The organism is Serratia sp. CY44782 (assembly GCF_052168715.1).
GTDB classification, from domain to species: domain Bacteria; phylum Pseudomonadota; class Gammaproteobacteria; order Enterobacterales; family Enterobacteriaceae; genus Serratia; species Serratia nevei.
Genome location: NZ_JBJNME010000001.1, coordinates 1 through 225413, shown reverse-complemented (window position 1 = coordinate 225413; position 225413 = coordinate 1). Strand labels below are relative to the sequence as shown.

Sequence of the window (225413 nt, the reverse complement as noted above, 5' to 3'; positions counted from 1 at the left end):
GCCGACCAAGCCGCTGGAAGACGTCAACGACGAAAACGGCGAAATTGCGCTGTGCACCCTGTCCGCCTTCAACCTCGGCGCGATTGACAGCCTGGACGATCTGGAAGAATTGGCAACCCTGGCGGTGCGCTCGCTCGACGCCCTGCTGGATTATCAGGATTATCCGATCAAGGCCGCGCACCGTGGCGCGATGGGCCGCCGCACCCTGGGTATCGGCGTCATCAACTTCGCTTATTACCTGGCGAAGAACGGCGTGCGTTATTCCGACGGCAGCGCCAACAACCTGACGCACAAAACGTTCGAAGCCATTCAGTACTACCTGCTGAAAGCCTCCAACCGTCTGGCTCAGGAACAAGGCGCTTGTCCGTGGTTCAAAGAGACCACTTATTCGCAGGGTATCCTGCCGATCGACACTTACAAGAAAGACCTGGATGCTGTCTGCAACGAGCCGCTGCACTACGACTGGGAAACCCTGCGTAAAGAGATCCAGGAAACCGGCCTGCGCAACTCAACGCTGTCCGCCCTGATGCCGTCGGAAACCTCTTCGCAGATTTCCAACGCCACCAACGGCATCGAGCCGCCGCGCGGCCACATCAGCATCAAGGCGTCGAAAGACGGCATCCTGCGCCAGGTGGTGCCGGAGTATGAGCGTCTGAAAGACAACTACGAGCTGCTGTGGGAAATGCCAAGCAACGACGGTTATCTGCAGCTGGTAGGGCTGATGCAGAAATTCATCGACCAGTCGATCTCGGCCAACACCAACTACGATCCGACCCGCTTCCCGGGCGGCAAGGTGCCGATGAAGCAACTGTTGAAAGACCTGCTCACCACCTACAAGTTCGGTGTGAAAACGCTGTACTACCAAAACACCCGCGACGGTGCGGAAGACGCCCAGGAAGATTTGCAGCCTGCCAAGGCCGGCGATGACGACTGCGAAAGCGGCGCCTGCAAGATCTAAAGTTTGACCTAGCGGGCCGGAATTTTCCGGCCCCTTCATTTAGCCACGTTACGATGGATTCAGGCTTATGGCTTACACCACTTTTTCTCAGACCAAAAACGACCAGCTGCAAGAGCCGATGTTCTTCGGCCAGTCGGTAAACGTTGCGCGTTTCGACCAGCAAAAGCATGAAATCTTCGAAAAACTGATCGAAAAACAGCTCTCCTTCTTCTGGCGCCCGGAAGAGGTTGACGTCTCCCGCGACCGCATCGATTACCAGGCGCTGCCGGAGCACGAGAAGCACATCTTCATCAGCAACCTGAAGTATCAGACGCTGCTGGATTCCATCCAGGGCCGCAGCCCGAACGTCGCCCTGCTGCCGCTGATCTCGATCCCTGAGCTGGAAACCTGGGTGGAAACCTGGTCGTTCTCCGAGACCATCCACTCCCGTTCCTACACTCACATCATCCGCAATATCGTCAACGATCCGGCGCTGGTATTCGACGATATCGTCACCAACGAAGAGATCAAGAAGCGCGCGAAAGACATCTCCGGCTACTACGACGATCTGATCGAGATGACCAGCTACTATCACCTGTTGGGTGAAGGCACCCACCAGGTGAACGGTAAAACCGTCACCGTCAATCTGCGCGCGCTGAAGAAGCAGCTGTACCTGTGCCTGATGAGCGTGAACGCGCTGGAAGCGATCCGCTTCTACGTCAGCTTTGCCTGCTCCTTCGCGTTCGCCGAGCGCGAACTGATGGAAGGCAACGCCAAAATCATCAAGCTGATCGCCCGCGACGAAGCGCTGCACCTGACCGGCACCCAGCACATGCTGAACCTGATGCGTTCCGGCGCCGACGATCCGGAAATGGCAGAGATCGCCGAAGAATGTCAGCAGCAGTGCTACGATCTGTTCGTGCTGGCCGCCCAGCAGGAAAAAGAGTGGGCGGAATACCTGTTCCGCGACGGCTCGATGATCGGCCTGAACAAAGACATCCTGTGCCAGTATGTGGAGTACATCACCAATATCCGCATGCAGGCGGTCGGCCTCGGTCTGCCGTTCGAAACCCGCTCCAACCCGATCCCGTGGATCAACGCCTGGTTGGTGTCCGACAACGTACAGGTGGCGCCGCAGGAAGTGGAAGTGAGCTCCTATCTGGTTGGCCAGATCGACTCGGAGATCAACGCCGACGACCTGAGCGACTTCGAACTGTAAGCGATGGCGACGCCAATCGTAACGCTGCGCGCCGCCGGCACGCAGCTCTCCTGCCCCAACAGTGAAAACTGCCTGCTCGACGTGCTGGAACTGCACGACGTGCAGGTGGAGTACCAATGCCGCTCCGGCTATTGCGGCGCCTGCCGCCTAAAGCTGGTGAAAGGCGAAGTGGCCTACCGCCAACAGCCGCTGGCGTTTATCAACGCCGGCGAGATCCTGCCCTGCTGCTGTATGCCGCTGACGGATATCGAGCTGGAAATGTAAAGTCGGGTGCCGGAAACCGCGCCTGGAGACCAGAAGGCGGGGTTGCCCCCGCCCTATGATTACCGCTTCACCTCACACGCCAACCTGATCAGGATAGTGATATTTTCCTGGTAGATTTTCAGCTCGCACAGCGAGTCTCTTATCATCCAGATAAATAACAAAACCGTAATACATACAACGGATAGCGAGTGAAACACATGCTTTAAGCGCATGCTTGCCTCCTTGCTGTGAAGGGGCTACCATAACGGTGTCTAGGCGTTAGGGCAGCCCCATTCTGATTGAGAGTCAGTTTGGGGCTTTCATCTATCCGCCTTGTCACACAATGCCCAAGACGAACAGTCTCAAGCACCCGCCAAAAGAGTAACAGCATTCCCTCGCCGCGAATATCCCCTATAATATTATGATTAATCAGGGATATATAACTATCCTCAAAGTATTTCGCTTAGCGCCCCTTTCCTGCCGATGCGGAAAAATAACGCGCCGGAGAATCGCCAAAGGCTTTGCGAAACATGGCGATAAAATTGCTCGGCGAGGCATACCCCAGCGTTTCCGCGATCTGCAACACCGTTTCACCTTCGGCCAGCTTCGCCAATGCATATGACAACCGAGCCTGCTGGCGCCACTGGGCAAAACTCAGCCCCGTTTCGCCGATCATCAGCCGCCGCAGGGTTCGCGGCGACATCGCCCCCCATTCGGCCCAGGCTTCCAGCGAACGCTCGCTCCCCGGCTGCGCCAGCAAGGCCTGCAGAACGCCGGCCAGGCGCGGATGGGACGACATCGGCAAATGCAGCGGCTCCGTTGGCGCCAGACGTATCTCGTCCCGCATCACCTGCGCTATGCGATCCTGCTCCAGGGTGAGCGCGCTGCACTTGTCCCAGCCTTCTGCTCGCTGAGCCAGCGCCTGCAGCACGGCACTAATGCCGATGACGCAGGGTGCATTCGACAGATCGTTGCAGGCCTCCGGCGCCAGCAGCAAGCTCCAGCCGCTCAGCGCACCGCAGACCTGCACCCGGTGCTGCGTCGCCGGCGGGATCCACCCCGCCCGCTGCGGCGGCAGCACCCAATCGCCGTGCGCCGTGCGTACATGCAGCAAACCGCTTTCGACGCACAGCAGCTGCCCACGCACATGCTGATGCCAGTCGTATTCGCGTGTGCCCAACCGATACTCCCGGCCTGCCGCGTCGCGGCCGCCAAGGGCGATCAACCAGGGGCCCGCCCGCCATTCGCTGCAGTCAGCATCGGCGAAGTGAGGGTTATCGTTCATATTGGCCACTTATCACTATTTTTAGTCCAGATACCGTTATATCAACCTTTTCCTGCGCCGACATAATGAAATGCTTCCGGCCGCTCCCGTTTGTGGCCACTGACTCACGAGGGAACATGATGACAACACTCAGCATTGGCATTATCGGCGCCGGGCCCGGCGGCCTGTGTCTGGCTCAGGGACTGCATCGCTTCGGCATCCACGCCACGGTGTTTGAACGTGACACCACGCCGCAAGCGCGCGATCAGGGCTACCGGCTGCGCATCGATCCGACGGGCCAGCAGGCACTGGCCGCCTGTCTGCCGCCGGCGAATTACCGGTTGCTCTGCGCCAGCAGCGCGCAAAACAGCGGCGAGAGCAATCTATGGGATCCGCAGCTTGCCCCGCTCAACGCCCGACGCCCCGAGCACTGGCTGCCCTCCAGCCCGTGGCAGGCGCAGGAACTGAGCGGCGATCTCGGCATTCATCGGCAAACGCTGCGCGAAATCCTGCTCACCGGTCTGCAAGACCGGGTGCGCTTCGGCTATACCCTGTATGAATTGGCACAAACGCCGCAGGGCGTGGAGCTTCAGTTCGCCAACGGCGAGCATGTGCGGGTCGATGTGCTGATCGCCGCCGACGGCGTCAACTCGCTGGTGCGGCGGCGCTGCCTGCCCAAGGCGGGGCCCGAAGACAGCGGCGCGGTCACCCTCTACGGCAAAACGCCGCTCGATGCGGCGACCCGTGCCCAATTGGCCCCCGAATTGCTGGGCGGCGTGTCGGTCGTCTTCGCCGACGGCTTGTCGCTGGTGATTGAACCGATGCGCTTTCAGGCGCCCATGGCGCAGCTGGCAGCCGACTATGCGCCGGACTGCCCCCTCACGCCGGTCGACGACTATCTCTATTGGGCCTGTATCGGAACGGCTGAACGGCTCGGCGGGCCGGCGCAGGCGGAGGGAAGCGCTGCGCTGCAGGCGCGCGTAAGGCATATATCGCAGGGATGGGCCCCCGCCTTGCAAACGGCGTTAGCGCTGGCGGACCCTCAGTCACTCAGCGTTCGGGCGGTGCAGGTCACGAAAGCGATGCCGGTGTGGCACAGCGAACACATCGCCTTTCTCGGCGACGCCGTGCATGCCATGAGCCCGGCGGGCGGGCTCGGCGCCAACACCGCGTTGGCGGACGCCGCCAGCCTGGCGACGCATCTGGCGCAGGCCGGCAGCGCCGCGCAGGCACTTAAGGACTATGGTGCAGATCTGCAAACGCGGGGCGCGGCGGCGATACGCCTTTCACGCCTGGCGTCCGAACGGCTGCAGCAAAACCGTGACGCCGGCGACTCGGCGCCATGACCGTCACTCGATAATTTCCACCACCTCCAGCCAGGCGTTTTTACCGCACGCCTGGCCCCCATTCAGCCAGCGGCGCAGCATATCCAGCGCCAACATCGCCACCGACTCCTGCCGCAGCCGCAGGCCGTGGCGCGACGCACGATAACGCACGGTCTGGCCAATGCCGCCGCGCGGCGTATGCAGCGCAATGCTCACCTGCTCGTCGCGCATGGCGCTGACCGCCAACGCCAACGGCGCACCGGTCAATTCCGCCAGTGAGCGGGCGCGCGCCAGCGTCGTTTCCAGCGTTTCGATGCAGTGCGCCGGCAGCAGCTCGCCCCCCGCCAGCGGCGCCCCTTCGCTCTGCAGCTGCAGATTGATCAACCCGGCGCTGAACTGCTCGCTCAACGCCAGCTTCAGCCCTTGCTGATTCAGGCGCTGCGTCAGCGTCGCCGGCAACCCGGCGGTGCCTTCAAAGATGCAGTTGTCCCCCGCCACCTCGCGCACGCGCCGCCAGGCCTGCTCCATCTCCGCACGCCGGCTTTCCGGCCCGGTCAGCTTCAGCTCGATAATCGGGCTGGATGAGCGGTAACCCAACACCACTTCCGGCGGCAGCGGCATGCCATCCAGCTCGGCGGCCAGATCGCTCTCGGAGGTGCCGAAGGTGGTCAGGCGCAGGCACAGCGGCGGCGCCGGCAAGGTGAAGCGCTGGCGCAGGCGCGGCACAATCTGCTGTTCGACCATCACTTTGAATTCCGACGGTACGCCGGGGGTGAAGAACATTTGGCATTTGTTCAGCTGCAGCGCAAAGCCGCAGGCGGTGCCTACCGGGTTATCCAGCATTTCCGCGTTGGCCGGGATCTGCGCCTGCTTGCGGTTGGAAGGGGCCATCGGCCGCCCGCGCTCGGCGAAATAGGCCTCCATGCGCGCCAGCCAGTCGTCCCGTTCAACCAGCTCTACGCCACAGGCTTTCGCAGCGGCCAGCGCGCTGAGATCGTCGCTGGTCGGCCCCAGGCCGCCGTTGACGATCAGCACATCGGCAATATGGCTTCGTTCCTGCAGGATCTCGATCAACGCAGAGAGGCTGTCCCCGACCGTTTCCCGCCCGCTCATCGGTACCCCCTGCTGGAACAGGTAGTCCGCCAGCCAGGCGGCGTTGGTATCAATAATTTGCCCGTGCAGCACCTCATCACCGGTGCTGAGCATCTCCACTCTTAACATTGATCTCTCCCACATTTTTAGATCATTTCACTATAGAGGCCCGCCAGTAACTTTTCACCAGACATTATCGATAAAGATCAAGACAGTCTGTCTTTATTCACAGCCAAATAAAAGAATCGTTAAGCAACAAAATAAAAACAACTTATTAACACGTGTATATACAATTAAACACAAATCGCTATGCTTCGCGTTCTGAGGGAACAACTTGCCACTGACAAAACTTTTATGGAGCGAAAGTGAATATGAAGAATCGCACTGTTGGCAGCATTTTTATCGTAGCGGGTACTACCATTGGCGCCGGGATGCTGGCAATGCCGCTGGCAGCAGCCGGCGTGGGTTTCAGCATCACCTTGGCGATGCTGGTCGGACTGTGGCTATTGATGTGTTACACCGCACTGTTGCTCGTTGAAGCCTATCAGCATGTGCAAGCCGATACCGGACTGGGCACACTCGCCAAACGATATCTCGGCAACGGAGGGAAATGGCTCACCAGCTTCAGCATGATATTCCTGAAATATTCGCTCACCGCTGCCTATATCAGCGGCGCCGGCGAACTGCTGGCGACCAGCGTCAGCCAGTGGGCATCTATCGATTTTCCCCTGCCCTTAGGAGCGATAATTTTTACGCTGGTGGCCGGCGGCATCGTATGTATCGGCGCCCACTCCGTTGATTTTTTCAACCGCATTCTGTTCACCGCCAAAGTGGTGTTTCTAGCGGTGATGCTCGGCCTGATGCTGCCGAATATCCAGCAGGCCAACCTGATGACGCTACCGTTGGCACAGGGGTTGGCGCTGTCGGCCATTCCGGTAGTCTTTACCTCTTTCGGTTTCCACGGCAGCGTGCCGAGCATCGTCAACTACATGGGAGGTAATACTCGCAAGTTGCGTTGGGTGTTTATCATCGGCAGCGCCATCCCACTGATAACCTACGTCCTGTGGCAGCTGGCGACATTGGGCAGCATCAGTTCCGACACCTTCGTCGGTATTTTGGCACAGCGTGCCGGTCTGAACGGTTTGTTGCAGGCCGTTCGAGAGGTAGTGGCATCACCTCATATCGACCTGGCAATGCACCTGTTCGCCGATCTGGCGCTGGCAACCTCGTTCCTCGGCGTGACGCTAGGGATGTTCGACTTTCTGGCTGACCTGTGCAAACGGCAAAATACTCCGCTAGGGCGGCTGCAGACAGGTCTTATCACCTTTCTGCCGCCACTGGTATTCGCCTTGTTCTACCCACGTGGCTTTATCTTGGCACTCGGATTCGCCGCCGTTGCGCTATCGGTACAGGCACTCCTGCTGCCAGCGCTACTGGCATGGAAAACGCGCCAGCAGCACCAAGCAGCATACCGCGTTTGGGGCGGCAAACCTGCGTTAACCCTCGTGCTGCTCTTTGGATTGGCGATGATCGTCATTCAGTTGAGTATCGCCGGCGGTATCCTGCCTTCCGTAAAATAATTTAACGAATGTCCCGGCGGTAAAATCCGGCGGGGCTTTTACTTCCTCAGAGTTAGACCAAAGCACAATCCCTATGTAAACATAAATGAACACACATCGTAACGCCGGTTTGACACAAATTAGGGCTTCCACTATCCTGCCATCCTCATAAATCGTTACCTATAATTTTCAAAATCTTTCGGCTGGTAGAGAAAAAACGTGAAGAATCGCACTCTTGGCAGTGTTTTTATCGTGGCGGGCACCACCATTGGCGCCGGGATGCTGGCGATGCCGCTGGCGGCGGCCGGCGTCGGCTTCGGCGTCACGCTGGCCTTACTGGTCGGGCTGTGGCTGTTGATGTGTTACACCGCGCTGCTGCTGGTGGAAGTCTACCAGCATGAGCAAGCGGACACCGGTTTGGGCACGCTCGCCAAACGTTATCTCGGCGGCGGCGGCCAGTGGCTGACCAGCTTCAGCATGATGTTCCTGATGTACGCCCTCACCGCCGCCTACATCAGCGGAGCCGGAGAACTGCTCGCCACCAGCATCAGCCAATGGACGTCGCAGGACTTCCCGGTGTCGCTCGGCGTACTGCTGTTCACCCTGGTGGCCGGCGGCGTAGTGTGCATCGGCACCCACTCGGTCGACCTGTTCAACCGCATCCTGTTCAGCGCCAAAGTGGTGTTCCTGGTGGTGATGCTCGGTCTGATGTTGCCCAATATCCACCAGACCAACCTGATGACGCTGCCGCTGGAGCAGGGCCTGGCGCTGTCGGCCATTCCGGTTATTTTCACCTCTTTCGGCTTCCACGGCAGCGTGCCGAGCATCGTCAACTACATGGGCGGCAACATTCGCAAACTGCGCTGGGTGTTTATCATTGGCAGCGCGATCCCGCTGATCGCCTATATCTTCTGGCAGCTGGCGACGCTGGGCAGCATCAGCTCCGATACCTTCGTCGGCATTCTGGCGCAGCAGGCCGGGCTGAACGGCCTGTTGCAGGCGGTGCGCGACGCAGTGGCCTCGCCGCACGTTGAACTGGCGGTGCACCTGTTCGCCGATCTGGCGCTGGCGACCTCGTTCCTCGGCGTGGCGCTCGGGCTGTTCGATTTCCTGGCCGACCTGTTCAAACGGCAAGACAACGTGCGTGGCCGCTTGCAAACCGGCGCCATCACCTTCCTGCCACCGCTGGCCTTTGCGCTGTTCTACCCGCGCGGCTTCGTGCTGGCGTTGGGATTCGCCGCCATCGCCCTGTCGGTGCTGGCACTGCTGTTGCCTTCACTGCTGGTGTGGAAAACGCGCCAAAAACATCAGGCGCAGTACCGCGTCTGGGGCGGCACGCCTGCGCTGGCGTTGGTGTTTGTCTGCGGGGTGACGGTGATCGCCATTCAACTGGGCATCGCCAGCGGCATGCTGCCGGCGGTGGGATAACGTATTCGGGGGCCGTTTCGGCCCCCGAATGCGTTCAAGCGGGTGGATTAAGAATAGCGTCAATCTGCGCCGCTGTGAGCGACAGACCGAAAAAGTCCCGATAAAAACCTCTCGTCTCTTCCCGCATGTCAATGTCGGCAAAACGCGCCGGGTACAGCGTTTTCGCCAACCATAAAAACTGCAGCGCCTCTTCGCTGGTCTCGCGACACCACCAGAACATCCCCTTGGGATTGACCACGACCCGATGCCGCAAAACGGCATCGATGCCCTGCCATTGCGCGGAGGCGCGTATCTCTTCGGCATCGCGCCTGTTCATCGCCACGATCACCTGCGGATTGGCGGCCACGATCTGCTCCAGCGCCACTTCGCCCGCCCCCTCTTTTTTCAGACCAAACCACGTTTCCGCCACGTTGGCGGCGCCGGCCAGATCCATCCAATCCTGGTTAAGCGACGGTCGCCCTGAGGTGGTCAGCGGATTGCCCATGCTGTGATAAACGCGAATGCGCTGTCCTGGCGGCAAATCCTTCAGTCGCTCGGCGACGCGCGCCACATTACGAGAAAAATAGCGCTCGTAAGCCAACGCTTTTTCCTGTGCATCCGATCCCAGCGCGGCCCCCGTTTTTAACACTCGCTCGCGCAGCGCCGCCATCGAATTGGCTTTAAACGCCAATACGCGCACCCCAGCCCGTTCGAGTAAATCCAATTGCGGCACTTTCATGCTGTCAGGCACAAACAGCAGCCGAGTGCCAAGCGCGATGATTTGTTCCGGATTCAACGCTTGCCCACTATTCACACTCACTACCGGAACGGCGTCAATGCGCGGCAGGCTTTGGCGAAACAGCGGGATCTGTTTCGCGACATTCGATGTGCCGACGATATTGTCGCCATAGCCCAGCATCGCGATGATGGCGTTTTGCGCAGGCCACGGCGAGGCAATGCGCATCTCGCCAGCAGGCGGCGCGGCCCACAAACCGCCATGCAACAACACGCCAACCAACAGCACCCATGCAGGCAACGATACGATTCTCATGGCGCCCTCAGAAGTCAAAGGTAACGGATGCGCGCACTTCACGGCCGCTGCCGAGAAACGCGCTCGATGCCCCACCGTTCCCGTCCGTGCCCGACGGGAAAATTGAGGCCCAGTAATGTTCGTTCGTGACGTTATTGACCGTCAGCCGCAAAGTCGCAGGCACGGAATGAATGCGGGTAGCGTAGCGGGCCCCCAGGTCCAGCGTGGTGTAACTGTCAGCCCAGGCGCTATTGGTGTCGTTCGCTGCTCGCTTGCCGGTATAGTGCACGTTGGCGCTATAGACCCATTGCGGCATCGAAGGCAGGCTGTACTCCACCAGCATATTGGCCTGCACCTTCGGCACGCCGACCACGCGCTTGTCGCGCGTGCTGTCGGAAACCGTCTCTTTCAGTTGCGGATCGAGCAGCGTGACGCCGCCAAACAGGCTCAGCCCTTCACCCATGCGCCCGGCGGCCGTCATCTCAAGGCCATTGTTCACCTGTTCGCCTTGCTCCTTGTACACCCGGTCTTCGGCGTCAACATAAGCGAACGGCCGCTTGAGGCGGAACAGCGCGGCGCCGAGGTTCATCTCCCCGACGTCGGCTTTCAGGCCAATCTCATATTGCCGACTGCGATAGGGCTTGAGCGTCTGCCCTTCGTTCTTCACGCCTTCTCCCTGCGGGGCCGTACCGCCTTGCTCCAGCGAGTCGGCATAGCTGACATAGGCCATCAGCGTCGGGGTAATTTTGTACATCAACGCCGCATTCGGGCTCAAACCCTGTTGATTGTCCTCTTCGATTTTCTTGCCGTCGGCGCCGTAGTTGCGCGTTTGCAACCAGCTTTCGCTTAAATAGAGCATCGCCGACCACTGCGGATTGAAGGTCATCGTATCGCCGAAAGTCACGCTCTGCTGGCTGTTGTCGCTGGATTTATAGCGCGCGCCGTTCTTGGGGATCTTTCCGTCGCCCGGCTCATGCATCGCCGACGGATGATACATATTGTCGATACCCAAATCGTAGCGCCGGCTGGCGCCTTTGCCGCTGTAGATAGACCAGACGTAGCCCGTCGTGGCGAGCGCCAACTCATGCCCCACCGAGCCGGTATCGATATGGCCGTTCAACGTCAGCGTATTGCTCAATACCCGAAATCGCCCCGAGGCGCTGGAGTCGCTCATCGACCGCTTGATGTCGCCGTCGCCGTTGAGCAGGGTGCTGGATACCGAACGCATGGCGCGATCCGCCTGTTGCCAACCTACGCCGCCCGTGACTGACCAATCGTCATTGAAGTAATGAATCAGCCGTGTGCTGAGGGTGTCAGTGGTTAAATCGTTACCCGCCGTTGCGAGTGCCAGACGTTTATTCTGCGGATTGGGGGCGGAAGGCAGCGGGACATTCGGCCCATAGCTGAAGCCGCCGGGATAACCCTTTTGCAGGAATTCGTAATGGCTGGCGTCCAGCTGCAGCTGCGTGCCCGGCTTGATATTCCAGTCGAACGCCACGGCCAACAGCCGACGGCGCAAGGTACTGTCGTCAACGCTGCCTTCACCCTCTTCGTTGAGGGCATTGATGCGATAGCCAAACGTATTGTCGTCGTCGAGATGGCCGCCGAGGTCGACGTGGCCGCTGAAGGCGCTGCGGCTCTGATACCCGAGCGTCACCTCGCGTAGCGGTTGCGGCGTCGGGCGTTTCGCCACAAAGTTGAACTGCCCGGCCGGGCTCGCAGGGCCATACAAGGCACCGGTCAAACTGTTGAGTACATCCAGCCGCTCCAGCATTTCAACGGGAAAGGCCGTAGTGGAGACAATGTTCAACCCATCCAGGCGGCTGTTCGCTACCACGCTGCCCTGCATGCCGCGGCTTTGAGGCCGCCCGACGTCCATGCCGCCGCGAGCCTGCATCTGCGTGCTCGGTGAATATTTCAGCAATTCGGCGACGCTTTTCGCCTGCTGATTTTTGATCATCGGTTGGGTCACGGTGGTAGAAGAATAAGGCGTATCGATCCACGCCCTGGTGCCCAGCGGCCCGAGTTCAATCTCCGGCGTTTTAAAACCGGCGCCGGATGCGCTTTCCGTCGCGGGGGATAACGCGCTGCCGGTGACGGTCAACACCTCGTCACGATCGGCCTGCGCCGCAGCGGTATAAGGAAAGAGTGAGGCAAGCAGCGGCATCAGCGCCGCCAGTGGATTTCGGTAAGTCATGACGTCCATATCGTTATATAAAAATTTATATTACGAATTTTACGGCATGTGCCCCCATATGGCGATGCCGATCGTCGAGTCTTTAAATTATTTAATCTTTTTCCATTCAGAGTCCGGATGGATTTCCCGTTGATGGCACAAATAAAAATCCCCCGGCCAATGACCGAGGGATTCGGAAAACGCGATGGGCCGCAGCCCGTCAGCCGGCCTTAGAAGCTCAGGCCGACACCGACATAAGGGCCATCGGCCAGCGTATTGTCGCGACGCCCGTCTTTGCCTTCCATTTGCATGTAACGGTAGCCCACGTCCACGCTCAGCGGACGGAACTTCCAGCGCAGGCCGCCGCTGGCTTCGTTATAGGCTTTCACGCCGCTGGTAAAGGATTCAGGCGCAAAGTACCCTTCGCCGTGCAGGCTGAAGTAACGGTTAATCTCCCACTCCAGGCCGCCACCCAGCGCCACCGCCCCGCCGCTCTTCCCGTCTTTCGGGCTGAGGTACAGCGCTTTGGCACCCACGGTCGCCGTCAACGGCCCCAGCGGCACGCCGAAGTTCAACCCCAGGCTGCCGACGTTGCCGTCGTGATCGCTGCGCGCCCAGTTGCCGGTCAGGCCCAGGCCTGAAGAGCCGGTGCTCATGCCGACGCCCAGGTTGGTGTAGTGCTGCCCGGCTTCGCCCGACACGCTGATGGCGTTCGCCGCACCGGTCACCAACAGCAATCCTGCCGCGCACGCGACCCAAGTCTTTTTCATCATCTTTCCCTCTGGTTTGTCATCCGTACCGAATGATCGAATCAACGCATAATAATAACGTCACGAGTCTATACCAAAGCGCAATGAGTATTTAAGGGATAAAAGCGAAAAAATTCTTCAATAATCAAATAAATGTAAATATTTGCAAACAACGTTCTCTATTCGTCAAGGCGATGTCAACGATAACCGAGACCTATTTGCCGCCGCTCGGCAATAGGTCTACAACTAGTAGTGGCTTTGACCAAGGTCAGGGGAAAAAGCCCCGCCAAAGGACTATGCTGATGAACGCTTAAACCGCCCGAGTCTTTACTTAACTGCACTACGATAAGGAGCAAGTGATGAGCAAGAAAGGACTGACCACCGCAGCCGGCGCCCCGGTTGTCGATAACAATAACGTGATCACCGCAGGCAAACGCGGCCCGATGCTGTTGCAGGACGTGTGGTTCCTGGAGAAACTGGCCCACTTCGACCGTGAAGTCATCCCAGAACGCCGCATGCACGCCAAGGGATCCGGCGCCTACGGCACCTTTACCGTTACCCACGACATCACCCGCTATACGCGCGCCAAGATCTTCTCCGAGGTCGGCAAACAGACCGACATGTTTATCCGCTTCTCCACCGTCGCCGGTGAGCGCGGCGCAGCCGACGCCGAGCGCGACATTCGCGGCTTCGCCATGAAGTTCTATACCGAAGAAGGCAACTGGGATCTGGTGGGCAACGATACGCCGGTGTTCTATCTGCGCGATCCGCTGAAGTTCCCCGATCTCAACCACGTGGTGAAACGCGATCCGCATACCAACCTGCGCAACCCCGTCTACAAGTGGGACTTCTTCTCCCACCTGCCGGAATCGCTGCACCAGCTGACCATTGACTTCAGCGATCGCGGCATTCCGAAATCCTACCGTCACATGCACGGTTTCGGCAGCCACACCTTCAGCTTTATCAATGCCGCCAACGAACGTTTCTGGGTGAAATTCCACTTCCGCTGCGAGCAAGGCATTGAAAACCTGATGGATGAAGAAGCGGAAGCGATCATCGCCAAGGATCGCGAAAGCTCACAGCGCGATCTGTTCGACGCGATCAAACGCGGCGACTTCCCGCGCTGGAAGCTGCAAATTCAGATCATGCCGGAACACGAAGCGTCGCAGACGCCATACAACCCGTTCGATCTGACCAAGGTGTGGCCGCACGGCGACTATCCGCTGATCGACGTCGGCTATTTCGAGCTGAACCGCAACCCCGACAACTACTTCTCCGAGGTTGAGCAGGTGGCGATGAACCCCGCCAACGTGGTGCCGGGCATCAGTTTCTCGCCGGATAAAATGCTGCAGGGCCGTCTGTTCTCCTATGGCGATGCGCACCGCTATCGCCTGGGCGTTAACCACCACCAGATCCCGGTGAACGGCGCCAAATGCCCGTTCCACAACTACCATCGCGACGGCGCGATGCGCGTGGACGGCAACAGCGGCAACGGCGCCACCTACGAACCGAACAGCTTCGGCCTGTTCCAGGAGCAGCCGGACTTCAGCGAACCGCCGCTGAGCATTGAGGGTGCGGCCGATCACTGGAATCATCGTGAAGATGACGATTACTACAGCCAGCCGCGCGCGCTGTTCAACCTGCTGAGCGCAGAAGAGCACCAGCGCATGTTCACCCGCATCGCCGGCGAACTGTCGCAGGTGCCGGAACACATCCAGCGCCGTCAGGTCGAGCTGTTCACCAAGGTACACCCGGACTACGGCGCCGGTGTCGCCAAGGCTCTGGGGCTGAAATAACCCCCTGCTGCTATCCACTCAGCCGCCCTTTCGGGCGGCTTTTTTATGCCTGAGAAAGACGCTGCGCCACCCACTGCTGCAACTGACGGCGCGAAATCTTGATGCCGCCGTTTTTCAGCTCGTCGGGCAACGAGAGTAAAGCCGCCGGGCGTTGGAAATTGGCCAGTTTATCCTGCGACCAGGCGAGCAACGCCGCCAGCGACAGCGACGGTTCGCCGTCGATTACCGCCACCGGCCGCTGGCCGAACTCGGCATCCGCCACCGGCACCACAAACGCCTGCGTGATCTGCGGATGCGCCGCCAGCACACGTTCGATATCCTCCGGCTGCACCCCTTCACCGCCGCTGAAAAACAGGTTGTCCAACCGGCCGAGAATACGCAGTTCCCCCTCGGCCATCACGCCGCGATCGCGGGTCGCAAACCAACCCTGTTCATCGGCCAGCGGCTGCAGACGGCCATGACGCCAGTAGCCGAGCGCCAGGCTGTCGGCGCGGATCCAGACTTCTTCGTCCACCAGTTTGATCCCGCGGCCGCTGAGCGGCAGGCCAACGCCCGGCCGCGCATCGGCGCGTTTGGCACACACCGTGGAAGCCAGTTCGGTCAGGCCGTAGCCGCACCAGCAGCGGATCCCCGCCGCCTCCGCCCGTTCGGTCAGCGCCACCGGGATCATTGCGCCGCCGAGCAGCACCTCTTTCAGCGTCGTGCCCGTCAGCGGTTGCGCCAGCAGCCGCCAGAGCTGTGTCGGCACCAGCGAGGCGTGCGTGCAGCCGACCAATGCCTCGGCCAGCGGATGCATTTCGCGCACCGCCAGCCGCGCACCCACCGCCAGCCAGCGCCAGACGATACCCTGGCCGGAGACGTGAAACAGCGGCAGTGACAGCAGCCAGCAATCCTCGCGCTGAAAATCCATCAGCCGCAACACCCCGGCGGCGCTGGCCAGATGGTTGGCGTAGCTGTGCGCCGCCGCTTTAGGCATGCCGCTGGAGCCCGAGGTCAGCGTCAGCGTCGCCAGACGCCGCACATCCCACCTCGGCAGGTTCGGCCAGCGCGGCTCGGTCGAGGGCGGCGTCAATCGAATCACCTCTTCCGGCAACGCCGGCAACGGATCCGGGCCGAAGGCAAAGGTGATGTCCAATTCGGGTAACAGCTGCGTCAGCAGCGGCGTCGGCAAGGCGGGATTGAGCGGCAACAGACGCGCGCCGCATTGCAGCAGCGCCAGGTAGGCCAACAGCAGCGGATAGCTGTTTTTACCGCACAGCGCCACGCCACAGCCCGGCTCCACTCCCTGGTGCTGAAAATCCGCCGCCAGCTCATCCACCCGACCTTGCAACGCCAGCCAGCTCAGCGGCTGTTCGCCGAGCAGCAGGGCCGTCGCCTGTGGCTGAAGGCGCGCCCAGTGTCGCCACGGCCAATCGCTTAACGGCGCCATAGGCACTCCAGCGCCGAAATATCCAGCAGCGGCAATGCGCTGCCTGGCCAAGGCCGCAGCACCTGCGCCTGCATCAGCCCCAGCGTATCCAGCCCCGGCACGGTGTCCGGCGTCAGCCAGCGGGCGATGCGCGCCAACTGGGTTAACCCCAGGCTAGACTCGATGCTGGAACTGATCACCGCCGTCAGCCCCGCCGCATGCGCCTGCGCCACCAGCAACTGGCAGCGCGTCAGGCTACCAACCAGCGTCGGCTTGATCACGATCGCCGCCACGCCCGGCTCGGCCTGCACCACAAAGTCCGCCTCACGCACGCTCTCATCCCAGGCGATGGCAATGCCGGTCGCCCGGGCGAAATCGCGCGATTCATCACGGGTCTTGCAGGGCTCTTCCAAAAAGGCGATGCGATCGCGCCACGCCGGGTTGACGTATTTGGCGAAGCCGTCGGCTTTGGCGCGGGTCCAGCTGCGATTGGCATCCAGCCGCAGCCGCAGATTCGGCAGCGCCTCCAGCAGCACGTTGACGATCATGCCGTCGCGCACCGCCTCATACAGCCCCACCTTCACTTTCGCGACTTTCTCGCCCGGCAAGGCGCTCAATATCTCGAACAGCTCGTCCGGATCGCCGGTGCACAGCGGCGCCTTGCGAAAATCCGCCTGCGTCGGCAAGCGCTGCTCCAGCTCGGCCTGCGCGCAGCTAATCCCAAAGGCCACCGAGGGCAGCGTGCTGTCATCCGGTTCGTTGCCCGCCAACCAGGCCGGCAGCCAGTCCAACGCGGCCTGTTCGGCCTGCGCCAACGTTTCCTGGCTGAATTCCGGCAGCGGCGCGATCTCGCCCCAGCCTTCACGCTCGCCCTGACGCAGCTGCACCACCCATCCGTCACGCGTTTTCAACCGCTGATTGCGCAGCACCACGCCCGCCTCCATCGGCAGGCTGTAACGGTAAAGCGCCGCGCTGCGGTTTACCCCGCTCATTACGGGTTACGCTTGAATTTGCTGAAGTCCGGCTGACGCTTCTCGTTGAACGCGTTGCGCCCTTCTTGCCCTTCGTCGGTCATGTAGAACAGCATGGTGGCGTTGCCCGCCAGCTCCTGCAAACCGGCCTGGCCGTCGCAGTCGGCGTTCAGCGCCGCCTTCAGGCAGCGCAGCGCCATCGGGCTGTTCTGCAGCATTTCTCGGCACCAGCGCACCGTCTCTTTTTCCAGTTCGGCCAGCGGCACCACGGTATTGACCAGGCCCATGTCCAACGCGGCAGCGGCATCGTACTGGCGGCACAGGAACCAGATTTCGCGCGCCTTCTTCTGGCCGACGATGCGCGCCATGTAAGACGCGCCCCAGCCGCCGTCGAACGAGCCCACTTTCGGGCCGGTCTGGCCGAAGATGGCGTTATCCGCCGCGATGGTCAGATCGCACATCATGTGCAGCACGTGGCCGCCGCCGATCGAATAACCGGCCACCATCGCCACCACCGGTTTTGGGCAGGTGCGGATCTGGCGCTGGAAGTCCAGCACGTTGAGGTGATGCACACCGCTGTCGTCGCGATAGCCGCCGTAGTCGCCGCGCACTTTCTGATCGCCACCGGAGCAGAAGGCCTTATCACCGGCGCCGGTTAGAATAATGACGCCGATGCCGTCGTCGTAACGGGCGTTGGCCAGCGCGTCGATCATCTCTTTGACCGTTTGCGGGCGAAACGCATTGCGCACCTGCGGCCGGTTAATGGTGATTTTGGCGATGCCGTCGGCGGACTTGTGATACAGAATGTCTTCGAAATCGCCGGTGCAATCCTGCCAGGCGATGGCGGCATACAGCTGTTCTTCATTCGGATAAAGCATGTTCGGTTCCTTTAACCAGGGTTAACGAGAAAGGTCTGCAGCTCGGCGACGAAATCCTGCGGATTGGCCAGATGCGCGTTGTGCCCGGCCTGCGGCACGATGCGCAACGGCAACCCGGCGTCGCGCGCCAGCCGTTGAAATTTGGGGTCGTTCTCACCGCACAGCACCTGCAGCGGCACGCTCAGTTGGCGCAGCTGCGGCGCCAGATAGGGCTGCCGCCCGAGCGACGTGGCTTCGAGCATGTCGGCGATCGCCGGGCCGCTGTTGACCGAGCGCGCGGCGATCAGCGCCTGGCGGTGCACGTGGCTAAGCTCTTTGAACACCGGCTGCTGATACCAGTCCGCCAGAACCTCGGCGATCGGCTCACTGCGGAAGCGCTCCGCCCACAGCGCATCCTGTTCGCAGCGCCGGCGGCGCTGCTCTTCGTCCTCTAGCCCCGGGTTGCCGCCCTCGACGATCACCCCCTGCAGGCCGGCATGGCGGCCGTGGCAGGCGTGATACATGGCGATGCGCCCGCCGAGCGAGTAGCCTACCAGCCAATAGCGTTCGATATTGCGCAGCTGCAGCGTGGCGGCGATCTGCGCGCTGATGTCGTCGAAGCCGCGGCAGCTCACCGCCACGGAATCGCCGTGGCCGGGCAGATCGATGGCCAGCGACGGCCATTCCGGGCAGCGTGCGGCGATCACCCGCCATTCATTGTTGTTGCCGAGCAGGCCATGCAGCCACACCAGCCACGGGCGGCCCGCTTCGCCCTGTTGCAAAATTCGCGTCGCCAGCATCATTGCACCGCCATATGTTGCACCAGGTATTGCAGGCTTTCGGCCCCCGCGCTCGGCGGCACCTGCAGTTCGATAAGCGTGGCGCCGCCGCGCCGCCAGCCTTGTTCAACCGCCTGTTGCAGCTGGCTCCAGTTCTCCGGCCGCGCGTAACCCAGCTGGAACATCGCCGCCGCGTGGCTAAACTCGACGTTCTGCGGCATGCAGTAAAAGCGCTGACGATCCTCTTCCGGCGTCGGCAGCAGCGAGAAAATTTGGCCGCCGTTGTTGTTGACGACGATCAACACCGTTGGCGCCGAGCTCTGGCGCAGCAGCGCCAGCGCATTGAGGTCATACAGAGCGGAAAGATCGCCCACCACCGCCAACGTCGGCCTGGCGGTTGCGCGCTGCACGCCGGCGGCGGTGGAGATCAGGCCGTCGATGCCGCTGGCGCCGCGGTTGCTGAATACCGGGTAGGCGACGGGCAATGGCGTTAACGCGTCAATCAGTCGCACCACCAGGCTGTTGCCGAGAAACAGCTGGCCGTTCTCCGGCAGCAGTTCCGGCAGGCGATGCGCCAGCTGCGCTTCGCCAAAGTTATCGTGCAGATGCGTGGATGCCGCCGTCAGCGCCTTATCCGCCAGCGCGGCCAGCCCGGCGGCCCACGGCGCGCGCGGCTGTGCCGGGTGCTGCGCCAACCACTGCGCCACGCCGGCGCGCAGGCGCCGCCCCCGGTGCTGGGCCGGATCGAGCCGCCCCGGCAGCTCGTCGATGACCCAATACTCTTCCGGCCGGCACTGCGCCTGCCACTGCAGCAGGCGTTTGCCGGTCAGGCTGCCGCCGAACTGCACCACCAGTTGCGCATCTTGCAGTACGCGCTGCGCCTGCGGGTAAGCGAGCCACAAATCGGCGCAGGGCAGCGGTTGCCCGGTCTGCGACAGCACGTCGCCGATCAGCGGCCAGCCCAGCGTTGCGGCCCATTCGGCCACCTGAGCGCCCTCTTGCGCGCTCATGCGCCCGGCCAGCACCACGCCGCGTTTCTGCCGCCAGAAGAACCAGTCCGGCTGCGGCAATGGCGCCGCATGTGTCTCGCTTTCCTGCAGCCACGGACGATCGCTCTGCCACCAGTCGCCCAGCGCGGCGGACCAATCGGCATAGTGACGTTCGTCGCCGCCGTACAGCGGCTCGGCGAACGGGCAGTTGATATGCAAAGCGCCGTGTTGCAAGCGCGCCATCGCGCTGTCGACGCTGGAGGCCAGCCACGCGGCCGGAATATCCGGCGTAGGACGCGGCAGATCGATCGCCAGCGTCGGGTGGCTGCTGTAGAGGCCGCTTTGACGGATCGCCTGATTGGCGCCGCAGTCGATCAACTCCGGCGGCCGATCGGCAGTGAGAAACACCAGCCGCTCACCGGTCAGGCCGGCTTCGATCAACGCGGGATAAAGGTTCGCCGCCGCGGTGCCGGACGTGACAATCACCGCCACCGGCTCACGCGCCGCCTTCGCCAGCCCAAGCGCCAGATGGCCGAGCCCGCGCTCATCAAAATGGGTATGACAGATAAACGATCGGTTGGCCGCAGCGGCCAGCGTCAGCGGCGTGGAGCGCGATCCCGGAGCGATACAAACATGCCGCACCCCATGGCGGGCCAGCGCCTCGAGCAGCACAGCCGCCCACCGGCGATTAAAAACACTTGTCGACATAGTTCGCTCACAAGTCAGTTAGCAGAGATCGTCTCCGGCGCAGCCGACGGACGCCGCGCCTGTAGTTACGCTCTGTATTATATGAGGTGTTATTTTCACGGCTTTTGCGCCAGCGCAAGAACGCCGTATATCCCTGGGTATTTACACCAGATAATTATTTGATTTAGAACAAAAAATAAACAATAAAAACACAAATACTTTACACTTGCGGCGGCGCCGGCTCAATCCGTCCATACAAAAACAAGGGAAATAAAGGCGCTCCGACGACGGCTAGCGGGAAGTATAGGCGGGATAAGGGAAAGCCAGCGGGGAAACAGCGAGATGAACAACACAGTCTGCAGAAAAGCACGAGGCGGCCTGCGCCGCCCCGATTTCGTCATTTATTTACGGGCCAGCAGCAGCCCCAGCACCAGCCCGACGGTGGCGCCGATACCTACGCTGTGCCAGGGTTTATCCCGCACGTAGTCGTCGGTGCGGTGTACCGCTTCTTTGGCGCGCGCGTAGTAGGATTCACCGGTGTTCGCCCAGCGCGCCTTGACCTCACTCAGCGCCTGCTCGGCGTGCGACTTGATGTCGACGTAAGCCTGATCCGCGCGATCGCCGGTGTATTGCAGCACTTCTTCCAGCGTCTCGGTCAGCATTCTCAGATCGTCATCCAGCGTAGTTTGCTCAGCATCCGTATATCTTGCCATCGTGAGATCTCCGTGGTTGAAAAATTAAGCGTTCCTACACTATAGACAAGGATCGCCGCCTGCGGCCATCGGACTTTTACCCTAAAATGTCATAGCACCAAAAGTTCCACGAGAGCCATTACACCGCAGCGGACATGCCACCATCGACAAACAGCAACTGTCCGTTGACGAAGGCGGAGGCATCAGCGGCCAGGAACACCGCTGCACCGATCAGCTCTTGCGGATCGCCCCAGCGCGCGGCGGGCGTACGCTGGGTCAGCCAGGCGGTAAAGGCCGGATCGTCGGCCAGCGCTTGCGTCATCTCGGTTTTGAAATAGCCGGGGGCAATGCCGTTGACCTGGATGTTGTAACGTGCCAATTCCACGCACATGCCGCGCGTCAACATTTTAACCGCGCCCTTGGATGCCGCATAAGGGGTGATGGTGTCCCGTCCCAGCTCGCTCTGCATCGAACCGATATTGATTATCTTGCCGCACCGACGCGGCACCATGTAGCGCGCCACGGTCTGCGACACGATGAAGACCGCCTTCTGGTTAACGGCGATGATGTCGTCCCAGTCTTGCTCCGGGAACTCGGTAAACGGATGACGGCGTTGGATGCCGGCATTGTTGATCAATACGTCTATCGCGCCGATTTCCGCTTCAATACGATCGATAGCGGCATGCACCGCCAGGGAGTCGGTGACGTCGAACGCCGCCGCATCGGCACGGAGCCCCTCGTCACGCAGGCGATCGGCCGCGTGCCGGGCGTGCGCTTCGGTGGTGGCGTTGATCAGAATATGTGCTCCCTGCTGCGCAAGGCCCCGCGCCAGCAGGAAACCGATGCCGCGCGAGGCGCCGGTGATCAAGACGATCTTGTTATCCAGTGAGAACAGGTTGTTCATGGTGATTCCCGGCCATCAGGCCTCCAATCGGACAGGCCTCTATCTCAGCCGATTGTTACCGGTAAAAATGTGATGGAAATCACTGAAAATCATGTTACGAAACCCTGTTACTCTTAACGTGATCTCACGCAATCCCTGTAAGAGAAACTGACACCTATCCATTTGAAAGTAGAATACTTTCAACAGTGTTACCGTCCTGGTTATCAGGGGGAGCCCGTCGCACAGCGGCGCGACAGCCGCTCACTCGGCGGCGCTGTTTGAGCCGGCATTCTGGCCAGTCGGTGGCGCGGCGCGTGCTTTTTCACTGCGCGCCGCCCACCACAGGCCGCTGTTTTTCATCGCATAACCAAACAGCAGGCCCACCAACAGGGAAAGCGTCACCAGCGGCCAATCGCCACCGCCGGCGAAGGTCGCACAGGCGCCGATAAAGGTACCGGGCACAAACCCCAGCCACTGTTGTTTGGCCTGAATGCACATCAGGAATGCCACGATGCCGGTCAGCAGATACCCCAAGAGATTCCACTGCGGCGCCAGTTCGCTGCCGTGGATGATCGCCATTGCCCAGAAGACGCCGCTGCAGCAGGTCAACGCGCCGATCAGCAACCCTTTCAGCCCGCCCTGCGGGCAGGCGAAATACGCCGTGCACCCGAGAAAACCGGCCCAACCGATCAACCCCAGGCTGACGGCAACCCATCCCCACACGCCGGAGAGGATCCCGGTGGTGACGGCAATGGCGAAAAGAACGTTCATAAAGTGACCCGCGGCAAAAAGAAAGCGCGCAGTTTACCCGAAAGCCGGTCATTTCATGTGATTAAAATCACAATATAAATGCAATTAAAGAATAATTAATTAAATAAAAGAGACTTAAATCACAAAATTATTAACGTGGGAACCCAGCACGTACCGTCATCCATGCCAACAACAGGCATACCGTGGTGCTGCTCAGGAACAGCAGATGGGTTGCCTGCTGCAGATCGACACGGTCGACCACGATCCCCAGCAAGATCGGCACCCAGTTGGCGATATAAGCGATAACGTAAAACAGCGAAAGCAAACGAGCATGGCTGGCCGGTGGCGAAATCAGGTTTACCAGGGTCGCGCTGCCAACGAAAATGGCGCCGTAAGCGTAGCCAGCCACCACCAGCCCCGCAGCCGCCAGCCATAGTGAATGCCACTGGATCGCCACGGCGAATACCACCGCCGCCAGCACCTGCGCCAGGCAACCGAACAACAGCGAATGGCGGGCGTTAAGACGACGGCTCAAAATCTGGCTGACACCGGCGATCAACAGATAAACCGCAATCGCATAGCCAAAGACGCCTCGAGCGTGCAGGCCTAACAGCGTTTCCGCCACGCTGGGGCCGATAGCCAAAATGCTGGCGGCCAGGGCCCAACAGATAAACAGCGCCCCGGCACACACAAAGAATTTACCGCCGGTGGCGCGCAGGCCATCGAGCAGCGAGCTTTTTTCTGTCGCAGCCGGCGCAGCATGGGTCGGCGCCGTAACCACGCCACGCGGCCACGAGAACATCACGCCCAACGCAGCCACGGCGGCAATGACCATGATAAAAACGAACGGCAGCGTCGTGGGATGGAAACCGGTCTGCAAGGCAATGCCGCTGAAGATTGGGCCCAGCGCCAACCCTGTGGTAAAGGACAACGTGGCGATCAACGCGGCGTTTTTGCCACCGTCCCGCGGCCCAAACCGCACCAACGCGATGTTCGCCGCACCGGTCAGCGCCCCGGTGCCTACCCCGGCCAGCAGCCGCGCCATGAGCATCATGACAAAGGTATCGGCCCGCGCGAACAGCAGCGCACCGCTCAACACCACCAGCAATGCCGGCACGATCATGCTGCGCAAATCCTTCACTTTGCCGGCCAGATTGCCGACGCCGAACAAAGAGATCAGCACGCCGGCGGCGTAAGCGCCGTAAACGACGGTCAGGCTGACGGAGCTCAGCGCAAGCTGCTGCTGATACAGCGGATACAGCGGCGTCGGCGCACTGCTGTTCAGCAATGCCGACATCAGTGCCAATGCCAGGAACAATAGAATACCCATGCGCGATGCCTGCGCGTTTTTCGGCACCGTGTCCTGGATGGCGGTATTTTCTGACATGCTTTAACTCCCAAAGTCGGCAGGCGGCAGCCTGCCATCGACGTTTTTCCTCACCCGACGAGCCGGGAACGGCGCTTATCATAGCGTTGCGGCGAAGGGCGAAGTATCGTCAAGAATGAATCACCCTGATGCATTCTTGCATCACCGGAGAAATAACCGCCGATGTGCAGGCCGTTAACCGTCTTTGTCTCCCCCCGGGCGGAACAACGCTTTATGATAGAAACCGTTATTGTTCGCCTGGCTTGGCCCGTGCCCCACGGCGCCGACAAATCCGCAGAGAGGAAATGGCATGATGAATTGGGACGACGCGCGCTTCTTTTTGGCCGTCGCACGCTGTGGCACGCTGCGCAAAGCCGCCAGCCAGCTGCATGTCGATCAGGCGACCGTCGGTCGACGGCTGTCCGCTTTCGAAGACGCACTCGGCTCCAAGCTGTTTATCCGCACGCCGAAATCCTTCGCCCTCAGCCCGCTGGGGGAGGAAATGCTGGCGGACGTGATGAAGATGGAAAATGCGGTGCAGGCGATCAACCGTAAAGCCGCCAGCGGTGACGAAAGCCTGAACGGCAACGTGCGCATCGCCACCACCGATACCCTGGCCGAAGCCTTCGTGATGCCGGCGCTGCAAGATCTGCGGGAACGCTACCCCGCCATCACCGTCACGCTGTTAACGGCGCTGAACATCGCCGATATCTCTTACCACGGCGCAGATCTGGCGATCCGCGGCGCCCGCCCCGATGACGATGAGCTGATCATCAAACGCTTAGCCACCATCGAAATGGGTCTGTACGCCTCTCAGCACTACCTGGCGCGGCACGGCATGCCGGTCAGGGGCGAGCAGCTGCGCGGCCACGATCTGCTGATGTTCCCGCGCGAGCTGGTGCCGCGCCACTGGAACAATTTCTGCGGCGAGGCCATGCACGAGCCCAACGTCGTGCTGCAATGCAATTCACAGCTGCTGCTGCGCTCCGCCACCCGCAGCGGGCTGGGCATCGGCCTGCTCTCCGCGTTTTTGGCGGACAAAGACCCGGAGCTGGTGCGCCTGCTCCCGGAGAACAAAGACTGGGTGGATATCTGGCTGGTGCTGCATCCCGATTTGCAACGCGCCGCCCGCGTGCGCGCGGTGGTGCAGGCGCTGGAAACGTCGTTTAGCGTCCATTACGGCTGAGTGCCGACACGTGGAGAAACATCGCTGATGTCTCACGTATCCTTCTTCGTCCAAGATTGAAATAATAAGATATAAAGCTTATTATCTAATCACTGCACAGGACGTGCATTCGGCCCGAGGGAACAATGGCAAAGATCAGCTGGTCACGTAAAGCACTGAAACAATTGATGACACTGCCTTCTCAGAACCGGTTGGCCATTGCGCACAAGGTTGAACTCTTGGGCACTTTCCCGACCGTCAGACTGGACATTAAAAAGCTGCACGGTACCGATAACCAGTACCGTCTACGCGCAGGGAACTACCGCATTATTTTTGAGATCGTCGATGATGAACCTGTCGTGTGCCTGATTCAGCAGGTAAAACGCAGAACATCGACAACTTATTGAAAGTCAGAGGTATGCCGAATGGCGAAGTTACAGTATATCCATGATGACTCCGGCCAGCCGCTCTATGTGGTATTGCCGCTCGATGAGTATAAAAGGCTTGTGAGACAGCAAGAGGACTACGAGCCTCTTCCCTACCATGCCGATAAGCATGATGATGAAACCGTCCCCCATGAAGTCGTTTCCATCATGCTGGATCAAGACGTCAGCTTGATTGCCGCTTGGCGAATTTTCCGTGGCCTCTCGCAATACGATGTAGCGGAAAAATTGGGCACGACACAATCCGCCGTTTCCCAATGGGAAGCCCCTCACTCGAAACCACAAAAGAAAACCCGGGAAAAGCTGGCTGTCCTCTATCGCTGCCAACCGGCACAAATGACGTTGTAATAGCTTCTTTCCCCCGCCCATAAAAAAAGGTCGCCGAAGCGACCTTTTTACCGTCTGAAGCGTTATCAGAACGTCGGCTGAGCCATTTGCACCAGCGAAATCAGCGGCTGCGGATAGACACCCAACAGCAGCACCAGCGCGGCGGAGATCAGCACCACGACGCCACCGGCGGTCAACGCCCAGTTGTTCGGGGTATCGCGCTGCAGCGATTCCGGCGCGCTGAGGAACAGGCTGACGGTCACGCGCAGGTAGTAGTACAGGCCGATGGCGCTGCCTACCACGACTGCGCCGGTCAGCCACCACAGGTGTGCGCTGACGCCCATCGCGATCACGAAGAACTTACCGATAAAGCCCAGCGTCATCGGGATACCGGCCAGCGACAGCATCATCACCGTCATCACCGCGGACAAGATTGGCTTATGCCAGAACAGACCACGGTAAGAGAACAGCGAATCCGCATCCGGGCCGCGGTACGGGCTGGACATCAGGCTAACCACGCCGAAGGCGCCCAGGCTGCTGAACAGGTAACCGGCCAGGTAAACGCCGGCGGTTTCCAGCGACAGCTGATGGGTTTGCACCGCAATCAGCGCCACCAGCAGGTAGCCCAGGTGAGCGATCGACGAGTAGCCCAGCAGACGCTTGATGTTGGTCTGGCTGATGGCCATCAGGTTGCCGAACAAGATAGAGCAGAACGCAATGATCGACAGCACCATGCGCAGCGCTTCGTTGTCGGCGGCCGGGGCATACAGGAACAGACGCATCACGACCGCGAAGATCGCGATCTTGCTGGCGGTCGCCAGGAAGGTCGAGACCGGCGCAGGCGCGCCCTGATACACGTCCGGCGTCCACAGTTGGAACGGCACCAGCGACAGCTTGAAGCCCAGACCGACGATCATCATGCCCATACCGGCCAGGATCAGCGGCTGGTGCATCATGTTTTCCTGCAGGCTCTTGCCGAGGCCGGCCAGCGACAGATCGCCGGACTCGGCATACAGCAGCGCCATGCCGAACAGCAGGAACGACGAGGCGGCGGCGGACAGCAGCATGTACTTAATGGCGGCTTCCAACGGGCGCTTCTGGCGGTAGGCGTAGCCCACCAGGCCGAACAGCGGCAGCGAGATCAGCTCGATACCGATGAACAGCGAAGCCAGATGGTTGGCGCTCGCCAGCAGGATGCCACCCATGGCGGCGATCAGCACCAGCAGGTAGAACTCTTCGCGGTTATCCGGATAGCCGACCAGCCACGGATACGCGAAGGTGCAGGTCGCCAGACTCGCCAGCAGCACCAGCCCGGTGTAGAACATCGAGTAACCGTCAACCCGCAGCAGCGGGGTGACGTCCATTGGGCCTGCCTGGCCGACAAAGTACAGCGAAAGCAGCGCCAGGTTGAGACCGATCACGGTCAGGGTGGCGTTGATAAAGTGGTCGCGTCGCCACGCAATGCCTAGCATCACAACCACCACCGTCAATCCGACGATCAACAGCGGCAGCAGTGCGATCAGTTGTTGAGGAGTTATTGTCATGGCGAATTACGGCCTTGTTGTTGAAATTGCTGAAACTGACGAACCAAACCAGTGTTGCACGTTGCTCATCGCCGCGTTGGAAGTATCCAGAATCGGCTGCGGGTAAACCCCCAGCAGAACCAGCAACACCACCAGCAGCAGAATGATGAACAGCTCGCGCGCGGTCATGCCCTGCAGCGGTTGGTCGGATTTAGGCGCACCGTAATAAGCGCGCTGCATCATGATCAGCGAGTAAACCGAAGCGAACACTAGACCGAAGGTAGAAATCACGGTGATCACCGGCACCACCTGGTAGCTGCCGAACAGAATCATGAATTCGCCGACGAAGTTACCGGTACCTGGCATCCCCAGCGTAGCCACGGCGAAGAACAGCGACAGCGCAGGGATGAACTTGATACGCCCCCACAGGCCGCCCATCTGACGCATGTCACGGGTATGCAGACGCTCATACAGCTGGCCGCAGATGATAAACATACCGGCGGCGGACAGACCGTGCGCGATCATCTGGATCACCGCGCCCTGGTAAGCCAGCTGGCTGCCGGTGTAGATGGCGATCAGCACGAAGCCCATGTGCGAAACCGAGGTGTAGGCGATAAGACGCTTGATGTCTGTCTGCGCGAACGCCATCCAGGCGCCGTAGAAGATGCCGATCACGCCCAGCCACATGGCGATTGGCGCAAACTCGTGCGAAGCCTCAGGGAACAGCGGCAGGCTGAAACGCAGCAGGCCGTAGGCCGCCGTTTTCAGCAAGATGCCCGCCAGGTCAACGGAACCTGCGGTCGGTGCCTGGCTGTGCGCGTCCGGCAACCAGCCGTGCAGCGGCACCACCGGCATTTTCACCGCGAAGGCGATGAAGAAGCCCAGCATCAACAGATATTGCACGTTGTGGGACATCGGCGTTTGCAGCAGGTCTTCGTAATCGAAGGTCCACACGCCGGTCGCGTTGTAGTGCACGAACACCAGGCCCAGGATCGCAATCAGCATCACCAGACCACTGGCCTGGGTGTAGATGAAGAACTTGGTCGCCGCGGTGATACGGGTTTTACCGTCCGACGCCTTGTGGCCCCACAGCGCGATCAGGAAGTACATCGGCACCAACATCATTTCCCAGAAGAAGAAGAACAGGAACATGTCGATGGCGAGGAACACGCCGATAACGCCGCCCAGGATCCACAGCAGGTTGAGGTGGAAGAAGCCCTGATACTTCTGGATTTCACGCCAGGAACAGAGGATCGCCAGCACGCCCAGCAGACCGGTCAACACCACCATCAGCAGCGACAGGCCGTCCAGCGCCAGGTGGATGGAGATGCCGAAGCGCGGGATCCACGGCAGCAGGAATTCGCTCTGCCACTGCGGAATGCCTTTCGGCGTGGTCAAGGTATAGCCGCCCTGCATCCACAACTGCAGAGAGAGCGCCAACGTCAGCCCCATTGCGATCAGCGCTATCCAGCGCGGCACCTTAGTACCGAAGCGCTCAAGCTGCCAGCACAGCAGACCGCCGATAAAGGGGATAAGAATTAGCCAAGGTAATAGCATGGCGTTTTGTGTCCCTTATACGAATAATTTCAAACTTTGTACGTAGCGCCTGCCCGGCGCTACGCCCGAAAAATGCGTCTGTTTAAATTATTCAATTAAACCAAAATCAACAGAGCCAATACGACCACTGCACCCACACCCATAGACGCTATATACCAACGCACCTGACCGTTCTCGCTCACCGTCAGACCGCGGTTCCCCCAGCGGGAGAAGACGGCCGGCAGGTTCATCAGCGAGTTCAGCGGATCGCGCTGCAGCAGCTTCGCAATGCCCAGGTACGGCTTGACGAACACTTTGTCATACAGCCAGTCGAAGCCCCAGGCATGGAACCACCAGGTCGAGAAGAAACGCCCCGGCGCACTGTTGGCGATGCTGTTGACCAGGCTGCGTTTGCCCAGCCACAGCGCGGCCGCCAGCAGAATGCCGACGATAGCTACCACGCCAGAGGTGATTTCCAGCGTCAGCACGCTGCCGTGCGCCAGCTCGGTCGTATCCGGCAGCACGCCCTGCAACGGCGGCACGATCATCGCGCCGACGAAGGTGGACAGCACCAGCAGAACCAGCAGCGGCAGGTGGTGAGTGATGCCTTTACCGGCATGCGCTTTGATTTTCTCTTCGCCGTGGAACACGATGAAAATCATACGGAAGGTGTACAGCGAGGTCATGAACGCGCCGACCAGGCCGGCCACCATCAGGTTGATATGGCCGTTGGCCATCGCGCCCGCCAGGATCTCGTCCTTACTGAAGAAGCCGGCCGTGACCAACGGCAACGCAGACAGCGCCGCGCCACCCACCAGGAAGCAGACGTACACCAGCGGGATGCTCTTGCGCAGGCCGCCCATCTTGAAGATGTTTTGCTCGTGGTGGCAAGCCAGGATCACCGAACCGGACGACAGGAACAGCAGCGCCTTGAAGAACGCGTGGGTCATCAGGTGGAAGATCGCCGCGTCCCATGCCTGCACGCCCAGCGCCAGGAACATGTAACCGATCTGGCTCATGGTGGAGTAAGCGAGCACGCGCTTGATGTCGGTCTGCACCAGTGCGGCGAAGCCGGCCAGCAGCAGAGTGACCGCACCGACGATGCCCACCAGGTGCAACACTTCCGGCGCCATCAGGAACAGGCCGTGCGTACGGGCGATCAGATAGACGCCCGCGGTCACCATGGTCGCCGCGTGGATCAGTGCGGAAACAGGGGTTGGGCCCGCCATCGCGTCCGCCAACCAGGTTTGCAACGGCAGCTGCGCCGATTTACCGACCGCGCCGCCCAGCAGCATCAGGGTCGCCCAGGTGATGGCCGTATCGCCCACCGCCAGTTTCTGCGGTGCCAGGATCATCAGCTCGCGGATATTCAGCGTGCCCAGCTCGTTGTAGAGGATGAACAGCGCGAACGCCAGGAACACGTCGCCCACGCGGGTCACGATGAAGGCTTTCATCGCCGCCGCGCCGTTGGCCGGATCTTTGTAGTAGAAGCCGATCAACAGGTAGCTGCACAGGCCCACGCCTTCCCAACCCAGATACATCAGCAGCAGGTTGTCCGCCAGCACCAAGACCACCATACTGGCGATAAACAGGTTGGTGTAAGCGAAGAAGCGCGAATAGCCCTCTTCACCGCGCATGTACCAGGAGGCGAACATGTGGATGAAGAAGCCAACGCCGGTGACCACCGACAGCATGGTCAGCGACAGGCCGTCCAGCACCAGGGTCACGCCGATATTGAAGTTGCCGACGGCCATCCAGGTCCACAGGCTTTGCTCGAACAGCTGCACGCCGGCGGCTTTCTGGGCGAAGAAATCCATCGCCACATACACCGTGACCAGCGCAGCCAGGCCGATAGAGCCCACGCCGACGGTAGCCGCCGTGTTCTCAGACCAACGACCGCGGGAAAATGCCAACAGCAGGAACCCGATCAGCGGTAGCAGAATTGTTAAATATAATAGGTTCATCCGCGCATCTCACTGACAGTATCAATATTCAGGGTATGACGACGACGGTAGAGCTGCAGCAGCAGCGCCAGGCCGATACTGGCCTCGGCTGCCGCCAGGCTGATCGCCAGGATGTACATCACCTGACCGTCCGCCTGGCCCCAGTAGCTTCCCGCCACGATAAACGCCAACGCCGCAGCGTTGATCATCACTTCCAGGCTGATCAGCATAAACAGCAGGTTGCGGCGCACCAACAGCCCGGTCAGCCCGAGCACAAACAGGATAGCCGCCAGGATCAGGCCGTGTTGAAGAGGGATCATGCTTGCTCCTCCGATTTTCTTCTCGCCATTTCGCCACTCGCCGGCGCGTTGCTCAGCACCTCGCCAGGCTTGTGCTCGCGGCCGATATGGAAGGCGACAACCAGACCCGCCAACAGCAGCATTGAAGCCAGCTCAACCGCCAGTACGTAAGGCCCGAACAGGCTGATGCCCACCGCCTTCGCGTCGACCATCTCGCCGCTGATACCCTGGTCGGATACGCTGCGAATAGCGACGATCAATACCACCAGCAGCGCCAGCGACAACAGGCCAGGCCCGATCCACACCGTTGGCTTCATCCAGTCGCGCTCTTGCTGCTGCACGTTGCCGAGGTTCAGCATCATCACCACGAACACGAACAGCACCATGATGGCGCCCGCATAGACGATGATTTCCAACGCGGCGGCAAAGTAGGCGCCGAGCGAGAAGAAGACTGCCGAGATCGCCAATAACGAGACGATCAGATACAGCAGCGCATGCACAGGGTTGGTATGGGTGATCACGCGAATCGTCGCGGCCACCGCAATCAAACCTGCCAGGTAAAATGCAATTTCCATGCTTGCTGGCTCCTTAGGGCAACAGACCTTTGACGTCGATCGGTTTGGCTTCGTTTTCGGCTTCGCCTTTGGCTTTGCCGTCAATCGCCATACCGGCCATCCGGTAGAAGTTATATTCCGGATATTTACCCGGCCCCGAGATCAACAGATCTTCTTTTTCGTACACCAGATCCTGACGCTTGTACTCACCCAGTTCGAAATCCGGCGTCAGCTGGATAGCGGTAGTCGGGCAAGCCTCTTCGCACAGGCCACAGAAAATGCAGCGCGAGAAGTTGATGCGGAAGAACTCCGGATACCAACGGCCGTCTTTCTGCTCCGCTTTTTGCAGCGAGATACAGCCGACCGGGCAGGCAACCGCACACAGGTTACAGGCGACGCAGCGCTCTTCGCCGTCCGGATCGCGCGTCAGCACGATGCGGCCACGGTAGCGCGGCGGCAGGTAAACCGGTTCTTCCGGATACATCTGGGTTTCGCGCTTGGCGAAGGCATGCATGCCAATCATCCAAATGCTGCGCACCTGGGTGCCGAAACCAACCACTAACTCTTTCAATGTCATGGTTTATTCACCCCTTATTGAGCGTTGTACAAAATGACCGCGGCGGTTGCCAGCAGGTTCAGCAGCGTCAGCGGCAGGCACACTTTCCAGCCGAAGGACATCACCTGGTCATAACGCGGACGCGGCAGCGCGGCACGGATCAGGATGAACATCATCATGAAGAAGGCCGTTTTCAACGCGAACCAGATGAATGGCGGCAGGAACGGACCCTGCCAGCCGCCGAAGAACAACGTCACAATCAGGGCGGACACGGTGACGATACCGATGTATTCCCCCACGAAGAACAGACCGAACTTCATGCCGGAATATTCGATGTGGTAACCGTCGGCCAGTTCCTGCTCGGCTTCCGGCTGGTCAAACGGGTGACGGTGGCACACCGCCACGCCGGCGATCGCGAAGGTCACAAAGCCGAAGAACTGCGGAATGACGTTCCAGACGTGCGCCTGGGATTCAACGATGGCCTGCATGTTGAACGAATCCGCCTGCATCACCACGCCCATCAGCGACAGGCCGATGAACACTTCGTAGCTCAGGGTTTGCGCGGAGGCGCGCATCGCGCCCAACAGCGAGTATTTGTTGTTGCTCGACCATCCGGCGAACAGCACGGCGTACACCGCCAGGCCGGCCATCATCAGGAAGAACAGAATACCGATGTTGAGATCGGACACCGCCCAGGTCGGGCTGACCGGAACGATAGCAAATGCCAGCAACAGGGAAGTAAAGGCGATCATCGGCGCCAGGGTGAAGATCACCCGGTCGGAGAATCTCGGTACCCAGTCTTCCTTGAAGAACATTTTGATCATGTCGGCGACCAGCTGCAGCGAGCCGCCCCAGCCTACGCGGTTCGGTCCGTAGCGGTTCTGGAACAGGCCGAGCAGGCGGCGTTCGCCGAAGCTCATGAATGCCCCGCACGCCACGACCACCAACAGGATCACGACCGCTTTAAGAATGGCGATCAGAATGTCGATCACCTCAGGGGTAAACCAGCTCATCGTGCCGCCTCCCGCAGATTGTCTACCTTAGCACCCACCAAGATCGGCGGGATCCCTGGCAAGCCGAGCGGCAAACCAACCTGGCCCTGGGTCAGGGTTTCACTCAGACGCACCGGCAGACGCAGGGTCTGGCCCGCACAGCTGAACTCCACCAGGCTGCCCGCGTTGACGCCAAGCGTCGCCGCATCGGCCGGGTTGACCATCACGTAGGCTTCCGGCATGCGCTGCTGGATCACGTGAGAGCGCTGCGACATTTCGTCGCTGCCGAACAGGTGGTAGTAAGGCGCGACACGCCAGCCGTCGACCGGATTGAACGCGGCAGGCACGCGATCGAAGTAACCGAGGCTGCCCTCCCCCGCTTCTATCAGGCGCACGCCCGGATCGCCGTGGCGCAGTTTGCCGCCCACTTCGGCCTGGAACTTGTTCCATGCCTGCGGTGAGTTCCAGCCTGGCGCCCAGGCGAACGGGATCTGCTGACGATCGGCCAGCGGACTGTTGTTCCCTTCCATCGAGAAGGCGAACATGGTGTCTTTATCCTGCGGCTGACGCGGCTCGTGCACGCTGATGTTGGCGCGCATGGCGGTACGGCCGCTGGAGCGGTGCGGCGAACGCGCCAGCTTCTGACCGCGAATGCGGAAAGTCGCGTCCGGCGCAGCGTCGACGATGCCCTGCAGCTGCGGCAACGCGGCAACGCAAGCGGCGATCACGTCATCGAGCTGGGTCCAGTCCACGTGGCGGCTGGTGTAGGTGGAGTGCAGCGAGTGCATCCAGCGCCAGCTTTCCAGCATCACGGTGAACTGATTCTTCTTGGCGTCGTCGTAATAAGCCGGATCGTATACCTGGAAGAAGCGCTGCGCGCGGCCTTCCTGGTTGATCAGCGTACCGTCGCTCTCGGCAAAGCTGGCCGAGGAGAGGATCAGGTTGGCTTTGTCCATGATCGCGGTGCGCTGGTGGTCGGCGACGATCAGGTTGTTGACCTTGGCCAACGCCGCATCCACCTGCGCCGCCGGCGCATGACGATAGAGATCGTTTTCCATCACTATGGCGGTGTCGGCTGCGCCGCTCGCCAGCTGTTCCAGCGCCTGATCGAGCGAACCGCCGCCGATCATCGCCAGGCCCATGCTGTTGGCTGCGCCCGCCACGAAGGTGATGCCGACATCGGAACCGCGGCCCTTCAACGCTTTGGCGATGTTGGCCGCCGCTTCGATGATGGCTTCGCTGCCGGCGTTGCTGCCGGTCACGATCAGCGGTTTGCGTGCGCCGGTCAGCGCCTGCACGATGATATCGACTTTCTTGTTCAGGCCTTCAGCCAGATCGTTCACCGCCGGCGCCGCGCTGTCCAGCGCGTGAGCGATGGCGAAGCCGAAGCGCGCCTGCTCGTCCACCGGCGCGCGGTAGTTCCAGGCGGCGATGTCGTCCAGACGGGTGTTGTCGACGTTGGTGGTGAACAGCGGGTACTTGGCGTGCTGACCGATGTTCTGCACCGCCGCGATCTGCCAGTCGGCCACGCGTTGCGCCGCTGCCATCGCGCGGGCTTTACCCTTGACGGCCTGGCGCACGGACAGCGCGATACGCGCACCGGTTTGCGTCAGGTCTTCGCCCAGCACCAGCACCGCATCGTAATCTTCGATCTCACGCAGCGCCGGCGTATGGACGCCGCCGTTTTTCAGCACGTTCAGCATCAGCGCCAGGCGTGATTGCTCCGCCTGAGCGATACCGGTGTAGTAGTTCTCGGCGCCGACCAGCTCGCGCAGTGCGAAGTTGCTTTCCAGGCTGGCGCGCGGGGAACCGATGCCGATGGTTTTCTTCGCCTGACGCAGGATGTCCGCCGCGCCCTGCATCGCCTGCTCGGCGTTCAGGGTGATCCAGTCATCGCCGCGCAGCTGTTGCGGTTGACGCGGACGATCTTTCTGGTTGACGTAGCCGTAACCGAAACGGCCGCGGTCGCACAGGAAGTAGTGGTTCACGCTGCCGTTGTAACGGTTTTCGATACGGCGCAGCTCGCCATAGCGTTCGCCCGGGCTGGTGTTACAGCCGATGCTGCACTGCTGGCAAATGCTCGGCGCAAACTGCATGTCCCATTTACGGTTGTAGCGTTCGGAGTGCGTTTTGTCGGTGAATACGCCGGTCGGGCACACTTCCACCAGGTTGCCGGAGAACTCGCTTTCCAGCGTGCCGCTTTCCGGGCGACCGAAGTAGACGTTGTCGTGCGCGCCGTACACGCCGAAGTCGGTGCCGTCCGCATAGTCTTTGTAGTAACGCACGCAGCGGTAGCAGGCGATGCAGCGGTTCATCTCGTGCGAGATAAACGGCCCCAGCTCCTGGTTGTTGTGGGTGCGCTTGGTGAAGCGGTAGCGGCGGAAGCTGTGGCCGGTCATTACCGTCATATCCTGCAGGTGACAGTTACCGCCTTCTTCACAGACCGGGCAATCGTGCGGGTGGTTGGTCATCAACCACTCGACCACGCTTTCACGGAACTGCTTTGCTTCACCGTCATCGATGGAGATGAAGGTGCCGTCGGATGCCGGGGTCATACAGGACATCACCAAACGGCCGCGCGTATCTTCCGCGTTTTGGTATTGCTTTACCGCACATTGGCGGCAAGCGCCGACGCTTCCCAGCGCCGGATGCCAGCAAAAGTAAGGAATATCAAGGCCGAGGGAAAGACAAGCCTGCAGCAGGTTGTCCGCTCCGTCTACCTCATACTCTTTGCCGTCTACATGAATCGTAGCCATAGTCAGCATGCTTCCAAGTGGCCTGCCTTGCGGCAGGCGTTAATCAAAAATTCTGGCCGTGTTCGGGCGAGTCGGCTTACCAGCGCTGCTTCAGCAGATTGTTCGGCTGAATGCCGCCAATCGCATGGGCGTTGCCGAAGTGCTGCACGGCGATGCCCGCCTCGAACTCTTCACGGAAATATTTAATCGCGCTTTGCAGTGGCTCTACGGCACCTGGCGCGTGGGCGCAGAAGGTTTTGCCCGGGCCGAGGGAACGGCACAGCTGTTCGAGGGTTTCGATATCCCCCGGCTGCCCTTCGCCGTTTTCCAACGCACGCAGGATCTTCACGCTCCACGGCAGGCCGTCGCGGCATGGCGTACACCAGCCGCAGGACTCGCGGGCGAAGAACTCTTCCAGGTTACGCACCAGCGGCACCATGCCGATCTCGTGGTCTACCGCCATCGCCAGCGCGGTGCCGAGACGGCTGCCGGCTTTGCCGATCGCGCCGTATTCCATCGGCAGATCGAGGTGATCGGCGGTCAGGAAGTCGGTCCCCGCGCCGCCCGGCTGCCAGGCTTTGAAGCGCAGACCGTCGCGCATGCCGCCGGCGTAGTCTTCCAGGATCTCGCGCGCGGTGGTGCCGAACGGCAGCTCCCAGACGCCCGGATTTTTCACCCGGCCGGAGAAGCCCATCAGCTTGGTGCCTTTGTCTTCACTGCCGGAGATGCCGGTGTACCACTCCACGCCGTTCGCCAAAATGGCCGGCACGTTGCACAGCGTTTCGACGTTGTTGACGCAGGTCGGCTTGCCCCACACGCCGGCGCTGGCCGGGAATGGCGGTTTGGAACGCGGGTTGGCGCGGCGGCCTTCCAGCGAGTTGATCAGCGCGGTTTCTTCGCCGCAGATGTAACGGCCGGCGCCGGTGTGCACGATCAGCTCGAAATCGAACCCGGTGCCGAGAATGTTCTTGCCCAGATAGCCGGCTTCGGTGGCTTCCGCGATGGCGCGACGCAGGTGCGCCGCCGCTTCGATGTACTCACCGCGCAGGAAGATGTACCCACGGTAGGCTTTCAGCGCGAACGCGGAGATCAGCATGCCTTCCACCAGCAGGTGCGGCAGTTGCTCCATCAGCAGGCGGTCTTTATAAGTGCCCGGCTCCATTTCATCGGCGTTACACAGCAGGTAACGGATGTTCATGGATTCGTCCTTCGGCATCAGGCTCCACTTCAAACCGGTGGAGAAGCCCGCGCCGCCGCGGCCCTTCAGCCCGGAGTCTTTCACCAGGCCGACGATCTCGTCCGGGGCCAGGCCTTTGAGGGCCTTTTCTGCGCCGGCATAGCCGTTTTTGCTGCGGTACTCGTCCAGCCACAGCGGCTGCTTGTCATCGCGCAGACGCCAGGTCAGCGGATGCGTTTCGGGAGTGCGTACAATGTGCTTGGTCATTGATACTGCTCCAGTAGCGTCTCGATATCTTCAGGCTTCAGCTGACTGTGAGTGTCCTCGTCAATCATCATGGTCGGCCCTTTATCGCAGTTGCCCAGACAGCAGGTCGGCAACAGCGTGAAGCGGCCATCAAAGGTGGTTTGACCCGGCTTGATGTTCAGCTTCTTCTCGATAGCGGCCTGAATGCCCTGGTAACCGGTGATGTGACAAACAACGCTGTCACAATAACGGATCACGTGACGTCCTACTGGCTGACGGAAAATCTGGCTGTAGAACGTGGCCACGCCTTCTACGTCGCTGGCGGGGATGCCCAGCACTTCCGCGATGGCGTAAATCGCACCGTCCGGAACCCAGCCGCGCTGCTTCTGCACAATTTTCAGTGCTTCGATGGAAGCGGCGCGCGGATCCTCGTAATGGTGCTTTTCGTGCTCGATCGCATCACGTTCTTCCGCGCTCAGTACAAAAGCATCAACGCCGCTCTGAGGAGCGGCTGCGTTGATGGGCTCGAGCGCATCATTGACTGCGTGATTGTCTTTTTGATCATGCATAGTTAGCGGTCCACATCTGACATTACAAAATCGATACTACCCAGATAGACGATCAGGTCGGAAACCAGGCTGCCACGGATGACCGATGGGATCTGCTGCAGGTGCGCAAAGCTCGGCGTACGTACCCGGGTGCGGTAGCTCATGGTGCTGCCGTCGCTGGTCAGGTAGTAGCTGTTGATCCCTTTGGTGGCTTCAATCATCTGGAATGATTCGTTGGCTGGCATCACCGGGCCCCAGGAAACCTGCAGGAAGTGGGTGATCAGCGTTTCAATATGCTGCAGCGTACGCTCTTTCGGCGGCGGCGTGGTCAGCGGGTGATCGGCCTTGAACGGGCCTTCCGGCATGTTGTTCAGGCACTGCTCGAGGATGCGCAGGCTCTGGCGCAGCTCTTCCACCTTCAGCATCACGCGGGTGTAGCAGTCGCTGGTGCCGTCGCCGACCGGCACTTCGAAGTCGAAGTTCTCGTAGCCGGAGTAAGGACGCCATTTACGCACGTCGAACTCAACGCCAGTGGCACGCAGGCCGGCGCCGGTTACGCCCCACTCCAGCGCTTCTTTGGCGTTGTAAGACGCTACGCCGATGGAACGGCCTTTCAGGATGCTGTTCTTCAGCGCCGCTTTCACGTAGGAGTCCAAACGCTTCGGCATCCAGTCGAGGAATTCACGCAGCAGGCGATCCCAGCCGCGCGGCAGATCGTGCGCGACGCCGCCGATGCGGAACCAGGCCGGGTGCATACGGAAACCGGTGATCGCTTCCACCAGATCGTAGATTTTCTGACGGTCGGTAAAGGCGAAGAACACCGGGGTCATCGCGCCGACGTCCTGAATGAAGGTGGAGATGTACAGCAGGTGGCTGTTGATGCGGAACAGCTCGGACAGCATCACGCGGATGGTGTCAACGCGCTCCGGCACCTTGATGCCGGCCAGCTTCTCGACCGCCAGCACATAAGGCATTTCGTTCACGCAGCCGCCGAGGTACTCGATACGGTCGGTGTACGGAATGTAGCTGTGCCAGGATTGACGCTCGCCCATCTTCTCGGCGCCGCGGTGGTGATAGCCGATATCCGGCACGCAGTCGACGATCTCTTCGCCGTCCAGCTGCAGAATGATGCGGAACGCACCGTGCGCAGACGGGTGGTTCGGGCCGAGGTTGAGGAACATGAAGTCTTCGTTCTCGGTGCCGCGCTTCATGCCCCAGTCTTCCGGCTTGAAGGTCAGCGCTTCCATCTCCAGATCTTCTTTCTGCTTGGTCAGCACGAAAGGATCGAATTCGGTGGCGCGCGCCGGGTAGTCCTTGCGCAGCGGGTGCCCTTCCCAGGTCTGCGGCATCATGATGCGCGACAGGTGCGGGTGGCCGTCGAAGGTGATGCCGAACATTTCCCAGGTTTCGCGCTCGTACCAGTTGGCGTTCGGGAACACCTTGGTCGCCGTCGGCACGTGCAGGTCTTTTTCAGACAGCGCCACCTTCAGCATGATGTCGCGGTTGCGTTCGATGGAAATCAGATGGTAGAAAACGGAGAAATCCGCAGCGGGCAGGCCGTCGCGGTGGGTGCGAAGACGTTCGTCCACGCCATGCAGATCGAACAGCATGACATACGGCTTCGGCTGTTTTCTCAGGAACGTCATTACTTCCAGCAACTGGTCAGGTTTAACCCATACAACGGGCATGCCGGTACGGGTGGCCTGAACAGTAAAGGCTTCCGGCCCAAAACGGTTGCGCAGTTCGCCGATCACCGGGTCGTCAAGGTGATCTCGGGTCTGCCAGGCAGGCAAGGCGTCGTGCGTCGTCAAATCTGTCATAATTTTTTTTCACCACACTAAAGGGTTATTCGCCGCAAGTTTCACTTTTCGCTGTGTTAACCAATAGCGCACTAAGATGGACGTTAAATGAACGTCTTAAATCTCGTCAGGCGTCCGGAGGTTGGTCACCGCGATGCGCTCGCCGTGTTTACGCTCTCTTTCAGACTGCATATTGGCGCGGTAAACGCCCTGATCGCCGACAACCCACGACAGCGGGCGACGTTCTTTGCCGATGGATTCCTGCAGCAGCATCAGCGCTTGCATGTAGGCTTCCGGACGCGGCGGGCAGCCGGGAATGTACACGTCGACCGGCAGGAACTTGTCCACGCCCTGCACCACGGAATAGATGTCGTACATGCCGCCGGAGTTGGCGCAGGCGCCCATCGAGATCACCCACTTAGGCTCCAGCATCTGCTCGTACAGGCGTTGGATGACCGGGGCCATCTTGGTGAAACAGGTGCCGGCTACCACCATCAGGTCAGCCTGACGCGGGGAGGCGCGCAGTACTTCCGCACCGAAACGCGCCACGTCGTGAACGGCGGTAAACGACGTCACCATCTCCACGTAACAGCACGAAAGGCCGAAGTTATACGGCCAAATAGAGTTTTTACGCCCCCAGTTCACCATGTCATGCAGCGCATGTTCGAGTTTACCCATGTAAACCGTGCGGTGGACCTGTTGTTCCAGGGGATCGGCGACGATCTCCTGTTTTTGCAGGGGATAACGGTCGTTCTCACCGTTCGGGTCTATGCGGGTGAGCGTATAGTCCATCTTAATGCCTCGCTGTTACTGCGGATGACTGTTGGTGTTAGTGATCGTGCTCGGTTTGCTGCGGCGTTGGGAACGCGCCGGAGTCCAATCCAACGCGCCGATGCGCACCAGATAAACCAGACCGGCCAATAGCACCAAAATGAAAATGGCGGCTTCGATAAAGCCTACCCAACCGCTCTCGCGAACCGAGACCGACCAGGCATACAGGTATAAGGCTTCAACGTCGAAAATAACGAAGAACATGGCCACCAGGTAGAACTTGGCGGACAAGCGCATGCGCGCCGTGCCGACCGAGTCGATGCCTGATTCAAACGGGGTGTGTTTGGCGCGTGCCCGGGCTCTCCCGCCCAAGAAGAACGCACCCAGCAGCATTAAGCCGCAGAGCCCGATAGCCACGACGAGAAATACGGCGAGCGCCCAGTGATGAGCGATAACTTCAGTGGTTGTTGACATACTCTATGCTTACTCATCAAAAGTGGCGTCGATCGCACTGCTCTTGTCACCGGCAGTTAGTGCGCCACATCGATTTAAGGGAAGGATAAATAACCACACAAACAAACTGCTTTTACAGCGAGTTAGGCAGCGTTTTTCTGTGGGCTTTTTACTCCTTTCTATAACCTTTTGTCAACTTTGACAAAAGTATCTACACACTAGTTTACATACGTATCATTTGATTAACATTTGATGCGCCAGGGGCTGGCTAAATCGTGTCAGTTAATTTTTGTGTAGAAACAGATAGATATAAACCAACGTGCACATTTCAGTTTTACTATACCATTGTCTCAGGAATTCCCTGTTCTTCCACTCACTACCTAGGGGTATTTTTTTGATCCAGGACACGTTTTCAGCATAAATCCTCAAAAAAAGTGTGGCCCTTTAACAATTTTCCTCAAATTAAGCCGCAAAAACGGCCGCTATAAGCTAACAAAATAACCCTGCTATTACCATGCCTTTAACCCATTCAATCTTATTGCTCAAAAAACAAACTCAGCGTCTTAAACCCGGCCAAACTCTCTTTTTACTAACGCTTAAAAGTTAATAAAACAGCCAACTCATAACAAAATCGTCATTAAACCCCTATAACAGTAAGAATCGCCAAAAAAAGGGCAAAAAAAACCTCCGCCGAAGCAGAGGTTTTCATCAGATATCACGCCGCGGCGTTATTCTTCTTCGTCCACCAGGCTGGCGCCATCCTGATCGCCCTGGAGACCGGCTTCCGCGCCGTTGAAGCCATAACCGCCATTGCCGCCCTGCATCGCGCTGAAGATGGCCATCGCCAGCTCATTGCTGCACTGCGCGTTTTTGCACAGCGCATACTGGGTATCCGGCAGCGGCGGCAAGCCTTCCACCGCCCCCAGCACCCGCAGATCGGGACTCATCATCTCGATCGGCCGCGCGGTCACGCCCAGGCCGGCCTTACAGGCCGCCCGCACCGCGGACAGCGTGGAGGCGACGTAGGCGATGCGCCAAGGGATGCCGGCTTCGTCCAGCTGCTTGATCGCCAGCGCGCGGAACGGGCTTGGCTCATCCATCACCACCAACGGGATCGGTTCGCCCGCCTGATAGTGGTAATCGGCGGCGCAGTACCACAGCGTCGGCGATGTGCGCAGCACGATATGCGGATGTCCGGCCGGATCGGCCGTGGTCACCGCCAGATCGATCTCGCCCTCTTCCAGCAGATCGACCATCGTCGCGCTGCGCTTTACGCGCACGTCAATGGCCAGCTTCGGATAGATGGCAGTCACGCGGTTCAACAGGAAAGGCAGAATGGTATCGGCAGTATCGTCGGAAGCGCCGATGGTCAGAACACCTTTAATATTGTTGTACATCAGCGAGGTACAGGCTTCGTCGTTAAAGCGCAGGATCTTCCTGGCATAACCGAGAAGCTGAATACCATGCTCAGTCAGGAGTTTATTACGCCCATGGCGGGCAAACAGTTCTTTGCCGACCAGTTGCTCTAATCGCTGCATTTGTTGACTGACGGCTGATTGAGTACGGCATACGGCAACCGCCGCCGCCGCAAAGGTATTCAAATCAGCAACCGCAACAAAGGTTCTTAGCAGATCGAGGTCGAGATTAAGTATCGGACGATTTGCAGTTGTCATAGTGTATTCTTCACTTTTTTAAATTCTAATTTACGAACTACTACCCTGGTGTGTTTCTCAGACGCCGTTGAAAAGGACGGAGCCTGTTATGACAGTACCCCACTCATAAGTGGAGGGCAAAAAAATTACTTATGATTCGTTACCTCTATCGCTTTTTAAAATGCGATCTATCGATGGTGCTTATAGAACGCGGGGGACTGAATACCGGTGAAAAGGGAAAACCCCCACCGAACCTGAGATTTTACTCATTCATACTGCCTAATTTCCACTCCATTCGTGCTACTGAGAACCCTTATCAACCGGCGTTCAGACTGCATTACAGAGCAAAAAAGATAAATAATTAACGGTACCGACTTCGTGTTACCACTCAATGAATTTAATAAATTCAATCAGTAAGATTTTTGCTTTAAATAATAATCCTATAACCACATAAACAATGCTTAAGGTAAAATATAAAGTAAAGCTAATGTAAATATGTCATTTTCCTTAGTGTGGTGCGCTAACTGACACCCCGCTATCAGACAACTCCGGTATTATCGTTCCTTTACAGTTTATTGAAGCCTATTCTCCCTTTCGGCTTATCAGTTCACTGCTGCCAGCCGCGATCGCCGGCACGTCGCGTTTATCGAGGCGGGATTTTACAGAACAAAACCCTAGTAAAATTATAGTTCATGAAATTATGAACCACAAAATAACTTTACCTTTGCTTATCATAACTAAAATCCCCCGTTACGACATGCATTTGCACCAAAGGCGTGCAAAACCCTTCAAAAGCAACTACGCCAGGAGTACATTGGGCGAGTTGCGGCGTCCCACGGTAGGAGCGCCCCTATCCCAGCAAAAGGCTCAACTTTTTATGTCCCCCATTGAGAAATCCAGCAAACTGGACAACGTCTGCTATGACATTCGCGGCCCGGTGCTTAAAGAAGCTAAACGTCTTGAAGAAGAAGGCAACAAAGTCCTGAAACTGAACATCGGCAACCCTGCCCCGTTCGGTTTCGACGCCCCGGACGAAATCCTGGTCGACGTGATCCGCAATCTGCCCACGGCGCAAGGCTACTCCGATTCCAAAGGCCTCTTCTCGGCGCGTAAAGCGATCATGCAGCACTACCAGGCGCGTAACATGCGTGACGTGACCGTTGAGGATATCTACATTGGCAACGGCGTCTCGGAGCTGATCGTCCAATCCATGCAGGCGCTGCTCAACAGCGGCGACGAAATGCTGGTGCCGGCGCCGGACTACCCGCTGTGGACCGCCGCGGTATCGCTGTCCGGCGGCAAGGCCGTGCACTACCTGTGCGATGAGCAGGCCGGCTGGTTCCCGGATCTGGACGACATCATCAGCAAGATCACCCCGCGCACCCGCGGCATCGTGATCATCAACCCGAACAACCCGACCGGCGCGGTTTACAGCAAAGCGCTGCTGGAACAGATCGTCGAGATCGCCCGTCAACACAACCTGATCATCTTCGCCGACGAGATCTACGACAAGATCCTGTATGACGAAGCCGAGCACCATTCGATCGCCGCGCTGGCGCCGGATCTGCTGACCGTGACCTTCAACGGCCTGTCGAAAACCTACCGCGTGGCGGGCTTCCGCCAGGGCTGGATGGTGCTGAACGGGCCGAAGAAACACGCCAAAGGCTATATCGAAGGGCTGGAGATGCTGGCTTCGATGCGCCTGTGCGCCAACGTGCCGATGCAACACGCCATTCAAACCGCGCTGGGCGGTTATCAGAGCATCAGCGAATTCATTCAGCCCGGCGGCCGCCTGTACGAACAGCGCAACCGCACCTGGGAACTGCTCAACGACATTCCGGGCGTCTCTTGCGTAAAACCGCAGGGCGCGCTGTACATGTTCCCGCGCATCGACGCCAAGCGCTTCAACATCCACGACGACCAGAAACTGGTGCTGGACCTGCTGCTGCAGGAAAAAGTGCTGCTGGTGCAGGGCACCGCGTTCAACTGGCCTTACCCGGATCACGTGCGCATCGTCACCCTGCCGCGCGTAGACGAACTGGAAATGGCGGTCGGCAAACTGGGCCGCTTCCTGGAAGGTTACCACCAGTAATCGCCTGGGGCGCAGCGCCTTGCTGCGCCCTTCTCTCATTGCCCGGTTGCAAAATTCGCCGTCACTGCTTCACAATGGGGCCCTCACTTGCCGTTAAAGAGAGCACCATGAGCCAGAGCCATTTCTTCGCCCATCTGTCCCGCCTGAAACTGATCAACCGCTGGCCGCTGATGCGCAACGTGCGTACCGAGAACGTCTCCGAACACAGTCTGCAGGTGGCTTTCGTCGCCCACGCGTTGGCGGTGATCAAGAACCGCAAATTCAACGGCAACCTCAACGCCGACCGCGTTGCGCTGCTGGCGATGTACCACGATGCCAGCGAAGTGATCACCGGCGACATGCCGACGCCGATCAAGTACTACAATCCGCAGATCGCCCATGAATACAAGAAGATCGAAAAGATCGCGCAGCAAAAGCTGCTGGACATGATCCCCGCGGAGCTGCGCAACGATTTCCGCACCATTCTCGATGAGCACTACTACAGCGAAGATGAAAAGCAGGTAGTGAAGCAGGCAGACGCGCTGTGCGCCTACCTGAAATGCCTGGAGGAACTCTCTGCCGGCAACAACGAATTCACCCTGGCCAAGGCGCGGCTGGATAAAACTCTGGAACAGCGCCGCAGCCCGGAAATGGACTACTTCATGGACGTGTTCATTCCCAGCTTCAGCCTGTCATTGGACGAAATCAGCCTCGACAGTTCGCTGTAACCCCGCCGGCGCAGCCTCGCTGCGCCGTTAAAAGCCGTAGAGCCACGGCACCACAATCACGCTGACCGCCATCACCAGCAGAGTGAACGGCACGCCGAGACGCACGAAATCGCCGAACTTGTAATTGCCCGGCCCCAGCACCAACGTGTTGACCGGTGAAGAGACCGGCGTCATAAAGGCGGCGGACGCGGCGATGGCGATAATCATCGCGAACGGGTATGGCGAGACGCCCATTTCGCGCGCGGCGGCGATGGCGATCGGCGCCATCAGCACCGCCGTCGCGGTGTTGGAAATAAACAGGCCGATGGTGGCGCACAAGACGAACAGGCACAGCAGCATCACGCGAGGCCCCGCGCCGCCGGCGACGTCCATCAGCCCGCTGACGATCAGATCCACCCCGCCGGTCTTTTGCAGCGCCTGCGCAAACGGCATCATCCCGACGATCAAAATGATGCTCGGCCAATGGATCGATTTATAGGCGCTCTCCATATCGATACAGCGAAACTTGCCCATCAGCAGACAAGCGATCAGCGCCGCGATGGGGTTGGGGATTTCGTCGGTCAACATCATTGCCACCATCAGCGCCAGGCAAAACAGCGCGTGCGGCGCCTGCGTGATCGCCGGCGCCACTTCGTCCACCTCGGCCGGCAAGTTGAGCACGATAAAGTCGTGGGTTTTGGCCTGCAGCTGACGGATCGCCTTCCAGTCGCCGATCACCAGCAAAATGTCGCCCAGCTCCAGCGGCTCGTCCACCAGCTTGCCGCCCAGCGTCTCGCCGTGGCGGCGGATGCCCACCACGTTGAGATCGTAGCGGCTGCGGAACGCCGCTTCGCGCAGGCTTTTGCCCAGCAGCGCCGAGTCCGGGATCAGCGACACTTCCGCCATGCCGACGTTGCGCGACTGTTCAGAGAAGTAATCGCCGCGCAACACCATCGGCTCCAGCCGCTGCTCGCCGCAGAATTCGCGCAGATCGACCTGGCTGTCCGACATGTCGATCAAGAGGACGTCGCCCTCGCGCAGCTCGGTGCTGCCGGAGGCGCTGACCATCACCCGCCGGAAGCGTTTCCAGCGCTCGATACCCACCACGTTGGCGCCATAACGCGCACGCAGGTGCAGTTCATCCAGCGAACGCCCGATCAGCGGCGAAGCGCTGCGGACAGCCAACCGCCGCGCGCGGCCGGTCAACTTGTAGTCGCGGATCAAATCGCGGAAGGTGCGGCGCTGCCAGTCATCGCCGGCTTTGCCCGTTTCACCGCTACCCAGCCAACGCCGGGCGATCAGCATGTACCCGACGCCCAGCGCCAGCACCACCAGGCCAATGGGCGTCACGCTGAAGAAACCGAAACCATGGATGCCTTCTCGCACCAGTTCGCTGTTGACCACCATGTTGGGCGGCGTGGCCACCAGCGTCATCATGCCGCTGATAAGCCCAGCGAAGCTGAGCGGCATCATCAGCCGTCCCGGCGCGATCTTCATTCTGGCCGTCACGCTGAGCACCACCGGGATAAAGATCGCCACCACGCCGGTCGAGCTCATGAACGCGCCCAGCCCGGCGACCGTCACCATCAGCAGCATCAACATTTTGGTTTCGCTGCTGCCGGCCACTTTCACCAGCCAGTCCCCCACCTGATAGGCCACGCCGGTGCGCACCAGCCCTTCGCCGATCACGAACAGCGCCGCGATCAAAATCACGTTGGGATCGCTGAAGCCGACCGTCGCCTCCTGCAGGCTGAGCGTGCCGCTCAGCACGAAGGCGATGATCACCAACAGCGCCACCACGTCCATGCGCAGCTTGTTGGTGGTAAACAGCACGATGGCAATCAGCAGTAAACTCAGCACCCACAGTAATTCGCTGTTCAAAACGGCCTCATCCGGCAAATGTCCAAAGGTCTAAAAAATAGCATAAAAAAACCCCGCCGAAGCGGGGTCTAATCAATTAGGGTGAAGATAATGCCGCTCAGGCCAGCCGGCGAACGATCGCGCCCTGCGCCGTTTTATCGACGGCGATCTGCGCCAGCGAATCCAGCCGCAGGTCGACCTGATCCAGCTTCGGCGCATCCGCCGGCGCGTTGACCGCAATCACCTGGCAGCCCGCCGCCAGGCCGGAGAGAATGCCGGCCGGCGCGTCTTCAACCACCACGCACTCGTGCGGCGCAAGCCCCAGGCGCTCGGCGCCCAGCAGATAGGCGTCGGGCTGTGGCTTACCGTGTTTAACCTGCTCGGCGGTGATGAACACCTCCGGCTGCGGCAAACCGCCGGCCTGGCGGCGAGCGCCGGCCACCGGCACCGAACCGGAGGTGACGATCGCCCAAGGGATACCGAGCGCGTTCAGGCGCTCCAGCAGCGCAATCGCGCCCGGCAGCGCGCGAACGCCGTCGGTATCCTGCGCTTCGGCCTGCTCCAGCAACTCGAACTCGCGCTGAATTTCCGCTTCGCTTTCGCCCGGCATAAAGTGGCGCAGAGAAGTAATGGCCTGTTTACCGTGAATGAAATCCAGCACCGCTTGCGGGTTGACACCGCGGCGCTCGGCCCAGTGCGTCCAGGCGCGCTCTACCGCCGGCAATGAATCCACCAGGGTGCCATCAAGATCGAACAGAAAACCCTTACACTCCACAGAAAACCTCTTCTTAATCAAGCATTGATGATTTGCGCTATCTCAACGGCGCTCAGGTGATACTGGCGCGGACAGGCCAGCCAGATCGCCAGCATACGCTGGTATTTTTCCCACATTTTGGTCTGGGCGTTGAAACCGTGGCTGCCGGAATCGAAGTGAGTATAACGCCCCTCGGTGCTGACCAGGAAACGCACGTAGCTCAGGTAGCGCGCTTCGGTGGCGGCGTCGAAGCCGAGAAACGCCAGGCGGCGCTCGTCCAGATCCTGCTTCTCTTTCAGGTTGCCCCAGGAAACCTGCAGCGCATGGTGCATCTCCATCACGTTGATGATGGTGCGGCACACCTCTTCGCTCAGTTCGCCGAAGTCGCGATCCAGTTCGCGCATTTGCAACCCGAACCCGCGTTCGACGATGGTTTGCAGCCGGCGATAACGGTCGCCGTTGTCCGGGTCGAGCAGGGTCATCATCTTGTACTGGTTCGACAGGATCAGCCGCTGGGCGTTGGTCATTTCCATCAGGATTTCCTCATTTCTGTATGATGGCGGGAGCATCGCACAGCGCAAGAACGCAGGAAATCACAACTCGACCGTTCTTTGATTTAAACCGGGGTTATTGGCGCTTTGACGAAAAAGGCCGCATCAACGCGGCCTTTTCTCAGTTACAGATCGTCGAGGAAGGTTTTGTCCAGCTGCTTGAAAGCACGCTTGAGCAGATCGGCCAACGTCTGATAGGTCGGCGTGCCTTCGAGCGGCGCTACCGCCTGCCCGGCTTCCGTCAGCTTGTTGCGCACCTCATGGAACCATTGCAGCAGCGTCGGCGGCAGCGGCGTGACCGAACGGCGCCCCAGCCACCACAGCCCCTGCATAGGCAGGCTGCAGGCGAACAGCGCTGTGGCGATCGCCGGGCCGAGCTGACCGCCGAGCGCGATCTGCCAGGTCAGCGTGAAAATCGCCAACGGCGGCATGAAACGGATAGCGAAACGGGTGGCACGCGCAACGCGGTTCTCCGGAAAGACCGGTGCCAGACGTTTGTCCGACGGCCAGGTTTTCATATAATGCTGCCCGCGCTGGAAGACCTGAAACCAGCTTACGGAACCGGACGGTTTGCTCGTCATTGCGTACCTCAACGTCACGTAAAGAAACTAAAAGCGTGCTGCCAGAGACCATACTAAAAAATTTGAAGCTTTAAATTTATTTTGTGTTTGCACCGGGCTATCGGTATCCTAAGCCGGCCTTGTGGCCGGTAGAAGATGACGCAAATTTTGTCAACTTTTAGCCCTATAAAAATCAAGATTATTTAAACCGCAGAGAAATCATCGGTTTTTCCATCATCCTGTGATTTGTGCACTTCACATGATGTTAATCATAAATGTCATCGGCACTATGCGCTACGCTTGTTGTCTGATTGACGATTAATTCACCACGTGTTTTCGATTTTCTTTTAACAACACGACTATTTAAGTAGGTACTTCCATGTCGAGTAAGCTAGTACTGGTTCTTAACTGCGGCAGTTCTTCTCTGAAATTCGCCATCATCGATGCCGTTAACGGCGACGAATTCCTCTCCGGTTTGGCCGAGTGTTTCCACCTGCCTGAAGCTCGCATCAAGTGGAAAATGGACGGCGCCAAACACGAAGCTGCCCTGGGGGCCGGCGCTGCACACAGCGAAGCGCTGAACTTCATTGTTAATACTATTCTGGCACAAAAACCAGAGCTTTCTGCGCAGCTGACCGCTATCGGCCACCGCATCGTGCACGGCGGCGAGAAGTTTACCGCTTCCGCCGTGATCAACGACGAAGTTCTGCAGGGTATCAAAGATTCCGTGCCGTTTGCACCACTGCACAACCCGGCTCACCTGATCGGCATCGCGGAAGCGCTGAAATCCTTCCCTCACCTGGCCGACAAGAACGTTGCCGTGTTCGACACCGCGTTCCACCAGACCATGCCGGAAGAATCTTACCTGTACGCCCTGCCGTACAGCCTGTACCGCGACCACGGCGTTCGCCGCTACGGCGCACACGGCACCAGCCACTTCTACGTGACTCAGGAAGCCGCGAAGATGCTGAACAAGCCGGTAGAAGAAGTGAACGTGATCACTTGCCACCTGGGCAACGGCGGTTCCGTTACCGCAGTGCGCAACGGCCAGTGCGTTGACACCTCCATGGGTCTGACCCCGCTGGAAGGCCTGGTGATGGGCACCCGCAGCGGTGACATCGATCCGGCTATCATCTTCCACCTGCACGACTCTCTGGGCATGAGCGTTGACCAGATCAACAAGATGCTGACCAAAGAATCCGGCCTGCTGGGCCTGACCGAAGTCACCAGCGACTGCCGTTACGTTGAAGACAACTACGACAGCAAAGCCGACGCCAAACGCGCCATGGACGTGTTCTGCCACCGTCTGGCCAAATACGTCGGCGCATACAGCGCGCTGATGGAAGGCCGTCTGGATGCGGTGATCTTCACCGGCGGCATCGGCGAGAACGCCGGCATGGTGCGTGAGCTGACCCTGAACAAACTGGGCCTGCTGGGCTTCGAAATCGACCACGACCGCAACATGGCCGCTCGCTTCGGCAAATCCGGCGCCATCACCAAAGACGGCAGCCGCCTGGCGCTGGTGATCCCGACCAACGAAGAGTTGGTCATCGCGCAGGACGCATCCCGCCTGACCGCGTAATGCTCTCAAAACACCGTCAGCCCAGGCTGACGGTGTTGTTTTAGCCTCATGTTAATCGTGAAGAGGACTATTCTGTGTCACGTACTATTATGTTGATCCCCACCGGCACCAGCGTCGGCCTGACCAGCGTCAGCCTGGGTGTCATCCGCTCCATGGAGCAAAAAGGCGTTCGTCTGAGCGTGTTCAAGCCTATCGCTCAACCGCGCACCGGCGACAACGCGCTCGACCAGACCACCACCATCATCCGCAGCAACTCCACCATCCCGGCGGCCGAACCGCTGCGCATGGACTACGTTGAGGGCCTGCTGAGCTCCAACCAGCAAGACGTGCTGATGGAAGAGATCGTGGCGCGTTACCACGAGAACACCAAAGACGCGGAAGTGGTGCTGATCGAAGGCCTGGTGCCGACCCGTAAGCATCAGTTCGCCAACGCGCTGAACTACGAGATCGCCAAAACCCTGAACGCCGAGATCGTCTTCGTGCTGGCGCTGGGCAACGACTCCCCGGCGCAGCTGAAAGAGCGCATCGAACTGGCGCGCACCAGCTTCGGCGGCAGCAAGAACAAAAACATCACCGGCGTTATCATCAACAAGCTGAACGCACCGGTCGACGATCAGGGCCGCACCCGTCCTGACCTGTCCGAAATCTTCGACGACTCCACCAAAGCCAGCATCGCCCACGTCGATCCTGCTCAGCTGTTCGCCAACAGCCCGCTGCCGGTTCTGGGCTGCGTGCCGTGGAGCTTCGATCTTATCGCCACCCGCGCCATCGACATGGCTCGCCACCTGAAGGCCCGCGTGGTCAACGAAGGCGACATCATGACTCGCCGCGTGAAGTCCGTGACCTTCTGTGCGCGCAGCATCCCGCACATGCTGGAACACTTCCGCCCGGGCTCTCTGCTGGTGACCTCCGCAGACCGTCCTGATGTGCTGGTCTCCGCCTGCCTGGCGGCGATGAACGGCGTGGAAATCGGCGCCATCCTGCTGACCGGCGGCTACGCCATCGACGAGCCGATCAAGAAGCTGTGCGAACGCGCCTTCCAGACCGGCCTGCCGGTGTTCATGGTCGACACCAACACCTGGCAGACCTCGCTGAGCCTGCAGAGCTTCAACCTCGAAGTGCCGGCGGACGACCACCAGCGCATCGAGAAAGTGCAGAACTACGTGGCCAGCCACATCAACACCGAGTGGATCGACTCGCTGACCGCCACCTCCGAGCGTTCACGCCGCCTGTCTCCACCGGCGTTCCGTTACGAGCTGACCGAGCTGGCGCGTAAAGCCGGCAAACGCATCGTGCTGCCGGAAGGCGACGAGCCGCGCACCGTGAAAGCGGCGGCCATCTGCGCCGAACGCGGCATCGCGGAATGCGTGCTGCTCGGCAACCCGGACGAGATCCAGCGCGTTGCGGCAGCGCAAGGCGTTGAGCTGGGCAAAGGCATCGAAATCGTCGATCCGGTCGCCGTGCGTGAAAACTACGTGCCGCGTCTGGTTGAGCTGCGCAAGAGCAAGGGCATGACCGAAGTGGTCGCGCGCGAGCAGCTGGAAGACAACGTGGTGCTCGGCACCCTGATGCTGGAACAAGGCGAAGTCGACGGTCTGGTCTCCGGCGCGGTTCACACCACCGCCAACACCATCCGTCCGCCATTGCAGCTGATCAAAACCGCGCCGGGCAGCTCGCTGGTGTCCTCCGTGTTCTTCATGCTGCTGCCTGACCAGGTACTGGTCTACGGCGACTGCGCGATCAACCCGGATCCGACCGCCGAGCAGCTGTCTGAAATCGCCATCCAGTCTGCGGATTCCGCCGCGGCCTTCGGCATCGAGCCGCGCGTAGCGATGATCTCCTACTCCACCGGCAACTCCGGTGCGGGCAGCGACGTCGAGAAAGTGCGCGAAGCGACCCGTCTGGCGCAGGAAAAACGCCCGGACCTGATCATCGACGGCCCACTGCAGTACGACGCCGCCATCATGGCCGACGTTGCCAAGTCCAAGGCGCCGAACTCACCGGTAGCCGGCCAGGCGACCGTGTTCATCTTCCCGGATCTGAACACCGGCAACACCACCTACAAAGCGGTACAGCGTTCCGCTGACCTGGTCTCCATCGGGCCGATGCTGCAAGGCATGCGCAAGCCGGTGAACGACCTGTCGCGCGGCGCACTGGTTGACGATATCGTCTACACCGTTGCGCTGACGGCGATCCAGTCTTCCCAGGCTGACGCTGCCGCCAAGGCCTGATAGCCCATTAATGTCACGCCCCGTCCTGGCCGGGGTTGTGGATAATGAGTACTGGCATAAAACAATAAAGCACCGCTCAAGCATATTGAGCGGTGCTTTTTTTATTCTGAAGAAAGAATCATATCTTTCCCCTGCGGACAAATCTCACTGCCCTCCGCGCTAAGCTTACGCCAATTTATTTATAAACAAATAAATAGCTACAGTATCGCCAGCAAGTCATTTCCATTCCACCTTAAGCTAAGAATACTCTTAATTAAAGGTCCGACTTATTCTGATAACAGGATCTTGTGCTAGACACTATGCACACTCATAAAAAAATCTGAAGGTTTCCCCTATGGCACACACTGGTCAGTCCGTTGAGAAAATAGCCAAAACGCTCATTAACAATGCCATTAATTACGATTCCTACCTTTGGAAGATCGACCGGCTCGGCCCTACAACGAACAGAATGCTGGCGCTGGCTTTTTCTCTGACGAGAGGAAAGAGGGAGGTATCGGGATTAACCCGCTTCGTAGGCCACAGCGCAGGCATCACGCATGACGCCTCCCTATTTGACCGATATATTGAAGAACTGCAGGCGAAGGAGAAAAAAAGCCAGCGGCTGATTCTCCCGTGGAGCGGTAAAAAGGAAGTTGAAGCGCGGCCCTTTACCGCATGCGCCGAAGCCCATGTGTGGCTTGAACTTTATGCTCGCAACCTGCATCCGCGTCATTACTACTGCGTTGCTTTTAACGGGGATGGGAGAATCGCGCCGTGTTGCAATAACTGCAAAATGTGGGTCCACAATGCGTTTTTCGGCGTTGTCACGCCGAATACCGAATATAACAACCGACACACCTATTCTCCGCGTTAAGGCGTGCGCGTTGCCTCAGCGACGTTTCATGGCCTTATCAGGCAACGCCGGTCATTGACCGGCGTCTTGGGCTTTCCTAATGATGTGCCAGCAACTGCCCAGCAGCCTCCAGAATATGCTCGGCGGTCAGGCCGTACTCCTGCTGTAGAAATGCCTGGGTGCCCACCTGGCCGTAACGCTCCTTCACCCCTACGCGCCGCATTGGCGTCGGGCACTCTTCCGCCAGCACCTCCGCCACCGCCGATCCCAGCCCGTTATGAATGCTGTGGTTTTCACAGGTGACGATGCGCCCGGTCTTGGCCGCATAGGTTTTGATCAGTTCACGGTCGATAGGCTTGAGGGTGAACATATCGATCACCGCCGCGCTGACGCCCTGCTGCGCCAGCATCTGCGCCGCCTTCAGCGCCTCCGCCACCATGATGCCGTTGGCGATCAGCGTAACGTCATCGCCGTCGCGCAGCAGGTTGCCCTTGCCGATGGTAAAGCGCGAGCCCTCCTGGTAGATGCGCGTCGCCTGCTTGCGGATGGTGCGCACCCAGTAGAAGCCGCGCAGATCCATCAGCTGGCGCAGAATATCGGCGAACATGGTGGCGTCGGTCACCTCCAGCACCACCGAATGCGCCAGCCCGCGCACGATGCCCATATCCTCGAACGACATGTGGGTGCCGCCGTTGTGGCAGGCGCTCACCCCGGCGTCTGAGGCGATCACCTTGACGTTGTTGCGCTGATAATCCAGCGACATGAACAACTGATCGAAACAGCGGCGGCTGGCGAAGGCGGTAAAGGTATGCACGAACGGCACCCGGCCGGTGAGCGACAGCCCGGCGGCGACGCCGATCACGTTGGCCTCCATGATGCCGCAGTTGATCACGTGCTGCGGGTGATCCTTGTGCACGCCGTCCATCGCCATCGAGCTCATCAGATCCGCCTCCAGCGCGATGATCGGCGCGCCCGCTTCAATCTGCCGACGCACCGCGCCGGCGTAGACTTTGCGCATTTCGACGGCGTCGTTTTCCAACTGCGTCACTACGTTAAACATGGGCGGCCTCCAGTTCGGCGATGGCTTTCTCGATTTCCTGCTGCACGTCCGGCGTCAAGCGCAGGTGGTGAGAGTTCGACAGGTTTTCCAGATAGGCCACGCCCTGCCCCTTGATGCTGTCGAGCACGATCGCCAGCGGCCGCTGTTCGCCGCCGCGCGCCGGCGCTACCGCCGCCAGCAACGCCGCGATGTCGTCGCCCTTGATGGTCTGCACCTCAAAGCCGAAGGCGCGGAACTTGGCGGCCAGATCGAACGGTTGGATCACCTCGTCCAGCGCGCCGTCCAGCTGTTGCTTGTTGTAATCGATGAACAGCGTCAGGTTGTTCAGATTGTGGTGGGCGATAAACTGGAACGCCTCCCAGCACTGCCCTTCGTTCAGCTCCCCGTCGCCGAGGATGCTGAACACCCGATTGCGGCGCCCCGCCAGCCGATGAGATAACGCCATGCCGGCGGCGATCGACACGCCCTGCCCCAGCGAACCGGTGGTGGCATCCACACCGCGCGTGCGCAGCCGGTCCGGGTGGCTCGGCAGACGCGTGCCGTTCTGGTTGAGGGTCTTCAGCTCCGCCAGCGGGAAGTAGCCCTTGATCGCCAGCGTGCTGTACAGCACCGGGCCGGCGTGCCCTTTCGACAGCACGAAGTCATCGCGCTCCGGCCAGTCCGGATCCGCCGGATCGATGCGCATCACGCTGCCGTACAGCACCGCCAGCGTCTCCACCACCGACATGCAGCCGCCGTAGTGGCCAAAACCCAGCCCGGTCAGCGCTTTCAGCGTTTCCAGGCGGATCGCCCGCGCCAGGGTATGCAGCTCTTCAATTTCCGTTTCGCTCGTTGTGTAGTTCATCAGTCTGCCCTCGTTATTTCTCGACGCGGTCAGCGGCCGGCGCGCCTTTGCGTTTTCCCAGGAAGTTATGCGCCACCAGCAGCGCGAACACGGCGACGATCGCCAGCATGATCATCTCCTTCGACATAAAGCGCGCCATATTGCCCAGCAGGATGCCGATCGCGCCGAAGTCGGCGTCGGAGAAGGTGGTGTTGGCAAAGCCCAGCGCCCCCAGCACCGGCAGCAGCAATACCGGCAGGAAGGTGATCAGCAACCCGTTGGCGAAAGCACCCAGCATCGCGCCGCGCCGTCCGCCGGTCGCGTTGCCGAACACCCCGGCGGTAGCGCCAGTGAAGAAGTGCGGCACCACGCCGGGCAGGATCAGCACCATCTTCAGCTGCCCCAGCAGAAACAGCCCGGCCAATCCGCCAAGGAAACTGAACAGGAAGCCGATCAGCACCGCGTTGGGGGCATAGGGATAGACCACCGGGCAATCCAGCGCCGGCCGCGCATTCGGCACCAGCTTTTCCGAGAAGCCGGTGAACGCCGGCACGATTTCTGCCAGAATCAAACGCACGCCCTGCAGGATGATGAACACCCCGGCGGCGAAGGTGATGGCCTGAATGATCGAATACACCAGGTAGTTCTGGCCGCCGCTGAGCTCGCTTTCCACATAAGCCCGCCCGGCGCAGATCGCCAGGATCAGGTAGATGACGATCATGGTCATCGAGATCGAAATGGAGCTGTCGCGCAGGAAGCTGAGGTTTTTCGGCAGGTTCATCTCCTCGGTCGAGCGCGAGTTTTTGCCCACCTTCGAGCCGATCCAGCCGGACAGCACGTAGCCCAGGGTGCCGAAGTGACCGAAAGCGATATCGTCATTGCCGGTGATGCGGCGCATATAGCGCTGGGCGATCGCCGGGAAGAACGCCATCACCAGCCCCAGGGTCAGCGCGCCGGTAAACACCAGCTGCACGCCCTCGAAGCCCGCCACCGTCAGGATGATGCCGATCATGCAGGCCATGTAGAAGGTGTGGTGGCCGGTCAGGAAGATGTATTTCAGCCGGGTGAAGCGCGCCACCACGATATTCGCCACCATGCCGAACGCCATGATCAGCGCGGTGGAGGCGCCGTATTTCTCCAGCGCGATGGAGACAATGGCTTCGTTATTCGGAATGATGCCCTGAATATTGAACGCGTGTTCGAACATGCCGCCCAGCGGATTGAGCGATCCGACCAATACCGTGGCGCCGCCGCCCAAAACGATAAAGCCGAGAATGGTTTTTACCGTGCCTTTTACCACGTCGGAAAACGATTTCTTTTGCGCCAGCAAACCGATCAGCGCAATAAGCCCGACCAGTACCGAAGGCACCTTTAATATATCCACCACAAACTTAAGCGTTTCCTGGATAAACATATCCACCTCGCCAATCGTTTTATTCAGATGATTGAGTGGGCTTCGAAGTAAGCGCGCAGCTTGGCTTCCAGCTCATTAATGTCGATGATGTTGCTGATCACCACCAGCTGCTCGGCCGGTACGCTGGCGCTGTCGGCGATGTCTTTCGCCATCACGAACACGTCGGCGGCGCCGGGGGTGGCGGACGACAGATCGGAGTGTTCGACCTCGGCCTCCACCCCCATCTTTTTCAGCACCTTTTTAATGTTCATTTCCACCATAAAACTGCTGCCGAGACCGGAACCGCAAATCGCCATGATTTTCATAATATCCACCTGTTGAATTTAGCGTGTAGGGTAGCGCCGCCGGTCATATTCCCGGCGTTGTTAGCATTAATAGTGTTCCTGGTGATTAAGCGTTAATAGCGGGCGATAATATCCTCGATTTGCCGTTTATCTTTGGCGTGAAATAACGCCTCCATGGCCTGATTGTCTGAAAATAATTCCGCCAGTTGCGAAATCAATTCGATGTGGCTGTCGCCGTCGGGCGCCGAAAGCATCACCACCACCTGAACCGGATCGTTATCCGCGGAATGAAAGTTCACCCCCTGATGGATCTTCAACAGCGATAATCCCAACGCGTTGGCGCCCTCTTCGGGCCGGGCGTGCGGCATGGCGATGCCCGGCGCCAGGACAAAGTAAGGCCCGAGCTTCTCCTGCTGATGAAAGATGGCCGTCAGGTAATTCGGCGTGATCACGCCGTCTTGCAGCAGCGGCTGCGCACTCAGCGTTACCGCCTGGCGCCAGTCCTCCACCCGTTCGCACAGCTGTATATGATCGGCGGTCAGCCACTCTTTCAGCACGTTACCCTCCTAAAGGTTGATGGTTTCGGCCGGTGATTAATTCACCGACGACGGTAAAACTTTAATCAACCCCACCCGGCCACACAGTGATGGATATCACAAAGATAGCGCTACCAAAGCGCTATCATGCAGATCTGTGATAGCGCTATCAAAACGCCGCGCCGCGGCATGGCGTTAACCACAATTTTTTCTCGCTATTTCGGGTAACGGGGTAGAATGTGCCGCATACGGGGATCGTCGAAGCCGCGCCGTCGGCTTCCCGCCCTCACCATTTTTATGCGCCGCGCGCGCATTTCAGTCGGGATTAGGCATGTCGATCGGTAAAAAACGACGCAGCACGGGCAGGGTGACGTTGGCTGACGTAGCGCAGCTGGCGGGCGTCGGCACCATGACGGTGTCGCGCGCGCTGCGCACGCCGGAGCAGGTTTCAGACAAACTGCGCGAGAAGATTGAAGCCGCGGTGAGCGAACTGGGGTATCTGCCCAACCTGGCCGCCAGTTCGCTGGCGTCAGCCTCGTCCTACACCATCGCCATGGTGGTGCCCAGCCTGTCCGAATCCGGCTGCGCCGAGATGTTCGCCGGCCTGCAGAAAGTGCTGCAGCCGGCCGGTTATCACATCATGCTGGCGGAGTCGCAGCATCACCTCGAACGCGAAGAGAAATTGCTGGAGACCCTGCTCTCTTACAACCTGGCGGCGGCGGTGCTGCTCAGCGTCGAGCATTCGCAAAACGCCCGCAACGCGCTCATCGCCGCCAACATTCCGGTGGTGGAGATCGGCGCCGTGCGCGCCGATCCGATTGACATGAGCATCGGCATCGACTACGTGGCGGCCATGTATCAGCTGACGCAAACGGTGATCGCCAGCGGCTATCAGAACATCGGGCTGCTGTGCGCCAACCAGGAACAGTGGATCTTCCAGCAGCACCTGCAGGGCTGGCACAAGGCGCTGCTGCGCAACCATATGTCGCCGCATCGGGTGATCAACGCCGCGCAGCCCGCCAGCTTCAGCACCGGCGCGCAGCAGCTGCCGGAATTCCTGCTGGCCTGGCCGGAGCTGGACGCGCTGGTGTGCGCCTCGGACGAACTGGCCGGCGGCGCGCTGTATGAATGCCAGCGGCGGCGCATCAAGGTGCCGGACAATCTGGCGGTGGTGGGGTTCGGCAACAGCGAGTTCAGCCGGGTCTGCCAACCGCCGCTGACTACCATGACCATTCCGCATCGCGACATCGGCATCCAGGCCGGCCAGGCGCTGCTGGCGCGCCTGAACGAGCAACCCTGGCTGCCGGCAGGCTCCCTGCCCGCCACGCTGTGCCGCCGCGACAGCTGCTGAATCCGCGCCATAAAAAAAGCCGGTCGATGACCGGCTTTCTCACGCGTTGGCGTCTCAGTGGTTGTCGAGCGGCTTACCGTAATCCTGTTCGTTGTTGCGCGTCAGCCACAGCGACAGCGCCTTCAGCGAATCCGGGGTAAACTCGTCGCAGCGCGCGGTGATCTCTTCCGGCGTCAGCCAGCACACCTCGGCCACTTCTTCTTCCTGCAGCGCGAACGGGCCGTGCGATACGCAGCTGAACAGCGCACCCCACACCCGGCACTGCTCTTCTTCGAAGTAGAACAGGCCGTGTTCGGCGAAAGGCACACCGGCGATGCCCAGCTCTTCTTCCGCCTCGCGGCGCGCCGAATCCAGCACGTTTTCACCGCTTTGCACTACGCCACCCGCCGTTGCGTCCAACCAGCCCGGGTAGAAGTCCTTGATCTCAGTGCGACGCTGCACCAGAATTTTTCCCATCCCATCATGCACCACAATATAGGTAGCACGATGGCGCAGCCGCTCCGCCCGCATCTGTTGACGACTGGATTGAGCAATCACCTCGTTTTGCTCGTCGACGATATCAACCCATTCGGTATCTGCAGCCTGACCCTGTTCCGCCATCCTCTAAAACCTTCTATTTTGGCGCGATGCATCCCGCGCGCTGGTTAATCAATGAGTGTTTTTCAAAGATTTTTATTGTGTGTGTATAAATTAGTGCGTTTAGCGTGTTAACGCCACCTCCGCGACGACCTTGCCGTCGTCGAGCGTCAGCACGCTCAAAGTGCCCCGATCCAACATGCCGTAGCTGGCCGGAAAGCCCCCTTTGGGGATGCTGACCGAGCCCGGATTGAAGCAATAGATCTCACCCTGCCGCTCCGCCTGCGGCAGATGCGTATGGCCGTAGGCCAGGACGTCACCGCGGGATAACGGCGGCAGTGCCGAGGGATGATAAAGGTGACCGTGGGTCAAAAACAATCGTCTTTTTTGCAGTAAAACCTGTTGCCAGGGCGCCTCGATGGGAAACGTCAGCAGCATCTGATCGACCTCGCTGTCACAATTGCCGCGAACGGCGATGATCTTGTCGCTATAGCGATTCAATCGTTCGGCAACCTGAGCAGGCTGATACCCGGCCGGCAGCGCGTTGCGCGGGCCGTGATTCAGCAAATCACCCAGAAGAATCAACCAGTCGGCGCCGTTTTGTGCGAACAATTCCAGTACGCGTTCGGTGGCTGGCAGCGATCCGTGAATATCCGAGGCGAACATCAGCTTCATAACCTTGTCCTATAGAGGGAAATAAGCGCCATTTTACCGCGCCGGCGCCGTGCGGCAAACCGCCGTCCGCCCCGGTGGAGAATTGTGATCCAACCGCGCAGATAGCATCGGACGAATCCCACATAGCCTGCTATCCTTAGCTGCTATTGTTGGATCTCTGATATACCTTTGTGCGCGGCGAAGACCGCAGCAACGTGTAATGAATTACAGATCACCTTACCGCAGGAGGCAACATGATTGACCTGTATTACGCGCCTACTCCCAATGGTCACAAGATCACCTTGTTTTTGGAAGAGGTCGGCTTACCCTACCGTATCCATCGCGTAAACATCAGCGCCGGCGAGCAGTTTAAACCGGACTTTCTGAGCATTTCTCCCAACAACAAAATCCCGGCGATCGTCGATCAGCAACCGGTGGACGGCGGCGCGCCAATCAGCCTGTTCGAGTCCGGGGAAATCCTGCTGTATCTGGCGGAGAAAACCGGCAAGCTGTTGAGCAAGGGCCTGCGCGAACGCGCCGCCACCCTGCAGTGGCTGTTCTGGCAGGTGGCCGGGTTCGGGCCGATGCTCGGGCAGAATCACCACTTCAACCACTACGCGCCGCAGCCGGTGCCTTACGCCATTGAGCGCTACCAGCTGGAGACCAAGCGGCTATATGGCGTGCTGGAAGCCGAACTGCAAAAACACCCGTACCTGGGCGGCGACAACTACAGCATCGCCGATATCGCCACCTACCCGTGGGTGGTGTCGCATCCGCGCCAGCGCATCGATCTGGCGGATTACCCGGCGGTGCGCAACTGGTTCGAGCGCATCAGCAACCGCCCGGCGACCGAGCGCGCCTATAAGCTGGCCGAACAGGGCTAACCCCCCGCTCCCCGACTCCCCGCCGCCGGGGAGTCACATCACCCCTGCGTTATCATTTCCCTACTTTCCGTGTATTCTGAACGCCAATAATCAGACCTATGGAGAATCTCTGATGTCTTTCAGTCAACCCGACGCCGTTATTCGCATTAAAAATCTGCGGTTGCGCACGTTCATCGGTATCAAGGAAGAAGAAATCAACAACCGACAGGACGTCCTGATTAACGTGGCGATCCACTACCCGGCGGACAAGGCGCGCAACAGCGAAGACATCGCCGACGCGCTCAACTACCGCACCATCACCAAAGCGATCATCCGCCATGTGGAAGATAACCGTTTCGCGCTGCTGGAAAAATTAACGCAGGATGTGCTCGATATCGTAAAAGAACATGCCTGGGTGACCTATGCTGAAGTGGAGATAGATAAACTTCTGGCCCTGCGCTACGCCGATTCGGTCTCCATGACCATGAGCTACCGCCGGGGCTGACTCAGGGAGGTCGACCATGCGGATCCTGATCACCGGCGCAACGGGATTGATAGGTAGCAGCCTGACGGCCAGGCTGCTGGCGCTTTCTCACCACATTACGGTGCTGACGCGAGACGAACGGCGAGCCCGGGCCAGGCTGGGCGACCAGCCGAGCTATTGGCAAACGCTGGACGACCGGCAGTCGCTGGATGACTTCGATGCGGTGATCAATTTGGCCGGCGAACCTATCGCCGACAAGCGCTGGAGCGCACAGCAGAAACAGCGGCTGTGCCATAGCCGCTGGGATCTGACCGAGCGGTTGGCGCAGCTTTTCAAGGCCGGCAGCACGCCGCCCGGCGTGCTGATTTCCGGTTCCGCCGTCGGCTACTACGGCGACCAGGGGCAGGCGGTGGTCACCGAAGAGGAGCCGCCGCACGACGAATTCACCCATCAGCTGTGCCAACGCTGGGAAGCGCTGGCGCTGCAGGCGCAGAGCGACGCCACCCGCGTCTGTCTGCTGCGCACCGGCGTAGTGCTGGCGCCACAGGGCGGCGCGCTGGCTAAAATGCTGCCGCCGTTCCGTTTCGGGCTGGGCGGCCCGATCGGCGACGGCCGCCAATACCTGCCGTGGATCCATCTCGAAGACATGATCAACGGCATTATTTATCTGCTGGACCACGCCACCCTGACCGGCCCGTTCAACATGGTCGCTCCCTACCCGGTGCATAACGAACAGTTCGCCGCCCAATTGGCCAACGTGCTCGATCGCCCGGCGTTTCTGCGGGTGCCGGCGTTCGTCATGCGTTTGTTGATGGGGGAAGCGGCGGTGCTGGTGCTCGGCGGCCAGCGGGCGGTGCCGAAGCGGCTGGAGGAGGCCGGCTTCCACTTCCGCTATCTGGAGCTGGAACAGGCGCTGGATGACGTGATTAATCAGCGGGCCGAAGCCCGCTGATCTGAAGTTACTTCAACGCGCCGGACAGGAACTGCTGCAGGCGCGGGCTTTTGGGGTTGCCGAACAGCTCGGCCGGCGGCCCCTGCTCTTCAATCAACCCTTTGTGCAGGAAGATCACGTGGTTGGAAACGTGGCGCGCAAACTCCATTTCGTGCGTCACCACCACCATGGTTTTCCCCTCCTCCGCCAGCTTCTGCATGATACGCAGCACCTCGCCCACCAGCTCGGGATCCAGCGCCGACGTCGGCTCGTCAAACAGCAGCACTTCCGGCTCCATCGCCAACGCGCGGGCGATAGAAACACGCTGCTGCTGGCCGCCCGACAGGTGCACCGGGTATTTGCCGCGCGCCCGCTCATCGATGCCCACCTTATCCAGATAGCGCACCGCGCGCTCGTGCGCTTCGGCCTTGCTCAGCCCCAGCACCTGCACCGGCGCCTCCATCACGTTCTCGAGCACCGTCATGTGGCTCCACAGGTTGAAATGCTGGAACACCATGGTCAGGCGCGTGCGCAGCAGCTGCAGCTGCTTCTTGTCGAACACCTTCAGCTGGCCGTCTTTGTCGCGCACCATGCGAATGTCTTCGTTGTTCAGGCTGATCGAGCCTTCGCTCGGTTTTTCGAGGAAGTTGATGCAGCGCAGAAAGGTGCTTTTTCCGGAGCCGGAGGAGCCGATGATGCTGATCACATCCCCGGCGTTGGCCGCCAGCGAGACGCCCTTCAGCACTTCGTGGTCGCCATAGCGTTTGTGCAGTTCGGTGACGGCTAATTTATTCTCAGACATGGTTTTTCTTCCCGTCATTTATCAGTGACTAACGTGTGCCATCCAGCGTTTTTCAGCCTTGCGGAACAGGCTGATTAACACGTAGGAGATGATCAGGTACAGCACCGCCGCGATGCCGAAAGCGTAGAACGGCTGATAGGTCGCGGCGTTGATGTCGCGCGCGATCTTCAGCAGATCCGGCACGGTGGCGGTAAACGCCAGCGCGGTGGAGTGCAGCATCAGGATCACTTCGTTGCTGTAAGCCGGCAGCGCGGTACGCAGCGCCGAAGGTAAAATGATGCAGCGATACATCTTGAAGCGCGAGAAACCGTAGGCGTTGGCGGCCTCGATTTCACCGTGCGGCACCGAGCGGATGGCCCCGGCGAAGATCTCGGTGGTATAGGCGCAGGTGTTGAGCGTCAGTGCCAGAATGGTGCAGTTGAGCCCGCTGCGGAAAAACGCATTGAGAAACTCGCTGCCGCGCACGATCTCAAGGCTGTACATGCCGGAGTAGAACACCAGCAGCTGCACGTACAGCGGCGTCCCGCGAAACACATAGGTGTAGAGCCACACCGGGAAACGTACCCAGCGGATGGAAGAGACGCGCGCCACCGCCATCGGGATCGCCAGCAGCCCGCCCATCACCACCGAGGCGATCAGCAGCCACAGCGTTACCGCCACGCCAGTGAAGCGATAGCCGTCGCTCCACAGCAGCGACTGCCAATACTGTTGCAGGATATCGATCATAGCTCGGCCCTCTTGACGCCCAGTGAGTAACGCCGTTCAAGCCACAGCAGCACGCCGTTGGAAACGGTAGTGAAGATCAGGTACACCACGCCGGCCACGATGGCGAAGAAGAACGGCTGATAGGTGCCTTTCCCCGCCAGCTGCGTGGCTTTCACCACGTCGTTCAGGCCGAGGATCGACACCAGTGCCGTCGCCTTCAGGATCACCTGCCAGTTGTTGCCGATGCCCGGCAAGGCAAAACGCATCATCGCCGGGAACAGAATGCGCCGGAAGATCTGCGCGCCGCTGAAGCCGTAGGCCGTCGCCGCTTCGATCTGCCCTTTCGGCACCGCCAGATAGGCGCCGCGGAAGGTCTCGGTAAAATAAGCGCCGTAGATAAAGCCGAGGGTAATGATGCCGGCGCCGAGCGGATCGATATCGATCTGCGCGAAGCCCAGCAGCGTGGTGATGTTGTTCAGCGCGATCTGCAAACCGTAAAAGATCAGCAGCATCAGCACCAGATCGGGCACGCCGCGGATCAGCGTGGTATAGGCACCGAACAGGCCGGAGATAAAGGGGTTATGAGACAGTTTGCCACCGGCGCCGATCAGACCGATCACCACCGCCAGCACCACGGAACTGAGGGCCAGCTCCAACGTCACCAGAGCCCCCTCGAAAATCAGTTGGGAATAGCCTTGCAGCATCTACTTCACCCTGTGGTCTAGGATCCGAACCATCGGGGCCGGCGCACCGGCCCCGCAGTCACAGCATGGAACGGGAAGCGGATTACCCGCCGTAGACGTCAAAGTCGAAGTACTTTTTCGCGTATTTGTCGTAAGTGCCGTCTTTACGCATCTCGGCGAAGGCTTTGTCCAGCGCGGCTTTCAGCTCGGTATCGGTCTTGCGCAGCCCCATGCCGGTGCCGACGCCGAAGAACTTGTCATCCTTCACCGATTCGCCGGCGAACGCATAGTCTTTGCCCGGCGGCTGTTTCAAGAAGCCGTCGCTGCCCGCCACTTCATCCTGGAAGGCGGCATCGATACGGCCGGAGGCCAGGTCGGCATAAGCCAGATCCTGGTTCTGGTAAGGCACGACGGTCACCCCTTTCGGCTGCCACATGGCGTTGGCGTAGGCTTCCTGGGTGGTGCCCTGCAGCACGCCCACGCTCTTGCCTTTCAGCGCTTCGGCGGTCGGCAGCAGCTTGGAGCCCTTCGGCGCGATCAGACGCGCGTTGGCGGCATACAGCTTGTCGGTAAAGGCGATTTCCTGCTGGCGTTTTTCAGTGATGGACAGCGAAGAGATAATGGCGTCAATCTTCTTCGCCTTGAGGGATGGGATCAGCGCGTCGAAGTCGCTCTCCACGAAGGTGCATTGGGTATTGATGCGTTTGCACAGCTCTTTGGCCAAATCGATGTCAAAGCCTACCAGCTCGCCTTTGGCGTTTTTGGATTCAAACGGTGCGTATGTCGGATCGGTGCCAATCTTCAGCGTGGAAGGAATGGCGGCAAAGGCGCTGCTGGCGGCGCTCAAAGCCAGAACTAACGGCAAAATCAAAACCCGCTTTTTCATAAATTACCCTCAAATTGATTTTTTTGATGCCACTACGGGCATTACTTTCCCCACCAAATCAATTTGCAGTAATCGTGCCACATTCGGTGCTACGGACGGAGGGAACGGCTCCGGCCTTCACAATACTGTTTCCTGGGACGATAACCGCAAAATTAAATCGGCCGGTCGGGGCCGCGCCACTGGCAGCCGCGACAAGGCGGCGCCATGAAACAGTGAGCGTGATGAAGTGGGATTATTATGGTGCATACTCCGCCCCAATTCAGTGCGGTGTTGCACAAATGTACCAATTTAGGGATAAAACTGTTAATTAGCACCCTGCCAGCGGGTGAACAGATCGGTCGGCAGTTCGATATCAAACTGGTCGATCACCCGATTGACGGTCTGATCGATGATGTCTTCCACGCTTGTCGGCCGGTGGTAAAACGCCGGCACCGGCGGCATGATCACCGCCCCCATCTCCGCCGCCTGGGTCATCAACCGCAGGTGCCCCAAATGCAGCGGCGTTTCCCGCACGCACAGCACCAAACGGCGGCGCTCTTTGAGCACCACGTCGGCGGCGCGAGTCAGCAGCCCGTCGCTGTAGCTGTTAACGATGCCGGACAAGGTTTTGATCGAGCAGGGCAGGATTGCCATGCCCAGGGTCTTGAAGGAGCCGGAGGAGATGCCGGCGGCGATGTCGCGCGCGTCGTGCACCACATCGGCCAGCGCCTGCACTTCACGCAGGCTGTACGGCGTTTCCAGCGCCAGCGTCTGTCTTGCCGCGTTGCTCATCACCAAATGGGTTTCCACCTCTGCGACGTCGCGCAAAACCTGCAACAGGCGCACGCCGTAGACAGCGCCGCTGGCGCCGGAAATGCCGATGATGAGTCGTTTCATGGAAAATGGCCTCTGCCGTAAAAAGTAAGATCAGGCAGACTTTGCCGCAATGGCGAGGGATAAGCAAGTCAGAGGAGCAAGGTGCACCGCCGCAGACGCGGCGATGCACCCTGAGGGATCAACGCAGGCGGTTAGCCTTCGTTGTGCAGTTCCAGATTTTCCGCTTCGGTTTGCACCCGCAGCGCCTTGGCGTCGTCGCTGCGCAGCGACTCCAGGTATTCCAGATAGCTTTGGTCGACGTCTTTGGTCACGTAGATGCCGTTGAACACCGAACATTCGAACTGGGTGATGTCCGGGTTCTCTTCGCGCACCGCTTCGATCAGATCGTCCAGGTCCTGGAAAATCAGCCCGTCGGCGCCGATGATCTGGCGGATTTCATCCACTTCACGCCCGTGGGCGATCAGTTCGTTGGCGCTCGGCATGTCGATACCGTAGACGTTCGGGAAGCGCACTTCCGGCGCGGCGGAAGCCAGGTACACGCGCTTGGCGCCCGCTTCGCGCGCCATCTCGACGATCTGTTCCGACGTAGTGCCGCGCACGATGGAATCATCCACCAGCAGCACGTTCTTGTCGCGGAACTCGGCGCGGTTGGCGTTCAGCTTGCGGCGCACCGACTGGCGACGCGCCTGCTGGCCCGGCATGATGAAGGTGCGGCCGACGTAGCGGTTCTTCACGAAGCCCTGGCGGTATGGCTTCTCGAGAATGCGCGCGATCTCCAGCGCGATGTCGCAGGAGGTTTCCGGAATCGGGATCACCACGTCGATGTCCAGATCTTCCCACTCGCGGGCGATCTTCTCACCCAGCTTCTGGCCCATGCGCACGCGGGCGCTGTAGACCGAGATCTTGTCCATAAAGGAGTCCGGGCGCGCGAAATAAACGTATTCGAACAGGCACGGGTTGGTTTTCGGGTTCTCCGCGCACTGGCGGGTGAACAGCTGGCCCTTGGTGGTGATGTACACCGCTTCGCCCGGCGCCACGTCGCGCAGGAACTCAAAGCCCAGGGTATCCAGCGCCACGCTCTCGGAGGCCACCATGTACTCGCTGCGGCCATCCTCCAGCGTGCGCTTGCCGATCACCAGCGGGCGAATGCCGTTCGGGTCGCGGAACGCCAGCAGGCCGTGGCCGATGATCATCGCCACGCAGGCGTAAGCGCCGCGCAGTTGCTGATGCATGGCGGCGACCGCGGTAAAGATGTTTTCGGCCTCCAACGGGTAGTGCGGGAAGCGGTCCAGCTCGCTGGCCAGCACGTTCAGCAGGATTTCCGAGTCGGAGGTGGTGTTGACATGGCGGCGGCCGCTTTCGAACAGATTTTGGCGCAGCTCATGGGCGTTGGTCAGGTTGCCGTTGTGGGCCAGCGTAATGCCGAACGGCGAGTTGACGTAGAAAGGCTGGGCCTCAGAGGCGCTCGAGCTGCCGGCCGTCGGGTAACGCACATGGCCAATGCCCATGTTGCCCTGCAAGCGTTGCATATGGCGCGCCTCAAACACATCCTTCACCAGGCCGTTGGCTTTACGCAAACGGAACCCGTTGTGGGCGTCAATGGTGACGATGCCTGCGGCATCCTGGCCACGGTGCTGAAGCACCGTCAGCGCATCATAAATCGACTGGTTTACCGGCATGAAACCGGCGATACCGACAATACCGCACATGTTGTCTTTTCCTCATCAGCGCTACCGCCCCGGCAATTGGGTCGGCAAGAAACTCGACGTGCTCTGCAGGTAGTCAAAGAACCACCTGATGACGTAACTGAACTGGGGAATGAGCTGCGACTGTTTCCAGTCGGCGCTTTGTGAGAAGCCGGTAAAGGTATCCAGGAAGAACAGGATCGCCGCGACGATCAACACTCCGCGCAGCGCGCCGAAGCAGATGCCCAACACGCGGTCGGTGCCCGACAACCCGGTTTTCTCTACCAGTGAGCTAATCACATAGTTAACAATAGCCCCTACGATCAAGGTCGCGATGAACAAAATCGCGATCGCGATGCCGTTTCGCACCAGTTCATCTTCAAAACGAGTGAAATAGACCGCAAGGTAAGAGTAGAAATGGCTGGCAACAAAAAACGCACATCCCCATGTCACAAGTGACAATGCTTCGCGAACAAACCCTCGGATCAGGCTCACCAGAGCCGAAAATCCAATCACCGCTATAATGACGTAATCAATCCAGACCATGAACTATTCCAATGATGAATCGCCCCTGCATCCAATTCGCGGCGAATTCTAACAGAAAAAGAAAACGTTTGCGTAGGGGATTTCCTACCACGTTACAAATAAAAAGCGGCGATCAAAAAATTCCCAATCGCCGCGCCTACATAGGTGATTTCGCCTGTAAAAGGCGCGGTTCTTCTCGCTTTCTCTCCACCACTCCTTAATTCAGGGGCGCATCGTGCTGCGCCCCCGCGGGGTTTAACGGCCGTACGGCTTCACCTGCCCGCTAAGCCCGCTGATCGAGTTCAGCGACGGCAGCGCCGCCTGCAGCTTCTGCTTGGAAGCGTCCGGGCCAACGTAGATGCGGGTGATCTGCCCCTGCACCGGCGTTGAGGGCACGGTAAAGGCGCGATAGCCCGAGAGGCGCAGCGAGGCGACAATCTCATTCGCCTTGGCGGCGTTTTTCAACGCCCCGAGCTGCACGACATAGGCTTGTCCAGCCGGCGCTTTTTCTTCCGCCGGTTTCGGCTGCGGTGCCGGTTCAGGCTTCGGCGTCGGTTCAGGTTTTGGTTCCGGCTTCGGCGCCGGCTTCACTTCTACCGGCTTCGGTTGCGGTGCCGGTTTCGGCTTCACTTCTACCGGTTTGGTTTCTACCGGTTTCGGCTTGGGCTGCGGCACCGGTTGAGGACGCGTTTCGACCGGCGGTGGTGCCACCTGCGTCGGCTGCTGAGCAGTCTGCCGCGCCGCCTGTTGCGCCGCCGCTTCGTTGGCCGCCTGCTGCTCGACCAGCGCGCCCGCCCCTTCCGGCGGCTGTGCCGGCAGCGGCTGCGTCACCGGCGGCAGCACGTCGTTCTCTTCGACATCGCCCGCCTTCGGCACCAACGGAATGGCCGCGAATTCATCCTCGTAATGCTTCTTTTTGCCGTCCAGCAGCCCTGGCAGGATGATTACCCCCAGCGCCACCAGAATCACGGTTCCGACCAGTCGGTTCTGAAATTTACTCGCCACTCACACTCCCCGCATCTCGTCTAACGCCGCCATCACCTGCGCCACGGTGTGGAACGATCCACAGACGATCACAATATCCTGTTTATCAGCATCCTGCATAGCCTGCCGCCAGGCAGTTTCGACATCATTAAAGCGGCGCGGTTCCGTCAGATGTTGCGCCAGCTGTTCGACGCTGGCGCCGCGCGGCCCGTCGAGCGGCGCGCAGTACCATTCATCCACCTGCTCGCTGAGGCAAGCCAGCGTGCCGGCGATGTCTTTGTCCGACAGCATGCCCACCACCGCGCGCACCTTGCCGCCGTCGCGCGGCAGTTTGGCCAGGCGCCCGGCCAGATAGCCGGCGGCGTGCGGGTTGTGCGCCACGTCGAGGATCAGCGTCGGCTCCCGCCGCACGATCTGGAAACGCCCCGGCAGCGTCGCCTGTTGCAGCCCGGTGAAGATCGCGCGTTCGTCGATTTCCAGCGGGGAGCAGTTCAGCGCCGCCAGCGCGGTAGCGGCGTTGGCCAGCGGTACGTTCGGCGTCGGCAGATCGGTCAGCAGCGTGTCGCCGCCCTGCCACTGCCAGCGATCGCCCTGCGCGCTGAAGCTCCAGGCTTCGCCGCGGCGATACAGCGGCGCGCCCAGCGTTTCGGCAACCTGACGAATGCTGTCCGGCATGTCGGGTTCGCCCACCACCGCCGGCTTGCCGCTGCGGAAAATGCCGGCCTTCTCGCGGCCGATGCTTTCGCGATCGTTGCCCAGCCAGTCGGTGTGATCGAGCGCGATGCTGGTGATCACCGCCACGCTCGGATCGACGATGTTGGTGGCATCGAGACGCCCGCCCAGCCCCACTTCCAGGATCACCACGTCGAGCCGCGCCTGTTTGAACAGCTGCAGCGCCGACAGGGTGCCGAATTCGAAATAGGTCAGCGACGTTTCGCCGCGGCCGGCTTCAATGGCGGCGAACGAGCGGCTGTGCTCCGCTTCGCTCAGCTCTTCCCCCTGAATGCGCACGCGTTCGGTATAGCGCACCAGATGCGGCGAACTGTAGACGCCGACGCGCAGGCCGGCGGCCAGCAGAATGGCTTCGAGGGTGCGACAGGTGGTGCCTTTGCCGTTGGTGCCGGCAACGGTGAACACCGTGGGAGCGGGGGTCAGTAAATCCAGATGCGCCGCGACGCGCTGTACGCGCTCAAGGCCGAGTTCGATCGCCTGGCTGTGCAGACGTTCCAGATAATAAAGCCACGAGCTCAATGGCGACGTGGCTTGGGGAATTTGGTGGTTTTGCATGAGTCCCATCACTGAACTTGGGTTCATTAATCCATCAGGGCACCACCCTCACCGCGGTAAAGGCGATGCGCTTCGTGACTGCCGCCAGCCTGCAAACCGCAGCGAGAGGGCTGCGGCCGGCAGGGAACGGGCATCAGCCGTCACTTAGCCACAAAGTGGCGGCTGAACCCGGGCGGGATCTGTCTTTGCCTCAGGCGTCGGCCTGCTGCTCCGGCTCAATGACCGGCGCGGCCTCATCGAAATGCGGCTGCGGCTGGTTGGTCAGCTTGGACAGAATGCTCGCCAGCGTCTGGCGCATTTCCGGACGGCGAACAATCATGTCGATCGCGCCTTTTTCGATCAGGAACTCGCTGCGCTGGAAGCCAGGCGGCAATTTCTCGCGCACGGTCTGCTCGATGACGCGCGGGCCGGCAAAACCGATCAGCGCTTTCGGCTCGGCGATGTTGATGTCGCCCAGCATCGCCAGGCTGGCAGAAACGCCGCCCATGGTCGGGTCGGTCAGTACGGAGATGTACGGCAAGCCGCGCTCCTGCATTTTGGCCAACGCCGCGCTGGTTTTCGCCATCTGCATCAGCGACATCAGCGCTTCCTGCATGCGCGCGCCGCCGCTGGCGGAGAAGCACACCAGCGGACAGTTGTCCTCCAGCGCCTGCTCAACCGCACGCACGAAGCGCGCGCCGACCACGGAAGACATCGAGCCGCCGATGAAGGCGAATTCGAAGGAGGCTGCGACGATCGGCATGCCATACAGCGTGCCCTTCATCACCACCAGCGCGTCTTTCTCACCGGTCGCTTTCTGTGCGGCGACCAGGCGATCTTTATAGCGCTTGGAATCCTTGAATTTCAGAACGTCTTTCGGCTCCAGATCGCTGCCCAGCTCCACTTCGCTGCCTTCGTCCAGCAGGGTATGCAGACGCGCGCGCGCGCCCATACGCATGTGGTGGTCGCACTTCGGACACACTTCCAGATTACGCTCCAGCTCGGCGCGGTAGAGAACCTGGCCGCAGCTGTCGCATTTGGTCCAGACCCCTTCAGGAATGCTCGCCTTACGGGTTTGTGTGATATTGCTTTTGTTAAGAATTCGTTCAATCCAGCTCATCGATGACCTTTCTGTTTGAACCTGGCACACGCCAGTCCGCTGTTCATGCTTTAACAATCCCCCCGAAAACACCCCAATGAAAAAATGCCCGTTCGCGGCGCGGCAAGCGCGGCGACTGAGGCATCGGCTTCAGGGTTGTTCGCAGGAACAGACCATAATGTCGCTCATTAAACCATATCGGCCCGACGCTGTGGACAAAAAACTGGTCGAACCGACAGGTTAAACGATGTTTTTACTGTTTTTGCTGGCGGGCGGCCGCGCGCTTGTGGCGCCAAATTTCAATCACGCCCGGCAGAATCGAAACGATGATGATCCCGACGATCAGCAGTTTCAGGTTCTCCTGCACCACCGGCAGATCGCCGAACAGGTAGCCAGCATAGGTGAAGAGCAGCACCCAAACCAGTGCGCCAATCACGTTGTAGGCGGCGAAGTGGCGATAGGACATATGCCCCATCCCGGCGACGAACGGCGCAAAAGTACGCACGATCGGCACGAATCGCGCCAAAATAATCGTTTTCCCGCCGTGTTTTTCATAGAACTGGTGCGTCTTGTCCAGGTAGCTGCGGCGGAAAATTTTCGAATTCGGGTTGCTGAACAGCTTCTCGCCGAACAGCCGCCCGATAGTGTAGTTCACCGCATCGCCGATGATCGCCGCCACGGCCATCAACGCCACCATGGTATGCACGTTCAGATCGTTGGTCGGCAACGCCGCCAGCGCACCGGCGACAAACAGCAAGGAATCCCCCGGCAGGAACGGCGTCACCACCAGACCGGTTTCGCAAAACAGAATCAGGAACAGAATAGCGTAGACCCACATGCCGTATTGTGCGACCAGTTCGGCCAGGTGCACATCAATATGCAGAATGAAATCAATAATAAACTTGATGATATCCATAAATTCTCTCATTGATGCCGAGTGTTTCAATCACCCGGCAGAAGCACAAGGGAGCGACGCTTTCAGGCGTGCCGGCGTTTAATCGTCGGGTAAAAACAGCGGCCCCATCGGCGGCCGCGGTAGACCAAAGTGGTCGGGATAATCCACGGAAACCAGATACAGCCCCTCGGCTCGCGCCGTCGCCGCCGCCAGGTTGCGATCCTTCAGCGCCAACAGTTCGGCCATCCAGTTCTCATCCTGATTGCCGCAGCCGATCTCCATCAGGCTGCCGACGATGTTGCGAACCATGTGATGCACGAAGGCATTCGCCTTGATATCTACCACAATATATTCGCCGTAGCGCGTAACCTTAACGTGTTTTACGCAGCGCCACGGGGTGCGCGACTGACATTGCACCGCGCGGAACGAAGTGAAGTCGTTCTCACCCAGCAGCGCCTGCGCCGCCCGATGCATGCGATCGGCCTCCAGCGGGTGATAAAAATGCGTCACCCCCTGTTGCAGCACCGCCGGCCGGTAGCGATGGTTGAAAATAATATAGCGGTAGCGGCGCGCGGTGGCGCTGAAACGCGCGTGAAAATCGTCGGCGACGGGGTTCACCCAACGCACCGCGATATCCGGCGGCAGATGGGTATTTACCCCCATCGTCCAGGCGGCGTCCTTACGGCGCGCGGTGGTTTCGAAATGCACCACCTGCCCGGTAGCGTGCACCCCGGCGTCGGTACGCCCCGCGCACAGCACGCTAATCGGCGCATCCGCCACCTTGCTCAACGCCTGCTCCAGGCATTGCTGCACGCTGGCCACTTCTTGCTGCCGCTGCCAGCCGTAGTACCGGCTGCCGTCATATTCGATGCCCAGCGCAATTTTCAGCGTCGGCTGAACGGGCGAGACCACCTCAGACATCAGTACATCTGCTCCTGCACCAGACGTTCGGCGGTTTCGATAGCCATCAATGCGCCGCCGAAGCGCACATTGTCCGCCACCGTCCAGAACTGCAACAGCTCGGGGATGCCGTAATCGTTACGCAGACAACCGATGCTGAGCGCATCGCTGCCGGAGGCGTCGGTGACCTGAGTCGGGTAATCGTCCTCTTCGCTCAGCTGAATGTCCTCGACCTCTTCGAGCTCGCTGCGCGCCTCTTCGGCGGACAGCGGGCGCAGCGCTTCCAGGTGCACCACCTGCGCGTGGCCGTAAAACACCGGCGATTGAACGCAGCTCACCGAAATCGGCAGCCCTTCATCCTGCAGCACCTTGCGCACCTGATCGACGATCAGGCGCTCTTCGCGCACGCTGCCCTGCTCGTCGGCAATCAGCGGCAACAGGTTGAACGCCAGCTGCTTGCCGAAAACGCCTTCCTCGGCCGGGATGCCGTTCAGCAGGCGCGCACTCTGGCCGGCCAAGTCGTCCACCGCCACCTTGCCGCGCGACGATACCGACATCAGCGTGGTGACGTGCAGACGCGACAGCCCCGCCTGTTCGGTCAGCGGCTTGATCGCCGTCAGCAGCTGGCTGACCATGCTGTCGGCCACCGCCACGATATTGCGGTTGCGGTAATCCGCCAGCACCTGCGGGTTAACACCCGGCACCACCAGCGGCACATCCGGCTCCATGGCAAACAGGCCACTGGTGTCGATCACCAGGCAGCCCATGTTGCCGGCTTCTTCGGCATAGCGCGCGGAAGCTTCGCTGCCGGCGACGAAGAAGGCCAGCTGCGCCTGTGACCAGTCGAACTCTTCGGCGTTTTGCACCAGAAGAGACTTGCCGTTGAAGCGCACATTGGCGCCTGCGCTGCGTTCACTTGCCAGAGGATAGAGCTCACCCACCGGGAACTGGCGTTCCTGCAACAATTCCAGCAACGCTTCACCTACCGCGCCAGTGGCGCCGAGCAGCGCGATATTCCAGCCGTCAGACATCGGGTTTTCTCCAGAGTATTTCATTCATAAAAGCAGACGGGCAGTGCAACCACCGCCCGATAATCTTTGCCGCTCACTTTAGCGGCGTTGGCTTAAGACAACCTTACGCGCTATGCCACGCTGAAGCCCAGCTTGCCGAGCAGCTCGGCGCTGGCGCTGTCATCGCATTGCACGGCCAGCGACGACCACTCGCGGCGTTCCTGATAGTGCTTGCGCAGGCGATCGAATTCGCCCGGTTGCCCGGCGACTTTGCGCAGCGGCGCATCATCGCGGCGCACATCATACACCAAGTGCATCAATCGTTTTAACCGCGCTTCATCCAGCGGCCCGTTGAGGCGGATCTGGCTGAACTCCGGCACCGGCAGCAGCGAGGCCAGCGCCACCTGCTGCGGCTGCCCCAGATGGCGGCTGAACGCTTCGAACACCTGAGTGGTGCCGCGCGCCTTGCCTTCCAGCGTATACCCGGCGATGTGCGCAGTGCCGATATCCACCCGCGCCAGCAGCGGCAAGGAGAGATCCGGCTCCGGTTCCCACACGTCCAGCACCGTGCTCAGCTTTTTGCCTTTTTCCAGCGCCTGCAACAACGCGGCGTTATCCACCACCGGCCCGCGGCAGGCGTTGATCAGAATGCGGTTGTCCGGCAGCGCCGCCAACAGGTCGGCGTCCGCCAGATGCAGCGAATGGTATGGGCCGGATTTATTCAGCGGCGTATGGAAGGTCAGCACGTCGGCCTCGGCCACCAGCTTCTCCAGCGGCCAAAACTCCCCGGCGTCGCCGCGATCGGCACGCGGCGGATCGCACAGCAGCGTGCGCACGCCCAGCGCTTTGAGGCGCGCGTCCAGGCGGGAACCGACGTTGCCCACGCCGATGATGCCGACGGTTTTATCCCGCAGATGGAAGCCATCGCGTTCGGCCAGCAGCATCAAGGCAGAGAACACATACTCGACCACCGCGATGGCGTTGCAGCCCGGCGCGGCGGAAAAGCCGATGCCCTGCCGTTGCAGCCAGGCATCATCGACGTGATCGGTGCCGGCGGTGGCGGTACCGACAAAGCCGATGCGGCTGCCGGCCAGCAACGCTTCATTGACCTTGGTGACCGAACGCACCATCAGCGCATCGGCATCCGCCAGCGCCTCACGCGGGATCGGGCGGCCCGGCACCGCCTGCACATCGCCCAGGCGGCTGAACAGCTCAGCCGCGTACGGCATATTTTCATCAACCAGAATTTTCACTGCGTTCTCCGACGGTTTACGGCTATTTGTCTGCGAAATAGTGTGCCACTGAATCAGGTACGGCGAAAGCGCTCAGGGGTGGTGCCGGCGATCTGCTGGAACATGACGATAAACGCCGACGCGGAGCTGTAGCCGACGTCCAGCGCCACGTCCTGCACGGTCTTGCCCTGCTCGAGCAGCGACACGGCGTGCAGGAAACGCAGGCGCTGGCGCCATTCGCTGAACGACATGCCCAGATCCTGTTGGCAGCGGCGCGACAGCGTGCGCTCGGTGGTGTAGACCCGAGCCGCCCACGCCGCCAGCGAGGTGTTGTCCGCCGGGCTGTGCTCCAGCGCTTCCAGCACCGGCGCCAAAAATTTGTCGTCCGACGACGGCAGATAGGTTTGCTGGCGCGGCGACAAGCGCAGCTGATCGATCAGCACCTGGCACAGGCGCAAATCCTCTTCCGTTTGCGGAATGTACTGCTTGCGCGCATAGAAATCCTCGGCGATAGCGCGGAATATCGGCGTCACGCTCACCAGGCAAGGGTCGGCCGGCATGCCGGCACACAGCGCCGGCGTGATGTCCACCATGCGGCACTGCGCCAGCCGCTGGTTATAGCAGGAGTGTTCGATGCCGGCCGGCGCCCACAGCACGAACTCCGGCGGCGCCAGAAAGCGCTGCCCGCCGATGCGCAGCACCATCACCCCGGCTTTGACCCACATCAACTGGCCCCAGGTGTGGCTGTGCGGCTGGAATTCGGTGCGCGCGTTGAACTCCTCGCAGCGGAACTGCACCGGCTTCGGCGCCGGGATCAGCGACTCGGGGAAATGGCGGATTTCTGGCATGGTTTCGTCCCGTTATTTGTCTTGTTTACGCCGATTTTTGTCTGGATATCACTATATATGATAAACCGGACACGCGTAGACTAGCCAGCATGTTGGACGTTATTGAGAATAATTATCATGAATATGCTCTTCCCGCTGTTGGCCGTGCTGATTTGGTCGATTAACGCCGTCGTCAGCAAACTCTCCGCCACCGCCATCGATCCGGCGGCCATCTCGCTCTACCGCTGGCTGCTGGCGTTGATTGCCCTGACGCCGTTCGTGCTGCCGGGCGTGCTGCGCAACTGGGCGCAGGTGCGCGCCAACTGGTGGAAATTGATGATCCTCGGTTTGCTGGGCATGGTGCTGTACCAAAGCCTGGCGTATTACGCCGCACACAGCGTCAGCGCGCTGTTTATGGGCATCATCGTATCGCTGATCCCGCTGCTGACCATCCTGATCAGCATCGTACTGCTGCGCATTGCGCCAACCGTCGGCGTGCTGCTCGGCAGCATACTCTCCTTCTGCGGCCTGATCTGGCTGGTCAGCGGCGGTCAGCCCGGCGTGCTGCTGCAGCACGGTATCGGCAAGGGGGAATTGATGATGCTGCTCGCCACCGCCTCTTACGCGCTGTATGGCGTGTTGACCAAACGCTGGGCCATCGCGCTGCCGAACTGGCAATCGCTGTACGTGCAGATCCTGTTCGGCGTGCTGTTGCTGCTGCCTAATTTCCTGATGGCGCAGGATGTCGGCTTGAACGGCCATAACCTGCCGCTGGTGCTGTTCGCCGGCATTCCGGCTTCGATCATCGCCCCGTTCCTGTGGATCCAGGGCGTGATGCGCCTGGGCGCCAACACCGCCTCGATCTTCATGAACCTGGCGCCGGTGTTTACCGCCGCTATCGCCGTGCTGTTCCTGCATGAGCAGCTGCACGGTTACCACCTGATCGGCGGCGGCATCACCCTGCTGGGCGTTATCCTGTCGCAGCGGCTGCGCACGCCGCTGACGCGTAAAGCCAAGGCCCCGGCGGCCGACGTCGAATCCTGCAAAGAACAGGCCTAAGGCAGCAGCCTGAAACGCACCCGCACCAACAGGCCGCCCAGCGCGGCGGAGCTCAGCAGCTCCGGGCGGGTGCCGTGATACGCGGTGATGTCCTTCACCAGCGCCAGCCCCAGGCCGGCGCCCGGCTGATCGCCCACGTTGTCCAGCCGATGAAACGGCTGCAGCGCCAGCGCCTTGTCCTGCAAGGCGATGCCGGGGCCGCTGTCTTCAATCTCCAGCACGCCTTCCCCTGCCGCCTGATCCTGAGTGAGGCGCGCGGTCACCACACCCTGACGCGGCGTGTATTTCAGCGCGTTGTCCAGCAGGTTGGCGCACAGTTCGGCCAACAGCAGCGCTTCCCCCCCTACCTGGCACGCCGCCTCGCCTTCAAACCCGAGATCGATCTGTTTACTGCGCGCCTGCGGCAAGCGGGAAAAACAGGCGTCGCGCAGCACCTGCGCCAGATTGACCGGCTGCAGCTGGCGCTCGGCCCGGTGCTCGCTGGCCTTCAGGCGTGAGAGATGCAGCAGGCGGTCGGTCAGCGCCACGGTATTATCCAGCGTCGCGCTCATCGCCTGCAGGCTTTCGCGCCACTGCTGCGGCCGGTCGCTGGCCAGCGCCACCCCAACCTGAGTCTTCAACACCGCCAGCGGCGTGCGCAGTTGGTGCGAAGCATCGGCGCTGAAACGCTCCTGACGCGCCACCATCAGCCGCAGCCGTTCGATATAGCGATTGAACGCCACCAGCAGCGGCTGCATCTCCGACCACGGCAATACCCGCGGCAGGGGCGTCAGCTCGCCCGGATCGCGCCGCAGCATGATGCCGGAGAGCTTGCGCATCGGCTTCAACACCCGCTTGAGCAGCGCGAACGCCAGAATCAGGGTCAACACCACCACCGTGCCCTGGCTCAACAGCGCCGCGATCATCATCTGTCGCGCCAGGTAACGGCGCGATTCCAGGGTTTCCGCCACCAGAATGGTCGCCATGCCGCTCACGCCCGACTCGTTGATCGGTTGAAACAGCGCCGCCACGCGGATCGCCCGGCCGAGGTATTCCGCATCGTAAAAATGCACCAGCGCCGGGTAGAGCGTGGAACGCGGGATATGGGGCGGCAAAGGCGGCAAATCGTCATAGCCCGAAATGCTTTTCCCCTGCGGCGATATCACCTCGTAATAGAGCTGATCGTTCATGTTGCGCTCGAAGCTGTCGAGCACCACATAGGGCACATCGACCGCCAGCTTGCCGTCGCGCACCACCAGCCGCTCCGCCACGGTGCGCGCCGACGCCAGCAGCGTGCGATCGTAAGCCAGGGTGGCGGCGCTCATGGCGCTGAAATAGTGGGTGTAGATCGAGATGCCGCCCAACGCCACCAGCGGCAGGCCAAAAAACAGCAGCAGTTGATAAAACAACGAACGCGGCGCGTTAAACCACCGCATTGCACCGCTCCAGGCTGTAACCCAGACCGCGCAGCGTGATGATTGCCACGTCGCTGCCCTGCAGCTTTTTCCGCAAACGGTGTACGTAAAGCTCAATGCTCTCCGGATTGGCCTCGTCGGACAGCGTAAACACCTGCTCAAACAGCTGCTGCTTGGCCACCGGGCGGCCGCGGCGGTGCATCAACGCGGTCAACACCGCCAGTTCGCGCGGCGTCAGCGCCAGCGGCTTGCCTTCCAGCAGGAAATAACCTTCGTCGTGATAGGTCAACGCGCCGTACTGCAACGCCGGCTGCGCGGCGCCGACGCTGCGGCGCAGCAGCGCCCGAATGCGCGCTTCCAACTCGTCCAGCTCGAACGGCTTGGTGAGGTAATCGTCTGCCCCCAGATTCAGGCCCTTCACCCGGTCGGCCACGTCGGTGCGCGCCGTCAGCAGCAGCACCGGCAGCTCCTGCCCGCGTTTGCGCAGGCGCGCCAGCAAATCCAGGCCGTTCAAACGCGGCAGCGCCACATCCAACACCGCCAGCGCATAGCGTTCGTTGAGCAACAGATGATCGGCCGCCACGCCGTCTGGGGCGACGTCGACGGCAAAGCCGGCGCCGGTCAGCGCCTTTTGCAACCAGTGAGACAGCTCGGGGTGATCTTCAACCAATAACAGTCGCATGTTTCCATTCCATTGATTTACCTGAACAACCTGACGCCGATAGCGCGCTTGTTAACAGATCGATAACAGAGAATGGCATGGAAAATAAGGGGATAAAAGAGCGCCGCGCCGCCAGTTTTGGGAGCTGGCACACAATTATGCGTATGGAGCGCGATCGCAGGCCGGTATCAGATCAGCGGAATGGGGCTGTCGGCAACGGCAATGTCCAGCACCAGGCGCAGCTCGTCGGCGGTAAACGGTGAAGAAACCAGCACGGAGCGATTGTTGGCGGCAAACACCAGATCGATGCCGGTCACGCAGGCGGTCATCTGGCAAGCATACTTTTCACCGTCGGCGTTGACGAAATGCAGCTCAAACACGCCAATATCGGCACGCAGCCGCTTTAAACGGCACTGCCCGGTTTCACCGGTCATCTCTGCATAGATCTCCGGCAGCCGCTTAATCGCGCACACTTTGGCGCTGTCCCTGCCACCAAACAATTTCCCTAACGAAAACATATTACTGCGTCTCTATTCATTTCATTGCTCATGATTCTATCGCGAAAGCAGAACCGCAAACCTGATATTACGCAGGATTTTGGCCGGTTTTGCCCCCTGTTCTTCTCTTCCTTTCTATGGTAGTGCACCCGCTCTTCGCTCGCGACAAGCGACCCCAATCACAGACTGGAAACTTTTCCGGCCACTGAAAGGTAAATGAAAGGTTGTTGTTTTAACAATCCTGCAACCGCACCCGGCGGGATTTCACAACCAGAACAATACCGAGGGCAAGTCACAATGAAAAAAATAATGACCCGTACCTTTACCGCCGCCGCCCTGCTGCTGGCGGCCAATCAGGCCTTTGCCGTGGAAGCGCCCAAACGCACCGAATGCATCGCGCCGGCCAAGCCCGGCGGCGGCTTCGATCTGACCTGCAAGCTGATTCAGGTGTCGCTGCAGGACACCAAGGCCATCGATAAACCGATGCGCGTCACCTATATGCCCGGCGGCGTCGGCGCGGTGGCCTACAACGCCATCGTCGCGCAGCGCCCGGCGGAGTTCGGCACCGTGGTGGCCTTCTCCGGCGGCTCGCTGCTCAATCTGGCCCAGGGCAAGTTCGGCCGCTACAACGTGGACGACGTGAAATGGCTGGCGGCGGTCGGTACCGACTACGGCATGATCGCGGTGCGCGCCGACTCGCCTTACAAAACCCTGAAAGACCTGATGGACGCCTTCCAAAAAGATCCCAACAGCGTGGTGTTCGGCGCCGGCGCCTCCATCGGCAGCCAGGACTGGATGAAAACCGCGCTGCTGGCGCGCGAAGTCGGCGTGGATCCGCGCAAGATGCGCTATGTGGCATTCGAAGGCGGCGGCGAGCCGGTAACCGCGCTGCTCGGCAACCATATCCAGGCGGTCTCCGGTGACCTGAGCGAGATGGTGCCTTATCTGCAGGGCGACAAGATCCGCGTGCTGGCGGTGTATGCCGAGCAACGTCTGCCGGGCCAGCTGGCCGACATTCCCACCGCCAAAGAGCAGGGATACAGCCTGGTGTGGCCGATCATTCGCGGTTTCTACGTCGGGCCGAAAGTCAGCGATGAAGAATATCAGTGGTGGATCGACACCTTCCAGAAAATGATGGCGACCGACGAATTCAAGCAGCAGCGCGATCTGCGCGGCCTGTTCGAATTCAACATGACCGGCAAAGAGCTGGACGCCTACGTGAAGAATCAGGTTGCCCAATACCGGGAGCAGGCAAAAGTGTTCGGCCTGGCCAAATAACCGCAGGGGAAAACCATGAGCGATCGTATTTTTGCCGGTTTCTGGCTGCTGCTGTGTATCGGCGGGCTGTTCATCGGCTGGGGCATCCAAAGCGAATACAGCTATGAACCGTTGGGGCCGCGCCCGTTCCCGCTGGCGATCCTCAGCCTGATGGCGCTGTGCGCGGCCCTGCTGTTGCTGCGCCGCCCGCAGGCGGTGGAATGGCCGCACAACAAGGTGCTGCAGCGGCTGCTGGTGTTGGTGATCACCCTGGTGCTTTATGCCTGGGGCTTTGAATGGCTGGGCTTCCCGCTGGCGACCGCGCTGCTGACGTTCAGCATCGGCCTGCTATTTCAGGCCAGCCTGCCGGCGGCGGCCATTTCCGGCGTCGTCATGGGCGCAGCGCTGTATTACGCCTTTGACCGACTTCTCGATGTCACACTGCCGCTCGGCGCCTGGCTGAGCTAACGGGAGCGATGATGGATACCTGGATGTATTTGACTCAAGGGTTCGAAGTGGCTTTGGTGCCGCAGAACCTGATTATCGCCCTGATCGGCTGCTTCGTCGGCACCATCGTCGGCCTGCTGCCGGGCCTCGGACCGATCAACGGCGTGGCGATCCTGCTGCCGCTGGCGTTTGCCCTCAAGCTGCCGGCCGAATCGGCGCTGATCCTGCTGGCGACGGTGTATATCGGCTGCGAGTATGGCGGGCGCATCTCGTCGATTCTGCTCAACGTCCCGGGCGACGCGGCGGCGATCATGACCGCGCTGGACGGCTACCCGATGGCGCAGCAGGGGCGCGCCGGCGTGGCGCTGTCCATCTCGGCGGTCAGTTCGTTCGTCGGATCGATGATCGCCATCGGCGGCATCATCCTGTTCGCGCCGCTGCTGGCCCGCTGGTCGCTGGCCTTCGGCCCGGCGGAGTATTTCGCGCTGATGGTGTTCGCCATCGCCTGCCTCGGCAGCATGATGAGCCAAAACCCGCTGAAATCGCTGCTGGCGGCGCTGATCGGCCTGGGGCTGGCGACGGTGGGCGTCGACGCCAACACCGGCGTTTACCGCTTTACCTTTGACAGCGTGCACCTCTCCGACGGCGTGCAGTTTATCGTGGTGGTGATCGGCCTGTTCTCGGTCAGCGAAATCCTGCTGATGCTGGAAAGCACCAGCGCCGGGCAAAAGCTGGTGCGTAAAACCGGCCGGTTGCTGTTCAACCGCAAAGAGGCGGCGCAGTGTGCAGGCCCTACCCTACGCTCGTCGGTGATCGGCTTCTTCGTCGGCATTCTGCCGGGCGCCGGTGCCACTATCGCCAGTGCGCTGACCTACATGACCGAGAAGAAAATCAGCGGCAACAGCGACACCTTCGGCAAGGGCGACATCCGCGGCGTAGCGGCGCCGGAAGCGGCCAACAACGCCTCGGCCTGCGGTTCGTTCATTCCGATGCTGACGCTGGGGGTGCCGGGTTCCGGCACCACGGCGGTGATGATGGGTGCGCTGACGCTGTACAATATCACCCCCGGCCCGGCAATGTTCACCGAACAGCCGGATATCGTCTGGGGGCTGATCGCCGCGCTGCTGATCGCCAACGTCATTTTGCTGATCATGAACCTGCCGCTGGTCGGTCTGTTCACCCGCATGCTGACCATCCCGCTGTGGTTCCTGGTGCCGGCGATCGCCGCGGTGTCGGCGGTGGGGGTTTATGCGGTGCACAGCACCACCTTCGACCTGCTGCTGATGGTCGGGTTGGGCGTGTTCGGCTACATCCTGCGCAAAATGCACTTCCCGATGTCGCCGCTGATTCTGGGCTTCGTGCTGGGTGAGATGCTGGAGCAAAATCTGCGTCGCGCGCTGTCGATCAGCAACGGCGAGTTCGGCATTCTGTGGAGCAGCAGCATCGCGCAAACGCTGCTGGTGCTGGCGGTTGCGGTACTGGCGCTGCCGCCGCTGCTGCGCCTGATGCGCAAACGCCGCCAACCGGCGGCCGAGGCCAAAGCCGAGTAACGCGAAACGGGCGGGGATCCCCCGCCCGTTGTGTTTAACGGCGTAGGACCGCAATTCCCCTTTCCAACGCCTCGATATCGTCATCGGCGAGCAGGGGCTGAATCACCGCAAAGTCCGCCTCGGACAAGTCATAGAGGCGCAGGGCAAGCAACCGCGCGATGACCTCCGGCGCGAACCGCCAACGGATAAACCGCGCGGGGTTACCGCCGACGATGGCATAAGGCTCAACATCGCCGGCCACCACGCTGCCGGCGGCGACGATCGCCCCCTCGCCTATCGAGATTCCCGGCATCAACATCGCCCGCATGCCGATCCAGCAACCGTCGCCCAGCCGGGTATCGCCTTTGGGGCGGTACGCCTGTTTGATGGTTGCCATAAACGGATACAGGCTCAGCCAGTCGATGCGATGGGTATGGTTGCCGCCCATCAGGATCACCGCTTCGGCCGCGATGCACACGTAATCGCCGATCAGCAGGCGGTCTATGTCGCCCAGCGGCTGCCATTGCCGGCTGACCGCGTCGCCGTGCAGATAACGCACTACCGAGCGCTCGAAGCCGTTATCCCAGCAGTCGCTGTAGTAGCTGTGGGTGCCTTTGATGATGATATTCGGGTTGGTCACCGTCTGATGCAGCAGCTCGGTGTTGGACCAGTGTTTTTCGGACATGGCGTATTCTCTTGTTACGGGAATAAAAGCCACGGAACGGAATGTCTGTGGCCGTGTTGTCGTTCACTCAACACGGCCATTCAAGCGATAAGCGCTCGTTTCAATCTCGGGTTATTCATCTTACGGCCTCTCTTGCGAGGCGTAATGGTAGCCGATCACGCCTCGGCGGTCTTGCTTTTCAGCAGCAGCACCCCGCCCATCACCAGCGCGCTACCCAGCAGCTGCAGCTGATTCATGCTCTCCCCCAGCAGGAAATAGGCGATCACTGCGGTGAACACCAGTTCCAGCGACAGGATCAGGTTGGCCACCGCCAGCGGCAGCGTTTTCAGGCTGATATTGTACAGCCCGAAACCCAGCAGCGTCGGCCCGGCGGCCAGCGCCAGCAGCAACAGCCAGCCGCTCCACTGGATGCCCTGTGCGCCGTGCGACAGGAACCACAGAGAGCCGGCCATGCCGTGGAACGCCGCCAGCGGGAACGCCGTCAGCGCCGCGTTGAACACCAGCTGGTACAGCGCCGAAAAACCGAACACGTACAGGATGGTGTTCCACACCGGATAGCCGCGTTCGCTGGCCACCCGCCCGCCGAGGGTATATAGGGTATAGCCGATGCCCGACAGCATCCCGACTAACAGCCCCAGCAGATCGAAGTGGCTGCTCCCCATGCTGTCGCCGTTGCTGACCAGGAAACAACCGCCCAGGCTGATGGCGATCACCAGCAATTGGCGCAGCGTCAGGCGTTCGCTGTACATCACCCAGCCGAGGAACACGGTAAAGCCCACCGAGCAGTAGGTCAGAATGGTCGCCACCGACGCGCCGTTCAGCGCTACCGACAGCGCCCACAGGCTGTTGAACAGCGCCAGCAGCAGCCCGTAAAGTGCGTAGAACACCACCTGTTCACGGCGCAGGCGCGCCCACTGCGGTTTCACCAGCAACAACAGCGGCAACAGCACCAGCGCCACCAGCGCCGCGCGCCAGAACGCCAGCACGAAGGTCGGCAGGTGATAGTACTCGGTCAGCGCGCGGATGATGATGGCGGTAAAGGCCAGCAGCATGGCGCTGATAATGGCGATGACGTAACCCTGGTGGCTGCCCTGAAAGAGGCGCGCGCCGGGCAGCGCCGGCCGGGCGGAAACGCCTGACGGTAATGACATGAGATCCTCGGAGAAATGGCGACGTAAATGCTCAGGCGGACAGTGTAACGCGGCCATTTTTTCTCACTATAGCCACTTTACGGCGTTGTCATGCAGGCCACTTTTCTGCGCTTGAAGCCCTGTTGACATGGGGTATAGTAAAAATCACTCTCCATAACCGGGCCAATTTCGCATGCATATCCCGTTGGATCGCGAGCAGGACGTTCCGCTCTATTTACAGATCGAAGAAGCGCTGCGGCGCGCCATCCTCACCGGCGTGTTCGTCGATGGTGACAAACTGCCCTCGACGCGCACGCTGGCGGCCGAACTGGCGGTCAGCCGTTTAACGGTGGATAACGCCTACGCCGAACTGGCAGCCAAGGGCTTTTTGCATCAGCGGCGCGGCAGCGGCGCCTATGTCGCGCACCCGCAAACGCAGGCGCGCCCGGCCCGGCCGAGCAGCGATGCTCCATTCCCGCTGGAGAGCTTCACCACCCTCACCTCGCGGCTGGACGGCTACGCCGACGCCCCGCTGCCGGAGGGGCTGATCAACTTCGCCGCCGGCGTCGGCAGCCCTAAGGTGTTTCCGCTGGAGGCGTTTCGCAAAGTGCTGCTGTCGGTGCTCAGCCGCCATGCGGAAGAGGCCTTCAGCTACGGGGAATACTGCGGCTACTACCCGCTGCGCGATACGCTGAGCCGCATTCTCAGCGCACAGGGCATCCCTACGCAGGCGGAACAGGTGCTGATCACCAACGGCTCGCAGCACGCCATCAGCCTGGTGGTGCAAAGCCTATTGGCGCCGGGCGATACGGTGATCGTCGAAGAGCCGACCTACGCCGAAGCGCTGGGCCTGCTGCGCCAGCACCGCATCAATATCGTCACCGTACCGGGCGACCGCCACGGCATGCGGGTGGATTTGTTGCCGGATCTGTTGGAACGCCACCGCCCTAAACTGATCTACACCATCCCCAATTTCCACAACCCGACCGGCCGCTGCCTGAGCGAAGCGCGCCGGCGGCGCCTGCTGACTGTCGCCCAACAGGCCGGCGTGGTGATCCTGGAGGACGACTTCGTCGGCGATCTGCGTTATCAGGGCAAACAGCTGCCGTCGCTGCGCGCGCTGGCGCAGCCGGGCGCGGTGATCTACGTCAGCACCTTCTCCAAAATGCTGCTGCCCAGCATGCGCATCGGCTATCTGGTGGCGGACAGCGAACACTATCAGCGTTTCGCCAGGCTGAAACACGTCGACAGCTTCACCAGTTCCAGCCTGATCCAGCGGGCGCTGGACGCGTTCGTCACCGTCGGCCGTTACGACAAACAGCTGCGGCGCGCCGGGCGCGTCTACCGCCGCCATCTCGAGGTGATGATTGATGCCTTGCAACGGCGGCTGCCGCCGGGGTGCCGCTTCGAAACGCCGCAGGGGGGCTTGTTTATCTGGCTGACGCTGCCGGCGACGGTGAGCACCACCGAACTGATGCCGGTCGCCTGGCGGCACGGCGTGACCTTCGCACGCGGCGAATGCTTTTATGCGCAGAAACAGCTGGGCGCGCACGGCCTGCGGCTGAACTTCGCCGCCAACTCGCCGCCGCAGATTGAAGAAGGTATCGCCCGGCTGTGCCGGGCGATTGAGGAGGTGATAACGGAGAAAAACACCGGTTAGACGGCGGCCCACCACAGCCGCAGCTTCATCCCCCAGTAGCTGGTCCAGCCGGTGGTGCTCTGCACCACCTTGCCCTGCGAGACCACTACGAAGGTCGGCGTCACGCCAATCTGCCACTGCGCCGAGAGCGTACCGGCCGGATCGTTGACCACCGGCAATGCCAGCCGTTTGCGCGCCAGCCAGTGTTTCACCTGGGTATCGTCGCCCGAGCGCAGCGTGACGGTCAGCACATTGCCGCCCGCCGCCTGCAAACGGGCGACGTCCGGCGTGGTGAAGCGGCAGACGCCGCACCAGCTGGCCCAGAAGTAAACCAGCAGCGGCCGCTCATGGCTGAGCTGCGCCAACGACACACTCTCGCCGTCCAGCGTGGTCAGGGTCTGAGCATCGAAGGCCGGCGGCGCCTGCGGCGCGTTCAGCCAATCCATCGCCGTCACCACCGCCAGCGCGATCAGCGCCAGCAGCAGCAATTCGCGCCCCCAGCGCTTGAGCTTAGCCATTTTTGGCCTTCGCCAGCTGCTGCTTCACCATCGCTTCCAGCTCTTCATACGACACCGCCCCCGGCAGCATCCGATCGCCGATCAGCGTCGCCGGCGTCCCCTGCACGCCCAGTTGTTCCGCCAGCTCCATATTGGTGCGCAGCGTGGTCATGCTCTGTTCGCTGGGCGCCACCGCCTTGACGCCGGTTTTCTCTTGCGCGGCGGCGATGCTGGCGTTGTCGTGGAAGCCCTTTTTCGCCATCAACCTCTGGTGCAGGGCCCAGAATTGATCCGGGTGCTGTTGCCAGGTGGTGAGCGCCACGCGCGCCGAACTGACCGAGCTTTCGCCCTTGAACGGCAGCAGCTTCACCACCAGCGCCACGTCCGGGTATTGCTTGACGATCTTCTCCAGCATCGGATCAAAACGCTTGCAGTACGGGCAGTTATAGTCGGTAAAGGTCACCAGCGTCAGTTTGGCGTCGGCGGCGCCGAGGCGCGGGCTGGCCGGATCCTGGTACAGCGTTTTGGCGTTCTGCTTGATAGCCTGGCTGATTTGCTGGCCGGCGGTTTGCTGCTGCCAGGCGTCCACCGCCTGCGCCAGAATGTCCGGGTTGGACACCAGCGTTTCGCGGATCATCTCTTTGATACGCGCCTCTTGTGCCGGGGTGAAAGGCTCGGCGGCCCACACCGGGGCGGCGATGATCATCAATAAAATCAGTAGCTTTTTCATTGTTCGGTTCCTTTGGCATGGGAAAGCGTTTGCAGCACGGCGTCACGGGTCAACAGCGGGGATAACACCTCGCCGTCCGGGCTGCCGGGGCCATAAATTTGGTTGAAAGGCACGGCAACACTGCCGCGCTTTTGCAGGAAGGCGCTGATGTCGGCCGATGGGCGGCTCCAGTCGCCGCGCAGCGCGACCACGTCGTCGGCGCTCAGCGCGCGCTGTACGTCATCACGCAACAGTACATTGAATTTGTTGGCTTTACAGGTCACGCACCAGTCTGCGGTCACGTCGACGAACACCCGCTTATGCTGGGCCAGCGCCTCGGTTATCGCTTGCTCGCTCAACGGTTGCCACTGCACCCGATCCTGCAACGGCTGGCGCCACAGGCCGGCGGTCAACGAGCCGGCCAGCAAGGCCACGCCCGCCAGCACCAACGTGCCCGCCGCCAGCTTGGCCGCCACCCGTGCGCCCTGCTGACGCCACACCGCCAGCAGCAACGCCAGCAGCGCCAACGCCCCCAGCCACAGCGTGGCCTGCACGCCGATATGGTTGCTCAGCAGGCTCAGCAGCCACAGCGACGACGCCAGCATCAGCAGCCCCATCGCCAGCTTGACGGTATTCATCCAGCGGCCGGGGCGCGGCAAGCGCAGCGCCAGCGATGGCCAGGCGGCGATCAGCAGCCACGGCAAGCTCATGCCAATGCCGAGCGCGATGAACATGCCCCACAGCACCGGCAGCGACGCCGCCAGCGCGAAGGCCACCGCCGTGCCGAGAAACGGCGCCGAGCACGGCGTCGCCAGCAGCGTCGCGAACGCGCCCTGCCAGAAATGGCCGCTCAGACCGTGCCCGCTATGGGTGGCCAGCGACGTATTCAGATCGGACGAGAGGCGCAGATGGAACAGGCCAAACAGGTTGGCGCTGAACAGCAGCGTCACCAGCACCATAAAACCGATAAACCATGGATTCTGGAACTGAATGCCCCAGCCGAGCGCATGGTTGCCGAGCCGCAGCAGCGTCATCAGCAAGGCCAACGCCATAAACGAGGCGACGATACCCAACGACGACGCCAGGAACTGCAAACGCACGCTGCGCCGATCGCGCCGTTCCACCTGCAGGATGGAGCCGAGCTTGATGCCCAGCACCGGCAGTACGCACGGCATCAGGTTGAGGATCAACCCGCCCGCCAGCGCCATCAATACCGCCTGCCATAGCGGGAACGCCGCACCGGCAGGCGCGGCCAGCGGATCGCCAATCGGCAGCGTAATCTGCTGCGCCATGCCGCCGTCGTCGATCACCAGCGTCAGCGTTTTGCCACGCAGATCCGGCGCCGCATCGCCCCAGCCATCGCTGACCGGCACTCGCGCCAACAGCTGAGCGCCGTCGGTCTCGACCTGCGGCTTGCCGAGATCGGCATCCGCCAGCGTATCGAAGAACAGCGCGGGCTGCTGCCAGCCGGCGTCGCGTTCGGCGGAAATCTGCAGCTCGCCGTTGCGGTAACCGGCCTTGACGCTCTCCGCCAGCCCGGCGGCGATCGGCACCTGCCCCATCGCCTGCGCGAAGTCGTGGTTAAACTGCGGATCGTTCGGCGTCGTCAGATCCAGGCTGAACGGGTAGTCGGTCAGAATGCAGACGTTGCTGCAGGTGGATAGCGTCAGGGTGCCCGCCAGCGGGCCGGATACCTGGCCTGACATCACGATCGGCAGCGTGACCCGATCGTGATAGCCCTGGGTGGAAATGCCGGCCACCTCGAAACGCTGCGGCGTCGGCCAGTACCAGGTCGCCGGCGGCGGGTTGCCCTGCCAGACGATAGCCGGCGCAATGCCGCCTTCGCCTGGGGAACGCCAGTAGGTTTTCCAGCCCTTTTGCAGCTCGACCGACAGCAGCAGGCGAGTCTCCCCCGGCTGTGACGTGTCGGCACGCAGCCGCACCTTGGCATGATCGTTGGCCGGGTTTTGCAGCCAGCCGCTGTCCGCCGCCTGCAAGGCAGGCAGCCACAGCATAAACAGGCAAGCGCAGGCCAGCCTGATAATTTTCAACATGTTAATTCTCCATAAATGATTAATTCACCGCGAAAAACGGGCGATTAACTCATTCACGGAAAACGCATAATCGAAGGTGCACCCTGAGGGTGGGCGGTGAAATGGCGCGAGGAGGAGGAATACGCAGGCGCGCGGCAATGGTCGGCGCCAACAGCGCCAGCAGCAGGCCCAGCCCGAACAGTACGGTTTCGAACATCACCGGCGTTGCGGCCAGCAATGACTTGGCGCTCAGTTCACAGGGCGTCGGCTGCGCTTCGGCGGCGGTGTCACTGGACTGAACGGCGGTGGCGGCCGGGATCCCCAGCGTTTGCTGCAGCGCATGCAGGCCCGCCATGCGCTGGGTCATGCACGTCAGCACCACCAGGCAAGCCAGGCATAAAAACCATTTTGCAATCCGCTGCCGTTTAACCATGCCATCCTCATGTTCGGGTCTGGGGTTATCTTAGCGACGCGGGCGCGATTAGCAACGTTTTGTCGGTAAAGAAATGTCTGAGCGGCGGTATTGATGGCGGCGATTTACAGGTATCATAGAGGGTAAGCCTGCGCTTTTCGCCGGGTACGATGATGATTCTCTCCTCCAGGCATTCTGCGGGGATACACAGCGAAGGACTGGTGATATGCAACCTTTGAGTGGGCCGGGCACCCCAATCGCCGGCGAACGCCCTCCCTCCCCGGGCAAAACGGCGGCCACTGACGATCAACCCCTTTCTCCGGCACAGCGCACGACGCTGGAAAAGCTGGTCGTGAAAATCATGGCGCTCAGCCCGGCAAAATCGGCGGAGATCTGGGCGACTCTGCGCCACGATCTCGGCGCCGACAACGGCGGTGAACTGCTGGCGCGCCATTTTCAACCCGCGGAACAGCTGCTGCAAACGCGCCTGACGCAGGCGCAGCAAAACCACGCCGGGCGCCAGCTGTTGCAACAGCTGGCCGAATTGCTGCCGCAGGGCAACAACCGCCAGGCGGTCAGCGACTTTATTCGCCAGCAGTTCGGCCACACGGTACTGAGCCAGCTGAGCCCACCACAGCTGCAGCAGGTGCTGAATCTGTTGCAGACCGGCGGCCTGACCATTCCTCAGCCGCAGCAAACCGCCACCAGCGATCGCCCGCTGCTGCCTGCAGAGCATCAAAGCCTGCAGCAGCAGGTCACCAAACTTAGCGCGGCCACCGGCGAAGCACCGGCTAAAATCTGGCAAACGCTGTTTGATCTGGCGGGCGTGAAAACCAACGATCCGCTCCCGGCGCGCCACTTCCAGCTGTTAAACCAATTCTTGCAAGTGAAGGTGGCCCTCAGCCCGCAGAGCGCGCCGACGCTGAACAACCTGCTGGCGGCACTCAAGCAGCCGGCGGACGAGCAAGAGCTGCTGCAGATGAACGACTACTGTCAGGCGCGCTTCAACTGCGGTGCCAATGCGCCGCTGACGCATCCGCAAATGAGCGACGCCATTCATCAACTGTTTGCCCGCCGCCTGGAAAAAGCCGGCCAGGCCCAGGCTATCATCAGCCACCCTGTCGATCCGCAGCCGCTGCTCAACCCGCTGATCACCGCCCTGCCGCTGCCGCTGCAAAAAGCGCTCAGCAAACCCGCCGTGGCGCTGATCCTGCTGCTGTTGGCGCTGGCGATCGTGCTGGCGCTGGTGTTTTAACGCCTCAGGCGCAGCCGCAGTCCTCAACAGCCGCCCGATCGCGCAACGATCCCGGCTGTTCGCCGATGGCCAACGGATGGCCGTCGCGCAGCCAGAAGTCCAGCCCGCCGATCAGCTCCTTCACCCGGAATCCCAGCTTCGCCAGCTTGTAAGCGCCCTTGGTGGAACCGTTGCAGCCGATGCCATCGCAGTAGGTCACATACACTTTTCCGCGATCCAGCTGCGCCGTGCCGGCTTCATCCATCAGGCGATGCGGCAAACTGAGTGCACCGGGAATATGCCCGGCGGCGTACATCGCCTCCACGCGGGTGTCGATCACCACCACCCCGTCCACGCCATTGCGCAGATCCTCCGCCACGTCCCAGGCATCCGCATAGCGGCTCAGTTTGGCCGCTAGGTAGGCCAGGCTCTCTTCCGGCGCCGCCGGAGGAAAAGCCAGCACCAATGATTCTTTCGACATACCACTCACTCCCGTGCATCAAGACAGATGACAATAGTGCCCCATTTTGGTCTTATGATTGATACCCATTTCCCAACCGTGATAAGACCCATTATGCGGCACTCGCTGGTCACGTTGTTTCAGCAATCGCCCCACACCGCCGGCACGCTGCGCGATCGCCTGTGCGGCGCATTGCGGCAGGCCATCCACCAAGCTGCATTGGGCGTTGGGCAACGCCTGCCTTCCAGCCGGGTGCTGGCCAGCGATCTGGGCCTCTCGCGGGTGACCGTCGAAGCGGCCTACGGTCAGTTGGAGGCGGAGGGATACCTGCAGCGCCGCGTCGGCCAGGGCACCTTTGTGGCGATTATCATCGCCAAATCACCGCCGCCGGCGACCGCTGCCGGCATACCGCGCCTTTCGCAGCGCGGCCAACAGATCATACAAACCGGCGGCTGCCGCGATCCGCAGCAGCCACGGGCGTTTGCCGCCGGTTCGCCGGATCTGCGTGCGTTTCCGCTGGCCTTGTGGAAGCAACTGACCGCACAGCGCCTGCGGCTACAGGGAGAAAGCCTGCTGCGCTACGGTGACCCGCAGGGCTATTTGCCGCTGCGTGAAGCGATTGCCGCCCACGTCAATCAAACGCGCGGCGTGATCTGCGATGCACGGCAGGTTATCGTGCTGACCAGTTCGCAGCAGGCGCTGCAGCTGATCGCCACGCTGCTGCTGGACAGCGGCGACAGCGTCTGGATGGAAGAACCGGGTTACACCGGGGCAAGAAACGCCTTTATCAGCGCCGGAGCCGCCCTGACGCCGGTCGCGGTGGACGGCGACGGCCTGCGCGCTGACCCCTCCTTGCCCGACCCTCGTTTGATTTATCTGACGCCCTCGCACCAATACCCAACCGGCGCAGCGCTCAGCCTGGCACGCCGGTTGGCGCTGCTGGCGCTGGCGGACAGGCAGCAGGCCTGGATCGTCGAGGACGATTACGACAGCGAGTTTCATTACGACGGCCTGCCGATACCGGCGATGCAGGGCCTGGATCGCCGTGGCCGGGTGCTGTACCTCGGCACCTTCTCCAAATCGCTGTTCCCTTCGCTGCGGTTGGCGTACCTGATCGTCCCGCCCACGCTGGTTGACGCGTTCGTCACCGCGCGCACGGTGTATGACGGCCACAGCGCGCAGCTGATGCAGGCGGTCACCGCCGAGTTCATCCGCCAGGGGCACTTTGCCGCGCATATCCGCTACATGCGCCAGCTCTACCGCAGCCGGCGCGATACGTTGCTGGCGGAAGTACGCGAAAAACTCGGCCACTTCGCCACGCCCGCTCCCGCCGCCGGCGGCCTGCAGCTCAGCGTCTGGCTGCCGCCCGGCCAGGAGGCGGCGCTCAGCCGACAGGCGCAGCGGCTCGGCATCCTCACGCCCCGGCTGACGGCACAATACCAGACGGCTCAGGCGCAGCGCGACGGCTGGCTGCTGGGCTTTTCGGCCCTGACGCCGGGCGAGATCCGCAGCGCCGTCGAGCGGCTGGCGCAGATTGCCGTGGCTTAGCCCGGCCCCAACGGAATGCCGACCGGCTTATTGCTCGGTCAGGCGCATTTCCGCCACCAGCGGCAGGTGATCGCTCACCGCCGGCCAATGCACGCCGTTCCAGTCGCCGCTGGCGTTCGGTACCGTCAGGCTGTCCAGATGCCAGCGCTGCGCGTTGCCGGTGAAGATGTAATCCACCTTGATCTCGGCGTTTTCCGCCGGCCAGCTGCGGCCATCCTGCCCGTTAGGCATGATGTCGTTCCAATAGCGGCTCAATTCCAGCCAGGTCACGCTGCCCGGCACATCGTTCATGTCGCCGAACAGCAGCTTGATACCGCGCACTTCGATGGTGCGATCGTTCAGCTCCCGCACCTGATCCAGGCGCATTGTCGGATCTTCCTTGGTATCGAGGTGGGCGTTGAACAGGGTGATCGGTGCCGGGAACTCCGGCACGTCGACCTTGGCGCTGAAGGCGATGCGCTGCTCGCGCTGGCCAGACGGCAACGGATAGATCACGGCGTCGTGCAGCGGATACTTCGAGAGAAACGCCAGGCCATATTCACCGCCGTCATAATCGATCGCCCGGCCGAACACCGCCTGCATGCCGGTCAGCTTCGCCAGTTCCGCCGCCTGATCGACGCGGCCGCTGCGGGCGGTGAGTTTATCCACCTCTTGCAGCGCCACCACGTCGACGTTCATCGCGCGAATCGCCTTGGCGATGGCGGTCATATCGCTGACCTTGCCGGCGGCGATATTGAAGCTGGCGATGCGAATCTTCGGCGCCTGCTCCAGTTCGTAGGTTTTATTTTTCAGGCCGCCCAGTGCGCTGGCCACTTCGCGGCTGTTGGCGTTGCTGTTGGCATGCCCGGTGTCGGCAGAGGACCAGGCGCAGGGAGAGAGGCCAAGGGACAGTAAGGTGATAAGCAGAGCGTGACCGGTGTGCATGAATTCTCCTTGAGGGACAGATAAGTGTTATGCGGGCGCTTCCCGGCCCACAGCTAACACCGATTTTGCCGCAGAAACCTGCGACGATTTCCTAGTTTCACCGCTATTTTTTGTTTCTGCGCGATGCTTCGCATTCTGGCGGTTTACGCATTGCACCGTTGGACAAACGGCTGATTTCGTTTTAAAACCGGTAGATTGCCAACCGCGAGGAGTTCCGATGACCAGCCCGATTGCCGAACAGCTCACCGAACGTTTCTTCCGCTACCTGGCGGTGACCAGCCAGAGCGACGCCGCCGCAACCACCCTGCCCAGCACGTCGGGGCAGCATGAGATGGCGCAGCTGCTGGCGGAAGAGCTGCGCCGGCTCGGCCTGGCCGACGTGCAGATAGACGACCACGCCACCGTCACCGCCCGCAAGCCCGGTACCCAACCCGGCGCGCCGCGCATCGGCTTCATCACCCATATCGACACTGTGGACGTCGGCCTGTCGCCCGAAATTCGCCCGCAGCGCCTGCGCTTCACCGGCGAAGATTTATGCCTAAACGCCGAGCAAGATATCTGGCTGCGCACCGCCGAGCACCCGGAGATCCTGCCCTACCTGAACGAAGAGATCCTGTTCAGCGACGGCACCAGCGTGCTGGGCGCCGACAACAAGGCGGCGGTCACCGTGGTGATGACGCTGCTGGCCAACCTGACCGCCACCGATCGCCACGGCGATATCGTGGTGGCGTTCGTGCCGGATGAAGAGATTGGCCTGCGCGGCGCCAAGGCGCTGGATCTGCAGCGTTTCGCCGTCGATTTCGCCTACACCATCGACTGCTGCGAACTGGGTGAAGTGGTTTACGAGAATTTCAACGCGGCGGCGGCAGAGATCCGCATCGAAGGGGTGACCGCCCACCCGATGTCGGCGAAAAACGTGTTAATCAACCCGATACGCATCGCCAACGACATCATCAACCGATTCGACGTGCAGGATACTCCGGAACACACTGACGGGCGCGAGGGCTATTTCTGGTTCACGGACCTGGCCGCCAATGCCAATCAGGCGACGCTGAAGGTGTCGATTCGCGACTTCGATCTCGCCACCTTCGAGGCGCGCAAAGCCCGCCTTGAGGAGACGGTGCGCCAGGTGGCGGCCAACTATCCGCGCGCCAACGTCAGCTGCAACATCAGCGACATCTACAGCAACATCAGCAACGCCATCGGCGAAGATCGACGCGCCATCGATCTGATCTTTGGCGCCCTTGCCGCCCACGGCATCCCGCCGAAGGTGATCCCAATGCGCGGCGGCACCGACGGCGCGGCGCTCTCGAGCCGCGGCATCCTGACGCCCAATTACTTCACCGGCGCGCATAATTTCCACTCGCGCTTCGAGTTTTTACCCGTCAGCGCCTTTGTGAAATCCTACCAGGTAACCCGCAGCATTTGCCTGTTGGCCGCCCGGCAGAGCGGTAATCAGAGTTAGCTCAACAGCCAGCCGACCAGCGCGGCCCACGCCAGCAGCGGCAGCGAGTAATAGTGGAAGCGCAACCAGATCTTGCGCTCCCCCGCCATGCGCAGCGCAATCAGGTTGGCGAGCGAGCCGATCGCCAACCCGAAGCCGCCGGCATTAACCGCATAGGCCAACTGCGCGCTGGAAGGCACATAGTTGAGCAGCAAAATGGTGGCCGGCACGTTGCTGACGATCTGCGACAGCCCGACGCCCAGCGCATACACCCCGCCGTCGCTCAGCCCGGCGATAGCGGCAAACGCCGGCTGAAGCGGCGGCAGGCGGGTAAACAGGCCAACATCGATAAACATGGCGGCGAATACGAAAATCAGGCTCCAGTCGATCTGCAACAGCACCCGGCGCGCCAGCAACAGAAAGCCGGCGAACACCGCCAGCAGCCCATACAGCGGCAGACCGATATCGAGGCACAGCAGAAAAACGGCATACAGCCCCACGCAGCTCAGCAACAGCGGTCGTTGATAGGGGTAGCCCTCGGTATTCGGCGTTTTCACGATGTCGCGCGCCGGGAAGCTGAACCAGGTCAACGCCAACAGGCTCAGCATCATCGCGGCGCCAAACGGCGCCATCTGGCCGATGAAGCCGAGGAAAGAAAGGCCGGAGCGGCTCCACAGCAGGATATTTTGCGGGTTGCCGATCGGCGTCAGCAGCGAGCCGGCATTCACTGCCAGCGCCTGAAAGATGATCAAACGGCCAACCGGCAGCGCCGATAGCTTTTTCAGCGTGATGGTGAGCGGAATGACGATAAACAGCGCCACGTCATTGGTCAGAAACGACGACAGCAGCGCGGCGGAAAACACCAGGAACAGCGCCAGCCGCCGTTCGCTATGCAGCCGGTTGATAATCTTGCGGCCAACGAAGTCGAAGTAGCCGCTAACCTCAACGCCTTTGGTCAGCAGCATCAACCCCAGCAGAGTAATGAGGGTGCGGCCGTCGATGAACCCGCCCAGCGCCGCCAGCGGCTGCGGATGAAAGGCGAACATCGCTACGCCGGCCAGCAACAGCGCATGCAGGAAACGGTCTTTGACAAAGGGATGGATAAGCCGGGAAATGGCGGTTGCACTCATGGTGGCAGCTTGAAACCTCAGCGAAAAGCATGAGCGAGACGTTAGCTCAGGCGCAGCCGCAACGCCAGCAAAATGCTATTTTACCTTTATCCGCTTTCCATTTGCCGCGCTTTACTTTATTTGTAGCGGCTTTCTCGTTTTCAAAGGACATGTTATGGCTTCCCTGTTCGCCAAAGGGGCGTTGCTCAGCGCCTTATGCGCCCTGCTCGCCGCCTGCGACGATGCCTCCTCCCGCCCGCAAATCGCTATCGACGGCAAGACCATGGGCACCTTCTACAGCGTTAAAGTCAGCGGTGACGTCGCGATTGGCAAGCAAGAACTGCAGCGGCAGATCGATGCGGTGCTCGAACGGGCCAACGACGATATCTCCACCTACCGCGCCGACTCGGTGCTGTCGCAATTTAACCGTAGCGCCAGCCTCGAATCGCAGCCGATCCCGCGCGGCATGGCGGACATCGTGCTGATGGCCCAGCGCATCGGCCGCGATACCGGCGGCGCCATGGACATCACCGTCGGCCCACTGGTGAACCTGTGGGGATTCGGCCCCGACAAGCATCCGGTCAAGGTGCCGAAACAGGCGCAGATCGACGCGGCGAAGCAGCGCATCGGCCTGCAGCACCTGAAGCTTATCAGCGACAATCGCGGGGAGTGGCTGCAAAAAGATCTGCCGGACATGTACGTCGATCTCTCGACGCTGGGCGAAGGCTACGGTGCCGATGAACTGGTGCGCCTGATGAACCGCAACGGCATTACCAACTACCTGGTATCGGTCGGCGGCGCGGTCTCTTCACGCGGCGTCAACGGCCAGGGCAAACCCTGGCGGGTGGCAATCCAAAAGCCGACCGACCGTGAAAACGCGGTGCAGGCGCTGGTGGACCTGCACGGTTACGGCATCAGCACCGCCGGCAGCTACCGCAACTACTTTGAACAAAACGGCCAGCGCTACTCCCATGTCATCGATCCGACCACCGGCAGGCCGATCAACCACCGGCTGGTTTCCGCCACGGTGATCGCCCCCACCGCACTCGAGGCCGACGGCTGGGATACCGGCCTGATGGTGCTGGGCACGGAGAAAGCGTTGAAGCTTGCCGAAGAGAAAGGGCTAGCGGTCTACCTGATCAGCAAAACCGACGACGGCTTTAGCGCCGTGATGACGCCTCAGTTCAAGGCGTTTTTGGTGCAGTAAAATAAAAAAAGCCCGGCACACAATGGCCGGGCTGGTTGCATGCGCCCGCAGGCACCACGCCGATCACTTAGTCAGCGCGATGATGCCGAGGGTCAGACCGGCTACTGCCGCCGCGCCGCCGGCGATCGCGCCCGCGGTTTCCCAGTTATCCTGAGTGGTGCCCTTCATGCAGGTGTTGGTGTGCACCAGACGCCCTTGGTCATCGTAGACCGGAACGCAGGGAGAATCAGTGGCGCATCCGGCCAACACGGCCGACAGTAACCCAACCGCAATTAACTTTTTCATACTTCTTGCCTCAATGTTCGATCACTTTAGAAAGCCACGCCGAGCGATAATCACGCTACCCGGCTATTGTATGCCCAACGCGTGTAATGGCGAGGTAATGATGTGTCAGGGGATGTGATTTGGGAAAACTCCGAGCACTCGCCCGGCGGGCTTTGGGCAGTAAAAAGCCCGCGAAAACGCGGGCTTGATGGCGAGATGACGCTCAGGCGGAATTATTTCGCCAGTTTGCGCATCACCAGGGTGGCGTTGGTGCCGCCGAAGCCGAAGCTGTTGGACATCACGGTGGTCAGCTCGCGCTGAGTCGGCTGAGTCACGATGTTCATGCCGGCCGCCTGCTCATCCAGGGTTTCGATGTTGATGCTCGGCGCGATAAAGCCGTGCTCCAGCATCAGCAGGCTGTAGATCGCTTCCTGCACGCCTGCGGCGCCCAGCGAGTGACCGGTCATCGCCTTGGTGGAGGAGATAGCCGGGGTATTGTCGCCGAATACTTCGCGAATCGCGCCCAGCTCTTTCACGTCGCCTACCGGCGTGGAGGTGCCGTGCACGTTGATGTAGTCGATAGGCGCATCCAGATCCTGCATCGCCATCTTCATGCAGCGCACTGCGCCTTCGCCCGATGGTGCAACCATGTCGGCGCCGTCAGACGTTGCGCCGTAGCCAACGATTTCTGCATAGATGTGCGCACCGCGCGCCAGCGCGTGCTCCAGTTCTTCAACCACGACCATACCGCCGCCGCCGGCGATGACGAAACCGTCACGATCGGCGTCGTAGGTGCGGGAGGCTTTTTCCGGCGTGTCGTTGTACTTGGTGGACAGCGCGCCCATCGCGTCGAACTCGCAGGCCATTTCCCAGCACAGCTCTTCGCCGCCGCCGGCGAACACGATGTCCTGTTTGCCCAGCTGAATTTGCTCAACCGCGTTACCGATGCAGTGTGCAGAGGTCGCGCAAGCGGAGCTGATGGAGTAGTTTACGCCGTGGATTTTGAACGGCGTCGCCAGGCAGGCGGAAACGCCGGAAGCCATGGCTTTGGTGACCACGTACGGGCCAACCGCTTTCAGGCCGCGCGGGCTGCGCATCGCATCGGCGCCGAACACCTGGAAGCGCGGAGAACCGCCGCCGGAACCGGCGATCAGGCCCACGCGCGGGTTGTTTTGATACTCTTCTTCCTTCAGGCCGGAAGAAGCGATCGCTTCTTGCATCGCCAGGAAGGCATAGATGGAAGCATCGCTCATGAAACGCACCGCCTTGCGGTCGATCAGGCCGGTCGTGTCGAGCTTAACTTGCCCCCATACGTGACTACGCATGCCGGAATCTTTCAGTTCCTGGGAGAAAGTGATCCCAGAACGTCCTTCCTGCAGGCTCGCCAGGACCTCCTGCTGGTTATTACCAATGCTGGAGACAACTCCCAGGCCAGTAATCACTGCACGTTTCATTCAATACCTCTTCCACTATTTACCTACGGGATTTTGCATCGCACTTTAGCGTACAGATGTAAGCCGAACAAGTCCGATCAGCGTTTTTCAGCTTTATTGTTGTCCAGTTTGCGCCAGGGCGCCAGCGCCGTTAGAATTCGCGGCATCCCTTGAATTTCGAGCTATTGACCGTGAACCACGCCCCCATCCAAACCGCAACGCTAACCTGGAACGAACAGGGTACACCTGTTTCGAAACAGTTTGATGACGTCTATTTTTCCAATCAGGATGGGCTGGAAGAAACCCGCTATGTCTTCCTGCACGGCAACCGGCTGCCGCAGCGTTTCGCCACTCACCCGCGCCCGCTGTTGGTGGTGGCGGAAACCGGATTCGGCACCGGGCTCAATTTCCTTACGCTGTGGCAGGCCTTCGCGGGCTTCCGCCAGGCCGAGCCGGACGCCGCGCTGCAACGCCTGCACTTTATCAGCTTTGAAAAATTCCCCCTGCAGCAGGCCGATCTGGCGGCGGCGCATGCGCGCTGGCCGGAGCTGGCTCCCTATGCCGACGAGCTGCGCGCCCAATGGCCGCTGCCGCTGCCGGGCTGCCATCGTCTGCTGTTGGCCGAAGGCCGCATTACGCTCGATCTGTGGTTCGGTGACGTCAACGAATTGCTGCCTCAGTTCGACGCCAGCATGAATAACCAGGTCGACGCCTGGTTCCTCGACGGCTTCGCACCGGCCAAAAATCCCGACATGTGGACCGAGCAACTGTTCGCCGCCATGGCGCGTTTCGCCCGGCCGGAAGGCAGCTTCGCCACCTTTACCGCCGCCGGCTTCGTGCGCCGCGGCTTGCAGCAGGCCGGTTTTCAGGTCAACCGTTGCAAAGGCTTCGGCCAAAAACGTGAGATGCTCGCCGGCGGTCTGCCGGCCGATACGCAGCCTACACCCCACCCGGCGCCCTGGTATCGGCGTCCGGCGGCGGACAACACCGCCGACATCGCCCTGATCGGCGGCGGCGTCGCCAGTGCGCTCACCGCGTTGGCCTTATTGCGGCGCGGCGCCACCGTCACGCTGTACTGTGCCGACGAGCAGGCAGCCGAGGGCGCTTCCGGCAACCGTCAGGGGGCTATTTATCCTCTGCTGAACGGCAGCGGCGACGCGCTGGAGAGTTTCTTCAGCGCCGCGTTTCCCTTCGCCCGTCGCCAATACGACAGCCTGTTGCAACAAGGCGTCACCTTTGATCACCAGTGGTGCGGCGTCAGCCAGCTGGCCTACGACGAAAAGAGCGCTGCCAAGATCGCCAATATGCTGAAAACCGACTGGCCGCCGGCGCTGGCGATGGCGGCCGACCGCGAGACGCTCAGCGAACTGTGCGGCGTCGATACCGGCTTTGGCGGCATCACCTACCCGCAGGGCGGCTGGCTCTGCCCGGCCGAGCTGACGCGCGGCGCTATCGCGCTGGCGCAGCGGCAGGGTCTGGTCTGCCGCTACCGGCACGATGTGCAGGCGCTGGCGCGTGAAGAAAACGGCTGGCGTATCGACTTCACCCACGGCGAAAGCCACCGCCATGCGACGGTGATCCTGGCCAACGGGCACCGGTTGGCCGAGCTGGCGCCGACGCAAGCCCTGCCGCTGTACTCGGTGCGCGGGCAGGTGTCGCACATCCCAAGCTCGCCGGCCCTCGGTCAGTTGAAACAGGTCTTGTGCTACGACGGCTACCTGACGCCGGTCAATGCCAACAACGGCCAACACTGCATCGGCGCCAGCTACCAGCGCGGCGACACCGCCACCGACTACCGCGAGCAGGAGCAACAGGAAAACCGCGAGCGCCTGCTGCGCTGCCTGCCTGAGCAGGCCTGGCCGCAGCAGGTGGACGTCAGCGCTCATCAGGCGCGCTGCGGCGTGCGCAGCGCCACCCGCGATCATTTGCCGATGGTCGGCGCGCTGCCGGACTATCAGGCCACGGTGACGCAGTATCAGGATTTGCAGCGGCAGAACCAGCGCGGTGAAACCGTCACCGATGCGCCGGTCTATCCCGGCCTGTTCGCTATCGGCGGGTTGGGATCGCGCGGGCTGTGCTCGGCGCCGCTGGCGGCGGAAATTCTGGCGGCGCAGCTGTTCGGCGAACCGTTGCCCGGCGACGCGCGACTGCTGGCGGCGTTGAATCCGAATCGGATGTGGATACGAAAGCTGCTGAAAGGACGTGCGGTTTAATTCATGAATGAGGGGCGCGGTGATGCGCCCCGGCATGACGGTCAAGCGGCAGGCGTGGCGGCCTGATAGAGGTTTTCCCACATGCCGCGCACCAGGATCTGATCCGGCGGCGAGAGTTCCCCGGCGGCGATCGCCTTGTGCAGGCTCTCTTCCACCCGCGCCTTCAACGCTTCGGCAGTGTGCTCACCCTGCTCTTCCGCTTCGGCCACCGCCAGCGTCAGATGACCGCGCAGGTAGCCACCGGCAAACAGTTCATCATCGCTGGCGTGCTCTACCATGTCATCAATCAGCGCCAAAATGCGCGCTTCGAATTCTGCGATCATCAAATTTCCTCATTAAATAGCGGGCTGTGGCGTCAGTTGAGATCTTCCGGGTACGGAAAATGCTCGGCCGCCAACGGTGGCGTATTGTAGAACGATTGCAACGCCTGAATAAAGCGCGCAGGCCGTGTGGGTATTCCCTGCTCCAGCAGCGCCAATACCCGGGCGCGCACCTTGCGTTGGAACGCGATGCGATCCGGCTCGCAGTCGCCGTTCAGGTTGTCGCAGCTGACGTTGAACGGGAAACCGGCCGCCACGCAGAACATCCATTCCAGCGCCTGCGGTTTGATCTCTACCGCTTCGAATTCACTCTGGGTTTGCGCGTCGCGCCCATCCGGGCAATACCAGTAACCGAAGTCCACCAGTTGGCGGCGCGCTTCCCCGGCGATGCACCAGTGCGAGATTTCGTGCAGGCCGCTGGCGTAGAAGCCATGGGCAAACACGATGCGGTGATACGGCAGTTCGTCGTCGGCCGGCAGATAGATCGGCTCGTCGTCGCCCTTCACCAGGCGGGTGTTGTAGTCATCGCTGAAGCACTGATTGAAGATCTCGATCAGCTGTTCATAGCGATGACGGGTCTGCGTGTCTGACATAAAAACTCTATAACCACAAAAATAAAGAGGCCATTATACCCGATAACCGATGAGGAGACAGGGGCGCGTAAGCGGCCCCCTATTCACCTTTAGCCATGCACCAGGGCGGTCAACCACTGCTGAATTTCCGCGCCGTGATTGTCGTACAGCAGCTTGAGGCTCATCACCAGTGAGACGATCACGATCATCGGCCGAATCAGCTTCTGCCCGCGGGTCAGCACCATGTGCGCCCCCAGACGCGCCCCCAGCACCTGCCCCACCAGCATCACCAAACCGATGCTCCACACCACCTTGCCGCCGATGATGAACAGCGCCAACCCGCCGACGTTGGAGGTGAAGTTCAGCACCTTGGCATGCGCCGTGGACTTGGCGAGGTTAAAACCGCACAGCGTCACATAGGCCAACGCGTAGAAAGACCCGGCGCCGGGGCCGAAGAAACCGTCGTAAAACCCGACGCAGCCACCGGCCACCAGCCCAAACGGCAAGGCCCCGAGGCGGCGTTGACGATCTTCCTCACCCAGCCGCGGCATCAGCAGGAAATAGAGGCCGATGCCGATCACCAGCAACGGCAACATCTGCCGCAGCAAATCGGCGCGCATATGCTGCACCAGAATGGCGCCGGCGATCGAACCGATCAGCGTCAGAAATATCGTCAGCTTTTGGTCGTTGAGGTTCACCGCACGCCGACGAATAAAATACAGGCTGGCGGAGAAGGAGCCGCCGACCGACTGCAGTTTGTTGGTGGCCAGCGCCTGCGCCGGGGGAACCCCCACCGCCAGCAGGGCCGGTACCGTCAGCAACCCACCGCCGCCGGCGATGGAGTCGATAAACCCCGCCAGCAGCGCTACCGCAAACAACACCCCGAGCATCTCGGGGCCAATGACAAACCAGTCCATGTGTTATTCCGCTGAGAAATGGTGATCCAGCAATGCCTGACAGGTCGGCGGTAACGGCGGCGGCACGGATTTGCCCGGCTTGGCGTTAGGCTGATGCGGCACGAACCAGCTCGCCAGTTCGGCGCCGCAGCCGTCGCCCGGCGGCGGCGTATCCTGCTCCTGGCACTCCAGGCTGCCGGCTGGGCAGCGCAGGCGCACGTGCATGTGCGCACGATGGCCGAACCACGGGCGCACCTTGTGCAACCAGGCGCGATCGGCACCGGCATCCAGGCACAGGCGCTGCTTGATCGCCGGGTTGACGAAGATGCGCGTCACCTCCGCGTCCTGCGCCGCCAGCTTGATCAGCGACTCAATTTGCGGCTGCCATTGGCTGGCCACCACCTGTTTGCCGTCCCCTGATACCAGGTCGATCGGCTGTGGTTTCAGCAATTGCTGCGCGCTCCAGCGTTGGCGCGGCAGCTGCAGCCAGATGTCGACGTCGAGCCCCGACTGGTGGCTGGCGTGACCGCTGCTGAAGCGGCCGCCGGCCGGCATCGCCATATCGCCGATCAGCACCGTGCCCAGCGCTTTCTGGTTCGCCTGGCTGCTGAGGCGCTGAATAAACGCCAGCAGATCCGGGTGGCCGAAATAGCGGCGCTGGTCGGTACGCATCACCTGGTAGTTCGGTGAGTTCAGCGGCAACGGCTGCGCGCCGATGATGCAGCCGTTGGCGAAACCGCCCACCGCCTGCGGCGCGCCGGCCACCGGGTGATCGATTTTCTGCCACGGCGTCAGCGCCATGGCGGAGGCGGAGGCCGTCAGGGCCAGCAGGCCCAACATCCAGTTTTTCATGGCGATTACCAGCGAGGCACGTCGGAAACCACATCACCGTTTTGCGCACGCTGGCGCAGCAGGTGATCCATCAGCACGATCGCCATCATCGCTTCGGCGATCGGCACGGCGCGGATGCCCACGCACGGATCGTGGCGACCGCGGGTGACCATTTCCACCGCTTCGCCCTGGCGATTGATGGTGCGGCCCGGCACCATGATGCTGGAGGTCGGCTTCAGCGCCAGATGCGCCACCACCGGTTGGCCGCTGCTGATGCCGCCGAGAATGCCGCCGGCATGGTTGCTCTGGAAGCCTTCCGGGGTGATTTCATCGCGGTTTTCGCTGCCGCGTTTGGTCACCACGGCAAACCCGTCGCCGATCTCCACGCCTTTCACCGCGTTGATGCTCATCAGCGCATGCGCCAGATCGGCGTCGAGACGGTCAAATACCGGCTCGCCCAGGCCAACCGGCACGTTTTCAGCGATCACGCTGACCTTGGCGCCGATGGAGTCGCCCTCTTTTTTCAGCGCGCGCATCAGTTCGTCCAGCGCTTCCAGCTTGTCCGGATCCGGGCAGAAGAACGGGTTCTGCTCGACCTGATCCCAGTCTTTCAGCTCGCAGGTCACGTCGCCGATCTGCGCCAGATAGCCGCGTACCTGCACGCCGAACTTCTGCTGCAGGTATTTCTTGGCGATAGCGCCCGCCGCGACGCGCATGGCGGTTTCACGCGCCGAAGAACGGCCGCCGCCGCGATAGTCGCGCAGGCCGTATTTCTGTTCGTAGGTGTAGTCGGCATGCCCCGGGCGGAACACGTCTTTGATGGCGCTGTAGTCTTGCGAGCGCTGATCGGTGTTCTCAATGATCAAACCGATGCTGGTGCCGGTGGTCACGCCTTCGAATACGCCGGAGAGAATGCGCACCTGATCCGGTTCGCGACGCTGGGTGGTGTAACGCGAGGTGCCCGGACGACGGCGGTCCAGATCGTGTTGCAAATCGGCTTCGGTGAGCGGAATGCCGGGCGGCACGCCGTCGACGATACAACCCAGCGCCACCCCGTGAGATTCACCGAAGGTGGTGACGCGGAAAATCTGCCCAATACTGTTTCCTGCCATCACGGCTCCTTACCGTTAGTCTTTTATCGTTATGAGGCCCGCCGTGCGGGCCCTGGAAATGCGGTTTAGCTGCGGTAGAGGCTGAAGTGTTCCTTGCAATCCACCAGCTGCTGTTTGGTCAGCATGAACACGCCGTCGCCGCCGTTTTCGAACTCCAGCCAGGTGAACGGAATGTCCGGATATTGATCCATCAGGTGTACCATGCTGTTACCCACTTCACAAATCAGCACGCCGTCGTCGGTCAGGTAGTCCGGCGCGCAGGCCAGGATGCGGCGCACCAGCTTCAGGCCGTCGCTGCCCGCCGCCAGGCCCAGCTCCGGCTCAAAGCGGAACTCCTGCGGCAGATCGGACATGTCTTCCGCATCGACGTACGGCGGGTTGGTGACGATCAGATCGTACTGGATCGCGGGAACGTCGCGGAACAGATCGGAACGGATCGGGATCACCTGGTGCTCGACGCCGTGCGCCTGAATGTTGCGCTCGGTTACCGCCAGCACGTCGCTGGAGATGTCCACCGCGTCCACTTCCGCTTCCGGGAAAGCGTAGCCGCAGGCGATGGCGATACAGCCGCTGCCGGTGCACATGTCGAGGATATGGCGTGGCGGGTGTGGGATCAGCGCGCTGAAGCGATCGTTGATCAGCTCGCCGATCGGCGAACGCGGCACCAGCACGCGCTCGTCGACGTAGAATTCCATGCCGCAGAACCAGGCCTTGTTGGTCAGGTAGGCGACCGGGATGCGCTCGTTGACGCGGCGGATCACGCGCTCAACGATGCGATGTCGCTCGCTGGAGGTCAGACGGGCGGTGTGCATGTCCTCCGGAATATCCAACGGCAGGAACAGGCTTGGCAGCACCAATTGCACCGCTTCGTCCCACGGATTATCGGTTCCGTGACCATAGTAGATATTGGCGGCGTTGAAACGGCTTACCGTCCAGCGCAGCATATCTTGAATGGTGTGCAGTTCGTTCACTGCTTCGTCGACGAAAATTTTGTCCAATTTGCCCTCCGGCAGGCGCTGTGTTTCATGATTTAGCCGCATAGTTTGCCATGAAGCCCGCGACAAATCACGCTTGCCCCTCGCGCTTTTCACTCTGGCCCGAGTTTTGCGTCGACAGCGCTCATTCACAAGGTAAACTAGCGAAATAAACGATTTCCGGTGAATGAAGCATGAAGAACAAGCCCCCTCTGAGCAAAGACGAACAACAGCTCTTCAGAGAGTCGGTGGCGGGCGCGAAAAAGCTGCGCCAGGACACCATCGTCCACCGCCCGCCGAAACCCAAGGTCAAACAGATTGCCCCGCAGCGGCTGCTGCAGGAGCAGGTCGATGCCAGCTATTATTTTTCAGATGAATACCAGCCGCAGCTGGAAGAAGAAGGCCCGACGCGCTACGTGCGCCCCGGCAGCAGCCCGTATGAGCTGAAGAAGCTGCGACGCGGCGATTATTCGCCGGAGCTGTTTCTCGATTTGCACGGCCTGACCCAGCTGCAGGCCAAGCAGGAGCTGGGGGCGCTGATCGCCGCCTGCAAACGCGAACACGTGCACTGCGCCTGCGTGATGCACGGGCACGGCAAGCACATTCTCAAACAGCAAACGCCGCTGTGGCTGGCGCAGCATCCCGACGTGCTGGCGTTCCACCAGGCGCCGAAGGAATGGGGCGGCAACGCCGCCATCCTGCTGTTGGTGGAGCTGGCCGAGTAGACCAGCAGAAACGACTCAGGGCGATGTCAGACATCGCCCTGAGTTTATTCCGCACCGCATCCGCAGCTCACACTTTGGCCATCACCTGCGACGGGCTGACCTGCCATTCAAACTTGCCGTAGCTGCCGTCCGCCGGCAGATCGACATTGGCAATCGCCGAGGTCGCGAACATCGGCGGGCACTCGCCCGGGCACAGTTCGGCCACCAGATAGCCCACCAGCGGCAGGTGCGACACGATCAGCACCGAGCTCACCCCCTGCATCGCCAGCGCTTGCAGGTAGCTGCCGACCTGTTCGGCGTTGCCGCCCGGCGTCAGCTCGGGCAGCACTTCTTCGCCCTCCGGCAGCGTCAAGGCTTCACGCACCGTCGCCAGCGTCTGTTCGGCCCGCAGATAGGGGCTGACCAGCACGCGTTCAATATCCACAGACTTGGTGTTCAACCAGGCCGCCATCTGACGGGATTCGTCGCGGCCGCATAGGGTAAGGGGCCTTACCGCATCGCTGGCTGCCTCGAGCGCCGCCTCTCCGTGACGCATAATCAAAACTTGCATATTGCACCGCTGTTGTTGACAAAGTAACGCTATACAGAAACGCCGTGCGTGCTGTACCGCCGAGTTTTACAACCCAAAGCCAAAGCTTTAAAACGATAACGCGCCGTCTCTTTATGGCGGCCGGGCATTTTGCCTGAAAGTTTGCGTAAAGAAAACGCTGTTTTTTACAGCAACCTTCCCCAAGCAAACCTCGATTGCTCACAGAACAAGCAATTCAACGGGTTAAATTTTAACCTTGCCGCCATGAAATTTATTGATGGCGGTCAAGCTAACTTACCGCTGCCTCCGCCTCGCTGTACAGCCTCACCGGCTGACGCTGTTGCAAGGAGTGATGGCGATCACAACGCGGCCCTGTTGCAACTATAGTGCAAATCGGGCCGCCCTGCGTTCAACTCCCCAGCGGGTAAAAGCGCTCGCCCTGCTGCGCCATGCGCTGCAGGCGTTCGCAAGGGGCGAAGTGTTCGCCGTGCTGCTGACGCAGGTAGTCCAGCGTCTTCACCACTTTCTCGGCGCCGAGTTCGTCCATATAGCGGAACGGGCCGCCGAGGAACGGCGGGAAGCCGATGCCGAACACTGCGCCGATGTCGCCGTCGCGCGCGCTGCGAATCACGCCTTCGTCCAGGCAGCGCGCCGCTTCGTTCAGCATCATCATCACGCAGCGTTGAGCGACGGTCGCCGGCAGCATGTGCGCCTTCGGCGTGACGCCGAGCAGCGTATATAATGAGGTATCCGCACGTTTGCGCCGCTGCCGCTGCTGCCCTTCACTCGGGTAGAGATAGAAGCCGCGGCCGTTCTTGCGCCCTTTACGCCCGTCTTTCAGCACCGCATCAAACGCTGCCGGCGCGGCGAAGCGCGGCCCCAGCGCCTCGACCAATACCGGGATGATTTTGGTGCCGACGTCGATGCCCACTTCATCCAGCAGAGTGATGGGGCCAACCGGGAAACCGAAGTCCACCAGCGCCTTGTCCAGCGACTCAATCGGCTCACCTTCCAGCAGGCAGCGCGCCGCTTCGTTGATGTACGGCGCCAGGATGCGGTTGACGTAAAAACCGGCGCTGTCGCCCACCACGATGGCGGTCTTGCCCTGCTTGTGCGCCAACGCCACGGTGGTGGCGATGGTCTCTTCGCTGGTGCCGGCGTGCGGGATCACTTCCACCAGCGGCATCTTGTCCACCGGGCTGAAGTAGTGCAGGCCGATCACCTGCTGCGGCCGCTGGGCTTTTTCGGCGATGCGGCCGATAGGCAGCGAGGAGGTATTGGAGGCGAACACGGTATGCGGCGCGCAGTTCGCTTCGACCTCGGCCACCATCTGCTGCTTCAGCGCCAAATCTTCAAACACCGCCTCGACCACGATATCCACCTGTTCAAAACCGGTGTAATCGGTAGAGCCGGAGATCAGCATCATCTGTTTTTGCCGCTCGGCCGGGCGCATGCGCTTGCTGCGCACCCGCTTGCCGAGCACGTCCCAGCTGTATTTCAGCGCGTGATTGATGCCGGTTTCATTGATGTCTTTGATGCGAACCGGCAAACCGCCGCGGGTGGCGGTAACGCAGGCGATGCCGCCGCCCATCAGACCGCCGCCGAGAATGCCAACGCGGTGCAGGGCGTGCGGCTGAGCATTGCCGCCCCGCTCTTTTTTCAGCGCGGTAGAGGCGAAGAACAGGCTGCGCAGCGCCGCCGACTGCGGCGTCATCGCCAGTTCGCCGAAGGCGCGCGCTTCGGCCTCATAACCGCTGGCGCTGCCGTGATCCAGCCCGGTGCGCACCACCTGGATGATGCGTTCCGCCGCCGGGTAGTTGCCGTGGGTTTTCGCCAACGTTTTCTTGCGCACGATGCTGAACAGCAGATTTCTACCCAGCGGGCCGTTGAGCAGGCGATCCTGCCACGGCAGCTCGCGCTGATGTTTCCAACCCTGTTTCACCCGCTCGATGGCGGTCTGCAACAGAATCGACTGCGGCACGGCGTCGTCCACCAATCCCATGCGCAGCGCCTGGCGGGCACGAATGTGCTTGCCGGTCAAGATCATGTCCAGCGCCTTGGCGGCGCCGACCAAGCGCGGCAGGCGCTGCGTACCGCCGGAGCCCGGCAGCAGGCCCAGCTGCACTTCCGGCAGCCCGAGCGCGGTTTTGTCATCGAGCGAACAGACGCGGCCGTGGCAGGCCAGCGCCAGTTCCAGCCCACCGCCCAGGCAGGCGCCATGAATGGCCGCCACCACCGGCACCGGGAACGCGGCAATCTGCGCCAGCGTGCTCTGCCCTTTCTTGGCCAGCGTTTCCGCCTCTTTGGCGCTGGTGCAGGCAGCGATCATGGTGATGTCTGCGCCGGCGATAAACGAGTCCGGCTTGCCGGAAACGATCACCAACCCTTCCAGTGCGGTATGCTGCTGCGCCCGGATCAGCACGTCGTTCACCTGTTCGACGAACTCGGCCTTGAGCGTGTTCACCTTGTCGCCCGGCACGTCGATGGTGATCACGCCGATGTTGTCGGGGCGAATCGTCAGCTGAAAGGCCGACGGTTTGGCGCGCTGTTCATGCAATGCGTTTTCAAAGCTCATCATTCCACCTCCACGATCATCGCGGCCCCTAACCCGCCGGCGGCGCAGGCGGTGGTCAGGCCCAGCCCGCCGCCGCGGCGTTTCAGCTCATGCAGCGTCTGGGTGATCATGCGCGCGCCGGTGGCGGCGAACGGGTGGCCGTAGGCGATGGAACCGCCCAGGACGTTGAATTTGTCCATGTCCACTTCGCCGATCGCCTGGCTGCGGCCAAGCTTCTCGCGGGCGAACTCTTCGCTGGCGAACATCTTCAGGTTAGCCAGCGTTTGCGCGGCGAAGGCTTCATGCATGTCGATGAGCGTCAGATCGGCCAGGCCGATACCGGCGCGATCCAGCGCCAGCGGCGTAGCGTAGGAAGGCCCCAGCAGCATGTCTTCCCACACGTCGATGGCAGCGAAGGCGAAGCTGCGCAAATAGCCCAGCGGCTGCAGCCCCAGCTCTTTGGCGCGCGACTCGCTCATCATCAGCACCGCCGCCGCGCCGTCGGTCAGCGGCGTGCTGTTGGCCGCGGTAACGCTGCCGTGCTTGCGGTCGAACGCCGGCTTCAGCTTGGCGTAGGAAGCCAGGCTGGAGTCTTTACGGATGTTGTTGTCTTCAGAAAGCTGCGCGCGGTAAGGCGGCACGTAGGCGGTCATCACCTCGTCGCGCAGCCACCCCTGCTGCCAGGCCTTGGCCGCCAGCTCGTGTGAACGGTGCGCCAGCGCATCCTGCGCCTCGCGGGTGATGCCGTGGCTCTTCGCCATCTGCTCGGCGGTATCGCCCATGCGCAGCCCGGTGGAATACTCCGCCACCGCCGGTGGCACCGGCATCAGATCGCGGAATTTCAGCCGGCTGAACAGCTTGAGACGCTGCGACAGCGTGCGCGCCTTGTTGACGTCCACCAACGTGCGCGCTAGCGCCTTGCTGACGCCGATCGGCAAAACGGAAGAAGAGTCAGCCCCGCCGGCGATGCCGACGCTGATGCTACCGGCCATGATGCTCTCCGCCACGTTGGCGATCGCCTGGAAGCTGGTGGCACAGGCGCGCGACACGCTGTAGGCGTCGGTATGGACGCTCATGCCGGTGCCCAGCACGATTTCACGCGCGATGTTCGGCGCCTCGGGCATTTGCACCACCTGGCCGAACACCAGCTGTTCGATAAGCTGCGGATCGATACCGCTGCGCGCCAACAGCTCGCTCACCGCCGTTTTCCCTAAATCCACCGCCGGAATGCCGTGATAGGCAGTCGCCTGTTTGGCAAAGGGGGTACGCAGTCCATTCACAATCGCAATGCGGTCACCATGACGGGTCACCAACGGCAGTGCCTTACTCATAAATGCTCCTGAAGAGAATAACGTCAGCGCAATGGGCAGAAAGAGGTCTGACCTGATGAGGTCATTGTTAACCAAACGGTTACATTTGGCAAACCGGCAGAGATCAAAACTGCGAGCAGGCGCACTTTCTATCGGGGGCGATGTAGGGAAGGCAATCCCCGACGCGCGGCAGGCGGCGCCGGGGGTAAAGCGGGGATTAACGCAGGCCGAGCTGGAAGATCAGGGTTTCCGCCTGGCAGGCGAAGGTGAAATCGGCCTCCAACTGCACGCCGCCGTCAACCGGTTTAATGCTACTGCTGATGTCACAAGGGTCGGATTCTACCGCGCGCGCCTTTTCGCTCAGGGCGGCCAGCATGGCTTCCGCATCTTGTTGATTGCTGAACACTTGGCTGTAGGATGCGGTGCAATCGGTATTATCCATCACGGTGCCGACATCCACACAGCAGCAGGCTGCGGTTTCCTGGGCGCTGCATTTATTAATTGCATCTGACATGATTGGTTCTCCTCAAGGGCCTCGGTTATCAGCCCAAATTGCCGTTTTACTCACCGGCACAAAGCCACAAAATTCTGTGGGTATTTTACTCCTCCGCGCAGGCAATCACTAGCACTTACTTTTACTGGGTGTTTTAAGTGATGGAAATCACAAATAAAAATGAGCGTCTGCTAAGGAATGGTAAGAATTTTGTTATATACCACTGGCTTTTTGTTAAGCGGATCTCTTTTTTGATATCAGGTTAGAAATATTTCAAAAACAAACTTGCAACATCTTCACAGGTCAGACCTATACTTCAGCCACTGGTCTGATTTGTCTGAACGATAACGGACCCTACAATCCCGCGCTCCTTGTTACCTCGTGTAACAATAGTTTAAATAATAAACACATAATGAGGTTTTGGTCATGAGCCAGAAAAACCTATTGACTAAATCAGCTCTCGCAGCTGCAGTGGCAATTATTTCTTCAAACGTGTCTGCCGCAGGATTCCAGCTGAACGAGTTCTCAGCAGCTGGTTTAGGACGTTCGTATTCTGGCGAAGGCGCCATGGCGGATACGGCGGCCTCCGCGAGCCGCAACCCAGCATTGTTGATGATGTATACCCGCCCGGAACTCTCCATCGGCGCGGTCTTCATCGATCCGGACGTAGACATCACCGGCAAATCCCCTTCTGGCGCCAGCCTGGATGCGAAAAACATCGCGCCAACCGCCTGGGTGCCGAACCTGCATTATGTTCACCCGATTAACGATCAGTTCGCCGTAGGCGGATCGGTCACCAGCAACTACGGTCTGGCGACCGAATTCAACGACGGCTACACCGCAGGCGCTTATGGCGGCAAAACCGATCTGGAAACCCTGAACCTGAATCTGAGCGGGGCTTACCGCCTGGATCAACACTTCAGCTTCGGTCTGGGCTTCGACGCCGTATACGCCAGAGCCAAACTGGAACGGTACGCTGGCGAATTGCCGAAGCTGCTTGCCGGCCAAGGCCTGCAAACCGGTAAATTAACGCCTCAGCAAGCCGGGATGATCGCTCAAATCCCTGGCGATACCCAGATTTCTCACCTGAAAGGCGATAAATGGGGCTTCGGCTGGAATGCCGGCCTGCTGTACGAAGTGGATGAAAACAACCGTTACGGCTTCACCTACCGTTCTGAAGTGAAAATCAAGTTCGACGGCGATTACAAGAGCAGCCTGCCGGCACAGTACAACCCAATTACCCAGGCGCTGGGCGTTGGTTTGCCGTGGGGCACCAGCGGCAGCACCATCCCAGGCTCTCTGGATCTGAACCTGCCAGAAATGTGGGAACTGTCCGGTTACAACAAAGTGGCACCGCAGTGGGCCATCCACTACAGCCTGGCTTATACCAGCTGGAGCCAGTTCCAGGAACTGAGAGCCACCGGCAGCAACGGCCAGACCCTGTTCCAGAAGCATGAAGGCTTCCGCGATGCTTACCGCATCGCGCTGGGTACCACTTACTTCTACGACGACAACTGGACCTTCCGCGGCGGCGTTGCCTTCGATGACAGCCCGGTACCGGCACAGAACCGTTCCATCTCCATTCCGGATCAGGACCGCTTCTGGGTCAGCGCAGGTACCTCTTATGCGTTCAACAAAGACGCGTCGGTCGACGTGGGCGTGTCCTACATGCACGGCCAGAAAGTCACCATCAACGAAGGCCCTTACACCTTCAACTCGGTGGGCAAGGCCTGGCTGTACGGCGCCAACTTCAACTACCGCTTCTAATCTCGCTTGAGAAAGATGCCAAAGCGCCCCACGGGGCGCTTTTTCTTTGCCCGCCGCTCGCCGTCGGCATAAAAAACCCGCCTGGCGGCGGGTTTTCACTGGCATAACGCCCGTGATTACTGCGAGTCGATCTCGTCCAGCTCGCCCTGAATCGCCTTGGCGTTCGGGTTTTCTTCCGGCTTGAGCGAACCGCCGTTGGCGATGAAATCGTGGCGCTGGAAGTAAGCCTCCCGCACCATGACATAAGGATCGGAGGAGTTGCGCAGCAGACCGTCGGAATCCAGCAGCTGAGCACGGGTTTCAATCCCCTCGACCACCCATTTGCCCGCCGACATCCAGAAGGTCAGGTAGCTCAGCATCGGATACAGCGTATCCGCAAAATCACCGCCGTCTTCACGCAGGGTGAAGCTGCCGTAGCCCGGCAGCATCACGTACGGGCCGTAACCCACATCGTAATGGCCCAACGTGCTGCCGAAGCGATTCGGTTCTTCGCGCGCCAGTTTCGGGTTGGCCATGCCGGCCACGTCGATCAGGCCGCCCATCCCGAGCAGGGTGTTCAGGAAGAAACGGTTGAAGTGGATCATCCCGCGGTAAGGGTCGCCCTTCAGGAAGGCGTTGACCATGCTGGCCGGCTCTTCCAGGTTGGAGGTGAAGTTGCTGATGCCGTTACGCGCCGGCATCGGCACGTAGTCGCGCCAGGCCACCGCAACCGGGCGCAGAATGTAAGGATCCAGGACGTTGTAGTTGAAGTCGAACATCGTCCGGTTAAATCCTTCCAAAGGATCGGAACGCCCTTGCGGATCTTTGTCTGGTGCGCTGGCGCAGCCCACCAGTAATACCGTTGCGAATGCCACCCCAGTCAGGCGAAAGTTCATATTTTTCTCCATAAAAACACGTTCGGTCTTATTTTTCAGGGACCTGCTTGTTTATCTGAACGCTAACCTGCTCTTTACCGCTGAATGTCTGCAGCGAGCTTTCGCCGAACCAGTCTCCCGGCTGCGGCGTGGCCAATCCGTCCTGTGAGAGGCGCACACGCACCTGCACCTGATGCTGTGCCGAGAGTAGACGCTCGGGCATCATGGCGTTGCTGTCATCCAGAGAGAAAGACAGCGGAAAACGGCTCAGCGGCAATTGTTTTACCGCCACCGGCACCGGGCTGACGCCGTCGGTCACCGAGATGACCAGCGTCCCCTGCGTCGGCAGGGCTTTCGCCGCCTGCGGTGACAGCGAAACGGTCACATTCAGTTTAACAGTTTCTCCGCCGGCCTGGGCTTTTGCTTGTGCAATGCTGCGCTTTATCACTTCCGCGCGCGGATCGTTGGCCGGCAGCAGCTGCAGCATCACCTGCCAGGCGCCTATCGCCTGCTTGAAGTCGCCCTGTTCGAAGGCATTGAACGCCAGCAGGCTCAGCACCCGCGGATCGCCGTGATTTTCCGCGATCATGCGCCGCAACAGCTGTGTCGCCTGCTTGTTATCCTCCGGATCGTTGGAGCGCGTCAAGACCTCGGCATAGCCGAGCCGCACTTCCAGACTATTCGGATCCAATTGATAAGCATGGGCAAACGCCTGCGTAGCGGTGGTGGCGTTGTTCAGCGCCATGCCGACCCGCCCCAGCATCATCCAGTCGTTGATGTTGCGATCGTCCTGCTGCAGTGCGGTGCGCAGCCCCAGCCCGAGGCGGGCGATCTCTTCCATGCTCAGCGGTTTGGCGCGCTCATTGGCGACACGCTCGCGCAATTCCGGCATTTGCGCCTGCACCAGACGCCAGTCCAGCACCTGCGCCAGCCCGCCGGTTTTCAGATAAAAGCCAACGGTCACCGCCAGCAATAACAGCACGCCCGGCACCAGCGCCCAGCGATTGATCGGCTTCACCTGCGCCGCCTGCTCGACGGGAATGTCGTTCAGCAGATTTTGTTGCAGCTCTTTCACCAGCTCCGGGCGCTCGGCCACGACGCCTTGCTGCTCGTCCTGCTCCAGCTCGCTGAGGCGATCCTGATAAAATGCCTTGTTCAACGCATCGCGCGTGGCGGCGCTCTGCTTGCCGTGGCGCATCGCCGGCACCACCAGCAGCGCGGCGGCGCCGGCCAGCAACACGCAAATAATCAGCCAAAAAGCCATTAGGGTTTCTTCCTGTCAGTCTCTTGCAACAGCGCCGCCAGGCGCTGCCGTTCCCGTTCGGATAATTCATCGTCCACCGCCGCGCCAGGCCGGCGACGGGTGCGCAGGATCACCACCGCCCCGCCGATCAGCACGAACAGCAGCGGGCCGATCCACAAGATCAGCGTCGCCGGCGTTACCGGCGGCTCATAGGTAACGAAGTTACCGTAGCGCGCCACCATGTAATCGATGATCTGCTGCTTGCTTTGCCCCTGCATCATCAGCTCGTACACCTTGGTGCGCATGTCGGCGGCGATAATGGCATTGGAATCGGCAATGCTGTTGTTTTGGCATTTCGGGCAGCGCAGCTGTTCGGTCAACTCGCGATACTGCTGCTCCTGCTCGACGGAGTTGAAGCGATAGGTATCGATCGCCGCGGCGGCGCTCCAGCTCAGCAGCGCGGCGCACAGCAGGACAATCAGCCTCATGCCTCACCCCCGTACTTTTTATACAGCGGCAGCACTTCCTGCTGCCAAACGCGCTCATTCATGTCGCCGGCGTGGCGATAGCGAATAATCCCCTGGCCGTCGATAAGGAAGGTCTCAGGCGCGCCGTAGATCCCGAGATCCAATCCCAGCATGCCGTCGCCGTCGTACAGGCTGAGGGCATAAGGATTGCCGAGGGAATTCAGCCAGGTCACCGCCTTGGCGCGATCGTCTTTATAGTTCAGGCCGACCACCCGCACGCCGCGCGCCGCCAGCGTATTGAGATACTGGTGTTCCGCACGGCAGGTCGGGCACCAGGTGGCCCAGACGTTGAGCAATATCGGCTTGCCGTCGTGCAGCACCGCCTGATCGTAGGTTTTGCCGGGCTGATCCAGCGATTCCAGCCTGAAGGTCGGCACCGGTTTGCCGATCAGCGCCGATTCCAGCATGGTCGGATCTTCGCCGCCGGCGTTACGCGTCAGTTGCACCATCAGCGCCGCCACCAGCAGCAGGAAGAGGACCAACGGGATAAACAGCAGCTTACGATTCATGGTTGCGCCTCCAGCTTGCCTTCGCGCTTGAGTTTTTTGCTCATGCGGTAACGCGGGTCGAGGATGCACAGCAGGCCGCCGATCGCCATAAAGACGCCGCCGAACCAAATCCAGCGCACGAAGGGTTTGTAATACAGGCGTACCGCCCAGGAGCCGTCCTCCAGCTCCTCGCCCAGCGCCGCGTACAGATCGCGGCTGAAACCGCCGTCGATCGCCGCTTCGGTCATCATGCTGCGCGCCACGCTGTAGTAGCGTTTCTCCGCGTGCAGCGTCGCCTCCGGCTTGCCGTTGCGCGTGACGTCGATGATGCCGACGCCGCCGCTGTAGTTCGGGCCGCGAATGTCGTGCACGTCGCGGAACACGAAGTGATAGTTGTGAATATCCACGCTGTCGCCGGCCTTCATCCGCACGTCGCGCTCCACGCTGTAGTTCTGGCTGAAGGCGATGCCAATCACCGTCACCGCCACGCCGAGGTGGCCGAGCACCATGCCCCAGTGGCTGCGGGACAGCTGGCGCAGGCCGCGCCAGAAACCGTGACGGTGGGTAGCGCGCTCATGCAGCTCCATCAGCGTCAGGATGATCACCCACAGCGCCATGATCAGGCCCACCACCGTCATGCCGGCGATGCTGTCCTGCAGCAGCCACGGCAGCAGGATTGACAGCACCAGCGTCGCCAACAGCGCCACGCCGAGGCGGCGCCACAGCTTGCTCGGCTCATCGCGGCGCCAGCGCACCAGCGGGCCGATGCCCAACAGCAGCGCCAGCGGCGCCATCAACCAGGTGAACATGGTGTTGAAGAACGGCTCGCCGATCGAGATGCTGCCCAGCCCCAGCTGTTTGTGCACCAGCGGCAGCAGCGTGCCCAACAGCACCACCAGCATGGCGGCGATCAGCAGCACGTTGTTACCCAGCAGGAAGGTCTCGCGCGAGAAAGTCTCGTGCTGCACCCGGCTGCGCACCTGGCCGCCCTTGACCGCATACAGCAACAGCGAACCGCCGATCACGATCACCAGATAGGCGAGGATAAACATGCCGCGCGCCGGATCGGAGGCGAAGGAGTGCACCGAGACCAGTACGCCGGAACGCACCAGGAAGGTGCCCAGCAGGCACAGCGAGAAGGCGGTGATCGCCAGCAACACCGTCCAGGCTTTGAACGTGCCGCGTTTCTCGGTCACCGCCAGCGAATGCATCAGCGCGGTACCGGCCAACCACGGCATAAAGGAGGCGTTCTCCACCGGATCCCAGAACCACCAACCGCCCCAGCCCAGCTCATAGTAGGCCCAGGCCGATCCGAGCACGATGCCCAGCGTGAGGAACACCCAGGCCGCGGTGGTCCACGGGCGTGACCAGCGCGCCCAGGCGGTGTCGAGCCGGCCGGCCATCAGCGAGGCAATGGCGAAGGCGAAGGCGACCGAGAAGCCGACATAGCCCATATACAGCAGCGGCGGGTGGAAGATCAGGCCGATATCCTGCAGCAGTGGGTTGAGATCGCTGCCGTCGATCGGGAAATTCGGCAGCGTGCGGGTGAACGGGTTGGAGGTCATGATAATGAACAGCAGGAAACCGGCGGTGATCATCCCCATCACCGACAACACCCGCGCTACAGCGTCCTGCGGCATCGCCCGGCTGCACAACGCCACCGCCAGCGACCAACAGCTCAGCAGCAGCACCCACAGCAGCAGCGACCCCTCATGCGCCCCCCAGGTGGCGGCGATGCGGTAATACACCGGCAGTTGGGTATTGGAGTTGGTGGCCACGTAGGCGACGGTAAAATCGTTGACCACGAAGGCGTGCACCAGGCACAGGAACGCCAGCGCAATTGCGGCGAACATGCCGTAGGTCAGCGGGCGTGCGACCGCCATCATGCGGCTGTCTTGCCGCGCCGCGCCCCACTGCGGGTAAATACTCAGCAGCAGCGCGATCGCCAGCGCCAGGCACAGCAGAAAACTGCCCAATTCCGGCATCATGACTTGGCGCCCTCCGCCTGCAGCGCGTTATACGCTTCCGCCGGGCCTTTGTGGTTCTCTTTCATCGCGTCGGCCACTTCCGGCGGCGTGTATTTCTCGTCGTGTTTGGCCAGCACTTCGCGCGCATTGACCACGTTACCCTCACCCAGCACGCCCTGCGCCACCACGCCCTGCCCTTCACGGAACAGGTCCGGCAGAATGCCAGTGTAGGTCACGCCGATCGCGCCGCGCGCGTCGTAAATCTTGAAACTGACCTGCAGCGTATTGGGATCGCGTTTCACCGAGCCCGGCATCACCATGCCGCCGATGCGCAGCCGCTGGCCAACCTCGGGCTTCTCATGATTTTCGCCCTTGCCCTGCAGGATTTCACCCGGGGTATAGAACAGATCGATGTTGGAGCGCAGCGCGTACAGCATCAGGGTCGCGGTCAGCGCGATGCCGATCAGCACAACGATCGCCAGATAAAGGCGGCTTTTACGACGTGGATTCACAATGATTTCTCCCGCGGTGCGGCGGATTTTTGTTTTGATTGTTGCGCATGGCGAATGCGCCGCTCGCGCGCCTGACGGCGGCCGATCTCGGCGAGCAACTGCCGCCGTTGCCAAACGGTGTGCGCCACCAGCCCCAACAGCGAAATCAGCGTGGCGGCGACCGCCAGCCAAACATAGAAGGCGTAACCGCCCATGGCGAAAAACGCCGACCACGAATCGAACGCGGCATTCATGACTGACGCTCCTTATTCACCAGCCCGGCGACCCACGGACGCCGGCGCTCCTGGAACAGGATCAGATTGCGCAGGCGCATCAGCGTCAGCGTGACGAACAGCAGCAGGTAACCGAGGATCGCCCAGCGCAGCGGGGTGCGCATGCTTGGCGCGATAGACTGCTGCATATTGGTCGAGCCCTGATGCAGCGTATTCCACCATTCGACCGAAAAATGGATGATAGGGATATTTACCACGCCCACCAGCACCAGAATGCCGGCAGCGCGGCCCGCCAGGCGGCGGTCTTCAAAGGCGTTGTACAGCGCGATGACGCCCATATAAAGGAACAGCAGCACCAGCTCGGAGGTCAGACGCGCATCCCACACCCACCAGGTGCCCCACATCGGCTTGCCCCAGGCGGAGCCGGTCACCAGCGCGATAAAGGTGAACACCGCGCCGATCGGCGCCATCGCCGCCACCACGGTATCGGACATTTTCATCTGCCACACCAGGCCGATAAACGCCGCCACCGCCATCGAGGCGTAGATGCCCATCGACCACATGGCCGCCGGCACGTGAATATAAATGATGCGGAAGCTGTCGCCCTGCTGATAATCCTTCGGCGCGAAACCAAAGCCCCATGCCCAGCCGAGCAGCAGGCAGACCGCCGCCGCCAGCCCCAGCCAGGGGATAAAGCGGCCGCAGACGTGATACAGCCGCTCAGGCCGCGCCAGTTGATGTAACCATTTCCACATTGTCGTCAGTGCTCACGGTAATTTTTATGCGTCGGCCGCCCCGAGCGATCGAAACGGCGAAAATCTTCTGCGGGGTACGCTCTTGTCGGCCTTGCCCCGTCTGTTCATTCAATACGTTAGCTAGTGCACGCTCACCCGCAGCGCCGCCGCGGTGGCAAACGGTGCCAATGTCACGCTGCCCGCCAGCATCGCACCCAGTATCGCCAGATAACCGTCGATCGGCATGCCCATCGAGGCGGCGTCGATCGCGCCGGTGGCGAAGATCAGCACCGGGATATACAGCGGTAGCACCAGCAGGCTGAGCAGCACGCCCCCTTTGCGCAGGCCGACGGTCAGCCCCACGCCGATAGCGCCGATCAGGCTCAGCGTCGGCGTGCCGAGCAGCAGCGTCCCCGCCACCGCCAGCCAGGTCTGCATATCGAGCGACAGCAGCAGCGCCACCAGCGGCGACAGGATCAGCAGCGGCAGACCCGTCACGACCCAGTGAGCACACACTTTGCCCAGCACCGTCATCGGCAGCGGCGTCGGCAGCAGCAACAGCTGCTCCAGCGAGCCGTCGAGGAAATCGTCGCGAAACAGCCGCTCCAGCGACAGCAGCGAGGCCAGCAACGCCGCCACCCACACGATGCCCGGAGCAATGCGCGCCAGCAGCTGCGGTTCCGGGCCAATCCCTAACGGGAACAGCGTGATGACAATCAGGAAAAACCACAGCGGGTTGACGATTTCCGAACCTTTGCGGCAGGCAATCTTCAGTTCGCGACGCACCAGGGTCAAAAACATCACAAACTCCCCACGTCGTGTTCCGCCAAACGAATTTTGCCCACCGTTTGACTGACGCCGGCCAAATCCTGATGGGTGGTCAACAATACCATGCCGCCCCGCTGCGCATGTTGTTCAAAAAGGCTAATCAGCTCGGTCACGCCCTGTTTGTCGATCGCCGTCAGCGGCTCATCGAGGATCCACAGCGGCGCCGCGCTGAGCCACAGCCGCGCCAGCGCCACGCGCCGCTGCTGCCCGGCGGACAGCTGCGCCACCGGCAGATCTTCGTAGCCCACCAGCCCCACCTGCTCCAGGGCGCGCCAGATGGCCGGATGATCGGTTGTGCCGCGCACCGCTTGATAAAACTGCAAATTTTCGAAGGGCGTCAATACGGCTTTGATGCCGGGCTGATGGCCGATAAACAGCAAATCTTGCTGGTAACCCGCACGATCGCGCAGCGTGCTGCGCCCGCGCCAGCACACCTCGCCGCCGTCCGGCCGCGCCAGACCGGCGAGAATGCGCAGCAAACTGGTTTTACCCGCGCCGTTCGGCCCTTCTACCTGAATGATATCGCCCGGCTGAACTGAAAAGCTTAGCTCGCTAAACAGGATGCGCTCATCGCGCACGCAACTCAGACTTTTGGCTTCCAGCATCGGGGAACTCATATTTTTCTTTGGGATAGCGAATCATAGCATAAGCCTTTCCCCGCACGCAGCCCGCGGCGGGCGCGCCGACGGGCCAATATGGCGAGCAGGATCAAGAATGCGTGGAAAAAATCGGCGGATTTTAACTCTTGTTACCTTTTTCTGTATTTCGCCGCATTTGGGCCAGGCAACTACGCTTAATGACGTGAACTCACCCTTAATGAGCAGGAGCGACAGCATGAGCGAGCAGCAGCGCCAAGAGCACGAGCCGGATGAGACGATGCAGGTAGAGAGCGAGGAGCAGGAACAGGGCAAGCGCGAAATCGAAGTCAGGGAAGAGAATCTGCCGTCGCGCGCGGCAGCGGTGCATGAACAGATCCGGATGGAAGGCGAAAAAGAGCTGGAGCGCGACGGACTGGCGCTGCTGTGGTCGGCGATCGCCGCCGGGCTGTCGATGGGCGCCTCGCTGGCGGCAAAAGGCATTTTCCACGCCCGCCTGCCGGACGATCCCAGCCGCTTTTTCATCGAGAACCTCGGCTATACCTTCGGTTTCATCATTGTCATCATGGCACGCCAGCAGTTGTTTACCGAAAACACCGTCACGGCGGTATTGCCAATCATGCATAAGCCCACGCCGCGCAACCTGCTGATCCTACTGCGCCTGTGGGGCGTGGTGCTGCTCGGCAACCTGATTGGCACCGGGCTGGCGGCGCTGGCGTTTACCCATATGCCGCTGTTCGACGCCGAAACGCGCGGCGCTTTCGTCAGCCTGGGCGAAGAGGTGATGCGCCATACGCCGGGAGAAATGTTCGCCAACGGCATCCTGGCCGGCTGGATCATCGCCACCATGGTGTGGATGTTCCCGGCCGCCGGCGCGGCGAAAATCTGGGTGATCGTGCTGATGACCTACCTGGTGGCGATTTGCGATTTGACCCATATCGTGGTCGGTTCGGTCGAGATCCTGTATCTGGTGTTCAACGGCGCGATTGGCTGGCAAGCATTCATTTACCCGTTCGCCCTGCCGACGCTCGCGGGCAACATCATCGGCGGCACCTTTATCTTTGCGCTGATAAGCCACGCGCAGATCCGCAACGATTTGAGCGCCAAAAACCAGGCCGCGCGTCGGCAAGAGAAAAAGCGGCGCCACGGCGGGGAAAAACCGTGATCGCGGTCGGTTAGCCGAGGAAATTTCGGCGTGAACTGGCGAGGTATTGAGCAAACGCGCCGCTAAGCGCTTATTCTGCGGGTAAAAAAAGGTATAATGCCCCGGCAGCGTCGGTTGCCGGCCCGCAGCGTCCCCGTAGTTAAACGGATATAACAAGCCCCTCCTAAGGGCTAGTTACTGGTTCGATTCCAGTCGGGGACACCATTCTTTCTTATCACGCCATTCCCCATCATCTGCACCCGCAATTCCTTTTTTCCCCTGTTCAGACCCAGTTTCTCACGCGCCTTATGATGGGCATTAATTGAAAAACTTAATGTCCGTCGGCGTTGAAATCGTCGCCGCCTGCCCTCTGGCCTGCAACTCGCCTTTTTCATCATCGAAATCGAACAGCGTCACGCTATTGGTGAATACATTCGTCACATAGAGATGGCGGCCGGCGGCATCGAACGCGAGCGCACGCGGTTCAATGCCGCCGGCCTGATAGCGTGTCGGCTCCCCTGGCAGACCGTCCCTGCCTATTTTTAATACCAGCAGATGGTTGTCGGTACCGCGATTGGTGGCAATAAGATATCTGCCGCTCGGGCTCAGGATAATGGCCCCACCGCTTTTAGCATTCGCCGAATCGTGCCCGCCATTCAGTTTCACTTTCCCTCGCGGAGTCAACCGATTGTCGCTGACGGCAAACACCTCGATCTCACCCGCCATTTCGGTGATGACATAGGCATATTCGCCTTCTGGCGAAAACACCATGTGCCTTGGACCAGCGCCTGGCGCAAAGGCGACATCGCGCGAAGTATCCGCCTGCAACGGCTGCGCGCTATCCGGCCAATAACGATAGGCATGCAACTTGTCGTCGCCGAGATCCGCCGCGTACAGGTATTGGCCATCGCGGCTGAAGGTGGTTGAATGCGCATGCCCGCCTTCCTGGCGCCCCTGTACGATGCCAGAGCCGGGTATAAACGGGTAATGCTGCACGCGTTCACCCAGTTTGCCGTCGCTGCCAATCGGCAATGCCGTCACGCCCGCGCCGCCTTTGGCGACGGAATAGTTGGCGACCAACAGAAACTTGCCGTCCGGGCTGAGGGTGGCATGCGTCGGCTGCCGGCCTGCACTGTTCACCGTATTCAGCACCCGCACGCCGCTCTCTTTGTCTATTGCCAATGCGGTCATCGTTCCCGCATCCTCTTCATTGGTGACATAGGCGAAACGGCCATCGCGAGATTTTACGATCCACGACGGGCTTTGCATTTTAATGGCATCGAGCAGCGTTAACGTGCCGTCGCCATTAACCGCCAGACGATAGAGCCCTTCACTGGGGTGCGCCGGTTTCTGCACCGTTGGCGCATCCGGAATATGGGTCCAGGTGCCGACTAATGCTATCTGATGATGCTCACGATTATTTGCCATCGCATTTCCTGAAAACATGAAGAGCGTTAATGCCAGCGCTAATTGAATAGCCAGCATCCCTAAACCAGCAACAATGCCTATGCCAGATACAGACAACGTTAAAGGTAGCATAAAGAGATCATAATACCGCTTATTAATCGTATCCGGGTGATTTGCCATACCCATGACATCTCCTTTCTTCATTACTACGTCACAGGAATAAGTATGTCGACATTGATAACTTTACCGTTTAAATGTTCCTTTCTGTATAATTCGATGAAAAAGCTCTCCCTCATTTTGACATTAATAGCCGGCAGATGGGCATCATAGATGCTCTCAAAAAAATCAATATACTCAGGCAGGTCTCCCATAAAGGGAATAACAATATATTTCCCCATGGGTATATAGAAGTTAAATATGGAATGAAAAACCTCTTGCTCCTTGCCGTTGGCATGCGGCTTTCCCCCTTTTCTTTTTTCTACACTATAAGCCCCCCTATTATTGCTTAGCCATCTATCATTAGTCTGCGCGATATCACTGGGATTTCTGTACTTCCTTACAGAGTGGAAAATCAATGCCTTGTACTGTTTTAACATCTCGATGTCATCCGGCATGACCGTATGATAAAAATAGGGTTTCTTGTCGCTGCCATACGGTGGGATCTGGGTGGAGAAATCCCATCCATGGCTGTTTCTAAAATGGTTGGGCGTTTCGCCAAAAAAACGCTTGAATGCCCGCGTGTAGCATTGTTGAGAAGCAAATCCGGATGCCAGGGCAACATCCAATATGTTACCTTGATGCTGTTTGAGCAAGACAGCGGACCGGCTCAGTTTTCTATTCCTGATATAAGTCCCGAGCGTCACGCCAAAATAATGTTTGAATAACCGCTGTAAATGCCATTTAGAGTAACCCGAGATAATGGCAACCTTCTCAACGGAAAGCCCCTCTATAATATTTTTCTCCATATACTCCAAGACCTGTACAAGAATATCCTTTCTATAATCCATGAGTGCTCCCTGCCTTTATAAAAATCGTGTCCTTTTTATTAAAATCGTTAACCTCTCAAATCAAGTCATTAAGATTAATCCTAAAAAAAATCACCCTGTCAATGCAATTTTTGCGGCATAGGAAAAGTCATCATATAAATAACTGAAAATGATCATGTTATATAAATACGCTTGCGAAAAATCCTTGAATAAAAAATGCGCCATGCAAAGTGCATCCATTAAAGATGCATTTGCCCCGCCAGGGTGAATCACACTTTATGTTAATTGTTTTATCTTAAAGTGTTTTTTTTACGCTCCACGGGCATGGCCGAATAGGAATTTCATCATTACAAATTAAATCGTGTTTTATTGTTTGGCTGGTTGATAAAACTACTGAGCCGAATACGAAAATTTATGAACGGTGGCGAAGGAAGATGCGGCGGATAAGCGCAAGATCTTAACCTCGGGCCCGATAATCGCAGATCGTCATTGCGAGTTTCTTTTTTTATCTTTTCCCGCACGGTGAAAATTCGACGTTTCAACAAACCTTGTTTGATGCCCTATTTTTCCTCCATGCCAATGGGATCGCCACTGGTCCCCCGCTGAACCGCCTCCCCTTCCCTCGTAACAGTGCCGCGTCTGCTTGTGCCAAGCTTTATTGCCCAGGCGCAGCAAAAAGCCCGGCTCGCAAAGCCGGGCTTTTCATTCACGGACTGATCAATCAGCCAGGTTGTCGATCTCTGCGGACCTATGCTTACGCAACAGATACAGCAGCAAAGACACCCGCCGCTCGGTGCGTTCCGGGGTATCGGGCGGCAGGTTGTAACGCAGGGTATAGCGCTCGTTGTTTTCGTTGCAAAAATCGATGACGAGCACGGGCGCAGAGGCCCCGGCAACTTTTCGATAATTCAGCGAAATGCACGACAGGTTTTTTTTCATCTCAACTGACCACAAGGGTGCGGCGAGTTGATTCGGCAATCCGCCCCACGCCGGCGCTCAGCGCGGCGCCCAACAGCAGCACCAACAGCGATCCCCACGCAGCGCGCGACAGCTGTTTGGCCGCTTCATCGGCCGCTTCACGCGCTTTCTGCTCGGCCTCAGCCTTGAGTGTCTCCACTTTCTGCACCGCCTGCTGGTAAGCCTGAGCGTAGTTATCGACGATTTGGCTCGCTTCATCACGGCTCTTGCCGGTGCGCGCCGCAACGATATTCACCAACGCATCCTTATCAGCCGCGCTCAACGTCGGCTCACCGGACTGCTTGACGCGGTCGAACCACTGCTTGAGCTCGGAGGCGGCCCGCGCCGGATCGGCCGCCGCGTCCAGGGCCGACTGTTTGCCGTCGGCGGTCGCCCTATCGGCCTTCTGTTCCAACCGAGCCGGATCCAGTTCCGGCTTGCCGGTCTGCTTGAGCGTGGCGTTCAACTGGTTTTCCAGGCTTCCCCAGTCAAGGCTGATGCCCTTTTTATCCAGCTGTTGCTTGAGGCCTTCGCCCACGTTTGGCGCTGCCGCCACCAGGCCGCTGCCCGCCAGCGAAAGCCCTTTGCCCACCGCGCTGCCCGCCAGCCCCACCACGCCACTCGCCAATGAAACCATCAGCCAGGTGGTCAACAAGGTGGTGATCGCCCAGCTCAGCAGGCCGTGCAAGCCACCGCGATTCGGTGCGGTGCGGCCGGCGACAAACGCGCCTGCGGCCAGCGATGCCAGCGTTGAAACCAGCAGCCAGATCCCGGTGCCGGTGCCAAAGCCGCTCAGCGGGTTGCCCTTTTGCATCATATCCACAGCCTGGGTACCGATAGCCGTACCCAGCACGCTGAAGATCAGATAAGTCACCAGCGCCACGGCACTCCCGGCCAATATCGAGCCCCATGACACCTGAAACGCAAAGCGATTTGATTCATAGACAGTGGTCATCGTTGTTCCTTATATTTTCTGGACAAGTGATTGCACACACGGCGGATAACCGCGCAGACAAATTCAGTCTGCCGCGCGGCGTCGTCGGCCGTCCCGGTTCATTTGCGCCAGAATGACTAGTGCATTCACACCCTGCGAATACGCACGTTATGCACTAAGCTGCTCAGCGAGTAGCGTAACCCGCGGCCCCGTCAGAGGCCGCGCCCCCTTCTGTCTAGCGGAGAGCACATGAACCCATCCGTCCTGGCCAGCGAAACCCAGCGCGGCCATCTGCAGCAAATCATCTCCGGCTTGTCCGACGGCGTGATCCTGACGGATACCGATCAAACGCTGCTCTGGGCTAACGAGGCCGCGTTGGCCATGCATGGCGTGAGCCACCAGAAAGCCCTGGGGGCCAATGCCGACGAGTACGCGGCACGTTTTGCCCTGCGCTATCGCAACAATCACCCGCTGGCGCTGGAACAGTACCCGCTGAACCGGGTTGCCGATGGCGAGACCTTCACCGATGTGGTGGTGGAAGTTCGGCAGGTCGACGATCCGGACAGCTTCTGGGTACACCGCCTGCGGAGCCTGATTATCACCGATGCGCAGGGGCAGCCGGAGCTGCTGGCGCTGATCCTGAGCGACGCGACGGAGTGGGCCAGCGCCGAACAACGCTTTGAAAAAACCTTCAACGCCAATCCGGCGCCGGCGGTCATTTGTCGGCTAAGCGACCTGCGTTACGTCAAGGTCAATCAGGGGTTCCTCGATATGACCGGTTACCAGCGTGAACAGGTCATGGGGCGTTCGGTCTATGAACTCGACGTTTTGGAACAGGCTGAGCACAAAGAGCTGGCGATTCAGCGCCTGGGAGAAGGCGCAACCATTCCGCAAATGGAGGCCGAGCTGAAACTGCCCGGTGGCGGAAGCAAGCTGGTGGTGGTTGCCGGCCAACCGCTGGACATCAATGAAGACGACTGCATGCTGTTCACTTTTACCGATCTCGAACCCCGGCGTCAGGCAGAATCGGCGCTGCGGGAAAGTGAAGAGCGGTTCGCCAAGGCATTTCGCCTGAGCCCGGTGCCGACGTTGTTGTGTACGGCGCACGAGCGGCGCGTGCTGGACGTCAACGAAGCCTTCACCCGCACCACCGAGTACGACGCCGAAGCCTTGATCGGCAAGACGGTCGATGAGATCCAATTTATTGACGATCCCGAGGCGAACCGCCGTTTGTTTGCCGCGCTGGAAAAAAGCGGTAACGTCGAAGGGCTGGACATCCGGGTGCGCAAGAAAGGGAGCGAGTCGATCGACTGCGTGGCCTCGGCGGATGCCGTCAGCATTCACAATGCGCCCTGCTACCTGCTGGTGCTCATGGACATTACCGAACGCAAACGCTCGGAACTGGAGCTGGTGAGCGCCATCGAGGAAGTGATGCAGGACGCTTCCTGGTTCAGCCAAACCTTGATTGAAAAACTGGCCAACGTGAAAAGCATCAACCGGCCCGATCAGACCGGATTTAACGCCAGCGATCTCACGCCGCGCGAGCGCGATGTGCTGGAATTGATTTGCGAGGGGCTGCCGGACAAGAAAATCGCGGCGCGTCTCAATCTGGCGCTCAACACCATTCGCAATCATGTCGCGACGGTCTATTCCAAACTGGGTGTGCATAGCCGCAGCGAAGCCATCGTCTGGGCCAGGGAGCGCGGTCTGTTTACCGGCGGGCCGGCCACCAGGAACGGCAAGTAGCCTGCAAATGCACTATCCATACCGATGCAAACGCCCCTTATAGGCACAACGTGAAGTGCATAACATGGAGGTGCAAATGCAGGCTTTCGCCCTGTGCGGAAGCCAAACGGATCGAACCTTAGGAGCGCATCATAATGAACAGCGAAAAAGCCAATGGCATGATGGAAAAAGTGGCGGGCAAAGCGCAGGAAATGGCGGGCGACGTCACCGGAAACGAACGTTTGCAGGCCGAAGGCGCTACGCGCTATGCAGCGGGCGCGCTGCAAGAAAAATACGGCGACGCCCTGAGCTGCGCCGGCAGCATGATGAAGAAAAACCCCCTCGCCGCATTAGCCCTCATTGCCGGCGCTGGCCTGTTGGCCGGCCTGCTGCTGCGCCGCCGTTGATGCGCGCCGACCAGCACACCGTTTTTCCCTGAATGCCGCGCCCGGAGGGTCACCACCGGGCGCGGTTCTTTTCGGCGATGCAGGCCCGATTTGTTATTGAACTCTCAGCAGTTTCTTTAATTCAAGGTATCGAGTATGCAATGAATCATTACCCTCCGTTTTCTTGATTTTATCATCGAGTAAATCAACAAAGTTTTCACCAAATCTATCTTCAATAAACGGATTTGCACCCTGTTTAAGCAGAAGATTCATATGGTCAATTCGCCCCAAATAAGCACACTCCACTAATGGTGTTCTCTTTAACCTATCCTGAATGTTAATGTCCGCACCATATTTTATCAGTGTCGCCATTGTCTCTGTATTACTGGATTTAATTGTCTGAAATATTATTGGTAGATCATCAAGTTTGCCTCTTGCATTAGGAGACAATCCCCCATCAAGCAATGCCTTTAACCAAATACCGTTGTCTAATTTTGCCATCCATTCAGCAGGACTGGCACCGCCATTGGGGCGAGGTTGCAGTGGATCGGCTCCGGCCTTTACCAACTCGGTCGCAATCTGCAGCCGTTCCGGCGTGGCATTGTCATGAGTCGACGTCGCCAGGGCATAAAACAATAATGTCATATCGTGTTCACCGGGGCTGTTCAGATCCGTCTCTTTCGCCAGCCGTTTGATGTTGCCGATATTCCCATCGCGGATAGCCTTAGCCAACACAAGCTGTTGACCTGTAAAGTAACCTTCTGGCGGCAAGTCCATTCCTTTCTCCTTACATCCGGTTGTAAACACCAATCCAATCGCGATGAACAGCGCTGCGAACACGTTAAAAACTTGTCTCATCGAGCTTCTATATCCTGTGACCGATTGTGGCGATATCATCGTCTTTTTCCTGTTCGATGCAGTCTATCACTTGTTGGATGCCATGTCGGTCCCCCATATTTCCCACACCGCCATCAAGCGTGTGTTTAACACCAACGGCATCCGGCAAATGTGACGATATTTTTTCCTTCGCGGCCAATAATGCAAGGTTGCCATTAACGTCGATAAAGTCTTGCCTGAGATCGACTTCCTGCAACCTCGTCAAAATTTCGCCCTTCACCCGGTAGGCGTTGATAATATCCTCACTGCCCACCAAGGAACCCCCATACTTTTCCACGGTACCCGAATTCAATCCCGCGGCATTAAATGTCCACCCAGATTTACCGCTGGTCATTGATGCCGCCGATGCCAGCCCACCGCCTAGCGAATGCCCGGAGATATCTACCCGGCCCTTTAATAAAGAGCCAATATCTACAGCTCTTTGATAGTATGCAGATTCAGCACCTCTGCCTTGGTTGAAGTTATTCGTCCAGTCTTCCAGGTTCTTTATCTCTGGCAGTTCACGATCGATAAATATCTTCTTCGCCGCATTCAGTTTACCATTAGGAAGTTCAGGCATCCTTGACCCGCGAAAAACAACTGTCGGATTCATATCATCGCCAAACACGGCTTTATCCGGAGCATAAACCCTTGCCAAAAAACCCGGTGATATTTCATTGTCATAAAGCATTTCCCGGCGAACCCCTAAACCATCCAAAAAACCGCCGTCATTACTCACATCCCGCCATCCTTCCGGCACGCCAGGCGTAGCCGCCAACGGATTGGTCGTGTTATAGACATTCTGCGCCAGCTTGGCCTTTTCCACCGCGATGTTATTTTGCGCCAGGCGTTGCGCCGCAATCCGCGCATCCGGATAGATACTTCGCTCCCCCCGACCAATCAGATATTTTCTCGCCTGCCAACGCTCCTGTTTGCTCATTGGGCGAGCGACCTCTTTGATAACGGTAAGGCTTGAGCCAACGGCGGCGGCCACCGCCTGCATCAGCGGCGGATTTTTAGCGGTGTTTTGTCTCGGGGGCAAGGACGTTGGTTTAGGCCTGGCGGCATATCGGCTGATCATCTCTTCATAACGTTGAATTATACGTTCGACTGGGTACTGCGGCGGCAATACACTGCCGGGATAACGCTGCAGGCGCCCTTGCGCATTGATGAAAAACGGATATTTGACGGGGCTCCAGGCGCCGATACTTGCATCGACGGCCAGCAAACTGCCGCGTTTTAGTTCGTCAAACACGCCGCGCTTCATGCCGCTATCTTCCCGGTAACTCGATACGCCAATACCGGACTGCGTATTGCGCGTGATAGTGTGCCTGCTCGATATCGACGACATGGACGAACCGCCGAACAGGTAATGTCGCTCCAGTTCATAACGCGCATCGGCGGGATTAAGGATGCGGGCGAATTTCTCCGGCGCCAACGATTCCGACATAAAATAAATCAACTGCACAATGGCCTCCCTTCGGCTTGCTACTGGCTTTCCCTTCGTCTGTCAGTGAACGTCACTGGACGAGCCAGTTTTTCATCATACCTACAGCTCTACTTGACCGATACGTGCGTAAGAAATAACGGCCTTATTTTTCACCGTTTCTCCTTCTACGTCACATTTATCTTTAACAGGTTTATGTCAGACCTCGTTAATTTCTAATTTCAGTCTGCCAGCAGACAAGTCATTTACCGGTTCATGTTATCTCATCATCTTAATCCTTAAAATCTATGACGGTAATCAGTAAACAGGGTCCTGATATATAACCTGAACATATTAATCAACTTGGGTTTATCACTCATGCCATTAAGTGTTAATATTAGCGCATTACGTGCACGGAGAAATAGCATGTTCCCCAGTAAAAAACATTCACAGCGGGCCACCCCGCTGACCAGCTATCAATTTTCCCGGTTGCATACTTTCGAATGCGTCGCCCGTCATTTATCTTTTGCGCTGGCGGCGCAAGAATTGTCGATCACCCCCAGCGCCGTAAGCCATCGCATTAATCTGCTCGAAAAGGAGTTGGGTTTCCTGCTATTCCAGCGCTTTCATCGCAGAATTACCCTCACGCCGGAGGGCGAGCGCATGCAATGGGCGCTGGACAGCTCCTTCAACACGCTGAATCAGGAAATTCTGGACATCAAAAATCGCGAGCTGACGGGGACGTTGACCCTCTATTCGCACCCCTCTCTGGTGCAATGCCTGCTGCTGCCGCGCATCGGCGATTTTATCGCCCAACACCCCACCATTCACCTCAACATTCTGACCGGGCAGGAGATCATCAACCTGGCCAACCGCGGCGTAGACTTGGCGATGTACTTCGGCAAACTACCCTCGGGGCGGCATCTGGACGAGGCCTTTATGCAGGAATCGATGGTGCCGATCTGCACGCCGCAGTACGCCACCGCGCATAGCCTGTACGATGCGCCGGAAAACCTGGCCCACTGCACGCTGCTGCACGATCGCTACAACTCCGGCGAAGACGAGTGGCAAACCTGGTCGCAACACTTTGCGCTGGGGCTGGATACCGACAGCAAGAGCATGGAGTTCGACCGCTCCGATCTCGCGGTGCTGGCCGCCACGCGGCACCTTGGCGTCGCCATGGGGCGGCTCAATCTGGTGCAGGACTGGATCAAAAGCGGCGAGCTGATCATTCCGTTCACCGACATGACCGTGCCCTGCGAGCACTGTTATTTCACCTCGACCATCTCCGAGCGGCAGTGGCCGAAAATCCTCGCGTTTAAGCAGTGGATCATGAAAATCGCCCCTCTGGTCTGATGGCCAGAGGGTTAGCGCTCTATTTTGGGGGAATAAGAAAAATGCAGCGCGCAGGCGTAGAGCCGGCCGGCCTTTGAATAAGAGATATATTTGCGGTTTTTATCCCAGGTAAGCAGGGAGTTATTGGCGAAATAATAAACCTCCAATTGCCTCCCATTAGCTAACCTCGACCAGCCTCGGCTTCTTATCACGGTAAAATCACCGTTATCGCTGAGCGTGATCAGCGGCACGCCCCAGGCATAGCGGGATATTTGCAGCTGGATAATGAATTGGCTTTCGCAGCTTATTTGGTAGTTCTGTACATCAACATCCATAATTTATATTTTGGGTGCCACCCTTCGGTCAAAATAAATAAGATAAGAACAACTCACCACGATTAATCCCAGAACGATCAGCACGGCACCCAATACAAACTCAATTTGCAGCGGCTCGCCGAGAATAACGACCCCCGCCAGGATGCCGAATACCGGCGTCATAAAGGTGAGAATGCCCAGCGAGGAAGCCTGATAACGGCGCAGCAGCGAAAACCAGATCAGATAGCTGAAAAACGACACCACCACGGTTTGGAACAGCAGGCTGTACCAGGCCACCGGACTCAGGGTGAAATGCAGGTTTCCCGTCGCCAGCGCCGGCAACGACAACAGCACACAGGCGCCCGTCAACTGGCACAGCAGCGTCTGTTTGGCCGGGCACTCCGCCAGGCGCGTGGTGCGGATCACCAGGGTAGAGGCTCCCCAGGCGATCCCCGCCAGCAGGCCGTAGAGATCGCCTTTCAGCCGTTCGGCTCCGCCGCTTCCCTCAGCCATGCCCGATATGGCCAGCACCACGCCGCCAAAGGCGATGAGCATGCCCAGCCACTGCACCGACGACAGGCGCTCCTGAGGAAGGAGAAAATGCAGGCCAAGGGCGGAAAACAGCGGCGCGGTGTACAAAAACACCGCCATATGCGAGGCGCTGGTGTAACGCAGCCCCGCGGAGACAAAAAAGAACTCCAGCGCGAACAATGCCCCCACGCTCAAACCGGCGCACAGCGTGGCACGATCCCAGGTGAAGCGCTCGCCGCGGCCGCGCGCCAGCAGGTAAACCGCCAGCGCAGCGAGACCTGAGCGAATGGCGATTTGCAGCACCGCCGACACATCCGGCTCGGCGGCCTTGATTGCCACCTGTTGCATTCCCCAGATGGCGCATAGCATCACCATCGCGGCGGCAGCCCTGCCGTCGATTCCAATTCTCGCATTCATAATAGGGTTCTCGCCGCCGTGAGAATAATAACGGGCAACCGTCGTGTTATTCTTTATAAACCACGATTTCCTGATAAAGCTTAATAACCTCACCATCGCTATCGACAGAGTCGGTATATTCCGTTTGCTGCGCCAGATGAATCACCTTCCATCCTTTACGCGCTAATTCAGGGATCGTCAGGCGCCCCACGCCGCGGCAGGTGAACAGGGTGTCATCCGACAACCTGAGCTTACTAACCTCTGCATAATCATAAGCTTGAGAATGACAAACGTGCGACTCCGCCGCCATCGCCGGCAGTGAAAACAGCCCCACTAACAACATTAACAGGTTTCTCATGGCGACCTCCCAATCGCTTATTCATGCCGGCCGATTACGCAGACAAAGGCTGACGTTAATACGCCGGTGAAAGGTTCAAATTAATTATCTCTTGCACGGATGAAATTACAGGCTGGCGCCGGTGACTGACAAATGAAAAATATAAACCTTGGCGTTAAATGAATTCATCCGAATCAAAGGCATGAACAGCGGCCCTTTTCATCGCACGAAATGGTCAAAAACCGGCCAATAATTAGCAAGAAAAGTAATTCTTTATGCCACTGTTTATGTTACAAATGCCGCCCGCCGCTAAAACACCAAAAAAAACCGTCAAAATGCGCAAAAACGCAGCGTTCTGCGCAAAACATCGGCATGGCGGCGCTGGTGGGGGCGGTCATACATAAAACAGGGATAACACATGGCAATGAAATTGCGCGTATTGACTCAAGCGGTGGCGCTGGGTCTGGCGATCGGCAGCGCGTCGTTCGCCGCTCAGGCGGAAATCACCCTGCTGAAGCAGGATCCACAGGCCGGCGATCCGCTCAGCCGCCTGAACTTCACCGTTGGCGGCAGCATCCGTCCGCAGTTCAACAACATGACGGGCGACGGCGACAAGGGTTCCTACAAGCGTAACGGCTTCGACGGTGGCACCCGCTTCCGTTTCGCGGCGGACTACTACCTGTTCGACGACATCAGCTGGATTAGCTACTACGAGCTGGGCGTGAACATTCCTGCGCTGTTTGACTGGGATCATCACTATGCCGACGGCGCGAGAAATACCAGCCGCCGCATGCTGTACACCGGCCTGAAAAGCAACACCTGGGGCCAGATGACCTTCGGTCAGCAGAACAGCGTTTATTATGACGTGGTGGGTGCCAAGACCGATATCTGGGACTACGACATGCTGGCCCAGGCGCCAGGCAACGGCATCAACGGCGACTACGACGGCTCTTACCGTTCACGCAAAATGCTGAAGTACAAGAACCGCTTCGGCGATGCGGACGTTTATGCATCGTACCTGTTCAGCGACAGCGACTACCTGCCGGGCAACGGCCTGCGCTATAAGCGCAAAGGCGGCGGCTCACTGGGCGTGGATTACCACATTACGCAGGATCTGACCTGGGGCACCGCCTGGAACTACACCCGCGCCGAAATGCGCAACCCGTCCACCAGCGGCAGCAAGAGCTACGATCAGAACATCGTCGGCACCGCCCTCAGCTGGAAACCAGACAACTGGACGCTGACCTTCGGCGGCGGTTACTACCACGACTTCCTGACCACCAAGAAAGCCGACATCAACAATTACTTCGCCGGCGATGCGTGGGGTATCGAATACCTGGCCGGTTATACCGTGCCGGTTGGCCAATACGCGGTGAAATCGGTGATGCCGTACTTTATGGGTGACCGTTTGGAATACGTCACCGGCCGCAACTACCAGCGCATCGACAACGGCCTCGGGGTTACCGTGCAGTTCGACTACGGCTTCCGCGTTGACGTAGAGCACGTGCTGACATCGAGCACCGACAACCTCGGCGATATGACCGTGGTGCGTCTGCGCTACGATTTCTGATTGCTCAGAACGTAAAAAAGGCCGCGCAAGCGGCCTTTTTCGTTATGGGCACGGCGCGTCAGAAACCGCCGCGCGCCGAACGCCCTACCGCTTCGCCCAGCTGCCATACCGCCATGGCGTAATGGGTGCTGTGGTTATAGCGGGTGATGACGTAGAAGTTCGGCAGGCCGTACCAATACTGGTAGCCGGTACCGACATCCAGCCGCAGCAGGCTGGCTTCCTGGTTATCGCCGAGCGAACCCTGCGGGCTCAGGCCGGCTTCCGCCAGCGCGGTGACCGAGTAGCGGGTCTTGAAACCGTTTTCCAACCCCGGCGCCTGGCCGTTGGCCTGAATCGCGACCGGCTCACCTTTGGACCAACCGTGCGCCTTGAAGTAATTGGCCACGCTGCCAATGGCATCGACCGGATCCCACAGGTTGATATGGCCATCGCCGTTGAAGTCGACCGCATAGCTCTTGAAGGAAGAAGGCATGAACTGCCCATAGCCCATCGCGCCGGCGAAGGAGCCGCGCAGTTCGAGGGGATCGTCGCCTTCGGTACGCGACATCAGCAGGAAGGTTTCCAGCTCACCGGCAAAGTAATCGGCGCGGCGCGGGTAGTCGAAGGCCAGCGTCGCCAGCGCATCGATAATGCGGGTTTTACCCATTACGCGGCCCCAGCGGGTCTCCACGCCGATAATCCCCACGATGATCTCCGGCGGCACGCCGTACACCTGCCAGGCACGCTGCAGCGCATCCTGATATTGATTCCAGAACACCACGCCGTTTTGCACGTTATCCGGCGTGATGAACTTGTTGCGGTAGCGCAGCCAGGAGCCATTCGGCCCGGTTGGCCCCTGGGTCGACGGCGTCGGCGCCTGCCTGTCCATCAGCCGCAGTACCGAATCCAGGCGCCGTGCCTGCGCCAGCACGTCGTGCAGCTGCTGCCGATCAAAGCCGTGTTCCTGCACCATCTTATCGATAAAGCGCGCGGTATTCGGGTTATTGGCGAAATCACCACCCAGCGGCGCGCCGCTGTGCGCCGGACTCAGCAAAAAGCCGCCCTTTACCGGGGTGCCCTGCGGCGTAGCGGTGGGACTGGGTTTCGGCGTGCTGCTACAGGCAGCAAGCAAGGTAATCAGCGGTAAAAGCGCAACCAGGTGACGCATCGGATATCCATATAACCATGCAAGAGATAAGTGGGAGTTATGTTAATGCATTGTTCGGCGCGAACAAACTGGATTATGTCGCCAATTACCGCGCCAGGTAGCCAAACGTGCCAAATTGTGAGGTTTTGCACGATGGAGAGGCACCCGCTGTGGCAGCACGGAATTTCAACCGCGACTAAATGAGAAAAATTATCACCTTGACGCCCCCTTTTGCCCCGATAAAATGCCCGGCTGCTTGCCATCCGGCTATCGCCGCAATGATCACGACAATGGACCGTTATGGAATCTCTCGGACAACTCGCCAAAGATCTTTACCGTGGGCGCATCTCGCGCAAACCCTTTGTTTTCTCGCTGGCGATCTTCGCCATTGGCATCGTGTTGCTGTCGTTTCTGTCGACCTACCTGGATAAAAACCATTTTCGCGCCCATGCGCACGGCGATACCGAGGAATTCGTCTCGGTATTGCTGTACCTGCTGTGCATTATGGTCTGGGCGCTGTTCTGTTTCGGCCTGGTGACGTGGTTTATGGCCAAAACCGCGTTTCGGCTCAACGATATCGGCCTGCCGGGTTGGGCGCTGGCCGTGGCGTGCTATGTTTGCTCGGTGCTCAACAACTACTCCCCCGGCCCGGTGGCGCGCTGGCTGCCGCTGTTCAGCCTGGCCGTCATGATCTGCGCCCTGCTGTTGCCGCCCGGCGGGCTGCGCCGCAAGCCGGACGGCAACGCTGACGACTAACGCAGCTGCACCACCTTGTTCGCCGCCGGTTCTGCCGCCGTCAGCCTGCCGCTGACCTGGCTGATGCTGCCGCCGCTGTTATGGGATACCACGGCGATCGGCAAACGCCGCAGCTGCCGGGTCAGCTCAGGCGTGATATAGCCGATCTGGGTGTTCTGTTGCTGCTTCCGCCAGCGGTCGGCCGCCCTGCGGCGGGAGAAATACTGGTTGTATTTGGCCCAGGCGATCAGGGTGACGGCATTGAACAACGCCACCATGATATACAGCGAGATCACCTCCAGCAGCGACAGGGCGGACCCCACGCCGTGCTGGTCCATCACCGACATCAGGCCGTGGCTGAACAGATAAAGAAAGCCGCACCAGGCGAACAGCGTCAGCAAGCCATCGACCACCCGCGGCAGCAGACCGCGTTCGGAATAAATCAGGACGTCCGTCATTCTTTGATCCTCCCAATGCCCCGATCGGGGCTGATCCAGCGCGCACGCCCGCGCCGAGCTTTCAACATCACTTTGGAAAACGCCACCAGCGTGGTCAGCAGGCTGAGCAGCCAATACACCAGCGGATACCAGATGATCCAGAATAGCGAGCGGCCGAAGCCCTCCTCATAGCGCTTCTCCAGCAGCAGGCTGACGGTGAACTGCAGCAGGCACACCACGCCCAGCACCAGCCCGGTAAACGCCGGCGTCAGCAACGAGTGAATGCGGATGCCCTCCGGCAGCGGCACCACCAGCCCGACCAGGAAAATCAGCACGCTGACCAGGTAAGTGAACGCCCACAACGTAGAGAGGCAATACTCGGCGAACAGCAGCCACATATGCCGGTGCTCCCAGGCCCACAGGTTGCGCAGGTTCTTTAAAAACACCTCGGCGCCGCCCTGCGCCCAGCGCAGGCGCTGCTTCCACAGCCCGCGCAGGGTCTCCGGCATCAGGATCCAGCACAGCGCCCGCGGTTCGAAGAAGATAGCCCAGTGCTTGAGCTGCAGCTTCCAGCTGATGTCGATGTCTTCGGTGATCATGTCCTGGCTCCAGTAGCCGACATCGGTAAGCGCTTGCTTACGAAATGCGGCCACCACGCCGGAGATGGTGAACAGGCGGCCATAAACGCGCTGCGTGCGCTTGATAAGGCCGATGATCGACGAAAACTCGCCGACCTGGATGCGGCCGATCAGCGTGGAGCGCGTGCGGATGCGCGGGTTGCCGGTCACCGCGCCGACGTGCGGATTGGCCAACAGCGGCGCCACCAAATAGGCCGCCGCATCGCGATCTAGCAGCGCATCGCCGTCGATGCACACCAGATACTCGCTGCGCGCCGCCGCCGCGCCCGCCTGCAGTGCGACCGCTTTGCCCTGATTTTGCGCCAGATGGATCACCCGCAGGCGGGGGAACTCCAGCGTCAACTGATCCAGCACCTCGGCAGTGTCATCGCTGGAGCCATCGTTGATGGCGATCACTTCGATATTTTCATAGCGCTGCGCCATCGCCGCCGAAATGGTTTCACGCGCGTTCAACCCTTCGTTGAAACAGGGGATCAGCACGCTGATCGACGGGTTGCCCGGCAGCTCCGGCGCGGGCATGTCCGGGCTCCAGCGCCAGTGGCGCTCGCGGTGCAGCCAGAAATAGATGCCGCCGGCGATCCAGATACCGGACATGAACAGCGGCCAGAAAAACACGAAGTTGAGCAGCACTTCGCCGGTAAACAACAGGACGATGCCGAAAGGCACGCTCAACACCAGACACAGGATAAATAGGGCAATTAAACGATCGGTCATGGCAGTGGGAACCAGGCTGAGGACAACACCGGGCGAACGGCATCCAGCTTAGGCCGATCGTCGAGGAAGTTGTCGGGGTAATAACCAAAGCTCTGAGCGCCATTGCGCTGCAGGCGACGCATCCATTCGGCCAGCAGTTGACCGTCATCCAGGCTGATCCGGCGCTCCTTGCGCCAGTCTACGGCCTGTAACTCAAACACCGTTTTATCGAGCGCGCCGGGGTAAGCGGCCACTTTTCCCACCAGTTGATCCAGCCAACGGCCGCTGTCGGCGCGCGGCACGTTTTCCATCAGCGGCATCGCCATCGGCGCCACCCAGTCGTAGGCCTGCAGGAAATCCGCCAGGTTCTGGCCGAACCAGGCTTCGCTGGCGGGATCGAGCACCGGCATCGCATAGATGTTGCGCGCGGTTTGCACCTGCGGGCCGCGGATCGCCCGCACCCGCTCGGTCAGCGACTGGGTAAACGCGATCAGCGCCCGGCTCTTGAAGCGCGTCCAGCGCGCCATCTGCTGCGGATCCTGGCGTATCGCCGCCACCGAATCGGCGAAGCCGGCCTGGCGGTAAGCCGCAGCTGCATCGGGGCCGGCGTCTTCGAAGTCCGACAGCAGCGCATCGTCGTGGAACAGGATCCCTTTGAAGGTGGCGTGGGCCGCTAGATCTTCGTAGATCTCACCGATGCGCTGGCGCGCCACCGGGCTGAACGGCGACAGGCGGCGGTACTGCTTGTCGTCTACCGACAGCTGCCCGCTTTGCGGATCGAGGCGCTGTACGCGCGGCACGTCAGATCCCAGCTCGAACGCCAGCACCGGCATCCAGGCATACACGGCCACGCCGGTGCGCGAAGAGAGCTGCCAGGAGACCCGGTTGAACAGGTCGGCCTTCATCGGAAGCCAGCGGTTGGGGAAATAGAGCTCGCGCACGTTGCCGTCGCCTTTTGGATCGGCGAACGCCTGCAGGAAAACGGTATTGATGCGCAGGTCGTAGATGCGCTGGATCAGCTTGTCGAGGTTTTTGGCCTGCTGCTGCGGATCGGGATCGTAGAGATAGTCAAGATCGACGTGCGCCACCCGCATGATCTGCCGGTTCTGTATCTGCGTCAGTTGCTGGGCGAAGCTCGTCAGCGACGGATTGCCGGCCACCAGCATGCGCGGCACGTTTTCAGGCGCGTTGACGTCTCCCAGCCCGTTCTCCAGCGTCAGCGCCATGCGGTAACCGTGCTTGCGCGCGATGTCCAGCGCCACGCCGCCGGCCGCGCCGTACGGCCAGACCCACACGCGCGGCGCCTTACCGGTGGCGGCGGTGATGCGCTGGGTGATCAACGCCACGTCCTTCTCGATGCGTTGGCGATATTCCGCCTCGCTTTCGTAGCGGCCCTGTTTGGCGTCATACAGCCGATTGGCGACCGCCGGTTCGGTATTGCCCTGCGGGTTGGCGATGCCGCCGTAATGCGACGCGTAGGTGTGCGCGCCGATCTCCACCAGCCCGGAGTCCGACACTTCCCGCACCTGCTGCCAGGTGAGGAAACGATCGCGCGGCGTCATCAGGCCGCCAAAATCGACCGGCTTATCGGCCGGCGCATCCAGCCAAACGCCGACCGGTGCCAGCACCGCCGGCCAGTTGTAGGCCTTCAGCAGCGGGAAGACCCGGCTGTAGAAGCTGCGGTAACCGTCGTCGAAGGTCAGCAGTACCGCCTTGTTCGGCAACGCCGGGCCGCCGTTTTGCGCCTGCAGGATCTGCTCGACCGACACCGGCTGGTAGCCGTTTTGCTTCAGCCAGGCGAACTGTTCGTTGAGCGCGCTGGTGCGCACCGACATGTAGCGCTGGTCCGCCGCACCGTCTTCCACGTCGTGATACGCCAGCACCGCGTAACGGTTGGCCGGCCAAGGACGTTCCATCGGCCCCACGGGGCGCTCCACCGGCGGCGTAAAGCGCGGCACGTCCGCCTGGCTGCAGGCGGTGGTCAGCAACGCGGCCAACACGAAAAGCGAGGATCGAATAAGCATGATTATTCCTTTAAAAACGATAATTCAGATCAAACGTCACGCCGATGTTCCGCTCGCGTTTGCCGTCGTACGGATGCTTCTCAAACTGCAGCATCGCGCCGGCGTCCAACACCCCGTTCCAGCTGATGCGCTGGCCGTAACCCAGCTGGGTGATCGACTTGCGCGCATAGTCCCGCTGCCAATAGCTGCCGGCACCGGCCTGAAACTGCTGGCTCCACTCGGTCTGATAATGGCGATACAGAGTGTGATCGAGCGTTAACGACGGCAGCAGCGTGAAGTCGCGCTTCGGGTTGTAATACGGCACGTTCTCCTGGCTGTTGCGGCTGCCGGACAGCGTCAGGTTCATGTCCAGCCGATAGCGGGCGCCGGCGAGCAGCCGTTGCCGCCCTTCCAGGCCGTATTCCAGCCGGTTGTTGCCGTCCGAGAAGTGCGAAGGCGCCACGCTGGCGCGCAGCTCGCGGCTTTCGTTCTGCTGCCAACGCAGCCACAGGTTGCCGCCGTTGGCGCTGATGCCGTTGGTCAACGCACGCAGCGGTGTCTCGGCCGACAGGCGCGCCACCGAACCGCCGAGGCGCCATTGATCATTCAGGTCATACCAGGATGAGAGGCGCAGGCCGAGCTCATTGCCGTGCCCGTAGTTGCGGTTGGCCACCTCGGCCTCCAGCCACAGATCGCGCGAGCGCCACTCGGCGCCGGCGCTGAGATCGCGGTTGATGCCCTTGCCCTCGTCGAACTGGCCGGTGTTGAATCCCCAGCCGGTGAACAGCCGCCAGTTGTCGTCGATCGGCGGTGAATAGAGCGCGGCGTGAGTGCCGAAATCGTGGCTGCCGCTGACCGGCCCGTCTGAATCGATGCCCTGATTGCCGCTGATGCGCAGTTCAGACATGTGGTGAATGCGGCGCGAACGCTCGAGCTGCTGAGCGGCGACGCTTTCCGGCGCGCGCTGGATGACATCGTCGGCCAGCAAATCCAGCTGGCGCCACTCCTGCAACTCCTGCGCGACATAGCCCTGCTGGATCTCCAACGGCAGGCTGCGCGGCTCCAGCCCTTCCACCTGCTTCAGCTCCTCCTCCGCGCGGCGCGGCCAGCCGCGCGCCAAATAAACGCTGGCCAAGGAGATGCGCAGACCCTGATTGCCTGGCGCCGTGCGCGCCAGATGGGTCAGCTGCCGTTCGGCCTCGGCCAGATCGCGTTGATAAACCCGCGACTGCGCCAGCAGCGATTGGCCGACCAGCCAGTCATCGTTGTAGGCCAGCGTCGGCAGCTGGTACAGGCGGGTCGCGTAGGGATAGCGCTGGCTGACGCGCTGCGCCAGCAACGCCGCCTGATCGATGCGTTCGTTCTCCGCCTGCGCGTAAAACAGATCGGTTTCGTCTTCGGCGGTCACCGCCTGCGGTGCGGCGGCGTTCAGGCGGCCGAAAATGGCCTGCGCCTTGTCCGGCTGCTGCAGATAGAGGTAGGCGGACGCCGCCCAGCGCTGGGCATAATCCGGCACCGTGCGCCCTTCCGCCTGCAGGGTTTGATACTCGCTCACCACGTCGGCCATTCGATAACGCGCCAGCAGCGCACCCAGGCGATCGATACGCGCCTGTTGGTAGCTGTCCTGCGCCTCCGGCAGCGGCCGCCACTGCGTCAGCAGTTGGTCATAGCGCGCCAGCGCGCGGTCGGCGATGACGAAACGTTCCTGTTCGCCGCGAGCATCGATAAACGACAGCCGCACCAGTTCGGCGGCCTCATCCGCCTGCAGGCGGCGCTGCTGCGCGGGCGGCAATGCCAGCCCCTGGCTTTCACGCAGCGCCGGATCCGCAACCCGATTTGCCGCCAGCAGCGTCACGTAATAAGCCTGAATTCCGGTGTCTGACGGCGCCAGCGCACGGGCATGGGTGGCGTTTTCCAGCGCCGCCCAGCTGCGGCCGGCAGCCTGGTCCACATAGGCGCGCGTCAGATACCACGTCGCCGGCTCCAGCAGCTTCTCCGCTTTTGCCGCTTCCGTTTGCGCCTGTACATCCTGCCCGGCATCCGCCAGCGTCATCACATAGCCGCGCTGCAAGCCGCCGTCGGCGGGAGCGAGCTGCAACGCCGCACGCCACAGGCGCAGCGACGGTTGCCACTGCTTCAGGTTGCGATAGGCGCGGGCCGCCGTCGCCAGACTGGCGCTATCCCGCTGCAGCGCGGCGCCGTCGGCACGCCAAAGCGCGACCACCTCTTCATCGTGGCCGGCCCAGCCGGCCACCTGGATATAATCGGCTCGCTGCTGCAGGCTCAATCCCTCCTGAGCGCGCCGCTGCGATAAATACGCCAACACCGGTGCGGTATCACCCGATCTGGCCTGACGGATCAGCGCATCATAGCGTTCATCAGCCAGCGCAGCGGCCGGCAGGGATAAACCGATAAACAGCAATGACGCCGCATATTTGGTTGCGTGGCGTTCGGTAAAGCGTAATGAACGCGAGTTAACTTTAGGCACGAGGTATTCCTTTAATCCGTCAGCTGCTGTCCTGGCAGAATGCAAATGCGAGCAGGCACCCGAAAATTCGGCTAAGGCCGTCGAGTAATAAGCATGGAGTAATGAATATTTCTGTCTGGCGCCCGCTTAAATAGAATCGAATGCGCCTTTGCCTAAAAAGAGTATTTTATAAAGCTGCCGATGAATACCGCAGTCAGGTGATATCTGCCTAAAAATGGAATTTCACAACTATTAACAAGTGAAATAATAAAAATTAAAACATTATAAATCAATCACATGATTACTTTTCTTAACCAATATTCTTATCTTCACCCTTCCGTGTGAAATTATATAAAAACCGGTGTGATATTTGATTATAATTCTCATTATCACCAGCAAATAGGGATATTAATCAAAATGCCTAATTAAATAATCTGTTTTCCTGGAAAAAATAATAAGAATATTGCTCACAAAGGAATTAAATTTGCCTGCTAATAATTATGTCATCGAATTTAAATCACTACGCGGTCATGTTCATGCTGGCTATCTCCCGGGCATGCCGTCACAATAGCGCCTCATTCAGGCTTCAATCAGGGATTGCCATGTACAGCCACTACCCCGCCCATTACACCTTCGATAGCGACAGCGACGCCTGGCAGATCGGTTTCCACGACTTCCCCGAGTGGCAATCGGCCTGCTATAAACGCGAAGACGTCGAGCTGGAAGCGCAGGAAAGCCTGCTGGCCGCCATCGCCGCCGCGATGGACGAAGGGCTGCCCCTGCCTGCTCCTTCCCCTCTGCAAACCGATGACTTGAGGGTACACCTGCCGGCGCTGGTGGCGCTGAAGATCGAACTGCACAACGCCATGCTGCGCAAAAACACCGGCAAAGCGGAGCTGGCACGCAAGCTGGGATTCAACGGCGGGCAAATGGAGCGGTTGCTGGATCTCGGCTACGCCTCGAAGGTTGAAGCGTTGGAGCAGGCGCTGTATCTGCTGGGCTACGAAGTGCGCGTAACAATAAGCGAAGTTTGCCAATAAGTTAGCGGCAGGTAAGCGAAATATTATCCGATGGGGCTAAATTTTCCCCATTGTGCGCCGATATGATCGTTACCTAATCACTTGTCGCAACAACGAAGGCTAAAAATGGAGTGGAGTCGCCGTCATATCTGGGCCGTTATTCTGCTGTCTTGTCTCGTTTTTTGGGCCATTTTGGTGACCGGCATCAACGCCGTCGCTTGAGCGCCTGCCACCGCATTGCACCACCCCGATTTTAAAACCCGCAGCGGCAGGCTACTTCCTGTCGCTTGCCCATAAAAAGCGTTATAAAACAGTCCGCGCTGTGCAAAAAACAGCCGAAAATTGTGATCAAAAACACAGTATTGAAATCAGACCAGTATTGAGAGTACATTAGCGCCGATCCTGTCGCGGTTCGGATTTTACCTCACGGAGCATGAGGCGCGACAACCGGACAACCCGTACGTGGGGCCGTTGTTCTTTCGCTTGGAAGAACCCGCCCGACAGGCAGGTTGCCCATAAAATACTCAGCACAACAATCGGGATCATTGCTGGCGAGGACTCCAGACAGGAGTTGTTCAGTGAAATATTTTTTGATGGGCGTGTCATTCATGCTGGTTGCCTGGGTTGGCACCTTCATGTTGATGGTTGCCTGACAGCAGCCAGACCAGGAACACAGCCAAAGGGACGCGCAAGCGTCCCTTTGGCGTTTCTGCTTGCGATCATTTGCCCGGCATCATGCGGCGCAGGGTGTCGTCCTTGCGCAGGTAATGGTGATACAGCGCCGCCAGCGCATGCGCGCCAATGATAAAGTAGCCGATGTTTGCCAGCGTCTCATGAACCGTTTTGACCAGCTTGCGCATCACCGGATCCGGCGTCACCCATTGCGGCACCGGCCAGCCCAGCAAAGACCACGATTTCCCGCCGTAGGCCAGGGTTAACATGCCCAGCAGCGGCAACATCAGGAAAACCACGTACAGCAGCCAATGGAAGATCTTGGCGCCTACCTCCTGCCATTCTTCCAGCGGTGGCGTGGTCGGCGGCGGCGTGTGGAAAGAACGCACCGCCAACCGAATCAGCATCAGGGCAAAGACCGAAGCCCCAAAATTAAAGTGCAGATTTTTGACCACCGGCGCCCACGCTTCCGGCACCGAATCTTTCAGCAACATCGCCGCATAGGTGAGGATCACCATCAGCAAAGTCAGCCAATGTAAAACGATTTGCGATCGCGCGTAGCGGTTGCTCATACACTCTATCCAAAAAATAAAATTCAGCGTAGTTGAGCATAATGGGGAAATAATGAAGAAAACCTTGGGACGGAAAAAATAAGGCCGGGCGAACGCCCGGCCTGACAGAATTATTTGGCGCTGCCGGCCTTACCCGGCTTCAGCAACCCGTCCGCGCGGAACATCGCCTTGATGCCGCGCACCGCCTGGCGGATACGGTCCTGATTCTCGATCAGCGCGAAGCGCACGTGGGTATCGCCGTAGTCGCCGAAGCCGATGCCCGGCGAGACGCAGACCTTGGCCTCCGCCAGCAGGCGTTTGGCGAACTCCAGAGAACCGAGGTGGGCATAAGGCTCGGGAATTTTCGCCCACACGTACATCGACGCCTTCGGGTTCTCCACCATCCAGCCGGCCTCGTGCAGCCCCTTCACCAACACATTGCGGCGCTGCCGATACTGCTCGGCGATATCGCGCACGCACTGCTGATCGCCTTCCAGCGCGGCGATGGCCGCCACCTGCAGCGGCGTAAAGGTGCCGTAATCGTGATAACTCTTGATGCGCGCCAGCGCGCTGACCAGTTCAGGGTTACCGACCATGAAACCGATGCGCCAGCCGGCCATGTTGTAGCTTTTCGACAGGGTGAAGAACTCCACCGCAATGTCTTTCGCCCCCGGCACCTGCATGATCGACGGCGCTTTCCAGCCGTCATAGACGATATCGGCATAGGCCAGATCGTGGATCACCAGCACGTTGTACTGCTTGGCCAGCGCCACCACTCGCTCGAAGAAATCCAGCTCTACGCACTGGGCGGTCGGGTTGGACGGGAAGCCGAGGATCATCATTTTCGGACGCGGGATGGTTTCCCGAATGGCGCGCTCCAGCTCACCGAAGAAATCCACGCCGTCCACCAGCGGCACCGAACGCACCTGGGCGCCGGCGATCACCGCGCCGTAAATGTGGATCGGGTAGCTGGGGTTCGGCACCAGCACGGTGTCGCCGTGATCGAGGGTCGCCAGCATCAGATGCGCCAGCCCCTCTTTCGAACCGATGGTGACGATGGCTTCGCTTTCCGGATCGATATCCACCTGATAACGATCGGCATACCAGCGCGAAATGGCGCGGCGCAGGCGCGGAATGCCGCGCGAGGTGGAGTAACCGTGGGTGTCGTCGCGCTGAGCGACGGCGCACAGCTTTTCCACGATGTGCGGCGGCGTCGGGCCGTCGGGGTTACCCATGCTGAAGTCGATAATATCCTCGCCGCGACGGCGTGCGGCCATCTTCAGTTCGGCGGTGATGTTGAATACGTAAGGGGGAAGGCGTTCAATGCGCGTGAAACGGCGCTGTGGACTGTTATCAGCCATAGGGGATTCCTCGATAGACGTTAGCGCCCGGACCGTCCGAGCGACGCAGGCCAGCGAACTGACCGAATATCGAACATAGCGCAGCGCCGACGAGCTTGTCGATACCCGGCGCGATATTTTTATTTGCCGCCCTGAAACTCCGCCGCCAATAGCCCGAACAGCCAGTCGTCGCACCACTGCCCCGCCAGACGGTAGTTGTCGCGCAGCGTGCCTTCCAGCTGAAAACCGCACGATTCCAGCAGCCCGCGCGAAGCGAGATTGCCCGCGGTCACGGTGGCGGTCAGCTTGTGAAAGCCGCAGGCGTTCACCGCAAAATCCAGCACCGCCCGCAGCGACTCCTTGCCATAGCCCTTGCCCTGCCCGGCAGGCAAACTCCCGTATCCCACTTCCGCCTGCCGATACGGCACCCACTGCGGGCGAAAGCCGGTAATGCCCACCGCCTCTCCGCTGTGCTTCTCACGCATCACCAGGCACAGCCACTGCTCGCCGTGTTTGTCCCAGGCCGGCAGCCGCTCCTCGAACCGGGCGCGGATCTCCGCTTCGCTGCGCGGATCGGAGATGTAACGGATCACCTCGGGATCTTGGTACAGGCGCAAAAACAGCGGCCAATCCTCGGCGGTTATCGACTGTAAGTGCAGACGTTCAGTGACCAGCTTCATAAAATCTCCGAAAAACGAAAAAGAGGAACTTACGAATGAAAGATATCTCTTTATTTTCCCCGATTGGTTGCCGATAATCATTCACGTTAAAACCACAAAACCATAACGTCTTGCCCGATTCCCTACAACCGCTCGCCGCAGTCACTCACGCGGCACGAGGAGAACACCATGGCCTCTTTAGTCATCGACGATATTCCGCAGGCGATCGTTAACGTCAAACGCCAGCTGCGCCAGGCATTGCCGAACTACCGCGACGTATTTCTGGCGTTGGAAGAGAACATTCGCGGCCAGGTCGAACAGATCCGCCGCGAGCTGGCCGCCGGCCACAATCCGGTGCCACAGATCGACGCGGAAGATATCCTGCAGCAGCGCGTCAGCGAGCAGCAGATAGCGCTGATCAAACAGCGCGGCGCCTGCGCCATTCGCGGCGTGTTTCCCCGCGCCAAGGCCGAAGGCTGGAACCGGGAAATCGGCGACTACCTTGAGCGCAACAACTTCGTCGAGCGGTTGAAAAACGCCGCTGAAGACAACTATTTCGGCAAGCTGGCCGCCAGCAAACCGCAGATCTACGGCATCTATTGGTCGCAACCGCAGGTTGAAGCGCGGCAGGATGCGCGCATGCATGCGGTGCAGGTGTTCCTCAACAGCCTGTGGGCCACCGAGAGCAACGGCAAACAGCATTTCGATCCGACCCGCGTCGCCACCTACGCCGATCGCACCCGCCGCCGCCCGCCGAACTCCTCGTCGCTGGGCCTGTCGCCGCACGTCGACAGCGGCACCATCGAGCGCTGGCTGGACGAAAACTTCCGCTATGTGTATCGCCACGTTTTCTCCGGCGACTGGCAGCAGTACGATCCCTTCGCCGCCGATGGCCGCACCGAGGTGCGCGAGATAGCCTCCCCGGCGGTCTGCTCGATGTTCCGTACCTTCCAGGGCTGGACGGCGCTGACGCCGCAGCGCACCAACGCCGGCACGCTGAACCTGGTGCCGATCGCCAACGCCATGGCCTATGTGCTGCTGCGCGCGCTGCAGGACGACGTCGCCGACGACGACCTGTGCGATGCGGCGCCGGGCCGCGCGCTGTCGATCTCGGAAAAGTGGCATCCCCTTTTATTAAGTGGGATTTCCCCTATTCCCGATCTGGAGCCGGGCGACACGGTCTTTTGGCACTGCGACGTGATCCACGCGGTGGAGAACGAGCATAACGGCGAGTTCGACAGCAACGTGATGTACATCGCCGCCGCGCCGGGCTGCGAGAAAAACGACGCCTATCTGCAGCGCCAGCTGCCAAGCTTTATCGACGGCAGAACGCCGCCGGACTTCGCCCCCGACGACTTCGAGGTGGATTTCGACGGCCGCGCCACCGCCGACCTGCTGACGCCGCTGGGCAAAACGCAGCTCGGCATGCGCTGATCCCCCGCCCGTGGCGAGCGCCACGGGCCCCTTTCGCTGTGGTATACTGCCGCCATCCGTAGGCCGCAGCGAGAACCCGTCGTGCACCCTTTTTTTGAAATGCTGTTGGCGGTGTTTGATCGCGCCGCGCTGATGTTGATCTGTCTGTTTTTCCTGACCCGCACCCGGCTGTTCCGCCAACTGCTGCAAAAAGAAGACCATACGCCGCTCGAGCTCGGCATCGTCACGGCGATCTTCTCGCTGTTCGCGCTGTTCAGCACCTACTCCGGCATCAACGTCGAAGGATCGCTGGTCAACGTGCGCGTCATCGCCATCATGGCCGGCGGCATCCTGTTCGGCCCCTGGGTGGGGATCGTCACCGGTATCGTCGCCGGGGTGCACCGCTATCTGATCGACATCGGCGGCATCACGTCGGTGCCTTGTCTTATCACCAGCATCATCGCCGGCATCAGCGCCGGTTACATCAACCTCAAGGTGAAAAAAGAGCAGCGCTGGCGCGCCGGCATCGTCGGCGGCATGCTGTGCGAATCCCTCACCATGCTGTTGATCGTGCTGTGGGCCAAGCCGACCGAGCTTGGGTTGGACATCGTGTCGCAGATTGCCCTGCCGATGATCCTCGGCACGGTGTGCATCGGCCTGATCGTGCTGCTGGTGCAGAGCGTCGAGGATGAAAAAGAGGTGATCGCCGCGCGCCAGGCCAAGCTGGCGCTGGATATCGCCCACAAGACGCTGCCCTATTTCCGCAACATCAACAGCGAATCGCTGGCCACCATCTGCGATATCATCCGCCAGGACATCCGCGCCGACGCGGTGGCGATCACCGATACCCATCAGGTGCTGGCTTACGTGGGCGTAGGGCGCGAAGCTTACCCGATCGGCCGTGAAGGGCTGAGCCGCGTCACCCGCGAAAGCATTCGCCACGGCAAAATCATCATCAAGAACAACCTGGAGAACCCGGCCGCGCCGCAGATCCACTCGCAGCTGGTAGTGCCGCTGTGGGAAAAAGGCGAAGTGACCGGCGCGTTGAAAATCTACTACTGCCACGCTCACCAGATCACCAACACGCTGAAGGTGATGGCGGTCGGGCTGTCGCAAATCATCTCCACGCAGATGGAAGTGTCCCGCATCGAGCACCTGCGCCAGATGGCGGACAAGGCCGAAATGCGCGCGCTGCAGAGCAAGATTAACCCGCACTTCCTGTTCAACGCGCTGAACGCCATCTCTTCCTCTATCCGCCTGAATCCGGACACCGCGCGCCAACTGATCATTAACCTGTCGCGCTACCTGCGCTACAACCTGGAGCTGAACGACGAACTGATCGATATCCGCAAGGAACTGCATCAGATTCAGGACTATATCGCCATCGAACAGGCGCGCTTCGGCGCCAAGCTGACGGTGATTTACGACATCGACGACGACGTCTCGGTGCGCATTCCGAGCCTGCTGATCCAGCCGCTGGTGGAGAACGCCATCGTGCACGGCATCCAGCCCTGCAAGGGTAAAGGGGTGGTGGTGATCGCGGTGAAAGATCAGGGCGATCGGGTGAAAATTTCGGTGAAGGATACCGGCCACGGCATCAATCAGGAAACCATCGATCGGGTGGCGCGCAACGAGATGCCAGGCCACAATATCGGCCTGCTCAACGTGCACCACCGCGTGTCGCTGCTGTACGGTGAAGGGCTGCATATCCGCCGCCTGGAGCCAGGCACCGAAATCGCGTTCTACATCAGCAAAAACGGCGGCAAGCTGCATCAGGAACCGAGCGCGCCGCCGGTCGGGGAGGCCTCATGAAAGCCATTATCGTGGAAGACGAATTCCTCGCGCAGGAAGAACTCAGCTACCTGATCAAAAAACACAGCAATATCGATATCGTCGCCAGCTTCGAGGACGGCCTCGACGTCCTGAAATACCTGCAAACCCACCAGGTCGACGCCATTTTCCTCGACATCAACATCCCGTCGCTGGACGGCGTGCTGCTGGCGCAAAACATCAGCAAGTTCGCGCATCGCCCGTCGATCGTGTTCATCACCGCCTATAAAGAGCACGCGGTGGAAGCGTTCGAGATCGAGGCGTTCGACTACATCCTCAAGCCCTATCACGAGGCGCGCATCGTCACCATGCTGCAAAAGCTGGAGGCGCTGCATCAGCGCCCCGCCGGCGTGACGGAACCGACCAGCGCACCGAGCCGCGGCAGCCACAGCATCAACCTGATCAAAGACGAGCGGATCATCGTTACCGACATCAACGACATCTATTACGCCGCCGCCGATGAAAAGGTGACGCGGGTCTATACCCGCCGGGAAGAGTTCGTGATGCCGATGAACATCACCGAGTTTTACGGCCGGCTGCCGGAAGAACATTTTTTCCGCTGCCACCGCTCTTACTGCGTTAACCTGTCGAAGATCCGCGAGATCGTGCCCTGGTTCAACAATACCTACATTCTGCGGCTGAGCGATCTTGAGTTTGAAGTGCCGGTCAGCCGCAGCAAGGTGAAAGAGTTTCGCCAGCTGATGCGCCTGTAAGCGCTTACCAGCGCGGGCCCGGACGGTAGTAATAGCCGGGCGGTGGCGGTGGCGGCATGCGGTAATGCGGCCGGTCGCGCCAGTCGCGCGGCGGCGGCCCGTAGTAAATCACCCGTGGCGGCGGGCCATAATAGTACCCGCGCGGGCGTTCATACCGGTGGTGATCGGCCCACCAGCGCGGATCGCGCCAGCGATAGCCGTCCCAGTAGTGGCCGCGATTGTCGCGATCGCCGATATGCAACGACAGGCCCGGCACGTTCACGCCGATGGACACGTCGGCCTGGCTCGCCAGCGGCAGCGCCAGCAGCGCGGCCAGTAACAACAGCGTTTTTTTCATTTCATGGACTCCTGCAGAGCGGACCTCGTCCGATCGCAGATAACATAGTCCCGCGCTCATCGCCGCTCTATAGGCGCAATGCCGATTTACGCCTTTCAGACGCATCCTTCACAATTTCACTACAATCATTCACCGGCAGTTAACAATAAATCGTTGATATCTTTGATGTAGATCACGTGCCACCCACGGCATTTCACGCGCTATTCGGTGCAAAAACGGCAACTCACGCCGCATAACATGCATTTCATTCCTTCCACCGTGCAACTCATTCCCGAACCGCCGCCCACCGGGGGGGCCAGCCATATAATAAGCCCATACCGCGGGAACCCAGCTTCACCCCGCAAATTTCAGCCAGCGGCTCACGCCCGGCAACGCACACACAGGAAGGAGACCGGCCATGAACACCAAACCGGCAAATCGCAGCTTAATCGTTCTCGGCACCATCATCTGTCAGATGGGCCTGGGCACCATCTACACCTGGAGCCTGTTCAACCAGCCGCTGGTCGACAAGTTCCACTGGGGACTGGCGGACGTCGCCACCACCTTCTCCATCACCAGCTTCTTCCTGGCCTTCGCCACGCTGTTCGCCGGCAAGCTGCAAGAACGCTTCGGCATCCGCAACCTGACGCTGTGTTCCGGCATCCTGGTCGGCCTGGGCCTTATCGCCAGCGCTCACGTCAGCTCGCTCGACATGATCTACCTGCTGGCCGGCGTGGTGGTGGGCTTTGCGGTCGGTATCGCCTACATCTCCACCCTGTCCAACCTGATTAAGTGGTTCCCGGCCAACAAAGGCCTGATTTCCGGCATCTCCGTCGGCGCCTTCGGCAGCGGCAGCCTGCTGTTCAAATACGTCAACGCCGCCCTGATCGCCGACGTCGGCGTTTCCGGTGCCTTCTTCTACTGGGGCGCCATCGTGATGGGCCTGATCGTCGTCGGCTCCCTGCTGCTGAAAGAGCCGGTGCTGGCGACCAACGCAGCGCAGCAAGGCGCCAACGGTCTGGGCAACGACTTCAGCGTGCGCCAGATGCTGGCCACCAAAGAAGCCTACCTGCTGTTCACCATCTTCTTCGCTGCCTGCATGAGCGGTCTGTACCTCATCGGCATCGTGAAAGATATGGGCGTTCAGCTGGCCGGGATGGATTTGGCCACCGCCGCCAACACCGTGTCCGCCGTCGCCATCTTCAACACCGCCGGCCGCATCATCCTGGGTACGCTGTCCGATAAAGTTGGCCGTATGCGCGTCATCAGCTTCACCATGCTGGTTACCGTGCTGGCGATTGTCGCGCTGAGCTTCATGACCCTGAACCACACGCTGTTCTTTATCTGCGTCGGCGCGGTGGCCTTCTGCTTCGGCGGCAACATCACCGTATTCCCGGCGATTGTCGGCGACTTCTTCGGCCTGAAGAACCACAGCAAGAACTACGGCATCATCTACCAGGGCTTCGGCCTGGGCGCGCTGGCCGGTTCGTTCGTCGCCAAATACTTCGGCGGCTTCCACGCCACCTTCATGGTGATTGGCGTTCTGTCCGCCGCCTCTCTGCTGATTACGCTGTTCATCAAAGCGCCGAAGGCGGTGGAAGCGGAAACGGCAGAAACCACCCAGACGGCGGAGCTGGCCAAAGCCTGATACCCCGCAAAAACGACAAGGGGCGCAACCTGTAGGTTGCGCCCCTTTTTTTATTGCCCCATTTCTGAGCTTACAGGTGCATGCCCAGCGTCTGGCGCAGATGCGCGCCGGCACCCAGCAGGCCCGGCTGGCCGTGCGTTATCATGAACACCGGGATTTCGCGCACATAGTCGCGGAAGCGCCCCTTGTCTTCGAAGGCGGCGCGGAAACCCGAGGCCTTGAAGAACTCCATAAAGCGCGGCACGATGCCGCCGGCGATGTACACGCCGCCGAAGGTACCCAGATTCAGCGCCAGGTTGCCGCCGAAGCGCCCCATGATCACGCAAAACAGCGACAGCGCGCGGCGGCAGTCGATGCAGCTGTCTGCCAGCGCCCGCTCGGTGATGTCCTTCGGTTCCCATTTCTCCGGCAGGCGGTTGTCCGCCTTGACGATGGCGCGATACAGATTGACCAGGCCCGGCCCGGACAGCACGCGCTCGGCGGAAACGTGCCCCACTTCCGCGCGCAGCACCTCCAGAATGATGTCCTCTTCTTCGCTGTTCGGCGCGAAATCGACATGGCCGCCCTCGCCCGGCAGGCTGACCCAACGGCGATCGACGTGCACCAGGTGGGCAACGCCCAGCCCGGTGCCGGCGCCATACACCGCGATCGGTTTGCCCGGCTGCGCATCGCCGCCGCCAAACTGCAGCACATCGTCCGGCGAGAGCATCGGGATCGCCATCGAGACGGCAGTGAAATCGTTGATCACTTCCAGATGGCTCAGCCCCAGGCTGGCCTTCATTTCTTTGATCGAGAACGCCCAGCTGTGGTTGGTCATCGCCACCCAGTCTTCGGTCACCGGGCAGGCGATCGCAATACAGGCGTCCTGTACCTCGATATCGCACGCTTTCAGGTATTGGCGGATCACCGCCTCCAGGCTGTCGAACTCCAGGCCGGAATAGGTTTTCGCCTGGGTAATCTCACCCGTCGCAACAGTGCACAACGCCAGGCGGGCATTGGTGCCGCCAACATCACCTACGAGGGCATAGGTCATTGATTTCGTCTCCGCAAAATGAAAAATAAAAAGCTGCCCACACTGTAAAATCCTGCTGCAAAAACAACAATCACCCGCCTCGGATCTGCACCCCAATAGCGATCCGGATCACAAAAAACGTTTCAGCTGGCCTGAGGCGCCGCGTTTTGAAACAAATTGCGGCAAAAAATGCCCCCCGGCGACTGTTAACCGTCATCGACGCCGGGCAATATCAATGCGTGCCTGCACGCCGATAGTCTGGCAAGCTGTGGCCACTGCTCAACCACCCGCTCTCCCTGCCCTGCCGGGAGGCATCGACAAGGGATTATCCATGCTGCATCCGCGCGCCAATGCCATGTTGGCCTTTGCTTTGCCTGCGCTGATTATCGGTTCCGCTTCCAGTCTGGTGCTGCTGTTGGTGATGAAAGTTGCCGCCGCGCTGCAGCAATTACTGTGGGTGACGCTGCCCGATACGCTGAGCCTGGACGCCCAGTCACCCTGGTGGCCGGTCGCGATGCTGACGCTGACCGGTGTGGCGGTCGGCCTGATCGTGCGTTATATGCCGGGCCATGCCGGGCCGGATCCGGCAACGGAATCGCTGATCGGCATGCCCCTGCCGCTCTCCGCCCTGCCGGGGCTGGGGTTGGCGCTGATCGTCGGCCTGGCCGGCGGCGTCAGCCTGGGGCCGGAAAACCCGATCACCGCCATCAATATCGCGCTGGTAGCGGCGGCTGGGGCTCGCCTGCTGCCGAAAGTGCCGCGCATGGACTGGATCATCCTGGCGGCTGCGGGCACCATCGGCGCGATGTTCGGCACACCGGTCGCCGCCGCGCTGATCTTCTCGCAAACCCTGGCAGGCAATAACGAAACGCCGTTGTGGGATCGGCTGTTCGCCCCGCTGGTGGCCGCCGCTGCCGGCGCGGTCACCACCCAGATATTCTTCGTGCCCAACTTCGCCCTGCAGCTCGACGCCTATGACGTGACGCGGCTGCCGGACATCTTCAGCGGTGCCATTGTGGCGCTGATCGCCATCGCGCTCGGCATGGTGGCGCTGTGGTGCTTCCCGCACGTTCACCGCCTGTTCCATTCGATGAAGAATCCAGTGTTGATGTTAGGGCTGGGGGGCTTTGTGCTGGGCCTGCTGGCGCTGGTGGGCGGAGAGATTACCCTGTTCAAAGGGCTGGATGAAATGAAGCGCCTCGCGCAAGACGATGGCTATTCGGTGCCGGCGCTGTTGACCATTACCCTGACCAAGCTGGCGGCGCTGGTGATCGCCGCCGCCAGCGGCTTTCGCGGCGGGCGCATCTTCCCGGCGGTGTTTGTCGGCGTGGCGCTGGGGCTGATGCTGCATCAGCACGTTCCGGCGGTGCCGGCGGCGATCACCGTCTCCTGCGCCATCATGGGGCTGGTGCTGGTGGTCACACGCGACGGCTGGCTCAGTCTGTTCATGGCGGTGGCGGTGGTGCCGGATCTGCACCTGCTGCCGGTGCTGTGCATCGTGATGCTGCCTGCCTGGCTGGCGCTGGCGGGCAAACCGCTGATGCTGGTGAACCGCCGGCAGCCGCCGCACGACGATTAGGCCAACGCGAATGCCGCGGCGGCGCGGGCGTGGATCGCGGTGGTGTCGAACACCGGCACCGACGCATCCCGCTCGCTCACCAGCAAGCCTATCTCGGTGCAGCCGAAAATAATCCCCTGCGCGCCCTGCTGTTCCAGATCGCTGATGATCCGGCGATACTCGTCGCGCGAGGCGTCGCGAATTTTACCCAGGCACAGTTCGTCATAGATGATGCGGTGTACGATGTCGCGATCGGCGCTGACCGGCGTCACCACGTCGATGCCGTGCAATTCCTGCAGGCGGCCGCGATAGAAGGTCTGCTCCATGGTAAAGCGCGTGCCGAGCAGCCCGACGCGGCGAATGTTTTTTTCCCGCACCTGCAGCGCCGTGGCGTCGGCGATGTGAATCAGCGGCAGGCCGCTGGCCTGCTCGACCGCCTCCGCCACCTTATGCATGGTGTTGGTGCAGATCACGATAGCTTCGGCGCCGGCGGCGCGCAAAGCCACCGCGGCGGCGGCCAGCAGCCGGCCGGCGCCGTCCCAATCGCCCTGGTGCTGCAAGCGTTCAACCTCCTGAAAATCGACGCTGTAGAGCACGATTTTGGCCGAATGCAGCCCGCCGAGGCGCGCCTTTACCTGCTCGTTAATAGTGCGGTAATAAGGAATGGTGGATTCCCAGCTCATGCCACCCAGCAAGCCCAACACTTTCATTATTCGTTCCTCAGCATTTCCGACGATCCTCTGACCTTACCTGAGAATCGCCGGGCTGACGACGCCTTATTTGGCGCCGGAATTGATCGGCTGGCGCGCTTCGAACCAGCGCTGGCGCAGCGTGTCGTACAGCCAGTTATAGGCCATGGTGTACGGCAGGAAGAACAGGAAGAAACCGATTTCCAGCATAAACGCCTGCGCCCAGGAGATGCTCAGCATCCAGGCGGCGATCGGCACGCCGATCAGGATAAAACCGGCTTCAAAGCCGACGGCGTGCAGCGCACGCACTTTCAGGTTACGCACCACCCGGCTGACCGGCCACAGGCGGTCGAACACCGTGTTGTAAACCATGTTCCACAGCATCGCGACGGTGGAGAGCATCACCGCCAACGCACCGACCTGCACCATTGACCGGTTCAGCAGCCACGCGCCCAGCGGGGCGCAAACCATCACGGCGATGGCCTCGAAACCGACGGCGTGGACGATACGTTCAATGAGAGACTTGTTTTGCAGTTGCATACATCACCTTTTTTCAACAGTTGTTGCGAAAGCCAGGTGATTATCATCGTTTTTTCGGGTAGGTTAAAAATAGATTCCATCGATAAAGTAGATAGTTTATGCACTATTCTCCGGAAGCGCTGCATGCGTTTGTCGAAGCCGCCGCCCTCGGCTCGTTTTCCGCCGCCGCGCGCAAGCTGCGCAAAAGCCAATCCACCATCAGCACCGCGATCGCCAATCTGGAGGCCGATCTGGCGCTGACGCTGTTCGATCGCAGCGCGCGCCAACCGGTGCTCACCGCCGCCGGCCGCAAAGTGCTGGGGCATGTGCAGGCGATCCTCGCGGCCAGCGAACGGCTAGATGCCCTGAGCATTCAGCTGGCGGGCGAGGTTGAACCGCGCCTGAGCATGGTGTTTTCCGATACCTACCAGCCCAAACATCACGATCGGTTGATGCAGCTGTTCGAACAGCGCTACCCGGAGATTGAGCTGGAATGGATGATCGCCGAGGAAGGCGACGTTATCGATCTGCTGCAAAGCGGCCGCGCGCACTTGGGCATGGTGGAAGTGCAAAAAAGTTATCCGCCGGATATCGCCTTCTCCCGGCTGCCTGAGCAGACCGAAATGGGGCTGTTCGTCGCCCATCAGCACCCGCTGGCCCAGGTCGCCGCGCCGACGCCGGAGCAGCTGTCCAGCACCCGCCAGCTGATCCTGAATACCTACACCGGCGCCGAAGCGGCCAGACAGGGTGGCCTGGTCTGGTCGGCGCCCAGCTATCTGCTGTTGCTGGAGATGGCCGAACAGGGGTTCGGTTGGGCGGTACTGCCGCACTGGCTGGTGCAACAATACGGCCACGGCAGGCTCACCCAGCTGCGGCCGCGCGGCTGGCCAAAACTGATTTCGGTGGATGCGGTCTGGTCCAAACTGACCCCGCCGGGCCCGGCGGGGTTCTGGATGCTGGAGCGCCTGCTGGGCAATACCTTGCCTTAAGCGGCGGCGTTGCGTGCCTGAATGGCGCGTGAGACGATATCGAGCAGTTCCGGCATATCCATCTTCGACAGCATCACTTCGATGAATGCCAGCCGATCGTCATCCGCTACCTCGCGCAGCGCCTGGCGCAATCCGTCCGGATCGCTGACCCGCAACGCCTTCACCGGCCGCTCGCCGGCCAGTGCCGGCGGCAGCTGCGTCCAGTTCCAGCGCGCAATGTCGTTGTAACGTTGCTCCGGCCCGTGGATCGCACGCTCGATCGTGTAACCCTGATTATTCAGCACGAAGATCACCGGCTTAAGCCCGTCGCGCAGCATCGATCCCAGCTCCTGTACGGTCAGCTGCGCGGCGCCGTCGCCGATCAGCAATATTGCCCGCCGCTGCGGTTCGGCAGTCTGTACGCCGAACGTCGCCGGCAGGGTATAGCCGATCGATCCCCATAGCGCCTGCACGATCAGGCGGCAGCCACGCGGCAACGTCAGCGACGCCGCGCCGAAACAGGCGGTGCCCTGATCGGCCAGCACGATATCCCCGGGCCGCAGGAAATCCTGTATCTGCCGCCAGAAGGCGTGCTGATCCAGCCCTTCCCCATCGGCTTGCGGCAGCGTCGGGCGGACGATCGGCGGCAACGGCCAACGTGACGCCATCGACAGACTCAGGCGATGCAGCGCCTGCACCGCCTCGCGCATCGGAATGCGGCTAAAGCGCTGCCGCCCGACCCAGGCTTCGAACGGCTGAATATCGATGCATTTTTCCACCGGCAAATGATGCGTGAAACCGGCGGTAATGGTGTCGGTCAAACGCACGCCGACGTTGATCACCACATCGGCGTTTTCGATAAGCTGCTTCACCGCCGGATCGCTGGCGCCGCCGCAGTAGGTCCCAACAAACCCGGCTCGGTTCTCATCCAGCACGCCTTTGCCGAGCAGCAACGTAGCGTGCGGAATGTCGACCTCCTGCAGCCACTCGTCCAGCGCCGCTTCGGCGCCGAAGCGATCGGCCAGGAAGTCCGCCAGCAGCGATACCCGCCGCGCCGGCAGCAGCTTTTCGCGCGCTGCGGCGATAAATGCCTGCAATGCGCTGCGCGACAGCTTGGCCTGACGCAGCATCAGCGGCGCCGGCTTGGCCGACAGCGGCGCTTGTGCGACGTCGCTGGGCAACATCAGGTAAACCGGGCGATGTTCCAGCAAGGCGACGCCGATCAGCCGGTCTATCTCCACGAAGGCGTTGTCGATGGTCAGGTTAGCCTGCGCGACGCTCACCTCTTTGGCTATCCGCGCGAAGTGGGTAAAGTCGCCATCCCCCAGCGAATGGTGCAGCAAATCACCGGCGCGCTGGGCGCGCTGCGCCGGCGTGCCGACCACGTGGATCACCGGCAGGTATTCGGCGTAGCTGCCGGCCACCCCGTTCAACGCGCTCAGCTCCCCCACGCCAAAGGTGGTGAGCAGCGCCGCCGCCGGTTTGCAGCGGGCATAGCCGTCGGCGGCGTAGGCGGCGTTCAGCTCGTTGGCGCAGCCTACCCAGGTGACTTGCAGATGAGCGAGGACGCGATCGAGGAATTGCAGGTTGTAATCCCCCGGCACGCCGAAGAAATGACGGATGCCGATTTGGGCCAGACGATCGAGCAGATAATCGGCCACCGTATAGGTCTGAGTCATGATCATCACCTGTCTGCAGCTGGAGCGATTATCTTAAGTATCGAAGATGCCGTTCAAATTTCGAACAAACGCTCCTGCCTCGATCGGCAACCTGGCGTTACATGCCGGCGCTGTGATCGCTCCCCCGGCAGCGCAGTGTGAAAGCGTATACACTCAAAGCACTTCACCTCCCGCCGACAAGGATAACTATGTCCTACCAAGCCTCCCCTACGCGTTATCAAGATATGGCATACCGGCGCTGCGGCCGCAGCGGGCTGAAGCTGCCCGCCGTCTCGCTCGGGCTGTGGCACAACTTCGGCGACGCCACGCTGTACGATAACGCCCGCGGCCTGATCCGCTGCGCCTTCGATCGCGGCATTACCCATTTCGATTTGGCCAATAACTACGGCCCGCCGCCCGGCGCCGCCGAGGAGAACTTTGGCCGCATTCTCAACGCCGATCTGCGGGCCTGGCGCGATGAGCTGATCGTCTCGTCCAAAGCCGGTTACACCATGTGGCCCGGCCCCTACGGCGATTGGGGCTCGAAAAAGTACCTGATCGCCAGCCTCGATCAGAGCCTGAAGCGCATGGGGCTGGAGTATGTGGATATCTTTTATCACCACCGGCCGGATCCGGACACGCCGCTGGAAGAAACCATGGCGGCGCTGGATCTGCTAGTGCGCCAGGGCAAAGCGCTGTATGTCGGCCTGTCTAACTACCCGGCCGAGCGCGCACGGCAGGCGTTCGACATTCTGCAACGGCTCGGCACGCCGTGCGTGATCCACCAGCCCAAATATTCGATGTTGGAACGCGGGCCGGAGGCGGGATTGCTGGACACATTGGCGGAGCATGGCGTCGGGTCGATCGCCTTCTCCCCGCTGGCGGGCGGCCTGCTGACCGACCGCTACCTGCACGGCATCCCGCAAGATTCCCGCGCCGCCAGCGGCAGCGGCAGCCGCTTCCTGCAGCCGGAGCAACTGACCGCCGAACGGCTGGACAAGGTGCGCCGCCTCGATGCGCTGGCGCGGCAACGCGAGCAAAAGCTGTCGCAAATGGCGCTGGCCTGGGTGCTGCGCGGCGATCGCGTCACCTCGGTGCTGATCGGCGCCAGCAAGAATGCGCAGATAGAAGACGCGGTAGGCATGCTGGCCAATCGTCATTTCAGTGAAGAAGAGCTGGTTCAGATCGAACAAATCCTACTGTAATCGCTTACAAATACCGCCGCTCCACCGAGCGGCGATCCCCCAGAAAAATCTCAAATCTCGGCCTGCGGCGCCGTTTTCAGAGTGGCTCTCAGATTCAACCCTATGCGCCGGCGCTATGATGCCGATATTGCAGCAAAAATAACGATAAGGCCGCTTTTTAAACTGATGAACGCGCTTCATAAAGTGATTAACGGCCAGGCCGCGCAAGCGGAAAGGAGAAGTCATGTTTAAACCTCTGCTCTTGGCCGCTATCTTGGCGGCGACGGTGTTGCCCGCCGTACAGCAGGCTCACGCCGAAGGGCTCAGCATCGATCTGATGCCGGGCGTTTCATTGCGCATCGGCGATCAGGACAATCGCGGCCGTTACTGGGACGGTTACGACTGGCGCGATCGCGACTGGTGGCAAGGCCATCAGGGCCGCTATCTCGGCGACCGCAGCCCGCGTGGCTACTACTGGGACGGCTATCGCTGGCGCGATCGCGACTATTGGCGCAAATACTACTACTCTCGCGATGGCCGTTATTACAAGTGCGACCGCCGTTGCGACAAGCATTACTGGAAGAAAGAGAAAAAGCACCACCACGATCACGATCGCTGGCGCCGCCACGGCGATGACGACCGCGATTAACGACGACGGGCCGGCGCCATGCCGGCCCGCGCTTTTTTGCCTACAGCACGCTGCCGATCAGCAGGTAGCCGTTCAATCCCACCACCACCAGTACGATCAGCTTACCCAGGTTTTGCACCACTGGGCCGTTGACCATCTCCCCCATCAGCGCCCGATTGCCGGTGAAAGCCAGCAGCGGCACCAGCGCCAGCGCAATGCCGAAGCTGAGCAGCACCTGGCTCAGCACCAGAATGCGCGTCGCGTCCATCCCCAGCATGATGACGATAAACGACGGCAGCATGGTCACCGCGCGCCGCAGCCACAGCGGGATATGGAAATGCACGAACCCTTGCATCACCACCTGCCCCGCCAGCGTGCCCACCACGGTAGAGGAGAGGCCGGCGGCCACCAGGCTCAGACCAAACACGGTGGCAGCGGCCTGCCCGAGCAGCGGTTGCAGCGTCAGGTAAGCCACGTCAAGATCGGCGATGCCGCTGTGGCCGCTGAAATGAAACGCGGCGGCGGCGGTGGCCATCATCGCCAGGTTAACGAAACCGGCAATGGTCATGGCCACGGCGACATCGACTTTGGTGGCGGCATAGCGCTCCGCCTTGTCGTGCTCGCCGCCGATTTGGGTGAGCGACGAATGCAGGTAGATTACATGCGGCATGATGGTGGCGCCCAATACCCCGGCGGCCAGAAATACCGCATCGCCGTTAGGCAGATCGGGCAGCGCCATGCCCTTCAGCAGCGGCGCGAGCTGCGGCTGGGAGAACGCCAGCTCGACGATATAAGCGGCAGCGACGAACAGCAGCAGGCCGCCAATCACCAGCTCCAGCGGCTTTTGCCCGCGCTTTTGCAGCATCAAGATTAAAAAGGTGGCGATGCCGGTCAGCACTGCGCCCTGCAACAGGGAAACGCCGAGCAGCAGCTTGAAGCCGATTGCCGCGCCGATAAACTCGGCCAGATCGGTCGCCATGGCGATGATCTCCGCCTGCACCCAATAGGCCCACACCGCCGGCCGCGGAAAGCGATCGCGAATATGCTCGGCCAGGTTTTTCCCGGTGGCGATGCCCAGCTTGGCGGACAACAGCTGGATCAGCATCGCCATCACGTTGGCCCAAACCACCACCCACAGCAGGCTGTAGCCGAACGAGGCGCCGGCCTGGATGTTGGTGGCGAAGTTACCGGGATCGATATAGCCGATAGCGGCGATGAAGGCGGGCCCCATCAGCGAGAGTTTGATTTTTCTGGCGGAGCGCCCGGAGGTGGTTTCAACCACGCGACTGTTCAGCATATGTTGAACCCTTACTGAAATTACGTTTATCTCCACTCTATATAAATGATAATAATTATCAAGCGCATTTAGAGCGGTAAAACTTATCTCTGTAATAGCCAACATTAACGGTTTTATCGAAGGGTTCAGCGCGGAGCTTGCCGATTTCCGTGCTTTTCTGATGGGATTTTGGCTGCAATACCCCTGAAAGACAGGTTAGCACAAGAATACGAATTTCCTATTGCTGCTTTAACATCTTGATTTTTTATGCTTTTGCGCAACACTTTAGGAGAACCCCCACTATGATTTTCCATATTTGCAATAGAAGTCTCGTTTTTAAACGTAGCGTTACATAAAATGACAGCCGAAATTCAGCCTGCCTCAAATTTGGAGCAAACATGTCCCATATTGCGCACTTTGCGTTGGCGATAGTGGTGGTGGCGATCCTGGCCCTGTTGGTGTGCCGCGATCGTAAAAGCATCCGCATTCGCTATGTTATTCAACTACTGGTTATCGAAGTACTGCTGGCCTACTTTTTCCTGCATTCGGAAGCGGGTTTGGGCTTCGTAAAAGGATTTGCCGCGCTGTTTGACAAACTGCTCGGGTTTGCGGGACAAGGGACTGATTTCGTGTTCGGCGGCATGGGCGACAAAGGCCTGGCGTTCTTCTTCCTGAAGGTGCTGTGCCCGATCGTCTTCATTTCGGCGCTGATCGGTATTCTGCAGTACATCAAGGTGCTGCCGTTCATCATCCGTATTATCGGTACCGTGCTGTCGAAAGTGAACGGCATGGGCAAGCTGGAGTCGTTCAACGCCGTCAGTTCGCTGATCCTGGGCCAATCCGAAAACTTCATCGCCTATAAGGATATCCTGGGCAAGATGTCGGAAAAGCGCATGTACACCATGGCGGCGACCGCGATGTCTACGGTGTCCATGTCCATCGTCGGCGCCTACATGACCATGCTGGACGCCAAGTTCGTGGTGGCAGCGCTGGTATTGAACATGTTCAGCACCTTTATCGTGCTGTCGCTGGTCAACCCGTACGACACCAATAAAGAAGAAGAGCTGCACCTCGGCAACCTGCACGAAGGCCAGAGCTTCTTCGAAATGCTGGGTGAATATATCCTGGCCGGCTTCAAAGTAGCGATTATCGTTGCCGCGATGCTGATCGGCTTCATCGCCCTGATCGCCGCGCTCAACGGTGTGTTCAGCGCCATCTTCGGCCTGAGCTTCCAGGAAATCCTCGGCTACTTCTTCTACCCGTTCGCCTGGATCATGGGGATTCCTAAACACGAAGCCCTGCAGGTTGGCAGCATCATGGCCACCAAGCTGGTTTCCAACGAGTTCGTGGCAATGATGGAGCTGCAGAAAGTGTCTGCCGAACTGTCGCCGCGCAGCCTGGGGATCCTGTCGGTGTTCCTGGTGTCCTTCGCCAACTTCTCCTCCATCGGCATCGTGGCCGGTGCGATCAAGGGCCTGAACGAACACCAGGGCAACGTGGTGTCGCGCTTTGGCCTGAAGCTGGTGTACGGCTCTACGCTGGTCAGCATCCTGTCCGCTTCCATCGCGGGTCTGGTGCTGGGCTAAGCCTCGAACCGGCTGCCATAACAAGGCGCCTGCGGGCGCCTTTTTTGTTGGCCTGCATTCGGCGAAGGTGAAATGACGCAAAGCAAAAAGCCGACCCTAAGGTCGGCTTTTTAAATGGTGGTGGAGCTAGACGGGATCGAACCGTCGACCTCTTGCATGCCATGCAAGCGCTCTCCCAGCTGAGCTATAGCCCCACAAAAGTGGTACGCTTTGACCGGCGTTACGGTATTCCCCAACCTCTCTGAGAAGAAGGTTGGTGGAGCTAGACGGGATCGAACCGTCGACCTCTTGCATGCCATGCAAGCGCTCTCCCAGCTGAGCTATAGCCCCGTTCCACAATCACTTTGTGCTGTGAACGGGGCGCATAATATGAAACCCGCTCAAAGCTGTCAACGGCTAAATTGAATTCCTGAATCAAGCGTTGAAAAAGCCGCCAAATCAGCATGTTTGGCGCCAAAAAATCATCACTTTGTGCAGAGTTCATCCATTTTGCGCGCTACATCTCAAAATGGCAAAAGACCCTGTATATCACGTTGATTTTTAATTAACGGAATGTTAGCGAAATGCGCTTGAGTCGGACTCCCGAGCGGCATAGACTGCCCGCGCCATAAACTTCATTACTATAAACCGAGTCCGTCATGTCTTTGCATTCACCAAAAGAAATCGCCGCCCTCGCCGTTCAGGCCGGGGTAAACAAAAGCCGCGCCCCTCTCGCTAATCTGTTGATTCTGGGCTTTCTCGCCGGCGCCTTTATTGCCACCGGCTTTCTGCTGGATATTCACGTCATCGGCACCCTGCCGGCCGAATGGGGCTCTTTCGGCGCCCTGTTGGGTGCCGCGGTCTTTCCTATCGGTTTGATCCTGACCATTCTGGCCGGTGGCGAACTGTTGACCGGCAACATGATGACCCTACCGATGGCCTGGTTTGCCCGCGAAATCCCCGCCATCGCCGTGCTGCGCAACTGGTTTTGGGTCACCCTGGCCAACCTGGCCGGCAGCCTGGCCGTCGCCTACTTCTTCGGTCATTTGCTGGGCCTGACCGAAGGCGCGTTCTTGCATAAGACGCTGGCGATCGCGCAGGCCAAAGTGGATGCGGACTTCCTGCACGCCTTCATTTCTGGCGTCGGCTGCAACTGGCTGGTGTGCCTGGCGGTGTGGTTAGCCTTCGCCAGCAAGGATGTGCCGGGCAAAGTGATCGGCATGTGGTTCCCGGTCATGGCTTTTGTCGCCATCGGCTTCCAGCACGTGGTGGCGAATATGTTCATCATCCCGGCGGCCATCTTTGCCGGCGGCATGGGCTGGGAGCAGTATCTGCCCAATTTCATCGCGGTATTTCTTGGCAACGCGCTGGGAGGCGCCGGCTTTGTCGGGCTGATGTATTTCCTCGCCTACCGCCCGGGGCTGCCGGCTAGCGAGCAAGCCTGACGCATCGCCATGAAAAAAGCCCCGGGATCGCTCCACGGGGCTTTTTCATTATGGCGTCTCAGCCAAATCAGGCTTGCGCTTCGCGCTCGGCGATGTAAGCCAGCGCCATGTCGATGCGCTGCAGCGAACGCTTCTGGCCGATCGCATGCACGGTCACGTCCATGCCCGGCGACTGGCCGGCGCCGGTCACCGCAACGCGCAGCGGCATGCCGACTTTACCCATGCCGACCCCCAGCTCATCCGCCGTGCCCTGAATGGCGTCGTGCACGTTTTCCGGCGTCCAGACGGTGATGGCGGCCAGCTTGGCGCGCACCGCTTCCAGCGGCTGACGCGCCACCGGGCGCAGGTGCTTCTTGGCCGCGTCGGCGTCGAACTCGCTGAAGTCTTCGTAGAAGTAACGGCAGGACTCCGCCATCTCTTTCAGCGTTTTGCAACGCTCGCCCAGCAGCTTGACGATGTCTTTCAGTTCCGGGCCGTTGCGGGTTTCAATGCCCAGCTGCTCAACGTGCCATGCCAGATGCACCGCCACTTCTTCCGCCGGCATATGGTTGATGTAGTGGTGGTTCAGCCACTGCAGCTTCTCGGTGTTGAACGCGCTGGCGGATTTGTTGATCGCTTCCAGCGTGAAGAACTCTTTCATCTCATCGATGGAGAAGATCTCCTGATCGCCGTGGGACCAGCCCAGGCGCACCAGATAGTTCAGCAGCGCCTGCGGCAGGTAGCCGTCGTCGCGGTACTGCATAACGCCCACGGCGCCGTGACGCTTGGACAGCTTTTTACCGTCGTCGCCGAGGATCATCGACACGTGCGCGTATTCCGGCACCGGCGCGCCCAGCGCTTTGAGAATGTTGATCTGGCGCGGGGTGTTGTTGATGTGGTCTTCGCCGCGGATCACATGGGTGATTTCCATGTCCCAGTCATCGACGACGACGCAGAAGTTATAGGTTGGCGAACCGTCGGTGCGGCGGATGATCAGATCGTCCAGCTCCTGGTTGCTGAATTCGATCGGGCCGCGAATTTTGTCGTCGAAGATCACCGAGCCTTCCTGCGGGTTGCGGAAGCGCACCACGTGCGGCTCGTCGTCGGTGTGGCTGCACTGGCTGTCGCGGCAGTGGCCGTCGTAACGCGGCTTCTCGCCGTTTTCCATCTGCTTCTCGCGCAGCGCTTCCAGACGTTCCTTGGAGCAATAGCATTTATAGGCCGTGCCTTGCTCCAGCATCTCGTCGATGACCGCGTTGTAACGATCGAAACGCTTGGTCTGGAAATACGGGCCTTCATCCCAATCCAGGTTCAACCAGTTCATGCCATCCATAATTGCGTCGATCGCGTCCTGGGTGGAGCGTTCCAGATCGGTATCTTCGATACGCAGAACGAACTCACCGCCCGCATGGCGGCTGAACAACCAGGAGTAAAGTGCGGTACGCGCGCCGCCGACGTGAAGATAGCCGGTCGGGCTTGGTGCAAAACGGGTTTTGATTTTCATTGGGTTCACTGCCTTATTACGCAACGCGTGTCGGCGGTTGCCGACGATTGCTCGGAATTGAAAAAAGAGTGGACGACATTGTATCACCACGCGCTAATTCCTCAACGCCGACACGATATTGCACCGGTCGATTTCGCGCGTTTTGCGGCGAGTTTCGCATAGCGTTGCGCAAAGAATCGGCGCCGTTGGCGATAATTATCGCGCCCTGCCTAAATTTGCGGCGAACGATTGAAATCATTTTAAAAACCGTTGACTCACTTTGAACTATCCCTATAATGCGACTCCAACAAGACGGGGCGATTAGCTCAGTTGGTAGAGCATCTCCTTTACACGGAGGGGGTCGGCGGTTCGAGCCCGTCATCGCCCACCATCTTGTTGAGTAAAAATGAGAACGAATGAGGGTGATTAGCTCAGTTGGTAGAGCATCTCCTTTACACGGAGGGGGTCGGCGGTTCGAGCCCGTCATCACCCACCATCATTCTCTCGTTTAGCAGTACCTGGAAGTCCTGAAGTGGGTGATTAGCTCAGTTGGTAGAGCATCTCCTTTACACGGAGGGGGTCGGCGGTTCGAGCCCGTCATCACCCACCACTTCTGCGGGTCGTTAGCTCAGTTGGTAGAGCAGTTGACTTTTAATCAATTGGTCGCAGGTTCGAATCCTGCACGACCCACCAATTCAGAAAAAAGCGCCTTTTGGCGCTTTTTTCGTTTCTGCGCCACCCACCTCTGACTTCATCTTCTCGCAGGCATAGTTTACCGAGTCGTGCAGGATGAAGAACCGTAGAGGTTCGAGCATCGCGCAGCGATACGACAACGCGCAGCGTTGCCCGCAGGGTGAGGCCACAGGCCGAATCAATCCTGCACGACCCACCAATTCAGAAAAAAGCGCCTTTTGGCGCTTTTTTCGTTTCTGCCGCACTCACTTCCCCTTCTTCTTATTCTCTCTATTCACCACACGCTAAAATACGAATGGTTATCATTTTGGCGGCTTGAATGGTAAATTAGCGGGCATCCACCACGCAGCCAATCCGCCGCCGGATTGATACGCCTTAGTTCAAGGAAAGAAAGAGCCCGCTCATGACCCTATCCTTACGCCAGCTGTTCATTGCATTTATCGCCACTTCCAGCCTGCTGCTCAGCGGCTGCGGCCCGGACGACAAGAGCGACGGGCAGAAACCGTCCGCCCCCGCCGCCGACAGCAGTTGGCCGCGCACCATCGACAGCGCCAAAGGGAAGTTCACGCTGGAAAAACCGCCGCAGCGCATCGTGTCCACCAGCGTCACCATCACCGGCACGCTGCTGGCGATCGACGCCCCGGTGGTCGCCAGCGGCGCCACCAGCCCGAACCCTCTGGTGGCCGATAAACAAGGCTTCTTTACCCAGTGGAGCGAGGTAGCCAAACAGCGCCACGTCGAACGATTGTATCAGGTGGAGCCCAATGCCGAAGCCGTCGCCGCCGCCGCGCCGGATTTGATCGTCGTCGCCGCAACCGGCGGGGATTCGGCGTTGAAACTGTATGATCAGCTGTCCGCCATTGCACCGACGCTGGTGCTCGATTATGGCGACAAAAGCTGGCAACAGCTGGCCAGCGAGCTCGGCGAGATCACCGGCCATGAAGCCGGCGCCAAACAGGCGGAAGATCGTTTCGAACAGCGCGTGGAGCAAGTGAAGCAGGCGATCGCGCTGCCGCCGCAGCCGACCACCCCGCTGGTGTATGCCGACAACGGCCGCGAGGCCATGCTGTGGACGCCGGGGTCCGCCCAGGGCAAGCTGCTGACCCAGCTCGGCTTCCAACTGGCCACCCCGCCGGAAAGCGCCAAAGGCAATGCCAGCATGGGTAAACGCCATGACATCATCCAGATCTCCGGCGAAAAAATGGCCGAGGGCCTGAACGGCAAGACGCTGATCCTGTTCGCCACCAACGAGCGTAAAGTGCAAGAGGTGCTGACCAACCCGTTCCTCAAACATCTGGAGCCGGTGGAACAGCGGCACGTCTACGCCGTCGGCAACGACACTTTCCGTCTCGATTACTACAGCGCCACCAACATGCTGAACCAAATCGAACGGCTGTTCAAAAAGCCCTGAACCACGCCGTCGGCAGGCCAACCTCCTGCCGACGTTTGCCATAAACAGGGCAAGCGTTCACATTCAATCAATTGAAATATCAATAGTTATTAACATCGTCAACGCACCTGCGCCACCAACCGGCGGGTGCATGCGGGCGTAAACTCGTGCTACTATTAGCGCCCGCATGAACGCAAATAACAATGAGAATAAAAATCATACAGGAGTTACCGGTGTGAACGTACCCACTCCGACTGAGCGGACGCTTTCGTCCGCACCGCACGCAGCTTACGCCAGTGGCTTCAAACGCATCGCCGGGTTCGGTATCGGCTTGGCGCTGTTGCTGCTGTGCAGCATTGCCAGCCTGATGCTGGGTTCCAAAGCCATCCCCTTCCATACCGTCTGGCTCAGCCTGCAGGGCGCCGCGAGCGGTTCCGACAGCACCATCATTCTCAACGCCCGGGTTCCCCGCACGCTGGCGGGCATCTTGGCCGGCATGGCGCTCGGCGCCGCCGGCGCGCTGATTCAGGCGTTGACGCGCAATCCGCTGGCCGATCCCGGCGTGCTCGGCATCAACGCCGGCGCCAGCTTCGCCGTGGTCATCGGCATCATGTTTTTCGGCGCGGCCACCACCGAAAGCTATATGGCCTACGCCTTCGCCGGTGCCGCCCTCACCACCCTGCTGGTCTACCTGATCGGCACGCTGGCGGGCGGGCGCATCAACCCGGTGCGGCTGACGCTGGCCGGCGTGGCGATCGGCGCGGTATTGCTCGGCATCACCACCGGGCTGTCGCTGATCGATCCGCAAACCTTCGACCAACTGCGCTTCTGGCAGGCCGGCACGCTGGATATCCGCACGCTGTCCACGCTGCCGGTTACCGCCCCCGCCATTTTGCTCGGCTGCCTGCTGACGCTGCTCATCGCCAGGCCGCTGAATACCATCGGCATGGGGGAAGATCTGGCTATCGCGCTCGGCGCGCGCGTGGTGCTGACTCAGGTCGTCGCGGTGATCGCCATCACGTTGCTGTGCGGTGCGGCGACCGCCACCGTCGGCCCAATCAGTTTCATCGGCCTGATGGTGCCGCATATCGCCCGCTGGTGGGTCGGCCCCGACCAGCGCTGGATCCTGCCCTACTCCATGCTGCTGGCGCCGATTTTACTGCTGTGCGCCGACGTGGTCGGCCGTTTGCTGGCGGCCGGTGAGCTGCGCGTTTCCATCGTGGCGGCCTTCATCGGCGCGCCGGTGCTGATCTGGCTGGTGCGCCGCAAGAAAACGCTGGGGGGTCTGTGATGAGTCTGCCCCACACGTTGCATATCGGCCGCCCGGACGGCGTCATCAACTGGCGCATGCCGCTGCGCCTGCTGCTGGTCAATCTTTCGCTGCTGGCGTTGTGTCTGGCGATGGCCGTTGCCGCGCTGTGCTACGGCACGCTGCAGCTTTCGCTGGAGCAGGTCTTTGCCGCGCTCAGCGGCGAGGCGCCGAAAAATCTGGTCACCGTGGTCACCCAATGGCGTTTGCCGCGTATCGCCATGGCGCTGTTGTTAGGCGGCGCGCTCGGCATGAGCGGCGCCATCTTCCAGTCGATTATCCGCAACCCGCTCGGCAGCCCGGACGTGATTGGCTTTAACATGGGGGCTTACACCGGCGCGCTGATCGCCATCACCCTGTTCAACGGCGGCTATTACTACATCGCCGGCGGTGCGCTGGCCGGCGGCATTCTCGCCGCGCTGGCCATCTATCTGCTGGCCTGGCGTCAAGGCATCGCCGGCTTCCGGCTGATCATCGTCGGCATCGCCATCAGCGCGGTGCTGGTCTCCACCAATACCTGGCTGATCATCACCGCCTCGCTGGAGCGCGCCATGGACGCCGCCATGTGGCAGGCCGGTTCGCTCAACGGCATGACCTGGCAGAAAGCCCAGCCCGCCACGGCGTTCATCGTGCTGGCGGCCGCGGCCGCGCTGCTGATGGGCAAACGGCTGCAGCTGCTGGAAATGGGCGACGACACGGCGCGCGCGCTGGGCGTGAACGCCGAAGGCAGCCGGCTGTGGCTGATGCTGTTCGGCGTCACCCTCACCGCCGCCGTCACCGCCACCGCCGGGCCGATTTCCTTTATCGCGCTGGCGGCACCGCAGATCGCCCGCCGCCTGGCCGGACAATCCTCGGTCACCCTGACGTCCTCGGCGCTGATGGGCGCGACGCTGCTGCTCGGCGCCGACGTGGTGTCCCAACATCTTTTTGCGCCGATCCAACTGCCGGTCGGGGTCGTGACCGTCTGCATCGGCGGCCTGTACCTGATTTGGCTGCTCATCCGTGAGGCCCGCAGATAATGAAAAGTGATAACGCCATGAGCCACCGCCTGCACGCCTCGCACCTGAAGCTGGGCTACGACAATAAAATCATCGCTGACGATCTGAGCGTGGCGATCCCCGACGGCGCCTTCACGGTGATCGTCGGGCCGAACGCCTGCGGCAAATCGACGCTGCTGCGCGCCCTGTGCCGCCTGCTGAAACCCAGCGCCGGCGAGGTGATGCTGGACGGCAAGAACATCAGCAGCTTCGCCACCAAGGCGCTGGCGCGCGAGCTTGGGCTGCTGCCGCAAACTTCGATCGCCCCGGACAGCATTACCGTGGCGGACCTGGTATCGCGCGGCCGCTATCCGCACCAGAGCCTGCTGAAACAGTGGACGCAGGCCGACAAACAGGCGGTGGAAGCCGCCATGGCGGCCACCAACGTCAGCCAGTTGGCGGACCGCAGCGTTGACGAGCTGTCCGGCGGGCAGCGCCAGCGCGTTTGGGTGGCGATGGCGTTGGCGCAGCAAACGCCGCTGCTGCTGCTGGATGAACCGACCACCTACCTGGACATCGCGCACCAAATCGAGCTGCTGGATCTGTTTCGCCAGCTCAACCGCGAGCACGGCCAAACTCTCATCGCGGTGCTGCACGATCTCAACCACGCCTGTCGCTATGCCGATCACATCATCGCCATGCGCGACGGCAAGATCGTAGCGGAGGGGAACCCGGCGGAAATCATCACCGCCGAGCTGGTGGAACGGGTGTTCGGCATGCCGTGCATGATCATCGACGATCCGCTGTCCCACACGCCGCTGGTGATCCCGCGCGGCCGCTACCACTGCGACGCGCCGCAGGCATGAAAAAGGCCGGGTTACCCCGGCCTTTTCGTTACTTCTCCAGCGACACCTGCTTGAAGATGTGTTTGCCGAACGGGTCTATCTCGTAACCTTTCACTTCCTTGCGCACCGGTTCGAAAATGGTCGAGTGCGCGATCATCAGCGCCGGCATCTGATCGTGCATCATCACCTGCGCCTGCTGGTACATCGCCACCCGCTTGGCGTGATCGTTCTCCTCGCGCGCCTGCAGGATCAACTGGTCGAACGGTTTGTAGCACCATTTCGCTGAGTTGGAGCCGCCGAGCGAAGCGCAGGTGAACAGCGGGCCGAAGAAGTTGTCCGGATCGCCGTTGGCGGTGGTCCAGCCCATCAACGCCGTCTGGTGCTCGCCGTTTTTAATCCGCTGCAAATATTCGCCCCACTCGAAGGTGACGATTTTGGCGCGCACGCCGATGTTGGCCCAGTCGGCCTGGATCATCTCCGCCATGCGCTTGGCGTTAGGATTGTAGGGCCGCTGCACCGGCATCGCCCACAGATCGATGTCGAACCCCTGCCCCAGCCCGGCTTCCTGCAACAGCTGCTTCGCCCGCTCCGGCGAATACGGGTAGTCTTCAAGCTGCGCGTTGCTGCCCCACTGGGTCGGCGGCAGCAGGTTCTTGGCCGGCTGGCCGGCGCCGTGGAACACCGCCTCGATGATCGCCGGCTTGTTGACCGCCAGCGCCAACGCCTGGCGTACCTTGACGTTATCCAACGGTTTTTTCTGGGTATTGAACGCCAGGAAGCCGATATTCAAGCCGGATTTTTCCATCACCTGAAGGTTGCCGTCCTGCCGCATGCGCGCCAGATCCGCCGGGTTGGGGAACGGCATCACCTGGCACTCGTTCTTTTGCAGCTTGGCGTAACGCACCGTCGCATCCGGCGTGATCGAAAACACCAGCCGATCGATCTTCGGTTTGCCTTCCCAGTAGCGGTCGAACGCCTTGTAGAGGATTTTCGCGTCCTTCTGGTACTGCACCAGCTGGAACGGCCCGGTGCCTATCGGATCGTTGTCCACCCGCTGCGGCGTACCGGCCTTCAGCATCGCGTCGGCATATTCCGCCGAAAAAATAGTGGCGAAGTACATGCCCAGATCGGCGACGAACGGCGCCTCGGCGCGGGAGAGCTCAAAGCGCACGGTGTGATCGTCCACCTTGACGATCCGGTCGATCAGCGTGCCGAACTCCATCGACTCGAAGTTGGTGTAGGCGCCGTTGGAGACCTTGTGATACGGGTTGTTGGCGTCCTTTTGCCGCATAAACGAGAAGATGACGTCATCGGCGTTGAAATCGCGGGTAGGCGTGAAATATTTATTGCTCTGGAATGCCACGCCCTTGCGCAGGTGGAAGGTATAGCGCTTGCCGTCCTCGCTCACTTCCCAGCTTTCCGCCAGGCTGGGTTGCAGCTCGACGGTGCCGGGTTTGAAGTCCACCAGCCGGTTGTAGATCGCCGCCGAACTGGCGTCCACCGTGGTGCCGGAGGTGAACAGCTGCGGGTTGAAGCCTTCCGGCGAGCCTTCGGAACAGTAGACCAGCGTATTGGCCCGCGCGCCGCCGGCTATCGCCAACGCCAGCAGCCCGATCGTTATTGCTTTTCTTTTCATTGCGCTATCCCCAGTGGTGAAAAAACAGCCCAACGGATAGCAATAAATCATGCAGTTAGCGAAGTAAAGGACAAATTCCGCGCATAAAAACGGGCAGGCGCGCAAGCGGCCTGCCCCGGTGAAACCGCGCGATGATGATGAAATTAAATCATCTGGCTGAAGTTCATCTGCGCCATCAGCTTATAGTTGTCGGCGTAGTCGACCGGAATGGCCACCACCACCGGCCCCTGGATCGCCATCGCCTTGCGCAGCATCGGCCGTAGATCGTCCACCGACTGCACGGCGAAACCGACCGCGCCGCAGGATTCCGCGTAGGCCTTGAAGTCAATCGGCCCGAACTCCACGCCGGATTTGCGCTGGTATTTGTTCACTTCCTGCATCTCCACCATGTTGTAGGCGTTATCGACCCAGATGACGTGCACGATGTTGTTTTTCAGCCGCACCGCGGTCTCCAGCTCCATGCTCGACTGCATGAACCCGCCGTCGCCGGAGATAGACACCACTTTATCGCCGGGGCGCACCAGCGCCGCGCCGATGGCCCACGGCAGCGCCACCCCCATGGTTTGCTGGCCGTTGGAGATCAACAGCTGGCGGGCGCGGAAGCTGTACAGGTAGCGGGCGATCCAGATATGGAAACTGCCCATGTCCACGCACAGGGTTACATCGTCGCTGACGATGTCCTGCAGCTCCTTGACGATGCGCAGCGGATGGATCGGCATGCCGCCGCGGCGGGCGGCGCGCTCCGCCAGTTCAGTGCGCTGGCGGCCGAGATCGGTGAGAATCAGCTCCACCTCCGGCGGCACGCAGACCGCCTCAGTGAACGTTTCGGTCATCATGTTCAGCGTGGCGCTGATGTTGCCCACCAGCTCGACGTCCGGCCGATAGCAGGTATCGATATCCGCCGGCAGCACGTCGATGTGCACCAGTTTCAGCCGCCCGTGGCTGTTCCACATGCAGGGATCGTATTCGATCGGATCATAGCCGACGCTCACCACCAGGTCGGCCTTCTGCAACAGCTGATCGGCCGGCTGGTTGTTGAACAGGCCGACGCGGCCGGCGAAACGGGCGAAGTGGTTGACGTCGATCACCCCCGCCGCCTGATAGGTGCCGACCACCGGCATATGGGTGCGATACAGCAGATGGCGCACCGCCTCGCTGTTCTCCGGCCGGCTGGCCTGCAGGCCGAGCAGCAATACCGGGCATTTGGCCTGGCGGATCAGTTTCACCGCCGCCTGAATGTCGTCCGCCGCGGCGGCCCCCATGCGCGGCAAGCGGCAGCCGGCCAGCACCGGCGCGCTGACCGGTTCATTGACGATATCCATCGGCAGGCTGACGAACGATGCCCCCGGCCGGCCGAACTCGGCGCGGCGAAAGGCGTTGGCGATCACCTCGGAAATCGCCGAACCGGCATGCACTTCGGCGCAATACTTGGTCACCGGCCGGAACATGCTGACGGTATCCATGCTCTGGTGCGTCTGCTTCAGGCTGTCGGCGCGCTTCACCGCCCCGCCGAAGGCCACCACCGCGTCCCCTTCCGAAGTGGCGGTGGCCAGCCCGGTGATCAGGTTGGAGCTGCCCGGCCCGGAGGTGACCAGCGCCACCCCGGCCTTACCGGTCAAGCGGCCGACCGCCGCCGCCATAAAGGCCGCGTTGGCCTCATGCCGCACCACCACCGTTTCAATCGATGGCGCGTCCTCCAGCGAGTCGAACACCCGGTCGATCTTGGCGCCCGGAATGCCGAAAACGTGTTTGACGCCCTGCGCTTCCAGGTTTTTCACCACCAAATCGGCGCCGCATTGCCAGTCATTGCCTGTTTTTTCCTGTGCCATGGTTCCACCTCCTAAGAAAACGATCGCCGGGGTTAGCCCTCGGCGGAACGAATCGCGCGATCCAAATCCTCTGGGCAGAGGTTGGCGCGCAAGAAATCCGCATCATGCGGTAACTGAAGATTGAGACGCGTGATGACGCCGAACTGCAGACGGCCATGATCGAGCTGGTAGTCCAGCACGTGGCCGCCGCCGCTGCGGTCGTCGGTAACGAAGTGTTCGTGATAGCCGGCCACGCCGATGCCCTGCATGTAATCCGGCGAGCGGAAACCGACCAGCGTGCCGCGCCGCTGATGGAATGAGAAGGTCGGCTGCTCTTCTATCGCCTCCAGCATCGGGCGGTAGGGCCGCTCCTGGCGCGGCACGGTACGGGTTTCCACGTGGCTGAACTCGCCGTCGACCCGCACCGCGCAAAACAGGTTCGGCGAGGCGACCTGCTCGTCGATGCACTGGTGCAGCTGCGCCTTGGTGATTGGCCGGTCGAATTGCTGGCTGACGCTGGGCTGGAAAAAGGTGACGACGGCGAAGGGGGTTTTCTGCTGCAGGCCGGCCGGCCGGGCGCTGCCGTCGGCGCGCAGCTGGTGTATTTCCTGATCGAAGGCGATCAGTTCGCCGTCCAGGTGATTGAAGGTGCCAAGGCCGAAATCGCCGTGCTTGAGCAGCTCGGCAATGGTGGTCTCCCCCTCGTAAACCCCGTCGATGAGCGCGCTCATCAGCGAGATTTGATAGATTTCGCCCTCCCCGGCGTTGATCGACTGCCTGGCAAAACCCTGCGCCAAATGGCGCGCACAGGAACACCCGTGTTTTTCGTTCATGACTGACTCCTCCACCAGCGCGGGATCGCGGTTCCGCGCGTTCAAAAGACCCACCGACGGTGAGCCAAGATGTCCCCCAAGGCGCGTTCATCAGTTGGAACGATTCAGCCTAAGGCGACAAAAAAACCGGCACGGCTGGCCGGCCGATAGCCAGGTATCAGATCAGAATGAGATAAAGTAAAGGCTTACTAATCATTGAGACTGAACCGGTTATCAAATTGAACGGTTAATCTGGTGTTGGAGCGACAATCAACTCCGCAGGCGGCTCGCGCAGCCTGGGAAAAACATCTGCTATTTAGTGCTAAGCGCCGCGAGGTTTATACGTTTTCTCTCTATACGGCCGGGATGGGACGGCGTTGAAGCCCGTCGTCAACCCGCAGCCAGAGTAGCCGCCGCGCCGTCGGCAGAGAAGCGGGTATTCATAAGAAACGCTTTTGCATATAATGCAAAAATGAATGACGCCCGCTATGTAGAACATCTGCCAATTTTTCTCGACGTGGCCCGCCTGGGCAGCTTTTCCGCCGCCGCGCGCCGGCTGGGCATGGTGCCCTCCTCGCTGGTTCGCCACATCGATGCCCTGGAAAGCGCGCTCGGCGCCGCGCTGTTCGTGCGCTCCACCCGTGGCCTGCTGCTGACCGACGCCGGCGAGCTGCTGCTGACGCGCGCCACCGCGCTGATGACGGACATTACCGGCCTTCGCGCTGAGCTGAGCGCGCTGAACGAAACGCCGCAGGGCACGCTGCGCATCAGCTGCCTGCCGACCTTCGGCAAAACCTATGTGCTGCCGCTGCTGCCGACGCTGGCGGAACGCTACCCGCAGCTGTCGGTCGACCTCGATCTGACCGAACGTCAGACCGATCCGACGCAGGAACGGCTCGACGCCGCCATCCGCATCGGCGAACAGAAGGACAGCGCGCTGTATGCCAGCCGCATCGCCACCCAACGCTGGGTGATGTGCGCCAGCCCCGCCTACGTCGCCCGCTATGGCCTGCCGGCCGATCTGGAGGCGCTGCCGCAGCATCGGCTGATCGCCCGCTACCACAAGCAGCAGCCGGCCTGCTGGGCACAGATCCTCGACGCGGCGCTGATGAGCCGCTGCACCATGGCGCTGCGCTGCGACGACTTCACCGCGCAGCGCCAGGCCGCGCTGCTCGGGCTCGGCATCGCCTTTCTGCCCAACTGGGTGGTGGGGCCGGACGTGCAGCACGGGCAGCTGGTGCAAATGCTGGAAGATCCGCGCCATGAGCAGCAAGGCATCTATCTGCTGCGCCCGATGGCGAAGGTGTCCGCCCGGCTGGCGGCCTTCACCGCCCTGCTGCAGCAAACCATCGGTCAACCGCCCAGCTGGGGGTAAAGCGGCGTCACCCGGCCGTGCAGCGCCGGGTTGTCGCTCTCGTCCTTTAGCGCGATGCCGCTCAGCCGCCGCAGGAACGCCTGCTCCAGCAGCCAGGCCAGGCGGAACGCCGCCTGCGGATAATCCAACCCCTCGGGCCGCACGTTGGAGATACAGTTGCGCTCGGCGTCCGTTCTGCGCGCGTTCGGCCCCCAGGTCAAATAGACGCCCAGGCTGTCCGGCGACGACAGGCCCGGCCGTTCGCCGATCAAAACCGCCACCGCCCGGGCCTGCAGGCATTCGCCGATCTCATCCCCCAGCGCCACCCGCGCCTGATGCGCCAGCACCACCGGCGCAACGGTCAGCCCCAACGTATCGAGATAGGGGCGCAGCGCCTGCAGCAGCGGCAGCGCCTGGCGATGCACCGCCTTGGAGGAGAGGCCGTCCGCCACTATCAGCAGTAGATCGACGCGGCGCGATGGCGAACCGAGCAGCAGGCTGCGGCTGTCCGACGCCAACCGCCGCCCCAGATCAGGTCGGCGCAGATAGGCGGCGCGGTCGGCGGCCTGGCTGTGCACCGCCAGCGTGGGCCAACCGGCATCATGCAGATCTGCCGCCAACCGTTCGCTGTCGAAAGGCTGATGCACCGCGTCGCGCGCCTGGGCGTGAGCCAGGCCGAAGCGCAGCAGTTCGTCGGTCGGCAGGCTGGCGCCGGTGCGCCCCAGCGCGATGCGCGCATCGGTAAAGGCGCGCAGCGCGTCCCAGCTGTTGGCGTGAACCGGTTTGCTCATGTGCGTTCTCCCTGCAGCGCCAGCAACAGCGGATGATTGGCGGCGGCGTCGCGCAGCCGCCCACGTTCGTCGGTAATGTTCATCGCCGCCAGCCAGGCGGCGAACTCCGGCGCGTGCTTCAGCCCCAGCAGCTCGCGGATATAGAGCGCATCATGGAACGACGTGCTTTGGTAGTTGAGCATGATGTCGTCCGCGCCCGGCACGCCGATCAGGAACGTCAACCCGGCGGCGGCCAACAGCGTCAGCAGCGTGTCCATGTCGTCCTGATCGGCTTCGGCATGGTTGGTGTAGCAGACGTCGCAGCCCAGCGGCAGGCCGAGCAGCTTGCCGCAGAAGTGGTCCTCCAGCCCGGCGCGGATAATTTGCTTGCCGTCATACAGGTATTCGGGGCCGATAAACCCTACCACGGTGTTGATCAGCAGCGGCGAGAAATGGCGCGCCACCGCATAGGCCCGCGCCTCGCAGGTCTGCTGATCGACGCCGTGATGGGCGTTGGCCGACAGGCAGCTGCCCTGCCCGGTTTCGAAATACATCACGTTGTCGCCCAGCGTGCCGCGCCTGAGGCTCAGCGCCGCCTGCTGCGCTTCCGCCAGCAGCGCCAAACTGATGCCGAAACCGCGATTGGCCGCTTCGGTACCGGCGATCGACTGAAACACCAGATCCACCGGCGCGCCGCGCTCTATCAGCCGCAGCGTGTTGGTCACGTGGGTCAGCACGCAGGATTGGGTGGGAATGGCGAAGCGCTGGATCACGTCGTCCAGCATGTAGTTGAGCTTTTCCAGCAGCGGCAGGCTGTCGCTGGCCGGATTGATGCCGACCACCGCATCGCCGCTGCCGTACAACAGGCCGTCCAGCATGCTGGCGGCGATGCCCTGCAGGCTGTCGGTCGGGTGATTGGGCTGCAGCCGCACGCTGAGGTGGCCCGGCAGGCCGATCGTATTGCGAAAGCGCGTCACCACCCGGCACTTCTTCGCCACCAGGATCAGATCCTGATTGCGCATGAGCTTGCTCACCGCCGCCGCCATCTCCGGCGTGATGCCGGCCGCCACCTGCGCCAGCATGGCGCTGTCCGCCTGCTCGCTCAGCAACCAATCGCGAAAATCACCGACCGTGAGGTGCGAGATGGGCTCAAAGGCGGCGGCATCGTGGCCGTCGATAATCAGGCGCGTCACCTCGTCCTCTTCGTACGGCACCAGCGCCTGCTGCAGGAACGCCTTGAGCGGCAAGTCCGCCAGCGCAATGCGCGCCGCCATACGCTCTTCGGCGCTTTGCGCCGCCACCTCCGCCAGATAATCGCCGGAACGCGCCGGCGAAGCCTTCGCCATCAGCTGACGCAGATCGCCAAAGCGATAGCCGCGTTGGCCCACCGTTGCCTGATACATAGCCCCCTCCCTTGCCCCGAGTGACGAGATAACAGCCCTGCACCAAGTGTAGTCAGTGGGAAAAGAAAATTATTTTGCACGCGATCGCCGCCGTCGCGCTTTCCCCCATTTCACCCGCCGCCGCTTCGGGTTACAGTAGCCGCGAAAAAGGAGGGGTGATGGATCCGCAACGGCAAATTATCGACTGGCTGCAACAAGACGACGCTCGCATGGCCGCCCTGCGCACCGCGCGCCGGCTCGGCCTGAATGACTGGTGCCTCGGCGCCGGCTTCGTCCGCAATCTGGTGTGGGATCGGCGCCACGGCTATGTGGACGCCACGCCGCTCAACGATATCGACGTGATCCACTTCGATGCGGAGCGTGCGGACGCCGAGCGCGATCGCATGCTGGAGACGCGCCTGCACCAATGGCTGCCGCAGCCGTGGTCGGTCAAGAATCAGGCGCGCATGCACCTGCGCGGCGGCCGGGCGCCTTACCGCGACAGCGAAGAGGCCATCAGCTTTTGGACCGAAGTGGAAACGGCGATCGGCGCACGCCTGAACGCCGACGACAGCATCACGCTGGTGGCCCCCTTCGGGCTGGCGGCGCTGTTCAACGACACCATCACCTTCAACGTGAAAAACGGCGATCGCGCGGCCTATGCCCAGCGCGTGCTCGACAAAGGCTGGCTGCAGCGCTGGCCGCACCTGCGGCAGGTAAAGATTTAATCGCCGCTGCCGATACCCTGAACAGCGATAGCCAGACTCAGGGAGAGCATCCATGTCGACCACCATCACCATGATCGTACCGATCAAAAATACCGTTCCCGGCATCAGCAACGTCTTCAGCGCGCCGGGCCATCAGGGTGAATTGCTGATGGCCAAACCGGTCAACAACCAGCCGCAAGGCGGCAAGATGGAGAAAAACGAACGCGCCAACGGCAATGACGAACCGGCTAACCTCAACGAAAGCCGCGCCTCGGTGCGCATCAAGGCGCTGAACCGGCAGATTCAGGCTCTGCAGCAAAAGCTGGTGGAGCTGAAAGACTCCAGCGCCGATCCCAAAGAGATCGAGAAGCAAAAGCAGCTGATCGAAGCGCAGATCAAGATGTTGCAGGCCGAGATCGCGCGCATCCAGAAAGAAGAAATGGAAAAGCAGCAGCAGGAGCAAATGAAGAAAGCCGCGGCGCAAGCCGGCGACGGCGTAAACCGCCCGACGCCGCTTAACGCGGTGGACGTCTATATCTGAATCAATATTCCGCGTTTTCCTGCCGGCGCTGGTGCAGCAGCGCCGCCTGCTGACGCGCCACCTGCCAGATGGCCTCCGCCGCCGGCGTCAGCGAGCGGTTCTTGCGCCGCACCAGCATCAACGCGCGATTGATCTCCGGCACCAGCCGCCGCACCCGGAGCCGCCCCCCTTCCGGCAGCGGCAGCGCCAACGCCGGGAAGATACTGATGCCAATCCCTTCCGCCACCATCGGGAACAGCGTGGCCGGATGGCCGATTTCCTGCACCACCTGCGCCTCAACGCCCTGCTGCCTCAGCGCGCTGTCGATCAACGGCCGGCTGCCCGACGCGTAATCCTGCAACACCAGGCGGCAGCCGTTTAACGCCGACCAACGCACCTCTTGCCGCGCCGCAAACGGGTGATCGTCGCGGCACAGCAGCAGGAACGGTTCATGCAGCACCGCTTCGCACTCCAGATCCACCGCCTGCACCGGATCGACCACGATGCCGAAATCCACCTCGGCGTTGCGCACGCTGTGCAGCACCTGCTGCTGCGCCTGATCGCGCAGCATGATGCGGATCTCCGGGTATTCGCGTTCGCCGGCAGCGATGCACTGCGGCATCAGATGGGCGGAAATGGTCTGGCTGGTCGCCACCCGCACCGTGCCGCTGCGCTGTACGCCAAAGCTGCGCGCATCCAGCAACGCGGCCTGCAGTTCGTCCAGCAGCCGTTCGACCCGGTTGGCCAGCCGCAGGCCGGCGTCGGTCAATACCACTTCACGCGTGGTGCGATCCAGCAGGCGCACGCCGATCTCCGCCTCCAGCTCTTTCACGCTGTGGCTGACCGCCGATTGCGTCAGACCAATCGCCTCACCGGCGCGGCTGAAGCTGCCGTGGCGGGCTATAGCGACGAACACCCGCAGTTGTTTGAGTGAGTAATTCATGCGTTTTATTCATAGATGAATTAAATAAATCAATTTAATTATTATATGCCCACGCGGGAGAATAGCCCCATCGATTTTCTACCCGAGCGTATCGCCATGAGATTCCTGCCCGATCGTTTTACCCTGACGCTGATCGCCACCGTGCTGCTGGCTTCTTTCCTGCCGGCGCGCGGCGAGTTCGTCGGCTGGCTCAACGCCCTGACCATCGCCGCCATCGCCCTGCTGTTCTTCATGCACGGCGCCAAGCTGTCGCGCGAGGCCATCCTGGCCGGCAGCAATAACTGGCGGCTGCATCTGTGGGTGATGTTCAGCACCTTCATCATTTTTCCGGCGCTGGGGATGCTGTTCGCCTGGTGGGCGCCGATCGACGTCAGCCCCGAGTTGTACGCCGGATTCATCTACCTGTGCATCCTGCCCGCCACCGTGCAGTCGGCCATCGCCTTCACCTCGCTGGCGGGCGGCAACGTGGCGGCGGCGGTGTGCAGCGCCTCCGCCTCCAGCCTGCTGGGGATCTTCGTGTCGCCGCTGTTGGTCGGCCTGCTGATGAACGTGCACGGCGATACCGGCAGCCTGCGGCAGGTGGGCTCGATCGTGCTGCAGCTGCTGGTGCCGTTCGTCGCCGGCCACCTGCTGCGGCCGCTGATCGGCGGCTGGATCGAGCGCCATCGCCCGCTGATCGGCAAAACCGACCAGACTTCGATTCTGCTGGTAGTGTACGCCGCCTTCAGCGAGGCGGTCACGCACGGCATCTGGCATCAGGTGGGGATCGGTTCGCTGGCGTTTATCGTCGGCGGCAGCATCGTGCTGCTGGCGATCGTGCTGGTGGTGAACACCTACATGGCGCGCTGGCTCGGGTTCAGCAAGGCGGACGAGATCACCATCGTGTTCTGCGGTTCGAAGAAAAGCCTGGCGAACGGCATTCCAATGGCCAATATCCTGTTCCCGGCGGCGACGGTGGGGATCATGGTGCTGCCGCTGATGGTGTTCCATCAGGTGCAGTTGATGGCCTGTGCGGTGCTGGCGAAAAGGTATCAGCGCAAGCAGCGGGCGCAACAGGCGGTGCCCAACGCCAACGTGCAGGCATCGCGCGGGTAAAAAAAGACGGGCCGAGGCCCGTCAGATCAGCTTTTTTTCAGCGGCTTGACCAAGTGGTCAAGCCCTTCGATTTTAATCGCCAACGTCATCTCCATCAGCATGCCGAGCTTGCCTTTGGGGAATTCGCCCTTGCGGGCGAACCACAGCAGGTACTCTTCGGGCAGATCGATCAGCACCCGCCCCTGGTACTTGCCGAACGGCATCACGGTATTGGCGATCTCCAGCAGGTTTTCCTTTTCCATCAGTCACCCAGCAGGCGGATCATTTCCGCTTCGTCGATCACGGCGATACCCAGCTCCTGCGCCTTCGCCAGCTTGGAGCCGGCCGCTTCGCCGGCGATCACCAAATCGGTTTTCTTCGACACGCTGCCGCTGACCTTGGCGCCCAGCGCCGTCAGGCGATCTTTGGCCTCGTCGCGCGACAGCTGGCTCAGCGAGCCGGTCAGTACCACGGTTTTGCCGGCGAACGGGCTGTCTATCTCTTCCGCGACTACCACCACCGGCGCCGGCCAGTGGATGCCGATCTCGGCGCCCACCAGCTCGTTGATCACCTGCTGATTGAGCGCTTCATCGAGGAAATTGCGGGTGTGTTTGGCCACCACTTCGCCGACGTCCGGCACCTCTTTCAGCGCCTCGATATCGGCGGCGAACAGCTTCTCGAGCGATCCGAAATGCGCCGCCAGGTTGGCGGCGGTCGCCTCGCCGACCTCGCGAATGCCCAGCGCATACAGGAAGCGAGCGAAGGTGGTCTGTTTGGATTTCTCCAGCGCATTGACCAGGTTCTGCGCCGATTTCGGCCCCATGCGATCCAGGCCGGTCAGAATGCCGGCGGACAGACGGAAAAGATCGGCCGGATTCTTCACGTACTCTTTGTCCACCAGCTGCTCGATGATCTTGTCGCCCATGCCTTCAACGTCCAGCGCGCGGCGGGAAACGAAGTGCTTCAACGCCTCTTTGCGCTGCGCGCCGCAGATAAGACCGCCGGTGCAGCGCGCTACCGCCTCGCCTTCCACGCGCTCAACGTCAGAGCCGCACACCGGGCAGTGCAGCGGGAACACCACTTCGCGCGCATCCTGTGGCCGACGGTCTTCCAGCACCCCCACCACCTGCGGGATCACGTCGCCGGCGCGGCGCACGATCACCGTATCGCCGATGCGCAGCCCCAGACGCTCAATTTCATCGGCGTTGTGCAAGGTGGCGTTGCTGACGGTCACCCCGGCTACCAGCACCGGCTCAAGGCGTGCCACCGGCGTAATCGCGCCGGTGCGGCCAACCTGAAACTCCACTTCGCGCACCACGGTGATCTGCTCCTGCGCCGGGAATTTGAACGCCGTCGCCCAGCGCGGCGCACGCGCCACAAAGCCCAGCGTTTCCTGCAGATCGATATCGTCAATCTTGATCACCACGCCGTCGATGTCGAAACCGAGCTGCGCGCGGTCCTGCTCGACCTGGCGATAAAACGCCAGCACTTCCTCGCTGCCGGTGCGACGCTGGGCGCGATCGCTGACCGGCAGGCCCCAGGCCTTGAACTGCATCAGGCGCTCAAAGTGGCTGCGCGGCAGCTCGCCGCCTTCCAACAGGCCGACGCCGTAACAGAAGAAGGTCAGCGGGCGTTTGGCGGTAATGCGCGGATCGAGCTGGCGCAGCGAGCCGGCGGCGGCGTTGCGCGGGTTGGCGAACACCTTGCCGTCTTTGCGCCGGGCTTCTTCGTTCATCTGTTCAAAACCGGCCTGCGGCATGAACACCTCGCCGCGCACTTCCAGCCGGCGCGGGATGTTGTCGCCGGTCAGGCGCAGCGGGATGGCGCGGATGGTGCGCACGTTAGTGGTGATGTTCTCGCCGGTGGTGCCGTCGCCGCGCGTCGCCGCGCGCACCAGCTCACCGTCTTCGTACAGCAGGCTGACCGCCAGGCCGTCCAGCTTCAGCTCGCAGCAGAAGGTCAGCGGATCGCTGCTTTTGAGCCTATCCTGCACGCGCTTGTAAAACGCCAGGAAGCTTTCTTCGTCGAACACGTTGTCCAGCGACAGCATCGGCACTTCGTGACGCACCTGGTCGAACGCCGCCAGCGGCGCCGCGCCCACGCGCTGGGTCGGTGAATCGGCGGTGACCAACTCAGGATGCTCGCTCTCCAGTTCGCGCAGTTCGCGCATCAGGCGGTCATATTCCGCATCCGGCACTTCCGGCGCATCCAGCACATGATACTGGTATTCATGATGGCGCAGTGTGGCTCGTAGTTGATTGATTTGTTGGATTATCGATTCCATGGCTCACCATCAAAGATAAAAAACCCCCGGCTAGCGGGGGCTTTGTTGTTACGGATGTTCAGTGCGCGCGGCAACCCGCTCAGGCGTTGTTTTCCAACACTTCACGGATACGCGCTTTGTAGGTTTCCAGCTTCTGCGGCGTCATCATGCGGCGCTCGTCGTCCAGCACCACGCCGCCCACGTCGTCGGCGATGCGCTGTGCCGACTGCAGCATCAGCTTGAAGTTCTGATTGGCGTCGCCGTAAGACGGCACCATCATGAACATCGACACGCCCGGTGTGGAAAAGTCGGACATCATGTCAGGATCGAACGACCCCGGCTTGACCATGTTCGCCAGGCTGAACAGCACCGGGCCGCTGCCGGCCGGGCTGATATGGCGGTGGAAGATGCCCATCTCGCCAAACTGGAAGCCCGCCTGCAACACGCTCTGCAGCAGCACTTCGCCGCCGATTACGCCGCCCTGATGGGCTGCGACGTGCAGCACCAGCACGGTCTCTTTCAGCTTGGCCTGAATGGGCGCAGCCGCCGGCTGTTGTGGCTGTGGCGCAGGCTCCTGCGCCGGCTTCACTTCCGGCGCTTGCTGCACAGGGGCCGGCTCGGCGTGGAATGCCGGTTCCGCCCCCTGCGGCGCCTCATGTTCATGCGGCAGATCGTCGACGCGCGGCTCACGGCGCGCGGCCGGTTGCGGTTGCTGCGGCTCGGCCTGTTCTTCGTCCGGCGCGTAGTTGTTCAGCAGGATGTCATCATACTCCGGCCGCTGAGACAGCGGAGGCGGCGTCTGATGGGCAGCCGGCTGAACGGCGCGGGGCGCAGGCGCAGCCGCCGGAGCGGGCTTCGGCGCGGCCACGGGTTCTTCGCGTGCGGCATCGAAATGGCCAAATGACGGCTCGTCTTGCGGGTGAGCGGCGCGTACGCGCACCTCACCGACGCCTTCTTCGAGATCGTCGATCGGAGTTTGTTCACGTTCCTTTTGGGAACGTTTGGCTGGGCGATCGCGGAAGAGCGCTGACCGTTCTTTGCGACTGGTCCACAGACCGTGCAATAACAGCGCTATTATGGCGATCGCGCCAACAACGATTAATATCAGACGCAAATCCTGCATCATTGCTATCTCTGTTGTTCCAATACATTGCCACCGCGGCAAACATTCACTCTTTAACTCTATTTGCCCGCGCACACAAGTGCAAGTCCGTGCTGAACTTTATGCCAATAAAGATGATTATACTGCCTTTTTCTGCTGGTTTTTCAGCCAACCCTACCCTAGCCAGTGGAAAATCATCCCTATATGATAATGATGCCTGTTCAGACAACGAGATAACTTAAGATATGTCCTATACGCAGCCCCCTGCCCGCTCAACCAGCGGCATTCACTATTTCGCCGAAGGCTGGCGCCTGATTTCGCGCCCGGGGATTAAACGCTATGTGGTCCTGCCGTTGCTGGTCAACGTGCTGCTGATGGGCTCCGCTTTCTGGTGGCTGTTCAGCCGGCTCGGCGACTGGATCCCGGCGATGATGAGCCACGTTCCCGACTGGCTGCAATGGTTGAGCTACCTGCTGTGGCCGCTGGCGGTCATTTCGGTGCTGCTGGTGTTCAGCTATCTGTTCAGCACCATCACCAATCTGATTGCGGCGCCGTTCTGCGGCCTGCTGGCCGAGCAGCTCGAAGGCAGCCTGACCGGCAAACCGCTGCCGGACACCGGCCTGCTCGGCATCGCCAAAGATCTGCCGCGCATCATGGCGCGCGAATGGCGCAAGCTGATGTATTACCTGCCGCGCGCGCTGCTGCTGCTGGCGCTGTACTTCGTGCCCGGCATCGGCCAGACGGTGGCGCCGGTGCTATGGTTCCTGTTCAGCGCCTGGATGCTGGCGATCCAGTATTGCGACTACCCGTTCGACAACCACAAGGTGAGCTTTGCCGACATGCGCCGCGCCTTGCGCCAGCACAAAACCGACAACCTGCAGTTCGGCGCGCTGGTCAGCCTGTTCACCATGATCCCGATCCTCAACCTGGTGATCCTGCCGGTCGCCGTCTGCGGCGCCACCGCGATGTGGGTCGATCGCTACCGCTCGCAATTCGTCCGATAACCGCCGCTTTTTGCCGCCGATAGCGCGGGAATTTTCGACAGGGCGCGCATTTCGCGCCCTTATCATTGTGCTTAAAACTTATTTCCTAATAACATATAGATATACCAATTCTTTACTTCCCTGCCGGTACTGTTAGCGTATGCTTTCGATGTTCCCCACATTTTCATAGAGTTAAAGGACGGGCTATGAGCAAGATATATGAAGACAACTCATTAACAATCGGCCATACGCCGCTGGTTCGTCTGAACCGTATCGGCAACGGACGCATTCTGGCCAAGGTTGAATCACGCAACCCGAGCTTCAGCGTCAAATGCCGCATCGGTGCCAATATGATTTGGGATGCGGAACAACGTGGTGTGCTGACCGCCGGTAAAGAGCTGGTGGAGCCGACCAGCGGCAACACCGGCATCGCGCTGGCCTTCGTGGCCGCCGCGCGCGGTTACAAGCTGACGCTGACCATGCCGGAAACCATGAGCATCGAGCGCCGCAAGCTGCTCAAGGCGCTCGGCGCCAATCTGGTGCTGACCGAAGGGGCGAAAGGCATGAAAGGCGCTATCGCCAAGGCCGAAGAGATCGTCGCCACCGATCCGAACCGTTACCTGATCCTGCAACAGTTCAGCAACCCGGCCAACCCGGCCATCCATGAAAAAACCACCGGCCCGGAAATCTGGGAAGACACCGACGGTGAAGTCGACGTGTTCATCTCCGGCGTCGGCACCGGCGGCACGCTGACCGGCGTCAGCCGCTACATCAAGAACACCAAAGGCAAGGCCATCACTACCGTGGCGGTCGAGCCGACCGACTCGCCGGTCATCAGCCAGGCGCTGGCCGGTGAAGAGCTGAAACCGGGCCCGCACAAGATCCAGGGCATCGGCGCCGGCTTCATTCCAGGCAACCTCGATCTGGACCTGGTGGATCGCGTCGAGAAGGTCTCCAACGACGAAGCCATCAGCATGGCGCGTCGCCTGATGGACGAAGAAGGCATCCTGGCGGGCATTTCCTCGGGCGCAGCGGTCGTGGCGGCGGTGAAACTGGCCGAAGAACCGGCGTTCGCCGACAAGACCATCGTGGTGATCCTGCCCTCTTCCGGCGAACGTTATCTGAGCACCGCGCTGTTTGCCGATCTGTTCACCGAGCAGGAATTGCAGCAGTAATTCCACCACTGCACAAATCGCTAAAAAAGCACCCTGCGGGGTGCTTTTTTGTGGACTGGATCAAACTTTATAGCAGTCCAAGATTGCTTTTGCCCGTCGGCTTTAGTATTTAACGGTGCATTATTTCGATGCGCAAAATTAATCACCCCCCGAGCCCGGTCAAGGCTGAATCGATTTACTCATCTGTCGCCGACGCGTCGAATCGGGCATAATGGGGAGCGGATTGGAACGACGTCTAAAGCCGAGTTTTTTGATCTGAAGTGCCTAACGCGTCGTTTTCTGTTGCATCAACGTTCGCCCCTGTCCATAGTCAGGCGCTATAACCAGACAAGCTAAAGTCAGGCCCCTGGGCTAAACTTTAGCTCCACAACATTAATCCAATAAGTTGGGGAAACATCAATGTTCCAGCAAGAAGTTACTATTACCGCTCCGAATGGTCTGCATACTCGCCCTGCCGCTCAGTTCGTTAAAGAAGCCAAAGGCTTCACGTCTGACATCACCGTGACCTCCAACGGCAAAAGCGCCAGCGCTAAAAGCCTGTTCAAACTGCAAACTCTGGGGCTGACTCAAGGGACCGTAGTGACCATCTCCGCTGAAGGTGAAGACGAGCAGAAAGCCGTTGAGCACTTGGTAAAACTGATGGCAGAGCTTGAGTAATCGGCCCGTCTTTTTAGTTAACACCAGTCAAGAGTAAGGTAGGGTTATGATTTCAGGCATTTTAGTATCACCGGGCATCGCTTTTGGTAAGGCTCTCTTGCTGAAAGAAGACGACATTGTCATCAACCGGAAAAAAATCTCTGCTGATCAAGTAGAGCAGGAAGTCTCGCGTTTTCTGGCCGGCCGCGCGAAAGCGTCCGAACAGCTGGAAGCGATCAAGACCAAAGCTGGCGAAACCTTCGGCGAAGAGAAGGAAGCTATCTTCGAAGGCCACATCATGTTGCTGGAAGACGAAGAGCTTGAGCAGGAAATCATAGCCCTAATCAAAGACGATCTGGCCTCCGCAGACGCCGCCGCCTACACCGTGATCGAAGGTCAGGCGAAAGCGCTGGAAGAGCTGGACGACGAATACCTCAAAGAGCGCGCCGCCGACGTGCGCGACATCGGTAAGCGCCTGCTGCAGAACATCCTGGGCATGCCGATCGTCGATCTGGGCTCCATTCAGGACGAAGTGATCCTGGTGGCCACCGATCTGACCCCGTCAGAGACCGCGCAGCTGAACCTGGACAAAGTGCTGGGCTTCATTACCGATCTCGGCGGCCGGACTTCCCACACCTCTATCATGGCGCGCTCCCTGGAGCTGCCGGCGATCGTCGGTACCAGCGACGTGACCAAGCAGGTGAAAAACGACGACTACCTGATTCTGGATGCGGTTAACAACAAAATTTACGTTAACCCGACCGCTGACGTTATCGATCAGCTGAAAGCCGCCCAGAACCAATACATCACCGAGAAAAACGATCTGGCCAAGCTGAAGGACCTGCCGGCGATTACGCTGGACGGCCATCAGGTTGAAGTCTGCGCCAACATCGGCACCGTGCGCGACGTCGCGGGTGCAGAGCGCAACGGCGCGGAAGGCGTCGGTCTGTATCGTACCGAGTTCCTGTTCATGGACCGCGACTCGCTGCCGACCGAAGACGAGCAGTTCCAGGCTTATAAAGCCGTGGCGGAAGCCATGGGCTCGCAGGCCGTGATCGTCCGTACCATGGACATCGGCGGCGACAAAGACCTGCCGTACATGAACCTGCCGAAGGAAGAGAACCCGTTCCTCGGCTGGCGCGCCATCCGCATCGCGATGGACCGCCGTGAAATCCTGCACGCCCAGCTGCGCGCCATCCTGCGCGCCTCGGCGTTCGGCAAACTGCGCATCATGTTCCCGATGATCATCTCCGTGGAAGAAGTGCGCGATCTGAAAGGCGAAATCGAGACGCTGAAAGCGCAGCTGCGCGAAGAAGGCAAGGCGTTTGACGAGAGCATCGAAGTGGGCGTGATGGTGGAAACACCGGCTGCGGCGGTCATTGCTCACCACCTGGCGAAAGAAGTCGACTTCTTTAGTATTGGGACAAACGATCTAACCCAGTATACTCTGGCGGTAGATCGCGGCAACGAGCTGATTTCTCATCTCTATAACCCGATGTCCCCATCAGTGCTTAGCCTGATCAAACAGGTTATTGATGCATCTCACGCGGAAGGCAAGTGGACCGGCATGTGCGGCGAACTGGCTGGCGATGAGCGTGCTACACTGTTGTTATTGGGCATGGGGCTGGATGAGTTCAGCATGAGTGCGATTTCAATCCCGCGCATCAAGAAAATTATTCGTAACACGAATTTCGAAGATGTGAAGGCGTTGGCAGCGCAGGCCTTGGCACAGCCAACGGCACAAGACCTGATGAATTGCGTCAATAAATTCATCGAAGAAAAAACGCTCTGCTAAACTTCCACGACACTGGAACGCCGCCCAATTTAATGCTTAGGAGAAGATCATGGGTTTGTTCGATAAACTGAAATCTCTGGTTTCTGATGACAAGAAAGACACGGGCACTATCGAGATCGTCGCTCCCCTTTCTGGCGAAATCGTCAATATCGAAGATGTGCCGGACGTAGTGTTCGCTGAAAAAATCGTTGGCGACGGTATCGCCATCAAACCGGCCGGCAACAAAATGGTTGCTCCGGTTGACGGCACCATCGGTAAGATTTTCGAAACCAACCATGCATTCTCTATCGAATCCGACAGCGGCATTGAGCTGTTCGTCCACTTCGGCATCGATACCGTAGAACTGAAAGGCGAAGGCTTCAAACGCATCGCCGAAGAAGGCCAGCGCGTCAAGAAAGGTGACGTGGTTATCGAGTTCAACCTGCCTCTGCTGGAAGAGAAAGCCAAGTCTACCCTGACGCCGGTCGTTATCTCCAACATGGACGAGATCAAAGAGCTGATCAAACTGTCCGGCAGCGTGACCGTTGGCGAAACCCCGATCATCCGCATCAAGAAGTAATCGCGAATGAGCAAGAAAAACGGCGCCCTCGGCGCCGTTTTTTTTATCTCCTTCGTCGTATCCCGATTTCGCTACGTTATGACGGCCAGCGCGGGATACGCAGGGTAATGACCAGCCCCTCTTTATCGCCGTTGCGCGCCTCAACCTGGCCGCCGTGCGCCAGCACCACCTTGCGGGTGATCGCCAGCCCCAGGCCGTACCCCTTGCCCGACAGCGCCGACTTCACGCGCACGAACGGATCGAAAATGCTCGACAGCTTCGCCTCCTCGACTCCCGGCCCCTGATCGCTGACCGCGATCTGGAACTGGTTATCAACGCGCGTCAGCGCCACCGTCACCCGCTGGCCGTGGCTGGAAAAGCGCAGCGCATTACGCACGATGTTATCCACCGCTCGCCGCATCAGCTCCGCATTGCCCTTGACGGTGTACTCCACGTCCGACTCGGCCTGCAGCACGATATCCACGCCGGGCACCTGCGCCTCGTAGCGTGCATCGCTCACCACCGCATCCACCAGGCCGTACAGATCGAAATACTCCTCGTCCGGCAGGCTGCTGTGTTCGGCGCGCGACAGCGCCAGCAGCTCGCCGATCATCTTATCCAGCCGCCCCGACTCGTGTTCGATGCGCTTGAGCGAGGTTTCGACGTTGCCGGCATTCTGCCGCGCCAGGCCGATCGCCAGCTGCAGGCGCGCCAGCGGCGAACGCAGCTCGTGCGAAACGTCATGAAGTAACTGCTCGCGGGCGCTGACCAGCAGCTCCAGCCGCTCAGCCATGGTGTCGAAATCGCGCGCCACGTCGGACAGCTCGTCATGACGGCGGCGCATTTTCGGGAACAGCCGCACCGACAGATCGCCCTGCGCCACCCGATCCAGGCCACCGCGCAGCTGACGCATCGGCCGGGTCAGGTTCCAGGCCAGCACGGCGCTGAACAGCAAACCGCCCAGCCCGCCGACCCACAGCATCGGCGCAGGAATGTTGAAGAAATGGGAACGCCGCTCCGGCCGATACTCTTCCCGCAGCCCGCGCACGTTATAGCTCAGCCAGTATCCCTGCCCTTCCCCGGTCTGCACCCAGGCAGAGATTTCCTTCGGCATCCGCCGCCCTTCAAATACCGGTTCTTCCGGCGCGGGCGGCGGCGGTTGGGTCATCGGCGTCACCGACAGCAAACGCCTGTCGTCCTCGGGCCAATCGCGCATCAGGGCTTCCAGCGCCGGCATGCCGCCGCTGCGCAACTGGGTAGCCGCCGAGGTCAGCTGCAGGCCGATGACCCGCCGCGCCATAGCGTTCTCCGGCGGCACATAGCGGTCGCCATACAAAGAAAACGCCACCCACAGGGCCTGCGTCATGATGAGGAAGGTCAGCCAAAAGCCGAGCAAAATTTTCCAGAACAGTCTTCCGCGCATGTCAGGTTACCGAATGCGATAGCCGATGCTGCGCACCGTCTCGATGCTCAGCGTATTACCGGCCAGCGCGCTCAGCTTCTGGCGGATATTGCTGATATGCACGTCCACGCTGCGATCATAGGCCTCGCGCGGGCGCCCCAGCCCCTTCTCGGACAATTCATCCTTCGACACCACGCGATCCGGCGCGCGCAGCAACAGCTCCAGCAGATTGAATTCCGAAGCGGTCAGATCAAACGCCTTACCGCGCCATTCGCTGCTGCGGGTTGAAGGGTTCAGCGTCAGCTCGCCGAAGCTGATGGCGGCTTCGTCGTCCGCCTCCTGCGGCCGCTCTTCGAAACGGCGCAGCACCGCGCGCAGACGCGCCACCAATTCGCGCGGGTAGCAAGGTTTGGGCATGTAATCGTCGGCGCCCATCTCCAGGCCAATCACCCGATCGATGTTGTCGCCTTTGGCGGTCAGCATGATGATCGGCAGCCGGCTCTTTTTACGCACGTCGCGCAGCACGTCGATGCCGCTCATGTCCGGCAGCATGATATCGAGGATCATCGCGGTATAGTCGCCCGACAGCGCGCCCTCTACCCCCGCCTTGCCGGTCAGCACCAGCGTGGCGTCGAAGCCTTCGCCCGTCAGGTATTCGCTCAGCATGGTGCCAAGCTCCAGGTCATCGTCGACCAGTAAAATTTTCATGCCTTGCTCCTTCACCGATTTTCGTTATTTTCCCGCCAATTCCGCCGGCCCGCAGCCGGTTTTACTCAATCCTTACACATCGCGGTTCGCGTCTCGCCACCGTTATTGTGGCTGCTGTCGCGCGATTTCTCTACTTCTGTCAGGGTATTGGCGTGCAGACAGGCGCCGGCCATCGCGCAGGCGGGCCGGCTATGCGGTCGGTCAAAAGGGAAGTGAGAGGGAGTTTCCCGGCGAAACGCGCCGCCGGGAGGGCACATTCAGTCGAACACGCCGGTGGAGAGGTAACGGTCACCGCGATCGCAGACGATCGCCACCACGACGCTGCCGGGGTGGGCCGCCGCGACGCGCAGGGCGCCGGCTACCGCGCCGCCGGAGCTGACGCCGCAGAAAATGCCTTCACGCTGCGCCAGCTGGCGCATGGTCTGCTCAGCATCGCGCTGCTCGATATCCAGCACCTGATCCACCAGCTCCGGGCGGAAAATGCCCGGCAGGTAAGCGGGCGCCCAACGGCGAATGCCGGGGATGCTGCTGCCTTCTGCCGGCTGCAGGCCGATGATCTGCACCTGCGGATTCTGGCTCTTCAGGTAACCGCCCACGCCGGTAATGGTACCGGTGGTGCCCATGCTGGAAACGAAGTGCGTGATGCGTCCTTCGGTCTGGCGCCAAATCTCCGGGCCGGTGGTGGTGAAATGGGCGTAGGGATTGTCGAGATTGTTGAACTGATCCAGCACCTTGCCCTGCCCCTGACGCTGCATCTCCAGCGCCAGATCGCGCGCCCCTTCCATCCCCTGCTCACGGCTGACCAGGATCAGCTCGGCGCCGTACGCGCGCATCGCCGCCTGCCGCTCCAGGCTCATGTTCTCCGGCATCAACAGCTTCAGCGTATAGCCTTTGAGCGCGGCGATCATCGCCAGCGCAATGCCGGTATTGCCGCTGGTGGCCTCGATCAGCACGTCGCCGGGCTTGATCTCGCCGCGCAGCTCCGCCTGCTGGATCATCGCCAACGCAGCGCGATCCTTCACCGATCCCGCCGGGTTATTGCCTTCCAGTTTGACCCATACCTCGCTGCCCGCCTGGGCGGCCAGCCGTTGCAGTTGTACCAGCGGGGTGTTCCCGATGCATTGTTCGAGCGTTGTCACGATCTTTGCCTGTGTTGGTGTGCGTAAAGTAAAAAGGCAACCCGGGGGTTGCCTTGAAGAAAAGGGCAGCTAAAACCTATCAGGCGCTTTTGGCTAACGCAACAGGTTGCAGCAGTTGATCGCCGGCATACAGCCGCGCATTGAGGCTGCCGACGTAATAACGGCCGCCGCGCACCGGGGTTGGATTGCCTTCCGGCAACACCACGCCGATCGGTTCCTGATGCCAGCCGATCGGCTGCACCGTCAGCTGCCAGAAGTGGCCACGCGGGCTGACTTCCAACACCTGCACCGGCAGCGGGCAACGCTCGCTGCTTTCGGTCGCCACTTCCATTTCCCACGGACGCAGGAACAGATCGACGCTGCCCTGGTGCATCGGCTGGAACGACAGCGGCCACTGGTGCGCGCCGACGAACAGCTGGGAGCCGCGAATTTCGCCGTTCAGGCGGTTCACTTCCCCCATGAATTCCAGCACGAAGCGGCTGGCCGGTTCGCGCATAATCTCTTCCGGCGACCCGACCTGTTCGATATTGCCCTGGCTCATCACCACGATGCGGTCGGCCACTTCCATCGCCTCTTCCTGATCGTGGGTGACGAACACGCTGGTGAACTTCAGCTCTTCGTGCAGCTGACGCAGCCAGCGGCGCAGCTCTTTGCGCACCTGCGCATCCAGCGCGCCGAACGGTTCGTCCAGCAGCAGAATTTGCGGCTCCACCGCCAGGGCGCGCGCCAACGCCACGCGCTGTTTCTGGCCGCCGGACAGCTGAGACGGATAGCGGTTGGCCAGGTGGCCCAGCTGCACCATTTCCAGCAGCTGGGTGACTTTCTGTTTGATCGCCGCGGCGTTCGGCCGCTCGCGGCGCGGCAGCACGGTCAGGCCGAAGGCGATGTTGTCGAACACCGTCATGTGGCGGAACAGCGCATAGTGCTGAAACACGAAGCCTACGCGCCTGTCGCGCGCATGCATGTGGCTGACGTCGGTGCCGTGGAAGCCCAGCTTACCGCCGCTCTGGCTTTCCAGCCCGGCGATGATACGCAGCAGCGTGGTCTTGCCGGAACCGGACGGCCCGAGCAGCGCCACCATCTCGCCGGAAGCAATATCGAGCGAGATATCGTTCAATACCTTGGTGCGACCGAAGTACTTGTTGATGCCGTTAATCTCAATGCTCATGATTTTCCTCCCGCTCGAGACGCGCGTTTTGACGTTCCAGACGCCACTGCAGCGCGCTCTTCAAAAATAGGGTAACGATCGCCATCAGGGTCAACAGGGCGGCGGCGGTAAAGGAGCCGACGGTGTTGTAATCCTGCTGCAACAGCTCGACCTGCAGCGGCAGGCTGTAGGTTTCGCCGCGAATCGAACCGGACACCACCGACACTGCGCCGAACTCGCCGATGGCGCGCGCGTTGGTCAGCACCACGCCGTACAACAGCGCCCAGCGAATGTTGGGCAGCGTTACGCGGCGGAACATTTGCCAGCCGGACGCCCCCAGCAGAATGGCGGCCTCGTCTTCCTGGCTGCCCTGGCTGAGCATCATCGGCACCAGCTCGCGCACCACGAAGGGGCAGGTGACGAAAATGGTCACCAGCACCATGCCCGGCCAGGAGAACATGATCTGGATGTTATGCGCATCCAGCCAGCCGCCCAGCAGGCCGTTGCTGCCGTAAAACAGCAGGTAAATCAGCCCCGCCACCACCGGTGAAACGGCGAACGGGATATCGATCAGCGTCAGCAACAGCTGGCGGCCGGGGAAGGTGAAGCGCGTCACCAGCCACGCCAGCAACGTGCCGAACACCAGGTTGAACGGCACGGTGATCAGCGCGATCAAAACCGTCAGCCAAATGGCGTGCAGCATGTCCGGATCGAGCAAGTTGCTCCACATCGCGCCGAACCCTTTGGAAAAGGCCTCGGCGAAAATCGACATCATCGGCACCACCAGCAGCAGCACCGAGAACAGCGCGCCGATGGCAATCAGCGTCCACTTGCCCCAGTTGACGCGCGGGCGCTCGGCGCCGTTGAAGGCGGAAACATCGGCCATCAGTGCCCTCCTCCCAAACGTCTGCCGAAGCGGCTTTGCAATACGTTAATGCTGAACAGCAGCAGCAGCGACGCCGCCAGGATCACCGAGGCGATGGCGCTGGCCGCCGGGTAATCGAACTCCTGCAAACGCACGAAAATCATCAGCGAGGTCACTTCCGTCTTCCAGGCTATGTTGCCGGCGATGAAAATCACCGCGCCGAACTCGCCCAGGCTGCGGGTAAAGGAGATGGCGGTGCCGGCCAGCAATGCCGGTGCCACCTCGGGCAACACCACGCGGCGGAAACTCTGCCAGCGCGTGGCGCCCAGCGTCTCGGCCGCCTCTTCGTATTCCGGCCCCAGCTCTTCCAGAACCGGCTGCACGGTGCGCACCACAAACGGCAGGCTGGTGAACGCCATCGCTACCGCGATCCCAAGCCAGGTAAAGGTGACCTTGATGTCGAAATGCGCCAGCCACTGACCGTACCAGCCAGTAGTGGAAAACAGCCCCGCCAGCGTCAGGCCGGCCACTGCGGTCGGCAGTGCGAACGGCAGATCGATCAGGCCGTCCAGCAGCGAACGGCCGGGAAAACGGTAGCGCGTCAGGATCCAGGCCATCAGCATGCCGAACACCGCGTTGAACAGGCTGGCGACGCCGGCCGCCAGCAGCGTCACTTTATACGCCGCCACCACCTGCGGGTTGGAAATCACTTCCCAGTATTGCGCCAGGCTCATCTGTGCCAGCTGCATCACCAGCGCGGTGAGCGGCAACAGCAAGATCAAACAGGTATAAAACAGGCTGCTGCCGAGGCTGAGGCCAAATCCGGGCAGCACCCGCTTACTGGACGACAACGCCAACATTTACTTGCGCCCTGCAGCTAACAGCTGATCCAGCTCGCCGCCGGTGACGAAGTGGGTTTTCATCACCTCCGGCCAGCCGCCGAATTGATCTTCCACGCGGAACAGTTGGGTGTCCGGGAATTGCCCCTTCGCCGCCGCCATCGCTTTCTGGTCATACACGCGGTAGTAGAAGCTGGTGATCACCTGCTGCGCCGCCGGGCTGTAGAGATAGTTCAGATAGGCTTTGGCCGCCTGTTCGGTACCGTTGCGCTCGACGTTTTTGTCGACCCAGGCCACCGGGAACTCCGCCAGAATATCGACCGGCGGCACGATCACTTCGTACTTGTCCTCACCGTACTGCTTGCGGATGTTGTTCACTTCGGACTCGAAGCTGATCAGCACGTCGCCCAAGCCGCGCTCGACGAAGGTGGTGGTCGCGCCGCGGCCGCCGGTATCGAACACCAGCACGTTCTTCAGGAAGCGGGTCATGAAGGCGCGGGTCTTGGCCGGATCGTTGCCGTCGGCCTGATTGGCAGCGCCCCAGGCGGCCAGATAGGTGTAACGGCCGTTACCGGAGGTTTTCGGGTTCGGGAACACCAGCTTCACGTCGTCGCGCACCAGATCGTTCCAGGTGTGGATCCCCTTCGGGTTGTCCTTGCGCACCAGAAACGCCATGGTGGAGTAGAACGGCGAACTGTTGTTCGGCAGGCGCGCCTGCCAATCCGCCGGGATCAGCTGCCCGCGATCGTGCAGGATCTGCACGTCGGTCACCTGGTTGTACGTCACCACGTCGGCGCGCAGGCCCTGCAGGATCGCCAGCGCCTGCTTGGAGGAACCGGCGTGCGATTGTTTGATGGTCAGCTTGTCGTTCGGATGCTGTTGATTCCACTGCTGTTCAAAGCCGGGATTCAGCGCGACGAACAATTCACGGGAAACGTCATAAGAGCTGTTCAGCAATTCCGCCGCCGACGCGGCGCCGCTCGCCAACAGCGCAGCCGCCAGCCAACCTTTCAGCACGAGATTTTTAACCCGGTTTTGTTTCATTCTGCACCTTATCACTGAGTCATTCCTTCAGGCTTTCGCCTTATTGACGACCAGTGTATTTATAACTCGGTGCGGAGCTGTAACGCTTTTATATACCGTTTAGTGATTTACAAGCATCAAACGCTATAAGGCAGGGAATGCGAGGCGTTTTCGGGGCGGGAAAACGGGCCGAAGCCGGGCGCGCCGGCTTCGGCAACGGCGTCAAAGTGACAGCAGGCGCGTCAGCGATGGCGCAAAGTAGTAGCTGCCGGTAACCGCACGGCTGAAACGCAGCATCGCGTCGCGTTTGCCGTCCAGATCGCCGAACATGCTCAGCAGCTGCTGCTCGATATTGTGCAGGCGTGCGCAATAGGCGATGAAGAACAGGCCATGCTTGCCGCTGGCGGTGCCATAAGGCAGGCTCTGGCGCAGAATTTTCAGGCCCTTGCCGTTCTCTTTCAGATCGACGCGGCTAACGTGCGAGGTATCCGGGCGCTGATCGGCCGGCAGCTCTTCGCTGTCGCGCTTGGTGCGACCGATGATCTGCTCCTGCTGTTCGGTGGTAAAACGCTGCCACTGGCGCAGGTTGTGCTCGTAGCGCTGCACCAGCACGTAGCTGCCGCCTGCGTCCTCTTCGCCTTCGGCAATCGTCGCCACTGCCGGGCGCTGCTCGCCCTGCGGGTTTTCGGTACCGTCGATGAAACCGCTCAGATCGCGCTCTTCCACCCAGCGGAAACCGTGGGTTTCTTCTTCAATCTTGATGGCGTTGCCGAACGCCGCCAGCGCCGCCTGCGCCAGCGTGAAGTTGACGTCGTGACGCAGCGACTGAATGTGGATCAGCATATCGCGCTGGGTGGCCGGTGCCAGCCCTTTGCCGAGCGGCGTGAACGGCTTCAGCTCTTTCGCGCCCTGGCCGTTGGAAAGATCGTGCCAAACGTCATAGCCGAAGGCGATCACCGCGCCGAGGCGCGCATCGGGAAACTGCTGCTGCAGCTCGCTCAGCGTCTGACAAAACTGTTTGCAGCCCTGGCGCAAGTCGGCGAATTCGCCCTGTACAGTGGCTTCCATAAAAATGGCGAAACGGCAGTGCTCCAGCAGAATGCCGCTCTGAACCTGTGTCATGTTGTTATCCTCAATACCAGAATCCGGCAACAGGTAAGGTATGGCGGTTGACGCGCGGGTTCCCTGTTACAAACGCGCGCTATCATACCGCAAGCACGGGCGATTGCCTTGCAGCAGCGCAAAGAAAATAGGGGTAATGGCTTGAAAAGGCAGGCGCCGTGAACCGGCGCCCGTTGAACATATTACTGCTGCGGCTTGGCGTGCCAGATGATTTTGCTGACCGTCCAGCTTTTCAGGGTGTCGTCCGGCGGGATGATGTCCTGCGCCCCGGCCCACTTGCCGCTGAAGATATAGGTAACGTACTTGCTCTGCTCCGCCACGCACTCCACTTTGCCGGCGTCTTCGCCGCTGCCCGGTTTACAGGAGCCGAACGCCTTGCTGTACATATCGCCGAACGGCGTGCCGAGCTTGTTGCCCCACTCCGTCGCCACTTTCTGATCCATTACGTCTACCCGCTGCACGTGCCCTTTCGGCTCGCCGGTGATCACCAGCTTCACTTCGTCGCCGGACAGCGCCTGGTAATAAGAGACGATCTGGCCGTTGCTGGTCGCCATGCCGCCGCGCAGGCGGTAGTTGCCGTCCAGCCCGTCGTTGATGGCGCTTTCCGACATCGGCGTGCCAGCGTTGAGCTTGCCGACGCCCTTGGCGCCGACCTCCAGGCTGCTGCCGAACCAGTTGAACGGCGACAGGCTGGACCAGGAGAAATTGGACATGCTCGAACAGCCGGTCAGTAACAGCGGAAGCCCTAACAGCAGGGGACGAATATTCATCTCTAGCTCCTTAAACATCAATGGCACGGGGCGGTAATCCGCCCCTGCCGCACTCGGCGTTTTGCTGCGTGCCAGCCTCTCACAACGGCCCGCACTACGCCAACGGTTGCCAGCTTGGAGTGCGGAAAATGCGAAAAGTGCCGCACTTCTCGGCAATTAGTCGGCGTGCTCCGCCGGCGCAAAACAGGCTTTCAGGCGCGCATTCAACAGCAGATAGCTCAGCGCCAGCGCATCGAGCAGCGCCAACGCCAGCTCCAGCCCCGGCGCATCGCCGTCCTGGCGCCACAGGCTGAACAGCGAGCCGCCGAGCGACGCCAGCACGGAGATAATCAGCCCCCAACGCCAGCCGCGCCACAGCCGCGGCCATTGGTGGCGGCGGCCGCTCAGCAAAAACGCCAGCGCCGCCGGCAGGCCGAGCAGCATACCGTACCAAAAGCGTTGGGTATCCGGATAAAACAGCGCCAGCAAGCTTTCGCCCTGTTCACGCGAAGCGCCGGCCATCACGAACAGCAGCCAGGTGCGCGCCTGCAGAATCAGCACGGCCCAAAATCCCAGCGGCAGCCGCAGCGCGCCGTGCTGGTCGTAATCGTCCGGGGAAAACCGGGGTGAGAATGGCTTCAACAATCGTTCCTTGCCAACAGAATAAAGACTATGGCTACAGATGGGCTCCGGCGATGGGAATTTCAATGCGTCGGCTTAAGAAGCTCTTAAGATCGGCGTGTTTTAATCCTTATCACTTAGCAAGCAACCCGATATCAGCGGGATGTGATTTTCGATAACGATAAGGAAGCGCAACATGAAAAAACTGACTCTGGCCGCTCTGATCGCGCTGTGCAGCGCACCGGTACTGGCGCAACAAGGCGGGTTCCTCGATCCGGCCGCACCGCAGGCTCAAACGCAAACCACCGCACAAGGCGGTTTCTCCGGCCCCAGCGCGGCGCTGACCACCGTGGACAAGGTGAAATCGATGAGCGACGACACCTGGGTGATGCTGCAGGGTAACATCGAGCAGCGCATCGGTGATGAAACCTATACCTTCCGCGACGCCACCGGCACCCTGACGGTCGATATCGATCGCAAACGCTGGAACGGCCAAACCGTTACGCCGAAAGACAAGGTGCAGTTGGAAGGCAAAGTGGATAAAGACTGGAACAGCGTCGAAGTGGACGTGAAAACCGTCAAAAAGCTGCCGTAATGCGCTGCGGCGGGCGGTGCAACGCCGCCGCCCGCCGCTCGATCAATATTCCTGATCTTCGATCAGCCGCTTGCCCAGGCTGGTGATACCCTGGATCTCGTAGCCGAGCTTCTCGTACATCTCTACCACCGTGTCGTTGTCTTCGCGCACCATAATCTGGATCTTCGGGCAGCCGCGGGCGATCAACTTCTTCTCCAGACGATTGATCAACGCATTGGCGATGCCGCGCCCGCGATAGTCGGGATGCACCCCGAGGTAATACGCCGAGCCACGGTGGCCGTCATAACCGCCCATCACCGAACCGACCACTTCGCCGCCGACTTCCGCCACCAGGAACAGCTCCGGATCGTGGTTCAGCTTGCGCTCGATGTCCATTTCCGGATCGTTCCAGGGCCGCAGCAGATCGCAGCGCTCCCACAGGGTAATGACCTCTTCAAAGTCGTCTTGTCGAAATACGCGAATTTCCATCGATGTTGGCCGCTGTTAATTAAGGTGTTTATCTGATTATCGCGTGATTATTCACTTACGCAATATCAAACTGCGATTTACCGCGCTATTTGCCCAGAAATCGCCGGTAACAGGCGTAATAAATGGAAATAGTTATCGGGTCGATTAATGATTATCAATACGATATAACGTCGCAAAATAGAAACGTCGATGGAGCGTTGCGTAATGAAAAAGCAGGGTAAACAATTCCTCAATTTTAAGCCGCTTGCCGTTTCCCCGACGCGACGCCAACTTTTGCTTTCCGGCCTGGCGGTAGCGCTGTTCGGCGTGAAAAACCGCAGCGCCAGGGCGGAAGGCCTGCTGCGCAATCAGCATAGCAAACCGGCGGCGAAACCGGCCGGCGGCAAAAAACTGGTGATGATCGATCCCGGCCACGGCGGCATCGACTCCGGCGCGGTCGGCCACGAAGGCTCGCAGGAAAAACACATCGTGCTGGAAATCGCCAACCACGTGCGCCATTTTCTGCATGAGCACGACCACGTCGAGGCGCGCCTGACGCGCGAAGAAGACGAGTTCATTCCGCTGTTCCAGCGGGTGGAGATCGCCCACCAGCACCAGGCCGATCTGTTCATTTCGATTCACGCCGACGGCTTTACCAGCCCATCGGCCTCCGGCGCTTCGGTGTTCGCCCTCTCCAACCGCGGCGCCAGCAGCGCCATGGCGCGCTACCTGTCCAACCGTGAAAACGCCGCCGACGACGTGGCGGGCGGCAAGTACAAGGATCAAGACAACTACCTGCAGCAGGTGCTGTTCGATTTGGTGCAAACCGACACCATCAACAACAGCCTGACGCTCGGCCGCCACGTGCTCGGCCAGATCCGCCCAGTCCACCACCTGCACAGCGACAGCACCGAACAGGCGGCGTTCGCGGTGTTAAAATCCCCGTCCATTCCTTCGGTGCTGGTGGAAACCTCGTTCATCACCAACCCGAACGAAGAGCGGTTGCTGGGCACCACCGCGTTTCGCGAGAAAATAGCCCGCGCCATCGCGGACGGCATCGTCAACTTCTTCGACTACTTCGACGCCCACCAGCGCAAACCCCGCTGATGCCGCGGGCGGCGAATAAGAGTATACTCAGCGCCTTGTTCAGCCAGACGCTATAAAGACCCCGCATGAGTTTACCTAACATCGCTGAAGTAAAATCCTTCCTGCTGGCGCTGCAGGATCATATCTGCGCGCAGCTCGCCCAGGCCGACGGCGGCGCCGTGTTCACCGAAGACCAATGGACGCGTGAAGAAGGCGGCGGTGGCCGCAGCCGCGTGCTGACCAACGGCGCGGTGTTCGAACAGGCGGGGGTCAACTTCTCACACGTCTCCGGCGCCACCCTGCCGGCCTCGGCGACCGCGCACCGTCCGGAACTGGCCGGGCGCAGCTTCCAGGCGATGGGCGTCTCGTTGGTTATCCATCCGCTCAGCCCTTACGTGCCCACCAGCCACGCCAACGTGCGTTTCTTCATCGCCGAAAAGCCGGGCGAAGCGCCGGTGTGGTGGTTCGGCGGCGGCTTTGATCTGACGCCGTTCTACGGCTTCGAAGAGGATGCCGTGCACTGGCACCGCACCGCGGCCGATCTGTGTGCGCCGTTCGGCGACGAGGTCTACCCCAAATACAAGCAATGGTGCGACGATTACTTCTTCATCAAGCACCGCAACGAAGCGCGCGGCATCGGCGGCCTGTTCTACGACGATCTGAACACCCCGGACTTCGACCACTGCTTCGCCTTCACCCGCGCGGTGGGCCAGGGCTTCCTCGACGCCTATCTGCCGATCGTCGAAAAACGCAAAGCCTTGAGCTGGGGCGAGCGCCAGCGCCAGTTCCAGCTGTATCGCCGCGGCCGCTACGTGGAGTTCAACCTGGTGTGGGATCGCGGCACGCTGTTCGGGCTGCAAACCGGCGGGCGCACCGAGTCCATCCTGATGTCGATGCCGCCGCTGGTGCGTTGGGAATATAACTACCAGCCGGACACAGGCAGCCCGGAAGCGGCGCTGACGCGCGATTTCCTGCCGGTGCGCGACTGGCTGCAGGAGCCGAAATGATGCAGATTTGGGTCGATGCGGACGCCTGTCCGAACGTGATCAAAGAGGTGCTGTTTCGCGCCGCCGATCGCACCGCCATCACCGTGACGCTGGTGGCGAACCAGCCATTGCGCACACCGCCGTCGAAGTACATCCGTTCACTGCAGGTGGCGGCCGGCTTCGACGTGGCCGACAACGAGATCGTGCGCCGCTGCGAAGCGGGCGATCTGGTGATCACCGCCGATATCCCGCTGGCGGCTGAGGTGATAGAGAAAGGCGCGGTGGCGCTGAACCCGCGCGGCGAGCGCTATACGCCGGACACCATCCGCGAGCGCCTCAACATGCGCGATTTTATGGATACCCTGCGCGCCAGCGGCATTCAGACCGGCGGCCCGAACGCCCTAAACCAGCGCGATCGCCAGCAGTTCGCCAACGAGCTGGACAAATGGCTGCAGCAGGCGAAACGGGCGCAGTGACTGCGCCCTGCTCTGCTGCGGTTTAGAAACGAACCTCCCCGCCGAAGATATAAGTCCGCCCACGGGCGGTGTTGGTCGGCGTGAAATCTTGTGACTGCGACGGCAGCGAGTTCATTTTGTTCAGCGCGTCCGAGTAGTCTTTGTCCATCAGGTTTTGCACGCTGAGCTTCAGCAGCAGATTGCGATTCACCTGATAGGTGCCGTACAGATCGATAATGGTCGGAATATGCGGCGCCGGCTCCTTCATCAACTGTTCGTTTTCATCGCGAATGGAATCAGGCGACAGGCGCACCGACTTGCCGGTGTATTTCACCACCCCGCCCAGCGTCAACGTCTCGTCCAGCAGGCGCACCCCGCTGTCCAGCGTGAAGTAGAATTCCGGCAGTTCGCTGACATCGCCCGCGCCGAATTCGTTGCTGGCCTGGTTGGTCGGCTGGGAGGTATGCTCCTTGCTTAACGACAGCTTGGTGAAGGCGAAACCGGCGTCGTACAGCGCTTCGAGCTCCACCCCGCGCATTTTGACCGGATCGGGAGCGTTGCTGTACATGGTCATGTTGACGTTGACGTCCGCATCCTTCCATTCTTCCTGCGTCGCCTGCGAACGGTTGCACTTCTGGCGGTTTTTACACACCTGGTAGGTTTGGCTGGATATGTAGTTTTTGATTCTGGTTTCGAAATAGACCGCTTTCAGCTGGAAACTGTCCTGCTTGAACAACAGATCGTGAGCATTGGCGTTGAAACCGCCCTGCCAGGTCTCCGCTTTTTCGCCCTTCAGGAACGGGTTCATCGACTGGCCGCCGCTGTTGGCGAAGAACACCTCCTGGATATTCGGCCCGCGCATCGACTTGCTGTAGCTGACGAACGGCTGCAGCCACGGCGTCACCTGCGCCGACAGCATGACCGATGGGTTGAAGCCGTGTTCGTTGCGGTTGATATTGCCGGCGCCCTGCGGGAAGCACTCTACGCGCTCGTCACAGGCTGGCTTATAGCCGGAGAGGCGATAGGCGGTGTAGTTCAGATCGAAATTCCCCTGCCAGATGCCGTAGTTGGCCTGCAATCCGCTGTACAGGCTGGAGATATCCTGCTTGCCCGACATTCCCACCGACGAACTTTCCGCCTGATTGTCATCCGTCACCAAGCCGGAGGCCTTTTTCTTATACTCGTTGCGCACCAGCTTGCCGCCGTAGCTGAAGGCGAAATCGACATCCTGCAGGCTGAAACGGCTGGTGTTGTTGATATCCAGCGCATCGGAGATGTTTTTCGCCGTGCTGTCGCTGAACCCCGCCATGTTGTCGGACATGAACTTTTGCTCGCCGCGGCTGGTGCTGGCGGTCAGGTTGAAATCGATCAGCTCGGAGAACGGCGCGTAGTGATATTTAAGGTAGAAATCGTCGCTGTCGACGTGGCGGCGGGTGATTTTATTCTGGTAGCTGCGCGCCGACAGTTCGATGCTGTTGAAGGCATCCGGCTTGATGTCCACCTTGAACAGCTGGGATTTCGGGTTCTGGCGGTAGGTTTTATCAACGTTAAACATCTCGCTGTCGAAACCGGCGCCGTTTTTGTAGTTGGAGGTGATGGAACTGCCGCTGATCGCCGCCATCGCCCCCAGGCTGCCGCCGTCGGCAAAGGCGGCGGTTTTGGCGCCCACGGCGATCATGCCGCTGCGGCCGATGCCGTTATTGCCCACCGAGAATTTGGTGCGCACGCCGAACGGGTTATCGGAAAACACCACGTCGTCCACGCCGATGGTGCGGAAGTTGGCGCTGCCCGCCAGCGCGTTCACCCCAGCGGAGCCGGTGGCGTTGCCGCGTGCCACGTCGACGCCGACGATAAAGTTAGGATCGATCAGCGCCCCGAACTGGCTGGTGGGCAATCCCCCGTGCGCCGCGTCGTTCGGCGAATTGCCGTAGTAGTTTTGCGTGATGCCGTCGACCATGGTATTGACCCGGCCAAAGCCGCTCAGGCCGCGGATATTGACGCTGACCGATCCCTGGCCGGGATCGATCTGGGTATAGGTGCCCGGCATGCTGCGCAGAATGCTGTCCACCGACTCCAGATTTTTGTTTTCATCGCGCGAGCTGAATGCACCCGGCCGGGCCAACGCGTCTTTTTCGCTGCTCTTGCCGCTGTCGGCGGCCGAGACGTTGAGCGGGCTGAACGCCACGTTGCCTTTATTATTTTCCGCCTGTTCCTGCGCGGCCGCAGCCGACCCGTACAGCGCCAGTCCCGCGCCGATCAGGCTCGCTATCATTTTGATTTTCATATATCCCCAGAAATAGCCAATAAGATTTGATGGCCGACAATGCCCAGCAAAAAGCCCGCCGAAACGCGCGGTAAAAGATTGTTATTGTTTTATTGCGCCGCAGCGTGCTGCGGCGCTAAAGGTTATTTCTGCGCCTGCCGGTCCGCCGCCAAAATAAAGGCGTACTCCAGCGCGCCGTTTTCCAGCCGCGCCAGGCGGCCCGATTTGCCGCCGTGGCCGGCGGTCATGTCGGTGGAGAGCAGCAGCAGCGAATCGCCCTGCTTGAAGCGCCGCAGCTTCGCCACCCATTTGGCCGGCTCCCAATACTGCACCTGGGAGTCGTACAAACCGCTGGTAACCAGCAGGTTCGGGTAACGCTGCTTGCGCACGTTGTCGTACGGGCTGTAGGACTTCATCAGCGCATAGGCGGCCGGCTGGTGCGGGTTGCCCCACTCCTCGTATTCCCCGGTGGTCAGCGGAATGCTGTCGTCCAGCATGGTGGTCACCACGTCGACGAACGGCACCTGTGCCACCACCGCGTTGTACAGCTGCGGCGCCTGATTGATCACCGCCCCCATCAGCAAGCCGCCAGCGCTGCCGCCCATGGCATAGATGCGCCCCGGTTGGCCGTAGCCGTCTTTGATCAGCACCTGGGTAGCGTCGATGAAGTCGTTGAAGCTGTTCGCTTTGTGCGTCAGCTTGCCCTGCTTGTACCAGCTCTGCCCCAGCTCGCCGCCGCCGCGCACGTGGATCAACGCATAGACGAAGCCGCGATCCAGCAGGCTGATGCGGTTGGCGCTGAACGCCGGATCCATGCTCATGCCGTAAGCGCCGTAGCCGTACACCAGCAGCGGGTTATGCCCGTTTTTGAACAGCGATGTGCGGTACACCAGCGAGACAGGCACCTTCACGCCGTCGCGCGCCGTGACCCAGATGCGCTCGCTGTGATACAGGCTCGGATCGACGCCTTTCACCTCCTGCTGCTTCAACAGGGTGCGCTCGCCCTTGTTCAGATCCCACTCATAGGTGCGGGTCGGCGTGGTCATCGCCGAATAGCCGTAGCGCAACCGATCGCTGTCCGGCTCCGGGTTATAGCCCAGCCAGGCCATGTAGCTGGCGTCATCGAACGGGATGGCGCGCTCGGTTTTGCCGTCCCAGCTGATTTGCCGCAGCTGCACCAGCCCGTTGGCGCGCTCCTGCACCACCAACCAGTCGCGGAACAGGCTGAAGCTCTCCACCTCGTGCTGCGCCTGCGGCGCGATCAGCGTCTGCCAGGGTTTGCCCGCCGCCGCCGTGCGGTACAGGCCAAAGTTCGGATCCTGATGGTTGGAGCGCAGATAGAACTCGCCGCGGTAGTGATCGAGATAATACTCGCGGCCGTTCTGCCGGGCGGCGAACAGCTGCGGCTCGCGCTGCGGCTGGTTGGCGTCGATCAGGCGCACTTCGGAGGTGGTGTTGCCGCTGATGGTCAGAATCAGATAATCACGCGAGGACGAGCGGCCGAGGCTGAGGTAGAACGCCGGATCGTTTTCCTGGTACACCAGCTTATCTTCCGCCGTCGGCGTACCGTACTGATGGCGATAAACCTGATATGGCAACAGCGTTTGCGGGTGGTTGCGCACGTAGAACAGGGTTTGGTTGTCGTTGGCCCACACCATGTTGCCGGAGGTGTTTTCCAGCGTTTCCGGCGACCAGCGTTCGCTGCCTATCTCGCGCAGGGAGATGCGGTATTGGCGGCGGCCCTGCAGATCTTCGGCCACCGCCAGCCGGCGGTTGTCCTGGCTGACATCCATCGCCCCCAGGCGATAGTAGGCGTGGCCGGCCGCGCGCTGATTGGCGTCCAGCAGGGTTTGCCACGGCGCGTCGGCGGTGAGCGCCTGGCGCTGATACAGTGCGAAATCTTTACCGGCGGCGTAGCTTTCCTGATAGCGATAGCCGTTGAGCTGATACGGCACCGAACGATCGTCAGGGTTCATGCGGCCCAGCATCTCCTGATACAGCGTGGCGCGCAGCTTCTGGTACGGCGCCATCATCTGCTCGGTGTAGCGGTTCTCCGCCTTCAGGTAGTCCAGCACCTTCGGCTCTTTTCGACTATCGTCGCGCAGCCAGTAGTAGTCGTCGGTGCGCGTCTCGCCGTGCGCCGTCAACGCTTTCGGCGCGCGTTCCGCCAACGGCGGCTGCGGTTGCGCCAGCGCGGCGCCGGCGACGCCTAAAGAAAGCCAGAGCGCGGCCGCAATGCGGCGGCGCGGGGTGCATAATAGCGGATTCATAATCCCTCACGAAGTTTGAAGAGGCGCACGACGGCGATGCGGCACCTGCGGGCATTAACGGCGGGCATTCAGCTCCGCCAGATTGAAATCGATCGGCATCGTCACCTTGACCGCCCCCTGCTGCAGCATCTCCGGCGGCGGCGGCGGCAACGGCTGGGCGCGTGACACCACCGCCACCGCTTCCCGATCCAGCGACGCGGTGCCGGAACGCACCTGCAGCATGACGTTCGACACCCGCCCCTGCGCGTCGACGCTGAAGCTGACCTGCGGCATACCGCTGCGCCGGCGGCTGCGGGCATCCAAAGGGTAATCCTTGATACGGTTCAGTTTGCCTTTCACCAGGCTCTCCCACGACAGTTTGGCCTGCGCGTTGCTGTTGGCGTCGCTGTTGATCGGTGCGGCGGTCTGGTGGGCGATCGTCTGCGCCTGCGGCGCGGCGGCGCTGGACGCGGCGGCATTGCGCGTCTCTTTGGCCTGTTCCTGCGGCTTCGGCTGCGATTTTTGCGGGGGGCGGTGTTCGGCGCGCTTCTTCTCCGCCGTCACGATTTTCGCTTTCTCGGCGCGCGCCAGCTTGGGCAGATCCGGCTGTTGCTGCTGCTCCGCCGGCTGCGCCGCGGCGGATTCCGCCTGCTGCACGCCCAGCGGCAGCGGCTTGCTTTCCGGCGCTTCAATCTGCGCCGCCCAGCTCATCATCACCGCCGGCGGTGGCAGTACCACCTGCTCCAGCGCCGTCTGCGGCCAGTAAAACAGCAGCACCAACGCCGCGTGCGCCGCCAGGGCGAGCAGCAGGCCGCGCGCCCAGCGCGGCTGCGGCAGTTCAAAGGCCGGGAGGGAGTAAGACTGACTTAACATAGGGGCATTAGCTTGCTTAATTGCGAATGATTGCAGATCACATTTACTAATGATAATCATTTGCAAATATAATTAACACCCCTTTTCACTGTCTTAACGTATTCATTTCACTGATGGTGTGATCCACAGGTAGTCTGCGGTGTTCGCATCGACCTGTACGCCCGGCTCCGCCAACATCAGCACCGTCGGCGCCGCCGCCGGTTGCAAATCCCGCACGTGCAGCGGCACCCCCACCGATTTGGCGGCGTGATAGCCACCGGCGATCAGCAGCGCGGGCGTCGGCGCCGCCAGCAGACGTTCCGCCATGCGCCGGTCGCGCTGCTGCTGGATCGCCAACATCGCCTGCAGCTGGTCGGCCTCAATCTGGCCGCCGTGCGAAGTGCGGATGGTCTCTTCCAGCGCCTTGCGCACCGCCGGCTGCGCCGATAGCTGCCCCGCCGGGAACTGCGGTTGCTGATAGAACGCCGTAATCTCGCTGCGATCCAGATTGGCCGACCACAGCGGGTAAGGCGCGCGCATCGCCGCCATCGTCACCCCGCCATACAGCTCCCACTTCCAGCCCGGCTGCCAGGCGATCAGCTCCGCTACGCGGCCGTCACGCACCGTGGGATCGCTCTGCAACCACTGCTTGACCTTGTCGACCTGCGCCTGTTGGTTCGGGTTGATCATCTCCATCAGCACGCTGCCCTGCGGCCGCCGCAGCGGCAGCTGCTGCACCAGCCATTGCTCAATCTGATGGTGGTAAGGATTATCATGCTTCTCCCCCAGGATCACCCGCGGCTGCTGCGCCAGTCGCGTCAACAGCTGCTCAGGCGTCAGGGTCGCGCCGCTGTGCAGATCGGTGATGCTCCCCAAACTCGCGACGTCGTTGGCCGGCGCCTTCACCGGCGCCTGGCTGCAGGCGCCGAGCGCCAACGCCGCCAATAAAATCAGGTATCTCATCATGTTGCCCCATTATCGAAAATGGCGACATTATAGATAATAATTATCATTTGCATATAGATCCGACTTAACGATTTTTTTACGCACCGATCGCCGGCTGCGCATTGCGTTGAAAAAGCATTGCGGGTATAACCAATAGCCATTCAGATATTTAGACGTCTATACGGATAGATTATTATGCAACCATCGGCACCCGCCGCAGGACAGTTCAAACGCAGCATGAAGGCCCGGCACCTGGTGATGCTGTCGCTGGGCGGCGTGATCGGCACCGGATTGTTTTTCAACACCGGCTACATCATCTCCACCACTGGGGCGCTCGGCACGCTGCTGGCCTACCTGATCGGTGCGCTGGTGGTGTATCTGGTGATGCTGTGCCTGGGCGAGTTGTCGGTGGCGATGCCGGAAACCGGCGCTTTTCACGTCTATGCTTCGCGCTATCTGGGGCCGGCCACCGGCTATGCCGTCGCCTGGCTGTATTGGCTCACCTGGACGGTGGCGCTCGGCTCCAGCCTGACCGCCGCCGGATTCTGCATGCAGTACTGGTTCCCGCAGTCGCCGGTGTGGCTATGGTGCCTGATCTTCTGTGCGGCCATTTTCCTGCTTAACGTGGTGACCACCCGCTTTTTCGCCGAAAGCGAATTCTGGTTTTCGCTGATCAAAGTGGTGACCATTCTGGCGTTTATCATTCTGGGCGGTGCCGCCATGTTCGGCCTGCTGCCGATGAAAGACGGCACGCCGGCGCCGTTCCTGCATAACCTGACCGCTTCCGGCTGGCTGCCGCACGGCACGCTGCCGATCCTGATGACCATGGTGGCGGTGAACTTCGCCTTCTCCGGCACGGAGCTGATCGGCATCGCCGCCGGTGAAACCGAGAACCCGGAAAAAGTCGTGCCGCTGGCGATCCGTACTACGGTGATCCGCCTGATGCTGTTCTTTATCGGCACGGTCTTCGTGCTGGCAGCGTTGATCCCGATGGATCAGGCGGGGATCGTCAAAAGCCCGTTTGTGCTGGTGTTTGAACGCATCGGCGTGCCTTACGCCGCCGATATCTTCAACTTCGTGATCCTGACCGCCATCCTGTCGGCGGCCAACTCCGGCCTGTACGCCTCGGGGCGCATGCTGTGGTCGCTGGCCCATCAGCGCACCCTGCCGGCCTACTTTGCGCGCGTCAATGCGCGCGGCATTCCAATCAACGCCCTGACCTTCAGCATGCTCGGCGGCGTGCTGGCGCTGCTGACCAGCGTGATCGCACCGGACACGGTGTTCGTCGCCCTGTCGGCAATCTCCGGTTTTGCGGTGGTGGCGGTGTGGCTGAGCATCTGCGCAGCCCACTTTGCTTTCCGCCGCGCCTACTTGCGCAGCGGCCAGCCGATAAGCGGCCTGAAATACCGCGCGCCCGGCTACCCGCTGACGCCGATCCTCGGCTTTGCGCTGTGCCTGCTGGCCTGCATCGGGCTGGCGTTCGATCCGGAGCAGCGCATTGCGCTCTACTGCGGGCTGCCGTTCGTCGCCCTGTGCTATCTCACCTATTTCCTGACCCGGCGCGCCGGGCAAAAAAACGCTTTGGGAGAACAACATGTCGGTTAACAACCTCGTCGCCCGCCTGCTGGCCGAACACCCCACGCTGATCCTGGACGGCGCGCTGGCCACCGAGCTGGAAGCGCGCGGCTGCGATCTGACCGATCCGCTGTGGTCGGCCAAGGTGCTGATTGAAAATCCCGAGCTTATCTATCAGGTGCATCTCGATTATTTCAACGCCGGCGCCCACTGCGCCATCACCGCCAGCTATCAGGCCACGCCGCAGGGCTTCTTGCGCCGCGGCCTGGATCAGGAGCAATCGCTGGCGTTGATCGCCAAAAGCGTGCAGCTGGCGCAACGCGCGCGCCGCGATTATCTGGCCGCGCACCCGCAGGCCGCGCCGCTGCTGATCGCCGGCTCGGTAGGCCCGTACGGCGCCTATCTGGCCGACGGCTCGGAATACCGCGGCGACTACCGGCTGGCGCAGGATGAGATGATTGCCTTCCACCGCCCGCGTATCGCCGCGCTGGCCGCCGCCGGCGTCGATCTGCTGGCCTGCGAAACGCTACCGTCGTTCGCCGAACTGCAGGCGCTGCTGACGCTGCTGCAGGAATTCCCGACGCTTGGCGCCTGGTTCGCCTTTACCCTGCGCGACAGCCAACACCTCAGCGACGGCACGCCGCTGACGGAGGTCCTGTCCGCGCTGCGCGGCAACCCGCAGGTGTTGGCCATCGGCATCAACTGCATCGCGCTGGACAAGGTCGCCCCGGCGCTGCGCCAACTGGGCGCGCTGGCCGACAAACCGCTGCTGGTCTACCCCAACTCCGGCGAGCACTACGATGCGGTGAGCAAAACCTGGCACGCCTGCGGCGGCGAGCACGGCAGCCTGGCCGATCAGGCGGTGGAGTGGCGCGCGCTCGGCGCACAATTGATCGGCGGCTGTTGCCGCACCACCCCGCAGGATATCCGCGCCATCGCCGCACGCTGCAAGGCATAAAAAAAGCCCCCGGCGCCAACGGCGCAGGGGGCCAGTCACTCAACCCGGGCTTACAGCGGTTCGGTCTGGGCTTCCACCACCGCCAGCGCCACCATGTTGACGATGCGGCGCACCGAGGCGATCGGCGTCAGGATGTGCACCGGCTTGGCGACCCCCATCAGCACTGGCCCGACGGTCACCCCTTCCGAGCAGGAGACGCGCAGCAGGTTGTAACTGATGCGCGCCGCTTCCATGTTCGGCATGATCAGCAGGTTGGCCGAGCCTTTCAGCGGGCTGTCCGGCATCAGATCGTGACGGATGCTTTCCACCAATGCGGCGTCACCGTGCATTTCGCCGTCGATCTCCAGCTCCGGCGCCAGCTCGTTCACCAGTTCCAGCGTTTTGCGCATCTTGCGCGCCGCCGGGCAGTCGGAAGAGCCGAAGCTGGAGTGAGACAGCAGCGCCACCTTAGGTTCGATACCAAAGCGGCGCACGGTTTCCGCCGCCATCAGGGTGATCTCCGCCAGCTGTTCCGGCGTCGGATCGTCGTTGACGTAGGTATCGGCGATAAAGGTGTTGCCGCTCGGCAGCAGCAGCGCGTTCATCGCGCCGGCGACGTGCGCGCCTTCACGGAAGCCGAACACGTTCTTCACCACGTCGTAATGCTCGTGATAGCTGCCGATGGTGCCGCAGATCATCGCATCCGCTTCGCCGCGGTGCAGCATGATGGCGGCGATCAGCGTCGGGTTGCCGATCACCGCACGGCGCGCCTGTTCCTGCGAGACGCCGCGACGCTTCATGATCTGGTAATACTCGCCCCAGTATTCGTTGAAGCGCGGATCCGACTCGTTGTTCACCACTTCGAAATCCTTGCCCGGCGTCAGTTGCAGACCCAGCTTTTTCAGGCGCATCTCGATCACGCTCGGGCGGCCGACCAGGATCGGGAAGGCCAGCCCCTGCGACACCAGCTCCTGCGTGGCGTGCAGCACGCGCTCTTCCTCGCCCTCCGCCAGCACCACACGCTTCACCTCTTTGCGCGCCTGCGAGAAGATCGGCTTCATGAACAGGTTGGTTTTGTAGACGAACTCCGCCAGCTTCTCGACGTAGGCGTCGAAGTCTTCGATTGGGCGCGTCGCCACGCCAGAATCCATCGCCGCCTTGGCTACCGCCGGCGCGATCTTGACGATCAGGCGCGGATCGAACGGTTTCGGAATGATGTATTCCGGCCCGAAGGAGAGATCCTGGTCGTCATAGGCGGAAGCCACCACGTCACTCTGCTCCGCCAGCGCCAGATCGGCGATGGCATGCACGCAGGCCAGCTTCATCTCTTCGTTGATGGTGGTGGCGCCCACGTCCAGCGCGCCGCGGAAGATGAACGGGAAGCACAGGACATTGTTCACCTGGTTCGGGTAGTCGGAACGGCCGGTGCAGATGATGGCGTCCGGGCGCACCGCTTTGGCCAGCGGCGGTAAAATTTCCGGTTCCGGGTTGGCCAGCGCCATGATCAGCGGATCGCGCGCCATGGTTTTCACCATATCCTGCGTCAGGACGCCCGGGCCGGAGCAGCCGAGGAAGATGTCGGCGTTCGGGATGGCGTCGCCCAGCGTGCGCTGGCCGTTATCCTCGATGGCGTAGGCAGCTTTGGTCTGCTCCATATTGGCGTCGCGGCCTTTATAGATGACGCCCTTGGAGTCGCAAACGGTGATGTTCTGTTGCCGCAGCCCCAGCGCCACCAGCAGGTTCAGGCAAGCGATGGAGGCCGCGCCGGCGCCGGACACCACCAGGCGCACGTCGGAGATATTCTTCTTCACCACGCGCAGGCCGTTGAGCACCGCCGCAGTGGTGATGATCGCCGTGCCGTGCTGGTCATCGTGGAACACCGGGATCTTCATGCGCTCGCGCAGTTTCTGTTCGATGTAGAAACACTCCGGCGCCTTGATGTCTTCCAGGTTGATGCCGCCGAAGGTCGGTTCCAGCGCGGCGATAATGTCGATTAACTTGTCAGGGTTATGCTCATCCACTTCGATATCAAACACATCGATACCGGAAAACTTCTTGAACAAAACGCCCTTGCCTTCCATCACCGGCTTACCGGCCAATGCGCCGATATTGCCCAGACCCAGTACCGCCGTGCCGTTGGAAATCACCGCGACCAGGTTGCCGCGCGCGGTGTATTTGTACGCCGCCAACGGATCTTCGGCGATCTCGAGGCAAGGTGCGGCAACGCCCGGCGAATAGGCCAACGCCAGATCGCGCTGGGTCGCCAACGGTTTGGTGGGGGAAACCTGGATCTTCCCTGGGACAGGAAACTGATGGAAATCAAGGGCACTCTGTTTGAGCTGTTCGTCCATTATGGATTCCTTTGTTTTTTGCTTTTATGTTGAGGTAAGGCTTTGAGGCTGCGCCCTGCCGTGGGCCATGGCGCCCAGGTACAATGACAGGGCGCAGCCTTGAAGTATAGTGAGAGAAACATCACAAACTTTGAAGCGGGCCATAACCTTGGCCGAAAGACCGTTTTAAAAGTAAAAAAAGAAGGTCTGCGGGACGCGCACAGAAATGCCGCCGTCAGCGTGGCGGCAGCGTGGCGCGCCAGGCGTTGAGCGTCTCCACCTGGCCGGCGCAAATGTGTAACGAGGTTTGTAACGCCAGGGTATAGCTTACCGCATCGCCCCAGGTCTCCCCTTGCAGCTGCGGTTGCTCACAGGGCGCGAATACCGACTCAGGGGGCAACAGCGGCACGGCCTGCGGCGCCGGCGGCCGGGCGCAGGAGCTCAAGCACAGCGCCAGGCAGAGGCTGAGCGGCGCAGGGATCGTTTTTAATCGCTTCACGGTATTTCCTCTGATAAGCCTCGTGTTGTTGGCGCAGCTGCCGTTCCTGCCGCTGCTGCGCCGCCATCAGCGCACGGTTTTGCGCATCCTGGGTCTGCAGGGTGGCGATCAGCCCGGCCTGCTGCGCCAGGCTTTTCTGCAGCTCTACCGCCTGTTGCCGCGCGGACGCCAACTGGTGCGACAGCAGCGAGCTGTAGCCGCCGAGGCAGATGGCCGCCAGCAACAGCAGCAGCAACCCGCCCTGCATCAGTTTTTGCAGCCAGCCGCTCATGCCGGGTAATCCCGGAACGCCAGCTGGAAATGCGGGCCATCCTTGAGGGTTTTCCACTCGCCGCCCCATTCGACGTTAACCCCGCATTCACGCGCCGCGCGCCGCACCGCCACCGCAATCTGCGCGTAGTAGTCCCACTCCCAGGAGACCACGCCCGCCGGCATTGCCACCACGTCCACCGCGTGGCCGGTCAGATGGCGGCTGCGCAACGTTTGGCTGCTGCCGGCGCGCACCATTTCCCGCTGGCGCGCCATGCTGCGCAGCCCCTCGCTGACGGAGAACGGCACCAGCGAATAACGCAGCGCCAGACGAATAACGCGCACCAGATCCGGGTGTACGCCGCGCAGGTTCTCTTCGCTGCGGGCGGTAAAACGAATATCTTCGATGTCATTTAACATTTTTAAACCCCGTTTTTTTGCCAATGAACCTCTTAATTAAGGCGTTGATGTAATCCGCCCCCATAAAGCCAATCAGCACGCTGGCTAAATTCGCCCAATTTAATTCCAGGCCCATCAGCGCCAGCGCATCGCGCACCGTCCAGGCCAATAACGCGCACATCGCCGCATTCAATAAACGCCGCCGAATACCCACGTTGCGGTAGGCGCCGTGCAATAACGCCATTACGCCAGCCAAAATGGCGTTTAATACCGGCTGAAGATATTCACATACTCGCTGGACTATTAAGCCAACAGCGTCAGGCTCTATGCTGGACATAGCTCATCTCCTTTTTATTTTTAATTAAATGCCAATCACGGCCGGTGGGACATCGGATAATCAGAATCTAGTTAAGGATGCTATGACAAAGCAAATGAATAAATACAGACCCTATGGTCAAATTCATTCATGCTGAACGCTGGCACAACGCATAACCGCCAATGTGTACGGAAGTGAACAAAAATTCATTGTTATCGTGATTTATTTCGACTTTTGTTTTCACCAGAAATAAACATTAATGACTGCGGGAAATAGTTCCCCATCATAAAAACATCCGCTCAGGAGAAATACCATGTCCACACGCAAAGCCGTTATTGGGTATTATTTTATTCCAACCAACCAAATCAATAATTACACCGAGTCCGATACGTCCGTCGTGCCGTTCCCGGTTTCCAACATCACACCGGCCAAAGCCAAACAGCTGACGCACATCAACTTCTCGTTCCTGGATATCAACAGCAATCTGGAATGCGCCTGGGATCCGGCCACCAACGACGCCAAGGCGCGTGATGTAGTCAATCGCCTGACCGCGCTCAAAGCGCACAACCCCAGCCTGCGCATCATGTTCTCCATCGGCGGCTGGTACTACTCCAACGATCTGGGCGTGTCGCACGCCAACTACGTCAACGCGGTGAAAACCCCGGCGTCGCGCACCAAGTTTGCCCAATCCTGCGTGCGCATCATGAAGGATTACGGCTTCGACGGCGTGGACATCGACTGGGAGTACCCGCAGGCCTCAGAAGTGGAGGGTTTCATCGCCGCGCTGCAAGAGATCCGCACCCTGCTGAATCAGCAAACCGTCGCCGACGGCCGCCAGGCGCTGCCGTATCAGTTGACCATCGCCGGCGCCGGCGGCGCCTTCTTCCTGTCGCGCTATTACAGCAAGCTGGCGCAGATCGTCGCGCCGCTCGATTACATCAACCTGATGACCTACGATCTGGCCGGCCCCTGGGAGAAGATCACCAACCACCAGGCGGCGCTGTTCGGCGACGCGGCCGGGCCGACCTTCTACAACGCGCTGCGCGAAGCCAATCTGGGCTGGAGCTGGGAAGAGCTGACCCGCGCCTTCCCCAGCCCGTTCAACCTGACGGTCGACGCCGCGGTGCAGCAACACCTGATGATGGAAGGCGTGCCGAGCGCCAAGATCGTGATGGGCGTCCCCTTCTACGGCCGCGCCTTCAAAGGCGTCAGCGGCAGCAACGGCGGCCAGTACAGCAGCCACAGCACGCCGGGCGAAGATCCGTATCCGAGCACCGACTACTGGCTGGTGGGCTGCGAAGAGTGCGTGCGCGACAAAGATCCGCGCATCGCCTCCTATCGCCAGCTGGAGCAGATGCTGCAGGGCAACTACGGCTATCAGCGGTTGTGGAACGACAAGACCAAAACCCCTTACCTGTATCATGCGCAGAACGGGCTGTTCGTCACCTATGACGATGCCGAAAGCTTCAAATACAAAGCGAAGTACATCAAGCAGCAGCAGCTGGGCGGCGTGATGTTCTGGCATCTGGGGCAAGACAACCGCAACGGCGATCTGCTGGCCGCGCTGGATCGCTATTTCAACGCCGCGGACTACGACGACAGCCAGCTGGATATGGGCACCGGCCTGCGCTACACCGGCGTCGGCCCCGGCAACCTGCCGATCATGACGGCACCGGCCTACGTGCCGGGCACCATTTACGCGCAGGGCGCGCTGGTGTCCTATCAGGGTTACGTCTGGCAGACCAAGTGGGGCTATATCACCTCGGCGCCCGGCTCCGACAGCGCCTGGCTGAAGGTAGGCCGCGTGGCGTAAGCCATAAAAAAACCCCGTAGCCGAACGCTGCGGGGTTTTCATTGAGTTAACCGTTTGATTTTCGCGTCCCTTCGTCTCTATTCCTTCAGTTGTGGCACCAAGGATAGCCGCCATCCCGCACCACTTCCCGGCCCATCAGGCTGTAAACATCGCTTTTGCGCGTCAGCCGCTCATGCCACCAGCTAAACCCGGCGCCCTTGCTGGCCGGATGCCACGCCAGCCAAATCATTTCGTCGCCCTTTTGCATCTCCACCGGCACCGTCACCAGTTCGCCGCTGGCCAATTCCTTTTCGATCAGCGCAGGCGGTAGAAAAGCGTGGCCGATGCCGCGTTTGAGCAGCGCCAGGTTGCTTTCCACGTCGCACACCACCAGCTGGCGCTGCAGAGGCAGCGTGCCGTGATTGCGTTTAGGCAGCTCATGGCTGCTGTCGGCGATCACCACCACGATGTCGTTCAAGCGCTGCTTCTTGCACACCGGCTTTCTCTGCGCCGCGAACGGGTGCGAAGGCGACACACACAGCACGAAGTTGAGCTTGCCGAGCATCAGGGTTTTGGCCTGTACGCTGTCGGGAATTTGGCCGATGGCGATGATCAGGTCCGCCCGGTTGTTCTTCAGCGCATCCCAGGTGCCGTTCAGCGCTTCCCGCTGCACCGAGATATTGGCGTTCGGGCAATGCTGAATATAGTCGCGGATATCCTGCGTCAGGGTCTCCAGCGGGAAGAAGGTGTCCACCGCCAGGCGGATATTATTGTCCAGCTTGGGGATGTTTCTGACCCGACTTTCCAAATCCTGCACCGCATTTAATATCCAGCTGCCCTCCTGCAGGAGAAATTCCCCTTCATCCGTCAGAGTAATCATGGGGCCATTGCGATGAAAAAGTTTCACGCAGAGTTTGCTTTCAATATTGGAAACCCGATAAGAGATCGCCGAAGGCGTTTTATGCAGCGCCTCCGCCGCCATAGAGAAAGAGCCGGTGCTCTTGATAGTGCTGATTATTTTAATCGCGTCCAGGGATAATCTAGTCATACAAATTCCTCTTTAAAATAAAATAAGAAAAATGACACTAAATTCCCGAGGTGGTGGCGCACAAAAATCGATCAAGTCGAACAAGGGTACTCAAGGCAACAAGCAATATACTTCATAAATGAGAGCGCTATCTTAAATACTATTCATCACTACATGATATAAATTTCATCATAGCGCCGTGCTTTTACACTGTGACAGTTAAATAAATTCAGCCTAACGATCAAAGATCGTCATCATAATAATTTTCGTTAATAGCCGCTAAAACATTCCGCTCTGCTGCACAACCAGAATGATAAAAATAAAACAAGCCGACAAACAGGGTTATTTCTAATTGCGTTATTAGCCTCTCATTTTGTCGGTGAAATACGCTCAACTTACAACATAATTTCAATCAGGAGTGACTTATGAACAAAACTTCCCGTACCCTGCTTTCTCTGGGCCTGCTGAGCGCGGCCATGTTTGGTGTTTCGCAACAGGCGAATGCCCACGGTTACGTCGAATCGCCGGCCAGCCGTGCCTATCAGTGCAAACTGCAGCTCAACACCCAGTGCGGCAGCGTGCAGTATGAACCGCAGAGCGTCGAAGGCCTGAAAGGCTTCCCGCAGGCCGGCCCGGCTGACGGCCATATCGCCAGCGCCGACAAGTCCACCTTCTTCGAACTGGATCAGCAAACGCCGACGCGCTGGAACAAGCTCAACCTGAAAACCGGCCCAAACTCCTTTACCTGGAAGCTGACCGCGCGTCACAGCACCACCAGCTGGCGCTATTTCATCACCAAGCCGAACTGGGACGCTTCGCAACCGCTGACCCGCGCCTCCTTTGACCTGACGCCGTTCTGCCAGTTCAACGACGGCGGCGCCATCCCTGCAGCGCAGGTGACCCACCAGTGCAACATACCGGCAGATCGCAGCGGTTCGCACGTGATCCTTGCCGTGTGGGATATAGCCGACACCGCCAACGCCTTCTACCAGGCGATCGACGTCAACCTGAGCAAATAATCGGTCAAATGAGGAGATCGTTGAGGGTTCAGCCTGGCGCTGAACCCTTCTTTTTTTTGCTCTTGCGCTACCGCCCCTTCGCCTGCCACCGTCGCAAGCCGCGCTCCGCCTGGGTTTATTCGGCATTCATTGTTATTATCCATCGCAACAATCAGAAAAAGCGCATTTTCATTCCCGACCCGATGATGCAGTGTGTTCCCCCTATGATGAAAAAGGTTCTCATTTCCCTACGTTGAGCTTGGTCAAGGAGCTTATTAATGAATCAATTAGACGCACTCAAGCAGCTGACCACGGTGGTCGCCGACAGCGGCGATATCGAATCCATCCGCCAGTTCGAACCCCAGGACGCCACCACCAACCCTTCGCTGATCCTGAAAGCCGCCGCGCTGCCGCAGTACCAGGCGCTGATCGCCGAAGCGCTGGAATATGCCCGTCGTCAGGGAGGCAGCAAGGAAACCCAGCTGATCAACGCCAGCGATAAGCTGGCGGTCAATATCGGCGTCGAGATCCTCAAAAGCGTGCCGGGCCGCATCTCCACCGAAGTGGACGCCCGCCTGTCGTTCGATCGCGGCATGTGCGTCGCCAAAGCGCGCAAGCTGATCGCCATGTATCAAGAACAGGGCATCGACAAATCGCGCATCCTGATCAAACTGGCTTCCACCTGGGAAGGCATCAAAGCCGCCGAAGAACTGGAAAAAGAAGGCATCAACACCAACCTGACGCTGCTGTTCTCTTTCGCCCAGGCCCGCGCCTGCGCCGAAGCCGGCGTGTATCTGATCTCGCCGTTCGTCGGCCGCATCTATGACTGGTACCAGGCCAAACAGCCTGCCGCCGACTACGATGCCGATCAGGATCCTGGCGTGAAGTCGGTGCGTACCATCTATGAATACTACAAGCGTCATCGTTACCAGACGGTGATTATGGGCGCCAGCTTCCGTAAGGTTGAGCAGATCCTGGCGCTGGCCGGCTGCGATCGTCTGACCATCGCACCGAACCTTTTGGAACAGCTGAAAAACAGCGACCAGCCGGTCGAGCGCAAGCTGACCCCGTCTACCGAGGGCTTCCACCAACCTGCCCCGCTGGCCGAAGCGGAGTTCCGTTGGCTGCACAATCAGGACGCCATGGCGGTGGAAAAACTCGCCGAAGGCATTCGCCTGTTCGCCGTCGACCAGCAGAAGCTGGAAGACATGTTGGTCGCTCAACTGTAACCGCACTGGAGTTTCGTTATGTCTTCTCGTAAAGAGCTTGCCAACGCCATCCGCGCACTCAGCATGGACGCCGTACAAAAAGCAAATTCCGGCCACCCGGGTGCCCCTATGGGCATGGCGGACATCGCCGAAGTCCTGTGGCG

At 60.5% G+C, this 225413-nt stretch carries 215 protein-coding genes, 7 tRNA genes and 1 other RNA gene (1 of these 223 running past the window's edge); 78 read left to right on the top strand and 145 right to left on the bottom strand.

What is annotated here, in order from left to right; all coding sequences use genetic code 11:
- From nrdA to yfaE, 3 genes are all read left to right on the top strand, one after another.
- A protein-coding gene (gene nrdA / locus ACJ8HT_RS01115; RefSeq protein ID WP_194572922.1) for a class 1a ribonucleoside-diphosphate reductase subunit alpha crosses the window boundary here: on the top strand, positions 1-958 show its end. Its footprint begins 1331 nt before the window's first position; the window shows 958 of its 2289 coding nt (coding positions 1332-2289); the start codon falls outside the window, past its left edge; the stop codon is at positions 956-958.
- Positions 959-1025: 67 nt separating this feature from the next.
- Positions 1026-2156 carry a class Ia ribonucleoside-diphosphate reductase subunit beta gene (gene nrdB / locus ACJ8HT_RS01110; protein WP_019453694.1) on the top strand — a complete coding sequence of 377 codons (1131 nt, stop codon included), beginning with the start codon at positions 1026-1028 and terminating at the stop codon, positions 2154-2156.
- 3 nt (positions 2157-2159) lie between these two features.
- Positions 2160-2420 (top strand): class I ribonucleotide reductase maintenance protein YfaE, encoded by a 261-nt coding sequence (gene yfaE, locus ACJ8HT_RS01105; protein WP_033653779.1) that lies wholly within the window; start codon positions 2160-2162, stop codon positions 2418-2420.
- A 59-nt stretch (positions 2421-2479) separates the two neighbouring features.
- Here yfaE and ACJ8HT_RS01100 read toward each other — a convergent pair whose 3' ends face one another.
- Entirely contained in the window at positions 2480-2632 is a 153-nt protein-coding gene (locus tag ACJ8HT_RS01100; protein ID WP_194572921.1) for a Hok/Gef family protein, read from the bottom strand.
- A gap of 230 nt (positions 2633-2862) precedes the next feature.
- The gene (locus ACJ8HT_RS01095; protein ID WP_197652411.1) at positions 2863-3684 is read right to left on the bottom strand and encodes an AraC family transcriptional regulator; all 822 of its coding nucleotides are present in this window, start codon (positions 3682-3684) and stop codon (positions 2863-2865) included.
- A 116-nt stretch (positions 3685-3800) separates the two neighbouring features.
- On the opposite strand from ACJ8HT_RS01095, the gene ACJ8HT_RS01090 reads away from it, so the two are divergent.
- Positions 3801-5009: an FAD-dependent oxidoreductase gene (locus ACJ8HT_RS01090; RefSeq protein ID WP_244664515.1), complete on the top strand. Its 1209-nt coding sequence runs from the start codon at positions 3801-3803 to the stop codon at positions 5007-5009.
- 3 nt (positions 5010-5012) lie between these two features.
- Here the strand turns inward: ACJ8HT_RS01090 and ACJ8HT_RS01085 are convergent, their stop codons facing one another.
- Complete coding sequence (locus ACJ8HT_RS01085) at positions 5013-6209, bottom strand: nicotinamide mononucleotide deamidase-related protein YfaY (RefSeq protein ID WP_194570960.1); 1197 nt, start codon at positions 6207-6209, stop codon at positions 5013-5015.
- Positions 6210-6451: 242 nt separating this feature from the next.
- Here ACJ8HT_RS01085 and tyrP (ACJ8HT_RS01080) point away from each other — a divergent pair, with 242 nt between their 5' ends.
- On the top strand, positions 6452-7660 hold the full coding sequence (gene tyrP / locus ACJ8HT_RS01080) for a tyrosine transporter TyrP (RefSeq protein ID WP_197652410.1): 1209 nt from the start codon (positions 6452-6454) through the stop codon (positions 7658-7660).
- Between the two features lie 198 nt (positions 7661-7858).
- Positions 7859-9067, top strand: coding sequence for a tyrosine transporter TyrP (tyrP, locus tag ACJ8HT_RS01075; RefSeq protein ID WP_004935940.1), 1209 nt, complete (start codon positions 7859-7861; stop codon positions 9065-9067).
- 34 nt (positions 9068-9101) lie between these two features.
- Here the strand turns inward: tyrP (ACJ8HT_RS01075) and ACJ8HT_RS01070 are convergent, their stop codons facing one another.
- From ACJ8HT_RS01070 to ACJ8HT_RS01060, 3 genes are all read right to left on the bottom strand, one after another.
- Positions 9102-10097, bottom strand: a complete 996-nt coding sequence (locus ACJ8HT_RS01070) for an ABC transporter substrate-binding protein (RefSeq protein WP_208523688.1) — start codon at positions 10095-10097, stop codon at positions 9102-9104.
- 7 nt (positions 10098-10104) lie between these two features.
- Positions 10105-12282, bottom strand: coding sequence for a TonB-dependent receptor (locus tag ACJ8HT_RS01065; protein ID WP_376787976.1), 2178 nt, complete (start codon positions 12280-12282; stop codon positions 10105-10107).
- A 200-nt stretch (positions 12283-12482) separates the two neighbouring features.
- A complete protein-coding gene (locus ACJ8HT_RS01060) occupies positions 12483-13022 on the bottom strand; it encodes a YfaZ family outer membrane protein (RefSeq protein ID WP_016926923.1) in 540 nt (179 codons plus the stop codon).
- Positions 13023-13360: 338 nt separating this feature from the next.
- Between ACJ8HT_RS01060 and katA the strand changes: the two genes are divergently transcribed.
- Positions 13361-14797, top strand: coding sequence for a catalase KatA (gene katA, locus ACJ8HT_RS01055; protein WP_060420075.1), 1437 nt, complete (start codon positions 13361-13363; stop codon positions 14795-14797).
- A gap of 43 nt (positions 14798-14840) precedes the next feature.
- Here katA and menE read toward each other — a convergent pair whose 3' ends face one another.
- The 9 genes from menE to ACJ8HT_RS01010 form a co-directional block, all read right to left on the bottom strand.
- Entirely contained in the window at positions 14841-16226 is a 1386-nt protein-coding gene (gene menE, locus ACJ8HT_RS01050; RefSeq protein ID WP_197652408.1) for an o-succinylbenzoate--CoA ligase, read from the bottom strand.
- On the bottom strand, positions 16214-17197 hold the full coding sequence (menC, locus tag ACJ8HT_RS01045; RefSeq protein ID WP_197652407.1) for an o-succinylbenzoate synthase: 984 nt from the start codon (positions 17195-17197) through the stop codon (positions 16214-16216). The genes menE and menC overlap by 13 nt, the downstream gene beginning before the upstream one ends.
- Complete coding sequence (gene menB, locus ACJ8HT_RS01040; RefSeq protein WP_019453706.1) at positions 17197-18054, bottom strand: 1,4-dihydroxy-2-naphthoyl-CoA synthase; 858 nt, start codon at positions 18052-18054, stop codon at positions 17197-17199. The genes menC and menB overlap by 1 nt, the downstream gene beginning before the upstream one ends.
- A gap of 11 nt (positions 18055-18065) precedes the next feature.
- Positions 18066-18836, bottom strand: coding sequence for a 2-succinyl-6-hydroxy-2,4-cyclohexadiene-1-carboxylate synthase (gene menH / locus ACJ8HT_RS01035; RefSeq protein WP_197652406.1), 771 nt, complete (start codon positions 18834-18836; stop codon positions 18066-18068).
- On the bottom strand, positions 18833-20509 hold the full coding sequence (gene menD, locus ACJ8HT_RS01030) for a 2-succinyl-5-enolpyruvyl-6-hydroxy-3-cyclohexene-1-carboxylic-acid synthase (RefSeq protein ID WP_197652405.1): 1677 nt from the start codon (positions 20507-20509) through the stop codon (positions 18833-18835). The genes menH and menD overlap by 4 nt, the downstream gene beginning before the upstream one ends.
- Positions 20510-20889: 380 nt before the next feature.
- On the bottom strand, positions 20890-21201 hold the full coding sequence (gene elaB / locus ACJ8HT_RS01025; RefSeq protein ID WP_123895519.1) for a stress response protein ElaB: 312 nt from the start codon (positions 21199-21201) through the stop codon (positions 20890-20892).
- A gap of 118 nt (positions 21202-21319) precedes the next feature.
- Positions 21320-22084 (bottom strand): gluconate 5-dehydrogenase, encoded by a 765-nt coding sequence (idnO, locus tag ACJ8HT_RS01020; RefSeq protein ID WP_049200181.1) that lies wholly within the window; start codon positions 22082-22084, stop codon positions 21320-21322.
- A gap of 240 nt (positions 22085-22324) precedes the next feature.
- Positions 22325-22834 carry a DUF1097 domain-containing protein gene (locus tag ACJ8HT_RS01015; protein ID WP_194572812.1) on the bottom strand — a complete coding sequence of 170 codons (510 nt, stop codon included), beginning with the start codon at positions 22832-22834 and terminating at the stop codon, positions 22325-22327.
- A gap of 130 nt (positions 22835-22964) precedes the next feature.
- Complete coding sequence (locus ACJ8HT_RS01010; protein WP_197652404.1) at positions 22965-24200, bottom strand: MFS transporter; 1236 nt, start codon at positions 24198-24200, stop codon at positions 22965-22967.
- Positions 24201-24489: 289 nt separating this feature from the next.
- On the opposite strand from ACJ8HT_RS01010, the gene ACJ8HT_RS01005 reads away from it, so the two are divergent.
- The 3 genes from ACJ8HT_RS01005 to ACJ8HT_RS00995 all read left to right on the top strand — a co-directional run bounded on the left by ACJ8HT_RS01005 (position 24490) and on the right by ACJ8HT_RS00995 (position 26135).
- On the top strand, positions 24490-25365 hold the full coding sequence (locus ACJ8HT_RS01005; protein ID WP_197652403.1) for a LysR family transcriptional regulator: 876 nt from the start codon (positions 24490-24492) through the stop codon (positions 25363-25365).
- A gap of 125 nt (positions 25366-25490) precedes the next feature.
- Positions 25491-25751 (top strand): type II toxin-antitoxin system RelE family toxin, encoded by a 261-nt coding sequence (locus ACJ8HT_RS01000; RefSeq protein WP_033635320.1) that lies wholly within the window; start codon positions 25491-25493, stop codon positions 25749-25751.
- A gap of 18 nt (positions 25752-25769) precedes the next feature.
- Entirely contained in the window at positions 25770-26135 is a 366-nt protein-coding gene (locus tag ACJ8HT_RS00995) for a helix-turn-helix domain-containing protein (protein WP_072022352.1), read from the top strand.
- A gap of 65 nt (positions 26136-26200) precedes the next feature.
- Here the strand turns inward: ACJ8HT_RS00995 and nuoN are convergent, their stop codons facing one another.
- The 14 genes from nuoN to lrhA form a co-directional block, all read right to left on the bottom strand.
- Positions 26201-27658 (bottom strand): NADH-quinone oxidoreductase subunit NuoN, encoded by a 1458-nt coding sequence (gene nuoN / locus ACJ8HT_RS00990; RefSeq protein ID WP_033635324.1) that lies wholly within the window; start codon positions 27656-27658, stop codon positions 26201-26203.
- A 6-nt stretch (positions 27659-27664) separates the two neighbouring features.
- Positions 27665-29194: an NADH-quinone oxidoreductase subunit M gene (gene nuoM / locus ACJ8HT_RS00985; protein WP_025303660.1), complete on the bottom strand. Its 1530-nt coding sequence runs from the start codon at positions 29192-29194 to the stop codon at positions 27665-27667.
- 95 nt (positions 29195-29289) lie between these two features.
- Positions 29290-31137: an NADH-quinone oxidoreductase subunit L gene (nuoL, locus tag ACJ8HT_RS00980; RefSeq protein ID WP_019453716.1), complete on the bottom strand. Its 1848-nt coding sequence runs from the start codon at positions 31135-31137 to the stop codon at positions 29290-29292.
- Positions 31134-31436, bottom strand: a complete 303-nt coding sequence (gene nuoK, locus ACJ8HT_RS00975; RefSeq protein ID WP_004936014.1) for an NADH-quinone oxidoreductase subunit NuoK — start codon at positions 31434-31436, stop codon at positions 31134-31136. The genes nuoL and nuoK overlap by 4 nt, the downstream gene beginning before the upstream one ends.
- Complete coding sequence (gene nuoJ / locus ACJ8HT_RS00970; RefSeq protein ID WP_019453717.1) at positions 31433-31990, bottom strand: NADH-quinone oxidoreductase subunit J; 558 nt, start codon at positions 31988-31990, stop codon at positions 31433-31435. Before nuoJ ends, nuoK begins: the two co-directional genes overlap by 4 nt.
- A gap of 13 nt (positions 31991-32003) precedes the next feature.
- Positions 32004-32546, bottom strand: coding sequence for an NADH-quinone oxidoreductase subunit NuoI (nuoI, locus tag ACJ8HT_RS00965; protein ID WP_025160170.1), 543 nt, complete (start codon positions 32544-32546; stop codon positions 32004-32006).
- A gap of 14 nt (positions 32547-32560) precedes the next feature.
- Positions 32561-33538, bottom strand: coding sequence for an NADH-quinone oxidoreductase subunit NuoH (gene nuoH, locus ACJ8HT_RS00960; RefSeq protein WP_004936022.1), 978 nt, complete (start codon positions 33536-33538; stop codon positions 32561-32563).
- The gene (gene nuoG, locus ACJ8HT_RS00955) at positions 33535-36273 is read right to left on the bottom strand and encodes an NADH-quinone oxidoreductase subunit NuoG (RefSeq protein ID WP_031300541.1); all 2739 of its coding nucleotides are present in this window, start codon (positions 36271-36273) and stop codon (positions 33535-33537) included. Before nuoG ends, nuoH begins: the two co-directional genes overlap by 4 nt.
- 76 nt (positions 36274-36349) lie before the next feature.
- Complete coding sequence (gene nuoF / locus ACJ8HT_RS00950) at positions 36350-37696, bottom strand: NADH-quinone oxidoreductase subunit NuoF (protein ID WP_015378579.1); 1347 nt, start codon at positions 37694-37696, stop codon at positions 36350-36352.
- On the bottom strand, positions 37693-38244 hold the full coding sequence (nuoE, locus tag ACJ8HT_RS00945) for an NADH-quinone oxidoreductase subunit NuoE (RefSeq protein ID WP_004936034.1): 552 nt from the start codon (positions 38242-38244) through the stop codon (positions 37693-37695). The genes nuoF and nuoE overlap by 4 nt, the downstream gene beginning before the upstream one ends.
- Positions 38245-38246: 2 nt before the next feature.
- On the bottom strand, positions 38247-40043 hold the full coding sequence (gene nuoC / locus ACJ8HT_RS00940) for an NADH-quinone oxidoreductase subunit C/D (RefSeq protein WP_004936036.1): 1797 nt from the start codon (positions 40041-40043) through the stop codon (positions 38247-38249).
- Between the two features lie 96 nt (positions 40044-40139).
- On the bottom strand, positions 40140-40814 hold the full coding sequence (locus ACJ8HT_RS00935) for a NuoB/complex I 20 kDa subunit family protein (protein ID WP_004936039.1): 675 nt from the start codon (positions 40812-40814) through the stop codon (positions 40140-40142).
- 15 nt (positions 40815-40829) lie between these two features.
- The gene (gene nuoA / locus ACJ8HT_RS00930; protein ID WP_025303663.1) at positions 40830-41267 is read right to left on the bottom strand and encodes an NADH-quinone oxidoreductase subunit NuoA; all 438 of its coding nucleotides are present in this window, start codon (positions 41265-41267) and stop codon (positions 40830-40832) included.
- 707 nt (positions 41268-41974) lie between these two features.
- The gene (lrhA, locus tag ACJ8HT_RS00925) at positions 41975-42919 is read right to left on the bottom strand and encodes a transcriptional regulator LrhA (RefSeq protein WP_194572817.1); all 945 of its coding nucleotides are present in this window, start codon (positions 42917-42919) and stop codon (positions 41975-41977) included.
- An 856-nt stretch (positions 42920-43775) separates the two neighbouring features.
- Between lrhA and ACJ8HT_RS00920 the strand changes: the two genes are divergently transcribed.
- On the top strand, positions 43776-44990 hold the full coding sequence (locus tag ACJ8HT_RS00920) for a pyridoxal phosphate-dependent aminotransferase (protein WP_004936047.1): 1215 nt from the start codon (positions 43776-43778) through the stop codon (positions 44988-44990).
- Between the two features lie 107 nt (positions 44991-45097).
- Positions 45098-45697, top strand: a complete 600-nt coding sequence (yfbR, locus tag ACJ8HT_RS00915) for a 5'-deoxynucleotidase (RefSeq protein ID WP_025303666.1) — start codon at positions 45098-45100, stop codon at positions 45695-45697.
- A 27-nt stretch (positions 45698-45724) separates the two neighbouring features.
- Here yfbR and ACJ8HT_RS00910 read toward each other — a convergent pair whose 3' ends face one another.
- The 4 genes from ACJ8HT_RS00910 to yfbV form a co-directional block, all read right to left on the bottom strand.
- Positions 45725-47575 (bottom strand): SLC13 family permease, encoded by a 1851-nt coding sequence (locus ACJ8HT_RS00910; protein WP_072270997.1) that lies wholly within the window; start codon positions 47573-47575, stop codon positions 45725-45727.
- A 79-nt stretch (positions 47576-47654) separates the two neighbouring features.
- The gene (locus ACJ8HT_RS00905; RefSeq protein WP_055312510.1) at positions 47655-48311 is read right to left on the bottom strand and encodes a sugar phosphatase; all 657 of its coding nucleotides are present in this window, start codon (positions 48309-48311) and stop codon (positions 47655-47657) included.
- Positions 48312-48328: 17 nt separating this feature from the next.
- Positions 48329-48823: a YfbU family protein gene (locus ACJ8HT_RS00900; protein WP_016926898.1), complete on the bottom strand. Its 495-nt coding sequence runs from the start codon at positions 48821-48823 to the stop codon at positions 48329-48331.
- A 143-nt stretch (positions 48824-48966) separates the two neighbouring features.
- Positions 48967-49422 (bottom strand): terminus macrodomain insulation protein YfbV, encoded by a 456-nt coding sequence (gene yfbV, locus ACJ8HT_RS00895; RefSeq protein WP_004936061.1) that lies wholly within the window; start codon positions 49420-49422, stop codon positions 48967-48969.
- Between the two features lie 358 nt (positions 49423-49780).
- Between yfbV and ackA the strand changes: the two genes are divergently transcribed.
- The 3 genes from ackA to ACJ8HT_RS00880 all read left to right on the top strand — a co-directional run bounded on the left by ackA (position 49781) and on the right by ACJ8HT_RS00880 (position 54067).
- On the top strand, positions 49781-50983 hold the full coding sequence (gene ackA, locus ACJ8HT_RS00890) for an acetate kinase (protein ID WP_004936063.1): 1203 nt from the start codon (positions 49781-49783) through the stop codon (positions 50981-50983).
- A 74-nt stretch (positions 50984-51057) separates the two neighbouring features.
- The gene (gene pta / locus ACJ8HT_RS00885) at positions 51058-53214 is read left to right on the top strand and encodes a phosphate acetyltransferase (RefSeq protein WP_033648050.1); all 2157 of its coding nucleotides are present in this window, start codon (positions 51058-51060) and stop codon (positions 53212-53214) included.
- Positions 53215-53548: 334 nt separating this feature from the next.
- Positions 53549-54067 (top strand): hypothetical protein, encoded by a 519-nt coding sequence (locus ACJ8HT_RS00880; RefSeq protein ID WP_174135520.1) that lies wholly within the window; start codon positions 53549-53551, stop codon positions 54065-54067.
- 76 nt (positions 54068-54143) lie between these two features.
- Here ACJ8HT_RS00880 and ACJ8HT_RS00875 read toward each other — a convergent pair whose 3' ends face one another.
- The 5 genes from ACJ8HT_RS00875 to ACJ8HT_RS00855 all read right to left on the bottom strand — a co-directional run bounded on the left by ACJ8HT_RS00875 (position 54144) and on the right by ACJ8HT_RS00855 (position 58184).
- Complete coding sequence (locus tag ACJ8HT_RS00875; RefSeq protein ID WP_194572820.1) at positions 54144-55106, bottom strand: transketolase family protein; 963 nt, start codon at positions 55104-55106, stop codon at positions 54144-54146.
- Entirely contained in the window at positions 55099-55950 is an 852-nt protein-coding gene (locus ACJ8HT_RS00870) for a transketolase (protein WP_197652402.1), read from the bottom strand. Before ACJ8HT_RS00870 ends, ACJ8HT_RS00875 begins: the two co-directional genes overlap by 8 nt.
- Positions 55951-55963: 13 nt before the next feature.
- Complete coding sequence (locus ACJ8HT_RS00865) at positions 55964-57343, bottom strand: PTS ascorbate transporter subunit IIC (RefSeq protein WP_004936074.1); 1380 nt, start codon at positions 57341-57343, stop codon at positions 55964-55966.
- 23 nt (positions 57344-57366) lie between these two features.
- Positions 57367-57648, bottom strand: a complete 282-nt coding sequence (locus tag ACJ8HT_RS00860) for a PTS sugar transporter subunit IIB (protein WP_025303676.1) — start codon at positions 57646-57648, stop codon at positions 57367-57369.
- 92 nt (positions 57649-57740) lie between these two features.
- Positions 57741-58184 (bottom strand): PTS sugar transporter subunit IIA, encoded by a 444-nt coding sequence (locus ACJ8HT_RS00855; protein ID WP_038876423.1) that lies wholly within the window; start codon positions 58182-58184, stop codon positions 57741-57743.
- Between the two features lie 310 nt (positions 58185-58494).
- Between ACJ8HT_RS00855 and ACJ8HT_RS00850 the strand changes: the two genes are divergently transcribed.
- The gene (locus ACJ8HT_RS00850; RefSeq protein WP_038876425.1) at positions 58495-59514 is read left to right on the top strand and encodes a LacI family DNA-binding transcriptional regulator; all 1020 of its coding nucleotides are present in this window, start codon (positions 58495-58497) and stop codon (positions 59512-59514) included.
- 54 nt (positions 59515-59568) lie between these two features.
- Here the strand turns inward: ACJ8HT_RS00850 and yfcD are convergent, their stop codons facing one another.
- Both yfcD and yfcE read right to left on the bottom strand, forming a co-directional pair.
- On the bottom strand, positions 59569-60114 hold the full coding sequence (gene yfcD, locus ACJ8HT_RS00845; protein WP_004936086.1) for an NUDIX hydrolase YfcD: 546 nt from the start codon (positions 60112-60114) through the stop codon (positions 59569-59571).
- Between the two features lie 99 nt (positions 60115-60213).
- A complete protein-coding gene (gene yfcE, locus ACJ8HT_RS00840; protein ID WP_033653755.1) occupies positions 60214-60765 on the bottom strand; it encodes a phosphodiesterase in 552 nt (183 codons plus the stop codon).
- 233 nt (positions 60766-60998) lie between these two features.
- Between yfcE and yfcG the strand changes: the two genes are divergently transcribed.
- The 3 genes from yfcG to ACJ8HT_RS00825 all read left to right on the top strand — a co-directional run bounded on the left by yfcG (position 60999) and on the right by ACJ8HT_RS00825 (position 63043).
- The gene (yfcG, locus tag ACJ8HT_RS00835) at positions 60999-61628 is read left to right on the top strand and encodes a GSH-dependent disulfide bond oxidoreductase (protein WP_038876430.1); all 630 of its coding nucleotides are present in this window, start codon (positions 60999-61001) and stop codon (positions 61626-61628) included.
- A gap of 112 nt (positions 61629-61740) precedes the next feature.
- Positions 61741-62112, top strand: a complete 372-nt coding sequence (folX, locus tag ACJ8HT_RS00830) for a dihydroneopterin triphosphate 2'-epimerase (RefSeq protein WP_194572821.1) — start codon at positions 61741-61743, stop codon at positions 62110-62112.
- A gap of 16 nt (positions 62113-62128) precedes the next feature.
- Entirely contained in the window at positions 62129-63043 is a 915-nt protein-coding gene (locus ACJ8HT_RS00825; protein WP_197652401.1) for a TIGR01777 family oxidoreductase, read from the top strand.
- 7 nt (positions 63044-63050) lie between these two features.
- Here the strand turns inward: ACJ8HT_RS00825 and hisP are convergent, their stop codons facing one another.
- The 15 genes from hisP to ACJ8HT_RS00750 all read right to left on the bottom strand — a co-directional run bounded on the left by hisP (position 63051) and on the right by ACJ8HT_RS00750 (position 77358).
- Positions 63051-63824 carry a histidine ABC transporter ATP-binding protein HisP gene (gene hisP, locus ACJ8HT_RS00820; RefSeq protein ID WP_038876434.1) on the bottom strand — a complete coding sequence of 258 codons (774 nt, stop codon included), beginning with the start codon at positions 63822-63824 and terminating at the stop codon, positions 63051-63053.
- A 21-nt stretch (positions 63825-63845) separates the two neighbouring features.
- Positions 63846-64550 (bottom strand): ABC transporter permease, encoded by a 705-nt coding sequence (locus ACJ8HT_RS00815; protein ID WP_159318314.1) that lies wholly within the window; start codon positions 64548-64550, stop codon positions 63846-63848.
- Positions 64547-65233 carry a histidine ABC transporter permease HisQ gene (locus ACJ8HT_RS00810; protein WP_049200166.1) on the bottom strand — a complete coding sequence of 229 codons (687 nt, stop codon included), beginning with the start codon at positions 65231-65233 and terminating at the stop codon, positions 64547-64549. Before ACJ8HT_RS00810 ends, ACJ8HT_RS00815 begins: the two co-directional genes overlap by 4 nt.
- A gap of 82 nt (positions 65234-65315) precedes the next feature.
- Positions 65316-66098 carry a histidine ABC transporter substrate-binding protein HisJ gene (gene hisJ, locus ACJ8HT_RS00805; RefSeq protein WP_019453740.1) on the bottom strand — a complete coding sequence of 261 codons (783 nt, stop codon included), beginning with the start codon at positions 66096-66098 and terminating at the stop codon, positions 65316-65318.
- Positions 66099-66401: 303 nt separating this feature from the next.
- Complete coding sequence (locus tag ACJ8HT_RS00800) at positions 66402-66974, bottom strand: UbiX family flavin prenyltransferase (protein ID WP_197652400.1); 573 nt, start codon at positions 66972-66974, stop codon at positions 66402-66404.
- Positions 66975-67105: 131 nt separating this feature from the next.
- Positions 67106-68623 carry an amidophosphoribosyltransferase gene (gene purF, locus ACJ8HT_RS00795; RefSeq protein WP_197652399.1) on the bottom strand — a complete coding sequence of 506 codons (1518 nt, stop codon included), beginning with the start codon at positions 68621-68623 and terminating at the stop codon, positions 67106-67108.
- A 21-nt stretch (positions 68624-68644) separates the two neighbouring features.
- Entirely contained in the window at positions 68645-69145 is a 501-nt protein-coding gene (gene cvpA / locus ACJ8HT_RS00790; protein WP_004936119.1) for a colicin V production protein, read from the bottom strand.
- Positions 69146-69379: 234 nt separating this feature from the next.
- Positions 69380-70129: a cell division protein DedD gene (dedD, locus tag ACJ8HT_RS00785; protein WP_110158223.1), complete on the bottom strand. Its 750-nt coding sequence runs from the start codon at positions 70127-70129 to the stop codon at positions 69380-69382.
- Positions 70130-71395 (bottom strand): bifunctional tetrahydrofolate synthase/dihydrofolate synthase, encoded by a 1266-nt coding sequence (gene folC, locus ACJ8HT_RS00780; RefSeq protein ID WP_197652398.1) that lies wholly within the window; start codon positions 71393-71395, stop codon positions 70130-70132.
- Positions 71396-71585: 190 nt separating this feature from the next.
- Positions 71586-72494: an acetyl-CoA carboxylase, carboxyltransferase subunit beta gene (accD, locus tag ACJ8HT_RS00775; RefSeq protein WP_004936126.1), complete on the bottom strand. Its 909-nt coding sequence runs from the start codon at positions 72492-72494 to the stop codon at positions 71586-71588.
- A gap of 232 nt (positions 72495-72726) precedes the next feature.
- A complete protein-coding gene (locus tag ACJ8HT_RS00770; protein ID WP_004936130.1) occupies positions 72727-73389 on the bottom strand; it encodes a DedA family protein in 663 nt (220 codons plus the stop codon).
- Between the two features lie 78 nt (positions 73390-73467).
- Positions 73468-74289, bottom strand: coding sequence for a tRNA pseudouridine(38-40) synthase TruA (gene truA, locus ACJ8HT_RS00765; protein WP_197652397.1), 822 nt, complete (start codon positions 74287-74289; stop codon positions 73468-73470).
- Positions 74289-75299, bottom strand: coding sequence for an aspartate-semialdehyde dehydrogenase (locus ACJ8HT_RS00760; protein ID WP_038876452.1), 1011 nt, complete (start codon positions 75297-75299; stop codon positions 74289-74291). Before ACJ8HT_RS00760 ends, truA begins: the two co-directional genes overlap by 1 nt.
- 110 nt (positions 75300-75409) lie before the next feature.
- Positions 75410-76531, bottom strand: coding sequence for a 4-phosphoerythronate dehydrogenase PdxB (gene pdxB / locus ACJ8HT_RS00755; protein WP_060420017.1), 1122 nt, complete (start codon positions 76529-76531; stop codon positions 75410-75412).
- Between the two features lie 53 nt (positions 76532-76584).
- Positions 76585-77358, bottom strand: a complete 774-nt coding sequence (locus ACJ8HT_RS00750; RefSeq protein WP_194571864.1) for an AraC family transcriptional regulator — start codon at positions 77356-77358, stop codon at positions 76585-76587.
- Positions 77359-77475: 117 nt separating this feature from the next.
- Here ACJ8HT_RS00750 and ACJ8HT_RS00745 point away from each other — a divergent pair, with 117 nt between their 5' ends.
- Entirely contained in the window at positions 77476-78396 is a 921-nt protein-coding gene (locus ACJ8HT_RS00745) for a DMT family transporter (RefSeq protein WP_055311859.1), read from the top strand.
- On the opposite strand, the gene ACJ8HT_RS00740 is transcribed toward ACJ8HT_RS00745, so the two are convergent.
- The 3 genes from ACJ8HT_RS00740 to ACJ8HT_RS00730 all read right to left on the bottom strand — a co-directional run bounded on the left by ACJ8HT_RS00740 (position 78393) and on the right by ACJ8HT_RS00730 (position 80969).
- A complete protein-coding gene (locus ACJ8HT_RS00740) occupies positions 78393-79811 on the bottom strand; it encodes a sensor histidine kinase (RefSeq protein ID WP_197652396.1) in 1419 nt (472 codons plus the stop codon). The genes ACJ8HT_RS00745 and ACJ8HT_RS00740 overlap by 4 nt on opposite strands.
- Positions 79798-80472, bottom strand: coding sequence for a transcriptional regulator TctD (gene tctD / locus ACJ8HT_RS00735; protein ID WP_164113517.1), 675 nt, complete (start codon positions 80470-80472; stop codon positions 79798-79800). The genes ACJ8HT_RS00740 and tctD overlap by 14 nt, the downstream gene beginning before the upstream one ends.
- A gap of 167 nt (positions 80473-80639) precedes the next feature.
- Positions 80640-80969: a hypothetical protein gene (locus ACJ8HT_RS00730; RefSeq protein ID WP_194571861.1), complete on the bottom strand. Its 330-nt coding sequence runs from the start codon at positions 80967-80969 to the stop codon at positions 80640-80642.
- A gap of 276 nt (positions 80970-81245) precedes the next feature.
- Between ACJ8HT_RS00730 and ACJ8HT_RS00725 the strand changes: the two genes are divergently transcribed.
- The 3 genes from ACJ8HT_RS00725 to ACJ8HT_RS00715 are packed head-to-tail and all read left to right on the top strand — an operon-like array spanning position 81246 to position 84202.
- Positions 81246-82226: a Bug family tripartite tricarboxylate transporter substrate binding protein gene (locus ACJ8HT_RS00725; RefSeq protein ID WP_033635359.1), complete on the top strand. Its 981-nt coding sequence runs from the start codon at positions 81246-81248 to the stop codon at positions 82224-82226.
- Positions 82227-82241: 15 nt separating this feature from the next.
- Complete coding sequence (locus ACJ8HT_RS00720) at positions 82242-82673, top strand: tripartite tricarboxylate transporter TctB family protein (RefSeq protein ID WP_049200155.1); 432 nt, start codon at positions 82242-82244, stop codon at positions 82671-82673.
- An 11-nt stretch (positions 82674-82684) separates the two neighbouring features.
- Positions 82685-84202 (top strand): tripartite tricarboxylate transporter permease, encoded by a 1518-nt coding sequence (locus tag ACJ8HT_RS00715; protein ID WP_016926872.1) that lies wholly within the window; start codon positions 82685-82687, stop codon positions 84200-84202.
- 34 nt (positions 84203-84236) lie between these two features.
- On the opposite strand, the gene ACJ8HT_RS00710 is transcribed toward ACJ8HT_RS00715, so the two are convergent.
- Both ACJ8HT_RS00710 and ACJ8HT_RS00705 read right to left on the bottom strand, forming a co-directional pair.
- Entirely contained in the window at positions 84237-84866 is a 630-nt protein-coding gene (locus ACJ8HT_RS00710) for a CatB-related O-acetyltransferase (protein WP_197652395.1), read from the bottom strand.
- A gap of 155 nt (positions 84867-85021) precedes the next feature.
- On the bottom strand, positions 85022-86017 hold the full coding sequence (locus tag ACJ8HT_RS00705) for a DMT family transporter (protein ID WP_197652394.1): 996 nt from the start codon (positions 86015-86017) through the stop codon (positions 85022-85024).
- Positions 86018-86189: 172 nt separating this feature from the next.
- On the opposite strand from ACJ8HT_RS00705, the gene pdxR (ACJ8HT_RS00700) reads away from it, so the two are divergent.
- A complete protein-coding gene (gene pdxR, locus ACJ8HT_RS00700; protein WP_197652393.1) occupies positions 86190-87656 on the top strand; it encodes a MocR-like pyridoxine biosynthesis transcription factor PdxR in 1467 nt (488 codons plus the stop codon).
- On the opposite strand, the gene ACJ8HT_RS00695 is transcribed toward pdxR (ACJ8HT_RS00700), so the two are convergent.
- The 4 genes from ACJ8HT_RS00695 to ACJ8HT_RS00680 are packed head-to-tail and all read right to left on the bottom strand — an operon-like array spanning position 87653 to position 91307.
- A complete protein-coding gene (locus tag ACJ8HT_RS00695; protein ID WP_197652392.1) occupies positions 87653-88153 on the bottom strand; it encodes a protein disulfide oxidoreductase in 501 nt (166 codons plus the stop codon). The two genes, pdxR (ACJ8HT_RS00700) and ACJ8HT_RS00695, sit on opposite strands and share 4 nt — an antisense overlap.
- Complete coding sequence (locus tag ACJ8HT_RS00690) at positions 88146-88862, bottom strand: DsbA family protein (RefSeq protein ID WP_197652391.1); 717 nt, start codon at positions 88860-88862, stop codon at positions 88146-88148. Before ACJ8HT_RS00690 ends, ACJ8HT_RS00695 begins: the two co-directional genes overlap by 8 nt.
- Positions 88859-90895 carry a protein-disulfide reductase DsbD family protein gene (locus ACJ8HT_RS00685; protein ID WP_197652390.1) on the bottom strand — a complete coding sequence of 679 codons (2037 nt, stop codon included), beginning with the start codon at positions 90893-90895 and terminating at the stop codon, positions 88859-88861. The genes ACJ8HT_RS00690 and ACJ8HT_RS00685 overlap by 4 nt, the downstream gene beginning before the upstream one ends.
- A gap of 49 nt (positions 90896-90944) precedes the next feature.
- Complete coding sequence (locus ACJ8HT_RS00680; protein WP_197652389.1) at positions 90945-91307, bottom strand: copper resistance protein; 363 nt, start codon at positions 91305-91307, stop codon at positions 90945-90947.
- 205 nt (positions 91308-91512) lie between these two features.
- On the opposite strand from ACJ8HT_RS00680, the gene flk reads away from it, so the two are divergent.
- Positions 91513-92541 (top strand): flagella biosynthesis regulator Flk, encoded by a 1029-nt coding sequence (gene flk / locus ACJ8HT_RS00675; protein ID WP_197652388.1) that lies wholly within the window; start codon positions 91513-91515, stop codon positions 92539-92541.
- Positions 92542-92545: 4 nt separating this feature from the next.
- Here flk and ACJ8HT_RS00670 read toward each other — a convergent pair whose 3' ends face one another.
- The gene (locus tag ACJ8HT_RS00670; protein WP_194571854.1) at positions 92546-93001 is read right to left on the bottom strand and encodes a rhodanese-like domain-containing protein; all 456 of its coding nucleotides are present in this window, start codon (positions 92999-93001) and stop codon (positions 92546-92548) included.
- A 93-nt stretch (positions 93002-93094) separates the two neighbouring features.
- Between ACJ8HT_RS00670 and pdxR (ACJ8HT_RS00665) the strand changes: the two genes are divergently transcribed.
- Positions 93095-94528 (top strand): MocR-like pyridoxine biosynthesis transcription factor PdxR, encoded by a 1434-nt coding sequence (gene pdxR, locus ACJ8HT_RS00665; protein WP_197652387.1) that lies wholly within the window; start codon positions 93095-93097, stop codon positions 94526-94528.
- Between the two features lie 27 nt (positions 94529-94555).
- Here pdxR (ACJ8HT_RS00665) and ACJ8HT_RS00660 read toward each other — a convergent pair whose 3' ends face one another.
- Positions 94556-95452: an endonuclease/exonuclease/phosphatase family protein gene (locus ACJ8HT_RS00660; protein WP_195873545.1), complete on the bottom strand. Its 897-nt coding sequence runs from the start codon at positions 95450-95452 to the stop codon at positions 94556-94558.
- A gap of 217 nt (positions 95453-95669) precedes the next feature.
- Here ACJ8HT_RS00660 and pepT point away from each other — a divergent pair, with 217 nt between their 5' ends.
- The gene (gene pepT / locus ACJ8HT_RS00655) at positions 95670-96917 is read left to right on the top strand and encodes a peptidase T (protein ID WP_194572308.1); all 1248 of its coding nucleotides are present in this window, start codon (positions 95670-95672) and stop codon (positions 96915-96917) included.
- Here pepT and ACJ8HT_RS00650 read toward each other — a convergent pair.
- Complete coding sequence (locus ACJ8HT_RS00650) at positions 96914-98026, bottom strand: SLC13 family permease (RefSeq protein WP_194572307.1); 1113 nt, start codon at positions 98024-98026, stop codon at positions 96914-96916. The two genes, pepT and ACJ8HT_RS00650, sit on opposite strands and share 4 nt — an antisense overlap.
- A gap of 154 nt (positions 98027-98180) precedes the next feature.
- Here ACJ8HT_RS00650 and apbE point away from each other — a divergent pair, with 154 nt between their 5' ends.
- Positions 98181-99212 carry an FAD:protein FMN transferase ApbE gene (gene apbE / locus ACJ8HT_RS00645; protein ID WP_197652386.1) on the top strand — a complete coding sequence of 344 codons (1032 nt, stop codon included), beginning with the start codon at positions 98181-98183 and terminating at the stop codon, positions 99210-99212.
- Positions 99213-99275: 63 nt separating this feature from the next.
- Here the strand turns inward: apbE and ACJ8HT_RS00640 are convergent, their stop codons facing one another.
- Together ACJ8HT_RS00640 and fabB are read right to left on the bottom strand one after the other, a co-directional pair.
- The gene (locus tag ACJ8HT_RS00640; RefSeq protein ID WP_004936201.1) at positions 99276-99497 is read right to left on the bottom strand and encodes a hypothetical protein; all 222 of its coding nucleotides are present in this window, start codon (positions 99495-99497) and stop codon (positions 99276-99278) included.
- Positions 99498-99709: 212 nt separating this feature from the next.
- Complete coding sequence (fabB, locus tag ACJ8HT_RS00635) at positions 99710-100930, bottom strand: beta-ketoacyl-ACP synthase I (protein ID WP_016926857.1); 1221 nt, start codon at positions 100928-100930, stop codon at positions 99710-99712.
- A gap of 170 nt (positions 100931-101100) precedes the next feature.
- Between fabB and mnmC the strand changes: the two genes are divergently transcribed.
- Positions 101101-103122 (top strand): bifunctional tRNA (5-methylaminomethyl-2-thiouridine)(34)-methyltransferase MnmD/FAD-dependent 5-carboxymethylaminomethyl-2-thiouridine(34) oxidoreductase MnmC, encoded by a 2022-nt coding sequence (gene mnmC, locus ACJ8HT_RS00630; RefSeq protein ID WP_197652385.1) that lies wholly within the window; start codon positions 101101-101103, stop codon positions 103120-103122.
- A 41-nt stretch (positions 103123-103163) separates the two neighbouring features.
- On the opposite strand, the gene ACJ8HT_RS00625 is transcribed toward mnmC, so the two are convergent.
- The 6 genes from ACJ8HT_RS00625 to prmB all read right to left on the bottom strand — a co-directional run bounded on the left by ACJ8HT_RS00625 (position 103164) and on the right by prmB (position 107851).
- Positions 103164-103445, bottom strand: a complete 282-nt coding sequence (locus tag ACJ8HT_RS00625) for a YfcL family protein (RefSeq protein ID WP_016926855.1) — start codon at positions 103443-103445, stop codon at positions 103164-103166.
- Between the two features lie 32 nt (positions 103446-103477).
- Complete coding sequence (locus ACJ8HT_RS00620; RefSeq protein WP_033643908.1) at positions 103478-104035, bottom strand: elongation factor P hydroxylase; 558 nt, start codon at positions 104033-104035, stop codon at positions 103478-103480.
- 89 nt (positions 104036-104124) lie between these two features.
- On the bottom strand, positions 104125-104931 hold the full coding sequence (locus tag ACJ8HT_RS00615; protein WP_025303718.1) for a sulfite exporter TauE/SafE family protein: 807 nt from the start codon (positions 104929-104931) through the stop codon (positions 104125-104127).
- A 3-nt stretch (positions 104932-104934) separates the two neighbouring features.
- Positions 104935-105762, bottom strand: coding sequence for a penicillin-insensitive murein endopeptidase (gene mepA, locus ACJ8HT_RS00610; RefSeq protein WP_025160158.1), 828 nt, complete (start codon positions 105760-105762; stop codon positions 104935-104937).
- Positions 105763-105767: 5 nt separating this feature from the next.
- Positions 105768-106853: a chorismate synthase gene (aroC, locus tag ACJ8HT_RS00605; protein WP_033635387.1), complete on the bottom strand. Its 1086-nt coding sequence runs from the start codon at positions 106851-106853 to the stop codon at positions 105768-105770.
- 65 nt (positions 106854-106918) lie between these two features.
- Positions 106919-107851, bottom strand: a complete 933-nt coding sequence (gene prmB / locus ACJ8HT_RS00600; RefSeq protein ID WP_110158671.1) for a 50S ribosomal protein L3 N(5)-glutamine methyltransferase — start codon at positions 107849-107851, stop codon at positions 106919-106921.
- A gap of 170 nt (positions 107852-108021) precedes the next feature.
- Between prmB and smrB the strand changes: the two genes are divergently transcribed.
- The gene (gene smrB / locus ACJ8HT_RS00595; protein ID WP_004936226.1) at positions 108022-108552 is read left to right on the top strand and encodes an endonuclease SmrB; all 531 of its coding nucleotides are present in this window, start codon (positions 108022-108024) and stop codon (positions 108550-108552) included.
- A 67-nt stretch (positions 108553-108619) separates the two neighbouring features.
- Here smrB and sixA read toward each other — a convergent pair whose 3' ends face one another.
- The 4 genes from sixA to ACJ8HT_RS00575 form a co-directional block, all read right to left on the bottom strand.
- Entirely contained in the window at positions 108620-109102 is a 483-nt protein-coding gene (sixA, locus tag ACJ8HT_RS00590) for a phosphohistidine phosphatase SixA (RefSeq protein WP_004936230.1), read from the bottom strand.
- 388 nt (positions 109103-109490) lie between these two features.
- Positions 109491-111656 (bottom strand): fatty acid oxidation complex subunit alpha FadJ, encoded by a 2166-nt coding sequence (fadJ, locus tag ACJ8HT_RS00585; RefSeq protein ID WP_197652679.1) that lies wholly within the window; start codon positions 111654-111656, stop codon positions 109491-109493.
- The gene (gene fadI, locus ACJ8HT_RS00580) at positions 111656-112966 is read right to left on the bottom strand and encodes an acetyl-CoA C-acyltransferase FadI (RefSeq protein WP_033653729.1); all 1311 of its coding nucleotides are present in this window, start codon (positions 112964-112966) and stop codon (positions 111656-111658) included. The genes fadJ and fadI overlap by 1 nt, the downstream gene beginning before the upstream one ends.
- A 196-nt stretch (positions 112967-113162) precedes the next feature.
- A complete protein-coding gene (locus ACJ8HT_RS00575) occupies positions 113163-113459 on the bottom strand; it encodes a YfcZ/YiiS family protein (RefSeq protein ID WP_072145088.1) in 297 nt (98 codons plus the stop codon).
- Positions 113460-113864: 405 nt separating this feature from the next.
- Between ACJ8HT_RS00575 and fadL the strand changes: the two genes are divergently transcribed.
- On the top strand, positions 113865-115205 hold the full coding sequence (fadL, locus tag ACJ8HT_RS00570) for a long-chain fatty acid transporter FadL (protein WP_025160155.1): 1341 nt from the start codon (positions 113865-113867) through the stop codon (positions 115203-115205).
- Positions 115206-115321: 116 nt separating this feature from the next.
- On the opposite strand, the gene mlaA is transcribed toward fadL, so the two are convergent.
- The 10 genes from mlaA to ccmA all read right to left on the bottom strand — a co-directional run bounded on the left by mlaA (position 115322) and on the right by ccmA (position 123175).
- The gene (mlaA, locus tag ACJ8HT_RS00565; RefSeq protein ID WP_126179064.1) at positions 115322-116080 is read right to left on the bottom strand and encodes a phospholipid-binding lipoprotein MlaA; all 759 of its coding nucleotides are present in this window, start codon (positions 116078-116080) and stop codon (positions 115322-115324) included.
- 28 nt (positions 116081-116108) lie between these two features.
- Positions 116109-117323 carry a c-type cytochrome biogenesis protein CcmI gene (gene ccmI, locus ACJ8HT_RS00560; RefSeq protein WP_197652384.1) on the bottom strand — a complete coding sequence of 405 codons (1215 nt, stop codon included), beginning with the start codon at positions 117321-117323 and terminating at the stop codon, positions 116109-116111.
- Complete coding sequence (locus ACJ8HT_RS00555; RefSeq protein ID WP_197652383.1) at positions 117323-117790, bottom strand: cytochrome c-type biogenesis protein; 468 nt, start codon at positions 117788-117790, stop codon at positions 117323-117325. Before ACJ8HT_RS00555 ends, ccmI begins: the two co-directional genes overlap by 1 nt.
- On the bottom strand, positions 117787-118338 hold the full coding sequence (locus ACJ8HT_RS00550) for a DsbE family thiol:disulfide interchange protein (protein WP_197652382.1): 552 nt from the start codon (positions 118336-118338) through the stop codon (positions 117787-117789). The genes ACJ8HT_RS00555 and ACJ8HT_RS00550 overlap by 4 nt, the downstream gene beginning before the upstream one ends.
- Complete coding sequence (locus tag ACJ8HT_RS00545; protein WP_039564915.1) at positions 118335-120305, bottom strand: heme lyase CcmF/NrfE family subunit; 1971 nt, start codon at positions 120303-120305, stop codon at positions 118335-118337. Before ACJ8HT_RS00545 ends, ACJ8HT_RS00550 begins: the two co-directional genes overlap by 4 nt.
- On the bottom strand, positions 120302-120796 hold the full coding sequence (ccmE, locus tag ACJ8HT_RS00540) for a cytochrome c maturation protein CcmE (protein WP_197652381.1): 495 nt from the start codon (positions 120794-120796) through the stop codon (positions 120302-120304). Before ccmE ends, ACJ8HT_RS00545 begins: the two co-directional genes overlap by 4 nt.
- Positions 120793-121029 carry a heme exporter protein CcmD gene (ccmD, locus tag ACJ8HT_RS00535; protein WP_004936267.1) on the bottom strand — a complete coding sequence of 79 codons (237 nt, stop codon included), beginning with the start codon at positions 121027-121029 and terminating at the stop codon, positions 120793-120795. The genes ccmE and ccmD overlap by 4 nt, the downstream gene beginning before the upstream one ends.
- The gene (locus ACJ8HT_RS00530; protein ID WP_197652380.1) at positions 121026-121763 is read right to left on the bottom strand and encodes a heme ABC transporter permease; all 738 of its coding nucleotides are present in this window, start codon (positions 121761-121763) and stop codon (positions 121026-121028) included. Before ACJ8HT_RS00530 ends, ccmD begins: the two co-directional genes overlap by 4 nt.
- Positions 121764-121883: 120 nt before the next feature.
- A complete protein-coding gene (gene ccmB / locus ACJ8HT_RS00525; protein WP_025303731.1) occupies positions 121884-122543 on the bottom strand; it encodes a heme exporter protein CcmB in 660 nt (219 codons plus the stop codon).
- A complete protein-coding gene (ccmA, locus tag ACJ8HT_RS00520; protein WP_197652678.1) occupies positions 122543-123175 on the bottom strand; it encodes a cytochrome c biogenesis heme-transporting ATPase CcmA in 633 nt (210 codons plus the stop codon). Before ccmA ends, ccmB begins: the two co-directional genes overlap by 1 nt.
- Positions 123176-123404: 229 nt before the next feature.
- Here ccmA and ACJ8HT_RS00515 point away from each other — a divergent pair, with 229 nt between their 5' ends.
- Positions 123405-124331, top strand: a complete 927-nt coding sequence (locus ACJ8HT_RS00515; RefSeq protein ID WP_087763426.1) for a formate/nitrite transporter family protein — start codon at positions 123405-123407, stop codon at positions 124329-124331.
- A gap of 129 nt (positions 124332-124460) precedes the next feature.
- Positions 124461-124535 (top strand) — tRNA-Arg (locus tag ACJ8HT_RS00510).
- A 93-nt stretch (positions 124536-124628) separates the two neighbouring features.
- On the opposite strand, the gene ACJ8HT_RS00505 is transcribed toward ACJ8HT_RS00510, so the two are convergent.
- The 4 genes from ACJ8HT_RS00505 to ACJ8HT_RS00490 all read right to left on the bottom strand — a co-directional run bounded on the left by ACJ8HT_RS00505 (position 124629) and on the right by ACJ8HT_RS00490 (position 128615).
- The gene (locus ACJ8HT_RS00505) at positions 124629-125903 is read right to left on the bottom strand and encodes a lactonase family protein (protein ID WP_350429863.1); all 1275 of its coding nucleotides are present in this window, start codon (positions 125901-125903) and stop codon (positions 124629-124631) included.
- A gap of 20 nt (positions 125904-125923) precedes the next feature.
- Positions 125924-126724: a helix-turn-helix domain-containing protein gene (locus ACJ8HT_RS00500; protein ID WP_194571317.1), complete on the bottom strand. Its 801-nt coding sequence runs from the start codon at positions 126722-126724 to the stop codon at positions 125924-125926.
- Positions 126725-127420: 696 nt separating this feature from the next.
- Positions 127421-127642 carry a hypothetical protein gene (locus ACJ8HT_RS00495; RefSeq protein ID WP_004936288.1) on the bottom strand — a complete coding sequence of 74 codons (222 nt, stop codon included), beginning with the start codon at positions 127640-127642 and terminating at the stop codon, positions 127421-127423.
- 1 nt (position 127643) lies between these two features.
- Positions 127644-128615 (bottom strand): hypothetical protein, encoded by a 972-nt coding sequence (locus ACJ8HT_RS00490; protein ID WP_197652379.1) that lies wholly within the window; start codon positions 128613-128615, stop codon positions 127644-127646.
- A 228-nt stretch (positions 128616-128843) separates the two neighbouring features.
- Between ACJ8HT_RS00490 and ACJ8HT_RS00485 the strand changes: the two genes are divergently transcribed.
- Both ACJ8HT_RS00485 and ACJ8HT_RS00480 read left to right on the top strand, forming a co-directional pair.
- Positions 128844-130340 (top strand): helix-turn-helix transcriptional regulator, encoded by a 1497-nt coding sequence (locus ACJ8HT_RS00485; protein ID WP_194571313.1) that lies wholly within the window; start codon positions 128844-128846, stop codon positions 130338-130340.
- 134 nt (positions 130341-130474) lie between these two features.
- On the top strand, positions 130475-130726 hold the full coding sequence (locus ACJ8HT_RS00480) for a CsbD family protein (RefSeq protein ID WP_047730161.1): 252 nt from the start codon (positions 130475-130477) through the stop codon (positions 130724-130726).
- Between the two features lie 93 nt (positions 130727-130819).
- Here ACJ8HT_RS00480 and ACJ8HT_RS00475 read toward each other — a convergent pair whose 3' ends face one another.
- A complete protein-coding gene (locus tag ACJ8HT_RS00475) occupies positions 130820-131563 on the bottom strand; it encodes an ankyrin repeat domain-containing protein (protein WP_350429862.1) in 744 nt (247 codons plus the stop codon).
- 7 nt (positions 131564-131570) lie between these two features.
- On the bottom strand, positions 131571-133049 hold the full coding sequence (locus ACJ8HT_RS00470; protein ID WP_197652378.1) for a phospholipase: 1479 nt from the start codon (positions 133047-133049) through the stop codon (positions 131571-131573).
- A gap of 384 nt (positions 133050-133433) precedes the next feature.
- Here ACJ8HT_RS00470 and dsdC point away from each other — a divergent pair, with 384 nt between their 5' ends.
- Positions 133434-134363 (top strand): DNA-binding transcriptional regulator DsdC, encoded by a 930-nt coding sequence (gene dsdC, locus ACJ8HT_RS00465; protein WP_142110304.1) that lies wholly within the window; start codon positions 133434-133436, stop codon positions 134361-134363.
- 11 nt (positions 134364-134374) lie between these two features.
- On the opposite strand, the gene ACJ8HT_RS00460 is transcribed toward dsdC, so the two are convergent.
- From ACJ8HT_RS00460 to ACJ8HT_RS00450, 3 genes are read right to left on the bottom strand one after another with little or no spacing between them, the layout of a single operon-like run.
- Positions 134375-134677, bottom strand: coding sequence for a hypothetical protein (locus ACJ8HT_RS00460; RefSeq protein WP_060419942.1), 303 nt, complete (start codon positions 134675-134677; stop codon positions 134375-134377).
- Between the two features lie 3 nt (positions 134678-134680).
- On the bottom strand, positions 134681-135604 hold the full coding sequence (locus ACJ8HT_RS00455) for a DMT family transporter (RefSeq protein WP_197652377.1): 924 nt from the start codon (positions 135602-135604) through the stop codon (positions 134681-134683).
- Between the two features lie 46 nt (positions 135605-135650).
- The gene (locus ACJ8HT_RS00450; RefSeq protein WP_038876547.1) at positions 135651-135941 is read right to left on the bottom strand and encodes a hypothetical protein; all 291 of its coding nucleotides are present in this window, start codon (positions 135939-135941) and stop codon (positions 135651-135653) included.
- A 397-nt stretch (positions 135942-136338) separates the two neighbouring features.
- Between ACJ8HT_RS00450 and ACJ8HT_RS00445 the strand changes: the two genes are divergently transcribed.
- Entirely contained in the window at positions 136339-137490 is a 1152-nt protein-coding gene (locus ACJ8HT_RS00445) for a porin (RefSeq protein ID WP_123892250.1), read from the top strand.
- Between the two features lie 58 nt (positions 137491-137548).
- On the opposite strand, the gene mltB is transcribed toward ACJ8HT_RS00445, so the two are convergent.
- Positions 137549-138637, bottom strand: a complete 1089-nt coding sequence (gene mltB, locus ACJ8HT_RS00440) for a lytic murein transglycosylase B (protein WP_197652376.1) — start codon at positions 138635-138637, stop codon at positions 137549-137551.
- A gap of 279 nt (positions 138638-138916) precedes the next feature.
- Between mltB and ACJ8HT_RS00435 the strand changes: the two genes are divergently transcribed.
- Positions 138917-139372: a DUF805 domain-containing protein gene (locus ACJ8HT_RS00435; protein ID WP_060419938.1), complete on the top strand. Its 456-nt coding sequence runs from the start codon at positions 138917-138919 to the stop codon at positions 139370-139372.
- Here ACJ8HT_RS00435 and pgaD read toward each other — a convergent pair.
- Genes pgaD through pgaA form a run of 4 tightly spaced genes read right to left on the bottom strand, consistent with a single transcriptional unit; the run spans position 139369 to position 145610 of the window.
- Positions 139369-139809 carry a poly-beta-1,6-N-acetyl-D-glucosamine biosynthesis protein PgaD gene (gene pgaD / locus ACJ8HT_RS00430; protein ID WP_197652375.1) on the bottom strand — a complete coding sequence of 147 codons (441 nt, stop codon included), beginning with the start codon at positions 139807-139809 and terminating at the stop codon, positions 139369-139371. The genes ACJ8HT_RS00435 and pgaD overlap by 4 nt on opposite strands.
- Positions 139806-141140: a poly-beta-1,6-N-acetyl-D-glucosamine synthase gene (gene pgaC, locus ACJ8HT_RS00425; RefSeq protein WP_197652374.1), complete on the bottom strand. Its 1335-nt coding sequence runs from the start codon at positions 141138-141140 to the stop codon at positions 139806-139808. The genes pgaD and pgaC overlap by 4 nt, the downstream gene beginning before the upstream one ends.
- A complete protein-coding gene (gene pgaB, locus ACJ8HT_RS00420; RefSeq protein WP_194572428.1) occupies positions 141137-143143 on the bottom strand; it encodes a poly-beta-1,6-N-acetyl-D-glucosamine N-deacetylase PgaB in 2007 nt (668 codons plus the stop codon). Before pgaB ends, pgaC begins: the two co-directional genes overlap by 4 nt.
- A gap of 10 nt (positions 143144-143153) precedes the next feature.
- Positions 143154-145610: a poly-beta-1,6 N-acetyl-D-glucosamine export porin PgaA gene (gene pgaA, locus ACJ8HT_RS00415; protein ID WP_197652373.1), complete on the bottom strand. Its 2457-nt coding sequence runs from the start codon at positions 145608-145610 to the stop codon at positions 143154-143156.
- Between the two features lie 581 nt (positions 145611-146191).
- Between pgaA and ACJ8HT_RS00410 the strand changes: the two genes are divergently transcribed.
- Both ACJ8HT_RS00410 and ypdK read left to right on the top strand, forming a co-directional pair.
- The gene (locus tag ACJ8HT_RS00410) at positions 146192-146629 is read left to right on the top strand and encodes a hypothetical protein (RefSeq protein WP_194572427.1); all 438 of its coding nucleotides are present in this window, start codon (positions 146192-146194) and stop codon (positions 146627-146629) included.
- Positions 146630-147186: 557 nt separating this feature from the next.
- The gene (ypdK, locus tag ACJ8HT_RS00405) at positions 147187-147261 is read left to right on the top strand and encodes a membrane protein YpdK (protein WP_099782600.1); all 75 of its coding nucleotides are present in this window, start codon (positions 147187-147189) and stop codon (positions 147259-147261) included.
- Between the two features lie 66 nt (positions 147262-147327).
- Here ypdK and ACJ8HT_RS00400 read toward each other — a convergent pair whose 3' ends face one another.
- The 3 genes from ACJ8HT_RS00400 to ACJ8HT_RS00390 all read right to left on the bottom strand — a co-directional run bounded on the left by ACJ8HT_RS00400 (position 147328) and on the right by ACJ8HT_RS00390 (position 149851).
- A complete protein-coding gene (locus ACJ8HT_RS00400; RefSeq protein ID WP_174135587.1) occupies positions 147328-147852 on the bottom strand; it encodes a cytochrome b in 525 nt (174 codons plus the stop codon).
- A gap of 110 nt (positions 147853-147962) precedes the next feature.
- Positions 147963-149192 carry an alanine transaminase gene (gene alaC / locus ACJ8HT_RS00395; protein WP_016926818.1) on the bottom strand — a complete coding sequence of 410 codons (1230 nt, stop codon included), beginning with the start codon at positions 149190-149192 and terminating at the stop codon, positions 147963-147965.
- Between the two features lie 119 nt (positions 149193-149311).
- Complete coding sequence (locus ACJ8HT_RS00390; protein WP_164096957.1) at positions 149312-149851, bottom strand: GNAT family N-acetyltransferase; 540 nt, start codon at positions 149849-149851, stop codon at positions 149312-149314.
- 168 nt (positions 149852-150019) lie between these two features.
- Between ACJ8HT_RS00390 and ACJ8HT_RS00385 the strand changes: the two genes are divergently transcribed.
- From ACJ8HT_RS00385 to ACJ8HT_RS00375, 3 genes are all read left to right on the top strand, one after another.
- Positions 150020-151264, top strand: coding sequence for a DUF1479 domain-containing protein (locus ACJ8HT_RS00385; protein WP_194572426.1), 1245 nt, complete (start codon positions 150020-150022; stop codon positions 151262-151264).
- Between the two features lie 99 nt (positions 151265-151363).
- Entirely contained in the window at positions 151364-153055 is a 1692-nt protein-coding gene (locus ACJ8HT_RS00380; RefSeq protein ID WP_049273355.1) for a sensor histidine kinase, read from the top strand.
- Positions 153052-153786 carry a LytR/AlgR family response regulator transcription factor gene (locus ACJ8HT_RS00375; RefSeq protein WP_197652372.1) on the top strand — a complete coding sequence of 245 codons (735 nt, stop codon included), beginning with the start codon at positions 153052-153054 and terminating at the stop codon, positions 153784-153786. The genes ACJ8HT_RS00380 and ACJ8HT_RS00375 overlap by 4 nt, the downstream gene beginning before the upstream one ends.
- Before the next feature lie 4 nt (positions 153787-153790).
- On the opposite strand, the gene ACJ8HT_RS00370 is transcribed toward ACJ8HT_RS00375, so the two are convergent.
- Positions 153791-154123 carry a DUF2502 domain-containing protein gene (locus ACJ8HT_RS00370; protein ID WP_019453817.1) on the bottom strand — a complete coding sequence of 111 codons (333 nt, stop codon included), beginning with the start codon at positions 154121-154123 and terminating at the stop codon, positions 153791-153793.
- 397 nt (positions 154124-154520) lie between these two features.
- On the opposite strand from ACJ8HT_RS00370, the gene ACJ8HT_RS00365 reads away from it, so the two are divergent.
- Positions 154521-155750, top strand: a complete 1230-nt coding sequence (locus tag ACJ8HT_RS00365; RefSeq protein WP_033635420.1) for an L-lactate MFS transporter — start codon at positions 154521-154523, stop codon at positions 155748-155750.
- A 70-nt stretch (positions 155751-155820) separates the two neighbouring features.
- Here the strand turns inward: ACJ8HT_RS00365 and glk are convergent, their stop codons facing one another.
- Positions 155821-156783 (bottom strand): glucokinase, encoded by a 963-nt coding sequence (gene glk, locus ACJ8HT_RS00360; RefSeq protein WP_060419908.1) that lies wholly within the window; start codon positions 156781-156783, stop codon positions 155821-155823.
- A gap of 310 nt (positions 156784-157093) precedes the next feature.
- Between glk and ACJ8HT_RS00355 the strand changes: the two genes are divergently transcribed.
- Entirely contained in the window at positions 157094-158341 is a 1248-nt protein-coding gene (locus tag ACJ8HT_RS00355; protein WP_194572423.1) for an ion channel protein, read from the top strand.
- Here the strand turns inward: ACJ8HT_RS00355 and ACJ8HT_RS00350 are convergent.
- Positions 158338-159030, bottom strand: a complete 693-nt coding sequence (locus tag ACJ8HT_RS00350; protein WP_019453821.1) for an aspartate/glutamate racemase family protein — start codon at positions 159028-159030, stop codon at positions 158338-158340. The genes ACJ8HT_RS00355 and ACJ8HT_RS00350 overlap by 4 nt on opposite strands.
- Before the next feature lie 66 nt (positions 159031-159096).
- Positions 159097-159549 carry a multidrug/biocide efflux PACE transporter gene (locus tag ACJ8HT_RS00345; RefSeq protein ID WP_016926809.1) on the bottom strand — a complete coding sequence of 151 codons (453 nt, stop codon included), beginning with the start codon at positions 159547-159549 and terminating at the stop codon, positions 159097-159099.
- A gap of 98 nt (positions 159550-159647) precedes the next feature.
- On the opposite strand from ACJ8HT_RS00345, the gene ACJ8HT_RS00340 reads away from it, so the two are divergent.
- Positions 159648-160517 (top strand): LysR family transcriptional regulator, encoded by an 870-nt coding sequence (locus tag ACJ8HT_RS00340; RefSeq protein ID WP_197652371.1) that lies wholly within the window; start codon positions 159648-159650, stop codon positions 160515-160517.
- Here the strand turns inward: ACJ8HT_RS00340 and ACJ8HT_RS00335 are convergent.
- On the bottom strand, positions 160514-162175 hold the full coding sequence (locus ACJ8HT_RS00335; protein WP_197652370.1) for an alpha-keto acid decarboxylase family protein: 1662 nt from the start codon (positions 162173-162175) through the stop codon (positions 160514-160516). The two genes, ACJ8HT_RS00340 and ACJ8HT_RS00335, sit on opposite strands and share 4 nt — an antisense overlap.
- Before the next feature lie 188 nt (positions 162176-162363).
- Between ACJ8HT_RS00335 and mgrA the strand changes: the two genes are divergently transcribed.
- Complete coding sequence (mgrA, locus tag ACJ8HT_RS00330; protein WP_197652369.1) at positions 162364-163359, top strand: L-glyceraldehyde 3-phosphate reductase; 996 nt, start codon at positions 162364-162366, stop codon at positions 163357-163359.
- 223 nt (positions 163360-163582) lie between these two features.
- Entirely contained in the window at positions 163583-163987 is a 405-nt protein-coding gene (locus ACJ8HT_RS00325; protein ID WP_194572419.1) for a DUF2502 domain-containing protein, read from the top strand.
- A gap of 40 nt (positions 163988-164027) precedes the next feature.
- Here the strand turns inward: ACJ8HT_RS00325 and ACJ8HT_RS00320 are convergent, their stop codons facing one another.
- Positions 164028-165263 (bottom strand): Nramp family divalent metal transporter, encoded by a 1236-nt coding sequence (locus ACJ8HT_RS00320; protein ID WP_033635427.1) that lies wholly within the window; start codon positions 165261-165263, stop codon positions 164028-164030.
- 377 nt (positions 165264-165640) lie between these two features.
- Here ACJ8HT_RS00320 and ACJ8HT_RS00315 point away from each other — a divergent pair, with 377 nt between their 5' ends.
- Positions 165641-166828, top strand: coding sequence for a NupC/NupG family nucleoside CNT transporter (locus ACJ8HT_RS00315; protein ID WP_004936373.1), 1188 nt, complete (start codon positions 165641-165643; stop codon positions 166826-166828).
- Between the two features lie 118 nt (positions 166829-166946).
- On the opposite strand, the gene ACJ8HT_RS00310 is transcribed toward ACJ8HT_RS00315, so the two are convergent.
- Both ACJ8HT_RS00310 and ACJ8HT_RS00305 read right to left on the bottom strand, forming a co-directional pair.
- A tRNA-Ala gene (locus ACJ8HT_RS00310) sits at positions 166947-167022 on the bottom strand.
- Positions 167023-167082: 60 nt separating this feature from the next.
- Positions 167083-167158 (bottom strand) — tRNA-Ala (locus tag ACJ8HT_RS00305).
- Between the two features lie 308 nt (positions 167159-167466).
- Between ACJ8HT_RS00305 and ACJ8HT_RS00300 the strand changes: the two genes are divergently transcribed.
- The gene (locus tag ACJ8HT_RS00300; RefSeq protein WP_087763448.1) at positions 167467-168252 is read left to right on the top strand and encodes a formate/nitrite transporter family protein; all 786 of its coding nucleotides are present in this window, start codon (positions 167467-167469) and stop codon (positions 168250-168252) included.
- 67 nt (positions 168253-168319) lie between these two features.
- Here the strand turns inward: ACJ8HT_RS00300 and gltX are convergent, their stop codons facing one another.
- Positions 168320-169735 carry a glutamate--tRNA ligase gene (gene gltX / locus ACJ8HT_RS00295; protein ID WP_033643946.1) on the bottom strand — a complete coding sequence of 472 codons (1416 nt, stop codon included), beginning with the start codon at positions 169733-169735 and terminating at the stop codon, positions 168320-168322.
- Between the two features lie 294 nt (positions 169736-170029).
- Here gltX and ACJ8HT_RS00290 point away from each other — a divergent pair.
- From ACJ8HT_RS00290 to ACJ8HT_RS00250, 9 genes are all read left to right on the top strand, one after another.
- Positions 170030-170105, top strand: a tRNA-Val gene (locus tag ACJ8HT_RS00290).
- 29 nt (positions 170106-170134) lie between these two features.
- Positions 170135-170210 (top strand) — tRNA-Val (locus ACJ8HT_RS00285).
- 38 nt (positions 170211-170248) lie between these two features.
- Positions 170249-170324 (top strand) — tRNA-Val (locus ACJ8HT_RS00280).
- A gap of 7 nt (positions 170325-170331) precedes the next feature.
- Positions 170332-170407: transfer RNA gene (locus ACJ8HT_RS00275), tRNA-Lys, on the top strand.
- Between the two features lie 75 nt (positions 170408-170482).
- A non-coding RNA gene (locus ACJ8HT_RS00270) (RtT sRNA) lies at positions 170483-170606 on the top strand.
- 204 nt (positions 170607-170810) lie between these two features.
- A complete protein-coding gene (gene fepB, locus ACJ8HT_RS00265; RefSeq protein WP_060419877.1) occupies positions 170811-171818 on the top strand; it encodes a Fe2+-enterobactin ABC transporter substrate-binding protein in 1008 nt (335 codons plus the stop codon).
- A 214-nt stretch (positions 171819-172032) separates the two neighbouring features.
- On the top strand, positions 172033-173088 hold the full coding sequence (gene fepD / locus ACJ8HT_RS00260; protein WP_197652368.1) for a Fe(3+)-siderophore ABC transporter permease: 1056 nt from the start codon (positions 172033-172035) through the stop codon (positions 173086-173088).
- Entirely contained in the window at positions 173088-174125 is a 1038-nt protein-coding gene (fepG, locus tag ACJ8HT_RS00255) for an iron-enterobactin ABC transporter permease (RefSeq protein WP_087762637.1), read from the top strand. Before fepD ends, fepG begins: the two co-directional genes overlap by 1 nt.
- A gap of 17 nt (positions 174126-174142) precedes the next feature.
- Positions 174143-174949, top strand: coding sequence for an ABC transporter ATP-binding protein (locus tag ACJ8HT_RS00250; RefSeq protein WP_049272132.1), 807 nt, complete (start codon positions 174143-174145; stop codon positions 174947-174949).
- Positions 174950-174977: 28 nt separating this feature from the next.
- Here ACJ8HT_RS00250 and ACJ8HT_RS00245 read toward each other — a convergent pair whose 3' ends face one another.
- The 3 genes from ACJ8HT_RS00245 to budA form a co-directional block, all read right to left on the bottom strand.
- Positions 174978-176564 carry an ABC transporter substrate-binding protein gene (locus ACJ8HT_RS00245; protein WP_060419867.1) on the bottom strand — a complete coding sequence of 529 codons (1587 nt, stop codon included), beginning with the start codon at positions 176562-176564 and terminating at the stop codon, positions 174978-174980.
- 143 nt (positions 176565-176707) lie between these two features.
- Entirely contained in the window at positions 176708-178393 is a 1686-nt protein-coding gene (alsS, locus tag ACJ8HT_RS00240; RefSeq protein WP_033635442.1) for an acetolactate synthase AlsS, read from the bottom strand.
- Positions 178394-178425: 32 nt separating this feature from the next.
- Positions 178426-179205: an acetolactate decarboxylase gene (gene budA / locus ACJ8HT_RS00235; RefSeq protein WP_033643951.1), complete on the bottom strand. Its 780-nt coding sequence runs from the start codon at positions 179203-179205 to the stop codon at positions 178426-178428.
- Between the two features lie 451 nt (positions 179206-179656).
- Between budA and ACJ8HT_RS00230 the strand changes: the two genes are divergently transcribed.
- The gene (locus tag ACJ8HT_RS00230) at positions 179657-180559 is read left to right on the top strand and encodes a LysR family transcriptional regulator (protein ID WP_194572108.1); all 903 of its coding nucleotides are present in this window, start codon (positions 179657-179659) and stop codon (positions 180557-180559) included.
- Here the strand turns inward: ACJ8HT_RS00230 and eutC are convergent.
- Together eutC and ACJ8HT_RS00220 are read right to left on the bottom strand one after the other, a co-directional pair.
- On the bottom strand, positions 180538-181329 hold the full coding sequence (eutC, locus tag ACJ8HT_RS00225; RefSeq protein ID WP_194572107.1) for an ethanolamine ammonia-lyase subunit EutC: 792 nt from the start codon (positions 181327-181329) through the stop codon (positions 180538-180540). The genes ACJ8HT_RS00230 and eutC overlap by 22 nt on opposite strands.
- Positions 181326-182711 (bottom strand): ethanolamine ammonia-lyase subunit EutB, encoded by a 1386-nt coding sequence (locus ACJ8HT_RS00220; RefSeq protein WP_060439277.1) that lies wholly within the window; start codon positions 182709-182711, stop codon positions 181326-181328. The genes eutC and ACJ8HT_RS00220 overlap by 4 nt, the downstream gene beginning before the upstream one ends.
- Positions 182712-182869: 158 nt before the next feature.
- Here ACJ8HT_RS00220 and ACJ8HT_RS00215 point away from each other — a divergent pair, with 158 nt between their 5' ends.
- Both ACJ8HT_RS00215 and ACJ8HT_RS00210 read left to right on the top strand, forming a co-directional pair.
- A complete protein-coding gene (locus ACJ8HT_RS00215; RefSeq protein WP_126180480.1) occupies positions 182870-183418 on the top strand; it encodes a nucleotidyltransferase family protein in 549 nt (182 codons plus the stop codon).
- Positions 183419-183470: 52 nt separating this feature from the next.
- Positions 183471-183938: a FlxA-like family protein gene (locus ACJ8HT_RS00210; protein ID WP_126180479.1), complete on the top strand. Its 468-nt coding sequence runs from the start codon at positions 183471-183473 to the stop codon at positions 183936-183938.
- A 1-nt stretch (position 183939) separates the two neighbouring features.
- Here the strand turns inward: ACJ8HT_RS00210 and ACJ8HT_RS00205 are convergent, their stop codons facing one another.
- Positions 183940-184860, bottom strand: a complete 921-nt coding sequence (locus ACJ8HT_RS00205) for a LysR family transcriptional regulator (RefSeq protein WP_195873850.1) — start codon at positions 184858-184860, stop codon at positions 183940-183942.
- Positions 184861-184956: 96 nt separating this feature from the next.
- Between ACJ8HT_RS00205 and ACJ8HT_RS00200 the strand changes: the two genes are divergently transcribed.
- Complete coding sequence (locus ACJ8HT_RS00200) at positions 184957-185955, top strand: bile acid:sodium symporter family protein (protein WP_197652367.1); 999 nt, start codon at positions 184957-184959, stop codon at positions 185953-185955.
- 26 nt (positions 185956-185981) lie between these two features.
- On the opposite strand, the gene ACJ8HT_RS00195 is transcribed toward ACJ8HT_RS00200, so the two are convergent.
- From ACJ8HT_RS00195 to zipA, 3 genes are all read right to left on the bottom strand, one after another.
- Complete coding sequence (locus tag ACJ8HT_RS00195) at positions 185982-186197, bottom strand: DUF3820 family protein (protein WP_004936441.1); 216 nt, start codon at positions 186195-186197, stop codon at positions 185982-185984.
- On the bottom strand, positions 186197-188218 hold the full coding sequence (gene ligA / locus ACJ8HT_RS00190) for an NAD-dependent DNA ligase LigA (protein ID WP_194572106.1): 2022 nt from the start codon (positions 188216-188218) through the stop codon (positions 186197-186199). The genes ACJ8HT_RS00195 and ligA overlap by 1 nt, the downstream gene beginning before the upstream one ends.
- A gap of 79 nt (positions 188219-188297) precedes the next feature.
- The gene (zipA, locus tag ACJ8HT_RS00185) at positions 188298-189323 is read right to left on the bottom strand and encodes a cell division protein ZipA (protein WP_049272108.1); all 1026 of its coding nucleotides are present in this window, start codon (positions 189321-189323) and stop codon (positions 188298-188300) included.
- Positions 189324-189544: 221 nt separating this feature from the next.
- On the opposite strand from zipA, the gene cysZ reads away from it, so the two are divergent.
- The 5 genes from cysZ (at position 189545) to crr (ending at position 194447) form a co-directional block, all read left to right on the top strand.
- On the top strand, positions 189545-190303 hold the full coding sequence (cysZ, locus tag ACJ8HT_RS00180; protein ID WP_049198406.1) for a sulfate transporter CysZ: 759 nt from the start codon (positions 189545-189547) through the stop codon (positions 190301-190303).
- A 185-nt stretch (positions 190304-190488) separates the two neighbouring features.
- Positions 190489-191457, top strand: a complete 969-nt coding sequence (gene cysK / locus ACJ8HT_RS00175) for a cysteine synthase A (protein WP_038881303.1) — start codon at positions 190489-190491, stop codon at positions 191455-191457.
- A 399-nt stretch (positions 191458-191856) separates the two neighbouring features.
- Positions 191857-192114 (top strand): phosphocarrier protein Hpr, encoded by a 258-nt coding sequence (gene ptsH / locus ACJ8HT_RS00170; protein ID WP_004936458.1) that lies wholly within the window; start codon positions 191857-191859, stop codon positions 192112-192114.
- A 46-nt stretch (positions 192115-192160) separates the two neighbouring features.
- On the top strand, positions 192161-193888 hold the full coding sequence (gene ptsI, locus ACJ8HT_RS00165) for a phosphoenolpyruvate-protein phosphotransferase PtsI (protein ID WP_025303782.1): 1728 nt from the start codon (positions 192161-192163) through the stop codon (positions 193886-193888).
- 49 nt (positions 193889-193937) lie between these two features.
- The gene (crr, locus tag ACJ8HT_RS00160) at positions 193938-194447 is read left to right on the top strand and encodes a PTS glucose transporter subunit IIA (RefSeq protein WP_004936467.1); all 510 of its coding nucleotides are present in this window, start codon (positions 193938-193940) and stop codon (positions 194445-194447) included.
- Positions 194448-194523: 76 nt separating this feature from the next.
- Here the strand turns inward: crr and ACJ8HT_RS00155 are convergent, their stop codons facing one another.
- From ACJ8HT_RS00155 to ACJ8HT_RS00110, 10 genes are all read right to left on the bottom strand, one after another.
- Positions 194524-195849: an ATP-binding protein gene (locus ACJ8HT_RS00155; protein ID WP_060419835.1), complete on the bottom strand. Its 1326-nt coding sequence runs from the start codon at positions 195847-195849 to the stop codon at positions 194524-194526.
- A 6-nt stretch (positions 195850-195855) separates the two neighbouring features.
- Positions 195856-196536 (bottom strand): response regulator transcription factor, encoded by a 681-nt coding sequence (locus ACJ8HT_RS00150; RefSeq protein ID WP_038881296.1) that lies wholly within the window; start codon positions 196534-196536, stop codon positions 195856-195858.
- A gap of 257 nt (positions 196537-196793) precedes the next feature.
- Positions 196794-197675, bottom strand: coding sequence for a cysteine synthase CysM (gene cysM, locus ACJ8HT_RS00145; protein WP_033638551.1), 882 nt, complete (start codon positions 197673-197675; stop codon positions 196794-196796).
- 79 nt (positions 197676-197754) lie between these two features.
- Entirely contained in the window at positions 197755-198843 is a 1089-nt protein-coding gene (gene cysA, locus ACJ8HT_RS00140) for a sulfate/thiosulfate ABC transporter ATP-binding protein CysA (protein ID WP_049198410.1), read from the bottom strand.
- On the bottom strand, positions 198833-199708 hold the full coding sequence (gene cysW, locus ACJ8HT_RS00135; protein WP_019453851.1) for a sulfate/thiosulfate ABC transporter permease CysW: 876 nt from the start codon (positions 199706-199708) through the stop codon (positions 198833-198835). Before cysW ends, cysA begins: the two co-directional genes overlap by 11 nt.
- Positions 199708-200547 (bottom strand): sulfate/thiosulfate ABC transporter permease CysT, encoded by an 840-nt coding sequence (gene cysT, locus ACJ8HT_RS00130; RefSeq protein ID WP_019453852.1) that lies wholly within the window; start codon positions 200545-200547, stop codon positions 199708-199710. The genes cysW and cysT overlap by 1 nt, the downstream gene beginning before the upstream one ends.
- On the bottom strand, positions 200548-201570 hold the full coding sequence (locus tag ACJ8HT_RS00125) for a sulfate ABC transporter substrate-binding protein (RefSeq protein WP_197652366.1): 1023 nt from the start codon (positions 201568-201570) through the stop codon (positions 200548-200550).
- Between the two features lie 201 nt (positions 201571-201771).
- A complete protein-coding gene (locus tag ACJ8HT_RS00120; RefSeq protein ID WP_038881282.1) occupies positions 201772-202671 on the bottom strand; it encodes a Dyp-type peroxidase in 900 nt (299 codons plus the stop codon).
- Between the two features lie 182 nt (positions 202672-202853).
- Positions 202854-203441, bottom strand: a complete 588-nt coding sequence (locus tag ACJ8HT_RS00115; protein ID WP_038881279.1) for an RpoE-regulated lipoprotein — start codon at positions 203439-203441, stop codon at positions 202854-202856.
- Positions 203442-203597: 156 nt separating this feature from the next.
- Complete coding sequence (locus ACJ8HT_RS00110; protein WP_060439267.1) at positions 203598-204062, bottom strand: DUF2919 domain-containing protein; 465 nt, start codon at positions 204060-204062, stop codon at positions 203598-203600.
- A gap of 175 nt (positions 204063-204237) precedes the next feature.
- Between ACJ8HT_RS00110 and ACJ8HT_RS00105 the strand changes: the two genes are divergently transcribed.
- Positions 204238-204636 (top strand): YgiW/YdeI family stress tolerance OB fold protein, encoded by a 399-nt coding sequence (locus ACJ8HT_RS00105; RefSeq protein ID WP_038881272.1) that lies wholly within the window; start codon positions 204238-204240, stop codon positions 204634-204636.
- Positions 204637-204678: 42 nt separating this feature from the next.
- Here the strand turns inward: ACJ8HT_RS00105 and ACJ8HT_RS00100 are convergent, their stop codons facing one another.
- Positions 204679-205104 (bottom strand): GNAT family acetyltransferase, encoded by a 426-nt coding sequence (locus tag ACJ8HT_RS00100; protein WP_004936504.1) that lies wholly within the window; start codon positions 205102-205104, stop codon positions 204679-204681.
- A gap of 204 nt (positions 205105-205308) precedes the next feature.
- Between ACJ8HT_RS00100 and amiA the strand changes: the two genes are divergently transcribed.
- The 3 genes from amiA to ACJ8HT_RS00085 all read left to right on the top strand — a co-directional run bounded on the left by amiA (position 205309) and on the right by ACJ8HT_RS00085 (position 207631).
- Positions 205309-206190, top strand: a complete 882-nt coding sequence (amiA, locus tag ACJ8HT_RS00095; RefSeq protein ID WP_197652365.1) for an N-acetylmuramoyl-L-alanine amidase AmiA — start codon at positions 205309-205311, stop codon at positions 206188-206190.
- Between the two features lie 65 nt (positions 206191-206255).
- A complete protein-coding gene (hemF, locus tag ACJ8HT_RS00090) occupies positions 206256-207176 on the top strand; it encodes an oxygen-dependent coproporphyrinogen oxidase (protein WP_197652364.1) in 921 nt (306 codons plus the stop codon).
- Positions 207176-207631 carry a YaiI/YqxD family protein gene (locus tag ACJ8HT_RS00085; RefSeq protein WP_197652675.1) on the top strand — a complete coding sequence of 152 codons (456 nt, stop codon included), beginning with the start codon at positions 207176-207178 and terminating at the stop codon, positions 207629-207631. The genes hemF and ACJ8HT_RS00085 overlap by 1 nt, the downstream gene beginning before the upstream one ends.
- 22 nt (positions 207632-207653) lie before the next feature.
- Here the strand turns inward: ACJ8HT_RS00085 and ACJ8HT_RS00080 are convergent, their stop codons facing one another.
- The 4 genes from ACJ8HT_RS00080 to ACJ8HT_RS00065 all read right to left on the bottom strand — a co-directional run bounded on the left by ACJ8HT_RS00080 (position 207654) and on the right by ACJ8HT_RS00065 (position 213937).
- Entirely contained in the window at positions 207654-209894 is a 2241-nt protein-coding gene (locus ACJ8HT_RS00080; RefSeq protein ID WP_197652363.1) for a TonB-dependent receptor domain-containing protein, read from the bottom strand.
- Between the two features lie 122 nt (positions 209895-210016).
- The gene (locus ACJ8HT_RS00075) at positions 210017-212143 is read right to left on the bottom strand and encodes a S9 family peptidase (protein WP_197652362.1); all 2127 of its coding nucleotides are present in this window, start codon (positions 212141-212143) and stop codon (positions 210017-210019) included.
- A 54-nt stretch (positions 212144-212197) separates the two neighbouring features.
- Entirely contained in the window at positions 212198-212995 is a 798-nt protein-coding gene (locus tag ACJ8HT_RS00070) for a TonB family protein (RefSeq protein ID WP_197652361.1), read from the bottom strand.
- Between the two features lie 102 nt (positions 212996-213097).
- Entirely contained in the window at positions 213098-213937 is an 840-nt protein-coding gene (locus ACJ8HT_RS00065; protein WP_047571061.1) for a ChaN family lipoprotein, read from the bottom strand.
- 177 nt (positions 213938-214114) lie between these two features.
- On the opposite strand from ACJ8HT_RS00065, the gene mmuP reads away from it, so the two are divergent.
- Entirely contained in the window at positions 214115-215524 is a 1410-nt protein-coding gene (gene mmuP / locus ACJ8HT_RS00060) for an S-methylmethionine permease (protein WP_123892304.1), read from the top strand.
- The gene (gene mmuM, locus ACJ8HT_RS00055; RefSeq protein WP_197652360.1) at positions 215514-216452 is read left to right on the top strand and encodes a homocysteine S-methyltransferase; all 939 of its coding nucleotides are present in this window, start codon (positions 215514-215516) and stop codon (positions 216450-216452) included. Before mmuP ends, mmuM begins: the two co-directional genes overlap by 11 nt.
- Before the next feature lie 50 nt (positions 216453-216502).
- Here the strand turns inward: mmuM and maeB are convergent, their stop codons facing one another.
- The 5 genes from maeB to ACJ8HT_RS00030 form a co-directional block, all read right to left on the bottom strand.
- Positions 216503-218782, bottom strand: a complete 2280-nt coding sequence (gene maeB, locus ACJ8HT_RS00050; protein ID WP_016926766.1) for an NADP-dependent oxaloacetate-decarboxylating malate dehydrogenase — start codon at positions 218780-218782, stop codon at positions 216503-216505.
- A 214-nt stretch (positions 218783-218996) separates the two neighbouring features.
- The gene (lysC, locus tag ACJ8HT_RS00045; RefSeq protein WP_033635476.1) at positions 218997-219170 is read right to left on the bottom strand and encodes an Rz1-like lysis system protein LysC; all 174 of its coding nucleotides are present in this window, start codon (positions 219168-219170) and stop codon (positions 218997-218999) included.
- The gene (locus ACJ8HT_RS00040) at positions 219151-219531 is read right to left on the bottom strand and encodes a DUF2570 family protein (protein ID WP_194572324.1); all 381 of its coding nucleotides are present in this window, start codon (positions 219529-219531) and stop codon (positions 219151-219153) included. Before ACJ8HT_RS00040 ends, lysC begins: the two co-directional genes overlap by 20 nt.
- Complete coding sequence (locus ACJ8HT_RS00035; RefSeq protein WP_038881240.1) at positions 219528-219929, bottom strand: M15 family metallopeptidase; 402 nt, start codon at positions 219927-219929, stop codon at positions 219528-219530. The genes ACJ8HT_RS00040 and ACJ8HT_RS00035 overlap by 4 nt, the downstream gene beginning before the upstream one ends.
- Positions 219919-220245 carry a phage holin, lambda family gene (locus tag ACJ8HT_RS00030; RefSeq protein ID WP_174135638.1) on the bottom strand — a complete coding sequence of 109 codons (327 nt, stop codon included), beginning with the start codon at positions 220243-220245 and terminating at the stop codon, positions 219919-219921. Before ACJ8HT_RS00030 ends, ACJ8HT_RS00035 begins: the two co-directional genes overlap by 11 nt.
- Before the next feature lie 292 nt (positions 220246-220537).
- Here ACJ8HT_RS00030 and ACJ8HT_RS00025 point away from each other — a divergent pair, with 292 nt between their 5' ends.
- Entirely contained in the window at positions 220538-222037 is a 1500-nt protein-coding gene (locus ACJ8HT_RS00025; RefSeq protein WP_197652359.1) for a glycosyl hydrolase family 18 protein, read from the top strand.
- A gap of 85 nt (positions 222038-222122) precedes the next feature.
- Here ACJ8HT_RS00025 and ACJ8HT_RS00020 read toward each other — a convergent pair whose 3' ends face one another.
- Positions 222123-223064 (bottom strand): LysR family transcriptional regulator, encoded by a 942-nt coding sequence (locus tag ACJ8HT_RS00020; protein ID WP_038881234.1) that lies wholly within the window; start codon positions 223062-223064, stop codon positions 222123-222125.
- A gap of 404 nt (positions 223065-223468) precedes the next feature.
- Here ACJ8HT_RS00020 and ACJ8HT_RS00015 point away from each other — a divergent pair, with 404 nt between their 5' ends.
- The 3 genes from ACJ8HT_RS00015 to ACJ8HT_RS00005 form a co-directional block, all read left to right on the top strand.
- Positions 223469-224062 carry a lytic polysaccharide monooxygenase gene (locus ACJ8HT_RS00015; protein ID WP_004936574.1) on the top strand — a complete coding sequence of 198 codons (594 nt, stop codon included), beginning with the start codon at positions 223469-223471 and terminating at the stop codon, positions 224060-224062.
- Positions 224063-224319: 257 nt separating this feature from the next.
- Positions 224320-225270 (top strand): transaldolase, encoded by a 951-nt coding sequence (gene tal / locus ACJ8HT_RS00010; RefSeq protein WP_049200009.1) that lies wholly within the window; start codon positions 224320-224322, stop codon positions 225268-225270.
- An 18-nt stretch (positions 225271-225288) separates the two neighbouring features.
- A partial coding sequence (locus ACJ8HT_RS00005) for a hypothetical protein (RefSeq protein WP_144334738.1) occupies positions 225289-225413 on the top strand: 125 nt, incomplete at its 3' end.

What these genes read in the sequence shown, in the direction of transcription:
- nrdB (WP_019453694.1), top strand. Translation starts at nt 1,026, where the DNA reads ATGGCTTACACCACTTTTTCTCAGACCAAAAACGACCAGCTGCAAGAG.
- yfaE (WP_033653779.1), top strand. Translation starts at nt 2,160, where the DNA reads ATGGCGACGCCAATCGTAACGCTGCGCGCCGCCGGCACGCAGCTCTCC.
- ACJ8HT_RS01100 (WP_194572921.1), bottom strand. Translation starts at nt 2,632, where the DNA reads ATGCGCTTAAAGCATGTGTTTCACTCGCTATCCGTTGTATGTATTACG.
- ACJ8HT_RS01095 (WP_197652411.1), bottom strand. Translation starts at nt 3,684, where the DNA reads ATGAACGATAACCCTCACTTCGCCGATGCTGACTGCAGCGAATGGCGG.
- ACJ8HT_RS01090 (WP_244664515.1), top strand. Translation starts at nt 3,801, where the DNA reads ATGATGACAACACTCAGCATTGGCATTATCGGCGCCGGGCCCGGCGGC.
- ACJ8HT_RS01085 (WP_194570960.1), bottom strand. Translation starts at nt 6,209, where the DNA reads ATGTTAAGAGTGGAGATGCTCAGCACCGGTGATGAGGTGCTGCACGGG.
- tyrP (WP_197652410.1), top strand. Translation starts at nt 6,452, where the DNA reads ATGAAGAATCGCACTGTTGGCAGCATTTTTATCGTAGCGGGTACTACC.
- ACJ8HT_RS01070 (WP_208523688.1), bottom strand. Translation starts at nt 10,097, where the DNA reads ATGAGAATCGTATCGTTGCCTGCATGGGTGCTGTTGGTTGGCGTGTTG.
- ACJ8HT_RS01065 (WP_376787976.1), bottom strand. Translation starts at nt 12,282, where the DNA reads ATGGACGTCATGACTTACCGAAATCCACTGGCGGCGCTGATGCCGCTG.
- ACJ8HT_RS01060 (WP_016926923.1), bottom strand. Translation starts at nt 13,022, where the DNA reads ATGAAAAAGACTTGGGTCGCGTGCGCGGCAGGATTGCTGTTGGTGACC.
- katA (WP_060420075.1), top strand. Translation starts at nt 13,361, where the DNA reads ATGAGCAAGAAAGGACTGACCACCGCAGCCGGCGCCCCGGTTGTCGAT.
- menE (WP_197652408.1), bottom strand. Translation starts at nt 16,226, where the DNA reads ATGGCGCCGTTAAGCGATTGGCCGTGGCGACACTGGGCGCGCCTTCAG.
- menC (WP_197652407.1), bottom strand. Translation starts at nt 17,197, where the DNA reads ATGAGCGGGGTAAACCGCAGCGCGGCGCTTTACCGTTACAGCCTGCCG.
- menB (WP_019453706.1), bottom strand. Translation starts at nt 18,054, where the DNA reads ATGCTTTATCCGAATGAAGAACAGCTGTATGCCGCCATCGCCTGGCAG.
- menH (WP_197652406.1), bottom strand. Translation starts at nt 18,836, where the DNA reads ATGATGCTGGCGACGCGAATTTTGCAACAGGGCGAAGCGGGCCGCCCG.
- menD (WP_197652405.1), bottom strand. Translation starts at nt 20,509, where the DNA reads ATGTCGACAAGTGTTTTTAATCGCCGGTGGGCGGCTGTGCTGCTCGAG.
- elaB (WP_123895519.1), bottom strand. Translation starts at nt 21,201, where the DNA reads ATGGCAAGATATACGGATGCTGAGCAAACTACGCTGGATGACGATCTG.
- idnO (WP_049200181.1), bottom strand. Translation starts at nt 22,084, where the DNA reads ATGAACAACCTGTTCTCACTGGATAACAAGATCGTCTTGATCACCGGC.
- ACJ8HT_RS01015 (WP_194572812.1), bottom strand. Translation starts at nt 22,834, where the DNA reads ATGAACGTTCTTTTCGCCATTGCCGTCACCACCGGGATCCTCTCCGGC.
- ACJ8HT_RS01010 (WP_197652404.1), bottom strand. Translation starts at nt 24,200, where the DNA reads ATGTCAGAAAATACCGCCATCCAGGACACGGTGCCGAAAAACGCGCAG.
- ACJ8HT_RS01005 (WP_197652403.1), top strand. Translation starts at nt 24,490, where the DNA reads ATGATGAATTGGGACGACGCGCGCTTCTTTTTGGCCGTCGCACGCTGT.
- ACJ8HT_RS01000 (WP_033635320.1), top strand. Translation starts at nt 25,491, where the DNA reads ATGGCAAAGATCAGCTGGTCACGTAAAGCACTGAAACAATTGATGACA.
- ACJ8HT_RS00995 (WP_072022352.1), top strand. Translation starts at nt 25,770, where the DNA reads ATGGCGAAGTTACAGTATATCCATGATGACTCCGGCCAGCCGCTCTAT.
- nuoN (WP_033635324.1), bottom strand. Translation starts at nt 27,658, where the DNA reads ATGACAATAACTCCTCAACAACTGATCGCACTGCTGCCGCTGTTGATC.
- nuoM (WP_025303660.1), bottom strand. Translation starts at nt 29,194, where the DNA reads ATGCTATTACCTTGGCTAATTCTTATCCCCTTTATCGGCGGTCTGCTG.
- nuoL (WP_019453716.1), bottom strand. Translation starts at nt 31,137, where the DNA reads ATGAACCTATTATATTTAACAATTCTGCTACCGCTGATCGGGTTCCTG.
- nuoK (WP_004936014.1), bottom strand. Translation starts at nt 31,436, where the DNA reads ATGATCCCTCTTCAACACGGCCTGATCCTGGCGGCTATCCTGTTTGTG.
- nuoJ (WP_019453717.1), bottom strand. Translation starts at nt 31,990, where the DNA reads ATGGAAATTGCATTTTACCTGGCAGGTTTGATTGCGGTGGCCGCGACG.
- nuoI (WP_025160170.1), bottom strand. Translation starts at nt 32,546, where the DNA reads ATGACATTGAAAGAGTTAGTGGTTGGTTTCGGCACCCAGGTGCGCAGC.
- nuoH (WP_004936022.1), bottom strand. Translation starts at nt 33,538, where the DNA reads ATGAGCTGGTTTACCCCTGAGGTGATCGACATTCTGATCGCCATTCTT.
- nuoG (WP_031300541.1), bottom strand. Translation starts at nt 36,273, where the DNA reads ATGGCTACGATTCATGTAGACGGCAAAGAGTATGAGGTAGACGGAGCG.
- nuoF (WP_015378579.1), bottom strand. Translation starts at nt 37,696, where the DNA reads ATGACCAAGCACATTGTACGCACTCCCGAAACGCATCCGCTGACCTGG.
- nuoE (WP_004936034.1), bottom strand. Translation starts at nt 38,244, where the DNA reads ATGCATGATCAAAAAGACAATCACGCAGTCAATGATGCGCTCGAGCCC.
- nuoC (WP_004936036.1), bottom strand. Translation starts at nt 40,043, where the DNA reads ATGACAGATTTGACGACGCACGACGCCTTGCCTGCCTGGCAGACCCGA.
- ACJ8HT_RS00935 (WP_004936039.1), bottom strand. Translation starts at nt 40,814, where the DNA reads ATGGACTATACGCTCACCCGCATAGACCCGAACGGTGAGAACGACCGT.
- nuoA (WP_025303663.1), bottom strand. Translation starts at nt 41,267, where the DNA reads ATGTCAACAACCACTGAAGTTATCGCTCATCACTGGGCGCTCGCCGTA.
- lrhA (WP_194572817.1), bottom strand. Translation starts at nt 42,919, where the DNA reads ATGACAACTGCAAATCGTCCGATACTTAATCTCGACCTCGATCTGCTA.
- ACJ8HT_RS00920 (WP_004936047.1), top strand. Translation starts at nt 43,776, where the DNA reads ATGTCCCCCATTGAGAAATCCAGCAAACTGGACAACGTCTGCTATGAC.
- yfbR (WP_025303666.1), top strand. Translation starts at nt 45,098, where the DNA reads ATGAGCCAGAGCCATTTCTTCGCCCATCTGTCCCGCCTGAAACTGATC.
- ACJ8HT_RS00900 (WP_016926898.1), bottom strand. Translation starts at nt 48,823, where the DNA reads ATGGAAATGACCAACGCCCAGCGGCTGATCCTGTCGAACCAGTACAAG.
- yfbV (WP_004936061.1), bottom strand. Translation starts at nt 49,422, where the DNA reads ATGACGAGCAAACCGTCCGGTTCCGTAAGCTGGTTTCAGGTCTTCCAG.
- ackA (WP_004936063.1), top strand. Translation starts at nt 49,781, where the DNA reads ATGTCGAGTAAGCTAGTACTGGTTCTTAACTGCGGCAGTTCTTCTCTG.
- ACJ8HT_RS00880 (WP_174135520.1), top strand. Translation starts at nt 53,549, where the DNA reads ATGGCACACACTGGTCAGTCCGTTGAGAAAATAGCCAAAACGCTCATT.
- ACJ8HT_RS00875 (WP_194572820.1), bottom strand. Translation starts at nt 55,106, where the DNA reads ATGTTTAACGTAGTGACGCAGTTGGAAAACGACGCCGTCGAAATGCGC.
- ACJ8HT_RS00870 (WP_197652402.1), bottom strand. Translation starts at nt 55,950, where the DNA reads ATGAACTACACAACGAGCGAAACGGAAATTGAAGAGCTGCATACCCTG.
- ACJ8HT_RS00865 (WP_004936074.1), bottom strand. Translation starts at nt 57,343, where the DNA reads ATGTTTATCCAGGAAACGCTTAAGTTTGTGGTGGATATATTAAAGGTG.
- ACJ8HT_RS00860 (WP_025303676.1), bottom strand. Translation starts at nt 57,648, where the DNA reads ATGAAAATCATGGCGATTTGCGGTTCCGGTCTCGGCAGCAGTTTTATG.
- ACJ8HT_RS00850 (WP_038876425.1), top strand. Translation starts at nt 58,495, where the DNA reads ATGTCGATCGGTAAAAAACGACGCAGCACGGGCAGGGTGACGTTGGCT.
- yfcD (WP_004936086.1), bottom strand. Translation starts at nt 60,114, where the DNA reads ATGGCGGAACAGGGTCAGGCTGCAGATACCGAATGGGTTGATATCGTC.
- yfcE (WP_033653755.1), bottom strand. Translation starts at nt 60,765, where the DNA reads ATGAAGCTGATGTTCGCCTCGGATATTCACGGATCGCTGCCAGCCACC.
- yfcG (WP_038876430.1), top strand. Translation starts at nt 60,999, where the DNA reads ATGATTGACCTGTATTACGCGCCTACTCCCAATGGTCACAAGATCACC.
- folX (WP_194572821.1), top strand. Translation starts at nt 61,741, where the DNA reads ATGTCTTTCAGTCAACCCGACGCCGTTATTCGCATTAAAAATCTGCGG.
- ACJ8HT_RS00825 (WP_197652401.1), top strand. Translation starts at nt 62,129, where the DNA reads ATGCGGATCCTGATCACCGGCGCAACGGGATTGATAGGTAGCAGCCTG.
- hisP (WP_038876434.1), bottom strand. Translation starts at nt 63,824, where the DNA reads ATGTCTGAGAATAAATTAGCCGTCACCGAACTGCACAAACGCTATGGC.
- ACJ8HT_RS00815 (WP_159318314.1), bottom strand. Translation starts at nt 64,550, where the DNA reads ATGATCGATATCCTGCAACAGTATTGGCAGTCGCTGCTGTGGAGCGAC.
- ACJ8HT_RS00810 (WP_049200166.1), bottom strand. Translation starts at nt 65,233, where the DNA reads ATGCTGCAAGGCTATTCCCAACTGATTTTCGAGGGGGCTCTGGTGACG.
- hisJ (WP_019453740.1), bottom strand. Translation starts at nt 66,098, where the DNA reads ATGAAAAAGCGGGTTTTGATTTTGCCGTTAGTTCTGGCTTTGAGCGCC.
- ACJ8HT_RS00800 (WP_197652400.1), bottom strand. Translation starts at nt 66,974, where the DNA reads ATGAAACGACTCATCATCGGCATTTCCGGCGCCAGCGGCGCTGTCTAC.
- purF (WP_197652399.1), bottom strand. Translation starts at nt 68,623, where the DNA reads ATGTGCGGTATTGTCGGTATCGCCGGTTTCATGCCGGTAAACCAGTCG.
- cvpA (WP_004936119.1), bottom strand. Translation starts at nt 69,145, where the DNA reads ATGGTCTGGATTGATTACGTCATTATAGCGGTGATTGGATTTTCGGCT.
- folC (WP_197652398.1), bottom strand. Translation starts at nt 71,395, where the DNA reads ATGCAAAACCACCAAATTCCCCAAGCCACGTCGCCATTGAGCTCGTGG.
- accD (WP_004936126.1), bottom strand. Translation starts at nt 72,494, where the DNA reads ATGAGCTGGATTGAACGAATTCTTAACAAAAGCAATATCACACAAACC.
- ACJ8HT_RS00770 (WP_004936130.1), bottom strand. Translation starts at nt 73,389, where the DNA reads ATGGATATCATCAAGTTTATTATTGATTTCATTCTGCATATTGATGTG.
- truA (WP_197652397.1), bottom strand. Translation starts at nt 74,289, where the DNA reads ATGTCTGAGGTGGTCTCGCCCGTTCAGCCGACGCTGAAAATTGCGCTG.
- ACJ8HT_RS00760 (WP_038876452.1), bottom strand. Translation starts at nt 75,299, where the DNA reads ATGTCTGACGGCTGGAATATCGCGCTGCTCGGCGCCACTGGCGCGGTA.
- ACJ8HT_RS00750 (WP_194571864.1), bottom strand. Translation starts at nt 77,358, where the DNA reads ATGCCAGAAATCCGCCATTTCCCCGAGTCGCTGATCCCGGCGCCGAAG.
- ACJ8HT_RS00745 (WP_055311859.1), top strand. Translation starts at nt 77,476, where the DNA reads ATGAATATGCTCTTCCCGCTGTTGGCCGTGCTGATTTGGTCGATTAAC.
- ACJ8HT_RS00740 (WP_197652396.1), bottom strand. Translation starts at nt 79,811, where the DNA reads ATGCGGTGGTTTAACGCGCCGCGTTCGTTGTTTTATCAACTGCTGCTG.
- tctD (WP_164113517.1), bottom strand. Translation starts at nt 80,472, where the DNA reads ATGCGACTGTTATTGGTTGAAGATCACCCCGAGCTGTCTCACTGGTTG.
- ACJ8HT_RS00730 (WP_194571861.1), bottom strand. Translation starts at nt 80,969, where the DNA reads ATGTTTTCGTTAGGGAAATTGTTTGGTGGCAGGGACAGCGCCAAAGTG.
- ACJ8HT_RS00725 (WP_033635359.1), top strand. Translation starts at nt 81,246, where the DNA reads ATGAAAAAAATAATGACCCGTACCTTTACCGCCGCCGCCCTGCTGCTG.
- ACJ8HT_RS00720 (WP_049200155.1), top strand. Translation starts at nt 82,242, where the DNA reads ATGAGCGATCGTATTTTTGCCGGTTTCTGGCTGCTGCTGTGTATCGGC.
- ACJ8HT_RS00715 (WP_016926872.1), top strand. Translation starts at nt 82,685, where the DNA reads ATGGATACCTGGATGTATTTGACTCAAGGGTTCGAAGTGGCTTTGGTG.
- ACJ8HT_RS00710 (WP_197652395.1), bottom strand. Translation starts at nt 84,866, where the DNA reads ATGTCCGAAAAACACTGGTCCAACACCGAGCTGCTGCATCAGACGGTG.
- ACJ8HT_RS00705 (WP_197652394.1), bottom strand. Translation starts at nt 86,017, where the DNA reads ATGTCATTACCGTCAGGCGTTTCCGCCCGGCCGGCGCTGCCCGGCGCG.
- pdxR (WP_197652393.1), top strand. Translation starts at nt 86,190, where the DNA reads ATGCATATCCCGTTGGATCGCGAGCAGGACGTTCCGCTCTATTTACAG.
- ACJ8HT_RS00695 (WP_197652392.1), bottom strand. Translation starts at nt 88,153, where the DNA reads ATGGCTAAGCTCAAGCGCTGGGGGCGCGAATTGCTGCTGCTGGCGCTG.
- ACJ8HT_RS00690 (WP_197652391.1), bottom strand. Translation starts at nt 88,862, where the DNA reads ATGAAAAAGCTACTGATTTTATTGATGATCATCGCCGCCCCGGTGTGG.
- ACJ8HT_RS00685 (WP_197652390.1), bottom strand. Translation starts at nt 90,895, where the DNA reads ATGTTGAAAATTATCAGGCTGGCCTGCGCTTGCCTGTTTATGCTGTGG.
- ACJ8HT_RS00680 (WP_197652389.1), bottom strand. Translation starts at nt 91,307, where the DNA reads ATGGTTAAACGGCAGCGGATTGCAAAATGGTTTTTATGCCTGGCTTGC.
- flk (WP_197652388.1), top strand. Translation starts at nt 91,513, where the DNA reads ATGCAACCTTTGAGTGGGCCGGGCACCCCAATCGCCGGCGAACGCCCT.
- ACJ8HT_RS00670 (WP_194571854.1), bottom strand. Translation starts at nt 93,001, where the DNA reads ATGTCGAAAGAATCATTGGTGCTGGCTTTTCCTCCGGCGGCGCCGGAA.
- pdxR (WP_197652387.1), top strand. Translation starts at nt 93,095, where the DNA reads ATGCGGCACTCGCTGGTCACGTTGTTTCAGCAATCGCCCCACACCGCC.
- ACJ8HT_RS00660 (WP_195873545.1), bottom strand. Translation starts at nt 95,452, where the DNA reads ATGCACACCGGTCACGCTCTGCTTATCACCTTACTGTCCCTTGGCCTC.
- pepT (WP_194572308.1), top strand. Translation starts at nt 95,670, where the DNA reads ATGACCAGCCCGATTGCCGAACAGCTCACCGAACGTTTCTTCCGCTAC.
- ACJ8HT_RS00650 (WP_194572307.1), bottom strand. Translation starts at nt 98,026, where the DNA reads ATGAGTGCAACCGCCATTTCCCGGCTTATCCATCCCTTTGTCAAAGAC.
- apbE (WP_197652386.1), top strand. Translation starts at nt 98,181, where the DNA reads ATGGCTTCCCTGTTCGCCAAAGGGGCGTTGCTCAGCGCCTTATGCGCC.
- ACJ8HT_RS00640 (WP_004936201.1), bottom strand. Translation starts at nt 99,497, where the DNA reads ATGAAAAAGTTAATTGCGGTTGGGTTACTGTCGGCCGTGTTGGCCGGA.
- fabB (WP_016926857.1), bottom strand. Translation starts at nt 100,930, where the DNA reads ATGAAACGTGCAGTGATTACTGGCCTGGGAGTTGTCTCCAGCATTGGT.
- ACJ8HT_RS00625 (WP_016926855.1), bottom strand. Translation starts at nt 103,445, where the DNA reads ATGATCGCAGAATTCGAAGCGCGCATTTTGGCGCTGATTGATGACATG.
- ACJ8HT_RS00620 (WP_033643908.1), bottom strand. Translation starts at nt 104,035, where the DNA reads ATGTCAGACACGCAGACCCGTCATCGCTATGAACAGCTGATCGAGATC.
- ACJ8HT_RS00615 (WP_025303718.1), bottom strand. Translation starts at nt 104,931, where the DNA reads ATGGACTGGTTTGTCATTGGCCCCGAGATGCTCGGGGTGTTGTTTGCG.
- mepA (WP_025160158.1), bottom strand. Translation starts at nt 105,762, where the DNA reads ATGAAAAACTGGATGTTGGGCCTGCTGGCCCTGACGGCCTCCGCCTCC.
- aroC (WP_033635387.1), bottom strand. Translation starts at nt 106,853, where the DNA reads ATGGCAGGAAACAGTATTGGGCAGATTTTCCGCGTCACCACCTTCGGT.
- smrB (WP_004936226.1), top strand. Translation starts at nt 108,022, where the DNA reads ATGAAGAACAAGCCCCCTCTGAGCAAAGACGAACAACAGCTCTTCAGA.
- sixA (WP_004936230.1), bottom strand. Translation starts at nt 109,102, where the DNA reads ATGCAAGTTTTGATTATGCGTCACGGAGAGGCGGCGCTCGAGGCAGCC.
- fadJ (WP_197652679.1), bottom strand. Translation starts at nt 111,656, where the DNA reads ATGAGCTTTGAAAACGCATTGCATGAACAGCGCGCCAAACCGTCGGCC.
- fadI (WP_033653729.1), bottom strand. Translation starts at nt 112,966, where the DNA reads ATGAGTAAGGCACTGCCGTTGGTGACCCGTCATGGTGACCGCATTGCG.
- ACJ8HT_RS00575 (WP_072145088.1), bottom strand. Translation starts at nt 113,459, where the DNA reads ATGTCAGATGCAATTAATAAATGCAGCGCCCAGGAAACCGCAGCCTGC.
- fadL (WP_025160155.1), top strand. Translation starts at nt 113,865, where the DNA reads ATGAGCCAGAAAAACCTATTGACTAAATCAGCTCTCGCAGCTGCAGTG.
- mlaA (WP_126179064.1), bottom strand. Translation starts at nt 116,080, where the DNA reads ATGAACTTTCGCCTGACTGGGGTGGCATTCGCAACGGTATTACTGGTG.
- ccmI (WP_197652384.1), bottom strand. Translation starts at nt 117,323, where the DNA reads ATGGCTTTTTGGCTGATTATTTGCGTGTTGCTGGCCGGCGCCGCCGCG.
- ACJ8HT_RS00555 (WP_197652383.1), bottom strand. Translation starts at nt 117,790, where the DNA reads ATGAGGCTGATTGTCCTGCTGTGCGCCGCGCTGCTGAGCTGGAGCGCC.
- ACJ8HT_RS00550 (WP_197652382.1), bottom strand. Translation starts at nt 118,338, where the DNA reads ATGAATCGTAAGCTGCTGTTTATCCCGTTGGTCCTCTTCCTGCTGCTG.
- ACJ8HT_RS00545 (WP_039564915.1), bottom strand. Translation starts at nt 120,305, where the DNA reads ATGATGCCGGAATTGGGCAGTTTTCTGCTGTGCCTGGCGCTGGCGATC.
- ccmD (WP_004936267.1), bottom strand. Translation starts at nt 121,029, where the DNA reads ATGAATGCCGCGTTCGATTCGTGGTCGGCGTTTTTCGCCATGGGCGGT.
- ACJ8HT_RS00530 (WP_197652380.1), bottom strand. Translation starts at nt 121,763, where the DNA reads ATGTGGAAATGGTTACATCAACTGGCGCGGCCTGAGCGGCTGTATCAC.
- ccmB (WP_025303731.1), bottom strand. Translation starts at nt 122,543, where the DNA reads ATGTTTTTGACCCTGGTGCGTCGCGAACTGAAGATTGCCTGCCGCAAA.
- ccmA (WP_197652678.1), bottom strand. Translation starts at nt 123,175, where the DNA reads ATGCTGGAAGCCAAAAGTCTGAGTTGCGTGCGCGATGAGCGCATCCTG.
- ACJ8HT_RS00515 (WP_087763426.1), top strand. Translation starts at nt 123,405, where the DNA reads ATGAGCGAGCAGCAGCGCCAAGAGCACGAGCCGGATGAGACGATGCAG.
- ACJ8HT_RS00505 (WP_350429863.1), bottom strand. Translation starts at nt 125,903, where the DNA reads ATGGGTATGGCAAATCACCCGGATACGATTAATAAGCGGTATTATGAT.
- ACJ8HT_RS00500 (WP_194571317.1), bottom strand. Translation starts at nt 126,724, where the DNA reads ATGGATTATAGAAAGGATATTCTTGTACAGGTCTTGGAGTATATGGAG.
- ACJ8HT_RS00495 (WP_004936288.1), bottom strand. Translation starts at nt 127,642, where the DNA reads ATGAAAAAAAACCTGTCGTGCATTTCGCTGAATTATCGAAAAGTTGCC.
- ACJ8HT_RS00490 (WP_197652379.1), bottom strand. Translation starts at nt 128,615, where the DNA reads ATGACCACTGTCTATGAATCAAATCGCTTTGCGTTTCAGGTGTCATGG.
- ACJ8HT_RS00485 (WP_194571313.1), top strand. Translation starts at nt 128,844, where the DNA reads ATGAACCCATCCGTCCTGGCCAGCGAAACCCAGCGCGGCCATCTGCAG.
- ACJ8HT_RS00480 (WP_047730161.1), top strand. Translation starts at nt 130,475, where the DNA reads ATGAACAGCGAAAAAGCCAATGGCATGATGGAAAAAGTGGCGGGCAAA.
- ACJ8HT_RS00475 (WP_350429862.1), bottom strand. Translation starts at nt 131,563, where the DNA reads ATGAGACAAGTTTTTAACGTGTTCGCAGCGCTGTTCATCGCGATTGGA.
- dsdC (WP_142110304.1), top strand. Translation starts at nt 133,434, where the DNA reads ATGTTCCCCAGTAAAAAACATTCACAGCGGGCCACCCCGCTGACCAGC.
- ACJ8HT_RS00460 (WP_060419942.1), bottom strand. Translation starts at nt 134,677, where the DNA reads ATGGATGTTGATGTACAGAACTACCAAATAAGCTGCGAAAGCCAATTC.
- ACJ8HT_RS00455 (WP_197652377.1), bottom strand. Translation starts at nt 135,604, where the DNA reads ATGAATGCGAGAATTGGAATCGACGGCAGGGCTGCCGCCGCGATGGTG.
- ACJ8HT_RS00450 (WP_038876547.1), bottom strand. Translation starts at nt 135,941, where the DNA reads ATGAGAAACCTGTTAATGTTGTTAGTGGGGCTGTTTTCACTGCCGGCG.
- ACJ8HT_RS00445 (WP_123892250.1), top strand. Translation starts at nt 136,339, where the DNA reads ATGGCAATGAAATTGCGCGTATTGACTCAAGCGGTGGCGCTGGGTCTG.
- mltB (WP_197652376.1), bottom strand. Translation starts at nt 138,637, where the DNA reads ATGCGTCACCTGGTTGCGCTTTTACCGCTGATTACCTTGCTTGCTGCC.
- ACJ8HT_RS00435 (WP_060419938.1), top strand. Translation starts at nt 138,917, where the DNA reads ATGGAATCTCTCGGACAACTCGCCAAAGATCTTTACCGTGGGCGCATC.
- pgaD (WP_197652375.1), bottom strand. Translation starts at nt 139,809, where the DNA reads ATGACGGACGTCCTGATTTATTCCGAACGCGGTCTGCTGCCGCGGGTG.
- pgaC (WP_197652374.1), bottom strand. Translation starts at nt 141,140, where the DNA reads ATGACCGATCGTTTAATTGCCCTATTTATCCTGTGTCTGGTGTTGAGC.
- pgaB (WP_194572428.1), bottom strand. Translation starts at nt 143,143, where the DNA reads ATGCTTATTCGATCCTCGCTTTTCGTGTTGGCCGCGTTGCTGACCACC.
- ACJ8HT_RS00410 (WP_194572427.1), top strand. Translation starts at nt 146,192, where the DNA reads ATGTACAGCCACTACCCCGCCCATTACACCTTCGATAGCGACAGCGAC.
- ACJ8HT_RS00400 (WP_174135587.1), bottom strand. Translation starts at nt 147,852, where the DNA reads ATGAGCAACCGCTACGCGCGATCGCAAATCGTTTTACATTGGCTGACT.
- alaC (WP_016926818.1), bottom strand. Translation starts at nt 149,192, where the DNA reads ATGGCTGATAACAGTCCACAGCGCCGTTTCACGCGCATTGAACGCCTT.
- ACJ8HT_RS00390 (WP_164096957.1), bottom strand. Translation starts at nt 149,851, where the DNA reads ATGAAGCTGGTCACTGAACGTCTGCACTTACAGTCGATAACCGCCGAG.
- ACJ8HT_RS00385 (WP_194572426.1), top strand. Translation starts at nt 150,020, where the DNA reads ATGGCCTCTTTAGTCATCGACGATATTCCGCAGGCGATCGTTAACGTC.
- ACJ8HT_RS00380 (WP_049273355.1), top strand. Translation starts at nt 151,364, where the DNA reads ATGCTGTTGGCGGTGTTTGATCGCGCCGCGCTGATGTTGATCTGTCTG.
- ACJ8HT_RS00375 (WP_197652372.1), top strand. Translation starts at nt 153,052, where the DNA reads ATGAAAGCCATTATCGTGGAAGACGAATTCCTCGCGCAGGAAGAACTC.
- ACJ8HT_RS00370 (WP_019453817.1), bottom strand. Translation starts at nt 154,123, where the DNA reads ATGAAAAAAACGCTGTTGTTACTGGCCGCGCTGCTGGCGCTGCCGCTG.
- ACJ8HT_RS00365 (WP_033635420.1), top strand. Translation starts at nt 154,521, where the DNA reads ATGAACACCAAACCGGCAAATCGCAGCTTAATCGTTCTCGGCACCATC.
- glk (WP_060419908.1), bottom strand. Translation starts at nt 156,783, where the DNA reads ATGACCTATGCCCTCGTAGGTGATGTTGGCGGCACCAATGCCCGCCTG.
- ACJ8HT_RS00355 (WP_194572423.1), top strand. Translation starts at nt 157,094, where the DNA reads ATGCTGCATCCGCGCGCCAATGCCATGTTGGCCTTTGCTTTGCCTGCG.
- ACJ8HT_RS00350 (WP_019453821.1), bottom strand. Translation starts at nt 159,030, where the DNA reads ATGAAAGTGTTGGGCTTGCTGGGTGGCATGAGCTGGGAATCCACCATT.
- ACJ8HT_RS00345 (WP_016926809.1), bottom strand. Translation starts at nt 159,549, where the DNA reads ATGCAACTGCAAAACAAGTCTCTCATTGAACGTATCGTCCACGCCGTC.
- ACJ8HT_RS00340 (WP_197652371.1), top strand. Translation starts at nt 159,648, where the DNA reads ATGCACTATTCTCCGGAAGCGCTGCATGCGTTTGTCGAAGCCGCCGCC.
- ACJ8HT_RS00335 (WP_197652370.1), bottom strand. Translation starts at nt 162,175, where the DNA reads ATGACTCAGACCTATACGGTGGCCGATTATCTGCTCGATCGTCTGGCC.
- mgrA (WP_197652369.1), top strand. Translation starts at nt 162,364, where the DNA reads ATGTCCTACCAAGCCTCCCCTACGCGTTATCAAGATATGGCATACCGG.
- ACJ8HT_RS00325 (WP_194572419.1), top strand. Translation starts at nt 163,583, where the DNA reads ATGTTTAAACCTCTGCTCTTGGCCGCTATCTTGGCGGCGACGGTGTTG.
- ACJ8HT_RS00320 (WP_033635427.1), bottom strand. Translation starts at nt 165,263, where the DNA reads ATGCTGAACAGTCGCGTGGTTGAAACCACCTCCGGGCGCTCCGCCAGA.
- ACJ8HT_RS00315 (WP_004936373.1), top strand. Translation starts at nt 165,641, where the DNA reads ATGTCCCATATTGCGCACTTTGCGTTGGCGATAGTGGTGGTGGCGATC.
- ACJ8HT_RS00300 (WP_087763448.1), top strand. Translation starts at nt 167,467, where the DNA reads ATGTCTTTGCATTCACCAAAAGAAATCGCCGCCCTCGCCGTTCAGGCC.
- gltX (WP_033643946.1), bottom strand. Translation starts at nt 169,735, where the DNA reads ATGAAAATCAAAACCCGTTTTGCACCAAGCCCGACCGGCTATCTTCAC.
- fepB (WP_060419877.1), top strand. Translation starts at nt 170,811, where the DNA reads ATGACCCTATCCTTACGCCAGCTGTTCATTGCATTTATCGCCACTTCC.
- fepG (WP_087762637.1), top strand. Translation starts at nt 173,088, where the DNA reads ATGAGTCTGCCCCACACGTTGCATATCGGCCGCCCGGACGGCGTCATC.
- ACJ8HT_RS00250 (WP_049272132.1), top strand. Translation starts at nt 174,143, where the DNA reads ATGAGCCACCGCCTGCACGCCTCGCACCTGAAGCTGGGCTACGACAAT.
- ACJ8HT_RS00245 (WP_060419867.1), bottom strand. Translation starts at nt 176,564, where the DNA reads ATGAAAAGAAAAGCAATAACGATCGGGCTGCTGGCGTTGGCGATAGCC.
- alsS (WP_033635442.1), bottom strand. Translation starts at nt 178,393, where the DNA reads ATGGCACAGGAAAAAACAGGCAATGACTGGCAATGCGGCGCCGATTTG.
- budA (WP_033643951.1), bottom strand. Translation starts at nt 179,205, where the DNA reads ATGAACGAAAAACACGGGTGTTCCTGTGCGCGCCATTTGGCGCAGGGT.
- ACJ8HT_RS00230 (WP_194572108.1), top strand. Translation starts at nt 179,657, where the DNA reads ATGAATGACGCCCGCTATGTAGAACATCTGCCAATTTTTCTCGACGTG.
- eutC (WP_194572107.1), bottom strand. Translation starts at nt 181,329, where the DNA reads ATGAGCAAACCGGTTCACGCCAACAGCTGGGACGCGCTGCGCGCCTTT.
- ACJ8HT_RS00220 (WP_060439277.1), bottom strand. Translation starts at nt 182,711, where the DNA reads ATGTATCAGGCAACGGTGGGCCAACGCGGCTATCGCTTTGGCGATCTG.
- ACJ8HT_RS00215 (WP_126180480.1), top strand. Translation starts at nt 182,870, where the DNA reads ATGGATCCGCAACGGCAAATTATCGACTGGCTGCAACAAGACGACGCT.
- ACJ8HT_RS00210 (WP_126180479.1), top strand. Translation starts at nt 183,471, where the DNA reads ATGTCGACCACCATCACCATGATCGTACCGATCAAAAATACCGTTCCC.
- ACJ8HT_RS00205 (WP_195873850.1), bottom strand. Translation starts at nt 184,860, where the DNA reads ATGAATTACTCACTCAAACAACTGCGGGTGTTCGTCGCTATAGCCCGC.
- ACJ8HT_RS00200 (WP_197652367.1), top strand. Translation starts at nt 184,957, where the DNA reads ATGAGATTCCTGCCCGATCGTTTTACCCTGACGCTGATCGCCACCGTG.
- ACJ8HT_RS00195 (WP_004936441.1), bottom strand. Translation starts at nt 186,197, where the DNA reads ATGGAAAAGGAAAACCTGCTGGAGATCGCCAATACCGTGATGCCGTTC.
- ligA (WP_194572106.1), bottom strand. Translation starts at nt 188,218, where the DNA reads ATGGAATCGATAATCCAACAAATCAATCAACTACGAGCCACACTGCGC.
- zipA (WP_049272108.1), bottom strand. Translation starts at nt 189,323, where the DNA reads ATGATGCAGGATTTGCGTCTGATATTAATCGTTGTTGGCGCGATCGCC.
- cysZ (WP_049198406.1), top strand. Translation starts at nt 189,545, where the DNA reads ATGTCCTATACGCAGCCCCCTGCCCGCTCAACCAGCGGCATTCACTAT.
- cysK (WP_038881303.1), top strand. Translation starts at nt 190,489, where the DNA reads ATGAGCAAGATATATGAAGACAACTCATTAACAATCGGCCATACGCCG.
- ptsH (WP_004936458.1), top strand. Translation starts at nt 191,857, where the DNA reads ATGTTCCAGCAAGAAGTTACTATTACCGCTCCGAATGGTCTGCATACT.
- ptsI (WP_025303782.1), top strand. Translation starts at nt 192,161, where the DNA reads ATGATTTCAGGCATTTTAGTATCACCGGGCATCGCTTTTGGTAAGGCT.
- crr (WP_004936467.1), top strand. Translation starts at nt 193,938, where the DNA reads ATGGGTTTGTTCGATAAACTGAAATCTCTGGTTTCTGATGACAAGAAA.
- ACJ8HT_RS00155 (WP_060419835.1), bottom strand. Translation starts at nt 195,849, where the DNA reads ATGCGCGGAAGACTGTTCTGGAAAATTTTGCTCGGCTTTTGGCTGACC.
- ACJ8HT_RS00150 (WP_038881296.1), bottom strand. Translation starts at nt 196,536, where the DNA reads ATGAAAATTTTACTGGTCGACGATGACCTGGAGCTTGGCACCATGCTG.
- cysA (WP_049198410.1), bottom strand. Translation starts at nt 198,843, where the DNA reads ATGAGCATTGAGATTAACGGCATCAACAAGTACTTCGGTCGCACCAAG.
- cysW (WP_019453851.1), bottom strand. Translation starts at nt 199,708, where the DNA reads ATGGCCGATGTTTCCGCCTTCAACGGCGCCGAGCGCCCGCGCGTCAAC.
- cysT (WP_019453852.1), bottom strand. Translation starts at nt 200,547, where the DNA reads ATGTTGGCGTTGTCGTCCAGTAAGCGGGTGCTGCCCGGATTTGGCCTC.
- ACJ8HT_RS00125 (WP_197652366.1), bottom strand. Translation starts at nt 201,570, where the DNA reads ATGAAACAAAACCGGGTTAAAAATCTCGTGCTGAAAGGTTGGCTGGCG.
- ACJ8HT_RS00120 (WP_038881282.1), bottom strand. Translation starts at nt 202,671, where the DNA reads ATGACACAGGTTCAGAGCGGCATTCTGCTGGAGCACTGCCGTTTCGCC.
- ACJ8HT_RS00115 (WP_038881279.1), bottom strand. Translation starts at nt 203,441, where the DNA reads ATGAATATTCGTCCCCTGCTGTTAGGGCTTCCGCTGTTACTGACCGGC.
- ACJ8HT_RS00105 (WP_038881272.1), top strand. Translation starts at nt 204,238, where the DNA reads ATGAAAAAACTGACTCTGGCCGCTCTGATCGCGCTGTGCAGCGCACCG.
- ACJ8HT_RS00100 (WP_004936504.1), bottom strand. Translation starts at nt 205,104, where the DNA reads ATGGAAATTCGCGTATTTCGACAAGACGACTTTGAAGAGGTCATTACC.
- amiA (WP_197652365.1), top strand. Translation starts at nt 205,309, where the DNA reads ATGAAAAAGCAGGGTAAACAATTCCTCAATTTTAAGCCGCTTGCCGTT.
- hemF (WP_197652364.1), top strand. Translation starts at nt 206,256, where the DNA reads ATGAGTTTACCTAACATCGCTGAAGTAAAATCCTTCCTGCTGGCGCTG.
- ACJ8HT_RS00085 (WP_197652675.1), top strand. Translation starts at nt 207,176, where the DNA reads ATGCAGATTTGGGTCGATGCGGACGCCTGTCCGAACGTGATCAAAGAG.
- ACJ8HT_RS00080 (WP_197652363.1), bottom strand. Translation starts at nt 209,894, where the DNA reads ATGAAAATCAAAATGATAGCGAGCCTGATCGGCGCGGGACTGGCGCTG.
- ACJ8HT_RS00075 (WP_197652362.1), bottom strand. Translation starts at nt 212,143, where the DNA reads ATGAATCCGCTATTATGCACCCCGCGCCGCCGCATTGCGGCCGCGCTC.
- ACJ8HT_RS00070 (WP_197652361.1), bottom strand. Translation starts at nt 212,995, where the DNA reads ATGTTAAGTCAGTCTTACTCCCTCCCGGCCTTTGAACTGCCGCAGCCG.
- ACJ8HT_RS00065 (WP_047571061.1), bottom strand. Translation starts at nt 213,937, where the DNA reads ATGAGATACCTGATTTTATTGGCGGCGTTGGCGCTCGGCGCCTGCAGC.
- mmuP (WP_123892304.1), top strand. Translation starts at nt 214,115, where the DNA reads ATGCAACCATCGGCACCCGCCGCAGGACAGTTCAAACGCAGCATGAAG.
- mmuM (WP_197652360.1), top strand. Translation starts at nt 215,514, where the DNA reads ATGTCGGTTAACAACCTCGTCGCCCGCCTGCTGGCCGAACACCCCACG.
- maeB (WP_016926766.1), bottom strand. Translation starts at nt 218,782, where the DNA reads ATGGACGAACAGCTCAAACAGAGTGCCCTTGATTTCCATCAGTTTCCT.
- ACJ8HT_RS00040 (WP_194572324.1), bottom strand. Translation starts at nt 219,531, where the DNA reads ATGAGCGGCTGGCTGCAAAAACTGATGCAGGGCGGGTTGCTGCTGCTG.
- ACJ8HT_RS00035 (WP_038881240.1), bottom strand. Translation starts at nt 219,929, where the DNA reads ATGTTAAATGACATCGAAGATATTCGTTTTACCGCCCGCAGCGAAGAG.
- ACJ8HT_RS00030 (WP_174135638.1), bottom strand. Translation starts at nt 220,245, where the DNA reads ATGTCCAGCATAGAGCCTGACGCTGTTGGCTTAATAGTCCAGCGAGTA.
- ACJ8HT_RS00025 (WP_197652359.1), top strand. Translation starts at nt 220,538, where the DNA reads ATGTCCACACGCAAAGCCGTTATTGGGTATTATTTTATTCCAACCAAC.
- ACJ8HT_RS00020 (WP_038881234.1), bottom strand. Translation starts at nt 223,064, where the DNA reads ATGACTAGATTATCCCTGGACGCGATTAAAATAATCAGCACTATCAAG.
- ACJ8HT_RS00015 (WP_004936574.1), top strand. Translation starts at nt 223,469, where the DNA reads ATGAACAAAACTTCCCGTACCCTGCTTTCTCTGGGCCTGCTGAGCGCG.
- tal (WP_049200009.1), top strand. Translation starts at nt 224,320, where the DNA reads ATGAATCAATTAGACGCACTCAAGCAGCTGACCACGGTGGTCGCCGAC.